The following is a 230018-nucleotide window of genomic DNA, read 5'->3' on the forward strand; positions in this document are numbered from 1 at the left end:
CGGCCGGTGCCGTTGACGATCGAGAGCACCCCGGCCGACGACGCCGCGACGAACGCCCCGAACCCGCTCTCCTTGGCGAACGGCACCTGGAAGTTGATGCCGAACAGGGAAACCCCGCCGATGATCACCAGGCACACCCACATCAGCGGGAGCATGCCGGTCCGGATCGCCTCCATCGGGGAGAACTGCTTGACCGCGGGCGGGTTCTTGGCCAGGCCGCCGCTCTTGGTCCGCCGGTTCGCGGCCCAGTTCTTCGGGTCGACCTCCCGGGGCCACCAGCTCTTCGGCGGGTCCTTGAACAGGAACCCGCAGACCCCGACGACGAGCAGCATGTAGACGCCGATGACGTCGAGGATCACCGTGTAGTTCGTCGGGGTGAGGAACGCGGCGAACACGTAGATGAACGGGACGGCGCCGTAAGCGAACCCGCCGTTGACGAAGCCCGTCCTCGCACCCCGTTTCTCGGGGTACCACTTGCCGACCATGTTGATGCAGGTCGCGTACACCAGCCCGGCCCCGGTCCCGCCGAGCATGGAATACCCGATGAAGGCCACGGCCAGGTTGCCGCTGTGGGAGATGGTGAAGTAGCCGATGCCACTGCACACCGCGCCGGCCAGCATGGCCGTCTTCGCCGAGACGATGTTCTTCTCGCGCAGCCGGCCCGCCGGGAACGCGACCCCGGCCTGGAACACGGCCCAGATGCTGGCCAGCCAGAACGCGTCGCTGAGCGACCAGCCGTACTTCTCTTCCAACGTGCCTTCGACGGCGCCCCAGCCGTATTCGAAGACACTGACCGCCATCATGGCGATCCAGGGCAGCCACACCATCCAGCTTCGCGAACGCCCCATGATGTCCTGCGGCGTCTCGCCTACTCGGTAGACCCGTCCGTTCTCGTCAACGATCTCCTGGTACGTCGCTGCGGTCATAAGAGTTCTCTTTCGTCACCGTTGACTCATGTCCCTCTGCGTGCCGTCGTGCGGTGGATCTTCGTCCCTTCTCAGTCGGTCGACCAGCCCCTGTGGAGTTGTTCAAAGCAGTCCCGCGGCCCGCGCCCAGCGGTACTTCGCGCCGAGCACCGCGACCGGCTTCTCGGTCGTGTACGGGTAGGCCACGACCCCGTGCTGGTAGAGGTAGTCGCTGGCTTCCTCGACTTCGACGTCACCCGAGAGCGACGCGACGACGGGCTTGTGGATGCCCTTCGCGCGGTACTCGGCGACGACCTCGGAAACCAGCTCGGCGAACACCATGGGCGGGGTGACGATGGTGTGCCAGTAGCCCAGGATCAGAGCGTGGATGCGGTCGTCCTCGAGGCCCAGCGCGATCGTGTTGCGGTAGGTCGAGGGCGGCTCGCCGCCGGTGATGTCCACCGGGTTGCCCGCCGCGCCGAACGGCGGGATGAACTTCCGGAACGCCGTGTCGAGGTCCGGCGGGATCTCCATCAAGCTCAGGCCGTTGTCGACGCAGGCGTCCGAGAGCAGCACGCCGGAGCCGCCCGCGCCGGTGATGATGACGACGTTCTCGCCCTTCGGCGTCGGCAGCAGCGGGATGCCCCGGGCGTACTCGAGCATGTCGTTCAGCCCAGGCGCCCGGATGACGCCGCTCTGGCGCAGGATGTCGTCGTACACCTTGTCGTTTCCCGCCAGTGCGCCGGTGTGGGAGCTCGCCGCCTTCGCGCCCTGCGACGTCCGGCCCGCCTTGAGCACCACGACCGGCTTGCGCCGCGACACCCGCTTCGCCGTCTCCGCGAACGAGCGGCCGTCCTTGAGGTCCTCGAGGTGCATGGCGATGAGCTCGGTGTGCTCGTCCTGCTCGAAGAACGTGAGCAGGTCGTCCTCGTCGATGTCGGCCTTGTTGCCTACGCCGACGATCGAGGACACGCCCATCTTCGCCGAGCGGCTGAACCCGAGGATCGCCATCCCGATGCCGCCGCTCTGCGACGAGAGCGCCACGCCTCCTTTGACGTCGTACGGCGTGCAGAACGTCGCCGACAGGTTCTCCGGCGTGTAGTAGTAGCCGTAGATGTTCGGCCCGAGCACGCGCACGCCGTGCTTGCGCGCGATCGCCACGACCTCGTCCTGCAGCGCAATGTTGCCGGTCTCGCCGAAGCCGGACGGGATGAGGATGGCGCCGGCGACGCCCTTCGCCCCCGCCTCCTCCAGCGCGGCCGCGACGAACTTCGCCGGGATGGTGAAGATCGCGACGTCGACGTCGCCGGGGACGTCGGTGATGCTCGCGTAGGCCTTGCGGTCGAGGATCTCGGTGGCCTTGGGGTTGATCGGGTGGATCTCCCCCGCGTAGCCGCCGTTGACCAAGTTCTTCATCACCGAGTTGCCGATCTTCCCGGCCTCGGCGGACGCGCCGATCACCGCGATCGACGCCGGTTTCATGATCCGCGTCATCGACGCGAGGATCTCCTCCTGGGTGAACCGCACCGGCTCCTTCGCCGCGTCCGGGTCGATCAGGATCCGGACGTCGACGGCGGTGGCGCCCGACGGCGTGGCCAGCACCGGGTTCAGGTCCACTTCGGACAGCTGCGGGAAGTCGGTGACCAGCTGCCCGAGGGTGTGGATCACCCCCGACAGCGCGTCCCGGTCGACCGGTTCGGCACCGCGGACCCCGCGCAGGATCTCCGCGGCCTGGATGCCGTCGAGCATCGAAAGCGCTTCCTCGGTGCTGGTCGGCGCCAGCCGGAACGTGACGTCCTTGAGCACTTCGACGAGCACGCCGCCGAGGCCGAAGGCGACGATCTTGCCGAACGTCGGGTCGGTCACCGAGCCGATGATCACCTCCTGCCCCTCGGTGAGCATCCGCTGCACCTGGACGCCGAGGATCTCCGCGTCGGCGTTGTACGCCTTGGCGTTCTCGACGACCTTCGCGAATCCGGCCGACACCGCCTCCGGATCTTTCAGGCCGACGAGGACACCGCCGGCCTCGGTCTTGTGCAGGATGTCCGGTGAGACGATCTTGAGCACCACCGGCAGCCCGATCTCCAGGGCTTGCGTCACGGCTTCCTCGGCCGTGGCCGCCAGCCGCTCGGCCGGCGTCGGGATGCCGTACGCCTCGCACACCGCACGCCCCTCGGGCGCGGTCAGCGAAGACCGTCCTTCGGCCGCCGCCTGTTCGAGGATCATCTCGACCGCCGCGCGATCCGCCACTCAGATCACCCCGGCCGAACGGAGCTTGTCCAGCTCGGCTTCGCCGTAACCGAGTTCGCCGAGCACTTCGTCGGTGTGCTCGCTCAGCAGCGGCGAGCGTTCGATCTCGACGGGCGAGTCGGACAGCTTGAGCGGGCAGCCGACGGTCTTGAAGCTGCCCCGCTCCGGGTGTGCGACCTCGACGACGGAGCCGAGCGCGGCGAGGGTCTCGTCCTCGATCAGCTCCTGCGTCGACAGGATGGGGCCGCACGGGATGCTGTGGGCGTTGAGCGCCTCCATCACCTCCCACTTGGTGTGCGTCTCGGTCCACTCCTCGACCAGCGCGAACACCTTGTCCAGTTTGGACAGCCGGACCTCCGGGGTGGACCAGGCCGGGTCCTCGGCCAGCTCGGCTTTGCCCAGCAGCCGGGTGAGCGGGGCCCAGCCGACCGGCTGGATGATGACGTAGATGTAGTCGTTCGGGCCGCCCGGCGCGCACTTCACCGCCCAGCCCGGCTGACCGCCACCGGACGCGTTGCCCGAGCGCGGGACCTCGTCGCCGAAGTGGTCGTTCGGGTACTCCCCGAGCGGCCCGTGCGCCAGCCGCTGCTGGTCGCGCAGCTTCACCCGGCAAAGGTTGAGCACGGCGTCCTGCATGGCGACCTGGACGCGCTGGCCGCGGCCGGTGGACGTCCGCTGGTACAGCGCGGCGAGGATGGCGGCCACCAGGTGGATGCCGGTGCCGGAGTCGCCGATCTGCGCGCCGGTCGCGGTCGGCGGGCCGTCCTCGAAGCCGGTGGTGCTCATCGCGCCGCCCATCGCCTGCGCGATCACCTCGTAGGCCTTGAAGTCGGCGTAGCGGCCGGGACCGAAGCCCTTGATGGAGGCGTAGATCAGCCGCGGGTTGAGCGCGGCCAGTTTCTCCCACGGGTAGCCGAACCGGTCGACGACACCGGGGCCGAAGTTCTCGACCAGGACGTCCACGCCGGAGACGAGCTTTTCGAAGACTTCCTTGCCTTCGTCGCTCTTCATGTTGAGGGTGATGCTGCGCTTGTTGGCGTTCAGCATCGTGAAGTAGAGGCTGTCCACCCCAGGCAGGTCGCGCAGCTGGCCGCGTGTGATGTCGCCTCGGCCGGGGGTTTCCAGCTTGATCACGTCGGCGCCGAGCCAGGCGAGCAGCTGCGTGGACGACGGACCGGACTGCACGTGCGTCATGTCGAGGACACGGACGCCCTCCAGTGCCTTACCCATCTTGTCTCCGCTCACTTGTACATGGTCTGGTTCATGGTTCCGGGGGCGTACACGTCCGGGTCGACCCAGACGTTGATCAGCGACGGCACGCCCGACTCGCGGGCCCGCTGCAGCGCCGGCGCGATGTCGGCCGGGTCGCGGACCTCCTCGCCGTACCCGCCGAGCATCCGGGCGAACTCGTCGTACCGGACGTCGCCGAGGGTGTTGCCGACGCGCTCACGCGGGAGGCCGTACTTCGCGGCCTGGCCGTAGCGGATCTGGTTCATCGACGAGTTGTTGCCGACGATCCCGACGAACGGCAGGTCGAACCGCACGAGCGTCTCGAAGTCCCAGCCGGTGAGGCTGAAGGCGCCGTCGCCGAACAGGGCGACGACCTCCTTGTCGGGCCGGGCGTGCTTGGCGGCCAGCACGAACGGGATGCCGACGCCGAGTGTCCCGAGTGGACCGGGGTCCATCCAGTGACCGGGCGACTTGGGCTGGACGACCTGGCCGGAGAACGTGACGATGTCGCCGCCGTCGCCGATGTAGATCGAGTCCTCGGTGAGGAACTCGTTGATCTCGTGGACGAGGCGGTACGGGTGGATCGGCGTCGCGTCGGAGTGCTGCAGCGGCAACCGCTTCTGCTTCGCCTTCTCCTCCACGGCCTGCAGCTCCTCGAGCCAGACCTTGCGCCCGACCGAGCCGTTGTCGGAGCGGCCGGACGCGGCCTCGGCGACGGCGGCCAGCACTTGGCCGGCGTCGCCGACGATGCCGAGGTCGATGTCCCGGTTCTTGCCGACGGTCCGGTAGTCGAGGTCGATCTGGACGACGGTGGCGTCCGGGGACAGCCGCTTGCCGTAGCCCATCCGGAAGTCGAACGGGGTGCCGACGATGACGATGACGTCGGCGTTGTCGAAGGCGTACCGGCGTGAGAGCTGGAAGTGGTGCGGGTCGCCCGGCGGCAGCGTGCCGCGGCCGGCGCCGTTCATGTACGCCGGGATGTTCAGCGTGCGCACCAGGTCCACGGCGGGTTCGGTGGCGCGGGTCGTCCAGACCTGGCTGCCGAGCAGGATCGCCGGTTTCCTGGCGTGCACCAGCAGGTCGGCCAGCTTCTCGATGTCGGCGGGATCACCGGCGTTGCGGGTGGACGCCCGGTAGCGGCCCGACTCGGGGATGCGCGCCTGGGACAGCGGGACCCGCGCGTCGAGGACGTCGCGCGGGATCTCCAGGAACGACGGCCCGGGCGCGCCGGCGTAGGCCTCGCGGAACGCCATCGACACCAGGTCGGCGACGCGGGCGGTGTGCGGCACGGTGGCGGCGAACTTGGTGATCGGCGTCATCATGTCCACGTGCGGGAGGTCCTGCAGGGACCCCATCTTGTGCTGGGTGAGCGCGCCCTGGCCGCCGATCAGCAGCATCGGGCTCTCCGCGCGCAGGGCGTTGGCGACGCCGGTGACCGCGTCGGTCGTGCCGGGCCCGGCGGTGACCACCGCGCAGCCCGGCTTGCCGGTGATCCGCGCGTAACCGTCGGCCGCGTGCGCGGCGACCTGCTCGTGCCGGACGTCGATGACCTTGATGCCCTCGTCGACGCAGCCGTCGTAGATGTCGATGATGTGGCCGCCGCAGAGCGTGAAGATGGTGTCGACGCCTTCGGCCTTGAGGGCCTTGGCCACCAGGTGGCCGCCCGAGATCTCCGCCGGCGCGGGTTCCGCGCCGTTCGTCGACCGGGCGCTCTCCCCCGCGGTGGTGCCTGTGGTTGTCATTCGCTCGACTCCTCTGGTCCACGCCGGGTCTCTCTGGCCCGGCGTTCGCTCGTCGCCGCTCCCCTGTCCGGTCCTTCGGGGGTTCCGGGTGGCGGAGCCCCCGGCCCGGGCCGAAGGTCCGGTTGTTACAGCCGAGGTCAGCGGCCTCTTCGCGGCAGACTGTAGATTGCATACCGTATGGGGTAGGCATATAGTCACCCTTCTAGCAGCCCGTGTCCAGGCCCATCCGCAGGGTTTTTCCCAGCCCCGCGGGGTGCGATCGCCTGCCCCGGACACGGCGGACCTCCTTGCCCTGCAGCACCGCGGAAGGACGCCCCGCATGGACCTCTTCGAACACGAAGCCCGAGATCTCTTCGAGAAACACGGCGTGCCCGTCCCCCGCGGCCGCGTCGCCGCCGATCCCGCCGCCGCCCGCGACGCCGCCGTGTCCCTCGGCGGGCCGGTGGTGGTCAAGGCCCAGGTGAAGACCGGCGGCCGCGGCAAGGCGGGCGGCGTCCGCGTCGTGCGCACGGCCGACGACGCCGAGCAGGCCGCCGACGACATCCTCGGCATGGACATCAAGGGGCACACCGTGCACCGGGTGCTCGTCACCGAGGCGAGCGAGATCGCCGAGGAGTACTACGTCTCGTTCCTGCTCGACCGCGCCGGCCGCACGTTCCTGGCCATGGCGTCGACCGAGGGCGGCATGGAGATCGAGGAGGTCGCCGCGACGAAACCCGAAGCACTGCTGCGGGTTCCGGTGAACGCCGTGCACGGAGTGGACGCTTCGGCGGTGGCCGAAGCCTTCCCGGCCGACGTCCGCGAGGAGGCCGCGGAGGTCGTCCAGAAGCTGTGGGACGTCTTCGTCGCCGAGGACGCGACGCTCGTCGAGGTGAATCCCTTGGCGAAGACCGCCACCGGGATCGTCGCCCTGGACGGCAAGATCACCCTCGACGACAACGCGGACTTCCGCCGCTCGGCGGCGTTCGACGACCCGCACGACGGCGACCCGCTGGAACGGGCCGCGCGGGAGAAGGGCCTCAACTACGTCAAGCTGGACGGCGACGTCGGCGTGATCGGCAACGGCGCCGGGCTCGTCATGTCCACATTGGACGTCGTCGCGGCGGCCGCCGCCGCGGTCGGCGCGCGCGGACCGGCGAACTTCCTCGACATCGGCGGTGGCGCCTCGGCCGAGGTGATGGTCGCCGGGCTGAGCGTCATCCTCGGCGATCCGCAGGTCCGGAGCGTGTTCGTCAACGTCTTCGGCGGCATCACCGCCTGCGACGCCGTCGCGACCGGGATCGTGCGCTCGCTGGAGGTCCTCGGCGAGCGGGCCACGAAACCGCTCGTCGTGCGGCTCGACGGCAACAACGTGGCCGAGGGCAGGCGAATCCTCGAACAAGCCGCGCACCCGCTGGTCACCGTGGTGGCCACCATGGACGACGCCGCGCGCGAAGCGGCGAAGCTCGCGATCGCGGAGGTCTGACCCGTGGCCATCTTCCTGGACGAGAACAGCCGGATCGTCGTCTCGGGCATCACCGGCACCGAGGGCGCGAAGCACACCGCGCGGATGCTGGCCGCCGGCACGAACGTCGTCGGCGGGGTGAACCCGCGCAAAGCCGGGCAGCACGTCGAGATCGCCTCGGCGACGCTGCCGGTCTTCGGCAGTGTCGCCGACGCGATGGCCGGGACCGGCGCCGACGTCTGCGTGCTCTTCGTGCCGCCGCCGTTCGTCGAGGACGCCGTCGTCGAAGCCGTCGACGCCGGGATCGGTCTCGCGGTGGTGATCACCGAAGGCGTCCCGGTGCACGACACCGCGCGGCTGTGGGCGCACGCCGTCGCCGCGGGCGGGCGGACCCGGATCATCGGGCCGAACTGCCCCGGCGTCATCTCCCCCGGCAAGTCCAACGCCGGGATCATCCCCGCCGACATCACCGGACCGGGGCGGATCGGGCTCGTCTCGAAGTCCGGCACGCTGACCTACCAGCTCATGCACGAACTGCGCGACATCGGGTTCTCGACGTGCGTCGGGATCGGCGGCGACCCGATCATCGGGACGACGCACATCGACGCCGTCGAGGCGTTCGAGAAGGACCCGGACACCGACCTGATCGTGCTGATCGGCGAGATCGGCGGCGACGCCGAAGAGCGGGCCGCGGAGTACGTGCGCGCCCACGTGTCCAAGCCGGTCGTGGGTTACGTCGCGGGCTTCACCGCGCCCGAAGGCAAGACCATGGGCCACGCGGGCGCGATCGTGTCCGGCTCGTCCGGTACCGCGGAGGCGAAGAAGACGGCGCTGGAGGCGGCCGGGATCCGCGTCGGCCGGACGCCGAGCGAGACCGCGGCCCTCGCCCGCGAAATCCTCGGCTGATGTCGGCGAGGCCGCGGCTCGGCCTGGCGGTGCTCGCGTGCATGGACGCGAGGATGAACGTCTACCGCCTGCTCGGGCTCCAGGAAGGCGACGCGCACGTCATCCGCAACGCCGGCGGCGCCGTCACCGACGACGCGATCCGGTCGCTGACCGTCAGCCAGCACCTGCTCGGCACCCGCGAGATCGTGCTGCTGCACCACCACGACTGCGGGATGCGGACCTTCACCGACACGGAGTTCGCGCGGCGGCTGGAGGAACGCACCGGGATCCGGCCGGGCTGGGCCGCGGAGTCGTTCACCGACCCGGCCCAGGACGTCCGGCAGTGCATCGCGCGGCTGCGGGCCAGCCCGTTCCTGCCGCACACCGGCGCGGTGCGCGGGTTCGTCCTCGACGAGCGGACCGGCGTGCTGGACGAGGTGACGTGATGGACCTGCGCCAGCTCGCGGTCGTGGTGGCGGTCGCCGAGGAAGGCGGCTTCACCGCGGCCGCGCTGCGCCTGCACACCGTGCAGTCGACGGTGTCCACCGTCGTGCGGGCGCTGGAACGCGACCTCGGCACGCCGCTGTTCCACCGCACCACGCACCGTGTGGCGCTGACGCCCGCCGGCGAGGCCTTCGTGCCCGCCGCGCGGGCGGCCCTCGAAGCGGTGGAACGCGCCCGCGCGGCGATCTCCCCCGTCCACGGCCGGGTCCGGCTGGGCCTGGCCCCCGGGTTGCTGCTCGACCTGCACCGGGTCCTCGCGGCGTTGCGGCAGGCGCACCCGGGCCTGGTCGTCGAGGTCCGCCAGCTGCCGGCGGACCGGCTGGGGTGCGCGCTCGCCGAGTCCACAGTGGACATCACGCTAGCGGTGTTCACCGAGCTCGGGTTCGCGGATCCTCGGGACACGGCCGGCGCCAGGCCGGGATCCCGTGGCGCTCCCAACCCGGCCGAGGACGCCCCGGATCCCCGCACCGGGACCGGCTCGGGCGGGCCCGGGTTCGCGTCGCCGCCGGATTCCGGGGGCCTGGTCACCACTCCCCTGGCGTGTGAAGAACTCGTCCTCGCCACCGCCCCCGGCGGCTCCCGCTCCGCGCCCGGCGACCTCTCCGGGCTCTCGCTCGTCGACTTCCCTGCGGGGTGGGCGATCCGGGAGGTCGTCGACCGCGCGTTCGCCGACCGCCGCGTCAGCCTGGAGGCCGACGACCTCACCGCCGCCGCTTCGCTGGTGCGGGCCGGGCTGGCCGCCTGCGTCCTGCCGGCGTCGGCCGCGGCGCGGTTTCCCGAGGTCACCGCGCGGCGGTTCGCCGCTCCCCCGCTCTGGCAGCTCGCCGCGAGCCACCGCGAAGAGCCGCCGGCGCCCGTCGCCGCCGTGCTCGCTCACCTAGGCTGAACCCATGCTGCTGCGCCAGCTCGAATACCTCGTCGCGCTGGCCCGTGAGGGACACTTCGCCCGGGCCGCCGAGGCGTGCCACGTGTCCCAGCCGTCGCTCTCGGCCGGGATCCGGAAGCTCGAACGCGAGCTCGGCACCCAGGTCGTCCAGCGCGGCGCGCGGTATGCCGGGTTGACGCCCGAAGGCGAGCGCGTCCTGGTGTGGGCGCAGCGGATCCTGGCCGAGCGCGACGCGCTCAACGAAGACCTCTCGACGATGCGCGACAGTCTCTCGGGGGTGCTGCGCGTCGGCGCCATCCCCACCGCGCTCACCGCTATGTCGATGCTCACCGCGCCCTTCTGCGAGCGGCACCCGCACGCCCGGGTGACGCTGGAGTCGTTGTCCTCCGACGAGATCGCCCGCCGGCTGACCGCGTTCGAGCTCGACGCCGGACTGACCTATGTGGACGACGAACCACCGCACGGACTGCGCTGCGTCCCGCTCTACGAGGAGCGGTACCTGCTGCTGACGCCGTCCGACGGCGAGCTGGCCGGACGCCGGCTGGTGCGCTGGGCCGAGGTCGCCACGCTGCCGCTGTGCCTGCTCATGCCGCACATGCGCAACCGCCGCGTGCTCGACGCGCTGTTCGCCGAGGCCGGCGCCACCGTCGTGCCGGCGATCGAGACGGACACCGTCTCCGCGCTCTACTCGCACGTCGCCACCCACCACTGGTCGAGCGTCATCTCCCACGCCTGGCTGCACCTGTTCGGCGTGCCGCCGGGCATGCGCGTGGTGCCGCTCGAAACACCGTCGCGATCGCACCGGATCGGTCTGGTGGTGACGGCGGGTTCGCCCGAGCCGATCCTCGCCCGCGCGCTGCTGGAGGTCGTCCGCGGCGTCGACGTCCGCGGCACCCTCGACGCGCTGCTGCACCGGCACCTCGCCGAACAGGCCCGATAGCCGGCGCCTATCCCGGGATAGAAACCTTCACGTTGACCCGCTCGCGCGCGCGGAGGACGGTGAAAGTACTTGTCCCGCAACAAAAAACCTGGAGTGTGACGCCGTGGCAAAGGTGCTGTGCGTGCTCTACGACGACCCGGTGGACGGCTACCCGAAGACCTACCCGCGTGACGACCTGCCGCACCTGGACGGCTACCCCGGCGGCCAGACCCTGCCCACCCCGCAGGGTGTGGACTTCACGCCCGGGCAGCTGCTCGGCAGCGTCTCCGGTGAGCTCGGGCTGCGGAAGTTCCTGGAGTCGCAGGGACACACGCTCGTCGTCACCTCGGACAAGGACGGCGACGGCTCGGAGTTCGACCGCGAGCTCGCCGACGCCGAGATCGTGATCTCCCAGCCGTTCTGGCCCGCCTACCTCACCCCCGAGCGGATCGCCCGGGCACCGAAGCTGAAGCTGGCCGTCACGGCCGGGATCGGCTCGGACCACGTCGACCTCGACGCGGCCATCGCCCACGGCGTCACGGTCGCCGAAGTCACCTACTGCAACAGCATCAGCGTCGCCGAGCACGTCGTGATGATGATCCTCTCGCAGGTGCGCAACTACCTGCCGTCGCACCAGGTCGTGCTGGACGGCGGCTGGAACATCGCCGACTGCGTCGCGCGCTCCTACGACGTCGAGGGCATGCACATCGGCACGGTCGCGGCCGGGCGGATCGGCACCGCCGTGCTGCGGCGGCTGGCCCCGTTCGACGTCCACCTGCACTACACCGACCGGCACCGGCTGCCGGCCGAGGTGGAGCGGGAACTGAACCTGACCTTCCACCCAAGTGCCGCGGAGATGGTGCCGCACTGCGACGTCGTGACGATCAACGCGCCGCTGCACCCGGAGACCGAAGGCCTGTTCGGCGACGAGCTGATCGCGTCGATGAAGCGCGGCGCGTACCTGATCAACACGGCGCGGGCGAAGATCGCCGACCGCGACGCCGTGGTCCGCGCACTGGAGAGCGGGCAGCTGGCCGGGTACGCGGGCGACGTCTGGTACCCGCAGCCGGCGCCGGCCGACCACCCGTGGCGGACGATGCCGTACCAGGGCATGACCCCGCACATCTCCGGGTCGTCGCTCTCGGCGCAGGCGCGCTACGCGGCGGGGACGCGCGAGATCCTGGAGGACTACTTCGGGGGGTCGCCGATCCGCGACGAGTACCTGATCGTCGACGGCGGCAAGCTCGCCGGCACCGGCGCGCACTCCTACTCGACGCGCTGAGCCCGCGTCCGGTGGGCGGGGAGGTCCCCGCCCACCGGGCCTACGCCGCGGGCAGCAGGGACTTCGGCCGGCCGGGCTGGGTGAGACGGCCGGTGAGCAGCGCCCCGGCGAGGCTCAGCACCCCGGCGACGGCGAACGCGCCCAGCAGGCCGACCGCGGCGAGCCCGACCCCGACGACGGCGCCGACGGCCTTGGCGCTGTACAGGATCCCGAAGTTCTGCAGGGCCGACTCCTCACCGAAGTACTCGCGCACCAGGCCGACCAGCAGCGTGTAGCAGCAGCCGTTGCCGAGCCCGGCCAGCGTGACACCGAGCAGCAGGCCGACGGCGTGGCGGTGCTCGCCCGAGTAGTAGAGGACGAACTGAGCGATTCCGCCGGCGAGCAGGGCGAGGCGCAGGATCCGGCGACGACCGAGCCGGTCGGCCAGCCGTCCGATGAGGAGCCGGCCCGACCCGGTGGCCGCGGCGAGCAGGGCCAGCGCGGCGGCGGCGAGACCGGGTCCACTGCGCTCGGCGACGAACGTCGCCAGGTACGCGAGGTCGAACAACAGCACGGCGGCGGCGAGCACGACGACGAGGTACAGCGCGAGGGTGGTGCCGCAGCGGAACAGCTCGGCGGGCCGGTAGTGCCGGATCGCCGGGTGCCGGTTGTGCGTCCTGTCCAGGGCCCACGCGCGCGGTTCCGGCGTCGCGGGCCACCAGTGCCGCGGCGGGTAACGCAGCAGGGCGCCGCACCCGGCGATGACGACGAGCACCACGGCGGCGGTCGCGTCGAGCAGCACCGGGCGGACGTCCGGCAGCAGGGCGGCCAGCACGACGAACGGCACGCTCCCCCACGCGAAGGCACCGCTGACGACACCCGCGCTCGGGCCGGAACGGTCCGGGAACCAGGCCAGCACCGCGCCGACGCAGGTGGCGTAGACGAGGCCGGTGCCGAGGCCGCCGAGCACGGAGTAGCCGAGGAACACGGTGAGCAGGCTGCCCGCGCGCCCGAGCGTGACCAGCCCGGCGGCGCACAGGACCGCGCCGAGCGTCATCGCGGCGGGCGCGGGCAGCGTGCCGCGTTCGCGCAGCCACGCGGCGGGGAACGCGATCCCGGCCTGGCAGACGGCCCACAGCGCGAAGGTGAGGACGATCGCGCCGAACGTCCAGCCGTGCGCCCGGCTCAGCTCGGGCACGATCGCGCCGAAGCCGTACTGCTGCACCCCGGCGGCGAGCATCCCCGCCGCGGCGAGCCAGGTGATCCGGCCGCGCGGCCGGCCGAGCAGCTCGAGGTCGGTCTCCCCGACCCGGTACCGCCGTCCGTAGACGTCCCGGAGCTCGCGGACTTGGGACATCACGACCACCACCCGTTTCGACTGCCGATTGTATGCAGTATGGAGTAGTCAGAGTGTGCGCCCTAGGTGGCGGCGATGTCCACCCACCGGACCCGTTCGGCGGTCCGTGCTGCGAATTTCGTGAGCCGGACGCGCCGCGAGCACGGGTTTCGGTGCGGTGCGGGGATTCCGGGGTGGCCCGCGCCGGGCGCCGGGCGGAAAGGCGGCCCGGTGGCCATCGAGGGAGGAGGCGGCCACCGGGCCGGTGCTCCGGCGCGGTACCGGCCGCGTAGGAGCACTGACAGTCTGGCCAGCGGAGACCCCCTCCGACAAGCCTTTGGGCACCTGGGAAGTGCCGGTTTTCCAGCCGATCATCGCAGGCCGGACCGCCAGGGGGTCCGATGTGGTCACGCCGAGGAAGCAGCAGACTTCAGTCCGACACGACGGCCGGAGCGGGGCGTCGCGAGGGGCGTGGGTCGGGAGCGGGTTTGACGACGGCCGCATCGGCCTGCAGCGGCGACTCGGTCGGCGAGGCACCCAACCTGCCGACCGGACACCATCGCGCCGGACTCTCGGCCTGCCGCAGCAACTCAATCGGCGGAGCACTCAGCCCGGCGATCGGGCCCCCATGGCGCCGGACTCCTCGCCCTACAACGGCAACTCGATCGACGGCACGCCCAACCTGCCAGCCGGGCACCCTCGCGCCGGACTCTTCTCAACCTGTAGCGGCAACTCGATCGGGACCGCTCAGCTTGCCGACCCGGGCACCATCGCCCCAGACTGTCCTCGGCCTACAGCGGGAACTCGATCGGCGGAACGGCTCCGCCTGCCCACCGGACACCATCGCCATGACCTCAAGCCGCGCCGCGGTCGTGCCGGCGCGTGCCGCAACAGCCCTGCGGAAGCGGCGATCGCCTCCTCAAAACGTGGCGGCGCGCCGGACTCTTCTCGGCCGACCGGCTTGCGCGCCGGACCGAGTGACTTGCCCGCCGCTCAACTCAATCACCCAGTGGGATGAGACAAGCAGTTCGCCGGGTGCCTACCGGGATCCGCGCTGTGGGCAGCGCTTCTCCAGGCTGGCACCCGGCGTCCGGAACTTCCTCGGCGCGACCGCGCTTCGGGTGGCCGGCGCCCCCAGGCGCCGGACCCGTTGCACAGCACGGGATCCGCGTCAGGCCTTCTTGCGGGTTGCGCGCTTGCGGGCCGGCTTGGCTTCCGCTGGTTCGGCCGCCGCGGCCTGGTGTTCCTCGAAACCGGCGATGATCTCGCTGGAGAGGCGGCCGCGCTCGGCTACCTCGTAGCCGTTGTCCTGCGCCCACTCCCGGATCTGCCGGTTGCGCTCGCGGTCGGTGCCCGAGCCCGACGCGCCCGTCAGCGACTGGCCCGTCGCGAGGCGGACCTTGCGGCCGCCGATGCGCCGTGCGGCGCCGACGTAGCGGGCGAGCTCGTCCCGCAGTGCCGAAGCGTTCTCCTCGGAGAGGTCGATCTCGAAGCTCACCCCGTCGAGAGCGAAGGGGACGGTCTGGTTCGCCTCGCTCCCGTCGAGGTCGTCCACCATCTCGACGTGCACCCGTTGCGCCATGGTTCGTCGTTCCTCATCTTCTCCAGAACACGGTCGGACAGACCCTAACCTGTCGAATCCCGTCAAGCACGCGGGGCGTCCACAATGGCCGCTCGGGCGCCGGGGCCGCCCGCGTACAGACGTGATCGCAACCTAGTCGAAATGGGCGTGATCTTGTAGACTTTTTGTTTTCGTGATATGCTCGAAATCAAATCGGTACCGTTGCGGCATGACTTCGCCCGATTCCCCCGGCAATGCGCCCGGCGTCAGCCGCACGGCGTTCACGGCGGCCGCCGCACGGGCCGCACATTTGCTCGTCGACGCCGCGCCGCCCCTCTTCTCGGACCCGCTCGCCGCGCCGCTGCTCGGCGCCCGCGCGGAGGAACTGCTGGCGTATCACCGGCTCCACGGTACCCATCCGGTCCTCGCCGGCGCGCGAGCCGAGGCCGTCTGCCGCAGCCGGTTCACCGAAGAGCGTCTTCTGCGCGCCAATTCCGGTATATACCAGTATGTGATTCTCGGCGCCGGACTCGATTCGTTCGCTTATCGGACACCGCCCGGCCGGTTCCGCGTGTTCGAGGTCGACCGGGCCGCGACCCAAGCGGCCAAACGCGCACTCCTGGAAGCCGCGGGGATCACCGAGCCGCCGTCGGTGACCTTCGTCGCGGTCGACTTCGAAACCGAGACGCTCGCCGACCGGCTCGTCCAGAGTGGACTCGACTCGCGCCGTCCCGTGTTCGTCAGCTGGCTCGGCGTCACCATGTACCTGACCAGGGCGGCGATCCTGACGACCTTGACCGAGCTCGGCGGCCTCGCCCCCGGGTCGGAAATCGTGGCCGACCACCTGCTCCCCGCGGAACTGCGCGACGCGGCCGGAAACGGTTACGCCGAAGCCGTCGCGCCGATGGCCGCAGCAGAAGGTGAGCCCTGGCGGACGTTCCTCTCCCCCGCCGCCATGGCGGATCTCCTGCGCGGCACCGGTTTCGAAGTGATCGAACAGACCGGTCAGCGCGGCAGCGTGGGCGCGGATGAGTGGAATCGCGACGACGCGCTGAAGCCGAGCCGGCTTTCCCACCTGACCCACGCGCGCATTCCCGCACCACCCCGGGAAAGCTGAACACTTTCCCGACGCACCGTCGCGCTTCTCTGTCAATCGGGCAGCAGCGGCATCTCCGGCTCGGCCGGACGGCCCAGCAGAACCGCGCGGGTGACGGCCGCTTTCCCGAACCGGTCCCGCACCGAGTCCACGGCCGTGTCGAGCTGGGTGGCCCGCTGGCGTTCGAACGGGAGGGCCAGCTGGACGTGGTCGTCACCGGTCAGGTTGGACAGGGACGCGCCGAGCAGCGTGATCCCGCGGTCGGCGATCAGCGGCAGCGCGGCCTCCAGGAGCTCGCGCGCCGCGGCGAGCAGCCGGCCGGTGCCCTCGGTCGGCTCGGTCAGCGTGCACGAGCGCGTCGCGCGGGTGAAGTCGGCGAAGCGCAGGCGGATCGTCACCGTGCGGCAGATGCGGTGGGCGGCGCGCAGCCGCCGGGCGATGCGGTCGATCAGGGCCACGAGGACGACGTCGAGTTCGGCGGGGGTCCGCCGGCCGCGCCCGAGGGCCCGCTGGGCGCCGATCGACCGGCGCCGCACGCCGGTCTCGACCACGCGCGGGTCGCGGTTGTGCGCCAGTGCGTGCAGGTGCCGCCCGGCGCCGCGGCCCAGCAGGCCGGCGAGGTCCACCGGCTCAGACGCGGCCAGCTGGCCCACCGTGGTGATCCCGCACGCGCGCAGCTTCTCCTCGGTCACCTTCCCGACGCCCCACAGCGCCCCGACCGGCAGCGGGTGCAGGAACGCCAGCTCCGCGTCGTGCGGCACGACGAGCAGGCCGTCCGGCTTCGCCACCCGGCTGGCGACCTTGGCGAGGAACTTCGTCCGCGCGACGCCGACGGTGATCGGCAGCCCGGCCCGCTCGGCGACCGCCTGCCGCAGCCGTTCGGCGACCGCGCTCGGCCGTCCGGCGATCTTGGCCAATCCACCGACGTCGAGGAAGGCTTCGTCGATGGAAATGCCCTCCACCAGCGGGGTGGTGTCCCGGAAGACCTCGAACACCGCCTTGCTCGCGGCCGAGTAGGCCGACATCCGCGGCGGCACGACGACGGCGTGCGGGCACAGCCGCCGGGCCTGCGCGCCGCCCATCGCGGTGCGCACGCCGTAGGCCTTGGCCTCGTAACTCGCGGCCAGCACCACCCCGCCGCCGACGATGATCGGCCGGCCCTTCAGCCCCGGGTCGTCGCGCTGCTCGACCGACGCGTAGAAGGAGTCGAGGTCGGCGTGGAGGATGGGGCCCTCGGCGGTCATAGAACATATGTTCGCATACCCGCGCGCCGAATTCCGCTCGTCCGTCCGCCGTCACCGTCGCGCCGCTGGGCGAAACTGAGCGTTTTCCCGGTAGTCCCCGTGCGTGACCGCGCCCACACTCGAAGACATCGACTTACCGGAACTTGGGAGCGACATGACCGAGAAGTGCCGCTGCGGCGACCACCACGCGTGGGCCGGGCCGAACCCGCAGGACAGGCCGGCCGCCCCGCGCCAGCCGCTGCTGGCCACGACGCTGGCCCGCGAGGACCGGGTGGAGGACACCGGCGGGCTCGACCCGACCGACCGGGTCACCTGCCGGACGCACCGCCGCTGGCTGCACGAGTGCGTCTCGTCCCCGGTGCACGCCAACTCCGCGATCGGCTACCGCTGGTGCCGCCGGTGCGACCACCAGGCCCTGGTCGCGGTGGACGAGCTCACCGGCGAGGTCGCCATCCGCTGCGGGCTCTGCGGCCGCAGCCCGCGCAGCCGCGCGAACGACGAGCTGGTCGCACTGTGCCGCCGCAGCCTGGCCCTGTCCCGCGCGAGCCGGTTCCCGGAAAGCGCCGCCGCCTGAGCGGGTTCCGTTCCGAGGGACCCCGCTGGTCCGCGCGCCTGTGCTGCCGCGGGCGGCGGTCCGACCGGGTGCACTGCCATGATGCGAAGGTGCCCCGACCCGGAACCACCGCGCTGGTGATCCTGCTGCCCGCCGCCGAGCCCGTGCTCGCCGCGGCCCGGCGCACCGCCCCCGAGCTGGTCCGCCCCGGCCTGCCCGCGCACGTGACGGCGCTGTACCCGTTCCTCTCCGCGTCCGAGGTGACCGACGAGGTCCTCGACGCCGTGCGCGCGCTGGCCGCCGCCGCCGCGCCGGTCGGCGTCCCGCTCACCGAACTGGTCACCGCGCCGGGTTTCTCGGCGATCCCCGTGCCCGCGTTGCAGGCGATCGCGGACGCGGTCTGCGCGCGCTGGCCGGACGTCCCGCCCTACGGCGGCCGGTTCGGCGCGACGCCCGACGCCCACCTGACCGTCGCGATGGGCGGGACCGACGCCGACCTCGAGCGGGTCGCGGCCGAGGTCCGGCCGCTGCTCCCGCTGGCCGCCCGCGCGGAGGCCCTGCACCTGGTCGCCCTCGACGACGAGGGCTGGGAAACCCGCCTCACCGCGCCGTTCGGCGCGTGACTCACCCGGTGGTGCCGCTCCGGTAGGCCTGCGCGATCGCCCGCAGCCGCGCGACGTCCGCGGCGAACGGTTCCGCACCGGCGACCGGCGGCGCGGTCTCCCCCGGCTCGTCCGGCAGGTCGCGCACCAGCCGCGCGGCCGCCGGCGCCGCCAGCTCCGGCGTCACCCCGGCGAGGATCAGGCCGTCGTTGGTCTCGCTCATCGCCGTCAGCAGCCGTTCGCGGCGCGACGGGCCGCCCGGGTCGATGCGGACGATCTCCGGGAACCGGCGGGTGAGGTGCTCACGCAGCGGCCGCAGCACACGCAGGGTCCGCGCGTCGCGGCGGCCGGCCGCCAGCCCCGGGATCGACGGGATCGTCAGCCCCAGCACGATCAGCAGCACCGACACGGCCGGGAAGCCGACGTCGAGCGCGCACGGCAGCGTCGAGAACGGCCCGGCGCACAACGCCTTGGCCGGGTGGTCGGCCTGCAGCGCCTTGATCGTCGCGACGACCTTCCCGCCGAGGTAGGCGACGGCGAACGCGGACGCCAGCAGCAGCAAGGCGAGCCCGGCGCGCAACGCGCCGCCGCTCGCCCGGATCGTCACCGCCGACACGATCCCGATGTCGAGCACCGCGAACCCGAGGTAGACGGTGTAGGCGAAGACGTACACGACGAGCGTCGGGTGGGTCCGGTACAGCTCGTCGAACAACCCGAGGCCGCGTGGCAGGTCCGGCGTGCTGAAGAACATCACCACCAGCAGGGTCAACGCCGTGGCCAGTGCGACGAGCCGGGTGCGCCGGCCGCGGTCGCGGGTGCCGCTGATCTCCGCGACGGTCAGCCCGATCCCGTAGGCCGCGACCATGGTCGCGAGGTTCGAGAGCAGCCGGCCGAGGCTCGGGTACAGCTCGCTCTCCAGGACCTGCGCACGATTGGAGAGGAAGCAGAACGCCGCGCCGAGCGCGATGAGCGAAACGGCGAGCCCCGCACCGGCGCCGGTCCGTCGCGCCCGCACGGCGCGCCAGATCCCGACGGCCAGCGCGAAGAGCCCGACCCCGAGGAACAGAATGTCGATCACGGGACCGGACTATCCCAGCAGCGCCGCCAGCCGCCTCGCCTGGTCCGCCGCACGGCCGGACGCACCGGGCTGGACGGCGAGCGGTTCGCTCGTCGCCGCGCTCATCAGCAGCACGGCGATCAGTTCGGCCTCGTACTCGTCGCGGCCGCTCGTCACGCGCGTGAGCAGGTGCGACAGCGCGCGCGGCGCCAGATCGGGGGCGAGCTCGGCGGCTTCGGACTCCGACATCAGGCAGCTGCCGGTGTGCGCGCACAGCATGTGGGCGAGCTCGTGGGCGATGATGTGGTCCTGGTGCAGCGCCGACGTGTGCTCGGTGTAGGCGATCAGGTCGTAGGCCGGGCGGGCCTGCCAGGCGCCGGACGGCTGGCCGGGCCGGTACTCGACCGGCACGAGGTCGATTTCGCGGCCGCGCCACGCCTCCAGGCCGTCGACCCAGCGGTTCATCGACCACGGCCGCGGCAGCGGGACGGCCGTGAGCACCGCCAGCACCCGGGCGCGGGCCCCGGCTCGCAGCTTCGTCAGGCCGTGCGCGTCGATGGGCCCTCCCCGCTGAGCGGGCGCCAGCCGGGTGCACCGGGGCGCGATCACGGACGACGTCATCGTAGCCGACCGTTCACCGCACGCACGTCACTCCGGCTTCCGGCGCCGGCCCTCGCGGCGGCGGGTCTCGTCGTAGCTGCCGAGCTGGTCCATCAGGGCGGTCACGGTCTCGCGGTCGCGCGGCGAGAGCTGCATCGCCCGCTGCGCCATCTTCCGGGCCTCGCCGTCACGCCAGGCCACGACGTCCTCGACCTGCTTGTCGACCTCGCCGGCCACCTCGTCGTCGAAGAAGTAGGTCACCGGCACGCCGAAGAACTGGGCCAGCGCCTGGATGTGGGAGCGCTTGGGGTCCTTGCGCGCGCCAACGGCGAGCTGCTGCACGTGGGTCGCCGACATCGTGACGCCGGTCTGCTCCGCGACGCCGTGCGCGATCTCCCGGTAGGAGTAGGGCTTGCGGTCCGGCGGGTGCACGGTCGCGATCAAGTGCGCCAGCCGTTCGGCGAAACTGCGCTCCTCGCTCACCGCACACCACCCTCAACCGTGAAACGTGACAACAGCCAGCCTAGCTGTCCCGAAAACTTGACACAGCATGTACCGGAAAGACTACGATACCGACGGTAGGTGTTTCGGAAACGGAACACCAGCCCGGGCCGGCTCGGCGGCCGCGAGGTGACTCACGTGGCCGCTGGGGGTGGCCACGCGCCGAACCCGCGGCCCCGCGCCGGCCCTCTTCCGTTCAGTGCGCGCCCGCCGGCTTCGTGAGGTCGTCGCGCAGCCGTGGCAGTTCGACGACTTCGCGGTCGAAGTCTGCGGCGGGGCGGAGCGCGACGATCAGGCCGCCCAGCGCGGGACGGCGGCACGATAGGGGTCACGGTGTCCGCCGTGGCGGACCATGCAGTGTGGCGCGGCAAAGTGCCGCCGTCCCCACGGATCCGACGGCAGTGGCCCCTCCCGGCACGGGAGGGGCCACCACTAGCTGTCGTCAGCTCCGGTAGACGCCGAACTCGTACACCGAATACCCGTACGCCGTCCCGCGCTGGGTGGCGTTCACCCGCACGTACCGGGCGGTGGCCGAGACCGCGAGGTCGTCGGCGCCGCCGTCACCGGTCGTGGTGCCGTAGACCGAGCGCCAGTTCGTCCCGTCGTCGCTGACCTGGATCTCGTACGCCTTGCCGAACGCCGACTCCCAGACCAGCTGGACGTGGTTGAACGCCTGCCGGCTGCCCAGGTCGACCTGCAGCCACTGCGGGTCGGCCCACGCGCTCGCCCAGCGCGTCGCCTGGTTGCCGTCGGTCGCGGCCTGCGGCGGGTAGGGCGCGCCGGGACCGTCGGCCTGGTAGGTCGACGCCGTGGTCGCCGCGCCGCGGGCCAGGTTGGTACCCGGCACCGATGGTGCGACCACGCGCAGCGAGCGCGTCTCGATGCCGACGTTGCCGTGCCCGTCGCGGGCGTAGAGGTAGATCTTCCAGACGCCGAGGTCCTGCGGCGCGGTGACGGTGAACGTGCCGTTGCCGGTGAACTGCGCCGGGATCAGGCCGGCCGCGTTGTTGATGTACTTGCTGTTGTAGCCCATGGTGTAGGTGATCGGGTCACCGTCCGGATCGGACACGTTCGCCGTCACGGTGAAGGTGCCGCCGGCCGGGACGTCGGTGGTGCGGCTCAGGTTCATCGACGAGATCACCGGGGGCGTGTTGCCGCCGGTCTGTCCACTGTAGATCTTGCGGACGGCGTACCAGGACAGCCGCTTCTCGTTGCCCGTGGTGATGTTGAACCAGACGCCGCCGAAGTCGCCTTCGCTGCCGTAGTGGAACAACGTCGCGCCGAGCGCCACGCCCGGGTGGGCCAGCACGCAGTTCCAGGCGTTCGTGTAGCCGTCGCGCTTCTGCTGGTCGGTGGGCTCGGTCGGGACGCCGTTGACGTCGTTCGGGACCTCCCACTCGCCGGCCGGGCCGGTCTCGGTGATGATGTAGGGCTTCGTGTAACCGCCGTTGATCCAGTCCTGCTTGACCTGGCAGACCTGCGCATACGAGTTCACGGAGTACAGGTCGAGGTTCGGCGTGTAGGCCTTGTAGTACGGCCACGCGCCGGTCCAGGCGTCGGTCGAGGTGACGGGGTGGTTGGCGTCGATCGCGTGGATCGCCTGCGCGGCCTGGTCGACGAACCGGGCGTAGGCGATGCGGTTCTGCTCCAGCAGCGTGCCGGAGTAGCAGTTCTGCATGCCGAGGATCGACTCGTTCCCGACGTTCCACATGAGCACGCCGGCGTTGCCCTTGTAGGCGTTGACCCACTTCTGGATCTCGCCGAGCATCGTGTTCTTGTAGGTCGTGTCGGTGGTGTAGTCGACGCAGCCGCCGCTGCCCGGCCCGCCGCCGGGCTGCAGCCAGAAGCCGGCGACGACCTTGATCCCGTTGGCCGCGGCGGCGTCCAGCAGTGGCTGGCTGCTGCCGTCGGTGCCCCAGGTGCGGACGGTGTTGACGCCGATCGAGTGCAGCTCCGGCATCCGCGACGCGGCTTCGCTGACCGGCGGGCCCCAGGTGAGGCCCTTGACCGTCCACGGCTGGCCGTCGACGCTCAGCTGCCAGTTGCCCTGGCTGCCGGTCACCTTGGTGACGCCGGGGCCGCCCGGCGTCGTCGTGCCCGGGGTGCCGCTGACCTGGAACTCCCAGAGCGAGTAGCCGTAGCCGCCGACCCGGTGGGTGCCGTAGAAGCGCACGTACCGGCCGTGGCCGCTGACGGCGAGGTTCTGCACGCCACCGGTCGCCGTCGTCGTGCTGTAGATCGAGGTCCACGACGACGCGTTGTCGGACACCTGGATCTCGTACGCCGTCGCGTAGGCGGATTCCCAGTTCAGGGTCACCTGGCTGATGTCGGCGGCGGCGCCGAGGTCGACCTGCAGCCATTGCGGGTCGCTCCAGGCGCTGGCCCAGCGGGTGCCCGCGTTGCCGTCGACCGCGGCGGACGCCGGCGTCGACGCGCCTTCGCTGCTGGAGGCGGTCACGGGTCTGCCTTGGGATAACAACGTCGCGGCGTGTGCCGGGGTCGGGCCGGCTAGCAGGCCCAGCACCAGCAGGACCACGAGTGCCGGGACGGCACGAAGGGGCAACGGTCGGTCCACGATGACTCCCGCGCGAAAAAGGGGACGGAGGTTGGAGAGCGCTCTCCGGCACGGCCGATCGTTCGTCACGGCGGCCCGCGTTGTCAAGCTTCCCGTCTGGAAACGGACAATGCCCGTCCGCGCCGGGATGCGGGTACTCCTTGACAGGGTGGCAGCACGGTGCGCATGCTCTTGGAGAGCGCTCTCCCATTCCTCAGGCACCCTCACCGTGGAGGACCCTTGGCATCGAAAGCCGCGCTCCTCGCCTGCACCGCCGCCACCGTGCTGGCAGGCGCCTTCCTGACCGCGGCGACGTCGTCGCCGGCCGGAGCCGACAACCTGGTGACGCACCACGAGTTCCAGGTCAACTGCTCCCCCAGCCACCACCAGCCGGACGACCCGATCGTTTTCCCCGGGCTGCCCGGCGCGTCGCACGACCACACGTTCATCGGCAACAAGACCACCAACGCGGCCACGACGACCCAGTCGCTGCAGGCCGCGGGCGTGGGCAACACGACCTGCCTGGCGCCCGACGACCTGTCGGCGTACTGGTTCCCGACGGTCTACAACGGCAACCAGGTGATCCTGCCGAACTTCGCGCAGGTCGTGTACTACAAGTCCGGCATCCTCGACTACACCAAGGTCGTGCCGTTCCCGCCCGGCCTGCGTTACGTCGCCGGGACGGTCACGGCGACGCAGGACCAGTTCCAGAACGCGCCCGGCGCGATCGAGGGCTGGGAGTGCGGGGACAGCTTCCACAACTGGGACATCCCGGTGCAGTGCACGCCGGGCAGCCAGCTGAACATCCGGTACCAGGCCCCGAGCTGCTGGGACGGCGTCCACCTGGACTCCGCCGATCACAAGAGCCACATGGCCTACCCGGACAAGACGACGCTGACGTGCCCGGCCGACCACCCGGTCGCGGTGCCGATGCTGGAGTTCAAGATCGCGTTCCCGGTCAGCGGTGACATGTCCGGCGTCCACCTGGCCAGCGGGCGCGGGTATTCGTGGCACTACGACTTCTTCAACGCGTGGGACCCGCCCACCCTCGCCGCGCTGGTCACGCACTGCATCAACGGCGGGCTCCAGTGCGACCCGCGCGGGTTCGACCTCTACAAACCGGACCGCGGCACCGTCCTCGGTCCGAACTACCGGCTGCCCGGCCGGCCGTGAGGCGGCGGACGCCGGTGGTCGCGGCGGTGGTGGTGGCGATGTCCATGGGCGGGTGTGCCACCACCGCCGTGCCGGCGGCCCCGGCGCCGCCGCCCGGCCCCGGGGCGGGTTCCGGCTCCGGGGCGTTCAACCCGACCGACATCGCGTGGTTGCAGCTGACCGTGCCGATGACGGAGAACGCCGTCACCGCGGCCCACCTGGCGGCGGACCACGCGGCGAGCACCGCCGTGCGGTCCGCCGCCTCGGCGCTCGAGCCGGCCCAGGACGGGTTCCTGACCCGCCTGCGGGCGGCTCGTGACCGGGCGGGGTTGCCGGCCGGAAACGTCCACAGTGGACACCAGATGCCGGGGATGATCACCGAAGCCGACCTGGTCGCGCTCCGGACCAGCCACGGTGGCGACTTCGACCAGCGGCTCGTCGCGTTGCTGCGGGCGCACTCGAAGCAGATCGTGGTGCTGGCGAAGGGCGAACAGACCGCGGGCGCCGACCCGGCGACCCAGGCGCTGGCCCGGGACCTCGCCACCGCCGCGACGCGCGAAGCGGAGGTCCTGGACCGGACGAGCTGACCGGAGACCGCCGCCCGGCCCCACTGCCGGGCCCCGGCCGGCCACGGGAGCGGCTCGGCCGGGAGCGCGGACTCCGGTGCAGGTACTCGGCGACGAGTGACGGCAACCCGTCACTCGTCGCCGAGTTGCCGTCGTGCCAAGGTCCCCCACCGCCCGACCCGCGTACCCGGAGGGTCGACTCGCGTACCTGGAGGGTCGGCTCACGTACCCAGGGAGTCGGCTAGCGTGCCTGGAGGGTCGGTTCGCGTGCTTGGAGGGTCGACTCGCGTGTCTGAGGAGTCGACACGTGTGATTGGAAGGACGACACGGCAAGGCGAACTCGGGCAGCGTGTCGTCCGGCGGAGTTCGCGAGCCGACCGTCTGGGTACGTGGGCCGACTGGCTGGGTACGTGGGCCGGCGGGTCAGGCGGAGTCTCGGACCACCAGTTCCGGGTCGAAGATCACCGATTCTGCGCGCAGCGTGGGGTTCGCCATGCGGTCCAGGACCATCCGCGCCATCGCCGCGCCCATGGCCTCGACCGGCTGGCGGATCGTCGTGAGGCGGGGGCGGCAGCTCAGCGCGACGCGGCTGTCGTCGAAACCGATCACCGCGATGTCGTCCGGGACCCGGCGCCCGGCGTCGGAAAGCACCGACAGCGCGCCGTAGGCCATCAGATCATTGGCGACGAACACGCCGTCCAGGTCCGGCTCGGCCGCCAGCAGCCGCTCCATCGCGAGCTCGCCGCCGTGCTGGGTGAAGTCGCCCTCGGCGACGGCCACGTACGCGTGGCCGTGGCGGGCCATCGCGTCGCGGAAGCCCGCCAGCCGGTCGTGGCCCGCCGGGGTGCCGCCCGGGCCGGCGATCGTCGCGACCCGCCGGCAGCCGCGGGCGACGAGCCGGTCCGCCGCGATCCGGGCGCCGTCCTGGTGGGCGACGTCGACGTAGCAGACCGGTGCCGGGCGGGCGGGCCGCGCGAACAGCGCCGTCGGGACGCCCGCCTCGGTCAGCATCAGCGGCAACGGGTCCCGGTCGGGGGCCAGCGAGATCAGCAGCACCCCGCTGACCTGCTCCTGCCGCAGCTTCGCCACGAGCGACGCGCGTTCGTCCTCGCTGTCGACGAGCATCAGCAGCGGGTGCCGGCCGTGCGGGCGCAGGTGCGCGACGACGCCCTCGACCACCCGGCCGAAGAACGGGTCGCCGAACACGCCGCCGGTGAACGCCTCGGCGTCGACGTGCCGCTCGGGTTCGGACACCACCAGCGCGATCCCGCCGGTGTGCCGCGTGACCAGCGACCGCGCGGCCCGGTTCGGCACGTAGCCGGTGTCGGCGATGGCGCGTTCGACGGTTTCGCGCAGCTTCGGGTCGACGTTGCGCACGCTGTTCACCACCCGCGACACCGTGGCGCGCGAGACGCCGGCGACCCGCGCGACGTCTTCGAGGGTCGGTGGCGCCGGAGGCGGATGCGTCGTCACCCGTTCTTTGTAGCACCTGTGAGAGCGCTCTCCCAGTCCTGGGCCGACAACACGATGACAAATGTCATGAGCGCCCGGTGCGGGACGGCACTGCCCGCCGGGAGCCCGCGCGACGAGCATTTCCGGGGCAAGCAACTCCGTTCCGCACTCCCCGGGGAGAACACCGTGACCGTCCAGACCACCGCGCCGGCCTTCCGCCGCGTGCTCGCCCTCATCGGCACCTACCTCGGCGTCAGCGTCCTGACGCTCGGCGCGATCGTCCTGCTCCGCGACCACCCCTCGATGGTGACCGACGCCGTCTGGGTGCGCGCCACGATCGTCGTCGCCAGCGCGCTCCTGACGCTCTCCTTCGCCCGCCGGGCGGCACGCGGGTCGAAGAAGGCGTTCCTGCGGCTGCGGATCGTCTCGGGCGTGATGCTGGTGGCGATCGCCGTCATCGTCGCGCTGCCGGGCGCGTTCCCGGTGTGGCTGCGGCTCGAGCAGGCGGTCTGCGGGCTGCTGCTGCTCGGCGTCGCCGTGCTGGTGAACGGCCGCGAGCTGCGGTCGCGGTTCGCGGCCCGCTGAGGCCGGGCGCGGTAGCGTGCCGCTGATGAACGACTCGACGGCGCCCGCCGACGCGCAGCGGTGGGTGCACGGCTGGCGGCGGCTGGTCCTCGACGCGGGCCTGCTCGCCTTCCCGATCGTCACGGTGCCGGCGGTGCTGGAGCACTCGAGCGGCGCCGCCGCGGTGGCCGGCTGCGTGATCGTGGCCGCCTTCGCCGTCGCCTACGTCGTCGGCGCCGTCGCCGCCGCCCGCCGCACCTGGCGGCGGTACTGGGTGTCCCTCGGCGTCTGCACGGTGCTCTTCGCCGCGGCGCTCCCCTTCGCCCACGGGGAGGCCTTCTTCCTCGCCGCGGTCGTCGTTTCGCTGGTCGCGCCGCGCATCGGCCGCTACGCCCCGGCGCTGGGTGCCGTCGTCGCGCTGGCCGCCGTCCTGGTCCCGTGGGCCGTGCCGTCGTGGCGGGCCGAACCGGGCTGGCCGCAGGCGATCGCCCTGTTCTTCACCGTGCTCGTGGTCTACGCCTTCGCCGAAGCCATCCACGCCAACATCGCCCTCGTCGAGGCCCGCGCCGAGGTCGCGCGGCTGGCGTCGGAGGCCGAGCGCACCCGGATCGCCCGCGACCTGCACGACCTGCTCGGCCACTCGCTGACCGCGATCACCGTCAAGAGCACGCTGGCCCGGCGGCTGCTCGAGACCGAGACCGCGCGGGCCGGCGAGGAGATGGCCGCCGTCGAGACGCTCGCCCGCCAGGCGCTGACCGACGTCCGGGCCGCCGTGTCGGGCTACCGGGACGTCACCCTCGCCGGGGAGCTGGCCCGCGGCCGCGAACTGCTGCGCGCGTGCGGGGTCACCGCCGACCTGCCCACCGCCGTCGACGTCGTCGGCCCGGACCACCAGGAGCTGTTCGGCTGGGTCGTGCGCGAAGGGCTCACCAACGTGGCCCGCCACGCCCGCGCGACCCGCTGCGCTGTCACGCTTTCCGCGTCCTCGGTCGAGGTGCTCGACGACGGCGTCGGCGGCGCGACCACCGAAGGCAGCGGGCTCGCGGGGCTCCGCGAACGGGTCGCGGACGCGGGCGGGCGCGTCGAAGCCGGGCCGGCAAGCCCCCGGGGCTGGCGGCTGGCCGTGTCCCTGACCCCGGTGGAGGTGCCGTGACCATCCGGCTGTTGCTGGCCGACGACCAGGAGATGGTCCGCCAAGCTCTCGGCACCCTCCTGGACCTGGAGGACGACTTCGAGGTCGTCGCGTCCGTCGGGCGGGGCGACGAGATCGTCGCGGCCGCACGGGAGCACCGGCCCGACGTCGCGCTGCTCGACATCGAGATGCCGGGCCTCGACGGGCTGGCCGCCGCGGCCGTGCTGGCCGCGCAGGTGCCGGACTGCCGCGTCGTCATGCTCACGACGTTCGGCCGCGCCGGCTACCTGCGCCGCGCGATGGAGGCCGGGGCGGTCGGGTTCGTCGTCAAGGACGCGCCGGCCGACGCCCTCGCCGACGCGATCCGCCGGGTCGTGAAGGGCGAGCGCGTGGTCGACCCGGCGCTCGCGGTGGCGACGCTCGCCGCGGGCGAATCCCCGCTGACGGCACGCGAACGCGACGTCCTCATCACCGCGCGGACCGGCGCGACCGTCGCCGAGATCGCGTCCCGGCTGTACCTGTCCGAAGGCACCGTGCGGAACTACGTCTCCGCGGCGATCACCAAGACCGGCGGGCGCAACCGCGTCGACGCCGTCCGGATCGCCGACGACCGCGGCTGGCTCTGATTGGCCCGGTCCGCTGACGTGGAATTGGATCTTCTGCCGGGCCGGTCGCCGGGCTTAGCGTGCGGGGCGTGACCGAAGTGAAGACCGTCGACCTGTGGTTCGACCCCGTGTGCCCGTGGGCCTGGATCGGCTCGCGGTGGCTCCTCGAAGTGGAACAGGTGCGCGACGTCCGGACGCGGTTCCACGTGTTCAGCCTGGCCGTGCACAACGAAGGCCGCGAAGTGGACGCCTGGTACCGGGAGTGGCTCGACGAGCGCTGGGGCCCGGCCCGCGTCGCGCTGGCCGCCGAGCGGGCGCACGGCAACGACGTCCTGCGCGGCTTCTACACCGCGTTCGGCACCCGCGTGCACCGTGACAAGGCGCCGGTCGACCGGGCCACGCTCGAAGCCGCCCTCGCCGAGGCGGGACTGCCCGCCGCTCTCGCGGACGCGGCCGACAGCAAGGAGTTCGACGCGGATCTGCTGAAGAGCAACCGCGCGGCGCTCGACCCGATCGGCGAGGACCTCGGCGTCCCGGCCCTCCACCTGCCCGGAGACGACGGCGCGGTGAACGCGTTCTTCGGCCCGGTCGTCAGCCCGGTCCCCCGCGGCGAGGCGGCCGGACGGCTGTGGGACGGCGTCGTGCTCGTGACCGGCACGGCGGGCTTCTTCGAGCTGAAGCGCGGCCGCGGCCGGCCGGTCACGAGCTGAGCGTCAGGCGTTCTCGTCGAACGGGATACCGCCCGGCTTGGCCTTGCCGAGGTTTCCGTTGAACTGGCCGTCCTTGATGCCGAAGGTGGCGCTGCCGAAGTCGGCGGCGACGAGCTTGTCGCGGAGCCCGGCCGGGTAGCCGTCCCAGCCGACCAGGGTCGGGTACTGCCAGACGCCCTTGTGGTTCTCCGGCGGGTCGTCGTTGCCGTTGGCCGAGCGGAAGCAGTGCGTCGAGCCGCCGTCCTTGTGGTAGACGACCTTCGCGTGCGTACCCTCGAACAGCAAACTCGCGCGGTCGTGCACCGCGAAACCGCCGTGCTGCGACGTCGCGACGTACTCGACCTGGTTGTCCTTGACCCACACGACGATGTGTTCCCAGTCGTTGCGGTGCCCGGCGCTGCCGGGGCCGAGCGAGGCCTGGTCCTTCTCGAAGTAGAGCGTGTACATCACCGCGCACCAGCCGTTGTTGCACTTCTGGCGCGAGTAGGAGTTGGTGTTGTCGAGGTCCCAGGAGTCGCGGCAGTGGCCGTTGGTGTCGCCGCCGAGGGACAGGCCGGGCGCGATCGTCCCGTCCGGGCCGATCGCCGGGGTCGGGTAACAGCCGTCCTTGTCGTAGTCGAAGGCCGGCTGGAAGGTCTTCTCGAAGTCGCTCGCGCTGGCGGGCAGGGCGCCGGGCGGGTCGGCGAACGCCGTCGCCGGGAAGGCCACGGCGAGGCCCAGCGCGGCGGCGGCCACAGCGGCCAGGGTGCGGGATCGGTGCGCCATTACGTACTCCCTCGGTCGCGGTCGGCACTGTTCCGACGTCAGCGTCACCAGGTCACCCGGGGTCCGCAACGGTACTCGCGGGGAGTATGCCCGCCGAGGACCGTCGCAAGGGGACGAACGCGCACTCCTGCCCCGTCCACCGGCACGCCAGACCCACGGTCGTGAGTGGTAATGAGGGTTAGAACCCTCATTACCACTCACGACCCTCAGCCGAGCCGGGACTCTGCGGCGGCCCAGTCGGCGCGGCCGGAGGGTTCGTAGCGCTTCAGGGTCTGGGTTTCGCGGACCAGGGCGCGCATCGACGGCAGGTCCGGGAGGTCCTCGCCCAGGGCTCGGGCCTGGACCAGGACGTTGCCCAGCGCGGCCGCTTCGACTGGGCCGGCCAGGACCGGGACGCCGCACGCGTCCGCCGTCAGCTGGCACAGGAGTTCGTTGCGGGCTCCCCCGCCGACGATGTGGACGACGTCGAACGAGCGGCCGGAGATCGCCGCGGCTGCTCGGAGCGTGCGGCGGTGGGCCAGGGCCAGACTGTCCACAATGCACCGGACGACCTCGGCCGGTCGCGACGGCGGGCGCTGGCCGGTGGCGCGGCAGGCCGCCGTGATGCGGGCGGGCATGTCGCCCGGCGGCAGGAACGCGGGCGCGTCGATGTCCACGACCGCCGCGAGGGCCGGGGCTGAGGCGGCCGCCGCCAGCAGGTCCGGGAGGTCCGTGCGGGACCACGTCCGCAGGGTCTCCGACAGGACCCACAGGCCCATCACGTTGCGCAGGAACCGGATCGTGCCGTCGACGCCGCCTTCGTTGGTGAAGTTCGCGGCCAGGGCCGCGTCGCCCAGCTCCGGTTCGGGCAGCTCCAGCCCGGCGAGCGACCAGGTGCCGCAGGAGATGTACGCGAAATTGCTCCCGGGTGACGCCGGGACCGCGACGACGGCCGACGCCGTGTCGTGCGAGCCGACCGCGATCACCGGCACGCCGGACAGCTCCCGCGCCGGGCCCACCACCGTGCCGGGGTCGCGCAGCGGTGGCAGCAGCCGCGGCGGGATGCCCACGCGCGAAGCCAGCGAAAACGCCCAGGTCCGCGCGCGGACGTCGTAGAGCTGAGTGGTCGACGCGTTGGTGCGCTCGGCGCCGATCTCGCCGGTCAGCCAGTAGTTCAGCAGGTCCGGGATCAGCAGCATGGTGTGGGCCGCGGTCAGCCGGTCCTGCTCGGACACCAGCTGGTACAGCGTGTTGAACGGCAGCTGCTGCAGCCCGGTGACGTCGTACAGCTCACGGGCGGAGATCGACGCGGCCACCTTCTCGGGCACGCCGTCGGTGCGGGAGTCGCGGTGGTGCACGGGGTTGCCGAGCAACGCGCCGGAGGCGTCGAGGAGCCCGTAGTCGACGGCCCAGGAGTCGATGCCGATGCCGTCCACCGCGCCGGCGTCGCGGATCCCGGCGAGGGTCTCCCGGTACAGGCCCAGGACGTCCCAATAGAGCAACGGCCCCGCCTGGACGCCGCCGTTGGGGAACCGCCGGACCTCCTCCAGGCTCAGGCGGCCCGGTCCCGCGGTCCCGGCCATCACGCGCCCGCTGGACGCGCCTAGGTCGACGGCCGCGACCCGCGTCACGCCCGCACCACGGTCAGCTCCAGCCCGAGCAGGTCCGCCACCGCCGTCAGCTCGGCGACGCGGTGGCCGGTGCCCAAGGCCCAGTGGTGCGCGATGCCGCTGGCCGACCACGCGTCGGTCCACTCCCCCGGGTCGCACCCGAAGTCGACGCGGGACGTCGTGTTGCCGATTCGCAGCAGCGGCCCGGGCACGACCGTGCCTTCGGACGCGACGAGCGAGAACGTGCCGTCGAGCGCCTGCGCCAGCCCGCACAGCGTCACCGGCCCCTGCTTGACGTCGAACTCGACCGAGACGCCCCAGCCGCGCTTGCCGTGGTAGACGCCGAGGCCGCGCAGCAGCGGCTTGCGGGCGCTGATGCCGAGGTGCGCCGGGCCGTCGTGGCCCATCTCGACCACGTTGTCGCGGAAGTTCAGCGCCTGCAGCTCGGTGAACGAGCCGCCCGCGCCGAGCCGGTCCATCAGCAGCATGGCCAGGGACGTCCGCAGCTCGTACTCGCCGACGGCGGGGATGCCGCGGGCGGTGAGCAGTGACGCGCCGAGGATGAACCCGGCGCCGACGCGCTCGTGGGTCTCGCCGTCGAGGCCGCGATGGTAGTACGCGAGGGAGTCGAGGGAGAAGTCCTCGACGAGCCGGTCCAAAGCAACAGAAACGCGAGCGCCCCAGGCGAAGTCTTCGTCCACAACGGACTCGTCCACTGTGAACACATCGCACGCCAGGGCGACGCGGTCGGCCGTCTCGCTTTCGGTCACCTTCTCGACGCGCACGCGCAGATCGTCGATCTCCAGGATCTCGACGTGCCCGCCGAGCTGGGCGGACACCAGCGTCGGATCGGTCGAAACGTCCATCATGCCCGGGTAGAGGTGCCCGAGCAGGCCGTGGCGGCCGTTGCGGAACGCCGCGCGCACACCCGCCGCCTTGATCCAGCGCTCGATCCGCGTCCAGGCGCGCGTGTCTTCCAGGTACCCGGACACCGAACGGAACTCGACGCCGAGCCGGCGGAACGTGTTGGCCATCTCCGGCAGCGGGCAGGCGCCGCAATAGGCCAGCCACGCGCCGGTGTCGAAGGACTCGTGGTCCATCGCCTCGGTGGGCTGCAGGTTCAGCAGCAGCACCGGCGCGCCGGACCGCTGGGCGACCGGCGCCAGCATGCTGGAGGTCAGGTACGTCGTGAGGAAGCCGATGATCAGGTCGCAGCCGGCGACCCGCAGCTCCTCCGCGGCGGCCGCGCCCTCCTGGGCGTCCGACACGAACCCGACGTCGACGACCTCGCAGTCCATTCCGGACAGTCGCTCGGCCACCCGCCGGGCGGACGCCTGCAGCTGCGGCAGCAGCTTCGGGAACTGCGGCCAGTACGCGCCGAGCCCGCCCGCGACGAGCCCGACGCGGGTCTTGCGCGGCGTGATGCGGTCGAGGGTCATCGCTCTCCTTCAGCCGGGATCAACGCAGGAACGCCGCGGCCACCCCGGCGTCCACCGGCACGTGCAGGCCGGTGGTGTGGGTCAGGTCGCCGCCGGTGAGGGCGAACACCGCCGCCGCGACGTGCTCGGGCAGCACCTCGCGCTTGAGGATGGTGCGCTGGGCGTAGAACTCGCCGAGCTTCGCCTCCTCGACGCCGTACACCGCGGCGCGTTGCGCGCCCCAGCCGCCGGCGAAGATGCCGGAGCCCTGGACGACGCCGTCCGGGTTGACGCCGTTGACGCGGATGCCGTACGCGCCGAGCTCGGCGGCCAGGAGCCGGACCTGGTGGGCCTGGTCGGCCTTGGCCGCACCGTAGGCGACGTTGTTGGGGCCCGCGAACACGGCGTTCTTGGACGAGATGTAGACGATGTCGCCGCCGTTGTCCTGGTCGATCATGGCCTTCGCCGCGGCGCGCGCGACGAGGAACGAGCCCTTGGCCATGACGTCGTGCTGCAGGTCCCAGTCGCGTTCGGTGGTCTCCAGCAGCGGCTTCGAAATGGACAGCCCGGCGTTGTTGACGACCAAGTCGATCCCACCGAAAGCCAGTACGGTCGCGTCCACAGCCGCCTGCACGGCGTCGGCGTCGGTGACGTCCGCGGTGACCGCGAGGCCGCCGATCTCCGAAGCCACCTCTTCGGCCGCCGAGGTGTTCAGGTCGGCGATCGTGACGCACGCGCCCTCGGCGGCGAGCCGCAGCGCGATGGCCTTGCCGATTCCCGAGCCGGCGCCGGTCACCAGGGCGATCCGCCCGGCGAGGGGCTTGGCCTTCGGCATCCGCTGCAGCTTGGCCTCTTCGAGGGCCCAGTACTCGATGCGGAACTTCTCGCTCTCGGCGATCGGGGCGTACGTCGAGACGGACTCCGCGCCACGCATGACGTTGATCGCGTTGACGTAGAATTCGCCCGCCACCCGGGCGGTCTGCTTGTCCTTGCCGAAGGAGAACATCCCGACGCCCGGGACGAGCACGATCGCCGGGTCGGCGCCGCGCATCGCGGGCGAGTCCGGGGTCGCGTGCCGCTCGTAGTAGGCGCGATATTCGTCGCGGTACTCGGCGTGCAGTTCCTTCAGCCGCGCGACGACGTCCTCCAGCGACGCGGTCGCCGGGAGATCCACCACCAGGGGCCGGACCTTGGTGCGCAGGAAGTGGTCCGGGCAGGACGTGCCGAGCGCGGCCAGCGGCGCGAGCTTCTCGCGGGCCAGGAATTCGAGGACGGCGTCGCTGTCGGTGTAGTGCCCGACGACGCGCTGGTCGGTCGAGGCGAGCCCGCGAACCACCGGCGCGAGTGCGGCCGCGCGTGCACGCCGCTCAACCGACGGCAGGGCCTCGAAGCCGGGGACGACGGGGCCGAACGGCTCGGCGGAACCCCGTGCGGCCAGGAACTCCTCGGCCGTGCGGATGATGTCCAGGGAGTTGCGCTCGCACTCTTCCGAGGTCGCGCCCCAGGCGGTGATGCCGTGGCCGCCGAGGATGACGCCGATCGCCTGCGGGTTGGCCGCCTTGACGGCCGCGATGTCCAGCCCGAGCTGGAAGCCGGGACGCCGCCAGTCGACCCACGCGACGCGGTCGCCGAAGCACTCCTTGGTCAGCGCGGCGCCGTCGGCCGCGGTGGCTAGCGCGATGCCGGAGTCCGGGTGCAGGTGGTCGACGTGCGGGGCCTCGACGAGCCCGTGCATCGCGGTGTCGATCGAGGGGGCCGCGCCGCCGCGGCCGTGCAGGCAGTAGTCGAACGCGGCGACCATCTCGTCTTCGCGCTCGACGCCCGGGTAGACGTCGACCAGTGCGCGCAGCCGGTCCAGCCGCAGGACCGCGAGCCCGGACTCCTTGAGCGTCCCGAGGTCGCCGCCGGAGCCCTTGACCCACAGCACCTCGGTCGGCGCGCCGGTGACCGGGTCGGTGAGGTCGCCCTTGGCGGAGGTGTTGCCGCCGGCGTAGTTGGTGTTCCGCGGGTCGGCGCCGAGCGCGTTGCTGCGCGCTACCAGGTCCTCCGGCACGGTCATGCTCATGCTCCCCATCCGGCCTGCGTGCCGCCGGCGCGCTCGGCCACGATCTTGTCCTGGTACCCGCTGCGGTGGTAGGCCGCGACCGGGTCGGGGTCGAGCCCGTCTTCTTCGCGGATTTCGGCCAGCAGCGGCCGGACGTCGGTGTTGTAGGCGTCCATCAGGACGGCGTTGGCTTCGAGGACGTTGCCGGCCTGCTGGGCGGCGCGCAGGTCATCGCGGTCGACGAGCAGGGCCTTGGCCGTCGCCTCCTGGACGTTGAGCACCGAGCGGATGATCGCCGGGATCTTGGCCTCGATGTTGTGGCACTGGTCGAGCATGAACGCGATGCCGTAGGCCGGGTCGAGGGCGTCGCCGCGGACGATCTCGTACATGATCCGGAACAGCTGGAACGGGTCCGCCGCGCCGGCCATCAGGTCGTCGTCGGCGTAGAAGCGGGAGTTGAAGTCGAACGCGCCGAGCTTCCCGGCGCGCAGCAGGAACGCCACGATGAACTCGATGTTCGTGCCGGGCGCGTGGTGGCCGGTGTCGATGCAGACCGTGGCCTTCTCGCCCAGTTCCATGCAGTGCGCGTACGACGTGCCCCAGTCGGGGACGTCGGTGGCGTAGAAGGCGGGCTCGAACAGCTTGTACTCCAGCAGGATCCGCTGGTCGTCCCCGAGCCGGTCGTACGTCTCCTTCAGGGCCGCGGCGAGGCGGTCCTGGCGGTCGCGGATGTCGTCCTGGCCCGGGTAGTTGATGCCGTCGGAGAACCACAGCTTCAGGTCGCGGGAGCCGGTGGCGTCCATGATGGAGATCGCCTCGAGCAGGTGGTCGGTCGCCTTGCGGCGGATGCCGGCCTCGGGGTTGGTCACCGAGCCGAGCTTGTAGTCCTCGTCCTGGAAGACGTTGGTGTTGATGGCGCCGATCTCGACACCGAGGTCGCGCGCGTACGCGGTGAGGGCGCCGTAGTCGTCGACGCGGTCCCACGGGATGTGCAGCGCCACGCTCGGCGCGATGCCGGTGAACCGGTGCACGGTCGCGGCGTCGGCGATCTTCTCTTCGGCCGTGCGCGGGACGCCGGGCTGCGGGAACACCTTGAAGCGGGTGCCCGAGTTGGCGTACGCCCACGACGGCGTCTCGATGCGCTGCGCCCGCAGGGCCTGTTTCACGGCCGTCATGTCGCGCAAGACGATCACTGTCCTTCCCGGACGGAGGGGGTTTCGAGGTGGAAGACCTCGTGCAGCAGCCGGAACCCCTCGTCGGGTGGGCCGCCGTCGAGGCCGGTGAAGAACTCCGCCATCGCCGCCTGCCAGCGGGTGTTGACCTCGGTGCGGGCCATCGCGGCCTGCGCGGCGGCGAGGTCGTCGGCTTCGACGTAGCCGATGAGCAGGCCGTCCTCGCGCAGGAAGAGCGAGTAGTTGCGCCAGCCCGTGTCGTGCAGGGCCTGGCGCATCTCCGGCCACACCGCGCGGTGCCGTTCGGCGTACTCGGCCGCGCGGTCCGGCTTCACCTGCAGGCAGAAGCAGTAACGGGGCATCTTCCATAGTCCTTTGTGGACCCGCGGCCGGACCGGGGCGGCGATCCGGTCCGGCCGCGGGAGCTGATCAGAAGTTGAACTTGTCGATGTTGTTCGCGTCGAAGGTCGTCGGCGGGCCGAGGACGATCTCACCGCTCGCGCCGATGGTGTACTCACCGAGCTTGCCGGCCTTGAACTTCTCGCCTTCCTTGCCGCTGATCTGGCCCGAGGACAGCGCGACGCCGGCGTACGCGGCGAGGTAGCCGATGTCGGCCGGGTTCCACAGCGCGAACTGCTTCACGGTGCCGTCCTTGACGAACGCGCGCATCTGGTTCGGCGTGCCCAGCCCGGTCACCGCGACCTTGCCCTTGTAGCTCGACGAGCTGACGTAGCGCGCGGCGGCCGCGATGCCCACGGTGGTCGGCGAGACGATCACCTTGAGGTTCGGGAACGACTGCAGCAGGCCCTGGGCCTCCTGGAACGACTTCTGGTCGTCGTCGTTGCCGTAGGCGATCTTGTCCAGCTTCAGGCCCGCGTAGTCCGGCTTGGCGAGCTCCTTCTTGAGGACCTCGATCCAGGCGTTCTGGTTGGTGGCGTTCGGCGTCGCGGACAGGACCGCGATCTCGCCGGAGCCGCCGGAGAGGTCCTTGGCCTGCTTGGCCAGCGCCTCGCCGATGCCCTGGGTGGTGGCCTGGTTGATGAAGACGTCGCGGCAGTCCTTGGCGGCGTCGGAGTCGAAGGCGACGACCTTGATGCCCGCGGTGCGGGCTTGATTCAGCGACGGGCAGACCGCGTTCGGGTCGTTCGCGGCGATGCCGATCACGTTCTGCTGCTGCTGGATCAGCGTGTTGATGTAGCTGACCTGCGACGACGCGCTCGCGTCGTTCGGGCCGACCAGCTTGTACTCGCCCTTCAGCTCGTCGAGCGCGGTCTTGCCGCCGCTGACCTCGATGTCGCTGTAGGGGTTGTTGAGCTGCTTGGGGAGGAACGCCATCTTGACGCCCTCCTTGGCCGCGGCGTTCGGGTTCGCCGCCGCCGTGGACTGCTGGGCACCGGCATCGGTGCTGTCGTTCTTCGTCGTGCCGCTGCAGGCGGCCAGGACGAGCACCAGCCCGGCCGACACTGCGCCGGTGATGAACCGTCGGGACATCTTCGTCACCTTTCTGGGGATACCGCGCCGGTAGCTGTGGCCCGGTTCCGCCGCCGGAGCGCCGTTCGGGCCGAGGACACGATGTTGGGGAGCAGGACCGACACGATCAGGAGCACGCCGGTCACGATGTTGAGCGCCTCGTTCGAGACGTCCTGCAGGCGCAGGGCGTTCTGCAGGGAGGCCAGCAGCACCACGCCGGCGAGCACGCCGGGCAGGGTGCCCTTGCCGCCGAAGATGGACACGCCGCCCAGCAGGACCGCGGCCACGACGGCGAGTTCGAGGCCGAAGCCGTTGTCCGCGCGGGCGCTGGAGTAGCGCAGCGTCCACAGCACCCCGGCGACCCCGGCCACCGCGCCGCTCACGACGTAGAGCCAGAACTTCAGCCGTCCGGTGCGGATGCCGGCGAACCGCGCGGCCTGCTCACCGGCGCCGGCCGCGAAGACGCTGCGGCCGACCGGCGTCGCGTGCAGCACGAGGCCGAACAGCGCCGCCACCACGATCAGCGGGATCAGGACGTTCGGGATCGGGCCGTCGCCGATGGTCCCGGTGACCCAGCTCGTGTAGTCGCGCGGGAAGTCGGCGACCGCGCCGTCGCCGAGGACGACGAAGGCCAGGCCGCGGTACAGCGCGAGCGTGCCGATCGTGACGGCGAGGGCGGGCAGTTTCAGGACGGTGACGAAGAAGCCGTTCACCGCGCCGAGGATCGCGCCGAGCACGATGCACAGCGGGATGATCATCTCGATCGAGAGGCCCGCGTCCCACAGCGAGCCCATCACCGCGGACGTCAGCCCGAGCGTGCTCGCCACCGAGAGGTCGATCTCGCCGGTGACGATGATGAACGTCATCGGCAGGGCGATCAGCGCGATCGGCAGCAGGTCGAGCAGCAGGAAGGTGAAGTTGCGGCTGGTGCCGAAGTTCTCGACGGCGCCGGAGGCCACCAGCACCACGACGACCGTCACGAGCACGACCGCGGCGTCCCAGCTGAGCAGCCTGCCGAACCGGTTCCCGGTGTCAGACATGGGAATCCCTCTTCTTCAGTGCTTTGGTGACCCGGACGGCGACCAGCCGGTCGGCCCCGATCGCGAGCAGGATCAGCGCGCCGACGATCGCCTGCTGCCAGAACTGGTTGATGTCGAGCACGGCCAGGGCGCTGCCGATGACCGTGAGCAGCAGCGCGCCGAGGCCGGCGCCCCAGACCGAGCCGCTGCCGCCGAACACCGCGACCCCGCCGACGACGGCCGCGGCGACGACGTTCAGCTCGTAGCCGGTGCCGGCCGCCGCGTCGACGGTGCCGAACCGCGCGGCGAACAGCACCCCGGCCAGGCCGGCGAGCGCGCCGCTGACCAGGAACGCGGCGCTGGTGTTGCGGCCGACCTTGATGCCGGCCAGCTTCGCGGCCTGCGGGCTGGAGCCCATGGCGTAGAGCTCGCGGCCGGCGCGGTAGCTGCGCAGCACGATCCCGGCGAGCACCAGCACGACCACCGCGATCAGCACCAGCCACGGGATCCCGAGGATCGACGCCGTGCCGAAGTCCAGGAAGGACTGCGGCAGCTTGTCGGCGTTGATCTGCTGGCCGCCGGCCCAGAAGAAGCTGACCCCGCGGAAGGCGTAGAGCGTGCCGAGGGTGACGACCAGCGCCGGCACCTGGCCGAACCGGACGAGCACGCCGTTGAGCAGGCCGCAGACCGCGCCGACGACGATCCCGGCGAGCACCGCGACGAGCACCGGCAGGCCGGGGTTGTCGCGCATCAGCGAGCCGACGGCGAACGCCGACAGGCCGAGCACGGACCCGACCGACAGGTCGATGTTGCGGGTGATGATCACGACCGCCTGCCCGACGGCCAGCACCGCGAGGATCGCCGTGCCGAGCAGGATGTCGCGGATGCTCTGCCCGGACAGGAACCGGGAGTTCTGCGTCGCGGTGAACACGACCAGCACGATCAGGGCCAGCACGATCCCGGACTCGCGGGCCTTGAAGACGTTCGTGGTCCACGACTGCCGGTCCCCGGTCACCGGTCCGCGGGGCGGTGCGGCCACCTTGGTCGCGTTCACGCGGCGGCCCCCTGTCCCATCGCGGCGAACATGACCGAGTCTTCGGTGGCCTCGGCGCGCGGGAGCTCGGCGACGATCCGCCCCTCCCGCATCACCAGCACGCGGTCGGCCATGCCCAGCACCTCCGGCAGTTCGGACGACACCATGACGACGGCGACGCCTTCGGCCGCGAGCGACGACATCAGCCGGTGCACCTCGGCCTTCGTGCCGACGTCGATGCCGCGGGTCGGTTCGTCCACGATCAGCACCTTCGGCGCCATCGCGAGCCACTTGGCCAGCACGACCTTCTGCTGGTTGCCGCCGGACAGCGTGCCGACGGGGTCGCCGAGGCGGCGGTACTTGGTGCGCAGCCGCTCGGTCCAGTGCCGCGCCTCCTGCCGTTCGGTCCCGCCGCCGAGGAACCCGAAGTTCGCGAGCGCGCCGGAGCGCGGCAGCGTCACGTTGCGCTCGATCGAGAGGTCCATGATCAGGCCCTGCTGCCGCCGGTCCTCGGGGACCAGCGCCATCCCGGCGTTCATCGCCGCGCGCGACGAGTGCGCCTTGAGCTTCTTCCCGTTGACGCGCACGACTCCGGCGTCGCGTTCGTCCACCCCGAACACGGCCTGGACGACCTCGGAGCGGCCGGACCCGACGAGCCCGGCGAACGCGACGATCTCGCCCGCGCGCACGGAGAAGGAGATGTCGCGGAAGACGCCTTCCCGGGCCAGGCCTTCGACTTCGAGGACCACGGCGCCGGGTTCGACGTCCTGCTTGGGGAAGAGCGCGTCCAGATCGCGCCCGACCATGCGGTGCACCATCTCGTCGACCGTGACGTCGGCGACCAGGTCGGTGGAGACGTGCTTGCCGTCGCGCATGATCGTGACGCGCTGGCAGAGCTCGGTGATCTCCTCGAAGCGGTGGGAGATGAACATGATCGCCGCACCCTCCTCGCGCAGCGTCCGCGCGACCGTGAACAGCCGTTCGACCTCGACGCGGCTCAGCGCGGCGGTCGGCTCGTCCATGATCAGCACGCGGGCGTCCGCGCTGAGCGCCTTGGCGATCTCGACGATCTGCTGGTCGGCGATCGACAGCCCGCGGGCCGGGCGGGCCGGGTCGATCCGGACGCCGAGCCGCGTGAACAGCCGGTCGGCTTCGGCGCGGATCGCGGCCCGGTCGATGCGGCCGAAGCTCTTGCGCGGGTGGCGGCCCATGACGATGTTCTCCGCGACCGAAAGATCGGGGAACAGCGTGGGTTCCTGGTAGATCACCGCGATGCCGGCGGCCTTGGCGTCGGCCGGGGAGCCGAACGTGACCGGTTCGCCGTCGAGCAGCAGCGTGCCGTCGTCGGGCTTGTGCACGCCGGCCAGCATCTTGACGATCGTCGACTTGCCGGCGCCGTTCTCCCCGACCAGCGCGTGGGCCTCTCCGGCGTGCAGGGGGAACGACACTCCGGCGACCGCCGCGACGGCGCCGAACGACTTGCTCACGCCGCGCACCTCCAGCAGAGGGGCTCGGCCCGGGTCCTGCCGCGTCATCGCGACCTCCGGTTCGAAGGGCTATTGAAAGGTTTCACAAACCTGGCGCGGTGACGCTACTATGCAGCCGAAGAACAAGTCAATGCATCCACCGAACCGTGGCCAAACGTCGTCGGGACCACGCAGTTGGTGGCGATGTTACGTTTCAACGGTGCGTGCTCAGGAGGGGGTCAGATGACGGTCCAGGAGTCCGGCGCCGAGCCGAGAGCGGCGGGCATGAAGGACGTCGCCGCGGCCGCGGGCGTCTCCCTCGGCACGGTGTCCAACGTGCTGAACCGGCCCGGCCGCGTCAGCCCCGCCACGCGCGCGAAGGTGGAGGCCGCGATGGCCGAACTCCGCTTCGTGCGCAACGAATCCGCGCGGCAGCTCCGGGCGGGCCGCAGCCGTGTGCTGGCCTACGTGATGCTCGACGGCAGCAACCCGTTCTTCACCGACGTCGCGGCCGGCATGGAAGACGCCGCCGACGAGAGCGACCTGTCCCTGTTCCTCTGCAACAGCGCCCACCAGCCGTCCCGGGAAGAGGCCTACCTCGGCCGCCTCGAACAGCAGCGCGTGCAAGGCATCCTCATCACGCCGGTCGACCCGGACGCGCCGCTGCTGCACGAGATCGCCCGCCGCGGCACGCCGGTCGTTGTCGTCGACCGCACCCCGGACGGCACCGCGCACTGCTCGGTCGCGGTCGACGACGTCTACGGCGGCGAGATCGCCGTCCGGCACCTGATCGAGCAGGGCCACGAGCGGATCGCGTTCATCGGCAACCACACGACGGTCGGCCAGGTGCGCGACCGGCGTCAGGGCGCGCTGCGCGCACTGGCCGCGGCCGGCCTGGCCCCGGACCACCTGGTCGACCTCACGACGACGGCGCTGACGGTCGCCGACGGCCGCGGCGCCGGCGAGCGCCTGGCGGGCCTGCCGTCGGCGATCCGCCCGACCGCCGCGTTCTGCGCCAACGACCTGGTCGCCCTCGGCCTGCTGCAGACGTGCGCCACCCTGCGCATGCGCGTCCCGGAGGACCTGGCGATAGTGGGCTACGACGACATCGAGTTCGCCGCGGCGGCCGCCGTCCCGCTCACCTCGGTCCGCCAGCCCCGCCACCGCCTCGGCCGCACCGCGGCGGAGCTGCTACTGGCCGAAACCACCGAAACCGCCCACGAGCACCGGCAGGTCGTCTTCACCCCGGAACTGGTGGTACGCACCTCGACCCTGCGCTGACGGGTCAGCGCCCCAGATAGCCGAACGCCGCCCAGGCGTGCGGGCGGGACAGCTCGTCGGAGGCGGCCCGTCGTGCCAGTCCGTCAGGCAGCCCCGGCGGCGCCTGCCGGTCCGGGTCCAGGGCCCACAGCTGGGCGGCCCGCAAAGCCTCCGCGGGAGCCCGGCCGAATTCGACGAGCTCACGGTGCAGCACGCACATCATCAAGCTGGAGTGGACGTCGTCCACCGACCACCGCGATCCGACGACACCCGTGGCTCCGGCCGAGATGAACGACGCCCCCAACGTCAGCACCTCGTCGTGGGCCGCCGAAGTCAGATCGCTCTGGCAGGCAGCCAGGACCACCAGCCCACCCGGCAGGGTCCGGCGCCCGCCGGGCCGCAGAATCCGCTCCACGGTCAAGGTCCCGCCCGCCAGCAGCAGCGCCGACTCGGACGGAACCGCGCCGCTCCTCGCGTGGCAGGAAAGGTGGAGCATCGACGCGGACCGGGACGCGAGGTGTACCTCCTCCGGCGTTCCCGCTCCGACCACCGCGGCGTCGCCAGCGGCCCGGCCGTAGAACCGGCCGCCCGGGTAGATCCCGCGCAGGTAGGCGGCTTCCTCCTGCGACCCGACCAGGCTTCCCTCGGGGTCCGTCACGACGACCGGCCGCTCCCCCAGCGGTGACGTGGCCCGTCCGGCGACCTCGCACAGCTGCCGCGCGGTGGAGGCGTAGGACACCGTCATCTCGTGGACGAGCGGCCTGCCGGCCGGACCGGCCGCGTGCCACGGGACGGCACCCAGGCCACCGCACGCGATGACCACCAGCCGCGGGGTGCCGGCGATCAGGCGGCGCACCCGGGCGGCGACGGGCCGCATCGCGACTTCCCAAGCCCACTCGACGATCGCGTCGACTTCACCGGCCCAGCGGCGCGCGGCCGGTGAACCCCGCTCGGCGGAATCAGCACGTCCACGCACGTCGAGGTAGTTCAGGTACGCGCCGTCGTCGTCGCGCAGCAACGGCAGGACGACCTCGTCGAGCGCTCCGTCGGCGAAGACCAGCAGCGCCCGGCCGTACGCCTCACCCTGGCAGGGAATCAGGTAGCACAGCACGTCGGCGCCGATCTCCCGCAGCGCGGCCGTGATCTCCGCGGCCCCGGGCGGCCGCGACGGCGAGCTCCCGGCCGGCTCGGTGGACAGTGCCTCGAGAACGCGGTGCCGCAGGTCGCTCACCGCCGCGGGCGCCGTCAGGGCCTGCGCCAGGGTCAGCAGACTCGATTCCTCGTCGTCGAACCGATCCGCGTCGGTCGCGGCGAGTTCCCACTCGTCGGCGAGTCCCTGGTGGCCGGCGCGGCGCAGTTCGGCCCCGAGGTTCGCCGCCGTCGAGACCGCGCCGAGCACCATCCCGCGTCCCGCTTCAATCGCTTCCACCGCTCGGTGCCGGTCGCCCAGTGCCAGACACCGCAAGGTCAGCAGCAGGGACTGCTCCGCCGCCTTCTGCGCCCGGGCCAGCCCGTGGTCGCCCCCGCTCTGGAGCAGCACTTCCCGAGCCTGCTGGCCGAGGAGGGAGAAGCTGATCTCGACGGCGCGCTCGGCGTGCATCGTGGTCCCGTGGTCCCAGTAGGCCGACGCCGCCAAGCCCCCCAACATCGGCAGACCGCGGTTGGTGGTGCCGGCCGGACCGCTGGTGGCGGCTTCGAAGGCGCGAAGCGCGTTCTCCCGCGCCTCCGTACTGTTCGTCGCTGTGTGCCAGATGAGCCATGACGCGGCCAAGAGCCACGGCAAGAACGCCGTGACCTGAGGGTCCGGTGAAGCGCCGAGCACCTCCAGCCGCGCCAGGGCGCCGTCGAAACGAGCCCGGTCCGCGGTGATCAACGCGGTCAGCACCGTCAGCAGGACGCCCTTGATCTCGAACGACGCGTAGAGGGCGTTGCCGGGTGGGGTCAGTTCCAGCACACGCGCCATGACCGAGTCCGCGGACACCACGTCGGCCAGGTCACCGGCGTGCATCGCTCGCATCGCCAGGAGATCGGCGAGCTGGTTGCCCTCGACCAGCACGTGCGCGTGGGTCATCGCCGTCCCGGTGATCGCCGCGCTGTCGCGCTCGAACCGTACGACGAGTTCGGCGATGTGCTCGTCGAGATCGACCGCGAGACCCTGCGCTCCGGCGGCCGCTCGGACGGCACGCAGGTGCGCGGCCGTCCTGGCGAGCTCGGCCTCGTCCAGCGTGCACGGTCCCGCCTGCAGCTGCTCGACGTACCGCATGGCCAGGTCGATGTCGCGGAGGTCGCCGAGCTCACCGAAACGGTCGACGTGGGCCAGCGCCAGGGTGTGGAGCGCGTCCTCGCCCCGAGGATCGCCTCGCGGGAGGATTTCGGCTATCCGGCGGAAGCAGGCCATTCCCGCGGCCATGCGTTCGGGGCGACGCTCCTTGGCGAAGCGGAGCATGTCGACATGACCGATCGAAGCCAAGCAGTGCGCTCGGTAGTCACGTGAATTTCCCGGGTCCTCGGCGGCCTCGCGAAGAAGCTTCTCCCCGGTATCGTGATCGATCACCGTAGCGCGGTACATGGCCGCGATCGTGATCACGGCTCCGTACCGGTACAGGGTGTCCCGACAGAGCGGGTGGTCGGGTTCGAGGCGGACGAGCAGGTCGTCGAAGATCGCGGCGGCGCGCCGGATGTCCGCTTCCCCATCGGACACGTGCCGGGCGAGGTCGGCGTGGTGGATGCCGAGCCGCTGCTGGACGACCAGCCGGACGGGATCGTCCGAGGCCAGCGCCGCGTCGGCGTCCGACAGGCACTCGATCGCGGCGAGCACCGCCTTGTGCCGTGAAGCACCCGGCTCGGACTCGTCGACCAGGTAGGACCGGAGCAGCGCGACGGCCGTCAGCTCGTCCGCCCCGCCGGGCGGGGAGTCCGCCTGGTCGAACCAATGGAGCCAGACCACCATGTCGTCCGCGTCGAAAGCGGCGAGCCGCGCGAAGAACCCGGTGAAGGGTGGCTCACGGCCGGGCTGGTCTCGTAGCCGGCGGATCACCGCCGCCACGCTCAGGACCAGTGTCAGATCGCTGTCCAGGGAACTCCGGTGCCGCGCTTGCACCGACAGGAACTCGGCTTCGGCGGCCGCCGAAGCCAGGTCGCCCGCCAGCACTGCGGTCTCGGCGAGAGCGATCGAGCGCACGGTGCGGAGCCATTCCCGGCTCAGCCCGGTTCCCGATTCGCCGGCGATCGTTTCGTCGAGGAGCGCGATCACGGGCTCGAGCGTGCCCGGCGCGAGGCCGGAGCGGAGTGCGTACGCCTGGAGCAGCGTCAGGCCCATCGGCGTGCCGGACCCGCTCCCTTTCCGGGCTTCTTCGAGGTATTCGATCACGGCTTCGACGTTTTCAAGGGTCGGCACGCGCTTCGCCCGCTCGAGGAGGAAGTCGCCGAAGATCTCCCGCTGCTGTTCCTCCAGCGCGTCCTTGCCGTCCCGTGCGACGCGGGTGAGCACCCGGATGCCCATTTCGGCATCCATCGGGTCGGCCGCCTCACCGAGCCGCATGTACAGGGCCGACGCCAGCCGCTCGACCACCATCGGGTGATCCTTCTCCCGTACGCCCTGCAGGTACTCGACTGCTTGGTCGAGCTCGGCCAGGTCCGCGCCGGTGCGTTCGAACTCCGGGCTGACGTAGCGCAGGGTGTGGAGTTCGGCGAGGTTGTAGAGCACTTCGTCCCGGGAGATGTAGCCCTGCCCCAGCGCACCGAGACTTCCGGTGAGCAGTTCGATCGGCCGGGTGAGCCTTTCGACCGCACCCGGTTCGGCCCGCAGGCGCTCCCAGCGGGTCAAGGCGAACCCGAGCGTCACGGTGACCGCGGTCCCGAGGTCGCCGTCCGGCCCGTCGGCCCGGGCCGCCTCGAGCAGGGTCACGGCCTCGGCCAGGTCGCCCTCGCCCTCGCGGTCGGTGCCCTCCCGCTCGAGGAGCATTTCACCCTGCGTCAGCCGGTTCAGAGCCGTGGGATCGAACTCCGTGACACACCGGCCCGCTTCGATCGCCACGTCGAGCAACTCGGGATCCGCGTCGTCGCCGGCCAGCCCCAAGAGCCCTTGACATGCGTCGCGCAGCACCATCTGGGCCATCATCCACTCGAGCTCACCCGGCGGGACGACGGCGAGGATCCACTCGGCGTGGTACCGGGCTTCCGCCAGGTCTTCCGGGTCTTCGGCCACCTCACCGCTGTCGTACTGCTCGACCAACGCCGCGCACAAGTCGGCTCGCACCTTCGCCTCCCGGTCGTAACCGGCGGACGCCAGATCGCCTCTGAGCTGCTCGATCCCCGCCGCCACCGGCTCCGGCACGGTCACGGGCGGCCCAGCCGGCGGACGGTTCGGTAGCACAGCCCGATCACCGGCAGGTACACCAGGAGCGCGGCCCAGAACGCGCCGCTCCCCCAGAAAGCGCCGAGCCGCACCAGCGGCCCGGTCAGCACGGGATACCGGATCGCTTCCAGCGGCGGGATTTCGGTACCCCAGACACCGATCACGACCACTCCGGCGAAGCAAGCCAGCAACAGCCGGTGCGTCCTCGGCCACCCCATCGCGACGATCGCCGCGGCCACGAGCACCGGCAGGACGAAGCTGCTCTGGACGACGGCGAAGTACGGACCGCCGTCACCGATCGAGAAGCGCCCACGGCCGGTCACCGCCGAGGCGAGCGCTCCGGCCGCCCACAACCCGGCCAGCAAGGCCACGACGACCAGCCCGTACACCGCCGCCCTGCGCGGCGGGGAAACCGCGCGGGTGCTCGGATAACCGTCCGTCCACCCGGCCGGACCCGCCGACAACCGCTGCACGACGAGCAGGAACACGCCCGCGACGAGCAGGCTCACGAGCACTCCCGGCCAGGGTTTGCCCGTCCAGAGACCGGCCACTTCGGTGAGGAGGTCATCGACCGGACCCGGGACCTCGACGATCGTGAACGGGGGCAAGGTGTCGCCGAAGAAACCGCACAACACGGCCAGCCCCCACCCGCAAAGCGTCCAGAAACGCCGAGGGCGTCCCAGAAGGACCGTCAAGGACGCGAGCACCAGTACGGCCGGAGCCAGACCGAGCTGGACGGCGGTCGCCCCGTTCATCGCCGCCGCGGCGAGCGCGGGGTTGTCACCGAAGGCCTGTTCCGCGTGCGCCAGCATGGCCGCCACCCACAGGGCCGGGAGCATCCCGAAGAACGAGAGCAACGCGATACCGAGTGACCGGCCCGACCGGCTCAGGCGCCTCCGCACCGCGTCGCGCTGTTCCCCGATCGCCCCCGAGGTGTCCTCGTGCGCCCGCCGTTCCAGGACGCCTGCCGCGGTGACGAGTGCGCGACCGGCCGGCGTCGACGGATCAGCCCTCGCCACGCGCAGCGCGAACGACCGCCACCACCGGGGTCCGAAGAGGACGGTAGCGGCGCCGGCCCGCACCTGTCTGGCGGCGAGCGATGGCTCCAGGAGGACCAGCAGCGCAAGGTCGTGCAGACGAGCGCGCTCGGGATCACCGAGGGAAATCGGCGCGTCCGGCGCACGGGTTTCGCGGATGACGGCTTCGGCCGCGGCGACCGTGCGCGGCAGCTCGACGGCCACCTCGTCGAGCACCGCGCACCGGCCGGCGCAGCTGTCGTGCCCGCACCGGTACTCAGCGGCCGTCCCGAACGCGCGGGAGTCGGCCAGTTCCCTGGCGATCGCCGCTCCGTCGCCGTCGCCGAGAAGCTGCAGCAGACCACCGGCATCCACCGGATGCCCACGCCACCGAGGCACAGCCGACGGTGCGAAGGAGGCGCCGAACGCGAGCACCGCTCGGTGCACGCCGGGCAACCCCTTGCTCAGCCCGCGCAGCAGGGTGATGTCGAACCGGCTCGTGAGCTTCTCGCGCCCCAGCCAGTCGAGGAGCGCCTGCCGGCCTTCCCCGCACAGCCACTCTTCCGCCAGGTCCGGTGCGTCGAGCAGCTGGACGGCCAGCTCCGCCGGATCACGAAACGTACGCCCGTGGGCGAAGGTGATCGGGCCGTGCTTCGGTTCCGTGGCACCGGGAGCGGCTTCCGGGCCGATCACCGCGGGGCTTCCCCCGGCCAGCCACTCGGTGATCTCCCCGTGGGTCCAGCGATCGGCCGGATCCCTCGTGAGCAGGCCGCGCAGCAGGAGCTGCCAGCGCGGCTCCGCGATCCCGCCGAGTTCGAGCACTCCGACGTGCCGGATGCGCAGGACGACCTCGTCCGGGTACCGGGTGCCGTCCGGCGACTGGAACCGCGTGTGCCCGGTCCGGATCAGGTAGGCGATCTCGCCGAGCGACCACCACGGCCACGGTGATCGCTTCTCCTGCCAGACCCCTTCGGGCGGGGTGTAGGCGAGCGCCGCCATGAAGGTGCCACCCACTTGCTGGCTGGCGGTGAACGCGGCGACACCGCCGAAGTCGGCCAGCACTACGCGCGGCGGGGACTCCGCACGGACCATCAGGTTGTCCGGCTTGAAGTCCAGCGGGTTCCGCTCGATCTCGCCCTGCCAGAAAGCCAGGCAGCGGGCGACCTCGGCCAGGACCTCCTGTCCCCGAGCCGCGTCGAGGCCGGCCCCGACGACGTCTTCGAGCGTCCGGTCCAGGTACTCCATCGCGGCCCAGAACACTTCGCCGTGCGGGGTCATGAGCCTGCCGTGGTCGTGGATCTCGGGTACGTGACGGCGGAACGCGGGTCGCGACAGGTGATCCAGCAGCTCGGCGTCCATCGGCCGCCCGGCGAAGTTGACCTTCACCGCGACCCGCTGCCCCGCGCCGGTCGTACAACGCCAGACGGCACCTTCCGTGCCGTACCCCCGCAGCTCTTCGGGGGTGTAGCGGTCGCGCAGGGCGTCCGGGAAGACCGGGTCCCCCGTGTTCGCACTGGATTCGCCGGGCTCCTGACGTCTGGTCGCGTCCGGCCGCCCCTGCCGGCGGGTCCGCCCGGCCGCCCCCGGCCCGCCGGGCGCCTCGTCAGAGCCGCCCTGCTGGACGGTGGGCGTCGACCGGCGGCCCTGCTGCCGGGTCCGGTCGGCGGCGGGACGAGGTGCGTCGGCCGGTTCAGCCATGGTTCTCCTCGGCTGGTCGGGATGCGGTGACTTCCAGGAAGCAGATCGAGACGTTGTCCGGCGCGCCCGCCTCGGCCGCCGCCAATGCCAGGCCGGCGACCGCGTCCTCGAGCCTCGGCGCCGCGGCCCGGTCGCGCAGGACCTCTGCCGAGACAACCCCGTGCAAGCCGTCGGTGCACAGGAGCAGCCGGAGACCCGGCGTGACCGGGATCCGGCTGATCCGCGGTGACACGGGGCGGTCGGGCAGTCCCCCGAGCACCTGCGTCAGGGCACCGGATCCGAGCGGGTCGACGTCGTCGGCCGTCAACTGTTCGACGAGTCCGGGCTCGACGTAGTAGACGCGGCTGTCCCCGACGTTGCAGACCAGGACGTCCTCCCCGCGCAGCACCACCGCGGACAAGGTGGTGCCCATCCCGTTCCGGTCCGGACGTGCCGCGGCGGCTTCGAGCAGGTCCGCATGGATCTCCAGGCAGCGGTCCCGCACCGCGGTCTCGTCGGTCAGCCCGGCGGGGTCGGCCATGAAGCCGGAGACGGCCGCGAGGCTGGCGACCTCGCCCGCGAGATGCCCGCCCAGCCCGTCGGCCACCACGGCCACCAGCGCTGCGTCGAGACCGGCGGCCAGCACGACCGGACCGGGTGTTTCGAGCGGGCCCAGCCAGCCGAACACGCCCAGGCGGTCCTCGTTCGCCGCCCGCACCAACCCCGGTCCCGTCGTCACGGCGACCTTCACCACGGCGCTCACCGCGGCAGCCCGAACTCGTCGAGCTCCTGCGCGGCCACGGTCACCGGCACGTCCAGGCCGAGCCGCAGACTCTGGCCGGGGACCAGTCGCCGCGGGGTGTCGACGCGCTCGCCGTCGACGTAGGTCCCGTTGGTCGAACCGCAGTCCCGGATGTACAGCACGTCTCCGAGCCAGTAGATCTTCGCGTGCTCACGCGAGATCTGGGTGTGGCGGTCCATGTCGGGGACATCGGCGAACGGCCCTGCCTCCCGCCCGAGACACAGACCGTCGCCGGCCACCGTGACCGTGCGGCCGAGCAGCGTCACCGACACGTCGGGCCGGGCAGCCGGTCCGGGTTCCGGCCCGGTTTCCCGCGGGGTCGGGTGGTCGGGTGGTACGACCGTCCGGATCGCCCGCAACGGCCGCAGCGGATGACGGGTACAGAATCCCGGCGCGGCGTAGTCCCCGCAGCCGGCCGGATCGATCGCGCACTCGTACTTCAGCGTCGCCACGCCACCTCCCGGAATGCGATGCCTTGGTCCCGCAGCGCGCGTTCGAGCCGCGGCAGCGCGCCGGGCGGCGGCACGCCGATGACGAACAGCCGCTCGTCGTCGACCGCGATCTGGATCGGGGGGTGGTCCACGACGAAGTCGGTGTACGCCGCGTAGCGGTCTCGGCCCAGGTCGGTCAACGGGATGAGCTGCTGGTTCGCCGAACCCCGCCACAGCAGACCGGTCGGCAGTGCGACCTGGTACCGGCCGGTGACGACGGCGTCGGCTCGCGCGAGCACGGCTCTCCGGGTCACGTCGAGCTCGTCGAGCTCGAAGCCGGTGTAGAGCAGGAAGTCCGGTTCCTGATCACCGCCGACCGCCCTGGCCTCGTCGAGGAACCGCGCCAGCGGTTCGGCCTGCTCGAGCGGTTCGCCACCGCTGACGGTCAGGCCGTCCGCACCGGCGGCCACCGCGCGCCGCCACAGCGCCACCAGTTCCGCGATCGGCACATCGGTGCCGCCGTTCGGATCCCAGGTGTCGCGCGACATGCAGCCCGGGCACGCGAGGGGGCAGCCCTGCAGCCAGATACCCAGCCGGGTCCCCGGGCCCAGCGCCGTGACGGGGTGGTGGACCCGGTTCACGCGGAGCATCGGCTCACCTCGATCGCCGTCTCGTCACCGGTGGCCTTGATCGCCGTCACCGTCCACGTGGCGCCGGGCTCCGGCGGATCGACGAGCAGCTCCCGGGACAACGGGTTGATCAGCAGTGTCTCGACCACGGTGTTCACCCCGCGGCCGCCGGAGTCGAGCGCGTCCACCGCGCGGTCGTGCAACGCCTGCCGTGCCTCGGGCGCGAGCACGAGGTCGATCCGGTGCACGGCGTCCACCCGCGAGCGCACCGACTTCAGGGCCTTGTCCAGCAGCGCCGGGACGACTTCGGGCTGGATGAAGTCCATCGCGATGAACGAGTCGCCGATCCGGTTGCGCAGCTCGGGCCGGCCGAGCTTGGTGTCGAAGAAGTCGACGAAGGCCTGTTCCAGGACCCGCCGCACGTCGTCCGGATCGCTGCGGTGGGTCAGCCGGGTCAGCGTCCGGCCGCCGGTCGCCGACGACGTCATGCCGAGGTTGGAGGTGAAGATCAGCACGCACTCCGTGAAGTGCACAGTGGATCCCCGGCCGTCGGTCAGCCGGCCGTCCTCCAGGATCTGGAGGAAGATGTCGAACAGCCGCGGGTGTGCCTTTTCGATCTCGTCGAACAGCAGCACGCACATCGGGGTCGCCCGGACCGCGTTGGTCAGCTCCCCGCCCGCGTCGAAGCCGACGAACCCCGGTGGAGCGCCGATCAGCCGTTCCCGCGCGTGTTCCTGGCCGAATTCGCTCATGTCGAACCGGATCGGCTCGGCGTCGCGGCCGAAGATCATCCGCGCGATCCCCTTGGCCAGCTCGGTCTTGCCGACTCCGGTCGGCCCGGCGAGGAACAGCACCCCGCGCGGCCGGTTCGGCGAACTCGAGGACTGGGCGCCGGTGAGCCCGGCCGCGGACCGCATGAAGATGTCGACCGCCTTGCGCACCGCGCGGTCCTGACCGAGGACGCCGATCGAGTCCACGGTGCCGTCGGCACCCTCCCCCGTGAGGCGGCGCTCGCCGTCGACGATCTTCTTCCGGATCTCCGCGGCGGCCCACGGGTTGTCGGTCACACCGATCCGGTAGAGCCGTGCGGCCTCGTCCAGCCGCTCGACCGGGATCCGCTGGTCCAAGGCGACCTTCGCGATCGCGAGCACCTCCGAGTTCGACATGCCGTGTGTGACACCGACGAGGTTCTCCACTGCCGCCGCGACCCACGAACCGGCGGAATCGCCTCCGCCGGTGGAGGCCAGGACACTGCGGACGGCCAGCTCGGCCGCGGCCTGCCGCTGGTCGATCGGAGCCGGCGGGATCGTCACCACCCGTACCGTTCGCGAGGAGAGCGCGAAGTCGATGGGCATCTGGTCCTGCCGTTCGGCCACCCAGAACACGGTGTTGAAGACCATCGCGCCGTCGGCGCCCGCGACCTCGGTCGCCTCGTGGGCCAGCGCCTCCGCGCTCGCCATCAGGAGCTTCCCCTCGCCCGACAACTCGGAACGCGGTGATCCGAGCCGCTGGGCATACGGGAACATGACGGCGACCGGGGTGCCACGGGTCTCGACGATGTCGCGCAGGACGCGCCGGATCCGCCGCAGCATCCGGACGTCGGGCTCCTCGTCCCCGGACGCGCCCGCGGTCGCACCGGTCATCGCGTCGGCGACGGCCATCTCCCGCAGTGAGTCCGGGACCTCCAGGCCTTGCTCGCGCAGGTTCTGCAGGCTCATCCGGTCGTGCACCACGTCGAACGTGGCGAGCGCGCCGAACCCTCGCCGCCGGCAGACCCGCTCGACGACGTCCCACAGCCCGAGTGGCAGAAGGCCGCCGCTCCCGTCCTCGGCGGGCAGCAGGTACTGGTCCCTCACGTTGCCCACGAGCAGGATCTGCGGGTGCGTGGTGAGGGACATGTCCAATTCCCGCACCCACGGTGGGAGCTCAGCCATCCCGGCGCTCCCGCTGCCGCTGCTCGGTTCCGGCCTGATACGCGGCTCTGGTCTTCTTCACCTTCCGCGTCCGGGGCAGGCGATCCGCATCGACTGCCGGCACCGCGCGGCGGCCGGGTTCCAGCCGCAGGAACGGGGTTTCGCCGAGCTTCACGCCGCCTGCGTCCAGCGAACCGACCAGCTTGGGCAGCGTGACGTCACAAAACCCGCGCTGGGCCGCGACATCGCGGTCCGCGTCGGCCTCGACCGTTTCGGATCGGACGACGGCCGCCATGATCCGGGCGCCGTCGTCCGGCAACCGGACGAGCACGCCGTAACCCTTCGGATCGCCGTCCAGGCGCGCCACCGCTTCCCGCCGGTCCGCGAGCAAGGTGGCGAAGTCGTCCCCGACCGTGCATCCGGCGGCGGTCAGCGCCTCGGCGGCGGCCACGGCGACCGTCGACCGGCACCGCGCGACATCGGCGCGTTCCACGGCCTGGTGCACGGCGTTCCGCATCGTCTCCGGATCCACCGCGGCGCGCACCGCCTCGGCCAGCTGGTCGCGTTCCGCCTCCGGGGCTTCGGGAACCAGGGTGAGCAGGGCTGCCCGAACCTCCTCCGCCACGTCGGCCGTCTTGCGGCGGACGACCGATTCCTTGACCTCGAGAGCGAACCCGAGTGCCCCGGCCCGGACGTCGGCCACTTTCTCCAATCGCGCGAGCTTTCCGAGCTCCTCGGTGAGCCGCTCGAGATCCGCCGGGTCACATCGCGGCCCATCCTGTTCCACGAGCCGCCGGGCGTCGTTCATCGCCGACTCCCGAGCCCGCGCGGCGCGCTGTTCCGCCTCACCCGTCGTCCGCGCCCGGTCGGCCGCGAGTTCGTCCGCGGCGCTGAGCCCGGCCGCCGACGGCGTCCTGGCGGACGCGCTTTCCCTGATGCGCTCGCGCCACCGCTGCGACCAGGCGGTGTCGAGACGGCCCTCGACAGCTTCGACCGCGGCGCGCAGCCCGCCGATCGTCGCGGTCAACTCCGCGCTGGTTTCACCGGCGCGGATCCTCACCTTCGGTACGCCGACCGACAGCGCGGTCGCTTGGTGACGCGCTCGATCGAACCGCACCCGCAGGGCGGCCAGATCAGCCCGCAGTGCGCGAACCCGCTCGGCCTCGACCTCAGCCGCCGAGTAGTAGTAGCCGACCGACGAACTCATCCCCACCTCGTTCCCTCTCCCGACCAGCCCAGCACAGCGCGGCCACCGAATGGGCCCGATGACGGCAACCTGCCAGTGACCGGAACCAGTCATCGCGGCCCGAGACCGCCCTCGGCGAAAGAGAATCGAGTGACCGAGGGGAGAAGACATGGCGATCCCGGCGATGATCGTGGCGCTGGCCGAGCAGTGGGAGAGGGTCAACGCCGCACTCCGGCCGGCCGCGCGGGAGCAGTTGCGGGACCTGGTGCTGAGCCTCGCCGACACCGTCGACGGCGAACAGCGTGTGGACCTGCGCTCCGCGATCGCCCGAGTCCTGTTCGCCGGGCTGCCCGACGAAGATCCGGTCGTCAAGATCGGCAACCGCTTCGCCGGACCCTCGAGCGAGGCGGAACCGGCACTCGCCGACGCCACGACCTCGATCCGTCTCCGCCTCGCCGACCGGGCGCCTTGGTCGGCCTACCACCGGATCCTCACAACCGCGTGCGAGGACATCAGCTCACTGCGGCAACGAGGGATCGACCCCGACGTCCCCCACCTGATCCGGCTGGACCGCGACGACGGAAGAGTCGCCGTCCCGTCGTTCCAGCTCGACGACGACGGAAATCCCACCGAGTTCGTCCTGCGCGTGAACCGTCTTCTCGGTGCCCAGGACGACCCTTGGGGCGCTGCCGACTGGTGGCTCAGCACGAACAGCTGGCTGCACGAACCCCCTGTCCGCTTGCTCCCCCGGCCTGGTCGCGAATCGGTCGTGGCGGCGGCCGTCGCGGCGATGGAGGGCTGAACGTTGCCGTTGCTGCCACCTCCCGAGCGTCTCGACCGCGAACCCGCCCGGCACGTCCTGCCGGCAGGCACCCGGTTGTGGCGCACCCATCCGGTCGCACACCCCGCCGTAGCCTTCGAGTCTCCCCAGGACCGCGTCTTCGGTGGCCGCCGATTCGACGGCACCACCACGAACGGGTACTGCGTCCTCTACGCGTCGCCGGGGCAGGTCACCGCTGTAGCCGAACGGGTGCTGCCGGAGTTCGACCTCAACCCCGCCGTGCCCCGGATGCTGCACCACGCACGTCTGGACGGTGAAGTCCTGTCCGCGCTGGAGACCACCGCGGACCTGCCGCTGCTGCGGCTGCTGAGCAGCGCGGACCTCGCCGGGATCCACGCCGACATCGCGCTGCTCGTCGAGCGGGACGGGTTGTACCCGGTGATCCGCGAGTGGGGTGCCTGGCTGCGCCGGGAGGTGCCGTGGGCGGCGGGCATCATCTGGCAGTCCATGGTGGACATTCCGAACCCGACCTTGGTGCTGTTCGCCGAGCGGTGCTCCGGTCTCGTGCGCGAACTCCCCGAGCTGCGGCAGGACCTCGGCGGACCGGAGCCCGCCGGGTGGCTGGTCGACGCGATGACCGGGCTGGGGGTGGAGACCCGGACACCGCCACGGGCGAAACCCCTCGCCTTCCTCAACTACCGGACCGGCGACGGCGACGGCACCGTGCTGCTCCTCCACGACGAACTCTCCCGTCGGTTCGGGGAACGCCGTGTCTTCCGCGATACGAACTCCATCCAGCCCGGCTCCGACTACCGGCCCGCCCTCATGGACGGTGTCCGCACGAGCGGCGTGGTACTGGCCGTCATCGGGCGCAATTGGGAACGGGCTACCGGTCGCGACGGCAACCGGTTGCTCGACGACCCGGAAGACTGGGTGCGCAAGGAGATTCTCCTGGCTTGGGAGAACGGTGTGGACGTCATCCCCGTCCTGGTGGGGACCCGGCAGCGGCTGCAGCTCGACGATCTGCCGGAGGCACTCGCAGAACTGGCCTTCACCCAGTACCTCCACCTGCCCCACGGCGCGGGCGAGAGTGAGGTCCGGGCCCTGATCGACCGCCTGCTCCGGCTTCGCCCGGATCTCACATGAGAGCAGGCTCAGATCCAGCCGCGTCGGGCCGCCGCCACCCCCGCGGCGAACCGGTTGTCGACCTGCAGCGCGCCGTACACCTGCCGTACCTTGCGGCGGACGGTGCTGACGCTCACCCCCGTCTTGCGGGCGATGGTCTCGTCGTCGTCGAACGGCATCATCGCGAGAACCCGCGCCACGTCGGCCGGCAGTTCCGAAGTGGCGGCGGTCCGAGCGGGTTCCGCCGCGATGGCGCGGCTTGCCCAGACGAGGTCGAACCAGTCGCCCAGCACCGCGAGCAGGGCCGGGTCGCGGACCAGGGACGCGGACCCACCGGCGCGGTCCGCCGAAACCAGTGCGACGGCGTCGTCGACGTGCACCATCCGGATGGTCAACCGCGCGCACGAGCGGACTTCGGCTCCCGGCCGGTCCGGCACGGGAGGGGTGTCCCCTTCGTGGATCAGCCTCCGGAACGCTCCGGCTCGGCCGACGCGGACGAGCTTTCGCGACCACCAGCTCGCCGGGTCGCCGATCTCCACCGCCCGCAGGAGCCGGCGTGGCGAGGCGTGCAGCACCGCCGCCCGATCGGCGATTTCGTGCGGGTCGTCGAGGACCCGCACCCCGGCGGCCGGCCCGGCCGGAACAGTCTCGGCGGCGAGCGATATCAACCGGTCCCACCCGGAAACCATCCGCTCGTGTCCTTCGACCAGACGAGCCTGCTGGTCCTCGAGCAGCACACGCAGGGCGAGGGTCGTGCCGACCGGGGCGACCCGATCGGCGCCGGGCTGCCGGAACACGAGGCCCCGCTCCAGCAGCTCCGCGGCCGCTTCGCCATTCGCCTGGAAGATCGCGCTCGGCATGGACCTCGCCAGCCGCAGGCGGTTGTAGAGGTGTTCGGCCTCGTGGCTCACCATTCCCGCCAGAACCGAGACCGATTGCCGGGGACTCGCCATACCGCTCCTTTGTCCGATCCGCCGTGAACGGCCGCGAAATGCTTTTCGATCGAGGACACCGCCGGCAACCGGCAGCGCGAACGACGCTGGAGGAGTCGATGGCGGACAACGGCCTGTTACGGGCGCGTGGTCACCGTTACCCGAGCGGATCGATCTCCGGCGTTGTTCGTTTCCCGAGGCGGCTTCGCACCGAACCGGTCCTGTCCGGTAACAGACGGACGGTCAGGGGTTCAGGGACTCGCCGACGCCACGCAGCACCTGCTCGGCCCGGGCCAGTTCGCTCTCTCCGTCGCGCAGCGCGTTCAGCACCGCTGCGTTGTCCTGGTCCAGCGCCGCGAGAACCTCGCGTTCGAACCGCTCGGAGTGGGGGTCGCGCCAGGTCGCCATCAGCGAGCGGGTCGCGGCCCGGAAGGTGGTGTGATCGCGGATCAGGGCGGTGGTCAACGCCGCCAGCGCGGTCACGGTACGTCCAGAACGTCGGCGGGCAAGCTGTCGATGCCTGCTTGCCTGGCCAGCCAGATGCGGTGGTAACCGTTGCGCACGGTGTACCGACCGTCCCGCCCCCGGCTCAATTTGACCGATGTGTCACCGAAAAAGGACTCGTAGACCGTCACGTGGGAAGCAGGCGAACCAGTGAGGCCGGATCTGGTGTCGAGCTCACGCATATCCTCCAATCGAGCACCGGCCCGCACAGCCGGCAGAACCTCCGTTTCGAGCCGCATCAGACCAGCACGCATGACGCGCATCTCCACCTTGAGGAAGTCCGCCGCGCCGAACACCGGTGAGTCGGAGTCGTCGATCAGATCGAGGAGGACGAGCGCCTGCGGGCCGGGTCCGATCGGCTGCGGCAACGGCGAGCGGGCGGCGGGACTCGCGCTCGTGCCGACGTTCATCGCAGAACCCGAGACGTAGCTCGGCGCGGCGAGGCCGGTCATCGGGGCGGTCGAACGACCCAAGCAGCGTGAGACGGCGGTCTCGAACGCGCTGACCGCGCGCTCGACGAGCCGCCAGAGCGCCAGCACCCGCACCCGGCCCTGCTCGGTGGTCCGGATCGCGCTCAGCAACCGGGGTCCGGTGCTCGACCGCAGGTCGGCGACGGTCCGCTCGATCCGGCGCTTCTGCTCCCGGCCGGCGTCCCGGTTCGCCGTCGCGATCTCGACTTCACGGATTGCCGCGGCCACAGCCGCAGCGTCCTCCGGGTCGACGGCTTCGAGTTTGGCGCGTGCCGTCCGCAGCCTGCCTTCGAGCCGGCTCACCGCCGCCTCGGCCGCGCGGGAGACCTCCGCGCACGCCAGCTCGACGGCGGTCCGGTGCTGGGCCAGTTGGCCGCCGTAGCGCAGCAGCGCGGCGCCGACGGGAGGCAGCTGGTCGGGATCTCCGGCGAAGCGCACGGCTCACCGGTTCAGCAGGCGGGCCTGGGCCGCCAGCGTCTTCAGGGCCTGGATCACCTCGTCGAGGTCGCGGGCGTCCTGGTCCAGTCGTTTCGCCACCTGGTCGACGTAGGCCCGCGCCTTGTCCGCCGCGCTGCCCTGGAAGCGGCTGATGCCGTGAATCGACGCCCGGACGCGCTTGGCGTGTTGCTGGACCTGCTCTCTCGACTGGCCGAGCACGTGCGCGGCACGATCGACCTCGTCCGGGTCGAACCCCTGGTAGCTCATCGATTCGCCTTCTTCCGGGTAGCCGCGTCGGCGGCCGCCGAGCGCCAGGCGTCGCCCGGTCGCGGAAACAGCCGCAAGGTCTCGGTCCGATCGTCGTCCGGTTCGTGCAGCACCACGTAGTGCTCTCCGAGCTTCCCGGCGGCCCCGCTGCCCAGGAGCCGTTGAGACGCGTCGACTGAACACTGCCCGACGACCCGGGCGCCGAACTGGCTCAGGCCACCGTGACCGAGGCGCCGGTCGACCGCGTCGACCGAGTCCGTCAGCACCACTGTGTGCACGCCGTAGTCCGGTCCCTCGCTGAGCACCTTCAGCAGGTTCTCCCGCGGAGAACCCTCTTCGCCGTAGCTGTTCTCATCGCCGAGGACGCGGGCGCGCTGGAGGGCGTTGAGCACAAGGATGGTGCGCTCGCCGCCGCGTTCCTCCTCCAGCCGGCGCCGTACGTCGTCCGCGAGCTCCGCGAGTGACGCGGCGATCTTCGCGTGACCCACGCACGTGGCGTTGTCGCCGATCTCAAGGACGTGCCGCAGCTTTTCGTCCTCCTCGTCATCTTGTCCCAGGCAGTCCAGCCCGACGACCCGCAACGGGTCACCCGTCGACAACCGCGCCGTCGCGAGCGCCACGGCCAGCGCGCCCACCGCGTGTGCCGGCTCCCGGTGCACGATCAGAAGGTTCGACCCGCCCGCGCGCCGCAGCCCGATCCCGCCGGATCCCTTGATCGCCACCGGCAGGCCGAGGTGCAGCCACAAACGTTTCCCGTCGACCCGCGCGGTGCCGTCGACCAGTCCCTGGACCTGGTCGTCTTGCGTGACGTCGACCGGCTTGGTGCCGTCGAACACGCGGGGACCCCGGGTGAAGCCCGCCCGGTCGGCGGATGCCCGGGCTTCGGCGACGGCGGCGTCACGCGCCGCGTCCTCGGTGTGTGCGACCTGGAACTCGACGTTGCCCTCCGGCCGGCCACCGTCGCCGTTGAAGACGGCTTGGCCGGGACGGGTCAGGCGCGCGCCCGCCGGGTTCTCGTCGCTGAGGAACAGACGTGAGTCGGTTTCGCTGGTCTTGAGCACGATCCGCACGGCGACCTGGTCGAGCGTGCCGCGCAACAGGCCCATCGCACCGTGCCCGCGCAAGGTCTGCGTACCCAGCACCGTGTGCACGCCGAACGCGCGGCCCTGCCGCACCACGTGGTCGAGGAGCTGGGCGCACTCGTGGGCGATCCGGTCGTCCTCCGCGAAGAGCACCTGGAATTCGTCGACCACCACGACGATCCGAGGCAGCTTCTCGAGGGTGCGCTCGCGGTATTCGGTGAGCCCGTCGGCGCCCGCGCCCTGGGGACCGCGGAGCAGCTCGGCCCGCCGGTCGATCTCGGCCCGCAGATCGCGCAGCACCGACAGGCCGAAGTCCCGTTCGCTCTGCACCGCGACCACGCGAGCGTGGGGCAACGCTCCGTCCGCGTAGGGTTGGAATTCGACGCCCTGCTTGAAGTCCAGCAGGTACAGCTCGAGCTCCTCCGGGTCGTACCGGCGGATCGCGTTGACGATGAGCGTGTGGAAGAGCGTCGACTTGCCGGAGCCCGGAAGACCGCCGACCAGCACGTTCTGCGACAGCTTGTGTCCCAGCCGCAGGCTCAGGATCTCCCGGCGGCCCTGCAGGCCGAGCGGGATGTCCACGCTATTCGTCGTCACCGCGCCCGTGCCCGGTTCGACCAGGCTGCTGGCGTCGATCTTCACCTCGGCGGCGGACTCGGTGGCGCTCGCGTATCCGGCCACGATCGCGTTGGCGGCCTCGGCCGTGAACACGAGCGGATCGCACGGAACCCAGCGCGGGTACTCCCCGAACTGCAGCGGGGCGTGCATACGACCCTTCGCACCCAGCACATACGCGTACGGCTGGAGCAGCTGCGCGTTCCACCAAGGCGCCGTGGCCGGAGCCGTGCCGCCGACCCGGCCGACCGGGTAGTGCCCGCCCGTGTCGTCCATGCGGTAGGCGTGCGAAAGTGACTGGTCCACGACCACGAGCACAGCGATACCGAGGCGGGCGCCACTCTCCATGATCTGGCGCAGCCGCTGGGCGGAGTCCTCCGAGAACCCCTGCGGATAACCGGTCACGACGACGACGTGGTTCGGTTCGGCCAGCTGCCCCGCCGTCTCGTTGTAGGCGTCGAGGTCGGGATAGGTGTCCTTGAGCGCGCGCTGTTCCAGCTGCGCCATCCGGTCGCTCACCCGCCGGAGGGCAGCGGCGATGTCGTCCGGTTCGGACCAGACGGCGTCGCCGATCAGCTGTTTGCCGAGCTCGAGCAGTGACAGGAGCGGGCCCGCACTCTGCCCGCGCCCCCGCGGGTCGATCCAGGTCAACGTCAGCCGGCCGGGGCGGGCCCGGGACATCTGGTCGAGCACGATCCCCGTCACAGCCCGGCAGGCCTGCTCGTACGGCAGGTTCTGGTGGTCGGAGACGAAGACGATGCTCTGGTACCGGTAGTCCAGGTACGGCATCCGGGACCACCGCTCACCCGGCAGCGGGTCGAACGTCCACAGGTGGTGCGGAGCCCGCCGCTCCCCCAGTTCCGCCGCCACCTCGGGCTCCGTACGCCGATAGTGATCGAACTGCCGGGAAGACTCCGGCCAGAGCTTGTTGTACCGGGAGACGGGCTCGGTGAACGGACGGGCGAGCGGCCGCAGTCCGCCGACGCCCTCGGTGCGAGCGGTCTCCGCTCGCTGGGCGGCGTTCCGCGCCGCGACCGTCAGCTGCTCCCAGCGCGCCAGCAGCTCCCTGGCCTCGTCCTCGATCATCGCGGCCGGGTTGCCGAGCATGATCTTCTTGAACAGACCGCTGCGCGAGTACTCGTGACGTGCAGCGATGAGCGCCCGCATCCCGTCCACGTCGATACCCCGCGAGGTCAGCAGGCCTTGGCTCGCGCCGAGTTCTCCCTGCGGCAGTTCGTCGCGCAGGGTCACCGCGCCGCTTCGCAGTTCGGCGTAGGTCTCGGCGGCCTGGATCGCGTTCGTGGCCAGTTCTTCCTCCGCTTGGGCGATCGCGGTGACGACGGAGTTGGGATCCGTACCGTCCACCGCGCGAACGGCCCGGTCCCTCGTGCCCGACCGGGCCTCGACCGACGGCCACAGCGGCTCGGGGGCGTTGAAGGCCACGGCCGCCATCACCACAGCCGGGAGATCGTCGGCGTAGGCGCCGGGGATCAACCCGGAGTTCAGGTCGTGCCGGATCGCGCTGACGAAGGCGCCGAGCCGGTCGGTCGCCGACAGCACCGCCGGCGTGACATCGTGGACGCCGCTTTCGGCCAGGATCCGCCGGAGCGCGTCGGCGTGGTCCGGCACCGGTTCGGGTCGCACCCCGAGACTCAATTGGATCAAGGCGCACTGGGCGATGACGAGAAAAGAAAAAGGATCTTCGAGCAGCACGGTCTCCTGCTGCGCGAAACCGAGCCGGAAACGGCTCGCCAGCTGTTCCTCGTCATGATCCGCGCGCGCCGATCGCACCCGGCACACTCCGCCCGCCAGTTCGTCGAGCAGCATCTCGACGACGGGATCCGGCAGTTCCACGGGAAATGGCAAGGGCCCAGCGGGGTTTCCGGTACGGGCGATCGTGCTGAGTTCCACGGGCAGGACCCCTCGATCTTCGACGGCGAATCACTCTGCCCCCAGGGTTCGCGCAATTCCCGACCCGTGTTACGGATTCCGTACGGATACTTATTTTCCACTCTTACAAGCACTCGGAAACGGAATTTCTCCGACCTTTCTGCAACATTTCCCGCGGCCGGTTCGATAGTCCACCGCGCGACCGGGAGCCGGTCGTGACGATGCGAGGTGTGCGATGCAGTTCTGTTCCCGTTGTCACCGCCGGATGTCCGGTACGGCACCGTGCTCCTGCGCGGCCACGGCCGAGACCGTCGTCGCGCGGATCCCGCCACGGAGCTCCGACGCCACAGCGATGCTGGCCGCTCGCCGGACCAACCGGACGATCGCTCTGGTGGTCACCGCCGTGGTGGCGGTGGTGGGCCTCGTGATAACGGTGTCGGTCCAGGGCCAAGGCAGGAGTTCGAACGCGAGCTCGTCTTCGGGCTACAGCGCGGCGGACGTGGGCGGCCTCGGTGCCGGTTCGGGCGGTTACCAGCCGAGCTACCCGACCGCCTCCGACTCCCCGACAACGACGTCCTCGGCGCTGCCGACCTCGTCGGCCGATGCCGTGGATCAGCTCAGGCAGTACGCCGACGCCGACCTGCCCGCCGTCCGCTCCGCACTGGAAGACCATTGGGTCGCCCAGCTGAGTTCGAAGAAGGTCGGGATGGAGGCGGACGGGATCGTCTACGACGCTCCTGCGATCCTTCAGGACCACTTGCGTCTCCGGACCAGTTTCGCTTCGGTTCGCCTGATCTGGACAGGTGACTGGAGCAGCTTCAAGTATCCGGACTTCTGGGTCACCGTGCAGGACCAGTCGTTCGGCACGGCCGACGACGCGAACGCCTGGTGTGACGGCCAAGGCCTGCCGAAGGACGACTGCTACGCGAAGCGGCTGCGATCCAGCGGTGGCTACGAAGGGAACACGAAAGTCCGATGACCCGGACCAGGACCGTGCTCGCAGCAGTCGTCGTGGGCGGGTTTCTCGCGGCCGCGGTCTCGCACAACTCGGGGGAAACCCCGTCCTCCGGCACCGCCTCGCCGGCGGCCGCGGAAGGTGCTCGTCGCGGACCGGTCGCGCCGTGCGGAGCAGTCGTGAGCGGGCTTCCGCTGCGACGGCAACTCGCTCAGCTGACCGTCGTCGGCGTGGACGCGAGCGATGTCACCGCGGTCGTCGGGCTCGTGCGGAGCGAGCAGGTCGGTGGCATCTTCCTCGGTGGCAACGCGACCCCGTTGCTCCGCGACGGCGCCTTGTCCCGCGTGCAGGCGGTGACCGATTTGCCTGTCTCGGTCGCCGTCGACGACGAGGGCGGCCGCGTGCAGCGGATCGACGCCTTGGACGGCGAACTTCCGAGCGCCCGTAACGCCGCCGCGACGATGACCCCGCTTCAGGTGCATGACCTCGGCCTGCAGCGGGCCCAGGCGCTGCGGGCGCGAGGCGTCACAGTCGACTACGCACCGGTTCTCGACGTCAGCGATCAACCGGCTCAGGCGGTCATCGGCGACCGGTCCTACGGCCCGGACCCGGAGTCCGTCACGGCCTACGCCTACGCGTTCGCTTCAGGCCTCCGCGAGGGCGGCGTGATGCCTGTGTTCAAGCATTTCCCGGGGCACGGCCACGCACGCGGCGATTCGCACCGGGTACTCCCGCAGACCCCGCCGCTGGGTCGCCTGAGCACGTCCGACCTCCTCCCCTACGAGCGGCTGGCGGGCTTTGGTGCCGCGGGAGTCATGGTCGGGCATCTCGCCGTACCCGGGTTGACAGCCGGCGAGCCCGCGTCACTCAGTCCGGCGGCGTACCGCCTGCTGCGGGACACGTACCGCTTCGACGGCCCCGCCGTCACCGACGACCTCGGGGCCATGCGGGCGATCACCGCGGCCCACCCGTTGCCCGAAGCCGCCCTCCTGGCCTTGCGGGCCGGCGCCGACCAGGTGCTGTGGTCTTCCGGCGGGCACGTGACCGAGGTGCTGGACCGGCTGGTCGCCGCCGTGACATCGGGCAGGCTCGGCGCGGAGCGGGTCCGGGAGGCGGTGCACCGGGTACTGGTCGCGAAAGGCGCGTGCCGGAACTGACCTGGCCCCCGTAATGGCGTGTTGATCAGGTGCGATGCCACAGTGGGTCCGTTGGGGACACACTGGAGCCGATGGGCGCGGTGCTCGCCCGGGCACGGAGGTCGGCATGGCGGACGGACGGCGGCTCTCGCGGCGCGGGTTCCTCGCCGCGGGCGGGGCCGCGCTCGGGGCCGCCGTCGTGGGGACCACCGTTGCCGGGTCCGCCGGGATGGGGGAACCGGATCCGGATGCGGTGCGGCTGGGCGATTTCTGGCTTTTCGGGCGGTACGAGGACGGCTGCGCCGACGCCGACTTCGACGAAGAAGACCTTTCGCCCGTGCAGCTCCCCCACTGCGTGACACCGTTGTCGTGGACCGGCTGGGACCCGGCGTCGTGGCAGGACCGGTGGATCTACCGCAAGCACTTCACGGTGTCCCCGGCGATGGTCGCCGAACGCGTCCGGGCCCGGTTCGACGGCGTCATGACCAACGCGGCCGTCTACCTCAACGGCACGCTCGTCACCTCCCACAACGGCGGCTACCTGCCCTTCGAGGTGGAACTTCCGCAGGTCACGGCGGGCGACAACATCCTCGCCGTGGTGGTCGACGGGCGGTGGCAGCTCGACGTCCCGCCCAACCTGCCGCGGATGGCCGGCCCGTCGGTGATCGACTTCTACCAGCCGGCCGGGATCTACCGCCCGGCCACGATCGGCACGGTGCCGCGCACCCGCCTCACCGACGTCTTCGCCTGCCCCACTGACGTCCTCACCCCGGCCCGGTCGCTGCGTCTGACCTGCGAACTGGACACGACGGCCGTGATCGCCGAACCGCTGCAGCTCACGGCGTCGGTGAGCCAGGCCGGGCGCGAGCTGGCCCAGGCCGCCACGACCGTCGGGCCGATGCCGGTCGGCACGAAGACCGTCACGTTCGAGGTGAGCGGGCTCGGCGCGGTCCGGCTGTGGGACGTCGAAGACCCCGCGCTGTGCGACGTCACGGTGAGCGTGCGCTCCGGACCGCGGCGGCTCGACCAGCGCGTGGTGCGCGTCGGGTTCCGCGAAGCCAGGTTCACCCCGGACGGCTTCTTCCTCAACGGCAGCCGGCTCAAGCTGTTCGGCCTCAACCGCCACCAGTGGTACCCGTTCGCCGGCGGCGCGATGCCCGACCGCGTCCAACGGCGCGACGCCGAGATCCTGCGCCGCGAGCTGAACTGCACGATGGTCCGCTGCTCGCACTACCCGCAGTCGAGCGCGTTCCTCGACGCCTGCGACGAGCTGGGCCTGCTGGTGTGGGAGGAGATCCCGGGCTGGGGCCGGGTCGGCGACGCCGCCTGGCAGCAGCAGAACCTGCGTGACGTCTCCGCGATGGTGATCCGGGACCGCAACCACCCGAGCGTCGTCGTCTGGGGCACCCGCGTCAACGAGGCCGCCGGGACGACCGAGATGTACCTGAAGACCGGCAAGCTGGCGAAGCAGCTGGACCCGTCGCGCCCGACCAGCGGGGCGCTGGCCAGCACCACCGGCGCGCGGCTGGCGCTGCCGCCGGGCACCGACGAGCAGGTGCTCGCCTACAACGACTACACCGCGCACCGCGGCGCGCCGTTCCAGCTCAAGGCGCCGCGCCCCGGGGTGCCGTACCTGGTGACGGAGTCGATCGGCACGCTCGCCGGCGTCCGCGCGTACCGCCGGACCGACCCGAACGCGACCCAGCAGCTGCAGGCCGAACTGCACGCGAAGGCCCACGACCTGGCCGCGGCGGACGACCACTACAGCGGGCTGCTCGCCTGGTGCGCGTTCGACTACCCGTCGGGCTGGCAGCGCTCGCTGGGCGGCTCGAAGTTCGCCGGCGTGTCCGACATCTTCCGGATCCCGAAGCCGGCCGCGGCGTTCTACGCCTCGCAGGGCGACCCGCGGGTGCGCGCGGTCGTCGAGGCCGGGTTCGCGTGGGACGACGGGGTGCCGCTGCCAGGGCCGGGCGCGACGGTCTGGTCGAACTGCGACCGCCTGGAGCTGTTCCTCGGCGGCCGGCACGCGGGCCCGGCCCGCAGCCGCCGCGCGGACTTCCCGCACCTGGCGCACCCGCCGTTCGCGGTGGACTTCCCGCTGACCCGGGCCGAGCTGCGCATCGACGGCTACCTGGGTGACCGCCTGGTCGCGACCCGGCGCTACAGCGGCGACCGGAGCCGGGACGCGCTGAGCTGCGTCCCGGACGACACGGACCTGCGGGCCGACGGCGCCGACGCGACCCGCGTCGTCGTGGCGGTGACGGACCGCTACGGCACCCTGCGCGCGTCGGCGGGCGGCAAGGTGACGCTGGCGCTGACGGGCCCGGCCGAGCTGGTCGGCGACACCACGCTGGACCTCGCCGCGACCGGCGGCGCGGCGGCGGTGTGGCTGCGCCCGTTCGCGGGACCGGCGGGGACGCTCACGCTGACGGCCCGCCACGACACGCTGGGCACCACGACGGCCACGGTGACGACCCGCGCCCCGGGCACGGCCCCCACCGCCGCCACCCGGCCGTGACGGCCCGCGGGTCAGGCGTCGCCGGTGAGCACGGCGGCGAGGACGGCCACCTGGCTCAGCGGCAACGTCGGGCTCGCCGTCAGCAGGGTCAGGGGGCCGCCCGCCGCGAGGTCCACCAGCCTGGCCAGGGCCGCCAGCTGGTCCGGCTCGCGCAGTTCCGCGCGGTAGCGCTGCGCGAACTCGGGGAAGCGGTCCGGGTCGTGGCCGTACCAGGTGCGCAGCTCGTCCGAAGGCGCGAGCTGGCGGTACCAGCCGTCCAGCTCGACCGCCCGGGACGCGCCGCGCGGCCAGAGCCGTTCCACGAGCACACGGGTACCGTCGGCGGGCCCGGCCGGGTCGGTCAGGCGCGCCACGCGGACCGGCGTGGGGTGCATGCGCGCATTCTGCGTCGCGCCCGCCTGCTCCGCCACTCCGGACGCCACCACCCGAGACCTGGGAGAACGCCGTGCGCAACCGCGTGACGCCGACCGGCGGGATCGTCGACGTCCCCCTGCGCGGCGCGTGGACCGGCAACCGCGGGGTGCTGCACGAGGGTCACGACATCGTCCGCTTCCACGCCGGCGACCTGTGGATCACCTGCGTGCTCGAGTTCCGCGGCCGCTGGCGCGAGCAGTGGCTGCCGGGCCGCTACACCCACCTGTACTTCCACGACGAGGCCGTCTCGTTCGCCGCCGGGCACCGGCCGTGCGGCGAGTGCCGCCGCAGCGACTACACCGCCTACCGCGACGCCTGGGGCGGCGAGCCGTCCGCGACGGCGATGAACCGGCAGCTGCACCGCGAACGCCTCCACCGCGGCACCCACCGCCGCCGCCTCCACGAGCTGCCCTGGACCGGCCTCCCGGACGGCGCCTTCGTCCGCCGCGGCGACCACCCGGAACTTGTCCTCGGCGATCACCTCACGGAGTGGACGACCACGGGCTACGGCACCCGGCGGCCGCGTCCCACCACCGGCACCGTCCCGGTCCTCACTCCCCCGGCGACGACCGCCGTGCTGCGTGCCGGTTACCCCGTGCAGATCGACGACACCGCGCGCTGAACCGAGGCTTGCGGGCCGGACCGTCCCGACCGAGACTGCCGGGATGGATCAGGTCACCGCCGCCCTCGTCGACCGCGCCCGGCAGCACGCGCTGGGCGATCTCCTCCGCCGCACCGCGCTGCGGCTGCCGGACAAGCTCGCCGTCGTCTCCGGGGACACCCGGATCACCTTCGCCGAGTTCGAAGCCGCCGCCAACCGCTGCGCCCACGCCCTCGCCGCGCGCGGCCTGCGCAAGGGCGACCGGCTCGCGCTGCTGAGCCACAACTGCTGGCAGTACGGCGTGCTGGCCTTCGCCACCGCGAAACTCGGCGTGCTCCTGGTCCCGGTCAACTTCATGCTCGGCGCCGACGAGGTCGCCTACATCCTCCGCCACGCCGAAGCCGCCGCCTTCGTCACCGAGGACGCCCTCGAAGCGACCGCCGCCGAGGCCCTCGAACTGTCGGAGTTGAAAGACGTCGTCCGCGGCCGGATCGGCTCCGGCGGCAGCTGGGAGGACATCGGCACCTGGCTGTCCGAAGGAGACGATCAGGCCCCGGACGTCGTCGTCGCCGACGACGACCCACTGCGGCTGATGTACACCTCCGGCACCGAGTCGCGGCCGAAGGGCGTGCTGCTCTCGAGCCGGTCCCTGATCGCGCAGTACGTCTCGTGCGTGATCGACGGCGGGATGAGCGCCGACGACGTCGAGGTGCACTCGCTCCCGCTCTACCACTGCGCGCAGCTGGACTGCTTCTTCTCCGTCGACGTCTACCTCGGCGCCACCAGCGTCATCCTGCCCGGCCCGGACCCCGCGGCGCTGCTCGCGGCCGTCGAACGGGAGCGGGCGACGAAGCTGTTCGCCCCGCCGACCGTGTGGATCTCCTTGCTGCGTCACGAAAACTTCGACCGCACCGACCTGTCGAGCCTGCGAAAAGGGTACTACGGCGCGTCGGCGATGCCGGTCGAGGTCCTGCGCGAGCTGCGACGACGGCTGCCGGACGTCGCGTTCTGGAACTTCTACGGCCAGACGGAAATGGCGCCGCTGGCCACGATCCTGCGCCCGGACGAGCAGCTCCCCCACGCCGGCTCGGCCGGGCGGGCGTCGCTCAACGTCGAGACGCGCATCGTCGACGACGAGGACGTCCCGGTGGCGCCGGGCGTCGTCGGCGAGATCGTGCACCGCAGCCCGCACGCCACCCTCGGCTACTACCGGGACGAGGAGAAGACGGCGGAGGCGTTCCGCGCGGGCTGGTTCCACTCCGGCGACCTGGGCGTGATCGACGAGGACGGTTACCTGTCCGTCGTGGACCGCAAGAAGGACATGATCAAGACCGGCGGCGAGAACGTCGCGAGCCGCGAGGTCGAAGAAGCCCTGTACCTGCTGGACGGCGTCGCCGAGGTCGCGGTGTTCGGGATCGGCCATCCACACTGGATCGAAGCCGTCACCGCGGTGGTCGTGCCACGCGAAAACGTCGAACTGACGGCGGCGCAGGTGATCGACCACGCCCGTACGCGGCTGGCCGGTTACAAATGTCCCAAGTACGTCGTGTTCGCGGACCGGCTTCCCAAGAACCCCAGCGGAAAGATCGTGAAGCGCGAACTGCGGGAGCGACACGCCGGACTGGCCAAGCAGGACTGAACGACCGAATTCCTCTTGAGTGGCAAGGAAAGCCACGGTTAACGCTGTACAAGAACGCGTCGGCGCCCGGGAACACCAGCCCGACCGTCCACCAGGGCCGACCGGCCCGGGACCGGGATGTCCAAAAGCCGTGGCGCGGCCCGTCCGTCGGGTCTAGTAATGAGGCCGTCGTCGTTTCCGGCGGCGGAACCCGAGGGGAAGAGGTACAGATCGTGTCCGTTTTCATCGCCGTCCTGCTCGCGCTGGGCGCCGGGCTGCTCGTCGGCGGCCGGGTCCACCACGCCAGGGAGGCCCGCTCCAACTACTCCGCCTACCGCGCCCGGACGGCCAAGGGCTTCGGGGAGATGATCCGCAGCGTCGTCGCCGCCGGCATCGCGGTGATCGGCGCCGTCGCGCTGCTCGTCATCCTGCTCAACGTGCTCCAGCAGGCGTAACCGCACGAACCCGACTCATGGCGGGTTGTTGCCACCGGACCCGCAGAGGACGCTTTCCAAGGCTCCGAGGTGCGGGGCCGCGAAAGGACGACCTCATGAGATCGAGGGTGCTTTCCGCTGCGCTCGGTGTGGCCGCAGGCCTGCTGGGCACAGTCGCCGTCGCCGCGCCGGCGCAAGCCGCCGCCGCGGTCTGCGGCGACCAGCTCGTCGGCAACGGCGGGTTCGAGAGCGGCACCACGCCGTGGACCCAGACCAGTGGTGTCATCTCCGCGGCGACCACCGCGGAACCGGCCCACGGCGGGACGATGGACGCCTGGCTGGACGGCTACGGCACCACCCACACCGACACCCTGTCCCAGGCCCTGACGCTCCCGGCCGGCTGCGCGACGGCCAGCCTGACCTGGTGGTCGCACGTCGACACCAAGGAGACGTCGACGACGACCGCCTACGACAAGCTCGTGGTGCAGGCCGGGACCGACACCCTCGCGAGCTACTCGAACCTCGACAAGAACACCGGCTACGTCCAGCGCACCGTGGACGTCTCGCGCTACCTCGGGCAGACCGTGACGCTGAAGGTCACCGGCACCGAGGACTCGAGCCTGGCCACCAACTTCCTGCTCGACGACTTCGCCCTGACCACGACCGGGACGTCGAACCCGCAGTCCCCGGTCGTCACCTCGCCCGGCAGCCAGACCACCGCCGCCGGCCAGGCGGTGTCGCTGCAGGTCCAGGCCACCGACCCGCAGAACGACGCGCTGACCTGGACCGCGACCGGCCTGCCCGCCGGGCTGGCCATCGGCGCGAGCACCGGGAAGATCACCGGCACGCCGACCACCGCCGGCACGTCGTCGGTCACCGTCACGGCCAAGGACCCGGGCGGCAACAGCGGCAGCGCCACGTTCTCGTGGACGATCGGCTCGGCCCCCGCCGACTCGACGCGCACGCCGATCAACCCGGCCTACACCGTGAACCTGACGTCGAACACCGCCGGCGACACCTGGAACGGGCACCAGTCCGTCAGCTTCACCAACGGCTCGCCGACCGCGCTGCCCGAGGTCTACCTGCGGCTCTGGGACAACTACCACGGCACCTGCCCGACGACGCCGATCACGGTCACGAACGTCACCGGCGGCACGGCGTCGGCGCTGAGCGTGAACTGCACCGCGCTGAAGATCACGCTGCCCTCGCCGCTGGCGCAGGGGCAGTCGGCGTCGATCGGGTTCGACCTGAAGATCGTCGTGCCCAGCGGCGCCGACCGGTTCGGCCACGACGGCGCCTTCAACATGATCGGCAACGCCCTGCCGATCCTGGCGGTCCGCGACGGCGCGGGCTGGCACCTCGACCCGTACACCAACAACGGCGAGGCGTTCTACAGCCTGATCAGCGACTTCGACGTCACCCTCGTGCACCCGAGCACGGTGCTGACCCCGGCCACCGGCACGTCGACCGAGACGACCAGCGGCAGCACGACGACCACCCACGCCGTCGCGAACAAGGTGCGTGACTTCGCCTGGGGCGCCGGGCCGTTCGCGAAGATCAGCACGACGTCCGGCAAGGGCGTGCGGGTCAACGTCTACTCGGTCAGCGGGATCTCCACGAGCAGCGCGAACCAGATGCTGAGCCTGGCCGCCGACTCCATCGACGTCCACTCGGGCCGCTTCGGCGACTACCCGTACGGCGAGGTGGACGTGGTGCTGGACAACAACTTCTGGTTCGGCGGCATGGAGTACCCGGGCTTCGTGATGGACCTCGTGTCGACCACGGCGCTCCCGCACGAGCTGGCCCACCAGTGGTTCTACGGGATCGTCGGCGACGACGAGTACAACTCGCCGTGGCTCGACGAGAGCTTCACCGACTACGCGACCGACCTCTACCGCGGCATCACCGGCAGCGGCTGCGGCATCACGTGGCAGTCGAGCGCGGAGAAGCTGACCAACTCGATGGCGTACTGGGACGCGCATTCGTCGCGGTACTCCACCGTCGTCTACAACTACGGCAAGTGCACCCTGCACGACCTGCGGCGGCTCATCGGCGACACGCCGATGGCGAACCTGCTGAAGTCGTACGCGCAGTCGCACTGGTACGGGGTGTCGACGACGGCCGAGTTCAAGGCCGCGGCGCAGGCGGCGGCCGGGTCGACCGACCTGACGTCGTTCTGGGCGTCGCATCGGGTGGAAGGCTAAATCGGTTGGTTCCCCGCCCGTGCGTCCGGCACGCTGGGCGCATGGGCGGGGACCGGCTTTTCTGTGACGTCGCGCTGGCGGCGCGGATCGAACGCGCCGAGGCGCGGCTGATCGAGGCGTGCAACGAGGCCGGACGCGCACGGCGCGGCACCGGGTTCGCGCGCCCGCTCGCCGGCGGGGTCGCGAGCCTCGCCGAAGCGGACTCGCCGTTCACCAAGATCGCCGCACTCGGTTTCGACGGCCTGCCTGACACCGCCGAGCTGGCCGAGGTCGAGCAGGCCTTCGCGGAGCTGGGCGCGCCGGTCCAGGTCGAGCTGTGCCAGCTGGCCGATTCCGCGGTCGGCGTGTTCCTCACCGAGCGCGGCTACCGGCTGGAGTCGTTCGAGAACGTCCTCGGGCGGCGGCTCGGCGACACGGACGTCCCCGAGGACGTCCGGCTGTGCCGCGACGACGAGCTGGAGCGGTGGCTGGCCGTGGTCGCCGAGGCCAGCGCCGTCGCCGACACCGAGGGGCTGCCCTCGCACGAGGACTTCCCGCGGGAGACGCTGGTCCGCGCGTTGCGGGACATGGCCGGGGTCCGGCGGTACGTCGCGGTGCGCGACGGCGAGTTCGCGGGCGGCGCCAGTTTCCGCGTCACGGACGGGATCGCGCAGTTCACCGGCGCGGCCACGCTGCCCGCGCACCGCCGGCGTGGCGTCCAGACGGCGTTGCTGCGGGCCCGGCTCGCCGCGGCCACCGAAGCCGGGTGCGACGTCGCCGTCGTCACCACGCAGCCGGGGTCGAAGTCGCACCAGAACGCGCAGCGGCAGGGGTTCGACCTGCTCTACACCCGGGCGATCCTGGTGAAGGGCACCTCGGCGACCAGCTCTTCGGGCGCCGACAGCCGCCAGGCCTCGTAGATCAGCTCGGCCAGCTCGTCGGCCTCGATGCCGTCCAGGTGGACGACGACCCAGCCGAAGCCGCCCATGGTGAACTGGACCTCGAAGACGTCCGGGCGCTCGGCGACGAGGGCGAGCTGCTCGGAGATCGTCTGCTTGAGGCCGACGGTCCGCGTCCGCGGCCAGTAGTACCCGAACCGCTTCCCGCGCACGCTGAACGACGAATAGTCGCGCGCCTCGGAGCGTTCCACGTCCGCCAGCGCGCCGAGCACCCGTTCGAAGTCCTGCACCGGCCCACCGTAGCGCGCCGGTACCGTGCGGGTCATGAGCGACCTGACCGAGGCCGTACTCGACGACGGCCGCGCCGTCGTGGTCAAACGCGGCGCCGGGCCGCGCGCGACGGCGGCCGAGGTGGCGGGCCTGCGCTGGCTGGCCGCGGCGGGCGCGGTCCCGGTGCCGGAAGTGCACAGCCACGACGACGACCAGCTCGTCATCGACCGCGTCCCCGCCGGACGTCCGGACGCGGGAGCCGCCGAGCGGTTCGGCCGCGGGCTGGCCCGCCTGCACGCGGCCGGCGCGCCCGCGTTCGGCGCCGCTCCCCCGGGTGGGCCCGTCGACGCCTGGATCGGCCTGGCGCCGATGGCGAACGTCCCGGGTGAGGACTGGCCGTCGTGGTACGCGGCGCACCGCGTCCTGCCCTACGTCCGGCAGGCCGTGGACGCCGGTCTGCTCGAAGCCGCGCCCTTCGAGCGCGCGTGCTCCCGGTTCGCCGCGCCCGACGAGCCACCGGCGCGGCTGCACGGCGACCTCTGGAACGGCAACGTCCTGTGGGACGGCCGCGACGCGTGGCTGATCGACCCGGCCGCGCACGGCGGCCACCGCGAGACGGATCTGGCGATGCTGCACCTGTTCGGCTGCCCGCACCTGGACCGGATCGTCGCCGCGTACGACGAGACCGCGCCACTGGCCAGTGGCTGGCACGACCGGATCGGCATGCACCAGCTGTTCCCGCTGCTGGTGCACACCATCCTGTTCGGACAGTCCTACGCCGCGCAGGCCCTCGCCGCGGCCCGGTCACTCGGTTAACACTTGGCGAGCATGGTCTCCAGGGCGGTCTTCTCCGGCACGGTGATCGTGAGGCCGTAGTTGCGCTTCACGACGATCCAGTCGGTGGCGTAGGTGCACCAGTACGACACGAGCGGCGGCTTCCAGGCGTCCGGCGCCTTGTCGCTCTTCTGCTCGTTGAGGTTGTCGGTCACCGCGTGCAGCTGCGGCCGGACCAGGTCGTTCGCGAACTGCTCGCGGCGTTCCTTCGTCCACTTCTTGGCGCCGCTGACCCAGGCCTGCCCGAGCGGCACCATGTGGTCGATGTCCACATCGGACGCCTTCGTCCAGGTCTGGCCGTCGTAGGCGCTGACCCAGGTGCCGGACTTGGCGGCGCACTGGGCGTCCACCGACACGTTCTTGCCGTCCCGCTTGAGGACCTGTTCGCGGGTGTCGCAGGCGCCGTCGACCTTGTCCCAGTGCGGGAACTCGTCGCGGGAGTAGCCGTCCATGGTGCCGCGGACGGCGACCTGCAGCGCGTTCAGCTCGGTGCGGGCCTCGGCGGGCGCGACCGGCGCCGCGGCGGCCGTCCCGCCGGGTTGGCTGCCCTGGCCCCCGGCGGCCAGGTCTTCCGGCTTGCACCCGGTCAGCGCGCTGCCCGCCACGGCGGCCAGCAGGACCAAGGAGAGCGCTTTGGTGCGCGACATCGTGAGCCCCTTTCACGTCTACCGGGTGATGCCCAGGAGACGCGCCGGGGAAACGGTGCAATCGGCCTAGTTGGCGCGAACCGAGCGCGTCAGCCGCCGTGGAAGACCTGCGCGACGAACACCGCGGCGACGAGACCGATCGTCACGAGCAGGCTCAGCACCACGACGAGCCCCCACGGCACCTGCCGGATCGGCCGCTGCCGGGGGAACACGGCGGAGACCGGGCCTCGTGGCCGGAGCGGCGCGGGCTCTTCGACCGTCGGCTCGGGCGGTTCCACCACCTCGGCGGCCACCTCCCGCAGCTCCGGGACCGGCTGCAGGACCCGGGCCGCGGTGGGCAGCCGCAGCGGGAACCGTTCGGCCAGCAGCGCGGCCCGCGGCGGCGCGAGGTGGGCGAGGGACAGGGCGTAGCAGGCTTCGAGGACGTCGTCGGCGGTCCAGACGGTCCGCCACCGGTTGTGCTGCGCGATGATCCGCCGCAGCCCGCGCGGATCGGCGAGCACGGTGGCGACGCCCGCTTCGGGTTCGTGCATCGGCAGCAACGGCCACGCGTGCCGGATCCCCGGGAGGCCCGCCGGTGGTGGCGGGGCGGGCAGCGTCCGCTCACCGGGGAACGCGCCGTGGCCGGGTGCCACCAGCTCGGGCCGCCGCGGTTCGACGTCGGCGGCGGCTTCGGTTGCGGCCCAGGGGGAATCCAGCTGCCGCGCCGGCGGCACCACCACGACGAGCCCGGTCACGTACTCGCCCCCGCCGAGCGCGCCCAGCGCACCTTTCACCGCCGCCACCGCCACGCCCACCTGCGGCCCCGGCTCGGCGCCCGTCACCAGGCCCGGCTCGTGCGCCGCGAGCACCACCACGCCGCTGCGCGTGAACACCAGCGCGTCGATGAACCGGGGTCCGGCGCGGCTCGGCACGCTGATCCCCGCCAACGCCAGGCCCCGCAGCTGGTCCGGGCCCCAAGACCGCAGCAACCCCACGAGATGCTCCGCGGCGACGGGCAGGCCCTGGTCGCCGGTGCGCTGCTGCGCGACGAGCACGCCGGTCACACCTCCATGACGAGAACGGCGAACGGTCCCTCGACGGTAGGAGGCGGACCGCTTTCCTCCCAGGCGCCGAACGAGTGGTCGATTGCGACGAACCGGGCACCGTCCGTAGCGGGGCATGCTGGACGGGCACCCCGAAGCCGACCAGGGAGATCGCCGATGGGCTCACCGCCACCCGCCTACCGGGCCACCGCCGGCGGCGCGCTCGACATCGACCGGCCGTTCTACCAGCGGCTCGCCGTCGAAACCGGCCGCGAGCTGGTCGCCAGCCTCGAGGTCCCGATCCGTTCGGGACGCGCGTGGCGGGTACCGCGCGGGCACCTGTGCCGGCTGCGGACCATCGACGGCCCCCAGGTCGGCGACCTCAACCTGTGGAACGCCGACGACCCGCGCGAGCGCTTCTGGGCCGCGCGCACCCGGCAGCTGCAACGCGCGCACGTCAGCACGTTCGACCGGCTGTGGTCGACGCTGCCGTTCCTGCGCCCGCTGGCCACCATCACGTCCGACACGCTGGCGGGCTACGGCGTCGACGGTGAGGGCGGCCGGGTGCACGACCTGCTCGGCACCCGCTGCGACCCGTACGTCAACCGGATGCTCACCGGCGAGGACTTCGACTTCCACTGCCACTCGAACCTGGTCCGGGCGGTGGCGCCGTTCGGGCTCACCGAGTTCGACGTGCACGACGTGCTGAACGTCTTCCAGTGCACCGGCCTCACCGAGGACGACCGGTACTTCATGAAGGCCTGCCCGGCCCGCCCGGGCGACCACTTCGAGTTCTTCGCCGAAGTCGACCTGCTGTGCGCACTCTCGACGTGCCCGGGCGGCGACCTGTCGATCCCGCTGTGGGGCCCGGACGCCCGCGACCCGCTGGAGGTCTGCCGCCCGATCGGCGTCGAGGTCTTCGCACCACCGCCGCACCTGCTCGAGGGCTGGTCGTCCCCGCCGCGAGCGGCTTATCGCGGCCTGCACGGCGTCCGGCAACCGGAATGGGGTGAACCGGGCTCGACCTAGACCGGGGGGCGACGGGGCCGGGTTACGTTGCCCGGGTGGAACTACTGCCCTTCGACGAGTACGTCCGCTCCCTCGACCGCAAGCGGACGGCGGCCGGGGTGCTTCTGCGCGACACGGCGGATCATGTGCTGTTCGTCCGGCCGTCGTACCAGCCGTTCTGGGAAATCCCGGGCGGCGCCGGCGAGGCGGGTGAGGCCCCGTGGCACACGGCTGTGCGTGAACTGCGCGAAGAACTCGGGCTCGACCGGCCGGCGGGACGCCTCCTGGTGCTCGACCACCAGCCGGCGGGCCGGCTGCCCGAGGGCCTCAACTTCGTCTTCGACGGCGGCCTGGTGACCGAGGACGACGTCACCCGCCTGACGTTCACCGACGCCGAGATCGTCTCGGCCCACCTGCTCTCGCTCGCCGACGCGACACCCGGACTCCAGCCGGTCCTCGCCCGTCGGGTCGCCGCCGCGCTGGCCGCCGTCCGATCGGGCGAGCTGCTCCTGTGTGAAGACGGCCACCCGGTCCGATGATCACCGAACCCTTGGGTGGGAACGGTTTGAGCGGTTCACCCCGCGCGCGGTCCGTGTGATGATGGGCGGCGGGTACCCGATCGGCTCGACGAGGAGTGCGAAGGTGGACCTGCGGACCGAGATCGCGCAGTCGTGGCGGCGGGCCGAGCTGTCCGGGCTCTCCCCCGGGGCGGCCGTCGACCGGCTGGACGTCACCGACGTCGACAGCCGCAGCCGGCTGCTGCGTGCCGCGTCGCCGGTGCTCGACGAGCTGGCCCGGCAGCTGGCCGGCACCCGGTTCTGCGTCGTGCTGGCCGACCACGAGTGCCGGATCGTCGCGCGGCGGTTCACCGAGCGGTCCGTGGAGCTGGCCCTGGAGGACATCAGCGCGGTGCCCGGCTGCCAGTTCCTGGAGGAGCGGACCGGGACGAACGCCCTCGCGACGCCGTTCGAGACCCGCCGCGGCGTCGCGGTCGACGGCGGTGAGCACTTCCTCGAGGCGATGAAGCAGTTCACCTGCTACGGCCACCCGGTGACGCACCCGGCGACCCGGCGCCTGGCCGGCGTCCTCGACATCACCGGTCCGGCGGGCGACGCGAACCCGCTGCTCGGGCCGTTCCTGCGGCGCGCGGTGTCCGACATCGAACGGCGGCTGCTCGACGGCGCGAAGCTCGCCGAGCAGCAGCTGCTGGCGGCGTTCCAGTCGGTGCAGCACCGGGCGGGCGCGGTGCTGGCCCTCGGCCAGAACGTCGTGCTGGCCAACACCGCGGCGACCGAGCTGGTCGACACCGCCGACCACCGGCTGCTGCAGGAGCTCGGCCGCACCCGGCGCGGGGTCCGGCGGATCCGGCTGACCTCGGGCACGCCGGTCGAGGTCCGGGTCGAGGCGGTGTCGGCGAACGCCGGGCTGCTGTTCGAGCTGGCCCCGGTCCGCCCGGCGAGCCCGGTGGTGTCCCGCCCGCGCGGCACGCGCGAGCTGTTCCCGACGGCGGTGGAGGACCGCCTCCGCAACGCCGGCCGCGCCCGCCGCCGGGTCCTGATCTGCGGCGAGCCGGGCGCCGGCCGCAGCACGGCGGCGCGGGTCGTCGCCGGCGACGCACCGGTGGTCGAGTTCGACGCCTCGGACGTCGTCTCCGGAGCGGCGTCGTGGTGCGCCGGCGTGGAGGCCGCGGCCGGTACGCCCGGCCTGCTGGTGATCGACGGCATCCAGCTGCTCCCGCCCTTGGCCGCGGTGCGCCTGTCCCGGCTCCTGGACACGACCACGGCGTGGTTCGCCCTGGTCAGCGGCCCGGCGTCGGAACTGCACGGCGAGCAGGCGACCCTCGCGGCGCGCGTGCACCGGCGCATCGAGCTGCCGCCGCTGCGGGAGCGCCGCGACGAGATCCCGTCGATCGCCCGCGCGTTGCTGCGCGACTCCGGCGCGTCGCTGCGGCTGACGCCGGGCGCGCTGGAGCTGCTGGGCTCACAGCAGTGGCCGGGCAACCTCCGCGAGCTGGCCGGAGTCCTCTCGGCGGCCGCCGACCGCCGCTCGGCGGGCGACCTGACCGCGGAGGACGTCGCCCCGGGCTGCGCGTCGACCGCCCCGGGCGCGGCCCTGAGCGGCTGGGAACAGGCGGAGTACGACGTCATCGTCCGGACGCTGAGGGCGTGCGGCGGCAACAAGGTGCACGCGGCCAAGCAGCTGGGCATCAGCCGCTCCACGCTCTACAACCGGATGCGCGCGCTGCGGGTCCGCTGAACTGGCACTGTCCGGGAATCGGACACTTCGCGGCCCTTCCCGCTGCACACAATCGGCTGCGTAGGGGTGCACCGCCGCACGTTGAGGAGATGGCCGTGAAGACCAAGGCAGCCGTATTGTTCGATGCCGGGAAGCCGTTCGAGCTGATGGAGCTCGACCTCGACGGGCCCGGGCCGGGCGAGGTGCTGATCAAGTACACCGCCGCCGGGTTGTGCCACTCGGATCTGCACCTGATCGACAACGACCTCGTGCCGCGGTTCCCGATCATCGGCGGGCACGAGGGCGCCGGGATCATCGAGGACGTCGGCCCCGGCGTCACGAAAGTGCAGCCCGGCGACCACGTCGTGTGCAGCTTCATCCCGAACTGCGGCACCTGCCGCTACTGCTCCACCGGCCGCCAGAACCTGTGCGACATGGGCGCCACCATCCTCGACGGCCACATGCCGGACGGCACCTTCCGCTTCCACGCCGGCGGCCAGGACTTCGGCGCGATGTGCATGCTCGGCACGTTCTCCGAGCGCGCCACCATCTCGCAGCACTCGGTCGTCAAGGTCGACGACTGGCTGCCGCTGGAGACCGCCGTGCTCGTCGGCTGCGGGGTGCCCACCGGGTGGGCCACGGCCAACTACGCCGGCGGCGTCCGGGCCGGCGACACGACCGTCGTCTACGGCATCGGCGGCATCGGCATCAACGCCGTGCAGGGCGCCGCGCACGCCGGCGCGAAGTACGTCGTCGCCGTGGACCCGGTGGAGTTCAAGCGGGAGGCCGCGCTCAAGTTCGGCGCCACCCACGCCTTCGCCACCGCCGCCGAAGCCGCGGAGAAGGTCAACGAGCTCACCTGGGGCCAGCTGGCCGACCAGGCGCTGATCACCGTCGGCACCGTCGAGGAGGACGTCGTCAGCCAGGCCTTCGACGTCGTCGGCAAGGGCGGCACCGTCGTCATCACCGGGCTCGCCAACCCCGAGAAGCTCACCGTGCACGTCTCCGGCGGCGTGATGACGCTGTTCGAGAAGACGATCAAGGGCACGCTCTTCGGCTCGGCGAACCCGCAGTACGACATCGTGCGCCTGCTGCGGCTCTACGACGCCGGGAAGCTCAAGCTCGACGAGCTGGTGACCCGCAAGTACACCCTCGACCAGGTCAACGAGGGCTACCAGGACCTGCGCGACGGCAAGAACATCCGCGGCGTCATCGTCCACGCCCAGTGACCACCCGACCGGAGGAGGACAGCATGGCCGAGGAAACCCCGGACATCCAGGAGCCGATCGAGGAGCCTGTCGAAGAGCTGCTCGTCGAAGAAGTCTCGATCGACGGTATGTGCGGTGTCTACTAAAACGTCCACAGAGGACACTCAGGTGAACCTCGACGCCGCGTACCGGCTCAACCCGCAGGTGGCGCTGCGCCCCGAACCGTTCGGGGCGCTCGCCTACCACTTCGGGAACCGCAAGCTGTCGTTCCTCAAGTCCCCGGACCTCGTCGCGTTCGTCCGCGAGCTGGCGACCCACGCCAGCCTGCGCGACGCGCTCGACGCGGCCGAGCTCGGGGAAGCCCGCCGGGCGAGCTTTCTCACCGCCCTCGAATCCCTCGTCGCCACCGACATGATCGTGGAGGACCCGTGAGCGTCCCGGCCCTGGTCGACCAGTTCAAGTACGGCCTCACCGCACCGATCTGCCTGACCTGGGAATGGACCTACGCCTGCAACCTGGCGTGCGAGCACTGCCTCTCGTCCTCGGGCCGGCGCGACCCGCGCGAGCTGTCGACCGCCGAGATCAAGGCGGTGATCGACGAGCTGGAGCGGATGCAGGTCTTCTACGTCAACGTCGGCGGCGGCGAACCGACCGTCCGGAGCGACTTCTGGGAGCTGCTGGACTACGCGATCGCCCACCACGTCGGGATCAAGTTCTCCACCAACGGCGTCAAGATCACCCCGGCGCGGGCGGAACAGCTCGCGAGCACGGACTACGTCGACGTCCAGATCTCGCTCGACGGCGCCACCCGCGAGGTCAACGACGCCGTGCGCGGCCCGGGCTCCTACGACATGGCGATGCGGGCGCTGCGCAACCTGGCCGACGCCGGGATGAAGGACTTCAAGATCTCCGTCGTCATGACCCGGCACAACGTCTCGCAGCTCGACGAGTTCAAGCGCATCGCGGACGACTTCGGCGCGCAGCTGCGGATCACCCGGCTGCGCCCGTCCGGGCGCGGCGCCGACGTCTGGGACGACCTGCACCCGGCCGCCGAGCAGCAGCTCGAGCTGTACGACTGGCTGGTGGCCCACGGCGAGGGTGTGCTGACCGGCGACTCGTTCTTCCACCTCAACGCGCTCGGCTCCACGCCCCTGCCCGGGCTGAACCTGTGCGGCGCGGGCCGGGTCGTCTGCTTGATCGACCCCATCGGCGACGTCTACGCCTGCCCGTTCGCCATCCACGACGCGTTCAAGGCCGGCAACGTCCGCGGCGCCGGGTTCGGCCCGGTGTGGCGGGACTCGGCGCTGTTCGCCGACCTGCGCCGGCCGCAGACGGGCGGCGCGTGCTCCTCGTGCGTGGCCTACGACAGCTGCCAGGGCGGCTGCATGGCGGCGAAGTTCTTCACCGGCCTGCCCCTGGACGGCCCGGACCCCGAGTGCGTCAAGGGCCACGGCGAACACGCACTGTCCACACGCGACACTGCCGGGCTGCCGAAGGCGGGCCAGGACCACTCCCGCACCGGGAAGCGCACGAGCGTCCTGCTCGGCCTGCCGGCGGTGCGGATCCCGGACCGGGCGTGCGACACCAGCCCGCTGGCCGGCCGCCGCTGACCGTCCACACTGGACAGCTGCCGGAAATGTGAGAATGGCCTTACGACCACGCAAAGTGACCGGTGGTGTGACAGGGTGGAGGGCATGGCCGCCCTGAGATCCTTCCTGACGTCCTGGACCTCCGTCACCCCGGTGCTGGGGGTGCTCGTGCTGGTCGTGGCCTGGGGTCGCGACCTCGGGCCGGTCTTCGTGGCCGTCGTCGCGATCGCGCTCGGCGCTACCGTGCTCTCGGCGGTGCACCACGCGGAGGTCGTCGCCCACCGGGTGGGTGAACCGTTCGGGTCGCTGGTGCTGGCGGTCGCGGTGACCGTCATCGAGGTCGCGCTGATCGTCACGATGATGGTCTCCGGCGGCCCGGACGCGACGTCGCTGGCGCGCGACACCGTGTTCGCCGCGGTGATGATCACGACCAACGGCATCGTCGGCATCTCGCTGCTCGTCGGCGCGCGCCGCTACGGCTCGACGCTGTTCAACCCCGAAGGCAGCGGCGCGGCGATGGCCACGGTCGCGACGCTGGCCACGCTGAGCCTGGTGCTGCCGTCGTTCACCTCGAGCACACCCGGCCCGGCGTTCTCGAGCGCCCAGCTGACCTTCGCCGCGCTCGCGTCGCTGGTGCTCTACGGGATGTTCGTGCTGACCCAGACCGTCCGGCACCGCGACTTCTTCCTCCCGGTGGCCGCCGACGGCGAGGTCAAGGAGGACGACCACGCCGACCCGCCGACGAGCAAGGCCGCGCTCGGCAGTCTCGCGTTGCTGCTGGTGGCGCTGGTCGCGGTGGTCGGCCTGGCCAAGGTGGAGTCCCCGGCGATCGAGGCGGGCGTGCGCGCGGCCGGGTTCCCGCAGTCGTTCGTCGGCGTCGTGATCGCGTTGCTGGTGCTGCTCCCGGAGACCCTCGCCGCGACCCGCGCGGCCCAGCGCGACCGGATGCAGATCAGCCTCAACCTGGCCTACGGCTCGGCCATCGCGAGCATCGGCCTGACGATCCCGGCGATCGCCCTGGCGTCGATCTGGCTGCCGGGTGAGCTGCTGCTCGGCCTCGGCTCGACGCAGATCGTGCTGCTGGCCCTGACCGTGGTGGTCAGCGTCCTGACGGTCGTCCCCGGCCGCGCGACCCGCCTGCAGGGCGGCGTCCACCTGGTCCTGCTGGCCGGCTTCCTGGTGCTGGCCGTGAACCCCTGATGCGGATCGTCTCGTTGCTGCCCGCCGCGACCGACATCGTCGCGACGCTCGGTCTGCTGCCCGACCTCGTCGGCCGCACCCACGAGTGCGACTGGCCGCCGGGCGAGGTCGAGCACATCCCGGTCGTGACGCGGGCGGAGTTCGATCCGGACGCGCTGTCCAGCCGCGAGATCTCCGAGGCCGTCGGCGGCGCGCGGCACAGCGGCTCGGCGCTCTACACCCTCGACGGCGACACGCTGGCCGCGGCGAACCCCGACGTCATCCTCACCCAGGATCTCTGCGGCGTCTGCGCGGTCTCCTACGAGCGGGTGTCCGAAGCGGTGCGGACCCTCGACACCGGGCCGCTCGTCGTCAGCCTCGAACCGGCGACGATCGACGGTGTCCTCGACTGCCTCCGCCGCGTCGGGGACGTCCTCGGCGTCCCGGACCGGACCGAAGCCGAGGTCGCCGGGCTGCGGAACCGCCTCGACGCCGTCCGGAAGGCCCCCGGAACGCCCCGCGTGGCCGCCTTGGAGTGGCTCGACCCGATCTGGCCGGCCGGGCACTGGGTGCCGGAGCAGATCGCCCTCGCCGGCGGCGAGCCGCTGCTGGGGAAGGCCGGGGAGCACACGCGGCCGATCGCGTGGGACGCCGTCGTCGACGCCCAGCCTGACGTGCTGCTCCTGCTCCCCTGCGGCTTCACCCCGGAGCGCACCCGCGCGGAACTCCCCCAGCTGGCGAAGCGGCCGGGCTGGGCGGAGCTGCCCGCCGTGCGGCACGGCCGGGTCCACGTCCTCGACGGGCCCGCGTACTTCAACCGTCCCGGGCCGCGGGTCGTCGACGGGGCCGAGATCCTCGCGGACGTCTTCAGCCGGTGACCTCGATGCCGACCACGCAGGTGTCGTCGTCGGTGTCGGCTGTGCTGTAGGTGAGCAGCGTGTCGAGCTGGTGTTCCAGCCCGCCTTCGTGGCCTTCGACCAGCGTGACCAGCCGCGCCACAGACTCCTGCACGGGCGCGTCGCGGCGTTCGATCAGGCCGTCGGTGTAGATCAGCAGGATGTCGCCGTCGGCCAGCTGGACGGTTTCCTCCTGGTAGACGACGTCCCGGAGCGCGCCGAGCAGTGAGCCGCGGATCAGCGGCAACGTCGTCGCCGTGCCGTCGCGGTGCCGCACGATCGGCGGCAGGTGCCCGGCCCGCGCCCAGCGCAGCTTCCGGGTCGCCGGGTCGAACACGGCGGCGACCGCGGTCGCCGTGACGTGGTCGGTGAGGTGGTAGGCCACCAGGTTGAGCCAGGTCAGCAGCTGCGCCGGCCCGGCGCCGGTGGCCGCGAGGCCGCGCAGGGCGTTGCGCAGGCTGACCATGCCGGTGGCGGCGTCGATGCCGTGCCCGGCGACGTCGCCCACGCACAGCAGGATCTCCCCGGTCGGCAGCGCGACGGCGTCGTACCAGTCGCCGCCGACCAGGTGTTCCTTCTCCGCCGGGCGGTAGCGGACGGCGGCGCGCAGGCCCAGCATGTCGAGCGGCCCCTTCGCGGGCGGCATGATCGCGTGCTGCAGCTGCAGCGTGAGCCGGTTGCGCTCGATCGCCTCCTGCTCGGTCTCGGCCAGCCTGTCGCGGGTCGCGGCCAGCGCGACCTCGGTCCAGTGCTGCGACGAGACGTCCTGGTAGGCCCCGCGCACCGCGACCAGCTCGCCGCGGCCGTCGACGACCGGCTCGGCGACCACCCGGATGTGCCGGGCGACGCCGTCGGAGCGTTGCAGCCGGAACGCCGTGGACCCCGGGCGCTTGTGGTGCAGGACCGTGCGCAGGAACCGGCCGATCGCCTGGGCGTCGTCGGGGTGCGCGTACCCGGTCAGCTGGTGCAGCGACAGCGGCGAGGCGGTGGGCGGCAGGCCGTAGAGCGCGAACAGCTCGGTGTTCCAGGTGATCGCCCCGGTGACGACGTTCTCCTCGAAACCGCCGATGCGCCCGAGGCGCTGGGCGTGCTGCAGCAGCACCGCGAGCTTCGCGGCGTCGTCCTGGATGCGCAGGATGAGCAGCACGTTGCCGGCGAAGCGGGTGATGCTGACGTCGGTCAGCACGGTCAGCGGCACCTGGTCGACCAGCGTCGTGACGGCCATGTTGTCGGCGCGGAACGGCTCGCCGGTGGCGTAGACGCGCCGGATCTTGTCCAGCAGCCCGCTTTCCTCGGCCGCGAGCGGGTACGCCTCCAGCAGCCTCGACCCGACGAGCAGGCTGCGCGGCCGGCCGCCCGGGTCGGCGAACCGGACGTTCGCGTGGTGGATGCGGAAGTCGCTGAGCCGGTCGCCGCCGTCGAGGCACGGCGAGAGCAGCACGGCCGGGTCGTGCAGGCCGTCGACGAAGTCCACCAGCTCGCCCAGGAGGTCACCGGCGCCGCCGGTGGCCGGCGGCGCGACGACGCCGTCCCAGGTGTCGAGGGTGTGCGCGCACAGCTCGGCTAGGGCCTCCAGCTGACGGCGTTCGCGCCCGGGCTCGGCGGGCAGCGGTTCCGGCCAGCACATCTCGACGACGCCGATGATCCGGCCGCCGGTGCCGGTGGGCACCGCGACCCGGCCGCCGCCGGCGAGGGTGTGCTGCCCGATCGACGGCAGCCCGGACGACGCGAGCGTGGTGAACCATTCCGTGTCACGCTCGATCAGCGCGCTGCGCGCCGGCGTCGCGACGCCGGGCGGGACGTAGCGCCAGCGCGCGGCTTCCTCGGCCGAGAACCCGGCCGAGCCGGCCAGCGTCAGCGAGCCGTCGGGCCCGGCGAGCCAGACCGCGACGGCGGTCGCACCGAGCGGCCGCAGCGCGTGCTCCAGGATCGACTCCGCGACACGCTGGGTGTCCCCCGCCGCCAGTGCGCCGCTTTCCGCCGTGCGCAAGCGAACCGCGACGGAGTCCGCTTCCGTGCGGGCGAGGAAGTCCTGCGCCACGTCGGTGATGCGGTCCTCGGCGGCCTCGCCGACGACGTCCGCCGCGAACTCCAGCGGCGTCAGCCCGGACCGCTGCGCGAGCGACTCCAGCTGCTTCGCGGCGTCGGCGGGCGAGCAGTGCAGGCGTTCCATCAGGACGCCCTTGGCCAGCTCGATCAGCGCGCGGCCGTCGGCGACGGCGTGCGCGTGGTCGACCTCGGCCCGCAGGCGGGCGACGGTGTCGGCGAGCCGGGCGAGGTTCGCCGACACCTCGGCGGGCGGCGCCAGCACGGGCACGCCCGGTTCTTCGGAAGGCAAGCGGGCTCCCCGATCAGGCCGTCAGGTGCCGTTTGATGCGGGCGACCAGGTCGTCCGCGTCGACGGGCTTGGTCACGTAGTCGGTGGCGCCCGACGCGAGGCTCTTCTCGCGGTCTCCCGGCATCGCCTTCGCCGTCACCGCCACGATCGGGATCGTGGCGTGCTCCGGCATCGCGCGGATCTTCGCGGTCGCGGTGTAGCCGTCCATCTCCGGCATCATCACGTCCATCAGGATCAGGTCGATCCCGGGGTGCGCCGCGACCGTCTCGACGCCCTTGCGGCCGTCTTCGGCGTGCAGCACCTGCATCCCGTGCAGCTCCAGGATCCCGGTGAGCGCGTAGACGTTGCGCGGGTCGTCGTCGACGATCAGCACCGTGCGCCCGGCCAGCGTGGTGTCCACCTCGCGCGCCGTCACCGGCGCGGCCGGCTCGTCCGCGCGGACCAGCGGCAGCACCGCGCCGGGCTTCTCCGCCGACAGGTGCAGCGCGATCCGCTCCCGCAGCTCGTCGAGGCCGGAGAGGACCTCCAGGGCGTGGACGTCCGACCGGGACTGCAGCAGCTGCTCCAGCTCGGTGTCGAGGCGGCGGCTGTTGTGCGCCAGCACCGGGACGAGCCGCAGCGCGGCGTCGCCCTGCATCGCGTCGAGGAAGCCGAACGCGGCCCGCTCGGGCAGGTCCAGGTCCAGCACCACGCAGTGGTAGGCGTCGGTGGCCAGCGCGGCCGCGGCCTCCTGGGTGCCGACCGCGGTGACGACCTCGACCTCGGCGGGCGAGATGCCGATGTCGCGGCTGTCGGCCAGGTCCGCGGCGGCGCTCTCGGCCACGAGCGTCAGCAGGCCGTGCTGGCGCTCCTCGACCACCAGCAGCCGGCGGTGGGTGCGGGCCGCCGGCACCACGAGCCCGGCGCCGGTGTCCCCGGCCGTCACCGCGGCCCGGGTCTCCTCGCCCGGCGGGCGCGTCTCGAAGTCCGGCCGCGCGACCGGCAGCGAGAAGGTGAACGTGCTGCCCTCGCCGGGGGTGCTCTCCGCGGTGATGAACCCGCCGAGCAGCTGGGCGATCTCGCGGCTGATCGACAGGCCGAGCCCGGTGCCGCCGTACTTGCGGCTGGTGGTGCCGTCGGCCTGCTGGAACGCGCCGAAGATCGACTCCAGCTGGTGCTCGGCGATGCCGATGCCGGAGTCGGCGACGCGGAAGGCGACCGCGGGCCCGTGCGCGCGCAGCGGCCGCGGCAGCCGGTCGGGCTCCACCCGCTCGATGTGCAGCTCGATCACGCCGACCTCGGTGAACTTGACGGCGTTGGACAGCAGGTTGCGCAGGACCTGCCGCAGCCGCGAGTCGTCGGTGAGCAGCTCGGTGGGCGACCCGGGCGCGACGGTGATCCGGAAGTCCAGGTTGCGCTGCGACGTCATCGGCCGGAACGTCGCCTCGACGTAGTCCAGCAGCCCACGCAGTGACACTTGTTCCGGGCTGACGTCCATCTTCCCGGCCTCGACCTTGGACAGGTCGAGGATGTCGTTGATCAGCTGCAGCAGGTCCGACCCGGCGGAGTGGATGATGCCGGCGTACTCGACCTGCTTCGCGGTGAGGTTGCGGGTCGGGTTCTGCGCGAGCAGCTGGGCGAGGATGAGCAGGCTGTTGAGCGGGGTCCGCAGCTCGTGGCTCATGTTGGCCAGGAACTCCGACTTGTACTTCGACGCCAGCGTCAGCTGCTGGGCGCGCGCTTCCAGCTCCTGGCGGGCCTGCTCGATCTCCAGGTTCTTCGTCTCGATGTCGCGGTTCTGCGTGACCAGCAGCGCGGCCTTCTCCTCCAGCTCGGCGTTGGACGACTGGAGTTCTTCCTGGCGCGCCTGCAGCTCCTCGGACCGGGCCTGCAGCTCCGCGGTCAGCCGCTGCGACTCGCCGAGCAGCTCGTCGGTGCGGGCGTTGGCGACGATGCTGTTGACGTTGACGCCGATCTGCTCCATGAGCAGCTCGAGGAACGCCCGGTGCACCGCGGTGAAGCCGTGCATCGAGGCCAGCTCCAGCACGCCGAGCACCTGGTCCTCGACCACGATCGGCAGCACGATCAGGCTGGCCGGCGCGGTCCGGCCGAGACCCGACGAGATGGTGGCGTAACCGGGCGGGACGTCGTCGACCGCGATCGGGCGGCGGCTGCGCGCGGCCTGCCCGACCAGCGACTGGCCGACCCGGAACCGCACCACCGGGCCCGCGTTGTCGTCCGGGTGGCCGTACGCGCCGACCAGCCGCAGCTCCGGGATCTCGGCCGTGTCGTCGGCCAGGTAGAACGCGCCGTACTGGGCGTTGACCAGCGGGACGAGCTCGTCCATCACCGCGGCCGCGACGACGGCGAGGTCACGGCGGCCCTGCATCAGCCCGGTGATCGTGGCCAGGTTGGACTTGAGCCAGTCCTGCTCCTGGTTCGCCCGCGTGGTCTCGCGCAGCGACTCGACCATCGAGTTGATGTTGTCCTTCAGCTCGGCGACCTCGCCGGAGGCGTCGACGGTGATCGAGCGGGTCAGGTCGCCCTCGGCGACGGCGCTGGTCACCTCGGCGATCGCGCGGACCTGGCGGGTGAGGTTCCCGGCCAGCTCGTTGACGTTCTCGGTCAGCCGCTTCCAGGTACCGGACACGCCTTCGACCTCGGCCTGCCCGCCGAGCCGGCCTTCGCTGCCGACCTCGCGCGCGACGCGGGTGACCTCCGCGGCGAACGCGGAGAGCTGGTCGACCATCGTGTTGATCGTGGTCTTGAGCTCCAGGATCTCGCCGCGGGCGTCGACGTCGATCTTGCGGGTCAGGTCGCCCTGCGCGACGGCGGTGGTCACCTGGGCGATGTTGCGGACCTGCCCGGTGAGGTTGTTCGCCATCGAGTTGACGTTGTCGGTGAGGTCCTTCCAGGTGCCCGCGACGTTCGGCACACGCGCCTGCCCGCCGAGCATCCCCTCGGTGCCGACCTCGCGGGCGACGCGGGTGACCTCGTCGGCGAACGCGGACAGCGTGTCGACCATCGTGTTGATGACGTCGGCGAGCGCCGCGACCTCGCCCTTGGCCTCGACGGTGATCTTGCGGGACAGGTCGCCGCGGGCGACCGCCGTCGCGACCTGGGCGATCGAGCGGACCTGACCGGTCAGGTTGGACGCCATCACGTTGACGTTGTCGGTGAGGTTCTTCCAGGTCCCCGAGACGCCGCGGACCGTGGCCTGGCCGCCGAGGTTGCCCTCGGTGCCGACCTCGCGCGCGACGCGCGTGACCTCGTCGGCGAACGCGGAGAGCTGGTCCACCATCGTGTTGATGGTGTCCTTCAGCTCGAGGATCTCGCCGCGGGCGTCGACCCGGATCTTCTGGGACAGGTCGCCGCGGGCGACGGCGGTGGTGACCTGGGCGATCGAGCGGACCTGCGCGGTCAGGTTGTCGCCCATGACGTTGACCGACTCGGTCAGGTCCTTCCAGGTGCCGGAGACGCCCTTGACGTCCGCCTGCCCGCCCAGCCGGCCCTCGGTGCCCACCTCGCGGGCCACTCTCGTGACCTCGTCCGCGAACGCGGACAGCTGATCCACCATCGTGTTGATGGTGTCCTTCAGCTCCAGGACCTCGCCGCGGGCGTCGACCCGGATCTTCTGCGACAGGTCGCCCTTGGCCACGGCCGTCGCGACCTGGGCGATGTTGCGGACCTGGTCGGTGAGGTTGCCGGCCATGAAGTTGACCGAGTCGGTGAGGTCGCGCCAGGTGCCGGAGACGCCCTTGACGTCCGCCTGGCCGCCGAGGCGGCCTTCCGTGCCGACCTCGCGCGCGACGCGGGTGACCTCGTCCGCGAACGACGACAGCTGGTCGACCATCGTGTTGATCGTGCTCTTGAGCTCGAGGATCTCGCCCCGGGCGTCGACCGTGATCTTCTGCGAGAGGTCGCCCTTGGCCACCGCCGTCGTCACCTGGGCGACGTTGCGGACCTGGTCGGTCAGGTTCCCGGCCATGAAGTTCACCGAGTCGGTGAGGTCGCGCCAGACGCCGCCGACGCCGGGGACCTGCGCCTGCCCGCCGAGCCGGCCTTCGCTGCCGACCTCGCGGGCCACGCGGGTGACCTCGTCCGCGAACGACGACAGCTGGTCCACCATCGTGTTGACGGTGTCCTTCAGCTCCAGGATCTCGCCGCGGGCGTCGACGTCGATCTTCTGCGACAGGTCGCCCTTCGCGACGGCGGTCGCCACCTGGGCGATGTCGCGGACCTGGGTGGTGAGGTTGCCGGCCATGGCGTTGACCGAGTCGGTGAGGTCCTTCCAGGTGCCGGACACGCCGGGGACCTTCGCCTGCCCGCCGAGCTGGCCCTCGCTGCCGACCTCACGCGCGACGCGGGTGACCTCGGAGGTGAACAGGGACAGCTGGTCGGCCATGCCGTTGAAGACGGTGGCGATCTCGCCGAGCAGGCCGTCGGTCTCGCCCGGCAGCCGGATGCCGAAGTCGCCGTCGCGCACCGCGGTCAGGCCGGCCAGCAGCCGGCGCAGCTCCTGCTCGCCCGCCTCGCCCACGCCCGAAGCGTCCGCCCCCGCACCCGGGCGCACGCCTTCGACCATTGCCCCACCCATCCGCCACCCGTTTCTCCGGTTGCCGGCGCCCCGTGCGCCGGGCCCGGCGCACGCCGGATGGTCCAGCATAGTGCAGGGGCACTAAGCTGAGCGGCAACGGTTGAGCAACCAGCCGCGCCCGGACCCGGATGCGCAGTCGAGGCGGTGCTCGCGAGCCTTTCCCTTCCCCCGCAGGCCTTCCGGCCCGGTTGACCCGTTCGGCTGAACGCCGCGGCGACGTCCCCTCGGACGCGTCGCGGGCTTCGTCGCGCGCGAGCACAAGAGTCTATTGTGGACACTTTGCACGTCCACTGTGGAGGGTCGACGGCGCCGCCCGGCCGGCCGCGGGTGCTCGGGGGCGAATCAGAGTTGTAGAGGTGCTTTGTAGAGGTTGTCGCTGTCGCGTCCGGCGGCCCGCCGCGAAGATCGGCGTGCCGTGAAAGTCCCGGACGAGGAAGGCATCGGTGACGACCTCCTGGAGGCTCCTTTCGGCCGCACTGCTCGCGGCCGGCTCGCTCGCCGGCGTGCCCGGAACCGCGGCGGCCGCCGCGCCGCCGCAGACGCGGCTGCTCTACGTGCAGCGCGTCCGCGACACGATCCTGCTGACCTGCGCCACCGGGAAAGCGGACGTCGTCGCCTGCCACGCCGTGCACCGGCCGCGGCCGTTCCTGACCGCCGGGCTCGTCGCCGGGGCCGGCGCTACAGCCGTTCCAGGTCCGCTCGGACCGCTGCGACGCGCTCCTCGCCCCCGTACTCCCGCATCATCGCCAGCGCCTCCGTGAGCACGTCCCGCGCCTGCTCGCGGTCCCCCGCCTCCAGGTGCGCGCGGCCCAGCTCGGCGAGCGCCATCGCCTCGTACAGCCGGACACCCGCGACGCGCCAGAGCCCGGCGCTGCGGCGGAGTTCCCCGAGGGCTTCGGCGGGCCGGCCCGCCTCGCGGTGCACGATGCCGGCCCGCATGCAGCCGTAGGCCATGCCCCGCACGTCACCGGTGTCGCCGGCGACGGCCACCGCGTCGGTCGCGTAGACCAGCTCGCGCTCCCGGTCACCCCGGCGCCCGTACAGGATGCCGAGGTTGACCAGGTTCAGCGTCTCGACGTGCCGCAGGCCCAGCGACCGGTTGAGCTTCAGGCCGCGCTCCCCGAACTCGATGGCCGAGTCCAGGTCGTCGCCGAGGCCGAACACGAAGCAGAGGTTGTTGAGGCTGCTCGCGAGCTGGCGCGGGTCCCCGATCGCCTCCCAGTCCGCGAGGCTGCGGCGCATGTGCGCGTGGGCCCGCCGGAAGTCCGGCGCCTCACCGCCGTGGACCAGCTCGGCCTCGGCGACGCCGAGGTCGTTGCGCAGCGTCGCGGCGGCCACCCGGTCGACGCCGTCGACCAGCTCCAGGGCCAGCTCGTCGACGTGGACGGCGTCGCGCCACCGCGCCCGCGCCCGGTGGTACTCGAACAGGCCGAGCCCGATCGCGGCGATCGACTCCGCGGGCACCCCCGGCGTCGCGGCGGCCTGCCGCACGACGGTGACCAGGTGCGGCTGGTGGGCGTCGAGCCAGCCGAACACCTCCTCCGTGGACGCCGGCGCCGGCTCGACCGACCAGCGGCCCGCGGCCCAGTCGTGTCGCTGCGAGGCCGCCGCGACCAGCGCCATGCTCCGCCAGGCCATCGCCGCGCACAGCTCGACGACCCGGGTGATCGCGCCGGCCCGCTCGGCCGTGGTCAGCCGCTCGGCGTGTTCGCGGGCGTAGAGCCGGAGCAGGTCGTGCAGCCGGTACCAGCCGGGCGCGGGCGTGGTCAGCAGGTGCTCGTCGGTGAGCCGTTCCAGCAGCTCCTCGGTCTCTCGTTCGGGCGCGTCGAGCAGCCGGCTCGCGACGGCCACCGACAGCTCCGGGACGTCGAGCAGCGACAGCAGCGGGTACGCGCGGGCGGCGGCCGGGTCACCGGCCTCCAGCCGGCCGAACGCGAGCTCGAAGCTCGTCCGGACGCCGGTTTCGTCGAGGCGGCGGCGCTCGTCGTCGAGCCGGTGCGCGAGGTGGGCGACGGGCCAGTTCGGCCGGGTCGCGAGCCGGGCCCCGGCGAGGTGCAGGGCCAGCGGCAGGTACCCGCACAGCCGGGCGACCGCGCGCGCCGCGGCGGGTTCGGCCGCGACCCGCCCGGCGCCGATCTCCGCGGCCAGCAGCCGCAGCGCGTCCGTCTCGGGCAGCACGTCGAGCAGAACCTGGTGCGCCTGCGGCAGGTCGGTCAGCGCGGCACGGCTGGTGACGATCGCCCCCGAGCCGCCGCCCCCGGGCAGCAGCGGCGCGACGTGCGCGGCGTCCCGGGCGTTGTCGAGCAGGAGCAGCACGCGTTTCGCGGCGAGCAGCGACCGCAGCCGCGCCGTCGCGGTGTCGAGCGCGAGCGGCGTCGGCGATTCGCCGCCGAGCTCCCGGATCACGCGGTCGACCAGGTCGAGCGGGTCCGGCGGGTCGGCCGCGTGCCCGCGCAGGTCCAGGTGCAGGGAGCCGTCGGGGAAGCGCCGCGCGAGCCGGTGCCCGGCGTGCAGGGCCAGCGCCGTCTTCCCGATCCCGGCCATCCCGGCGACGGCGACCACGACCCCCGGCCGGTCCTCGCCGAAGCAGGCCAGGACGCGCTCGATCTCGGCTTCCCGCCCGGTGAACGCGGCGATCTCGCCCGGCAGCTCGCGCGGGACGACGCCCGGTTCCGGCTTGGGCGTGCCGGGCCGGGCGGCGGCCGCGACGAAGGCGTCCCGCTCGTCGCCGTCGAGGTCGAGGGCGTCGGCGAGCCGGTCGAGGGTGGCGCGGTGCGGGAACCGCCGGTCCCCGCGCTCGAGCGCGCCGACGGCCTGCCCGCTGAGGCCCGACTTCTCGGCCAGCGCCTCCTGGGTCAGCCCGAGGGCGCGCCGAAGACGGCGCAACCGCGCCCCGAACGAGTCCATCTCCCCTCCCCCTCCACTACCGAGCATCACACGTGGGCTCCGTGCCGCGCTACCCGTCGAATTCGTCGGTGCCGCCCGCTACGGTCGCCGCGAACCGACTTCGAGGGGGGATCGATGACCGCGCTGCAGGACGCCGCCGAACGCGGCACGCCGGAGCAGGTGGCGGAGCTGGCGCGCCAGGCCGCCGACGTCGACGCCGAAACCGAGGGCCACACCGCGCTGTGGTGGGCGGTGCACGCCCGCCGGCCGGAGAACGCCCGCGTGCTGGCCGGCGCGGGCGCGGATCCGTGGCGGCCGGACCCGGCCGGCTGGCCGCCAGGGCGGCTCGCGCTGGCCGGGCCCACCCCGGACCTGTTCGGCGCCGCACCCGCCGGGGTCGTGCTCAGCGACGCCGAGGCCGTGATCGTGGCGGCGGCGGCCGGTCTCGGCGCCGCGCTGCACGGCTGCCTGCTCGAAGGCACCGGCCTCGCGTGTGTCGCGGGTGTCGACGCGGCGGAAGCGGCGCGGCGGCTCGACGCCGTCCCCGCCGATCCCGCGGTCGGCCGGGCGCTGTCCGCGGATCCGTGGGCGCCCGAGGGCACCGACCAGATCGTGGGGGTCACCGACGTGCCCGGCGGCTGCGTCGTCACCCAGCCGTGGGGTTACCTGCCGCAGACCCCGGTCGTCACCGGGCTCCTGTCTGCGGGCACGGTCTGTTACGGCGTGTACTCGAACCCGAAGAGCGGCAACCAGGGGTGCATCGTCCGCGACGGCGTCACCGAAGGGTCGGACCTGCACCCCGGCGGCGCGCCGTACGTCGACTCCTCGGCCTTGGAGGTGCTGCTTTCCTACCTGTACCCGGGAAACGCCGCGGCCTACGCCTGTGCGTACGCCGGGCTGCGGCCGGTCGACGCGCGGGCGATCACCGGGCCGCCCGACACCTGGCTCGTGCTGCCCGAGCGGGACTACTGGCACCACTCAGCGTAACCGGAATGGTACCGCAGGAGCATTGCCGGGCAAGATCGTATCGCTTATCGTATACGACACTCCCGATGCTGCGAGGTGACCCGTGCCCGCCCCCACGACCCTGATCGCCCGGGACTTCACCGAGTTCCGCGCCGCCGTCACGCAGTCCTTCGTGCCGCTGCACGTCACCGCCGGCGCCGGGGAGGCCTTCCGCGGCCGGATCCGCTCGTCGACGGCCGACGAGGTGCAGGTCTCGGAGATCTCGGCGTCGCCGCACGTCGTCCGGCGCACGCCGGAGCTGATCGCGCGCGGCGAACGCCGGTACTACAAGCTGAGCCTGATCCTGGCCGGCACCGGGCTGCTGGTGCAGGACGACCGGCAGGCCGTCCTGCGGCCCGGCGACGTCGCGCTCTACGACACGCACCGGCCGTACTCGCTGGAGTTCGCCGAGGACTTCCGCACCCTGGTGGTGATGTTCCCGCAGCGGCTCATCGACCTGCCCGCCGAGCTCGTCGGGCGGCTGACGGCGGTGCGGATGTCCGGCAAGGAGGGCGTCGGCAACGTCGTGGTGCCGTTCCTCGCCCAGCTCGGCAGCAACCTCGAGCAGCTGGCCGGCCCGGCGGGCGCGCGGCTGGCGCACAGCGCCGTCGACCTGCTGAGCACGATGGTCGCCACCGAGCTCGACCTCGCGCACGCGGGCGCCGACCCGCACCACGAGCTGATGCGCCGGATCCGCGCGCACATCGACGCCAACCTGCACTCCCCCGAGCTGAACCCGGCGCGGATCGCCGCCGAGCACTTCATCTCGACGCGGCACCTGCACGGGCTGTTCCAGGAGCAGGGCACCACGGTCGCCGGCTGGATCCGCACCCGGCGCCTCGAGCACTGCCGCCGTGACCTGCTCGACCCGGTGCACGCCGGCCGCCCGGTCGCGGCCATCGCGTCGCGCTGGGGGTTCGTCGACGCCGCGCACTTCAGCCGGGTGTTCAAGACGGCGTTCGGGCGCGCGCCGAGCGAGCTGCGCCGCGAGTTGACCGTCAGCGACCGGTAGTTGCCCCCCAGCGCGTGACCGCTCGCTCGCCGCCGGGCGCCGCTCGACGATGAGCCCATGCCCGAAGCCCCCACCGACGGCTGGCGCACCTACGACGAGTTCGCCGCCGGGATCGCCACCTACCGCCTGCCGAACGCCGACCTCACCGGCCACTCGGTCACGATCACCCTCGACGACGGCGCCTCGCTCGCGCTGAGTTTTCCCGACGCGGACCACGTCATCTGCAACGGCGTCGAAGATCCCTACGACGCGGTGGCCGTCCGCGACGACGTGTACTTCGTCAACATCCCGCTGACCAGCGTCGAAGGCGAAGCCCTGACGGTCGTCTATTCGACGTCGACCCACCGCGCGCTCGCCGTCCGGTCGGTGATCGGCGCGGAGGACGTCGACGGCGTTCCCCGGGTGTCCCAGAGCTTCCGGGCCGGGACGACCGGCGGCGGCGAGCCGTCCGGTGCCGTGCCCGGGCCGTCGCGGGACCTGATCGGCAAGCGCAACCTCTACCGCTACAGCCCCGATCACCTCTACGAGCACGTCTACGTCTCGTCGGAGCGTTACGCCTGGCAGTGCCTGGAAGGCGTGCAGCGCGGCCACGGCGACATGGACCTGTCGACCGTGTGGAAGTTCCAGGACGGCCTCTACCTGTTCTGCTTCCGCGAGTTCCGGATCGCCGTGGCGAGCGTGTGGCTGCACGACCTCGGTTACGCGCTGCGCACCACCGGTGTGTTCCTCGGCCTCACCGGCGAGGGCCGGTCCGAGCACTCCCGCGCCGGCGGGCACGTCTACCCGCTCGGCTCGGTCGCCTACCCCGACGCCCAGCCCGTCTGAAGGAGCTTCCCGTGTCCCCTGTGGACGTCATCCGCGCGCACTACGACGCCAGCGACCGCGGCGACCTGCCCGGCATGCTGGCCCCGCTCGGCCCCGGCACGACGTGGACGGAGGCCGCCGGTTTCCCTTATGCCGGAAACTACACCGGCCCTGACGAAGTCCGGCAGCACGTCTTCGAGGCCATCGGCCGGGACTGGGACGGCTACCGCTTCACCCTCGCCGACCTCCTCGACGCGGGCGACACCGTCGTCGGCGTCGGCACCTACACCGGGACCCACCGCGGCACCGGGAAGTCCTTCACCGCCCGCGTCGCCCACGTGTGGCGGTTCGCCGCGGGTGCCGTCGCGAGTTTCGAGCAGATCGTCGACTCCGCGCCCGTCGTGGCCGCAACCCGGGAGCACTCATGAGAAAGACCCTGCCCGCCCTGGCGATCGCCGTGGTGCTGGCCACCGCCGGGTGCGCCGGCGCCGGGTCCGGTACGAACGGGCCGATCGTCGTCGGCTCGGTCAACGCGCTGAGCGGCGCGGCCACCTTCCCGGAGGCCTCCCAGGCCGCGAAGGCCGTGTTCGACGCGGCCAACGCGGCCGGCGGCGTCAACGGGCGGCAGATCGAGTACAAGGCGATCGACGACAAGGGTGACCCGTCGGCCGCCGCGGCCGCCGCCCGCGAGGTGGTCGGCGGCGACGAGGCCGTCGCGCTCGTCGGGTCGTCGAGCCTCATCGAGTGCGAGATCAACGCGAAGTACTACGAGCAGCAGAAGATCCTTTCGGTGCAGGGCATCGGCGTCGACCCGGCGTGCTTCTCGAGCCCCAACATCGCGCCGGTCAACGTCGGGCCGTTCCACGACATGACGCTCACCCTGCTCTACGGCTCGGAAGTGCTGAAGCTGAACGACATCTGCGCACTGCTGGAGATCGCGGGCAACACGCTCCCGGCGTACCAGGCCGCGATCGACGAGTGGACGAAGATCACCGGCAAGAAGCTGAAGTACCTCGACGCGACCGTGCCCTACGGCGGCTCGGACTACACCTCCTACGTCGTCAAGACGCGGGCGGCGGGCTGCAAGGCCATCACGGTCAACCCGGTGGAGCCCGACTCGATCGGCCAGCTCAAGGCCGCGCAGGCGCAGGGCTGGAACGACGTCACGTGGCTGCTGCTGACCAGCGTGTACAGCGAGAACTACGCCAAGGCGATCTCGGACGCCGGCGCCGGGGTCTACGTGCCCGCCGAGTTCTACCCCTTCACCGACGCCGGCAGCCCGCAGACCAAGGACTGGCGCGACCTGATGACGAAGAACAAGATCCCGCTGACGTCGTTCAGCCAGGGCGGTTACCTGGCGGCGAAGTACTTCCTCGACGTCGTCCGCGGGATCCAGGGGGACGTCACCCGCGAGTCGGTGACGAAGGCGCTGCGCGGGATGAAGCCGGTCACCGACCCGATGGTCGGCACGCCGTACGTCTTCGGCCCGGCCGCGACGCACCACGACAACACCGCCGGCTGGCCGATCAAGCTCGCCACCGGCACGAACAAGTGGGAGCTGGCCGGGCAGGACTGGCTACGGATCCCTCGCTCGTAGGAGGATGTCGATGCTGCAAGGTGCGCTGGCCGGGCTGGCCGCGGGCGGGCTCTACGCGGTGCTCGCGGTCTGCCTGACGTTGATGTCCCGGCTGGTGCGGGTGGTCAACTTCGCGCAGTCCGCCACCGGGATGTTCGGCTGTTACGTCGCCGTCTTCCTCTCGGTCCACTTAGGACTCCCGGAGTGGGCGGCGACGCTCGCCGGGATCGTCCTGGGTGGCGCGCTGAGCGCGGTGCTCGGCTGGATCGTGTCCACCTGGCTCGCCGAAGCCGACACCGGGACGCGCTCGGCGGTCACGGTCGCGGTGCTCCTGCTGCTGATCTCGCTGGCGTTCATCCTGTTCGGGAACAAGCCGCAGCCGTTCCACCCGCTGCTGGCCGGCCCGGCGTTCACCGTCGGCGGGGTGGTGATCAGCCAGGTCACCGTGGTGACGGTCGCGCTGGCGATCGTGGTGGCGCTCGCCTGCCGCGCGGTCCTGGCCCGCACCACGCTGGGCGTCCGGCTGCGGGCGTTGTCCGAGCGTCCGACGACGGCGGAGCTGCTGGGCATCCCGGCCCGCCCGCTGGCGGTCGGCGTCTGGACGGCGACCGGGGTGATCGCGACGCTCGCGGTGTCGATCGTCGCGCCGTCGCAGTCGAACGACCCGACGTCGCTGGCGATGCTGGTGGTCCCGGCGGCCGCGGCGGCGTTGCTCGGCGGCTTCCGGCGGCTCGACCTGGCCGTGGCGGGCGGCCTGGTACTGGGCATGGCCCAGGGCGCGGTCGCCCAGTCCGACCGGCTGTCGGTGCTGCGGTACTTCCTCCCGTTCCTGGTCATCGTCGCGCTGCTGCTGTGGACGCAGCGCAAGGAGGTGTGGGATGCGGCTCGCTGAACGACTCCTGCCGGTCCTCGTCGCGACCGCCGCCGTCGGCGTCGGGTACGCGTTGAGCGTCGGGCTCGCCGGGTACTTCGTCTACCTCGGCGTCAGCGCCGTCGTCGCGGCGATCGCGCTGCTCGGCCTCGGCGTGGTGACCGGCACCGCCGGGATGATCTCCCTGTGCCAGCTGACCTTCGGCGCGGTCGGGGCGTTCGTCGTGTCGGCGTGCAACGTCGCCGGGGTGCCCGGCGGGTTCGTCGTCTGGCTGGTCCTCGGCGGGCTGGCCGCGGCGGTGGCCGGGGTGCTCGTCGGGCTGCCCGCGCTGCGGCTGCGCGGCATCACGCTCGCCGTCGTCACCCTCGGGCTGGCCGCGGCCGCCGACCTGACGCTGGTGCAGATCCAGTTCCCCGGCGCCACCGAAGGCACGGCGGTCGAGCGGCCCGACGCGTTCGCCGACGACCGGTCGTACTTCCTGTTCGCGGTGCTGGTGCTCGTCGCCTGCGGGCTGGTCGTGCACTTCCTGCGCCGCGGGCGCTGGGGCAGCAGCTGGCACCTGGTCGCCTTCTCCGAGCGCGGCACGGCGGCGGTCGGCGCCGGGGTGCGGACGTCGAAGCTGACGGCGTTCGCGGTCAGCGCCGCCCTCGGCGGGATCAGCGGCGGCCTGCTCACCGGGCAGGTCGGGCTGGCCTTCCCGGCCAGTTTCACCGCGATCCAGTCGCTCGCGCTCTACGTGCTGGCCATCATGTCCGGCGCGCACCTGATCGACATGGCGGTGTTCGGCGCGCTGCTCTGGGTGGCCGTGCCGGAGCTGCTGAAACGCTGGGGCGTGCCGCAGGACTGGGGCTTCGTCATCTTCGGCGTGCTCGGCGTCCAGGCCCTGGCCGGGCGCGGCAACCTCGGCACGGCCTGGCGCAACCTCTGGTACCGCCGCCGGTCCCGCACCACGGCCGGGGTCGGCCTCACCGACGTCGCCGACGTCGAAGCGCTGCCACCCGGGGACCCGGTGCTGGAGGTGCGCGGGCTGAGTGTCTCCTTCGGACACGTACGCGCACTGTCCGATGTGGACATCTCGGTGCCGGAACACGGCGTGCTGGGCGTGATCGGGCCGAATGGCGCCGGGAAGTCGACGCTCGTGGACGTCATCAGCGGGTTCCTGCCACGGGCGACCGGGACCGTGACGCTCGACGGCCGTCCACTGGCCGGCTCCCCCACGCGCCGGGCCCGCGCCGGGCTGCGGCGGACGTTCCAGCAGGACCGCGTCCCGCCCGGGCTGACGGTCGGCGCGTACGTGCGGTTCGTCGCCCGGCGGCGGATCACGGCCGCCGAGGTCGCCGACGCGCTGGAGTTCTTCGGCTGCCCGCCCGCGCGGACGCCGTTGTCGCGGGTGGACGCCGGCGCGCGGCGGCTCGTCGAGGTCGCGGGGCACCTGCTGGCGCGGCCGCGGGTGCTGCTGCTCGACGAGCCGGCGGCCGGCCTGCCGCACGAAGAGCACGTCGCGTTCGGGCGGCGGCTGCGTCAGGTGCCCGCGCGGTTCGGGGTGTCGGTGCTGCTCATCGAGCACGACCTGGACCTCGTGCGGTCGGTGTGCGACAGCCTGACGGTGCTCGACTTCGGGCAGGTCCTGGCGAGCGGGCCGCAGGCGGACGTGCTGGCCGACCCGGCCGTGCTGAAGGCGTACATGGGCGAAACGGAGCTGCTGTGAACGCGTTGCGGGTGCACGGCCTGACGGTCCGGCGCGGGGCGGGCCCGGTGATCCGGGACGTCGACCTCGTCCTCGAGCCGGGCCGGATCACGGCGCTGGTCGGGCCGAACGGCGCCGGGAAGACCAGCCTCCTCGAAGCCGTCTCGGGCGTGGTCGCGCCGGCCGCGGGGAGCGTCCACCTCGGCGGGGTGAACGTCACGCGGCACTCGCGGGTCGCGCGAGCACGGCTCGGGCTGGCGCACATCGAGCAGGGCCGCGCGGTGTTCCCGGGCCTGACGGTGCTGGAGAACCTCCGCCTGACCGCCCGCACCGCGGCCCGCGTCGACGAGGTCCTGGAGCTGTTCCCGGAGCTGGACAAGCGCCGCGACTCCCCCGCGGCGCTGCTGTCCGGCGGCGAGCAGCAGATGGTGGTCCTGGCCCGCGCGTTCGCGGCACGCCCGGCGTTCCTGCTCATCGACGAGATGTCCCTGGGCCTGGCACCGGTGGTCTTCACCCGCCTGCTGCCGGTGGTGACGCGCTTCGCGGCCGAGGGCGCGGCGATCCTGCTGGTGGAGCAGTTCACCCACCTGGCACTAGGCGTCGCCCAAGAGGCCCTGGTCGTCTCCTCAGGCCGGGTGACGTACTCAGGCGACGCCCAGCCCCTGCTGGACTCCCCCACCACCCTGCACGCCGCCTACCTCGGGTCGTGAGTGCGTAACAGTGTTCTAACACTGTTACGCACTCACGACCGGGGGTGTCACATGCCGGCGCGTTCGAAGGCCAGCGTGGGGAGGTCGACGCAGTGGGCGCCGCCGTCGGCGACCAGGACCGCGCCCGTGATGTACGACGACTCCGGCGAGCCCAGGAACCGGATGATCGACGCGATCTCCGCCGGCTCGGCCGGGCGGCGCAGCGGGACGTCGGCCGTCACGCGGCGGTAGCCCTCGTCGTGGCCGCCCGCGAAGCCGGCCGCCGCGGCGAACTGGTCCATCTCGCCGTCGGCCATCGGGGTGCGGACCCAGCCCGGGCAGACGGCGTTCGCGCGGACGCCGCGGGGGCCGAAGTCGCGGGCGATCGAGCGGGTCAGGCCGATCAGCGCGTGCTTGGCGACGGTGTAGCCGGCGACGTTCGGCCCGGCGAACAGCCCGGCCAGCGACGACACGACGACGACCTGGCCGCCCGTCTCGACCAGCGACGGCAGCGCGGCCCGGCAGAACACGAACGCGCTCGACAGGTTCGACCGCAGCGCGAGTTCCCACTCCTCGTCGCCGGTGTCGGTGACCGACGACAGGCCGTGCCCGCCGGCGTTGGCGACGACGACGTCCAGCCGGCCGAACCGCTCGACGATCTCGGCGACGGCGTTCTCGGCGTCCGCGCGCACACTCGCGTCGCAGGTGATGACGTGCGCACCGATCTCGACGGCGATCTCGTCCAGGGGTTCGCGACGCCGGCCCAGCACGACGACCCGGGCGCCGTCGCTCGCGTAGCGGCGGGCGGCCGCGGCGCCGATGCCGGTGCCTCCGCCGGTGATGGCGACAACTGAGTCCGAAGAGTCCACTGTGGATCCTTTCCTAGGCGGGGAACGCCGAACGGGCCGACAGGCCGAAGTCGGCGAGCAGGGCCTGGCCGTTGACCGGCCGCGAGGCCGGGGACGCGAGGAACAGCACCTGGCGGGCGACGTCGTCGGCGGCCTGCACCGGGAACGCCGGGTCGTCGAGCACGTCGCCGAGGTCCGCGCGCGCCATCGGCGTGTCCACGACCGACGGGCACACGCAGTTGACCCGGATCCCCGGCAGCTCGACCGCCAGGGCCCGGGTCAGCGCCACGACCGCGCCCTTGGACGCGCAGTAGGGCACCATGCCCGGCGCGGCCGTGAAGGCGGAGTCGCTGCCGAGCAGCACCACGGCACCGCCCTCGGCCAGCCACGGCCGCGCGTGCTTGACCAGCAGGAACTGCCCGGTGACGTTGACGGCGAGCACCGCGGCGATGTCGGCGGCGGTGATGGCGGCCAGTGGGGTGCCGACCGGGCCGGAGATCCCGGCGCAGCCGACGACGACGTCGAGACCGCCGAACCCGCGGGCGACCGTCTCCACCGCCGCGGCCAGGGCCGCTTCGTCGGTGACGTCGGCCCGGACGTCGGCGCCGGGCGCCCGGTCGATGACCGCCACCCGGGCGCCTTCGGCGCGGAACGCCCGCACGCAGGCCAGCCCGATGCCGGACGCCCCGCCGGTCACCACGACCGCCTTGCCGGCGAGATCGGTTCGCATGCGCCCATCCTCAACGCGGGCGCCCGCCGGGCGGTTGGCCGAGAGCGCAGTTCTGTTGTCCGCGCCCGCACGCGCGGTCGCGGACGACGCCGCGCGGGCCGAGACTGACCGGGGTGAGCACCCCGCACCCCCTCGACCCGCTGACCGCCGCCGAACTGTCCGCCGGCCGCGCGATCCTCGCCGGCGCCGGACTCACCGGGGAGACGATCCGCTTCCCGCAGGTGCTGCCGGTCGAACCCGCCAAGGCGGACGTCCGCGCCGGCACCGGCGACCGGCGCATCCGCTACACGCTGCTCGACACCGCCACCGGCCGGGCCGGGGAGGCCGTCGTCTCGGTGACCGCGCACGAACTCGTCTCCTGGGACGACTGGGCCGAAGCCGACGGGCAGCCGTCGTACCTGTTCGAGGAGTACGCCCTCGCCGAGCAGTTGACGAAGGCGTCCGACGGCTGGCGGGCCGCGATGGCCCGGCGCGGCCTCGCCGACCACGTCGAGCACGCCTTCTGCGCACCGCTCGCGCCCGGCCACTTCGGCCGCGCCGACGAGACGGGGCGCGTGATCCGCTCGCTGACCTTCCTCCGCGACGACGACGGCGACAGCCCGTGGGCGCGGCCCGTCGAGGGGCTGGTCGTGCACCTCGACCTCACGAGGCGGCAGGTGCTGCGCGTCGAGGACGAAGGTGACGTCCCCGTCCCACCCGAGCACGGCCGCTACGGCGACGTCCCGGCGCGGACGTCGCTGAAGCCGATCGAGATCACCCAGCCCGAGGGGCCGAGCTTCACGGTCGACGGGACCGAGGTGGTCTGGGAGGGCTGGCGGCTGCGCGTCGGCTTCAACACCCGCGAAGGCCTGACGCTGCACCAGGTGGGCTTCCAGGACCGGCCGGTCCTGTACCGGGCCTCGGTCCCCGAGATGGTGGTGCCCTACGGCGACGTCGCGCCCGGCCGGTTCTGGATCAGCTACTTCGACGCCGGTGAATACCAGTTCGGCAAGAACGGCAACGACCTGCGGCTCGGCTGCGACTGCCTGGGCGTCATCCACTACTTCCCGGCCTGGGTCGCCGACGACCACGGCGAGCCGGTCGAGATCCCGCGGGCGATCTGCCTGCACGAAGAGGACGACGGGATCCTCTGGAAGCACACCGATCTCGGCGGGCACCCGGAGGTGCGCCGCTCGCGGCGGCTGGTCGTCTCGTCGATCTCGACGATCGGCAACTACGACTACGGCCACTACTGGTACCTCTACCTCGACGGCACCATCGAGTTCGAGGCGAAGGCCACCGGCGTCGTCTTCTGCGGCGCCGGCACCCCGGGGCGGGAGCAGCCGCACGCGACCGAGATCGCGCCCGGCCTCTTCGCGCCGGTGCACCAGCACCTGTTCTGCGCCCGGCTGGACGTCGAGGTCGACGGCGAGCGCAACAACCTCCACGAAGTCGACGTCGTGGGGGTGCCGACCGGCCCCGAAAACCCGTACGGCAACGCGTTCACCTGGCGCAGCACGCCGCTGCGCACCGAACACGACGCGATGCGCCTGGCCGATCCGGCGCGCGCCCGGGTCTGGGAGATCCGCAGCGCCGACCGCGTCAACCGGCTCGGCAAGCCGACGGCCTACCAGCTCGTGCCGCGGCCGGCGGCCACGCTGCTGGCGCAGCCCGAGGCATCCGTGCACGCCCGGGCGACCTTCGCGACGAAGCACCTGTGGGCGACGCCGTACCGCGACGACGAGCGGTTCCCGGCGGGCGAGCGGCCCAACGCCCACCCCGGCGGCGCGGGCCTGCCCGCCTGGACCACCGCGAACCGCGACCTGACCGACACCGATCTCGTGCTGTGGCACGTGTTCGGCCCGACCCACGTGCCGCGCCCCGAGGACTGGCCGGTGATGCCGGTCGACAAATCCGGGTTCCTGGTGCGGCCCTACGGCTTCTGCGACCGCAACCCGGCCCTCGACCTGCCCGCCGGCGCCCACCACTGCGAACCCTAAGGACGTCATGACGCTCTCCGACACCTCGACCTGGCTGCCGCTCGACGGCCTCGCGCCGGGTTTCGACGCGAACAAGGCCCCGCTCACCGGCGACCTCCACGGCCGCGCGTTCGTGCTGCGCGACGACGCCGGCGGCCCGGGCTTCACCTGGGACGGCACCGAAGCCGAGACGTTCCTCGTCGACGACGGCCTGTACTACGTCCAGCCCCACCCCGGCGCCGCGCGCGAGGCCGTGTCCCTGATCCTCGACGTCCGCGACGGCCGCGCCCTGGTCGTCACCACCCGGATCGGCGACGCCGGCACCCCGCGCGTCACCCAGGAGTTCCGGCCCGCCACGATCGACGGCGCCGAGGTGCGCGGCAAGGCGATGGCGCCGAGCACCGCGCTGATCGGGCGCCGCGTGGTGTGGGTGTACAGCGAAGACCACGCCTACGAGCACGTCTACCTCAGCCCGCACTGGTACACCTGGCAGTGCCTGGCCGGGCCCGAGCGCGGGCTGGCCGACACCGACGAGAACTCCGTGTACCAGGTCCGGCCCGGGATCCACGTGTTCGCCTGGCGCGAGAAGGTGATCTCGTGCGCGTCGGTGACGATCGCCGACCACCGCAACGCCCGCGCGCTGCGCTCCCACGGTGTCCTCTTCGGACTAGACCACACCGGTGAGGACACGACGTGCTTCACGTTCGGCGCGCACGGGCGGCTGCTGAGCACCACCGTCCACCCCGCGGGCCTCGACCCGGCGGAGCACTGAGCCGTGGCCGCCGACCTGATCCTCACCAACGCCGTCGTGTACACCCTGGACCGGGTACGGCCGTGGGCGTCCTCGCTGGCCGTCACCGACGGGAAGGTCCTGGCTCTCGAAGACGTCGAGCGCGGGCCGAAGACCGAGGTGCTCGACCTCGGCGGCGCGTTCGTCCTGCCCGGGCTGGTGGACGTGCACAACCACCACGCGATGGCCGGCCGCGCCGAGCTGTTCGAGCTCACCTTCGGCGCGGACGCGGGGTTCGCGGACATCCTCGACGCCGTCCGCGCGCGAGCGCGTGACCTCGGCCCGGACGACTGGCTGATCGGCGGCGCCTGGGCGTCGACGCTGGTCGAGACGCTTTCGCACGCCTCGGCGCGGCGCGCGCTCGACGACGCCGCGGGCGGCCGGCCGGTCGCGCTGGCCGACGACAGCCGCCACAACCGCTTCGTGAGCACCCGGGCTCTGGAGCTGGCCGGGATCACCGCGGCGACGCCGGACCCGCCGGGCGGGGTGATCCACCGGGACGGCGGCGAGCCGAGCGGCCTGCTGCTGGAAGCCGCGGGGGTGCTCGTCGAGTACGTCGCCGGCGGCCTGACGCCGCAGCAGCACCGCCGGGCGTCCCAGCGGGCGATCGAGATCCTGCACGGCTTCGGCGTCACCGCGTTCCAGGACGCGGGCGTCTCGACCGACATCCTCGGCGCGCTGAAGTCCCTCGACGACGCGGACGAGCTGGACGCCTGGGTGGTGTCGTCGCTGCTGGTCAACGACCCGATCTTCGGGTTCGACCCGGTCGGCGCGCCGCTGCTGGAGGTCGCCGGGCGCTACCGGACCGAGCACCACCGGCCCGACTTCGTGAAGATCTTCCTCGACGGCGTCCCGCCGACCCGCACGGCCGCGTTCCTCGAGCCGTACCTGCCCGACGACGTCCACGGCGGCTGCTTCCACGGCGAGCCGACCATGTCCGCCGAGGAGCTGACGGGCTGGCTGCGCACGGCGGCGTCCGCGGGCCTGTCGGCCAAGGTGCACTGCACCGGCGACGCGTCGGTCCGGCTGCTGCTCGACGCCGTCTCGAAGCTGCGCGCCGAGGGGTTCACCGACGTGCGGTTCCAGGTGGCGCACGGCCAGTTCGTGCACCCCGACGACCTGCCGCGGTTCGCCGAACTGGGTGTCGCGGCGGACATCTCGCCGTTCCTCTGGGTGCCCGGCGTCATTCCGGAGGCCATCGCCGGGGTGCTGCCCGCGGCCCGCGCGGCCCGGATGCAGCCGAACCGCGCGCTGCTGGACAGCGGCGCGCTCGTGGCCGGCGGTTCGGACTGGCCGGTCAGCGCGTCGCCGAACGCGTGGGAGGGCATCGCGGGCCTGGTCACGCGCGAAGACCCGCACGGTCGCCGGCCGGGCGCGCTCTGGCCGGAGCAGGCGATCACCCTGGCCGAGGCGATCGAGGTGTTCACCCTCGGCGGGGCCCGCGCGTGCGGCCTCGACGACGTCGCCGGGGCGCTGACCCCGGGCCGCTCGGCCGACTTCGTGGTCCTCGACCGGGATCCGTTCCGGACCGCCGACGTGGCCGGCACGCAGGTCGTCGAGACCTGGTTCGCGGGACGGCGGGTGTTCCGGCGCTGACCCGATCCGGTGCTTCCGGGTAGTTTCTCCTACACTGGTAGAGAAAACCAGTGCGGAGGTGCCGGGTGCCCAAGATCATCGACCACGACCAGCGGCGCAGGGACATCGTCGACGTCACCTGGGACCTGATCGTGCGCGGCGGGATCGAAGCCGCCACGATGCGCGAGATCGCCGCGGCGGCCGGGTTCGCGAACGGCGCGCTCAAGCTGTACTTCGCCGGCAAGGAAGAGATCATCGCGGCGACCTACGAGCGGGCGCTGGACATGATGCGCGAGTACGTGGCCCTCGACGGCCTGCGCGGGCTGGCCGCGCTGCGCGAGCTCTGCGTGTCCTCGATGCCGATCGACGAAGCCCGCATCACGGCCGGGCGCGTGCTGCTGATCTTCTGGCAGATGTCCCTGTCGGACCAGGGGATGCACGACAAGTACCTCGAGCACGTCCGCGAGTGGCGCGGGCTCCTGCACCGCTTCCTGGCCGAAGGCCGCGAGGACGGCGACATCGTCACCGAGACGCCGGACGAGCAGCTGGTGGACGAGGTCATCCTGGTCAACGCGGGCGCGAACGTGATGAGCCTGGTCGCGGGCGAGTTCTCCACCGTGGCGCTGCAGCACCGCCACCTGGAGTCGTTCCTGGCCCGGCTCACCAAGCCGTGAGGGGCACCTTCAGGGCGTTAAAAGCCATGAAGGTGCCCCTCATGCGCTACGCGGTGAAGATCCCGCGCAGGTAGGCCGCCACCTCCGCGTGGGACTTCGGGGACGAGGGCAGGTCCGTGTACAGGCCGTAGAAGCCGTGGATCTGGCCCGCGTAGCGGGTGAGGTCGACGGCCACGCCCGCGTCGGTCAGCTGCCGGGCGAACGCCTCGCCCTCGTCGCGCAGGACGTCGTACTCCGCTGTCAGGATCAAGGCCGGGGGCAGGCTCTTCAGGTCCTTCGAGCGTGACGGCAGCAGGTACGGGTCGGTCAGGCGAGCCGGGTCCGGGGCGTACTGGGCGAAGAAGAACCGCATCGCGTCGGCCGTCATGCCGTAGCCCGTCGCGAAGTCCGCGTAGGACGCGAAGCCGTCGTCGGGGTGGGCGAACACCGGGCAGATCAGCACCTGCGCGGAAATCGAAGGCCCGCCCCGATCCCGGGCCATCAGAGAGACCACAGTGGACAGATTGCCGCCGGCGCTCTCACCGCCGACGGCGATCCGCTCCGGCGAGACCGCCGGACCCGCGCCGCCCGCGGCCAGCCACTCCAGCACGGCGTAGCAGTCCTCGGGCGCGGCCGGGTAGGGGTCTTCCGGCGCCAGCCGGTACTCGACGGCGGCCACCGCGACCGACGCCCCGGCACACACCGCGTGTGAGGCGACCTCGTTCTCGTCGACCGAGCCGATCGTCCAGCCACCACCGTGGATCCACAGGAAGACCGGCACCGGGCCGGGCGCCTCCGGCAGGTACAGCCGGACCCGGAGGTCGCCCACCCGGCGTTCGGTCACCGCCGCGACCGGCGCCAGCGCACCCGGCGCCGGCCGGGACGCGGCGAACGCGGCCCTCAGCTCCACCGCCGTCGGCGGCCGTTCGGGCACCGGCGCGTCGGCGGCCAGGGCGAGCAGCTCCTGAACCGCGGGGTCGAGGGTCATGCGGACACCGCCTCGGGGGAAAGACCGGGCAGCTCGAGCGCTGCCGGATCGAGAGTCGCCGGGGAGCCGCTTCGACGACGAGGATCGGCGATGGCGAGGGCACCTCCTCGGCCACGAGACCCCGCGGGCCCGAAGGCCACGCAGACCTCGCCTCGACGAGCCCGCAGCGGAACGTCGGGTTCAAGAAGGCAACCCGCGCGGCCGAAGGCCATCCCGGCACCGCTTCGGCGGGAAGAACCCGCAGGATCGAAGGCCATCCTCACACCGCCTCGGCGACGAGGACGCGCGGCGATCCGGGCAGGGTCAGCCGGTCCACCGGCCGCCACCCCGCGTCCGCCAGCCAGCCCCGGACGTCGGCCTCGGGGTACACGACCGTGCCGTCGATGACCAGGTACTCCCCCGCGTGCAGCGCGTCGAGCGACCGCGGCACGGCGTCGTCGTCCAGGAAGAAGTCCAGCAGCAGGAGACGCGCACCCGGCGCCGCCGCGGCCCGCGCGTGCCGCAGGATCGCGCGGTTCTCCTCGACGCCGAACCGGTGCAGGACGTGGTTCACCATGACGAGGTCGTACTCGCCGTCGGGCTCGGCCTCCGGGGTCGGCGCGCCCACGACCCGCGTCCGGTCCGCGAACTCCGCCACCGCCTCGGTCACCGACGGCACCGACCGCGGGTCGTAGACGAACGTCGTGTGCAGGACGTCGTTGGCCCGCAGGGCTTCCAGGGCGAAGGCGGCCGACAGGCCGCCGAGGTCCAGCAACCGCTTGGCCGACCCGAAGTCGAACGCCTGCGCCAAAGCCCGAGCGTGTAGGGCGTTATACACCATGACCCCGCCGATGAAGGTGGTCCAGCGGTCGCCGGTGAGGTCGAGCTCGCCGGGTTCGCCGGTGTCGGCGGTGTGCGGGAACTGCTGCCAGTGGGGGTAGCTGATGGTTTCGAGGAAGGTGAGGAACGGCGCGAGGTCCGGCTCCTCCCCCGTGCCGCCGAGGTAGGCGGCGGTGTCCGGCGTCAGCGCGTACCGGCCGTCCACTCGCGACAGCAGGCCCAGTGACGACAGCGCGTCACCGAGGATGCGCGTGATGTTCTCCGGCCGGCCGGTGCGTTCCGCGAGTTCCGCCGCGTCGAGCGGCCCGGGCGCGAGTGCGCGGAACAGGCCGATGCGGTTGGCGGCGAACAACTGCCCGGCGGCCATGTAGCCCACGGCGACGTCCACGATGCGCTGGGGCGTGGCTGGTGTTTCCGTCCCGGTCACGGTGACCCTCCTTCTGTTCGACTGGGACACTCTACATCCGTAGATAAAAGAGTCCAGCGCCGATTTTCCACGCGCAGCAAGGGAAATCCGTCGTGTTTCAACTTCCTACGTTCGTAGAATAAAACCATTGACAGCGCATGACGGGAGTGTCAACATGCGTAGAACTACCCCTGCCGGTACCGGCAGTCCGGCCCGCCCGTCGCGGCGGGCGCGAGGAAGGGGAACCCATGACGCTGCTCGAAATCCGGGACCTCACCGTCGGCGTCGTCACCGAAGACGCCGAAAACGCCGATCGCGAACTCGTGCGGGAGCTGTCCTTCGATCTCGATCAGGGACGGACACTGTGCGTGGTCGGCGAGAGCGGCAGCGGCAAGACGGTCACCGCGCTGTCGATCATCCGCCTGCTCGAGTTCGTCGCCCCGGTCCGCACGCGCGGCGAGATCGCGATCGACGGCGTGGACGTGACGAAGCTGCCGGCCGACGCCATGCGTGCCTACCGCGGCCCGCGGATCGGCATGATCTTCCAGGAAGCCCTGGACTCGCTGAACCCGGGCCGCCGGGTGGGCGGGCAGCTGGTCGAGGCCTACCGCGAGCCCGGTTCCCTGCCGGGCCAGGCGGCCCGGCGCGGCAGCCCGCTGCACCGCAAGGCCGAGGCCAAGGCCCGGCAGCTGCTCACCGAGGTGGGCCTCGGCGACACCGACCGGATCCTGCGGCTCTACCCGCACCAGATGTCCGGCGGCATGCAGCAGCGGGTGATGATCGCGCTGGCCCTGATGGCCGATCCGGACCTGCTCATCGCCGACGAGCCGACCACCGCGCTCGACGTCACCACGCAGGCGGAGATCCTGACGTTGTTCGACCGGGTCCGCCGCGACCACGGGACGGCGTGCGTGTTCATCACCCACGACATGGGCGTCGCGGCTCAGGTGGCCGACCGGATCGCGGTGATGTACCGCGGCCGCCTGGTCGAAACGGGCTCGCGCGACGACGTCCTGACACGCCCGCGGCACCCCTACACCCGGGCCCTGCTGAGCTGCGTGCCGCAGCTGGGCGTCAGCCGGCGCGACGGCTTCCCGACCATCTCCGCCACCCGGCTCGCCGCCGCCATGGCGGGCGAAGCGACCGAAGCCGTCGAAACCCGGACGCTGAAGCCGCCACCGCGGAAGGACCACGAAGGCGCCACGCTCAGCATCGCCGGAGTGTCCAAAGTGTACGGCCGAAAAGGACGGTTCGGCCGCGCGGGCAGCGAGGTGCACGCGGTCCGGGACGTCTCCCTCGACATCCCGCCGGGCGAGTTCTTCGGGCTGGTCGGCGAGTCCGGCTCCGGCAAGACCACCCTCGGCCGCTTGGTGACGGCCTTGGAGCCGCCGGAGTCGGGCACGATCACCTTCGGCCCGCACACCGTCACCGCGTCCGGGCTCGACGGCGGTGAGCGCGCATTCCGCCGCCGCGTCCAGCTGATCTTCCAGGACCCGCAGAGCTCCCTCGACCCGCGCCACACCGCCGCGCGGATCATCGCCGAGCCGCTCAAGGAGCTGACCGGGCTGCGGGGCGCCGAGCTGGACCGCCGCGTCGCCGACCTGATCGACGAGGTCGGCCTCCCCCGCGACACCGCGGGCAAGCTCCCGTCGCAGCTGTCCGGCGGGCAGCGGCAGCGGGTGTCGATCGCCCGCGCGATCGCCGCCGAACCGGAGCTGATCGTCGCCGACGAGCCGACGTCGGCCCTCGACGTCTCGGTGCAGGGCCAGGTGCTGAACCTGCTGCTCGACCTGCGCCGCACCCGCACGCTCAGCCTGCTGTTCATCACCCACAACCTCAGCCTCGTGCTGTCGGTCGCCGACCGCGTCGGCGTGATGTACCGGGGCGAGCTCATCGAGGTCGGCGACCCCGACGCCGTCCGCCTCACCCCGCGCCACGACTACACGCGGCGGCTCCTCGCCGCGAACCCCGACCTGCCCGCCCTCCCCCACACAGGATCGACGCGCCCATGAAACGAACTCCTTTGCTCGCCGCCCTCGCCGCCGCGGGCGCGCTCCTCGCCGGCTGCATGGGCGCCACCGCCACCGGTGGTGCCGCGGCGGACGGCCCACCGGTCCGCGGCGGCAACCTGACCGTCGCCGTCCCGACCGACCCGCAGTCCCTGGACATGGTGGCCAACCCCGGCCAGGTGACCGCCCAGATCGGCAACATGATGTACGAGAAGCTCTTCGAGGTCGACCAGGGCTTCGTCGCGCGGCCGATGCTGGTCGACACGTTCACGACCAGCCCGGACCGGCTCACCTACACGTTCAAGCTGCGCCAGGGCGTCACCTTCCAGGACGGCAACCCGCTCACGGGCAACGACGTCGTCGTGAGCCTGCAGCGCTGGCAGAAGAGCCACCGGACCGGCCAGCTCGTCACCCCGGACATCGACACGATCACCGCGCCGGACGCGGCGACCGTGAGCATCCACCTCAAGCGGCCGCGCTACCCGCTCGTCGACGAGCTGGCCGGCGCGGGCACCGAGATCTACGAGGCGAAGAACCTCACCGGGCTGCCCGCGACCGGGTTCGAGCAGGACAAGGCGATCGGCACCGGGCCGTACAAGCTGAAGAGCTGGGACATCGGCCAGCAGCTGGTCCTGGAACGCTACGACGGCTACAAGTCGCGCACCGAGGAGAACTGGGGCGGCCAGGCCGGTGCGAAGCACGCCTACCTCGACACGATCACCTACAAGATCGTCGGCGACCAGGACGCGCTGATCAGCGGCCTGCAGACCGGCCAGTGGGACCACGCGATGCCGGCCAACGACCAGTACGAGACGCTCAAGGCCAACCCGAACCTCGTCGTGCACAACCTGCCGGGCGGCAACGAGAACGTCATCATCCCCAACTTCAACCCGGGTTCGAAGTTCGCCGACCCGCGAGCGCGCCAGGCGCTGAACCTGCTGCTCGACAAGCCCGCGATCAACGCGGCGACCGGCGGCAGCAAGGACCTGACGATCGAGACCGGCGCGTTCGCCTCGCCGGACAACAAGGCGTCCTACTCGGCCGCCGGCGACGACGTCTACCGGCAGCACGACCCGGAGAAGGCGCGGCAACTGCTCGCCGAAGCCGGCGTCCCCGCCGGGTCGACCGTCCACATCGTCACCACGAACTCCTACCCCGAGTTCGGCAAGTGGGCCGTGCTCATCCAGGACGAGCTGTCGAAGATCGGGCTCACCGCCAAGATCGACACCTACGACTTCGCCACCATGCTCGGCACGCTGACCAAGGACCCGGGCGGCTGGGACATCACGACGTTGTTCTTCGACTCGTCGCTGTCCTCGCCCGCGCAGATGCCGGCGCTCACCCTGGGCACGCTCAACGGGTCGTCGTCGCCGGAGATGGACGGGTTGCTGGCCGAGTTCAACGCGGCCACGACGCCGGAGCAGGCCAAGGCCGTGATCGACAAGCTGCAGGCGTACACGTGGAAGCAGCTGTCGGTGATCACGCTGAGCCAGTCCAAGCTGTACGCGGCCTACACGCCGCGGCTGAAGGGCTACGGCGACTTCTACCGGATCTTCTGGAACTCCTGGCTGGCGGCGGCATGACCGGAGTCCTGCTGCGCCGGCTGCGCGACCTGGCGATCATCCTGGTCATCGTCGGCACGATGATGTTCTTCGTCATCCGGCTCATCCCCGGCGACCCGGCCCAGGCCATCCTGGGCCCGACCGCGCGGCCGGCCGACGTCGCCGCCCTGCGCGCGAGCATGGGCCTCGACGGCTCGCTCTGGCAGCAGTACCTGACCTGGGCCGGGCACGTGCTGCGCGGCGACTTCGGGACGTCGATCACCTACCACCAGCCGGTGCTGGGCGTGGTCGCCGGCCACATCGTGCCGACGCTGACGCTCGCCGTGCTGTCGACGATCATCAGCTTCGTCCTGTCCGTGGCGATCACGGCGTGGCAGGCGGTGTCGCCGCGCAACCCGGTGGCCCGCGCGCTCGACCGGCTCTCGTCGCTCGGCATGGCGCTGCCGGACTTCTGGATCTCGCTGGTCCTGGTGCTGGTGTTCTCGGTGACGCTGCGCTGGTTCCCCTCCAGCGGCTACCACGACCTGCTGACCGACCCGGCCGGCGCGGTGCCGGCGCTCGTGCTGCCGCTGGCGGTGCTCGTCATCGGCCAGACGGCGTTGTTCGTGCTCACCCTGCGCGAGAGCGTCCTGGGTGAGCTGCCGCTGGCCTACCTGCGCACGGCGCGCGTCAAGGGCCTGCCCGAACGCCGGGTGCTGCTGAAGCACGTGCTGCCGAACGCGCTGATGCCGCTGATCACCCAGCTGGGCAGCAACTTCGCCATGCTGGTCGGCGGGATCGTGATCATCGAGTCGATCTTCGTCGTGCCCGGGCTCGGCCACCTGCTCATGGGCGCGGTGTCCACCCGCGACTTCCCGCTGATCCAGGGCGTGACGTTGTTCGTCGCGGTGCTGTTCGTCGTGGTCAACCTGCTGGTGGACCTGTCGTACGCGCTGCTCGACCCGAAGGTGCGTGTCGCATGAGCCTCGCCCTCGCCGACCAGGCGCCCGCGGTGGCCGCTCCCCCGCCGCGGCGCGCGGCCCGGGTGTTCCGCCGCAACCGGACGCTGGTCGTCTGCTCGGCGCTGCTCGGGCTCATCGTCCTCGCGGTGGTGGTGCTGCCGGTCTTCCTGCCGAGCGTCAGCGCCACCGACCCGGTGCACCGGCTGCTGCCGCCGTCGCCGGGGCATCTGCTCGGCACGGACTCCTACGGCCGCGACGTCCTCGCGCGGCTGGTGTCCGGCGGGCGGGCGTCACTCGGGCTGTCGGCGCTGATCACGCTGTGCGCGGCGTTCTCCGGCATGGTCATCGGCCTGGTCAGCGGCTTCTACCGGACCGCGGGCGCGGTGCTGATGCGGCTGATGGACGCGTGGATGTCCTTCCCGGCGATCATCCTCGCCATGGCGCTGGCCATCGCGCTCGGCGCCAGCATCTGGACCGAGCTGATCGCGCTGACGGTGATCTTCACGCCGTTCACCGCCCGGGTCATCCGCAGCCGCGTGCTCGGCGTCGCCGGGCGCCAGTACATCGGCGCCGCGCGGGTGTCCGGGATGAGCCGCGGCAAGATCCTGCTGGTGCACGTGTTCCCCAACGTGCTGCCGCTCGCGCTCGTCCAGGTCGTCATCCTGGCCGCGGCCGCGATGCTGGTCGACGGCGCGCTGAGCTTCCTCGGCCTCGGCATCGCCCCGCCCACGCCGACCTGGGGGAACATGATCGCCGAAGGCCGCTCGTACCTGGTCGTCGCGCCGTGGCTGATGCTCGTGCCGGGCGTGACGATCGTGCTCTGCGTGCTCCTGCTCAACCTGATCGGCTCCGCGCTGCGGATCGCCGTCGACCCCCGCGCCCGCACCCTCGGCGAGCTGCAGCGCCTGCGCGTCCGCCGTCCCGCCCGTTCGTGAGAGAGGATCTCCTTGACCGTCCCGACTTCCCTGGCCGTGCGCCGGTTCGCCCCCGACGGCGCGCCCGCCGGCCCGCCGGTGCTGCTCCTGCACGGGTTCGCCTCCGACGGCCCGACCGACTGGATCGGCACCGGCTGGCCCGCGGCCCTCACAGCCGCGGGCCGCCCGGTCCTCGTGCCGGACCTGCCGGGTCACGGCTCGAGTCCGGCGCTCGCCGACGCCACCCCGAAGGCCGTCACCGAGGAGCTCGTCCTCGCGGTCGGCGACGTGTCCGAAGTGGACGTCGTCGGCTACTCGCTGGGGGCGCGGCTGGCCTGGGAGCTGCCCGCGCTGCTGCCCGTCCGGCGGCTGGTGCTGGCCGGGATCAGCCCGCACGAGCCGTTCGGCTCGGTCGACGTCGAGGCCGCGCGAGCCTTCGCCGACGGCGGGCGGCTGCCGGCCGACCCGCTGACCGCGGCGATCGCCCGGATGATCACCGCGCCGGGCCGCGACCCCGCGGCCCTGCTCCGGTGCGTCGAGGGCCTGCGCCGGGAGCCGTTCGCGCCCCAGGTGGGCACGATCGGCGTGCCGACGCGGTTCGTCGCGGGCCGGGACGACCCGATCAGCCAGGGCATCGAGACCCTGGTCCCCCTGGTGCCGGGCAGCGACCTGCTCCTGGTGCCCGGCGACCACGGCGGCGCCCTGCGCGGCGCCGCCTTCAAGACCGCGGTGCTCACCTTCCTCGACACGCCCTGACCCGGTCGTGAGTGGTAATGCGGGTTAGAACCCTCATTACCACTCACGACGGGCCTCACCAGGATCCGTCGGGGCTCACTCCTCGGTCGGCTTGGAGGTGGCTGACCGCCGCGCGGATCTCGGTGCCGTGGGTGCGGGCCAGGTCGAGCGCGCCCAGGTTGTCCGTCAGCTGCTCCGCGCGGCTCGCGCCGAACAGGACGTTCGCCACCGGCTCGTACGCGAGGCAGAACGCGAGGGCCAGCTGCGCCCGGGTCGCGCCGAACTCCGCGGCGATCGTGGCCAGCTCGGCGGACGCGTCCACAATGGACGCCCGGATGCCGCCGACGTCCGCGCCGATCTTCCGGGTGGGCGCGTGGTTGCCCAGCAGGACGCCGCCTTCGAAGACGTCCGACGCCTGCAGCGCGAGCCGGCCCCAGTGCTTGCCGTAGTGCGGGCCTTCGGCCATGGACCGGCGGGCGATCGAGTACTTCAGCTGGGCGAATTCCGGCGCCGGCAGGCCTTCGCGGTCCGCGAAGGCCAGGGCCGCGTCGAGGTCGTCGGCCCACCAGTTGTTGACGCCCCAGCCGCCGATCCGCCCGGCCCGCACCTGCTCGGCGACCTCGGTGACGAGCCGCGGGACGTCCGGGCGGTCGAGGTAGTCGCCCACGACGACCAGGTCCGCGTGGTCCGTGCCGATCCGGCCGAGCGACGTCTCCAGCTGCCGCGCGAACCCCGTCCGCGGGTGGTCCCACAGCCAGAGCTTCCCGCACAGCACGTAGTCCTCGCGGGCGATCCCCGCTTCCCGCACGGCTTTCCCGAAGATCACGTCGGTGTCCGAACCCTCGGCGTGCGGGCCCATGTCGTAGTGCGCGACGTCGAACAACGTCACGCCGGCGTCGACGGCCGTCCGCAGCAGCGCGACGGCGTCGCCGAAGTCCATCCGGTCCCAGGTGTTCCACGAGCCGAGCCCGAAGGCCGATCTGCCGAGCATGCTGTTTCCCTTCTCCGGCAACCTATCTTTAGTCTACGATTGTAGAATGAAACAGCGAATCGTGGTGGTGACCGGCGGCGCGAGCGGGATCGGCCGGGGCGTCACCGAAGGTTTCCTCGCCGCGGGCGACCGCGTGATCGTCGCCGACGTCGACGCCCGCGCGGCCCACGACACCGGCCGGGACCACGTCGAGCTCGACATCTCCGACCCGACGTCCGTCGACGCGGCGGTTTCGCTGGTGACGCGGCAGTTCGGGCCGATCGACGTGCTGGTCAACAACGCCGGGCTGGCGGGTGGCGGCGGCCCGCTGACCGCGCTCGACGTCGAGGTGTTCGACCGTTGCGTGCGCGTCAACTTCCGCGGCACGTTCCTGATGACACGTGCGGTCGGCGCGCACATGACCGAAGCGGGCACGCGGGGCGCGATCGTGAACGTCTCGTCGATCGGCGCCCGCCAGCCGACCCCCGGGCTGGGTCACTACGAGGCCACCAAGGCGGCCGTCGACGCGCTGACCCGGTCCGCGGCCCTCGAACTGGCACCGCACGGGATCCGGGTCAACGCCGTCGCGCCCGGCCCGGTGCTCACGCCGATGACCGCCGGGTTCGCCGCCGACACCGCGGCCCGCGCGGCCTGGGAGTCGCGGATCCCGTTGGGCCGCATCGCCTCCGTCGAGGACGTCGTGCCGGCGGTGGTGTTCCTGGCCTCGCCCGCCGCCGGGCACATCACCGGCGTGAGCCTGGCGGTCGACGGCGGCCAGCTGCTCACCTGACTATCCCTTGTGGACGATCCGGCCGTCGGTCACGGTCAGCTCGACCGCGACCGACGGCAGGTCGGCCAGGGCGACGCCATGGGGGTCCGCCGCCAGGACGCAGAAGTCCGCGGCCATCCCGGGCGCAAGGGTCCCCTTCCAGCTCGCGGACCCGTCCTGCACCGCGGCTTCGGTGGTGTAACAGCGCAGCAACCGTGCCGTCAGGTCCGGCGTCACCCCACGTGCCCCCAGCAGCTCGCCGGCCGCGGCGAGGTGCACCCGCCAGTCCGGGGTGACGACCGGCGCGTCGCTGCTCAAGGTCAGCGGGACGCCGGACGCCAGGATCTCCCGCAGTGGCCACGCGTTCGCGGCGACGTCGACCCCCAGCGCGGCCGCGACCATCGGGCGCATGGCCGTCGCGATGGCGGGCTGGGTGGTCAGGCCGACACCGCGGGCCGCCATCCGGCGCAGCTGCGCCGGCGTGACGAGGTCGCCGTGCACGAGGTGGTCACCGCGGCGCAGGTGCGCGAGCGCGGCCTCGATGCTGCGCTCCCCCGTCGCGTGGACGCCGACGACCAGGCCGGCATCGTGCGCCGCACTGATCATCGCGCCCAGGTTGCCCGCGCGGGCGTCGTCGTCCGGGCCGTCGACGAGCAGGGCGCCGTGACCGCCGTCGGCGTAGCAGTGGTGTGTCCAGGCCGTGCCCATCGGCGGGATGCCGTCGGCGAAGATCTTGACGCCGGTGACGGCCAGCCACTCCGGATCCGCTTGCGGCACGGGCGTTTCGAGACCGCGCTTGAAGTCCGGCAGCGAACTGGCGCCGTCCAGGAGCCCGAACAGACGCAGGACGGTGACCCGCGCCCGCAGCAGCCCTTCCCGGTGCAGAGTGGCGTATTCGTCGAGGACCGCCGCCGAGAAGCAGCCGGTTTCGCCGGGGCCGAGACCGGGTTCGGTGTAGCTGGTGATGCCCAGCGACGCGCAGAGGTCGCCCGCGCGCAGGATCGCCGCTCGCCGCTCCGCCGAGGTCGTCACCGGCGCCTCGTCGTGCGGCGGGCCGAGCAGCGGGTGCGGCCAGCGGGCGCCCAGCCAGGTCGCGTGCAGGTGGGCGTCGTTGATCCCGGGCAGCACCGTGCGCCCGGCGAGGTCGACGACCTCGGTGTCCGGTCCGATGCAGGCGGTCAGGTCGGCACCGGCCGCGACGATCCGGCCGCCGTGGACAGCGAGGCCGTCCGCCACCGTGCCCAGCCGGTCGAAGGTGTGGACGGTCCCCCCGCGCACGATCAGGTCGGCCGGGTGGATCCGTTGGCTCGTCATGGTTTCCTCCCGGATCTGGACTTTTTCTTCCACGACTGTAGACTAAAAAGATGGCACTGCCCACCCGCACCGAGGCCGCGGTCCTCACCGGCCACCACGCGCCCCTCGAACTGCGCGAACTCCCCCTGCCGGAACCGGAACCCGGCGCCGCGCTGGTCCGGCTCACCTGCACCACGTTGTGCGGCACCGACGTCCACCTGTGGGCCGGGCAGATGAGCTTCCCCGGCATTCTCCCGATGGTGCTCGGGCACGAGATGGTCGGCGAGGTCGTCGCCGCCGGAGCCGGCACCACCGACACTCTCGGCCGGGAGATCAAGCCGGGCGACCGGATCGGCTGGTCGGAGTCGGTCTGCGGGAAGTGCTTCGGCTGCACGATCCTGCGCGAGCCCGTCGCCTGCGAGTCGCGTGGTTACGGTTTCCTCCAGCGGTCCGACCGGTTCCCCTACGCGACCGGCGGGCTCGCGCGGCACTGTTACGTCACGCCCGGCGCGGCGAAACTCCTGCTGCCCGACGACGTCGCGGACACCTGGGCGTCGATGTCGGGCTGCGCGGGCAAGACCGTGCTGCGGGCCGTCGCCCGCTCCGGCGGGATCCGTCCGAACGCGACAGTCGTCGTCCAGGGCGCCGGCGCGCTCGGCGTGTTCGCCACGGCGGTCGCGCGGCTCTGCGGCGCGGGTACGGTGCTCACCGTCGGCGGCCCGGCGAGCCGCCTGGAGACGGCGGTGCGCTTCGGCGCCACGGCGACGATCCCCGTCGACACCTCGGCCGAAGAACGCATCGAGCGGGTCAAGGAACTGACCGGTGGCCGCGGCGCGGACCACGTTTTCGACTTCGCCGGCGGCCCGACGATCGGCGAGGAGGCGGTCGCCTTCGCCGCGCAACGCGGCACGGTCGCGATCGTCGGGTCGACCGGTCCGGCGCCCGCCCCCGTGCCGCTGGGCACGGTGATGGGCAAGGAACTGACCATCGTGGGCTCGCTCAACGGCGACATCGCCGACTACCACCGCTCGGTCGGGTTCTTCCGCGCCTTCGCCGGGCGGATGCCGTGGGACGAGCTGTTCAGCCCGCCCGTCGGGCTGTCCGGCGCGTCCGACGCCGTCGAGTCGATGTCCCGGCTCGGCGAGCTCAAAGCCGTCATCGACCCCCGACTGCCCTAGGAGGGTTTTCGTGAGCATTCCCCAGCGCCGCATCGGCCGCGACGGCCCGCACACCGGCGTCCTGTCGCTCGGCTCGTGGCACACCTACGACCGGATGGACTTCCGCGAGGCGGTGACGCTGCTGCGCACCGCCGTCGACGCCGGGATCACCCTGTTCGACGTCGGCGTCTACGGCTTTCCCGGCAGCGACCCGGTGTTCACCGACGTGCTGTTCTCCGCGATGGTCCGCGCCGCGGGCCTGCGCCGCGACGACTACCTGCTGTCCTCGAAACTGTGGCTCGAGGGTTATCCCGGGCACAGCCTGCGGGAGCAGCTGGAGAACGCGTTCTTCCGCGCCGGCGTCGAGCACGCCGATCTCGTGATCCTCGGGGACCTGCGCCGCGACGACACCGACCTGCACGCGCTCGTCCGCGATCTGGCCGAGCTGCACGAGGCCGGGCTGATCCGGCAGTGGGGCGTGAACAACTGGTCGGCCTCGACGATCCGCGCGGTGCACGACTTCGCGCTCGCCGACGGCGTGCCCGGGCCGGCCATCGCCCAGCTGAAGTACAGCGTCGCGCGACGGTCCATTCCGGACGGTGCGCCGTTCGCCGCGGTGTTCGACGACCTCGGCGTCACGCTCCAGGCGTCGGACGTCTTCGAGGGTGGCGTGCTGCTCGGCAAGGGCGGCCGCCAGGTCGGCCGCGACCCGGGTGACGTCCGGCAGCGCATCGCCGACTCCGCCGAGGGGATCCGGAAGGTCGCCGGGAGCCTCGGTGCGACGGCCGCCCAGCTGTGCCTCGCCTTCACCCTCACCCACCCGGCCACCACGACGACGTTGTTCGGCGCCACCAGCGTCCGGCAGCTGGAGGACAACCTGGCCGCGGTCGGCCTCCTGGAGCGGGTGGGTGCCACCGAGCTGCGGGCGCTCGTGGAGCCGTTCTGGGCCGACCGCGACGCCGTCGACCCGGAGGGGCCGTGACCGGCCCGCAGCTGCCGCTGTCCGCGTCGACGCTGCCCGCGATCCGGGAGGCGATGCGCAACCCGACCTGCGCGGAGGCGGTCGGCGACCGGGACATCACCTGGTCGGACCACGTCGTGCCCGGCACCGGCGTCGTCGTCACCGTGCTGCGGCCGCGCGAACCGACGGCCGCGCTGTTCAGCATCCACGGCGGTGGCATGGTCATGGACGACCGGTTCGCCGACCTGCCCCGGCTGGTCGCGCTGATCGAGGAGTTCGGGTTCGTGGCCGCGACCGTCGAGTACCGGCTGGCGCCGGAACACCCGCACCCCGCGCCCCTCGAAGACTGCTACGCGGGCCTCGTGTGGTTCGCCGCGGAGGTGGGCCTCGACCGCCTGGTCGTGGCAGGTGGCAGCGCGGGCGGCGGGCTCGCCGCCGGGTGCGCGTTGCTGGCCCGCGACCGCGGCGGCCCGGCACTGGCGGGCCAGCTACTGCTGTGCCCGATGCTCGACGACCGCACGGCGGTGGACGTCCCGGACGCGGTGTGGACCCGCGAGGCCAACGACTTCGGCTGGCGAAGCCTGCTGGCCGGGCAGACGTCGCCCTACGCGGCGCCGGCCCGGATGACGGACCTGGGCGGCCTGCCCCCGGCGTTCGTCGAGGTGGGCGGGGCGGAGATCTTCCGCGACGAGGACGTCGCGTACGCCCAGCGGCTGGCCCGGGCCGGGGTCCCGACGGAACTGCACGTCTGGGCGGGCGCCCACCACGGCTTCGACCGCTTCGCCCCGGACGCGGAGGTGACCCGCGCGGCCCTCGCGGCCCGGTCGTCGTGGCTGCGGCGCCTGCTGGGCGCTACAGGCCGAGGATGAACCGCGCCGCCTGCTCCCCCACCAGCACCGCGGGCGCGTTGGTGTTGCCCGTCGGCACCCGGGGCAGCACCGACGCGTCCGCGACCCGCAGCCCCTCCAGCCCGTGCACCTTGAGGTCCGGGCTCACCACGGTCCCCAGTCCGCACGTGCCGACCTGGTGGTGGTAGGTGATCGCCGTGCGGCGGACGTATTCGCGCACGTCGTCGTCCGGTGCCGGGTACAGCTGCCGCGCGCCCCACCCGGCGGCCAGGGCCGGGGCTCGGCCGACCGCGAGACACTGCTCCACCGACGCCACCAGGCTCTCGAAGTCCGCCGGCGCGGACAGCACGCCCAGGTCGATCAGCAACCCGCCGTCCGGTGACAGCCGGACGCTGCCGCGGCTCTCCGGCGTCACCATGCCCGCCATCAGCGAGAACCCGGTCGGCGGCCCGGTCATCCACGGCTCGTACATCGGCACGCTGAAGCAGATCGGCTGCGTGTCGGGCACCGCGAGCCCCGGACGGCTGCGCCAGAACCAGTGGACCTGCGTGACTGACCGGCCCGCCACTGGCGGCTCGACAGGACGATCCGTCGCGAAGATCACCGGTGCGAGCAGGTGATCGTGCAGGTTGCGCCCGACGGGCAGATCGGCGACGACGTCAACGTTCAGTTCGTCCGCCGGGCCGACGCCGCTGCGCAGCAGGATGGCCGGCGACGCCAGCGCGCCCGCCGCCAGCACGACCAGATCGGCGGACAGCTCCCGCACCGCACCACCGATCGAGGCCACCACTCCGGTGGCACGCGAGCCCTTGAACACGACCCGGTGGACCAGCGCTCCCGTGTGGACAGTCATCCGGGAAGCCACCGGCGAAGCGTAGGCGCGCCACGTGGTGACACGGCGGCCTTCGCGAGCCGTGATCCGCTCGACCGAGACGCCGTCCTGCGTGGCACCGTTGTAGTCCGGGTTGAACGGCAAGCCGATCGAGACGGCGGCGTCCACAATGGACTGCTGGATCGGGTGCAGCGGCTCGTTCGGCACGATCGTGAGGAGGTCCTTCTCGACGCGCTCGAACACCGGGCGGACGTCGTCCCAGGTCCAGCCCGGCACACCCCAGCCGTCGTAGTCGGCGGGCGCGCCGCGGACCCAGATCATCGCGTTGAGCGCGTGCGAACCGCCGAGCACCTTGCCCCGCGGCAGGTGCAGCCGCCGGTTCGCCGCGTGCGGCTGCGGAACCGTGTGGTGGTCCCAGTCCTCCGGGCCGTGCCACAGCTCCCCGGCCCGCGCCGGGTCGTGGACGGCGGGGTTGACGTCCGGACCGCCCGCCTCCAGCAGCGTCACCGCCGCACCCGCGTCGACCAGCCGCCGGGCCACCACGCACCCGGCCGAACCCGCGCCCACCACGATCACGTCCATGGGCCCAGCCTGACGCGCGTCCCGGCCGCCGGGGCGGATCCCTTCGCCGTCAGTCAACCGGCATGCGTGAGCGGACAAGACCCGCGGCCGCCTCGCGCCCGATACTCGGTCCACCCCACGAAGGAGGAACCCGGGATGGCGACACGCCTGTGCATCGACGGCCAGTGGACCGAGGCCGGCGGCGGTGCCCTTCCCACGCTCGACCCGGCCACCGGCCGCGTGCTCGAGGAGGTCGGCACCGCGTCGCGGGCCGACGTCGACGCCGCCGTCGCGGCCGCCCGGCGCGCGCTGACCGCGCCGGCGTGGGCCGGGCTGCTCCCGGTGCAGCGAGCCGCGCTGCTGTTCCGGCTCGCCGACCTGATCGACGCGCACCACGAGGAGCTGGCCCAGCTGGAGACCCGCGACCAGGGTCAGCCGATCGGGGTGTCCCGGCAGGTGAGCGCCACCGGCGCGGCCGAGCACTTCCGGTACTTCGCGGGCTGGGTGACGAAGCTGCAGGGCACCACGAACCCGGTGTCGTTCCCGGACACGCTGCACTACACCCGCCGTGAGCCGGTCGGGGTGAACGCGCTGATCACGCCGTGGAACTTCCCGCTGATGATCCTCGCCTGGAAGCTCGCGCCGGCGCTCGCCACCGGCAACACCGTGGTGATCAAGCCGAGCGAGGTCACGCCCCTGACCAGCATCCGCCTGGTCGAACTGGCCCACGAAGCCGGGATCCCGCCGGGCGTCGTCAACCTCGTCACCGGGGACGGCGCGGTCGGCGCGATGCTCAGCGAGCACCACGGCGTCGACCACCTCTCCTACACCGGCTCGACGGCCGTCGGGAAGCTGATCACCGCGGCGAGTGCGGCGTCCAACCTCAAACGGCTCACGCTCGAACTCGGTGGCAAAGCCCCGAGCATCATCGCGGCCGACGCCGACATCGACGCCGCCGTCGCGGGCAACCTCGCCGGGGCGACGCTCAACACCGGCCAGGTCTGCGCGGCCTACACGCGCTTCTACGTCGACCGCAAGCGCGAGCAGGAGTTCGTCGGCAAGCTCGCCCGCGGCCTCGAAGGCCTGCGGCTCGGCCCCGGCGCCGAGGAAAGCACCCAGCTCGGGCCGCTGGTGTCGGACAAGCACCGCGAGCACGTCGACTTCCTCGTCACCACCGGCCGCGAACAGGGCGCCGACCTGGTGACCGGCGGCGGCCCGGTCGACGGCGACGGCTACTTCTACCGGCCGACGCTGTTCGCCGGCGTCACCGACGGGATGGCGGTCATGCGCGAGGAGATCTTCGGACCGGTCCTGGCCGTCACCGCCTACGACGACGGCGACGACGTGCTCGGCCGCGCCAACGACACCGAGTACGGCCTGGCCGCGACCATCTGGACCCGCGACATCCGCACCGCCCAGCGCTACGCCGACGGGATCCGGGCCGGCGCGGTGTTCGTCAACATGCCCCCGGTCCCGGACATGGCCGCGCCGTGGGGCGGCTACAAGGCGTCCGGCTGGGGCCGCGAGATGGGCCCGTGGGCCCTCGACGTCTACACCGAGACCAAGTCGGTCTGGCTGCACTACGGCTACTGAAAAGCGGGCTGCCGAACGGGGGTTTCCCCGGACGTCAGATCGTATATTATTTGGGATATCTTCGCCCGAACCGGCAGGCAGGAACCACGGATGACCAGCATCGCGCGGCCCGGCAAGATCATCGCGCTGCACCTGAACTACCGCTCCCGCGCCGCGCAACGCGGCCGGGTCCCCGAGCAGCCGTCGTACTTCCTCAAGCCGCCTACGTCGGTCGCGGCGAGCGGAGACGTCCTCGAGCGCCCGGCCGGCACCGAGCTGCTCGGCTTCGAGGGCGAGATCGCACTGGTCATCGGCCGGCTCGCCCGCCGCGTCTCCCCCGACGACGGCTGGGCGTACGTCGGCGGCGTCACCGCGGCCAACGACTTCGGCGTCTACGACCTGCGCTACGCCGACAAGGGCAGCAACCTGCGCTCGAAGGGCGGTGACGGCTTCACCCCGCTCGGCCCGGCCCTCCTGACCGCCGCGGACGTCGACCCGGCCGCGCTGCGGCTGCGGACCTGGCTCAACGGCGACCTCGTCCAGGACGACACCACCGCCGATCTGCTGTTCGGCTTCGGCCGGCTGGTCGCCGACCTCTCGCAGCTCATCACCCTCGAACCCGGCGACGTCGTGCTCACCGGCACCCCGGCGGGCGCCTCGGTGGCCGGCCCGGGTGACGTCGTCGAGGTCGAGGTCAGCGCCGGAGGGCACACCACCGGCCGTCTGGTCACGCCGATCGCGGCCGGCACCGTCCCGTTCGGACCGTTCGGCGCGCTCCCCCGCGTCGACGAGCAGCAGCGCGCGGACGCCCACGGGACGGCCGAGCCGGAGTTCACCTTGACGCCGGAACTGCGGGCGCGGATCGAATCCGTCGGCACCGCAACACTTTCCGTCCAGCTCCGCAAGCGCGGGTACCACGACGTCTTCATCGAGGGCCTCACCTCGACCCGGCCCGGCGCCCGGCTGACCGGCCGCGCGCGGACCCTGCGTTACCTGCCCTACCGCGAGGACCTGTTCCGCGCGCACGGCGGCGGCTACAACGCGCAGAAACGCGCGATCGACGCCCTCGGCCCCGGTGACGTCCTGGTCATGGAGGCCCGCGGCGAACGCGGCACCGGGACCGTCGGCGACATCCTGGCGCTGCGCGCGCAGGTCACCGGCGCGGCCGGGATCGTCACCGACGGCGGCGTCCGCGACCTGGCCGCGGTGTCCGCTTTGGACATTCCGACCTACCACGCCGGGCCGCACCCGGCGGTGCTCGGGCGGCGGCACGTGCCGTGGGACGTCGACGTCGCGATCGCCTGCGGTGGCGCGGCCGTCTGCCCCGGCGACGTCATCGCCGGTGACGGCGACGGCGTGCTCGTCATCCCGCCGCACCTGGTCGAGGAGGTCGTCGACGCGGCGATCGAGCAGGAGCGGCAGGAGACGTTCATCGCCGAGCAGGTCGCCGCGGGCGAGCGCGTCGAAGGCCTCTACCCGCTGGACGAGCACTGGCGCGGAAGGTACGCCGCATGGCTCGCGCAACGGTGACCGGCGCCGCGCTGAGCAAGTCGCGCATCGCCTACGAATGGATCAAGGCCCGCATCGGCGACGGCACCTTCTCCCCCGGCTACCGCCTCGTCCTCGGCCAGCTCGCGCAGGAGCTCGGCGTCAGCGTGGTGCCCGTCCGCGAAGCGATCCGGCTGCTGGAAGCCGAAGGACTCGTCACGTTCGAACGGAACGTCGGCGCGCAGGTCGCGATGGTCGACGAGCGCGAGTACCAGCACACGATGCAGACCCTCGCGCTGGTGGAGGGCTACGCGGCCGCCCTGGCCGCGCCCCTGCTGCCGGCGGGCGCGCTCGACGAGGCCCGCGAGCTGAACGCCCAGCTCGCGGACTGCCTCGGGCACTTCGAGCCCGCGCGGTTCACGGCGCTCAACCGGGACTTCCACGCGGTGCTGTTCGGCGCCTGTCCCAACCCGCAGGTGCTCGACCTGGTCGAGCGCGGCTGGAACCGGCTCAGCGGCCTGCGGACCTCGACGTTCAGCTTCGTACCCGGCCGCGCCCACGAGTCGGTGGCCGAGCACGAAGCCATCCTCGGCCTGCTCGACGACGGCGCCCCCGCGGCCGACGTCGAGCGGGCCGTGCGTGACCACCGGCTGGCCACCCTGAACACCTTCCTGGCCCACCGCCACCCCTGACGCAGAAGGGAAACCCATGCGATTCCGCTCCGACCCCCAGGCGATCCGCGGGTCGATCGCGCCGCTGATGACACCGTTCACCGCCGACGGCGCGGTGGACCACGACGGCCTCACCAACCTCGTGCGCTGGCAGCTCGCGTCCGGCACCCACGGCATCTCGATCGGCGGCTCCACCGGCGAGCCCGGGTCCCAGACGGTCGCCGAACGCGCCGAGGCGATCCGCACGGTCGCCGCGGCCGTCGGCGACCGCGTCCCGATCGCCGCGGGCACCGGCTCCGCGAAGCTGGACGAGACCCTGGAGCTGACGGCCGCCGGGCGCGACGCCGGGATCGACGCGGCGCTCGTCATCACGCCGTACTACGCGCGCCCGACCCAGGACGCCCTGTTCGTCTGGTACCGCACGGTCGCCGACGAGTTCCCCGACCTGCCGATCGTCGCCTACAACGTGCCCAGCCGCACCGCCGTGGACCTCGCGCCGGAGACCGTCGCGCGGCTGTTCCGCTCGTGCGACAACTTCGTCGGCATCAAGGAGACGACCAAGGACTTCGAGCACTTCTCGCGCGTGCTGCACCTGTGCGGGCGGGAGCTGATCGTGTGGTCCGGGATCGAGCTGCTCTGCCTGCCCCTGCTGGCCCTCGGCGGCGCCGGGTTCGTCAGCGCGACGGCGAACATCGCCCCCGCCGCCTGCGCCGAGATGTACGAGGCCTGGCAGGCCGGCGACCTCGAACGCGCACGGGAGATCCACTACGGCCTGCACCCGCTGGTCGACCTGCTGTTCGTCGAGACCAACCCGGCGCCCGGCAAGTGGGTCCTCGAACACCGCGGGCTGATCGGGTCCGGCCACGTCCGGCCGCCGCTGCTCCCGCCGTCCGAAGCCGGCGTCGCCCGGATCAAGGACTTCCTGGCCGAAGGCGCGAAGTACCTCTCGCCGGCCGAAGGCTTCACCGTGGAAGGAAAGTCATGAGTCACCACGTCCCGGAAGGACTGCCGGGCGAGCTGAAGCACTACATCGGCGGGCAGCTCGTCGACAGCGTCTCGGGCAAGACCTTCGACGTGCTCGACCCGGTGTCGAACACCCCGTACGTCACCGCCGCCGCGGGCCAGACCGAGGACGTCGACCGGGCCGTCGCCGCGGCACGCACGGCGTTCGTCGAGGGCCCTTGGCCACGGCTGGCGCCGCGCGCGCGGGCCCGGGTGCTGAACAAGATCGCCGACGCCGTCGAGGCCCAGGACGCCCGGCTGGCCGAGCTGGAGACGTTCGACACCGGCCTGCCGATCACCCAGGCCCTGGGCCAGGCGCAGCGCGCGGCCGAGAACTTCCGGTTCTTCGCCGACCTCGTCGTCGCCCAGGCCGACGACACCTACCAGGTGCCCGGACGGCAGGTGAACTACGTGCACCGCAAGCCGGTCGGCGTCGCCGGGCTGATCACGCCGTGGAACACGCCGTTCATGCTGGAGAGCTGGAAGCTCGCGCCCGCGCTGGCGTCCGGCTGCACGGTGGTGCTGAAGCCGGCCGAGTTCACGCCGCTGTCGGCGAGCCTCTGGGCGGCGATCTTCGCCGGCGCGGGCCTGCCCGACGGCGTGTTCAACCTGGTCAACGGCTTCGGCGAGGAAGCGGGCGACGCGCTCGTCAAGCACCCCGACGTCCCGCTGATCTCGTTCACCGGCGAGTCCACGACGGGTCAGACGATCTTCCGCAACTGCGCGACCGGGCTCAAGGGCATGTCGATGGAGCTGGGCGGCAAGTCCCCGGCGATCGTCTTCGCCGACGCCGATCTCGACGCCGCGCTCGACTCGACGTTGTTCGGCGTGTTCTCGCTCAACGGCGAACGCTGCACCGCGGGCAGCCGGATCCTGATCGAGCGCCCGATCTACGACGAGTTCTGCGAACGCTACGCCGAGCGGGCGCGCAACATCGTCGTCGGCGACCCGCACGACCCGGCCACCGAGGTCGGCGCGCTGGTGCACCCCGAGCACTACGACAAGGTGATGCGGTACGTCGAGCTGGGCAAGTCCGAGGGGCGCCTGCTCGCCGGCGGCGGCCGTCCGTCCGGTGTGGACACTGGCAACTACGTCGCGCCGACGGTGTTCGCCGACGTCGCGCCGGACGCCCGGATCTTCCAGGAGGAGATCTTCGGCCCGGTCGTCGCGCTGACGCCGTTCGACACCGAAGCCGAAGCCTTGGCGCTGGCCAACGACGTCAAGTACGGGCTGGCCGCCTACCTCTGGACGTCGAACCTGGAGCGGGCGCACACCTTCGCGCAGTCGGTCGAGGCCGGGATGGTCTGGCTGAACTCGCACAACGTCCGCGACCTGCGCACGCCGTTCGGCGGGGTCAAGGCGTCCGGCCTCGGCCAGGAGGGCGGCTACCGCTCCCTCGACTTCTACACCCACCAGCAGGCGATCCACGTCTCGCTCGGGCCGGTGCACACGGCCCGCTTCGGCAGCGTCCGGAAAGGACAGTCATGACCGCCACCCCGCCGGACGTCCTGCGCTGCGCGTACGCCGAACTCGTCGTCACGGACTTGGCCGCGTCCCGCGACTTCTACGTCGGCGTGCTCGGGCTCGTCGTGACGCACGAGGACGACGAAGCGCTGTATCTGCGGGCGTTCGAGGAGTACCTGCACCATTCGCTGGTGCTGAGGAAGGGCGCGACGCCCGCGCTGGCCGTGCTCGGCTACCGCGTCCGGAGCGCGGCCGACCTCGACCTCGCCGAGGCGTACTACCGCGCCCTCGGCTGCCGGGTCGAGCGCCGCGCGGCGGGCGCGACCCGTGGCATCGGCGAGGCCGTCCGCGTCGAAGACCCGCTCGGGTTCCCGGTGGAGTTCTTCTGCGAGGCCGAGCACGTCGAGCGGTTCACCCAGCGCTACGACGTCCACGGCGCCGGCGCGCTGGCGCGGCTGGACCACTTCAACCTCGACACCCCGGACGTCCCGGCGGCCCGGAAGTACTACGAGGGCCTGGGTTTCCGCGTCTCGGAGGACATCCAGGACGACGCGGGCACGGTGTACGCGGCCTGGATGTTCCGCAAGCCGACGGTGCACGACGTCGCCCTCACCGGCGGCGACGGGCCGCGGCTGCACCACATCGCGTTCGCGAGCCACGAGCGGACGCAGATCCTGCACCTCTGCGACCACCTCGGCGCGCTGCGCCAGTCCGGCATGATCGAACGCGGGCCGGGCCGCCACGGCGTGTCGAACGCGTTCTACCTCTACGTCCGCGACCCGGACGGGCACCGGATCGAGATCTACACGCACGACTACTACACCGGCGACCCGGACAACCCGGTGATCACCTGGGACGTGCACGACAACCAGCGCCGCGACTGGTGGGGCAACCCGGTGGTGCCGAGCTGGTACGCCGACGCGTCGACCGTCCTGGACCTGGACGGCAAGCCGCAGCCGCTGGTCGCCCGGGCCGAGGCGCGCGAAGCCGACGTCACCATCGGCGCCGACGGCTTCTCGTACACGTCGAAGGACGCCGAATTCAAGCTGGGCGAACAGGTTTGAGCCACCGGGTGAACCACTCGCGGGTGCGGTGCAGGAAATCGAGCTGGTGCTCGCGGCCGCGCAGCGAGTGGTTCTCCCCCGGGTAGACGGCGAACTCGTGCTCGACGCCGAAGTGGCGCAGCGCGCGGTGGAGGAACTCGGCCTGCGAGAGCGGGACGTTCGTGTCGTCCGCGCCGTGCAGCAGCAGGATCGGCGTCCGGATGTCGGCGGCGTAGGAGATCGGGCTGTTCCGGTCGTGCCGGTGCGGGCCCGGGCCCTCCCAGCCGATGCTGCCGCCCAGCGCCCCCTCGAAGGGGGCGCCCTGCTCGCCGGTGGCGGCCATCATGCCCCAGTCGCTGATGCCCGCGTTGACGTACGCCGCCGCGAAGCGGTCGCTGCGCGCGGCCGCCCAGGCGGCGAGGAACCCGCCGTGGCTGCCGCCGCCGATGCCGAGCCGGTCCGGATCGGCGACACCGGCGTCGATCAGCAGGTCGATGCCGGTGAGGATGTCCGTCCACTCCGCGCCGCCGACCTCACCGGCGACGGAAACGGCGAACGCGTGGCCGTGGCCCTGGCTGCCGCGCGGGTTGGGCAGGAAGGCGGCGAACCCGTCGTCGGCCAGCCACCGCGCCTGCCGGAACCAGCCGACCATGAAGCGGTCGGCGTAGCGGTCGTACGGACCGCCGTGCGCCAGCGTGACCAGCGGGAACGGGCCGTCCTGGCGGGTGGTGCCGGGTGGGAGGACGAGCAGGCCGTCCAGCTCCAGGCCGTCGTCGGCGCGGTAGGCCAGGCGCTCCTGCGGGCCCCAGGTCCTGGCGCGCAGCTCCGGGCTGCTGTCGGTGAGCCGGGTCAGCGGGCCCGCCGGGGGGCCGACGTGGACGTCGTCGGGCTCGGTCGCGGTGCTCGCGACCACGGCGACGACACCGCCGCCGTGGCTCAGGAAGTCGAGGGAGCCCGGCGCGTGGGTGATCCCGGTGAACCTGCGTGTGGCCGGGTCGAGCCGCCGGATCGTGGTGTCGAAGCCTTCGGCGAACAGGGCGAGCGGCGGGCCGTCGTCGACCTGGACGAGTTCCACCGGGCAGACGTCCATCCCCTCGGTGAGGTCGGTGCCGTCCTCGGCGTCGAAGATCGCGTAACCGCCGACGAGCCCGGGCCGGGTCACGCCGCGGTAGAGGAGGCGGTCGTCCCACCAGGTGAGCGCGGACGCCTCGACGGCCGGGGCGGGCAGGTCGCGGCCGCCGACTACGTGGAGCCGCGGTTCGAGCATGCCGGGATCGGGGTCGGCGACCGGCCAGGTCAGCACGGCGAGCGGGCCGCCGCCCGGATGGGCCGCGACCTCAACGACGTGCCGGTCACCGAGGTCGCCGTGCGGCCGGACGTCGCCGGTGGTCAGGTCGAGCAGCCACAGCCGGTCGGGCGGGCTCGGCACGCGCAGGTACGGGTCTTTCGCGGGCTCATCGCCGGGCCCGACGAGGGCCACGAGATCGCCGGGCAGCGGGACGCAGGCGGTGACGGCCCGGTCCGTGAGGCGTTCGGCGTTCCCGCTGAGCGGGACCCGGTGGAGCCGCTCGGCGGCCAGGTAGAACACCGAGCCGGAGTCCGGGGCCCACCGGGGTGCCTCGGCCGTGCCGGCCAGCCGGCGCGGTGGCGCACCGCCGCCGGCGGGGACGAGCCACAGGTCACCGGCCTTCCGGCCCCCGGTCGTCGTCAGGTACACGACCCAGCGGCCGTCGGGGGAAACCCGCGGCTCCCTCGGGACGATCCGGTCGACGACGGCTTCGGCGCTCAAGTTCCCCATGAACGCAGTCTGGCAGCCATCCGCGCGACCGGTGGCGCCGAACTCCTGGTGGGCGTGTCCGGGTGCGAGGGAGCGATGGATGGACGGCGAAGCACTGCCCCCGGGCTGGGACCTGGTCGTGGAGCGGCTCAGCCTGCGGGTCGCCACGGCCGCGGAGCTGACCGTCGACCTCACGACGCGGCCGGCGCTGCGCCGGATCCGCTCGACCGTCGCCGGCTGCCTCGGCTTCGGGCGGACGAAGGACGAGCCGCTCGGCGCGCTGCTGCTCGTGGTCGACGAGCTGGTCGGCAACGCCTACGACCACACCCCGCGCCCGTCCTGGCTGCGGGTGACGCGCGAACTGCGCGGCCTGCTGGTCGAGGTCGTCGACGAAGACCCGTCGGTCGAGCGCGTCGCGGCCGGCGGCGGCCACGGCCTGCAGCTGGTCGAACAGCTGTCGCTGGGGTGGGGCGTGCGCGCGACCGAACCGGGCAAGACGGTGTGGGCGCTCGTCCCGGCCCAGCTGTTCCGCGAACACTGACCGCTCACGGCCCGTTCCCCGGCGTGAGATCGCGGACGGCCTGGAACCCCGGCCGCGGTCATTCCGCCGGGAGCGCGCCGAGCAGCTCCTCGTGGTGGCCCGCCGCCCGCAGGACCGGCGCGTCGAGCAGCCCCGCGGCGGGGTCGCCGGCGCGCACGGCGGCGAGGAACCGCACGACGGCGCGGGGTTCGGGCAGCACTTCGCCGCCGAGGTAGGCCAGCACGACGGCGTCGCCGCCGGAGTCCTCCAGCGCCACGGCCCAGCCGTGCACCTCGTCCCAGACGAGGGCGAGATCGTGCCCGGGGAAGCGGCGCAGCCGCCAGTCCAGGGCGACGTAGGCCGACACCGGGGTGTCGAGGTCGATGGTGCCGGACTCCGGCCCGACCCCCACGGCCCGGGCGACCGCCCCCAGGTAACCGCGCAACCGCCGCTCGAACGAGAACTCCGTGTCGCGCCCGAAATCGATGGAAATGCTCAACGCCGCCTCGCTTTCCCCGTCGGCGCGGGATCTTCCGCGCCCTCGTTCGGGACCCGATCGCGGATACCCCACGCCCCCGTGGATCAACCACGGGATCGGGGCCGGTTCCGGCCAACGGGACAACGAGCGGACAGGCACGGTGCGCTGACTTCCCCCGTGAGGCAGGATCGGGGTGTGACGATCGATCAGGCCGGTGCGCCCCAGGCCCGCCCGGGCCCGGCCTTCCCCGAACACGAATCCCGCGTCGACGACCTCAGGCGGCAGCTGGCGGCGGTCGCCGGCGAAGCCACGGTCCGGCTGGCGAAGCGGACGTCGAACCTCTTCCGCTCCCGCACCTCGGCCGGGCACCCCGGCCTGGACGTCTCCGGGTTCACCCACGTGCTGCGCGTCGACCCGGAGACGCTGACCGCCGACGTCGAAGGCATGGTCACCTACGAGCAACTGGTCGACGCCACGCTGCCGCACGGGCTGATGCCCCTGGTGGTGCCACAGCTCAAGACGATCACCCTCGGCGGCGCGGTCACCGGCCTCGGCATCGAGTCGAGCTCGTTCCGCAGCGGCATGCCGCACGAGTCGGTGCTGGAGCTGGAGATCATGACCGGCGACGGCGGCATCGTCGTCGCCACGCCGGACAACGAGCACCGCGACCTGTTCCACGGCTTCCCGAACTCCTACGGCACGCTCGGGTACGCGCTGCGCCTGCGGATCCGGCTGGAACCGGTGAAGCCGTTCGTGAAGGTGCGCCACGTCCGCCACCACGACCGCGAGGCGCTGTTCGCGGCCCTCGGTGAGGTCTGTACCACTCGGACGTACGAGGGCGAGGCGGTCGACTTCGTCGACGGCACCGTGTTCGGCCCGGACGAGCTGTACCTCACGCTGGGCACGTTCACCGACACCGCGCCGGCGACGAGCGACTACACCTGGCTCGACATCTACTACCGCTCGATCCAGCGCCGCGAGACCGACCACCTCACCGTCCGTGACTACCTGTGGCGCTGGGACACCGACTGGTTCTGGTGCTCGCGCGCCTTCGGCGTCCAGTCCCGGCTGCCCCGGCTGCTGATGGGCCGCCGCTTCCTGCGCTCCTCGGTCTACTGGAAGCTCGTCGCGCTCGACCGCCGCTTCGGGATCGCCGCCAAGCTCCTCAAGCTCCGGCGGATGCCGCCCGAGGAGACGATCGTGCAGGACATCGAGGTGCCGCTGAGCCGGGCCGCGGACTTCCTCGAGTTCTTCGAGCGGGAGATCCCGATCAGCCCGGTGTGGATCTGCCCGCTGCGCCAGCGCCCCGGCGGGGTGCGCTGGCCGCTCTACGAACTGGACCCCGAAGAGCTCTACGTCAACTTCGGGTTCTGGTCTTCGGTACCCCTGGACCCGGGCGAACGCGACGGCGTCCACAATCGGCTGATCGAAGCCGAGGTCACCCGCCTCGGCGGCCACAAGTCGCTCTACTCGGACAGCTTCTACTCCGAGGAAGAGTTCTGGCGCCTCTACAACGGGGACGCCTACCGGGAGCTCAAACGGGCCTACGACCCGGACGGCCGGTTGCTCGGCCTCTACGAGAAGTGCGTCCGGCGCCGGTGAACGCCCTGAAAGGAACGAACGTGACCAAGGCAACCATCCCGGTCGGCGAAGTCTTCGCACGCCTGCTCGGCCCCAGCTCCACGGTGTCCATCACCGCCTACGACGGCACCGGCACCGGTCCGGCCGACGCGCCGGTGGCCATCGAGGTCCGCTCGCCGCTCGCGCTGGACTACCTGATCTCCTCCCCCGGTGACCTCGGCCTGGCCCGCGCGTACGTCGCCGGCGCCATCGACGTCAAGGGCGACCTCTACACGGCGCTGCACGCGCTGGCGGCCCAGGTCGACCAGCTGACCCCAGCCGACCGCGTCTGGCTGCTGCGCAAGCTCGGGCCCGCCCACCTGCGCCGCGTCGAGCCGCCCGCCGAGGAGCTGCCCGGCCGGTTCCGGCGGAGCCTGTCCGGCCTGCGGCACTCGAAGGAGCGCGACAGCAGCGCGATCTCGAACCACTACGACGTCTCCAACCGGTTCTACGAGCTGGTCCTCGGGCCGTCCATGGCCTACACCTGCGCCGTGTTCCCCGAGGACGGCGCCACGCTGGAGCAGGCCCAAGAGCACAAGTTCGACCTGGTCTGCCGCAAGCTCGGCCTCAAGCCCGGCATGAAGCTGCTCGACGTCGGCTGCGGCTGGGGCGGCATGGTCGCGCACGCCGTCCGCCACTACGGCGTCGAGGCGCTCGGGGTCACACTTTCGCGTGAACAAGCGCAGTGGGCGCAGAAGAACATCGTCGCCCTCGGCCTGGCCGACCGCGCCGAGATCCGGCACCTCGACTACCGGGACGTCACCGAAACCGGGTTCGACGCGATCTCGTCGATCGGCCTGACCGAGCACATCGGCGCCCGCAACGTGCCCGGCTACTTCCGCTTCCTGGCCGCCAAGCTCAAGCCGCACGGGCGGCTGCTCAACCACTGCATCACCAACCCGGACTCGAGCGTCGCGCACCGCTCCCGGGGCTTCATCGACCGCTACGTCTTCCCGGACGGCGAGCTGGAGGCCCCCGGCGAGCTGATGACGGCCATGCACGACAGCGGCCTGGAGGTGCGGCACTCGGAGAACCTCCGCGAGCACTACGCGACCACCCTGGCCGGCTGGTGCGCCAACCTCGACGAGCACTGGGACGAGGCCGTCGCCGAGGCCGGGGCGGGCCGGAGCCGGGTGTGGGCGCTCTACCTCGCGGCCTGCCGGTTGGCGTTCGAACGGCGGGAAATCGAGCTCCACCAGATCCTCGGCGTACGCACCGACAACCAGGGCGGAATGGGGATGCCGCTGCGTCCCGACTGGGGCGTTTGAGACCGGGCGTGCCTCTCGCGCGCACTTCTGCGAGGATAGTCACGAGACCGGGCGTCCGAACGGGGCGGCCAGGCTCACTGATGAGAAGTAGGTATGGGTATGGCTCAGGGCAGTGTCAAGTGGTTCAACGGTGAAAAGGGCTTCGGCTTCATCGCTCAGGATGGCGGGGGTCCGGACGTGTTCGTCCACTACTCCGAGATCCAGGGCACCGGCTTCAAGTCGCTCGACGAGGGCCAGCGTGTGGAGTTCGAAATCGGCCAGGGCCAGAAGGGCCCCCAGGCCCAGCGGGTCAGCGTCATCTGAACCACGCGACATTGGAATGCCCTCGCCCCCTCGGGGCGGGGGCATTCCCCTTTTCCGGGGCTCTCCGACGCCCCGTCAGCGGTTGGACGTCGGGAACCGGCGGCCGGGGGTGCCGAGGGCGACGAGCTCGGTGTACTGGGCCTGCCAGGACTGCTCGGTGGCCAGCAGGTCGGCCAGGCGCTGGGTCCAGCCGGCGTCGACGGTGGCCTCGGCGGTGCCGAGGTGCCGGTGGGTCTCGTCGCGGGCCTTGAGCCATTCGGAGAGGGTCGGGTCCAGCGCGGGTCCACCTGCTCGTTCTGCCATCCGCCCACCGTACTGCGCCGGTGCGCGCCCCAGGTCCGCTCGTTCGCCACACTGCGGGCTCACACGCGGCTCAGGTAGCCTCGGAAACACGGGAGCACCTCGTAGGCCGGCGCAGTGCCGGGCGCACTCCCGTCCTCGGCCCTTGACGGCCGGGCGCCGGCAGGAGCGGCGACCGTGCGGCGGGCCGCGCGTACACAGCTGATCGAGCCGGGTGTCCCGCGTCCCCGGCCTCCCGCGCAGGACCCCCTCCGCGCGTGGCGAAGACCTCGAAACGAGTGGTGCATGACCTCACCCACCCCGGTGAAACCCCGACCTGCCCCGAAGCCGGTCCTCTCCGGCAAGCAGACCATCCCCGAGCTGCTCACCATCCGCGCTTTCCTCCTCATCCCGTTCCTCGCGCTCGCCGCGGCGGTCCCGGTGTTCTGGGGCTGGGGCGTCAGCTGGCTGGACCTGGCGATCGGCGGCGGCTTCTTCGTCGTCTCGACGCTCGGGATCACCATCGGCTACCACCGCTACTTCACGCACGGCGCGTTCCGGGCGAAGCGGGCGCTGCGCATCGCGCTCGCCGTCGCCGGCGGCCTCGCCGCCCAGGGCCCCGTGATCACCTGGGTGGCCGACCACCGCCGCCACCACGCGTTCTCCGACCGCGAGGGCGACCCGCACTCCCCGTGGCTGTTCGGCACGTCCCCGATCGCGCTGGCCCGCGGCTTCTGGCACGCGCACATGGGCTGGCTCTTCGGCCGCGACAAGACCAACATCGAGCGGTTCGCCCCCGACCTGGCCGCCGACCGCGACATCCGCGTCGTCGACCGCCTGTTCCCCGTGTGGGTGGTGACGAGCCTGCTGCTCCCGGCACTGCTCGGCGGCCTGATCACGCTGTCGTGGTGGGGCGCGCTGACCGCGTTCCTGTGGGCCGGGCTGGCCCGGATCTCCTTCCAGCACCACGTGACGTGGTCGGTGAACTCGATCTGCCACATGATCGGCGAACGGCCGTTCGCGAGCCGGGACCGCTCGGCGAACTTCTGGCCGCTGGCGATCCTGTCGATGGGCGAGTCCTGGCACAACTCCCACCACGCGGACCCGACGTCGGCCCGCCACGGCGTGCAGCGCGGCCAGATCGACATCTCCGCCCGGGTGATCTGGGCGTTCGAGAAGCTCGGCTGGGCCTGGCAGGTCCGCTGGCCGACGGCCAAGCGCCTCGCCGCCATGGCGCGCTGAAAGCCCGCCGAAACTCCTTGCCGGTCGTCGCGGGCGGGGTGGACCGTGGACGGATGGACACGGTCGCCCTGACCTTCGACGACGGCCCCCACCCGGAGACGACGCCGGCGCTGCTCGCCGCACTGGGCGACGCGCCGGCGACGTTCTTCCTCCAGGGCTCCTGCGCGGCTGATCACCCGGACCTGGTCCGCGCTATCGCCGCGGCCGGGCACACCATCGGCAACCACAGCTGGACGCACCCGCGGCTGCCGTCGCTCTCCCCCGCGGCCCGGGAGCTGGAGGTGGCGCGCACGCAGGACCTGCTCGCCGGGATCACCGGCACCCGGCCCGCGCTGTTCCGGCCGCCGTACGGCGACACGGACGCTTCGGTGGCGGCCACGATCGCCGGGCACGGGCTCACCGAGGTCCTGTGGACGGTCGACACCCGCGACTGGGCCGGGGTTTCGACCGGCGATATCGTCGACGCCGCAGCCGCGGTCGAGCCGGGCGGGATCATCCTGATGCACGACGTCGGCTACGCGTCGACGGTCGCCGCAGTCCCCCGCATCCTGGCCGCGCTCGCTTCCCGGCGCCTGCGCCCGGGCGCGATCACGGGTTGATGCGCGCGTAGTCCGTCTTCGGCTTTCGGCCCGCCCGCGCACCGCCTGGACCGTGCCCCATTTTCCTCTCGTTCTCCGGCGTCACGTTGTCGAATTCCCGGGTGAGGACAGCGCGAGCGCCACCACCGCGACCAGGGCGCGTTCGACCGGAATTGCGTGCACCATGTCGTGACTCCTCGGGGAATAGGGCGATTTCCGACGATAGAAGCCGCCGTCGGCGGTGGTCAAGGTACCTTTCGGAGCAATGCTCGAAAGTTTCGAGCGTGTCCATTCCGCGCCTGATGACCTAGAATCCCCTTCATGCCAGTGAAATCCGACGATCTCGAACCCGCAGCGTCGCGGGTCACCATCGCCCGGATCGCCGCCGAGACCGGCGTTTCCGTGCCGACCGTTTCGAAGGTGCTGAACGGGCGTCCGGACGTCGCCGAAAGCACGCGCGCCCGCGTCGAAGCCGTCATCGGGAAATACGGTTACCGGCGGCGCGCCGACGAGCGTTCCCGCCGTTCCCGGCTGCTGGAACTGATGTTCCACGAACTCGAAAGCACGTGGGCGCTCGAAATCATCCGCGGGGTCGAGTACGTCGCCCGCGAAAACGGAATGGCGGTCGTGCTGGCGGAATCGTCGGGGCGGCACACGCCGGGGCAGAGCTGGCTGGAAAGCGTGCTCGCCCGGCGGCCGGTCGGCATCGTTTCGGTGTGTTCCGACTTCACGAGCGGGCAGCTGGCGAAACTGCGCGCGCGGGACATCCCGCTGGTGATCGTCGACCCCGCCGGCGCGCCCGGCCCGGAGACGCCCTCGATCGGGGCCACGAACTGGCAGGGCGGGCTGACGGCCACCCGGCACCTGGTGGAGCTGGGCCACCGCCGGATCGCGATGATCGGCGGCCCGGACGGCGTGCTGTGCAGCCGCGCCCGGATCGACGGCTACCGCACGGCGCTGGAGACGGCCGGGCTGGCGTTCGACCCGGCGCTGGTCCGCAAGGGCGACTTCCACGTCCGGTCGGGCTACCGCGAGCTGGCATCACTGCTCACCCTCCCCGACCGCCCGACGGCGGTCTTCGCCGGCAGCGACCTGCAGGCCCTGGGCGTGTACGAGGCAGCCCGCGACGCGGGTTTGAAGATCCCCACCGACCTGAGCGTGGTCGGCTTCGACGACCTCCCGGTGGCCAGGTGGCTGACCCCGGAGCTGACGACGATCCGCCAACCCCTGCAGGAAATGGCGGCGGCGGGTGCGCGGCTGGCGATCGCACTGGCCCGCGGCATGGCCCCGGAGGCGCGACGGCTGGAGCTGGCGACGAGCCTGGTGGTCCGCCACAGCACCGCGGCCCCGGCGGAGCACGTGATCCCCGCACCGCGGTGACCGGGCTGGAGCCGCCCGGCAGAGCGGTCGGTCACGGCGGACGCTCTCCGGACCGCGACCAGGCGACCAGGCGCAGCGGCTGGTCACCTTCCCAGCCTCGTGCTCTCCGGTGGTCCGAGGTAGCTCGGCCGCAGGCCGCCCGTGTCGACCACCAGTTTCTGCACCACCACCGCCGGGTCGATCATCCAGAGCTTCAGCACGTGCGGGCCCGGCGCGGCGACCACGTGCCGCGTCGAGGTCAGGTTGACGTTGTCCGATGTCGTCCGTTCCCACTGGCGGTTCATGGTCGTGTCGTCCGCGCCGGACACCTTCGTGATGTTGACGACCTGCGGGGCCGCGTCGTCCAGTGAGACCGCGTAGCGCAGCCCGTCGCCCTGCAGCACGTTGTTGCGCGGCGAAAGGTACGCCCAGACCGTCACCGGGCCGGTCGTGAACAGCGTCATCCGGTACTCCAGCCGCGGGCCCGCGCCCGCCGCGTGGCTCGGCGCCGTCACCGGGAACGGGGTCATCCCGGCGCCCGTGCGGCCGAGGTCCGGGATCCGCCGCCACGACACGCCCGCCGCGGGCACGGCGTCGCCGTGGTCGGCCTCCATCGAGACGTGCCCGCCGGCCTCGACGAACCCGTGCCGCCACGTCACCGGGAGCGAGCGGTTGACGACCATCGCGTCCACGACGACCGTGCGTCCCGCGCCCGACACCGCGATCGGCACCGTCGTGGTGCCCTTCGGCGCGCGGGCCCAGTCGATCCGCACCGTCATCCGCAGCTCCTCGTCCACCCGGCCGCCGCGCGGCTCGACGCGTACCCACGGCGCCCCGGCCGTGACGGTGCAGCGGAACGGCGTCCGCCCCCGGTTGAACACGTCGACGTACTGCGCCGGCGTGCTCTGGAACGGGCTGAACTCCGGCAGCACCGGACGTCCCGGCGCCGCGGGCCACCACTGCTCGGACCCGTCGACGGCGACCCCCATCTCGGCGGCAGCGGGAACAGAAGCCCGTTGTACCGCCGGGAAGATGACGTCCGGCAGCGCGACGTTGTCCTTCTCCGGCTGCTGCCACGGCGCGTTCGGGCCGTAGCGCGCGACGTCGCCGTAGTCGATGTGCGGCTGGGTCTGGAACCCGTTCCACTTCCCGCCCGCGATGCCGGTGTTGTACTTCGCCGCCAGCGCGAGGTCGTCGGCGAACCGGGCCTCGGTCAACGCGGCCAAGCCGTTCGCCGAAGCACGACCCTGCGCCGCGTACAGCAGGTTCGTGAACTCGGCGCGCCGCAACGCGTACAGGTTCGCCGTCGCCTCGACCTCGTACAGCACCAGCTCGTAGTAGGCGTCGCGATAAACCGCGGGCAGTCGCGAAGAGATCTTCGACGCACGCGCGGCCAGCGCCTGCCACTCGTCGGTGACCGTGTCCAGCTCGCGGTAGTTGACCAGGCTGAACGGCGTCGCCTGGTCGTCGTACACGATCGTGCCGTCGGCCTGCAGCGTGATCTTCCGGTTCAGCAGCTCCGGCTTCCGGCGCGACTGCAGCCGCCCGTAGTCGTGCAGCACCGACGCGATGTCCGACGCCGGCGCGGCACCGAAGTTCGTCGCCGCGAAGTCCCGCTCCCAGGTGGACAGTCGCGACGCGGGCAGCGCCGACGGATTCCAGGCGTAGTCGAGGAAGAACTGCAGCGGCAGCTCGTTGCCCTTCAGGTCGCCGACGTTGACGACCCACAGCCGGTCGTTGCCGTAGGAGACGGCCTGGTTCAGCTGCTCCCACGTGTTCGCGATCAGGGCGGTGTCGACCCACTTGTAGTTGCGACCGCCGCCGACGTAGTCGAAGTGGTAGTACAGCCCGTACCCGCCCGGATGCGGCGGCAACGAGAGATCCGGGTGCTTGCGGATGTTGCCCCAGTTGTCGTCGGTGAACACCACGATGACGTCGTCGGCCGGCCGCAGGCCCTGCGCCCAGTACCGCTGGACTTCCTTGTAGAGCGTCCACACCTGCGGGACGTCCGTGGTCAGCTCCCGCGCGAGGATTTCCCGTTCGGTGGCCAGGATCTCGCGCATCAGCTCGATGCCGTCGCCGTCGGGCAGGCTGACGTCGCCGTTGCCGCGCATGCCGAGCGTGACGACGCCTTCGAAGTCCTCGCGGGCCATCCGGCGGATCCCGTCGGCCCAGTAGGCCTTGATCGCCTCGCCGTTGCGGCGGAAGCTCCACTCCCCCGTGCCGCCGTACGGGTCGTGGCCGGGCGTGACGATGGTGCCCGCCGCGTCGCGGACCGCGGCGACCGCGTGCCGGTTCCACTCCTCGATCCCGCGCATCATCGGCGCCTCGTGCGAAGTGCCCATGACGACGCCGTACTCCTTGGCCGTCGCGTGGTTGAGCGGGTCGTCCTCGGCGAACGCGCGGCCCCACACCGCCGGCCACAGGTAGTTGGCCCGCAGCCGCAGCATGGTCTCGAAGACCTTCGCGAAGAACTCGTGGGTGAAGCCGCCCGGGTAGCCCGGCGCCTTGCCCGGCCCGAAGTACGCCGGTGCCCAGGTGCCGAGCGCCGGGTTCTCGTCGTTGATGAAGAACCCGCGGTACTTGACGCGGGGCGTGCCCAGGCTGAACCGCTCCCCCGGCAGGTGCAGCTCCGCGCTGCGCCGCGGCGGGACGTCGGCCCACCAGTACCACGGCGAGACGCCGATGCGCCGCGAGATCTCGTAGACGCCGTAGATCACGCCGCGCTGGTCGCTGCCGGTGAGCACCAGCGTCCCGTCGACGACCTGGCTCAGCGACGTCTCCCACTTACCGGCGACGCCGGTGACGTCGAGTCGGCCCGCGCGGACCAGGTCGTCGACCAGCGGGCTGTGGCCGAGGGTGCCGATCAGCACCACCGGCCCGTGCGCGGGGACGACGTCGATCGAGACGGCGGGCCGCACGCCCGTGACGCGCTCGACGTCGGTCGCGAGGTCGCCGGCGACCCGGCGCACCCCCGGCCGGTCCCCGGAACCCACCACGATGGTCGCGGCTTTCCCGCGCTCCACCAGGGGAAAGCCCGTGCCTGCTTCGGCGGTTCCCGGCAGCACGGCGGTTCCGGCGCCGGCCACGGCCAGCAGCTGGAGGAAGGCACGGCGGTGTACCTCGGACGTCACGGGAGACCTCCTGAGTCAGCCCTTCACGGATCCGGTGAGCCCGCCGACGATGCGTCGTTCGGCGAGCACGAAGAACGCGAGCGCGGGGATCATCGACAACGCGGTGAACGCGAGCACCCGGGCGGTGTCCTGGGAGTACTGGGACTGGAACGTGGCGACGCCGAGCGGGAGCGTGAAGTGCGCGGAGTCGTTGAACACGAGCAGGGGCAGCAGGTAGGCGTTCCAGCTGGTGACGAAGGCGAGCACGCCGACCGTCGTCAGCGCGGGCGCCGACAGCGGCAGCAGGATCCGCCAGAAGAACCCGAGCCGGCTCGCGCCGTCGAGCACCGCGGCGTCCTCCAGCTCGCCGGGGATGGCGTGCATGAACGGACGGAGGATCACGATCGTCACGGGCAGCGAGAACGCCGCCTCGGGGATCGCGACGCCCCAGAAGCTCTCCAGCATGCCGAGCTGGCGCAGCCACAGGTACAGCGGCAGCGTCGCCACGGTGAGCGGGAACAGCAGGCCGAGCGTGAACAGCGTGTACAGCGCTTCACGGCCCTTGAAGTGGTACCGCGACAGCGCGAACCCGGCCATCGAGCCCAGGCCGACGGCCACGGCGGTCGCGATCACCGCGATCAGCGCGCTGTTGCCGAGGAACGTCCAGAACGCGCTCGAGCCGAGGACCGAGGCGTAGTTCTCGGTGATCCACGGCCCGGGCAGCCCCGCCGGGTCGGAGTTGATCTGCGCGTTGCTGCGAAACCCGCCGAGCACCACGAACAGAAGCGGCACGAGAGTCACACCGACCACGACGATCGCCGCGAGATACCCCATCGACAAGCCGAACCGGCGCGAGCGCATCAGCCCACCATCCTGGTCAGGGCGCCCTGGGTGTCCCGGCGGAGCGCGAACCGCTGGTACAGCAGCGCGAACACGAAGCAGATGACGAAGAGGATCACCGCGACGGCGGAGCCGAACCCGAACTCGTAGCGCTTGAAGCCGTGGTCGACCAGGTAGGTCGCCATCGTCGTCGACGCGTTCGCGGGCCCGCCGAGCGTCATGATCCACACGATGTCGAACAGCTGCAGAGAGCCGATCACCGACAGGAAGATCCAGATCCGGATGGTCGGCCCGAGCAGCGGCAGCACGACGTGGCGGGTGGTCTGCCACGCCGACGCGCCATCGAGCGCGGCGGCCTCGCGCAACTCGGCCGGCACCCCCTGCAGCCCGGCCAGCAGCAGGATGATGCCGAAGCCGATGAACTTCCAGGTGATCACCGCGAACAGCGTGTAGAGCACGATGCCCGGGTCGGCCAGCCACTGCCGGACCAGGCCGCCGAGCCCGGCGCCTTCGAGCACCTGGTCGGCGAACCCGCTCGGCTGCAGCATGAGCACCCAGATCACCGCGGTGATCGCCTCGGACAGGACGTACGGCGCGAACACCAGGGACCGCAGCACCGCCCGGCCGCGCAGCTTCCGGTTGAGCAGCAGCGCCAGACCGATCGACAGCGGCAGCTGCACCACGATCGACAGCCCGGCGATGATCAGGTTGTGCACGATCGCGCTCTGGAACACGTCGCCGCCGAAGGCGTCGACGTAGTTGTCGAAGCCCACGAAGTCGTCGAGCGCGCCGAACCCGTTCCAGTTGAACAGGCTGTAGAACGCGGCGATCCCGATCGGCACCAGGACGAACCCGGCGAACAGCAGCAGCGCCGGGCCGAGCAGCAGCGCCAGCTCGAGCCGCTTGCGCAGGCTCGACCGCCGCTTCCGGACCGGCACCGCCGGTGCGGGCGGTCGCGCCGCCCGCACCGGGCTGGTGGTCGTGGTCACTTGTTGCCCGCCGCGGCCTGGTTGACGGCCGCCACGATGCCTTCGGGGGTGCCCTGGCCGGCGAACATGTTGGCCACCGCGTCGTTCAGCGCGGCGCCGACCGCCGTCGGGAACGCCCGGTCGAAGTACATCTGCAGGTAAGGCGACTTCGTGCCGTAGTCGTAGACGGCCTTCAGGGTGTCGGTCTTCAGCGCCTTGGCGGCAACGGTGTTGACGGGCAAGCCGGCGCCCTGCGCGGCGAGCTGCGTCTGCACCGGCTCGCTACCCAGGTACTGCAGGAAGTCCGCGCACGCCTTCGACGCGCGGGTGGTGCAGGCGAAACCGTCACCGCCGCCGAGCACGGCCGCGGGGTCGCCCGCGCCGCCGGGCACGGACGGGAACGGGAACCAGCCGACCTTGGAATCCAGCTGCTTGTCCTCGGTCAGCGCCGACATCGTGCCGGGCTCCCAGTCGCCCTGCAGCTCCATCGCCGCCTTGCCGTTGGCGACCAGGCCGGCCGAGCTGCCCGCGCCCTGCTGGGCGGCGGTGCCGGCGAACCCGGTCTGGAACGGCTGCGTGGCCAGGAAGTTCTTCAGGTCCTGCCCCGCCTTCGTCCAGCACGGGTCCTCGAGCTTGATCGCCTTCACCGACTGCTTGAGCACGTCGACCGAGCATTCGCGGACGGCGAAGTAGTTGAAGTAGAAGGCATCCGGCCAGCGGTCCTTGCCACCCACCGAAATCGGCGCGACGCCCTTGGCCTTGAGCTTGGTGACGGCGGTGTTCAGGTCGTCGATGGTCTTCGGCGGCTCGGTGATCCCGGCGTCGGAGAACAGGTCCTTGCGGTACCAGAAGCCGACGAAGTGCTGCTCGAACGGCACGCCGTACTGCTTGCCGTCGACCTGCCAGTTTTCGCCGAACTTGCCGGTGGTCGCGGAGATCCACGACTTCGTGGCGTCGGTGATGTCGGCGACCTTGCCCGAAGTGATCTGCGAAGCCAGGTCGCCGGCGCCCCAGGACTGGTAGACGTCCGGTGGCTCGGCCCCCTGCAGGGCGAGGGGCACCTTGGTGGGGAAGTCCTCGTTCTGCAGCGGCTGGGCCTTGATGGTGACGTCCGGGTGCGCTTGGTGGTAGTCGGTGACCACCTTCTCCCAGATCGACTTGATCGGGTCGGTGGTGCCGTTGTGCCACCAGGTGAGGGTGACCGGGCCGCTCGGCTGCGCGGGCGCGTCACTCCCCCCACCGCTGCACGCCGCGAGGGCGAGCGGTACGACCGCCGCGAGCGCGGCGACTACGGGGATTCGGCGTTTCACAAACATCTTGGGTCCACTCCTGACGACTTCGGCCGAGTTGGACGGGGCGTGACAACGCCCGGGTTGGCGAAGAGTCTGCGCCAGCGAAAAACGGATGTCAATCGTTGTCGATAACGTTTTACATGGCTAGTCTGAGCCGATGCAGCCCAGTTCCAGGGTGACCATCCGTGACGTCGCGGCCCGCGCCGGCGTCTCGGTGGCCACGGTCTCCAAAGTGATCAACGACCGCTACGGCGTCTCCGCCGCGACGCTCGCGAAGGTCCGGGCGGTGATCGAAGAACTCGGCTACGAAGCGAGCCTCGTCGCGCAGAGCCTGCGCAACCACCGGACCAACGTGATCGGCATCCTGGTCGCCGACCTGGAACCGTTCTCGACCGAGCTGCTCAAGGGGGCCGCGGACGCGATCCGCGGCAGTGGCTTCGAGCTCGTCGTCTACTCCGCGGGCGGGCGCACCGGCGACCCGAAGGGCTGGGAGAAGCGCTACCTCTCCCGGCTGAGCGGCACCCTCGTCGACGGCGCCGTGCTGGTCACGCCGGCCGTCTCGCTGGAGGCCGTGCCCGGCACGCCGGTGGTCGCGGTCGACCCGCACACCGGGCCGTCGCACCTGCCCACCATCGACTCGGACAACCTGCGCGGCGCGCAGCTGGCCACCGAGCACCTCCTCGAGCTGGGCCACCGCCGGATCGGCTTCCTCGCCGGCCGGCCCGACCTGCAGTCCGCCGAGCTGCGCAAGACCGGCTACCTGCGCGCCCTGACGGCGGCGGGCGTCGCGGTGGACGAGGCCCTGATCCGGGACGGCGCGTACGACCCGGAGATCTCCGCGGCCTCGGCGCACGAGCTGCTCACCGGGCCCGACCGGCCGACCGCGGTGTTCGCCGCGAACGACATCTCGGCCATCGCGACCGTCGGCGCCGCCCGCGAGCTGGGTCTCTCGGTGCCCGAAGACCTTTCCGTGGTGGGCTTCGACAACGTGCCCGAGTCGGCGCTCTGCAGCCCGCCACTGACCACAGTGGACCAGCCGATCCGCGAGATGGGCCACCGCGCGATCAGCATGCTCATCGCGCTGATCAACGGCGACGCCGTCGAGCGCACCCACCTCACCCTGGACACCGGCCTGGTGGTGCGGCGCTCGACCCGCGCCCTCCCCTGATCTTCTCCCCTACGAAGGGCGGACAGCCTTGACCACGCAGCCCACCGAGGCCCCCAAATCAGCGGAGCCCTGGCGTGACCCCACCGCCGACCCGGCCGAGCGCGTCCGCGCGCTGATGGGGCGGATGACCCCGCGCGAAAAGCTCGGCCAGCTCTACGGCGTCTGGGTCGGCATCGACGCCGGCGGCGAGATGGCCCCGCACCAGCACGAGTTCGTCGACGCCGTGATCGACCTCGACGACCTGGCCCGGCACGGGATCGGCCAGCTGACCCGGGTGTTCGGCACCCGCCCGGTCGACCCGGTGATCGGCGCCCGCAGCCTGGCGCGCACCCAGCGGCAGATCATCACGAGCAGCCGGTTCGGGATTCCCGCCATGGTGCACGAGGAGTGCCTCACCGGGCTCGCCGCGTGGCAGGCCACCATCTTCCCCGCGCCGCTGTCGTGGGGCGCGAGCTTCGACCCGGACCTGGTGCGCCGCATGGCCGAACGGATCGGCCGGACCATGGTGGGCCTCGGCGTGCACCAGGGCCTCGCGCCGGTCCTGGACGTAGCCCGCGACCTGCGCTGGGGCCGCGTCGAAGAGACCATCGGCGAGGACCCGTACCTGGTCGGTACGATCGGCAGCGCCTACGTCGCGGGCCTCGAGTCGGCTGGCGTCGTCGCCACGCTGAAGCACTTCGTCGGGTACTCCGCCTCCCGCGCGGGCCGCAACCTCGCGCCGGTTTCCGTGGGCCCGCGCGAAATCGCGGACGTCCTGCTCCCGCCGTTCGAGCTGGCCCTGCGCGCGGGCGCCCGCTCGGTGATGAACTCCTACACCGACGTCGACGGCGTCCCGGCCGTCGCCGACCAGGCGCTGCTGACGGATCTGCTGCGCGACACCTACGGGTTCACGGGCACGCTCGTCGCCGACTACTTCTCGGTGGCGTTCCTGCATCGGCTGCACGGCGTCGCCGCCGACCGCGGCGACGCCGCCGGCCAGGCCCTGACCGCGGGCGTCGACGTGGAACTGCCCACCATGGACTGCTACGGCGAGCCGCTGCTCGCCGCGGTGGAAGAGGGCTCGGTCGATGCCGCCGTCGTCGACCGGGCCCTCGAACGCGTGCTGCGCCAGAAGTGCGAGCTGGGCCTGCTCGACGCGGACTGGGCGCCCGAGGTGCCGGAGGAGATCGACCTCGACGACGCGGAGTCCCGGGACCTGGCCCGTGAGGTGGCCGAACGCTCGATCGTGCTGCTGCGCAACGACGGCACGCTCCCGCTGGCCCCCGGCCGCCGGGTCGCCGTCGTCGGCCCGCGCGCGGACGCGGCCGGCGCGATGATGGGCTGCTACTCGTTCCCGCTGCACGTCGGCGTCCACCACCCCGACGTCCCGTTCGGCGTCGAGGTGCCCACGGTCGTCGAGGCCTTGCGGGCCGACCACGACGTCACCTACGCGCTGGGCTGCCCGGTGGTCGGCGGGGACGACGACGGGATCGCCGAGGCCGTCTCGGCCGTGGCGGCCGCGGACGTCTGCGTCGCCGTGCTGGGCGACCGGGCCGGGTTGTTCGGCGGCGGAACGTCCGGTGAGGGCTGCGACGCGCCCGACCTGCGACTGCCCGGCCGGCAGGAGGAACTCCTCGAAGCCCTGCTCGCGACGGGCAAGCCGGTGATCCTCATCCTGCTGTCCGGGCGGCCGTACGAGCTGTCGCGGCAGGCGGACCGGCTGGCCGCGATCGTCTGCGGTTTCTACCCCGGCGAAGAGGGCGCGCCCGCGCTCGCGAGTGTCCTCAGTGGACGGATCAACCCCTCGGGCCGGCTGCCGGTCGGTTTCCCCGCGGCCGGCGCGAGCCAGCCGTCGACGTACCTGGCGGCGCCGCTCGGCCGGCGCAGCGAGGTCAGCACGGTCGACCCGACACCGCTGTACCCCTTCGGGCATGGCCTTTCCTACGCACCGGCGACCTGGCAGGACGTCAGCGCGACGGGATCGCTGTGGCCGACCGACGGCACCTGTCAGGTCCGGGTGACGCTGCGCAACGACCACGACCGGCCGACGTCCGAAGTCGTCCAGGTGTACCTGCACGACCCGGTCGCCGAGGTGGCCCGCCCGGAGCGTCAGCTGATCGCCGCGCGGCGGGTCGACCTCCAGCCCGGTGAGGCGAAGGTCCTGGACGTCGGCCTGCACGCGGACCTGACGTCCTACACCGGCCGCGCGGGTCACCGCCTGGTCGAGCCCGGCGACGTCGAACTGCGCGTCGGCACGTCGAGCGAGCAGATCGTCGCGACGTTGCACTGCACGCTGTCCGGACCGCGCCGGGAGGTCGGGTTCGATCGCGTACTGGCGCCGGAGTTCTCGGTGTGAAGCGCCCCGTCAACGCTTCGCTGCGCCAGACCGCCCACCTCTCCGCGGGCGGCCCCGGATCTGCCTGCGGCTGAGCACACCCCGGAAGTCCGTGAATGCCACATCGAGGGACATGGTGTCCCTCGATGTGGCATTCACGGACTTCGGCGGGCCCTGACGATTCTCCCGAACGCCTTCCACGGAAAGCCGTCGACGACGGTCACCTCCCACCCGGGCTCGCGCACGACGTCGTACCTGGTGCCGGTGATCAGGTGACCGCCGTGGACCTGCCGGGCGCGACCCCGGCCGACCACTGGTACTTCCTGAGCGGCGTCGAGGTGCTGTCCCCCGCGTCGGCGGTGGCGGTGATCGGCGACGGCCGGGCTCGACGACGAACGGCAACGACCGCCGGCCCGACGTCCTCGCCTCGCGCGTGCCGGCCGCCGTGGTCAACCCGGCGGCGGGCGGCAACCGCGTGCTGCAGGACACTTCGACGCGGTGCTCGACTTCGACCGCGTGGCCCGCGATCCGGCCGCGCCCGGGCAGCTGCGGCCCGCCTACGACGCCGGCGACCACCTGCACCTCAACCTGGCCGGGTACCGGGAACTCCGGTCGAGTGTCCCTTTTGGACTGTTCGCCACCGCTGACGCTCCCCCGCGGGGGTGAAGACGCGCTTGTGAAGCCGACCACAATCCTCTGTGGAGCGTGGTCTGCTTGATCTTCTCTCCGTCGCCCTGCGAGAGACACCGCCACTCCATCGGGTGGCGGTGTCGCTCGATCTTCATCATTCGTGGTCGCAAAGCGTGACGCACCGTCAATTCTCTTGCGAGTAAAGGATTTCCCGGCTGGGCCGAGCGGGAAGATCGCCGCGGCGCACCGCCGGGCCGGGCCGTCCGCCCGCTGCTAGTGTCCCGCCTGCCCTGGTCCGGACCACGCTCGCCGCGGCCGGACAGGTCCCCCGGAACTCCTTGAGAAAAGACGGAACTTGACCGACCTGAACCACCCCGGCCCCCGCGAATCGTGGTCCCCGCAGCCCGGCTCGCCGGACTGGCACGTCACCGCGTTCCTCGGGCCGCAGCCGGGCGCCGGCGACCACACCCTGATCGACGCGGTCCGCGAGCTGCGCGCCCGGATCCTGTTCGACCACGGCCGCCGCCCCGCGTTCCTCCGCTCGGACGGCTCCCACGCCGACGACCAGGACCTCGACTTCGGCGCGTGGCACTTCATCGCCCGCCGCAGTCCCGGCGGTGAGCCGCTGGGCTACATCCGGCTGTCTGCACCGGACTCCGGCGAACGCTTCCAGTCCCGGGCCTACCTCGGCGACGCGAGCTACGAGGAACTCCTAGCGGCCGAAGGCATTCCGGTGTCCGAGGTGTTCGAGCACAGCCGGCTCGTCGTCGAGCACCGGGCCCGCAAGCTCGGGCTCGGGCAGTACCTCAACGCGCTGGCGATCGGCGCGGCCCACCACCTGGGCGCGCGGGCGATGATCGGCACGTCCGGCACGAAGGACGGCCAAGACCGGTTCCACGAACGGTTCGGCTTCCGGCCGGTGCCCGGTACCCGCCGCTACGTCCCGCGCTACACCGAGGACGTCGTGATCATGTTCCACCGCGTGCTCGACGGCGCGGGCCGGCAGCACGACCTCGTGACGCGGCTGCGGGACGAGTTCCCGCTCATCGCGGCGAGCGGCCCGTCGCCGCTGCTCCCCGCACCGCGGGCGCCCCGCGCGGCGCCGCTCACGCTGACCGAAGCCGCCGCGCCCGACCGCGACGTCTGGCGGCCGGTGCTGTTCACCGCAGCCGACCACGACGCGCTCACCCGGCTGCTGACCTCCGGCGAGGTCCGCGAAGTCCACGACACCCTCGACGAGCAGCTCACCGAACTGGTCCGCAGCCGCGAACCGGCGTGCCGGGACGACGCCGAGATCGACCGCAAGAAGCGCGAGCAGCTGACCGGCGTCGCGGCGTGGGAGTACGGCACCTGGGTGTGGTACCCGTGGTCGGGACGGCTGGTGCACGTGCTGCCGCGCGAGGAGTTCCGGCTCGTCCGCACCGACCGCAACCGCGGCCGGATCGAGCGCCCGGAACAGCGCGACCTGTTCGGCAAGCGGATCGGGATCATCGGCCTGTCGGTCGGCAACAGCGCGGCGCTGACGTTCGCGCTGGAGGGCATCGGCGGCGCGTACCGGCTGGCCGACTTCGACGACTTCGGGCTGTCCAACCTGAACCGGTTGCGCGCGGGCGTGCACCACCTCGGCGTCAACAAGGCGGTGCTGTCCGCGCGGCAGATGTTCGAGATCGACCCGTACCTCGACATCGAGATCGAGCGCGACGGGCTGACCGCGGACACCATCGAGGACTTCTTCGCCGGCGGGATCGACCTGCTCGTCGAGGAGTGCGACACGCCGTGGGTGAAGATCGCGGCCCGCGAGTACGCGCGTGACCTCGGCATCCCGGTGGTGATGGACTGCAACGACCGCGGCATGCTCGACGTCGAGCGGTTCGACCGGGAGCCCGACCGGGCGCTGCTGCACGGCTTGCTCGGCGACGTGAAGTCCGTGGACCTGGCCGACCTCGGCTACCAGGAGAAGGTCGACCTCATCCTGGCGATGGTGGACGCCGACCGGATCAGCCCCGAGCTGGCCGCGTCGTTCAACGAGCTCGGGCGCACGCTGAGCAGCTGGCCGCAGCTGGCGTCCGGCGTCGCGCTCGGTGGCGCGCTGTGCGCCGAGGCGGCCCGCCGCATCCTGCTCGGCCGCCCGTGCGAGTCGGGCCGGTTCTACACCGACCTCTCCCAGCAGCTCAGCCCGGCGCGCAGCGTCTTCGCGGGCGGTGCGGTGTGAGCGCGCTGGCCGTCCCGGTCACGATCACCGGCACCGGCGTCCACCTGCCGCCGGACGCCGTCACGAACGCGGAGCTGGCCGCGACGCTCGACACGTCGGACGAGTGGATCATCAGCCGCACGGGCATCCGCGTCCGCCGCCGGCTCGCGCCGGACCGCGCGACGTCGGACATGTGCGTGGCGGCGGCCCACTCCGCGCTGGCCGCGGCGGGCATCACCGCCCGCGACGTCGACGCGATCATCGTCGGGACCTACACCTACGACCAGCCGCTCCCCTCGACGGCGCTGATCGTGAAGGAGCTGCTGGGCGCGGACCGCGCGCTGACGCTGGACATCACGCAGGCGGCGTGTGCGAACGGCGTCCAAGCGTTGTTCCTCGCGGCACACCTACTGCAGACGTCGGCGGCGTCGACGGTGCTGGTCATCGCGGCGGACTGCGCGTCTCGCGTCACCGACCCGGCCGACCGCACGACGCGCGTGTTCTTCGGAGACGCGGCGGGCGCGGCCGTCCTGACCCACGCGTCGTCGTCCGGCGGACTGCTGGGCTGGGACTTCGGCACGGAGCTGTCGTACGACGTCGAGATCCCGGCGGGCGGTTCGCGCCTCCCGCCGGCCGCCGCGTCGGCGTCGGACCACTACCTGAAGATGGACGGCCGCGCGGTCTGGAACACCGCGACCCGCTGCCTGCCGGACAGCATCCTGCGGGCGGTCGACGAGGCCGGGCTGTCGGTGGAGGAGATCACGCACTTCTTCCTGCACCAGGCGAACTTGAACATCATCACGGCGGCGCTGGACAAGCTGGGCGTGGCACGCTCGCGGGCGCCGATCACGGTGGACCGCCTGGGCAACACCGGTTCGGCCGGCGTGTTCACGGCGCTGCACGCGGCGTTCGGCCAGGGCGCGGTCCGCCGGGGCGACACGTACGTGGTCTCGTCCATCGGCGCGGGCTTCCAGTGGGGGACGCTGTGCTTCCGCCACGGGTGAGCTGAGCGGGCGCGGCCCCGGCTCCCGAGCCGGGGCCGCGTCACCGCCCGACCACCGCGAGTGACGTCGCGCGGATTGTGGACATCTTTGGGACACAAGGGAAAACCCGACGGCAGGGTACGTGATCGGGGTCACGGTCATGCCCTATAGTGGCGCCGTCTTGTTCGTCCCCACCCGAAGTCGTCGCTCCCGAAAAGGGGAACCCATGTCCGACGTCATCAACAGCATCTTCGGCCGCCCCAACTCCGGCACCCCCGCCACCGGCGGGTACCCCCCGGCCGAATCCACACCCGAAGTCGTTGCCACCGAAGAGATCGAGGCCGACGCGGCCGAGACCACCGAGCCCGCCGAGGACACCGAGGACGTCGCGACCGAGGACGCTTCGGTCTCCGCCTCCGAAGACGCCGAGGTCGCCGAAGTCTCCGGCGTCGAGGCCGAAGCCGTCGACACCGAAACCGACGAGGCCGCGGACGACGTCGAAGACGAGGCCGTCACCGAGGACTCCGACGAGGCGGCCGCGGACTCTGTCGTCGAGGTGCCCGAAGAGGAAACCGACCGGGTCGCGACGCCGGTCGAGACCGAGGCCGTGGTGGTCGAACCCGTAGCGGCGGTCGAGGTCGTCGACGAGGCGGAGCGAGTCGTCGCGGCCGCCGCCCGCCCCGCCGCCGGCACCCGCGGCGCCACCACCATCGGCGACGACGTCGTGGTGAAGATCGTGTACCGGGTGGCCCGCAAGGCCGAAGGCGTCCACGAACTCACCAGCGACGACGTCGAGGTAGCGGTAGACGGCGACGTCGCCACGATCACCATCTCCGTGGTGATCGACTTCGGCCACGCCGTCAAGGCCCTGGCCGAGAAGATCCGCACCGACGTGATCGACGCGGTGGAAAAGTTCCTCGGCCTCGACGTCGAGGGCGTCGACGTCCACATCGCCGACATCCACTTCCCCGACGCCGACTGACATCGACCGGTTCGGTCCCGGGGGCGTGCCCCGGGACCGGGCTAGCGGGCCACCCGGTAACGGAGGTGGGTCACGCCGTTCCCGTCGAGCCGCCGGACGACGTCCAGCTCGACCCGCTCCGACTCCGCGAACAACCGCCGGCCGCCGCCGAGCAGGACCGGGACCAGGTGGATCTCCAGCTCGTCGAGCAAACCCGCGCGCAGCAACGATTGCGCCGCCCCCGCGCCGTGCACCATGACCGGCCGGCCGCCGGCCGCCTGCACCGCTTCGGTCACACACGCGACGACGTCCGTGTAGAACCGCGCACTTCCCGGCGGCTCGTCCCCGGGGTCCACGTGGTGCGTCAGGACGTGGATCGGGACGCCGTCGTGGTGGTCGCCTTGCCACCGACCGGCCAGCTCGAACGTCCGGCGGCCGGAGATCACCGCACCGGTGGCCAAAGCCTCGCGGTACACCTGGCCGTTCACCCCCTCCCCCAGCCGCTCGTCCAGCCAGTCGAACAACCGCCCGCCACCACGGCCGAGCTCCTGGCCGGCCCGATCGTCCGGGCCGGCGATGAAGCCGTCGAGGGACATCGACATGTACAAGATCACCTGGGACACGGGAGAACCTCCTTCACCAAGGCGTCGAACGAGCGACGCCCGGATCGACAGGTTCAGGCCTCCCGGGCCCGGCTGATCACCTGACAGGTTCTGGACATTTTCTGGCCACAAAGCGGAAGGGAATCACCGACCGGTCCTTCGGGAGGGCTGCCCGTGGTCCCGTCCCGGCGTGGGTGGCTCGCCCTTCGGCGGTGCCGCCGTGTCGGTGCGGCCCCGCGCGGGGCGGCCGGCGGAGCTGGCCTGGGGCGACCCGACGATGACCTGACGCCGAGCCGCCCTCCGCACGTCAGGGCGTGATGACCACCTTCAGCGCCGAGTTGGCGGCCGCGTTGGCGAAGACTTCATACGCCTCGTCCATCTCCGCGAAGGTGAACGTGTGGGTGCCCATCTTCTCCGCCGGGATGCGGCCCGAGGACACCATCTTCAGCAGGGTCGGGATCGAGACCGTGTCCACCAGGCCCATCGTCAGCGTGACGTTCTGGATCCACATCTCCTGCATCGGCAGCTCCACCGGGACGCCGTGGACGCCGATGTTCGCGATGCGGCCGCCCGGGCGGACCAGGGACGCCGCCGTCTGCAGGGTCTGGGGGTAGCCGACCGCCTCGATCGAGACGTCTACCCCCAGGCCGTCCGTCATGGCCAGGACGTCGGCCTTCGTGTCCGGGCCGGCTTCGATCGCGTCCGTCGCGCCGAAGTCCAGGGCCTTCTCGAGGCGGAACTTGTTGGAGTCCACCGCGATCACCTTCGACGCGCCCCACAGGCCCGTCGTCAGGATCGCCGACAGGCCGACCGCGCCCGCGCCGACCACCGCCACCGTGTCGCCCGGGCGGACGCGGCCGGCCAGGACGCCGACCTCGTAGCCCGTCGGCAGCGAGTCGGCCAGGAAGATCGCCTGCTCGTTCGTGACGTCGTCCGGGACCGCGTACAACGACGTGTCCGCGAACGGGACGCGCACCAGCTCGGCCTGGGTGCCGTCGATGAGGTGACCGAAGATCCAGCCGATCCCGCCGACCGTCTGGCAGTGCGACGGCATCCCGCGGCCGCAGTACTCGCAGCGGCCGCACTGGGTGATCGCCGGGACGAGCACCCGGTCGCCGACGGCGAACGCCCGGACCGCGTCGCCGGCCGCCGTCACCGTGCCGACCGCTTCGTGGCCGAGGATCCGGCCGTCGGTCACCGCGGCGACGTCGCCCTGCAGGATGTGCAGGTCGGTGCCGCAGATCGTCGTCGTGTCGACGCGCACGACCACGTCGGTGGGCTCCTGGACGGCGGCGTCCGGGACGTCTTCCCAGGCCTTCGCGCCCGGACCGTGGTAGACCAGCGCCTTCATCGTCGCCTCCGGCGACCGCCCGGCACCCGCGTCCGGGCACGGCCGCCCACCGAACCTAGGACGGTCGCGGCCGCCCGGCTGTCGCAATTAGAGACAGTGGCTCAGCTGGACGTCCGGACATCGCGAGCTGGGAACCGTCAGTCGTCCTCGGCGTTGCGGGCCATGAAGCTCTTCGCGTCACCCGCGGCCGGGTCGACGAAGACGATGTCGTCCGGGCGGCGGCGGGGGACGTCGATCGCCAGGACCACCAACGGCTCCGCGGTGATGGTCGGGAAGCCGTGGACCTTGCGCCGCTCGAAGGCCAGGAACATGCCCGGCCTCGCTTCGAACTCCTCGCCGTCCAGGTGGAACGTGCCGCCGCCGCTGAGCAGGTAGAGGTGCTCGTCGCAGTCGTCGTGGTAGTGCAGCGGGACTTCGCGGTAGATCCGGAAGATCCGCGCGCTGGCCGAAGCCTTGTCGACGAAGTACTTGTCCACCAGCATGGTTTCGGCGGTCCCGGGCAGCGCCGCGGCTTCCGCGAGGACGTCGAACACGCTCTGGGTGTTGTCGCTCTCCATGACCCTCGAACCTAGCCGACCAGCGGCAGGAGCACCTCGTCGACGATCGCGGCGACTTCGGCCTCGGAGACCGGCCCGGCCTCGATGTGCGCGACCAGGACCAGCCGCGGCCCGACGGCGGCGAGCCGCGCGGTGCCGGTCTCCCCCAGCAGCTCCAGGATCAGCTCCTGCCGCGGCCGGAACACGAGGTCGCGGACCCGCTCGAACAGCGCCGGGTGCCGCCGGCGCTGCGTGATCAGCTGGACCAGCGCCCGCCCGTGCGGCTCGTCGAGCACGCGGGCGAAACCGCCGAGGAGCACCAGCAGGTCCGTACGCAGGTCGCCGGTGCCGGGCGGCGGGGTCTCGCCGAAGCCGGCGACCGGGTCGGTCAGGGCGGCCAGCACCAGCTCCGCGGGTGTCGACCAGCGCCGGTAGAGCGCCGCTTTGCCGGTGTGGGCGCGAAGAGCGATCTTCTCGAAGCTCAGCTCCGCGAAGCCGGCCTCCGCCAGCTCGGCCAGCGTCGACGCGTAGATCGCCCGCACCAGGTCGTCGCCCCGTCGCCGCGTGTCCGGCATCGCCCGCCCTTCCCGTGTACCGTGCTTAGTGAACAGTACCGTTCCTTATCGGGGAGTGTCGCATGAGCAGGACCGCCGTCACGAACGTCCGGGTCTTCGACGGCGCCGGGCTCACCGAGCCGCGCACGGTCGTGATCGACGGCGGCACGATCGGCACAGACCCCGCCGGGGCCGATACCGTCGACGGCGGTGGCGGCGTCCTGCTGCCCGGGCTCATCGACACCCACATCCACCTGCACGGCCCCGAGAACCTCGAGCAGCTGGCGCGCCACGGCGTCACGACGGCCCTCGACATGGCGACGTTCTCGGCCGAACTGCTCGCGTCACTGCGCGACCGGCCGGGGCTGACCGACATCCGCAGCGCCGGGATCCCGGCCATCGGGCCGAGCGGGATGCACGCCCGGATCCCCGGCATGCCCGCCGAAGCCGTCATCACCGATCCCGGGCAGGCCAAGGACTTCGTCGCCGCCCGGGTCGCGGCGGGGTCCGACTACCTGAAGATCGTCCTGGAGGCGCCCGGTGGCGGCGGCCCGGAGCTGCCCGCCGCCCGGGCGCTCACCGAAGCCGCGCACGAGGCCGGGCTGCTGGTCGTCGCGCACGCCACTTCGGCCGGGGCCTACACGATGGGCCTCGACGCCGGGGTCGACGTCCTCACGCACGCACCGCTGGGCGCCCCGATCACGACGGACGACGTGGCCCGCGCCCGGATCGTCGCGCCGACGCTGACCATGATGAAAGGCGTGTCCGCGATGGTCGGGCGGCCGCAGCTCTACGAAGGCGCGAAGGCGTCGGTGACCGCGTTGTACCGCGCGGGCGTGCCCATCCTCGCCGGGACGGACGCCAACACCGAGCCGGGCGTGCCGGCCACCGTCGAGCACGGCGTGAGCCTGCACGACGAACTCGAGCTGCTCGTCGACGCCGGCTTGTCCACTGTGGACGCTCTCCGTGCGGCGACGGCGTTGCCCGCCAAGCACTTCGGCCTCGACGACCGCGGTGCCATCCGCCCCGGCCTGCGTGCCGACCTGGTCCTGGTCGACGGCGACCCGATCACGGACATCCGGGCCACCCGCGCGATCACCCGGGTCTGGTGCGCCGGTACCGCAGTCACGGCCCCAGCAGGGCGATAGACGCGCGGACTGCGACCTCGGTGACGTCGCCGGCGCGGCCGCCGTCCTCGACGGTCGTCGCGATCAGCTCGCGCAACCCGCCCAGCAGCATGATCGCCAGCTGCCGGGACAGCGGCCGGATCCCCGCCGCCCGCATCTCGGCCGTGTCGGTCAGCCGCAGCGTCATCGCGATGAAGCCCTCCATCGCCTCGCGCTGCAGATCGCGGGTCGAGGCGCCGAGCGCGGGGACGTCGCGGATCCAGCTCAGGGTGATCTCCGGCTGCGACTCCGCGGCGGCGATCCACGCCTCGATCGCCTGGCGCACCTGATCGGCCCACGGCGCGCGCGGGTCGACGGCTTCGGTGATCTGCCGGATCATCTGGCGGTTCGCTTCGGCCAGCAGCGCGACGAAGCACGCTTCCTTGCTGGAGAAGTGTTCGTAGAACGTGCGACGCGAGGTCCGGGCCCGGCGGACGATGCCGGCGACCGTCGTGTCGCGGAAGCCGTCCTCGGTGATCGAGGCGGCCAAGCCGTCGAGCAGCCGCTGCCGGAACCGGTGGGTCTCGACCGTGGTCACCGTCGTCACGCTATACCCCTTCCGCGGCCGGAGCCCCTTGAAACCGGATGGTACCCCGGCGTACCGTACCGACGGTACGTTCGCGTACCACCGAGCGGGGAGATGTCGATGACGACCGTGACACGCCCAGGGCCCGTGACGCTGCCGCCGGGGCCGGCCGCGCCCCGCGCCGTCCAGGGCGCCTACGCGCTGACCAGCCCGCTGCGCGGCATGCGCCGGCTGCGGGAGAAGTACGGGGACGCCTTCACGGTGAACGTGCCGATCTTCGGCCACGCCGTCGTGATCAGCGGCGCGGCCGAGATCAAGCAGCTGTTCATGTCCGGGCCGGACCTGGTCGACAACCAAGAGGTGAACCTCGGGCGCGTGCTCGGCCCGCGGTCGCTGTTCGCCCTCTCGGGCGAGGAACACCGCCGGCAGCGCAAGCTCCTGGTGCCGCCGTTCCACGGCCGCCGGCTCGCTGCCTACGAGAAGATCGTCGAGGAAGAGACCGTCCGCGAACTGGCGAGCTGGCCGGAGGGCCGCGCGTTCGCGACGCTGCCGTCGATGATGCGGATCACCCTCAACGCCATCCTGCGCGCGGTGTTCGGCGCGGAAGGAGCCGAATTCGCCGAGCTGCGGGCGCTTCTCCCGCCGTTCGTGACGCTCGGTTCACGGCTGGCCGTACTGCCGATCTCCAAGAAGGGCCGCCTGAACCCGTGGCGCCGCTTCGAACGGCTGCGCCGCGAGTACGACGCGATCGTCGACCGGCTGATCGCCAAGGCCCGCGCCGACGAGCGTCTCGACGAGCGTGACGACGTCCTCGCGCTGATGCTGCAGAGCCGCTACGACGACGGTGCCGAGCTGAGCCGCGAAGAGATCGCCGACCAGCTGCTGGCCCTGCTCACCGCCGGGCACGAAACCACCGCGACCACGCTGGCCTGGGCGGTCGAACGGCTCCGGCGCCACCCCGGCGTGCTGCGGGAGCTCGCCGAAGCGACCGACAGCAAGCTGCTCGACGCGACGATCCTCGAGGTCCAGCGCACCCGCCCGGTCATCGATCTCACGGCCCGGCAGGTCAAGCAGGACGGCTTCCGGCTCGGCCCGTGGACGCTGCCGAAGGGGTACGTGGTGCTCGTCAGCATCGCCCTGATCCACGACGACGACACGCTCTTCCCGCACGCCGCGACGTTCGACCCGCACCGCTTCTCCGGCGCACGACCGGACCTCTACCAGTGGATCCCGTTCGGCGGCGGCACCCGCCGCTGCATCGGCGCCGCGTTCGCGACGATGGAGATGACCGTCGTCCTGCGCACCCTGCTGCGCGACTTCACGCTCGAGCTGACCACCGAGGCGGACGAGCGCTGGCACTCCCGGGGCGTCGCCTACGCCCCGGCCAAGGGCGGGCGCGCGGTCGTGCGCCGCCGGGAAGGAATCGCGTGAACGAACAGATCGCCGACGCCGGCCGGGGGATTTCCCTGGCGTACGAACGGATCGGGGACGACGGCGCCGAGCCGCTGGTGCTCGTCGCCGGGCTGGGCCAGCAGCTGCACAGCTGGCCGGACGCCTTCTGCGCCGAGCTGGCCGGGCGCGGGTTCCAGGTCGTCCGCTTCGACAACCGCGACGCCGGGCGCTCGACGCACCCGCGGTTCCGGCCGGCGAAGCTGCCCGCGATGGTCGCCGGCCGCTTCCCGCCGGAGCAGTACGACCTGAGGGACATGGCCGCCGACACCGTGGGCCTGCTCGACGCGCTGGGCCTGGACCGCGTGCACCTCGCGGGCGTGTCGATGGGCGGCATGATCTCCCAGTCGGTGGCGGCGCTGCACCCGGCGCGGGTCCGGACCCTGACGTCGATCATGTCGACGACCGGGTCCCGCCTGATCGGCCGCCCGGCGTTCTCGACGTTGCGGCTGATGGGCGCGAAGCCGCCGAAGTCGCGCGAAGAGGCTGTCGAAAGCGCCGTGAAGATGTTCCGGCACATCAGCTCGCACGGCTTCCCCTTCGACGAGGCCTGGGTGCGCGAAACGGCCGGGACGGGCTGGGACCGCGACCCGACGGCGGGCGGTGTGGGCCGTCAGCTCGGCGCGATCCTCAAGTCCGGCAACCGGACGGCGTGGCTGAAGAAGATCACCGCGCCCACGCTGGTGGTGCACGGCGACCGCGACCGGATGGTGCACCCGACCGGCGGCGCCGCCACGGCGCGGGCGATTCCCGGGGCCCGCCTCGAAACCGTCCGCGGCTTGGGGCACAACCTGCCCGAAGGCGCGTGGCCCGCCCTGCTCGACCTGATCGCCGGCCACGCGAGGAGCAGCGATGTCCCGACCACCTAGCCTCACCGGCCGCCCGGTGGTCATCACCGGTGCGGCGTCCGGCATCGGCCGTGCCCTCGCGACGCGGCTGTCCAAGCTCGGCTCCCCCGTCGCCATCGCCGACGTCGACGAAGCCGGGCTCAAGGCGACCACGGCCGGCCTGCGCGGACACGTGCTGACCCGGGTTCTCGACGTCCGTGACGCCGCCGACCAGCTCCGCTTCGCCGATGAGGTGCGCGAGTGGCTCCCGGCGCCGCTGGCCGCCGTGTTCAACAACGCCGGCGTCGCGGTGACGTCGACCGTGCTCGACGCGGTGCCCGAGGACGACGACTGGCTGCACGACATCAACTTCCGCGGGGTCGTGCACGGGACGCGGGCGTTCCTGCCGATCCTCGCCGAGCAGGATTCGGGTGCCGTGGTGAACACCTCCAGCGTGTTCGGCCTGGCCGGGATGCCGCACCAGAGCGCCTACTGCGCGGCGAAGTTCGCCGTCCGCGGCTTCACCGAGTCGCTGCGCCACGAGCTGCGCGGCACCGGCGTCCGCGCGATCACCGTGCACCCGGGCGGGATCACCACGAACATCGCGCGCAACGCCCGGGTGCGGCGTGACCCCGAAGGCCGCGGCCGCACGAAGGACGAGATGGCCGCGCAGTTCGAGGCGATGACGATGACGTCGCCCGAACGGGCCGCGGAGATCATCCACACGGGCGTCGACCGCGGGAAGGCCCGTATCCTGGTCGGGCCCGACGCCCACCTGTTCGACGCGCTCACCCGCGTCACCCCGACCCACTACTACGCCGTGCTCTCCCGCCTGCAGAACCGCATGCGTGCCCGGCAGACGGAGGCCGTGAAATGACCGAGCACGTCGACGTGCTGATCGTCGGGGCCGGGCTGTCCGGTGTCGGTGCCGCCCACCACCTGCGGGAGGCGTTCCCGCGCAAGACGTACACGATCCTGGAGGCGCGCGACGCCATCGGCGGCACGTGGGACCTGTTCCGCTACCCCGGCGTGCGGTCCGACTCGGACATGCAGACGCTCGGGTACCGGTTCCGGCCGTGGACCAGCGAGAAGGCCATCGCCGACGGGCCGTCGATCCTGCAGTACGTCCGCGACACCGCGACCGAGGCGGGCATCGACCGGCACATCCGGTTCGGGCACAAGGTGATCCGCGCGGAATGGTCCACAGAGGACGCGTTGTGGACGGTCGAGGCGACGCACGATGGCGAGCCCGTGCGCTTCACGGCGAAGTTCCTGTACCTGTGCAGCGGTTATTACGACTACGAAGGCGGCCACACGCCGCAGTTCCCCGGCGTCGAGGAGTTCGGCGGCACCGTGGTGCACCCGCAGCACTGGCCCGAGGACCTCGACTACGCGGGCAAGAAGGTCGTCGTGATCGGCAGCGGCGCGACGGCCGTGACGCTCGTCCCGGCGATGACCGACCGCGCCGAGCACGTCACCATGCTGCAGCGCTCCCCCACCTACATCCTGTCGCTGCCGTCGGAGGACGCGCTGGCCAACCGGCTGCGCGGCCTGCTCGGTCCGAAGCTGGCCTACCCCATCGCGCGCTGGAAGAACGTCGCCGTGAGCACGCTGATCTACCAGCTCAGCCGGCGTCGTCCGGGCGTGGTGAAGGCGATGATCCGCAAGGCCGCGATGAAGCAGCTGCCGGCCGGGTACGCCGTCGACACGCACTTCAAGCCGAAGTACCAGCCCTGGGACCAGCGGCTCTGCCTGGTGCCGGACGGCGACCTGTTCCGCTCGATCAAGCACGGCGACGCCTCGATCGTCACCGACCGGATCGCGTCGTTCACGAAGACCGGGATCCGGCTGGAGTCCGGCGACGAGCTCGAAGCGGACGTCGTCGTGTCGGCCACCGGGCTGCGGCTGCTGGCCTTCGGCGGCATCGAGCTGGCCGTCGACGGGCACGTCGTCAAGCTGCCGGAAACCATGGCGTACAAGGGGATGATGCTCAGCGGCGTGCCGAACTTCGCGTTCACCATCGGCTACACGAACGCGTCGTGGACGCTCAAGGCCGACCTCGTCGGCGAGTACGTCGTGCGGCTGCTGCGTCACCTCGACCGGACCGGGCAGGACCAGGCCGTCCCGGTGAACGACGACCCGGCGGTCACCGAGCGGCCGCTGCTGGACTTCGACGCCGGGTACGTGCTGCGGGCGATCGACGCGTTCCCGAAGGCCGGGTCGCGGGCGCCGTGGACGCTCGGCATGAGCTACGCGCACGACGTCGTCAAGCTGCGGCACGGCCGGATCGACGACGGCGCGCTGCGGTTCTCGCGGCGGCCCGCCTGAGCGTGCAGACTGGGCGCATGACGCCTTCGCCCCGCCGGGCCCGCTGATGCACAGCGCGGGCCTGGTCCTGCACCCCCGCCGCGACTCCGCGGCCGCCGTCGAGGCGGTGCTCGGCTGGGCCGGGAACCGCGGCATCGAGATCCTCGGCATCGCCGACGAGATCGTCCGGCTGAAGTGCGCCGCCGTCGGCGTGACGTCGGAGGAGCTGGGCCGCCGCTCGGACCTGCTGGTCAGCCTGGGTGGCGACGGCACGATGCTGCGCGCCATGCGGCTGGCCGACGGGCAGCGCGCGCCGGTGCTCGGGGTGAACCTGGGCAAGCTCGGGTTCCTCGCCGAGGTCGACGTGCCGGACCTGCCGGACGCGCTGTCGGCCATCGACGGCAACGAGTTCACGGTGGAGCCGCGCCTCGCCGTCGACGCCGTGTTCGACGGCCAGCGGATCACGGCGTTCAACGACATCGCGGTGGTCCGCGTCCCCGGCGACGGCAGCGCGGTCGTCGCGGTGCGCGTCAACGGCCAGCCGTTCGTGAGCTACTCGGCGGACGCGGTGATCGTCGCGACCCCGACCGGCTCGACGGCGTACAGCTTCTCCGCGGGCGGCCCGATCACGAGCCCGTCGGTGGAGGCCCTGCTGGTGACGCCGGCGGCACCGCACTCGGCGTACAGCCGGGGCGTGGTGCTCTCGGTGCACGACACGGTGGCGCTGGAGGTCCTGCCGACGAGCGGCCGCCTCGCGGTGGAGGTGGACGGCCAGGTAGCGGGCTACGTCAACCCGGGCGACCGCTTGGACCTGCGAGGCCGCCCGAGCGCGGCCCGGGTGGTCCGCCTCGGCATGACGACGTTCTACCAGCGGGCGCGCCGCAAGCTGCGCCTCACGGACTCGGCAGAAATCCCCCAGGACGGCGACCACTGACGCATCTTTCCTGGGGAAAGTGCGAGTTTGCGGAACAAAGCGGCACTTTCACGTGAAAGCGCCGCCTTGGGTCGGGCCGAGGCGCCGGAGCGTGGGGTGCGTCACAGCGCAGGTGTGTCTGCGATGGTCACGGAATGGTCACGGGTAGCGTCGCCGACTTCGCCTGAACCCGTTGAGCGTCCCCGGAGTGAACCTAGGCATGCTGGCCCCCGCACCGACCCACCCTTTCCCTTCGCGCCCGGCTGCTCGTGCCCGGTGCGCAAGCCGCGTTCGCCGCGGCCGTCGTCCTGCTCGCTGTGCTGCACCTCGATCGGCGGCTCGCGCCGCTCGATCCCGTCACCGCGATGCTCAGTGACTACGCCCTGGTCCCCGGCCGCTGGATGTGGGACGGCGCGTTGATCCTCACCAGCACCGGCTCGGCGTTGCTGCTCGTCGCGCTCTACCGCCGCGGGCTGCTGGCCAACCCGGCGCTCGTCGCGGCGAAAGCCCTCTGGTGCGTCAGCCTGCTCACCGTCGCGATCTTCGCGAAGGATCCGCAAGGCGGGGCCATCACGACCACCGGCAAGATCCACCTCTACGCCTCCGCCGTGACGTGCCTGAGCCTGCCCGTCGTCGGCTGGGCGCTGGGCCGGCGGCACCGCGACGACCCGCGCTGGCGCCGCTTCGCCACTTGGTCGCGCCGGCTGGCGCTGGCCGCGATCCCGTTCTACCTGCCGTTCATCGTCCCGTTCGCGGTGAACGTCGTGCTCGGCGGCCACCTGCCGACCGTGGCGACCGGCCTGGTCGAACGCCTGATGATGCTCCTGGAGATCGCCCTGCTCGCCGTCCTCGGCGTCTGGGCGCACCGCGCGGCGACTGCGCCCACAATGCGTAAGTCACTTTCGTTATCGCCTGTGCCACACTAGATCTTCTCGCAAAGAGTGAGCGAATCGCCGAGCCGTTCCTCGGCGGCCTGTTCTCCGACGCGCTGTCGTGGCGGTGGATCTTCTACGTCAAGGTCCCGGTCGGCGTCGTCGCGATCGTCGCCATCGCCGCGCGGTTGCACCTGCCGAAGCCGGTCGGCCGCGGCCGGGTCGACGTCCTCGGCGGGGTCCTCGTCACCGTGGCGACCACGGCCGTGCTGCTGGTGGCCACGCTCGGGCCGGACCGGGGCTGGACGACCACGCCGGTGCTCGCGCTGATCGCCGTCGCCGTCGTGTCGCTCGTGGGCTACGTCCTCACCGAGCGCCGGGCGGCGGAGCCGATCACGCCGCTGCCGATGTTCCGCAACGGCGTCTTCGTGATCTCCGCCGTCCAGTTCTTCCTCTCGACGCTGGTGCTGTTCGTCGCGATGCTCTACGTCCCGCTGTTCCTGCAGACCGTGCGGCACGCGTCGGCGTTCACCGCGGGGCTGTACGTGATCCCGCTCCTGGTCGGCCTGGTCGCGGCGACAGCGGTGGCCGAGCCGCTGATCGCGAAGACCGGGCACTACAAGCGCTACCCCGTCATCGGTGCCCTGCTGGCCGGCCCGTCGATGGCGTGCGCACGGCTTCTCGGTCGTCTTCCTCGGCACCGTCCCGATCGCGGCCGTGATGCTGGTGCTCGCGCTGGTCGTGCGGGAGAAGCCGCTGGCGGAACAGATGCGCGAAATCGCCGACGGCACGGCCGAAGCGCCCGCGTACTGATCGTTTCCGGTCGCCTGTGAAAGGGTGAGGGCATGACCGAGGAGCCGCGCGAAGGACTGCGGGAGCGCAAGAAGCGCCTGACCCGCGAGACGCTGGCCGCCAACGCCGAGCGGATGTTCCGGGAGCGCGGCTTCGACCAGGTGACCGTCGCCGAGGTCGCCGGGGCGTCCGACGTGTCGGTGAAGACGTTGTTCGTCTACTTCGACAGCAAGGAGGACCTCGTCTTCGCCGACGAATTCTCCCTGCTCGACCGGATCGAGCAGCGGCTGGCCGGCCGCCCGGCGGGCACCTCGCCCGCCGAGGCGGTCCGCCGCCTGGCCCACGAGCTCATCGACGGGACGCTGCCCGGCGACGGCTCCGAGGGCATCGTCGCGTTCGCGCGGCTGATCGGCGAGAACCCGGCGCTGCACAGCCGGCTGCAGCTGATGTGGGAACGCTACGAGCAGCGCCTCGCGACCACGCTCGCGGCCGAGGCGGGCGGCTCCCCGTTCGACCCGGCGACGCGCGCGGCGGCGGCGTTGCTGATCACCCCGTTCCGGGTGCTGACCAGCTCCGACGTCCGCGGCCGCATCCCCGACGACGGCGCCGCGACCTGGATCGACGCCTGCTTCACGCTCATCGAGAAGGGGCTGCCGGGCTAGGTGCGCTGCGAAGCCACCGTCCGCATCGCCTGCGTCGACGAGTAGCCATGACCAGCCGATACTCCCGGCGATCCGAGAGCCCGCACCACCAAAGCTCGGTACGGGCGCGAGTGACGGAAACTCCCGGTATCCGGCACCCGATCGCCCGTCTTTGCAGCACCGGGATTGCCGCCGCCGGCAAGATTACCCCTCAGCCGAAGCCGCTGAGAACCCACTTCTGAAGCGAGCCTAGCTCCGCGCGGGCTGTTCCTTGGTCCGGTGCAGCAGCCAGTCGCGGCCCGTGTCGATCAACGCGTAACGGACGTCACCTTCCCGGCCGTGCAACGTGAACAGCATTCGCTTGGGCGTGCGGTCGTGCTCCTCCCACCAGCCGGTGTCGGCGACCTTCTTGTGCTCGTCCTCGTAGCCGAGGTGGTCGAGCGCGTGGTCGGGGACGGCGATCGCGAGGCGGTTGCCGCCCGCGGTGGCGGGCAGGCCGCGCGGGACGGCCCACGACCGCAGCACGCCGTTCTCCTCCAAGCGCAGGTCGAAGTGGTGCCGGGGCCGCCAGTGCTCGTGCAGCACGAACGCCGGGCGCGGGTCTTCCATCCCGCTCACGATGCCAGAAGTTCCTGGCGTGTACCCGGTTTCACCCCTTCGAAACCGTCCTTCCGTGGACTTGACCCAGTCCAGAAACAGGCGCACGGTGGGGAGTCATGAGCGATGCGGCCGGCATGTTACGAGCGGCGGGTCTGCGGGTAACCGCGCCCCGGCGGGCGGTGCTGACCTGGCTGGCGCAGCACCCTCATTCCACTGTGGACGCCATCGGCACCGGCGTCCGCGCCATGCTGGACTCCGTGTCCACCCAGGCGATCTACGACGTCCTGGGCGCGTGCACGGAAGCCGGCCTGATCCGGCGGATCGAGCTGCCGGGGCACCCCGCCCGGTTCGAGCGGCGAGCCGGGGACAACCACCACCACGTCGTGTGCCGCGGGTGCGGGCGGACCGAGGACGTCGACTGCGCGGTCGGCGCCACACCCTGCCTCACCCCCGGCGCCGGGCACGGCTTCACCATCGACGAGGCGGAAGTGGTGTTCTGGGGCTTCTGCCCCGGGTGCACCGCGAACCACCACGCAGAAAGAGGACCGCAGTGACGCAGATCCATCCCGAACCGACCACCACCGACGCCGGCATCCCCGTCGAAAGCGACGAACACTCGCTCACCGTCGGGGCGGACGGCCCGATCCTGCTGCACGACAACTACCTCATCGAGCAGATGGCGCAGTTCAACCGCGAGCGCGTCCCCGAGCGGCAGCCGCACGCCAAGGGCAGTGGCGCCTTCGGGCGGTTCGAGGTGACCGGCGACGTCAGCGCGTACACGAAGGCCGCGGTGTTCCAGCCGGGGACGAAGACCGACCTGCTGATCCGGTTCTCCACCGTCGCCGGCGAGCGGGGCAGCCCCGACACCTGGCGCGACCCGCGCGGCTTCGCGGTCAAGTTCTACACCAGCGAAGGCAACTACGACATGGTCGGGAACAACACCCCGGTGTTCTTCCTGCGCGACCCGTTGAAGTTCCAGCACTTCATCCGCTCGCAGAAGCGCCGCGCCGACAACAACCTGCGCGACCACGACATGCAGTGGGACTTCTGGACACTGTCGCCGGAGTCGGCGCACCAGGTGACGTGGCTGATGGGCGACCGCGGCATCCCGCGGACCTGGCGCCACATGAACGGCTACAGCTCGCACACCTACATGTGGGTCAACGCCGGTGGTGAACGCTTCTGGGTGAAGTACCACTTCAAGACCGACCAGGGCGTCGAGACCTTCACCCAGGACGAGGCCGACCAGATGGCCGCCGCCGACACCGACTACCACACGCGCGACCTGTACGAGACGATCGAGGCCGGCGACCATCCCAGCTGGACGCTCAAGGTCCAGGTCATGCCGTTCGAGGACGCCAAGACCTACCGGTTCAACCCGTTCGACCTCACGAAGGTGTGGCCGCACGCCGACTACCCGCTCATCGACGTCGGCCGGATGACGCTCGACCGGAACCCGACCGACCACCACACCGAGATCGAGCAGGCCGCGTTCGAGCCGAGCAACCTGGTGCCGGGGATCGGCGCGAGCCCGGACAAGATGCTGCTGGGCCGGCTGTTCTCCTACCCGGACGCGCACCGCTACCGGATCGGCGCGAACTACAAGCAGCTGCCGGTCAACGCGCCCGTGTCGCCGGTGCACAGCTACAGCAAGGACGGCGCGATGCGCTACACCAAGGTCGCCGACCCGGTGTACGCGCCGAACTCCAAGGGCGGCCCGCACGCCGACGTCGCGAAGTACGGCCAGCCGGCGGGCTGGCACACCGACGGCGACATGGTCCGCACCGCGTACACGCTGCGCGAAGAGGACGACGACTGGGGCCAGGCCGGCACGATGATCCGTGAGGTCTTCGACGACGCCGGCCGCGAGCGGTTCGTCGACAACGTCGTGGGTCACCTGCTCAACGGCGTCACCGAGCCGGTGCTGCAGCGCGCCTTCGACTACTGGCGCAACGTCGACAAGGACATCGGCGACCGGATCGAGTCGGGCGTCCGCGCCAAGGCCGACGAGAAGGACCCGAAGGCGGCCAAGCAGGCGAACCCCGCCCGGTCGAGCATGCAGAAGAAGGCCTGACGAACGGGGCGAGTCACTCTCCCGGGTGACTCGCCCCGGTTCGCGGCCCCGAAGTCCCTCGGCTACGTTGACTTCCTCGTGGGGGAACAGTCAGGGGAGGCCGGGTGAACTTCGCCGGAGCCGCGCTGCCCTTGGCCGCCGGGGTCGCGCTGCTCGTCTTCCTGATCCGGCTCGCGCGCGAACCGCGCCGGCTCGGGAACGCCGTCTGGCTCGGGGTCGCGTTGCTGCTGACCGGCGCCTGGCTGCTGCGCGAGGCCCTGCACCTCGAGTGGCTGACCCCGGTGGTGGCCGTGCTGCTGGCGGCGATCGCGGTGATCGTCGCGCTGGTGCTGCCCGCCGCGCTGATCTTCAACGGCGCGCAGATGTGGCGGAAGGAAGGCCGCAGCAAGGGGAACCTGCTGTCGCTGGCCCTCGGCGCCGGGCTGATCACGCTCGAAGTGCTCTTCTTCGTCCCGCTCGGCCGCTGGGGCACGGCGCTCGTGGCGATCGCCATCGTGCTCACGAGCTACTTCGGGTTCCTGCTCGCGTCACTGCTGGTCTACTCCGTGCTCTACAGCCGGGTCGGGCGCCACCGGGACGTCGAGGCGATCATCGTCCTCGGCTGCGGGCTCGCCGGCGACCGCGTCCCGCCGCTGCTCGCCGGCCGCCTCGACCGCGCGATCCGGCTCTACGAACGGGAACCCGCGCACCCGCCGCTGCTGGTCGTCTCCGGCGGGAAGGGCCCGGGCGAGAGCGTCACGGAGGCCGTGGCGATGCACGGCTACCTGCGCGAGCGCGGCGTCCCGGAGGACCGGATCCGCCGCGAGGACCAGGCGACGACGACCGAGGAGAACCTGCGTTTCTCGGCCGCCCTGCTCCCCCAGTCCGGCCGGGCGGGTCGCGTCCTGGCGGTGACGAGCAACTACCACGTCTTCCGCACGGCGGTGGAGTGCCGCCGCCTCGGGCTGCCGATCCACGCGACCGGCTCCCCCACCGCGAGCTATTTCCTGCCGAGCGCCCTGCTGCGTGAGTTCGCGGCGCTGATCCTGCACTACCGCCGCACGACGATCGCGGCGTGCGTCCTGATCACCGGGGCGGGCGTCGCACTCGCCGTCGTCTAGGCGGTGTCCTGCAAGTCAAGCTCGCGGTCTTCGCGCCCAGGTGGTTCCTGACGGCACGGGCGGGATCACCCGAGTACGGCCCCGTACGAGGGTGACCCGCCCGTGCCGTCAGGAACCACCTGGATCACGAAGCCCATCGAGCAGACTTGCAGGACACCGCCTAGTCCCCCGCCGGGACGGCCGCGACCGCTTCCACCTCCGCCGTGTAGTCCGGCCCCGCCAAGGCGGCCACCACGGCCAGCGACTGGGCCGGGAAGTCGCCGTCCGGGAACCACTTCGCGAACGCCTCCACCTGCGCGGCCCGGTAGCCGGGCAGGTGTTCCGTGCCGGACACCAGGGTCAGCAGTTTCACCAGGTGCTCGGGCCCGGCACCCTGCGCGGCCAGCAGGGTCCCGAGGTTGACGAAGATCTGCCGCGCCTGCGTCTCGGCGTCCGGTCCGGCGAGGGAGCCGTCCGGGAGGACACCGAGCTGACCCGAGACGAACACCAGCCGGTGCCCCGGCGGCACCTCGGCCAGGTGGCTGTAGCGGCCCAGCGGCGGCGCGACGGTCTCCGGATTCCAGCGGCGTGGCTTCATCCGGCCATGATCGCATGGTAGGTTCACCGCCGGATCTGGTTTGCCAAATAAACTAGTTACGAAGTGGGGACGCATGACCGACCTGCCGCCGGCCGTCCTGCTCGACGAGCTGGCCCGCCTCAAGACGCGGACCCGGGCGGACCGGCACGCGTACGTGCCGCCAGTGCTGCTGTTCGGCGTGCTCGTGCTGCTCGCCCCGCTGTGGCCGGCCGGCGGACCGGCGCTCTTCGGCGTCGCCGGCGCCTGGTTCGGCACACCCCGCGACCTGTACTGGCTGGTCGCGGCGACCGGCGGGTTCCTCGCCACGGCGTGCTGGTACCTCCACCGCGGCCGGCGCCGCGGGGTGCGGACGCCCATCGGCGCCCACCTCGCCGTCGGCTTCACCGGGGTCGTCGCGATCTGTCTCGGCATGCCGGTGGTGGCGTCCTTCGCCTACCGGGTCGCGCGGTCGCCGTACGCGCAGGGGCCCGTCCTCGGGCCCGTCATGATCGTCGCCACCGTGGTACTGGGTGGCCTGCTGTGGCTGCGGTCCGCCCTCACGGGCCGCACCGCCCGGGGCGTCGTCACGGCCGCCGCCGTGCTGGCCGGCCTCGTCGCGCTGGGTGCGCTCGACCTCCGGTTCGCGCCCTACCGGCCCTACGCGTCGCTCGTCACCATCGGGCTCGGCCTGATCGGGCTGGCGTGGCTGGAGCGGAGCAGACTGCTGGGCGTGATCACCGGTCTCTTCGCCGCCTCGGCCCTGCTGGCGAACCTCGGCGTTTTCGCGCACTACGAAACGGCGCACGCGTTCAAGAGCTCGCTGCTGCCGGGCCTCATCCTGGTCGCGGGCGGCGTCGTGGCGTGGTTCCACGAGCGAGGGGCACGCGCGTGAGCGACCACCCCGCCGCGGGCCTCGACGAGACCGTGCACCAGCGCCACCGGCTCGGCATCCTGACCATCGCCGCCGAGGCGGGCCAGGTCGACTTCGGTTACCTGCGCCGGACCCTGGACATGACGGCCGGGAACCTGTCCCGGCACGTCACGATCCTCGACGAGGCCGGCCTGATCGACGTCGAGAAGGGCTACGAGGGCAAGCGCCCGCGGACGTGGATCTCGATCAGCCCGGCCGGTCGCAAGGCCCTGGCCGCGGAGCTGGCCGCGCTGCGGGCCCTGGTGGCGGCGGCCGAAGGGGCCGTCCCGGCGATCCGGCCGCGGACCACCTAGACCTGGGTGCCGCGGCGCCCGCCGGCGGCGATTCCTGCGCATGCGTATTCCTTCTCCGGTCGATCGATCGAATTCGAAAAGTGACGTCGATCACCCGGAAAACGTCCGGGACATGCACACAAGCCAGAGGAACCCGGCCAGGGTCCGCAATTGTCTTGCCCGCCACCCGGCTGGACAATATGAAGGGGAGAGAACAGAAAGCGAACACTCCCCCACGCGGGTGGACCCGCGATCACCCACTGTGATCACTGTCGTCGTACCCACGGGTAACCCCTGCGCTTCACCAGCCGAATTACGGCGATTTCGCAGGTCACCCCCAGTAGATAAAGAGCTTTTACGTTTTCTTGACACCCTTCCGGTAACCGATTACTTGTCGTAGCGTTCGCCCTGTTCCGCCGGGCCGACGGCCACCGCACACGCCGTTCCACCGCGGGACCGCGAACCCTCGAATCCACCGGAAAGGGCGTGTCCATGACTGCCCGAATTCGTCGCCCGTCCCGTTTTCCGCCGGCGCGCGTCGCGGCCCTGCTGATCGTCGCCGCCGCGGCCGGGACCATTTCCGGCTCGGCGGGGAAACCGGAAACAATGCCTCCGGTTTCGCTTCCGCCCACTGTTCCCGTGTCCGTTCCGCTGCCACCCGGCGTGGTTCCGCTCGCGCCACGCGGCACCTTCGACGTCGCCAGCGCGAAAACCCTGTCCTATCAACAGGTTCTGCCGCGGCTGCGCACCGTCGCCGGAGCCACCGACCTCGACACCCCGGCCGTCACCGCGTGGCAGCACGCGGCGGCGCGGCTGGGCCGATAGACCGGAGGAGAACCCATGAACCTGGCCCCGGAAAGCCCGGCGGGTGACACCCTGATCGCGTGCCTGCGGCACTGGGCGACGGTCAAGGCCGACGACCCTGCGCTGACCTTCGCCGGCTTCAGCGGCGACCGCGGCGGGCGGCGGACCCTCACCTGGCGGGAGCTGGCCCGGCGCGTCGACGCCGCGGCGGGCGCGCTGCCGGTCCGGCCCGGCGACCGGGTGGCCGTGCTCTGCCCGCAGGGCATCGACTACGTCGTCGGGTTCCTCGCCGCGATCGCCGCGGGCGCGATCGCCGTGCCGCTGTTCGCCCCCGGCCTGCCCGGGCGCGCCGGGCGGCTCACCGCAGTGCTCACCGACTGCGCGCCCGCGGCCGTCGTCACGACGTCCGCCGCGCGGGCCGCCGTCGAGGAACTGCTCGGAGCCGGCTTGGAGGTCGTGGCCGTCGACCGCGTCGACGCGGTCCGGACCCGGCCCGCCCCGGAAGCGAAGGCAAGCGACGTCGCGTACCTGCAGTACACGTGCGGCTCCACCCGCTCTCCCGCCGGCGTGGTGCTGACCCACGCGAACGTGCTCGCCAACGTGCGGCAGGCCACCCGCGGGCTCGGCCTCGACCCCCAGGAGGCCACGACGGTCTCGTGGCTGCCGCTGTTCCACGAAATGGGCCTGGTCCTCGGCCTGATCACGCCGCTGGTGCTGGGCCTGCGCTCGGTGCTGATGGACCCGCTGGCCTTCATCGAACGCCCGATCCGCTGGCTGGAACTGCTCGGTGACCGGCCCGGCGCGTGGACCGCCGCGCCGAACTTCGCCTTCCGCTACTGCGCGAGCCGCGTGCGGGAAACCGACCGCGCCCGGCTGCGCCTCGGCGGCGTCGCCGGGATCATCAACGGGGCCGAGCCGATCAACCCGGACTTCCTCGACCGCTTCCACACGGCCTTCGCCGTCGCCGGCTACCGGCCGCGGCAGACGCGCCCGTCCTACGGCCTGGCCGAGGCGACCGTCTTCGTGACCACCGCCGACGCCGCTCCGCGCGTCACGACGTTCGATCGCGACGCGCTCGGCGAAGGCGTCGCGGTCGAGGCGGGTGACGGCGTCCGGCTGGTCGCCTGCGGTGCGCCGGCGGGGCAGCACGTGGCGCTCGTCGACCCGGACACCGCCGTCGCGCTCCCGGACGGGGCGGTCGGCGAGATCTGGGTCCACGGCCCCAACGTCGGCGACGGGTACTGGCAGCAGCCGATCGACAGCACGGAAACCTTCGGCGCCCGGCTCACCGGCGACCACCCCGGGCTGCCGGCCGGACCGTGGCTGCGCACCGGCGACCTCGGCGTCCGGCACGACGGCGCGCTCTACATCGCCGGCCGGCTCAAGGATCTCGTCATCGTCGACGGCCGCAACCACTACCCGCAGGACGTCGAGGCGACCGTCGCCGGCGCGAACCAGGCGATCCGCCCGGGCAGCGTGGCCGCGTTCGCCGTCGCGGCGGCCGACACCGAGGGCGCGGTCGTCGTCGCGGAGCACCGCGGCCACGCCGAGCTGTCCGAGCAGTCCGAACGGGACCTGACCGCGACGGTCCGGCGGCTCGTGACCGCCGCGCACGGGCTGGCGCTGCGCGACGTCATCCTCGTGCCGCCGGGCCAGGTCCCGCGGACGTCCAGCGGCAAGATCGCCCGCAGCGCCTGCCGCGACCGCTACCTCGCCCACGCGTACGGAAAGGCCTTGGTGCGATGAGAAACCTCTCGCCTGACGCGCTGCTGCGGGACAGCCCGGCCATCGACCACCTCGCCCGCAGCCGCACCGGCGAGCCCGACGTCGCCCCGGCCACGTGCGCGGGGCCGCGCGACGGGGCCCGGCTGGTGGACGTCCCGCCGATGCGGTGGCGCCACGAGCGGCACTGGTTCACCTCGACGGCCGGGGGGCCTGCCGAGCTGAACCACGGTTCCGGATCGGGGTCCGGAACCGTGCCCGCCGTGGCGCCACCCGGCCCGCTCGGGCCGGCGCCACGCACGGAGCCCGGCCTCGGCGCCGCCGTCCTGCGGGCCGTCACCCTCGCCGACCTCAACCGCGATCTCGCGCTCCGGCAAGGCGAGTCCCCGCGACCGGCGCGCGGGCGGGCCTGGGACGCCGCCGACCGGCTGGTCCTGCGGCTGTGGGCGGCGCACACCGGGTCCGAGCCGAGCGGCACGCACGTCCTGCTGTCCGGCACCGACCGGCCCGCACGCCTCGCCCGGCTGCTCGCCGATGGGCTCACGGCCGAGCTGGACACCCCGGTCGACGCCGCCGACCTCCTGCGGCACGACTCCCTGGCCGCCGTCGCCGACGTCGCGCGGGCCGTCCTCGACACCCGGGAGGAACGCGGGCCCGTCCACGTCCTCGCGCCCGGGACCGCCGGCGTCGCGCCGTTGCTGCTGTTCCACCCCGGCGGGAGCACGTGCACGGTCTACCGGCCGCTGCTGGAGCGGCTGCCTGAAGCGCTGCCGTGCGTCGGCTTCGAACGCGTCCCCGGTGCCAGCGTCGAGGAGCGCGTCGACCGGCTGCTGCCGCTGGTCCGCGAGGCCCAGCGGGACGGGCCCTACCGGCTGGCCGGCTGGTCGTTCGGCGGGGCGCTGGCCTACGGCCTCGCCGCGAGGCTCGCCGGCGAGGGCGCGGACGTCGACCTCGTCGCGCTCATCGACACCACGCTGCCGCTGCCGGAACCGGGCCTCGACCCGCGGGCGTCGTCGGCGCGGCGGTTCCTGCGGTTCACCGGGTACGTCGAAGGCACCTACGGCCGGGCCGTCCACCTCGGTCACGACGAGCTCGCGCCGCTGCCCGAGGAGGAGCAGATCGAACTGACCGTGCGGCGGGTCGCCGAGGCCGGGCTGCTCGGCCCCGGCGTGCTGCGGCGCCAGCGTCAGTCCTTTTTGGACACTCTCGCCGCCGAACGCGCGGTGCCGCCGCCCTACGACGGCCGGGTCGTGCTCTACCGGGCGACCGAGCCGTACGCCGCCGGGCTGGCCATGGAACCGCGGTACTCCCGCACCGACGCCGCGGCGGGCTGGGCGGACCTGTGCCCGCGCCTGGAGATTGTGCCGGTGGCAGCGCACCACCTGTCGGTCGTGGATCCGCCGCACGTCGACGTCATCGCGCGGCACCTGGCGGGCCTGCTGCGGCAGCGCGGTTGACGGCGCGCGCGAGTGCGATCCCGGCGACGATGGCGGCCACGACGACCCACGACGCCACGTTGAGCTGCGCCACGCCCGAGAGCCCGTGACCCAGGTTGCAGCCACCGGCGACCCAGCCACCCGCACCGAGCAGGAAACCGCCGGCGACCAGCCGGACGTAGCGGACAGGACGTTCCCCACGGACGTGGAACTCCCCGCTGACCCGCGCGGCGACCGCGGCGCCCACGACGATGCCCAGCAGGAACGCCGTCAGCCACCAGTTCGGCTCACCGGCGGCAAAACCGGCCACCGCACCGACCGTGCTGGGACCGAAACCCGCGCCACCGACACCGGCCAGCACCCAGCCCGCGATCGTCACCGCGCCGAGTGCGACGCCGGTGACCGGCCAGTCCCACTGCCCCGGCCGCGGGCGCTCCGCGGCGCGCCACCGCCACAGGACCACGCCCACGACGGCCAGGAACACGACCGCGAACGCCAGGCGAGGGACGCCGAGCAAGGCGGGGAAGGTGGCTCCGGCTCCCACCGGCAGGACGGTCGGCCCGGGAAGTACCACCTGCCGGGCGGCGAGTTCACCGGCCGCCCAGCCGCCGAGCCCGGCGAGGCAGCCGAGCATGCCCGACCCGAGCTTGAAGAACAGCCCCGAGACGCACGTCGCGGCGACGGTCATCCCGACGCCGATCACCACACCGCCCACCACATCGGCGACCGGCGCGAACGGGAGGCCCCGGTTCAAGCCGTCGCCGAGCGGGGTCAGGAACAGCACCGACAGGCCCACGGAGCTGATCGCCACACCCAGGAGCCAGCCGCGGGCCAGCAGGAAGCGTCTCGCGAGCGCTCCGGAGAACGTGGCGTGGAAGCACAGCTGGGCGCGTTGCAGCACGTAGCCCATCCCGACGCCGGCGACCCCGCCGGTGAGCAGGGCGATCGTGGTCACCGGCAGTCGCCTCCTCCGTCGTGCTCAGGGTGTCCGCTGGTGGTTCGGGGCTCGGCCGGTCCCGGCTCGGTCGTCATCCGGGTGATCGCGCCGTCCCCTCCGCGTGAGCCGCGTCAGGAACCGGACAGCGGCTGGTTGAACCGGATGCTGTTGCCGAACGGGTCACGGAGGCCGCAGTCGATCCCGTACGGGCGTTCGGTCGGTTCGTCGGTGAACTCCACGCCCTTGGCCAGCAGCGTTTCGTACGTTTTGCGGCAGTCGTCGCTGCTGAAGTACAGCGACCCACCCATCGCCCCCTTGGTCAGCAGGTCCCGGACCTGCTCGGCCGTCGCCTCGTCCAGCCTCGGCGATCCGGGCTTCTCCAGGAGGATCTCCCGGTCGGGCTGACCGGGTACGTGGATCGTCAACCACCGCATGAAGCCGAGGTCGGCGTCGGTGCCGACCTCCATGCCGAGCTTGCCGACGTAGAAGTCGAGCGCCTCGTCCTGGTCGAGTACGAAGATCTGGGAAATCGTGATCGCGTTGAGCATGCCGGCGACGGTAGTTCAGATGCGCGCCGGGACGCTTATCCGAAATGATCGTCCCGGTCAGCCCCGCGGCCGCATCCAGGCCATGGCGAAGCAGGTCGGCACGTCCGCCACCGGTCCACGCCGCCGGTACGCCGTCGGCGACTCGCCGACGATGTCGCGGAACGTCCTGCTGAAGGTCCCGAGGCTGGTGAAGCCGACCTCCAGGCAGATGTCGGTGACGGTCCGATCACTCGAGCGCAGCAGGAACATGGCCCGCTCCACGCGCCGGCGTTGCAGGTACCGATGCGGGGTTTCCCCGAAGGTCGCGCGGAAGGTCCGGATGAAGTGCACCGGCGAGACGTGCGCGACCCCGGCCAAGGCGGCCACGTCCAGCGGCTTCGCGTAATCCCGGTCCATGGTGTCGCGTGCGCGCAGCAGGCGACGGTTGCGCTCTTCCCCGGCCCGGCTCACGGAGCACACCCTATGCCGGACACACCGACCCCGATGCGGCCCGTGCGCCGCCTCTCACTCGGCCGGTTGCTTCTCGCTCAGCAGCGCCTTCACCCATGCGTTGATCCGGTGCTGCGCCGGGAGCCCGGTCGGTGGGGTCATTCCGACGAAACCGTGTGGGGACTCCGGCCACACCGCCAGTTCGCTTGGCCCGCCCGCGGCGCCCCAGCGTGCGGCCATGAACAGCGAGTCGTCCAGCAGGGGGTCCCGTTCTCCCACGGTGAACAGGGCCGGCGGCATCCCGTGCAGGTCGGCGTAGAGCGGGGAGACAGCGCTGTCGCGCAGCTTCTCCTTGTCCAGCCCGGGGAACGCCAGCCCGACGAACTGGTCCAGCCAGCGCGGCGGTAGTACCGGGGTGTCCGGCGTGGCCGAGCGTGAACTCGGCGTGCGCGACAGGTCGTAGACGCCGAACACCAGGCTCGCTCCCACGACTCGGCCGAACAGCTCGGGGAAGCCGTCTCGCAGGCGCAGCAACGTGTGCGCCGCCAGGTTGCCGCCCGCCGAGTACCCGGACACCACGATCCGGTCGGTGCCGAACTCCTCCTCCACCGCGCCGGCCAGCCACACCGCCGCCGCGAGGCAGTCCTCGATCGGAGCGGGGAACGTGTGCTCCGGCGCGAGCCGGTAGCGGGTGGACACCACGGCGACGCCGGCCGTGCGCGCCAGCAGGTCGTTGATCGCGTCGTCGTCCGTGGGCGCGCCGAGCACGAAACCGCCGCCGTGCACGTGGAACACGACGCCCGTCACCGGGCCGGCCGGCCGGATGATCCGCACGGTCGCCTCGCCCGCGGGACCGGAGACCGTGCGGTCGACCGGAACCAGCTCGGTCGCCGCCGGCACCTGGAACGTCGTTCCGCGCATCACCGCCAGCCCTTCGGCGGTGGTGGGGTCCGGGAGGTCGGCGGCGGCGAGCTGTGCGTTGATCCCCCGCATCTGGTCCAAAGTGGACTCGGGCACGGATTCGAACTGGAAGGTCATGACGGAAAGCCCTTTCACTGGAAGGAGTAGGTGACGTGCGTCAGCTGTTCGGACAGTTCCCACAACCGGCGTCCGACGGCGGGATCGGTGGCGGCCGGAGGCATCTCGGCGACGTGCGGGGCCCCGCGTAGCTCGGCGCGCCCCTGCGGCACGACGAAGTCGCCCGCCTTGACGCCGGAGTTCGTCGCGGCGTACAGGGACGGCCGGGCCGCGTCAGCCGGGCTCTGGCCCACGAATCGCTCGAGCACCACCGACGCCATGACCTGCATGTACTTCGGCAGGTGCTGCTGGAGCCCCGTGTTGCTCGTGCCCGGGTGCACGGCGACGGCGGTGATCCCGGTTCCGGCCGCCCGTCGCGCCAGTTCCACCGTGAAGACCACGTTCGCCAGCTTCGACTTCGTGTACGAGGCCATCCCCGAGCCGTAGGACTGCGCGCTCAGCGGATCCTCGAGCGTTGCGCCCTTGTTCCGCGCCACCTTCGCGCTCACCGTCACCACCCGGGCCGCGGGCGCGGTCAGCAGGGCCGGCAGCAGGCGCCCGGTCAGCGCGAAGTGCCCGAGGTGGTTGGTCCCGAAGGTCAGCTCGAACCCGTCGGCGGTCTCCCGCCGCTCGGGCACGGCCATGACGCCCGCATTGTTGATCAGCAGGTCCAGCGGCCGCCCGCCGGCGAGAACGGCGGAGGCGGCCCCGTCGATCGAGGCCAGCGAGGCCAGGTCGAGCACCAGCCCCTCGACCTTGGCGGTGCCGACGGCCTCGCGCACCGCGGCGACCGCCTGGTCGACCTTGGCCCTCCCCCGTCCGGCGACGACCACCTCGGCACCGGCCCCGGCCAGCGCCACCGCCGTCTCGAACCCGATCCCGCCGGTGGCCCCGGTGACCAGCGCACGCTTGCCGACCTGCGAAGGGATGTCCATCCCAACTCCTAAGTGAACGTTCATTCAATTCGACCCGTTCAGGTAAGCACGGTCCGTCCCGCCTTGTCAAATGAACGTTCACTCAATAGGTTGGGACGCATGGCACCCCGAGATCCCGAGGCGAAGCGCCGCGCGCTGCTGGAGGCCGCGCTGGCCGAGTTCGCCGAACACGGCATCGCCGGCGCGCGGATCGACCGGCTCGCCGGCCGGGCCCGGTGCAGCGTGGGCCTCGTCTACACCTACTTCGGCGGCAAGGAGGAACTCTTCCACGCCGTGTTCGACCAAGTCGTCGTGCGGACGACGGAGCAGGCCCCGCTCTCCCCCGACGACCTGCCGGAGTACGCGGGCGCCCTCTTCGACGGGCAGACCGCCCACCCGGAGGTGATGCGCCTCGCCGCGTGGCACCGGCTGGAGCAGCCGGGTCGCCGGCCGGCGATCGAAGCCATCACCAAGGCGAACCGGGCGAAGATCGACGCGATCCGGCAGGCCCAGGAGGAAGGCAGGCTGTCCACGCGCTTCTCCGCCCCGGAATTGCTGATGCTCACCATCAACACGGCCTCGATGTGGGCCCACCAAAACCAGGAGATCAGCGACCTGGGCCCCCACGAGCACGCGGCCAGACGGGCCACGATCGTCGAAGCCGTACGCAGGCTGGTCGAGCCGTAGCCGTTGGAGGACCGCCACTTCTTCGAAAAAGCTTTATGTGGACGGCGGGTCCGAGATTGTCGGCCGAACCGTTTGCGGCAGCGCGCGGAGCGGTACACCGTCAGTCAGGACGCGGTGGCGAGTTCGGCGATCCCCGGAGCGGGCGAGTGCGTGAACTCGAGCTGATGGAGCACGGAAGGGCGAACACATGATTCCCGAGCTGAACGCGGAACGCTGCCGGCTGGCACTCGAGGACCACGTGCTGCGGCTGGCGAAATCCGCTGTCACGGCCGGTGCCAGGACTTCGGTGCCGACCTGCCCGGACTGGACGGTGAAAGACCTGGTCCAGCACGTCGGCCAGACGCTGCACTGGGTGTCCGAGCTCGTCGAGCGCCGGGTCAGCGACCCGACCGAGCTGCCCGGCGCCGAGAAGCCCAAGGCACCCAAGGTCGCGGAGTGGCAGGACTGGCTGTCCGACGCCGCCGCCCGCGCCGTCGCGGCCTGCTCCGACGAAGCGCTGGCGGACTCGGTGTTCAACGCCGCCGACGACAAGCGGACCGGCGCGGAGTTCTGGCTGCACAGCCTGCTCAACGAGGCCGTCATCCACGGTTACGACGCGGCCGCGGCCGCGGGCGACGACTACGACCTCGACTACGACCTCGACGCCGCCACCGCCGCGGATCTCATCACCAACCACCTGGCCATGCTCACCTCGCCGACGTGGGAGCAGCAGAGCCCGGTCTCGGCGAAGGCGATCCGCGGTGGCGGCGAGGTCCTGCACTGGCACGCCACCGACGAACCCGGCCTCGGCAACTCCGGCGAGTGGTACGTCGAGCGCTACGCCGAAGGCACGCGCTGGGACCGCAACGGCACGGCCGACGTGACCGTCAGCGGTCAGGCGAAGTCGCTGCTGTTCGTCATGACACGCCGGATTCCCCTGACGGGCAAGAAGGCCGGCTACGTCATCACCGAGGGCAAGGTCGCACTCGCCGAGCACTGGCTGAAGCACAGCGCCCACGTGTCGGAATAGCCGCACGGTGCGGCGGACGTGCTGCCAGAAACGCCGGCAAATGCCTGAGCAACATCTACGCGAAGCTGGGTGTGGCCTCCCGCAAGGGTTTCAAGCGTCTCCTCGACGGCCTGTGATCGACCCTCGTCCCGCCGGCCTGTCCCCCGTGGACCGATGGGATGAAGACGTGTGTTTGACCGCGGAGATCCCTGGGCACTCCCGGCCCGGGCGAAAGGCCACCACTTCCGGTGCCCGGCCCTCCGTGAGCAGAAGGAGCTTCCCGACCGTGATCATCCTCGGCGTCATCCTGATCGTCCTCGGCTTTCTCATCGGCATTCCCGTGCTGTACACGATCGGCATCGTGCTGGCCGTCGCCGGTGTCATCCTCGCCGTCCTGGGTGGGACCGGACGCAAGGTCGGCGGCCGCGGGCACTGGTACTGAGCGGATCCTCCGGTGAGGACCGGCGGTCCGCGTCCGGCACGCACTGACGCGGGGCCGGGAGCTGCTGCTCCCGGCCCCGAACGCCGAAGCGGACCGCGTCACGCCCTCGGATCCGGTACCGGTGGCCCCACCGCGGTGCCCTGGAACCGCGTCAGGCGCAGGCTGTTCGACACGACCAGGCAGCTCGACGCGGCCATCGCCGCACCCGCGATCATCGGGTTCAGCAGGCCCGCCGCCGCCAGCGGCAGCGCCGCCACGTTGTAGGCCAGGGCCCAGAACAAGTTCGCCTTGATCGTCGCCAGCGTGCGGCGGGACAGCCGGATCGCGTCGACCGCGGCCATCAGGTCGCCGCGGACCAACGTCAGGTCCGCGGCCTCGATCGCCGCGTCCGTGCCGGTGCCGATCGCCAGCCCGAGATCCGCCGTCGCGAGCGCGGCGGCGTCGTTGACGCCGTCGCCGATCATCGCGACGACCCGGCCTTGTGCCTTCAGGTCCGCGATCACCTCGACCTTCTGCTCCGGCGACACCCCGGCGATCACCTCGGTGATCCCGGCCTCCTGGCCGATCGCCTGCGCGACGGCCTCGTTGTCGCCGGTCAGCAGCACCGGCGTGAGGCCGAGGCGGCGCAGCTGGAAGACGGCTGGGGCCGACGTCGGCTTGACCGTGTCGGCCACCACCAGCACCGCGTGCGCGAAACCGTCCCAGGCCAGCAGGACCGCGGTGTTCCCGGCCCGCTCGGCCCGCTGCTTCACCTTGAACAGCGCCGACGGCACCCGCACCGACATCTTCTGCAGCAGCTCGGGCCGGCCGACGACGACGCGGTGGCCGTCCACCCGGCCGAGCACGCCATACCCCGCGACGGCCCGGAACTCCCGCACCTGGCCGACGTCGCCGAAGCGACGGCGGGCCGCTTCGGTGACCGCGACCGCGATCGGGTGCTCCGACGCGCTTTCCAGCGCGCCGGCCAGCTGCAGCGCCAGATCCTGCGGCACGCCGTCGACGGTCTTCACGGCGGCCAGGGTCATCTTGCCGGTGGTCACCGTGCCGGTCTTGTCGAGCACGACGGTGTCGACCCGCCGCGTCGACTCCAGCATCTCCGGGCCCTTGACCAGCACCCCGAGCTGGGCGCCGCGGCCGGTGCCCACCAGCAGCGCCGTCGGCGTCGCCAGCCCCAGCGCGCACGGGCAGGCGATGATCAGCACGGCGACCGCGGCGGTGAACGCGATCCCGGTCCCGGCGCCGGACACGAGCCAGAATCCCAGCGTGGCCACGGAAAGACCCATCACGATCGGCACGAACACCGCGGACACGCGGTCGGCGAGCCGCTGCACGTCGGCTTTGCCGCTCTGCGCGCGTTCCACCATCGCGGCGATGCGCGCGAGCCGCGTCTCGGTGCCGACGCGGGTGGCCCGCACGACGAGCCGCCCGCTCATGCTGACCGTCGCACCGACCACGTCGGCACCGACGCCGACCTCGACCGGGACGGCTTCCCCGGTGACCAGGCTGAGATCGACCGCGGACGCGCCGTCGACGACCACGCCGTCGGTGGCGATCTTCTCCCCCGGCCGGACCACGAAGTGGTCGCCGACGCGCAGCCGGTCAACCGGGACGCGCTCCTCGCGCCCGTCGCGCAGCACGGAGACGGACTTGGCGCCGAGGTCGAGCAGCGCCCGCAGCGCCGCCCCGGCCCGCCGTCGTGACCGCGACTCGAAGTAGCGGCCCGCCAGGATGAACAGCGTGACGCCGGTGGCGACCTCGAAGTAGATGCCGTCGACGTCGTGGTCGGTGTAGAGGGTGAGTGCGAACTCGTGGCGCATGCCGATGACCCCGGCGCCGCCGAAGAACAACGCGTAGAGCGACCAGAGGTACGCCGCGGCGACACCCATCGACACCAGCGTGTCCATGGTCGCGGTGGCGTGGCGCAGGTTCGTCCAGGCCGCGCGGTGCAACGGCCACGCGCCCCAGAGCACCACCGGGGACGCCAGGACGAGGGAAACCCATTGCCAGGCCGGGAACTGCAGCACGGGCACCATCGCCAGCAGGATCACCGGCCCCGCCAGCGACGCCGACAGCTGCAGCCGGCGGCGCAACGCATCGGCCGGCAACGGCTCGGCGTCTTCCGCGGCTATCGGCGGTGCGGGCGGCGCGGCGGTGTAACCGGCCGCTTCGACCGCCTGGATCACGTCGTCGACCGTCATCGACGGTGGCACCCGCACGAGCGCCTTCTCCGTCGCGTAGTTGACGCTCGCCTCGACGCCGTCGAGCCGGTTGAGCTTCCGCTCGATCCGCGCGGCGCACGACCCGCAGGTCATGCCGCCGACCACCAGCTCGAACTCCGCACCGGCCGGCGCGGGCGGGGCCACCGCGGCGCGGACGTCGACGCGGCCGAGGGCCCGGATCGGGGCGGTGACAGGGTCGGCGGGACGGCCTCCGGCGGTCATCGGACGAGCTGGTAGCCCGCGACCCGGACCGCCTGCTCGACCTGCCCGAGCTCGAGGGCCGTCTCGCTGGTGACCAGGACGTTGCCGGTGCCGAGGTCGACGTCGACCTCGCGGACGCCGGACAGCTCGCCGAGCTCCTCGCGGACCGAACTGGCGCAGTGCCCGCAGGTCATCCCGGTCACCGCGTACGTCGTCTGGGTCATCGTCGTCCACCTTCCCGGCCCACGGCCGTGTCGTGGCGGGAAGGTCGGGTGCGGGAAGCGTTTGGTTCCCGCCGGTTTTCTTCAAGATCGTTTTCAACCGGATCGGCGTGGGCGACGTAGTAGCGGGTGTGAGGCCAGAACGCGCGAACGACGCCGACATCACGCGGTGGGCCCTGCTCGCCGGCCGCGGCGACGGCCCGGCTCTCGAGCAGTTCCTCCGCGCCACCCAGCCCTTCGTCTGGCGGTTCGTCGCCGGGCTCTGCGACGCGCAGTCGGCGGACGACCTGAGCCAGGAGACCTACCTGCGGGCGCTGGGCAGCCTGCACCGGTTCAAGGGCGACTCCTCGGCCCGGACCTGGCTGCTGTCCATCGCGCGGCGGACGGTCGCCGACCACATCCGCGCGCTGCAGGCCCGGCCGCGCCGGTCGTCGGTGACCGACTGGGAGGCCGCGGCGGAGCGCGCCGAGCCGTCCCGCGCGGCGCGGTTCGACGAGCAGGTCGTGCTCGACCAGCTGGTCCAGGCCCTCGACGTCGACCGGCGCGACGCGTTCGTGCTGACGCAGACGCTGGGACTGTCCTATGCGGACGCCGCGGAAGTCTGCGGGTGTCCGGTGGGCACGATCCGCTCGCGGGTCGCCCGGGCGAGGGAAGACCTGCTGGCGGCGATGGCCGGAGTCCGGCCGGGTTATCCGGCGGTCAGCTGATCGAGTCCACTGTGGACTCTCAAATGACGTTGCCGCGCTCGTCGCGGGCGGTCAGCAGGTCCTCGCGGGCCCGGGCTACGCGGGAGCGCACGGTGCCGATCGGGCAGCCGCAGATCTCGGCGGCCTCGGCGTAGGTGTAGCCGAGCAGCTGGGTCAGCACGAGCGCCTCGCGCCGCTCGCCGTCCAGGTCCCGCAGCAGCAGCCCGACCTCGACGACCTCTTCGAACCCGGCGGAGTCCGCCCGGCTGCGGGCGGACTGCTCTTCGGCCGCCGCCGTCCAGTCCTGACCGGACAGCCGCGGTCGCGCCGAGCGCGCCCGGAAGTGGTCGACCACGGCCCGGCGGGCGATCGACAGCAACCAGGTGCGTGACGACGACCGCCCGGCGAACCGGGTGAGCGAGGTCACCGCGCGGGCGTACGTTTCCTGCGTCAGGTCGTCGGCGATCACCGAGTCGGTCAGGTGGGCCACGAACCGCCAGACGTCGGCCTGGGTCGAGCGCACCCAGTCCGCGTAGGCGCGCTGGTCACCGCGCGCCGCGGCGAGGGCGAGCGCGGTGATCCGTTCGTCGTCACGATCCCGGCTGGAGTTCACGGAACGACACCGTAACCCACACCCCCGGGAACTCCGACGGGTCTCCGCGCGACTATGTGGAGGTGAACTGCTCCGACTTCCGCGAAGCGCTCTCGGCCCGGATCGACGGTGAAGCGGGTTCGCTGCCGGACGCGGTGGTGGACCGCCACCTCGCGGGCTGCCCGCACTGCCGGGCGTGGCACGACGACGCCGTGCGGCTGCGGCGGCTGCTGCTGGTCCGCGAAGCACCGCAGGTGCCCGACCTGACCGAGCGCATCCTCACCGAGGTCCCGGCGCCCTCGGCCCAGCGCTGGGGCCTGCGGATCGCGCTGGCCCTCGTCGCGCTGGTCCAGAGCGGCCTCGGGTTCGCCGAGCTCCTCGGCGCGGACGTCGGCCACGCCGGACACGGCGGGATGATGGCGATGGCGGTGCACCTCGGCAACGAGAGCGCGGCCTGGAACCTGGCGATGGGCTTCGGCCTGCTCTGGGCGGCACTGCGCCCGGCGACGGCGTCGGGGCTGCTGCCCGCGCTGGCCGGGTTCGTGGCCGTCCTCGGTCTCGTGTCGGGCATCGACCTCTTCGACGGCGACGTGACCGTGTCCCGGGTGCTGTCCCACGGCCTGCTCGTGGCCGGGGTCGGGCTCCTCTACGGCGTCCGCCGCCAGCACCGCCGCACGTCGACGCCGGGCACGGGCACCCGCGTCGAGCCCGCGGCGCACGACGACGTCACGCTCGGCTGGGAACCCCGCGCCGAGGACGGCGGCCCGGCCCGGCGCCGCCGGTTCCCGCACCTGCCGGCCAGCCGTCGCCGCGCGGCTTGACGTGGCCGAGGGCGCTCCGCCGGAGCGCGCGATCGTCATCACCGACGACTTCGGCCAGCGGATCGAGATGAGCCTCGAGCAGCTCGAGGTACTCGTCGCCGACGTCAAGGCGGGCGTGCTGGACAAGGTCCTCACCCCGTCGGCCGGCTGAACGACCGCAGCCGCAGGCTGTTGCACACCACCAGGACCGACGACAGCGACATCGCGGCGCCGGCGATCAACGGGTTGAGCAGGCCGAGCGCGGCCAGCGGGAGCGCGGCCACGTTGTAGCCGAAGGCCCACACGAGATTGCCGCGGATCGTCCGCAGCGTGTGGTCGGCGAGCCGGATGGCGTCCGGGACGACCCGCAGGTCCTCCCGCACGAGGACCACGTCGGCCGAACGGAGCGCGATGTCGCTGCCGTGGGCCATGGCCATGCCGAGGTCGGCGGTCGCGAGCGCCGGGCCGTCGTTGACGCCGTCGCCGACCACGGCGACCCGGGCGCCTGCGGCGCGCAGCTCCTCGACCGCCCGGGCCTTGCCGGCCGGCAGCACGCCCGCGCGGACCTCGTCGACGCCGATCTCGGCGCCGACGGCCCGCGCCGGGATCTCGTGGTCGCCGGTGAGCAGCACGGTCCGCAGGCCCAGCTCACGCAGCGCGGTCACGGCCGCCGCGGCCGAGGGCTTCACGACGTCGCGGACCACGAGCAGCCCGGCGACCTCGCCGTCGACGGCGACGAGCACCGGCACCGCGCCGTCCCGGTGTGCAGCGTCTACGAGCGCCTCGAACTCGGCGTCGAGGACGACGGCGCGTTCGGCGAACAGCTTCGGGCTGCCGGCCAGGACCACACGACCGTCCACTGTGCCCTGGGCGCCCAGCCCGGGCAGCGCCGTGAACCCGGTGACGTCGGGAAGGTCGGCGAGTTCCGTGCGCGCCGCCGTCACGACGGCCGCGGCGATGGCGTGCTCGGAGCCGGCTTCGGTCGCGCCGGCGAACCACAGCAGGTCGCCGCGGCTGCGGCCGGGCGCCGGGTGGACGCCGGTGACGGTCATCCGGCCGGTGGTCACGGTGCCGGTCTTGTCGAGCACGACGGTGTCGATCCGCCGGCTGGCCTCCAGCGCGTCCGGGCCTTTGATGAGGATGCCCAGCTGAACACCGCGGCCGACCCCGGCCATCAGCGCGGTCGGCGTCGCCAGGCCCAGCGCGCACGGACAGGCGATGATCAGCACCGACACGGCCGCGGTGAACGCGTCGCGCACCGGGTGCCCGGTGAGCAGCCACCCGCCGAGGGTGAGCAGCGACAGCACGAGCACGACCGGCACGAACACCGCGCAGATCCGGTCCACCAGCCGTTGCACCGACGCCTTGCGCGCCTGGGCCCGCTCGGCGAGCGCGGTCATCTGCGCGAGCTGGGTGTGGGCGCCGACGGCCGTGGCGCGCACGACCAGGCGGCCGTCCCGGTTCACCGACGCGCCGATCACCCGGTCACCCGGCCCGGCCTCCGCGGGCACCGGCTCCCCGGTCACCGCGCTGAAGTCCACAGTGGACCGTCCACTGTCGACCACGCCGTCGGCGGCGAGCGCCTCCCCCGGCTTCACCACGAACAGGTCGCCGGCGGCCAGCTCCCCCACCGGCACCATCCGCTCGACGCCGTCGCGCAGCACCCGGACGTCTTTCGCGGCGAGCGCGTCGAGAGCGGCCAGCAGCCCTGCGGCGCCGCGGCGTGACCGGCTCTCGAAGTAACGGCCGGCCAGCAGGAAGGTCGTCACGCCGGCGGCGACGTCGAGGTAGATCGCGTCCGCGCCGGCCGCGGTCGGCCCGAACCCCACCCAGTAGCCGGGGTCGTGGCCGCCGAACAAGGTCGCCCACGCCGACCACGTGAAGGAAGCCAGGACGCCGAGCGACACCAGCGTGTCCATACTGGACGATCGGTGCCGCAGGTTGCGCAGGGCCGCCCGGTGGAACGGCAGTGCCGCCCAGAACACCACGGGCACCGCGAGGCCGAGGCAGAGCAGCTGCCAGCCGGGGAACCGCAGGGACGGGACCAGGGCCAGGGTGATGGAGAGATTGCCCAGCGGCACGGCCAGCACCGCCGCGACGACCAGCCGGCGCAGCAGGTCGCGGACCCGCCGCAGCGTGAGGTCCTCGTCGTCCTCACCCCGGACGTGGGCTCCGTAGCCCGCCTTGCGGATCCGCTCGATCAGCACGCCGTCGTCGAACTCGGCGGGCACCTGCACGGTGGCCCACTCGGTGGCGTAGTTGACCGAGGCGCGGACGCCGTCGAGCTTGTTCAGGGTGCGTTCGACCCGCGCCGAGCAGGCCGCGCACGTCATGCCCGACACGGCCAGATCGACGGTGCGGACCGCCCCGGTGACCGGGGTTGCGGTGGTCATGCGTTCTCCTCAGTTCCGTCGTCCCGCGAGCTGGGCGAGCATCGCGTTGTAGGCGTCGAAGTCCCCGTCGCCGCTGCGGTCGGCCCGCCGGGCGCGGCGGTCGTCGTCGCGCGACCACTGCACCAGCAGCGCGACCACCATGACGACCATCGGGATTTCCCCGCTGGCCCAGGCGATGCCGCCGCCGAGGCGCTGATCGGCGAGCAGGTCACCGGCCCACGGCAGCGCGAGGTAGTGGTAGAAGGTGGACGCGATCACGGTCTGCTTGCTCATCAGGATCACGCCGAAGAAAGCGTGGAACGGCATGACGGCGAACAACATCCCCAGCCGCGCGAGGTGCGGCAGCTGCCGGGGCGTCCGGTCCGCGCCGACCGCGACCCACGCGAACAGGTAGCCCGACGCCAGGAAGTGGGCCTTCATCAGCTGGTGCGCCCAGTGGTAGAGCATCGCCTGACCGAACAGGTCCGAGAAGTAGAGCACGTAGAACGACCCGGCGAACAGGATCGCGGCCACCGCGGGGTGCGCGAAGAACCGGGTCACCGGCGCGTGCAGCAGCGACGTCACCCACTCCCGCGCGCCGGGGACGTCGCCGTGGGCGCCCGCGGGGAGCGCCCGCAGCGCGAGGGTGACCGGGCCGCCGAACACGAGCAGGACGGGCGCGAACATGTTCAGTGCCATGTGCGTGACCATGTGCAGGCTGAACGTCCCGGGCGCGTAGACGCCGAGTCCCGAGGACGTCACGATCAGGACGATCGCCCAGCCGGCGAGCCAGGCGACCATCCGTCCCGGCGGCCAGTGGTCGCCACGCCGTCGCAGCCGCCGCACGCCGAGCAGATAGGCCGTCACCGCGATCAGCGCGACGGGCGCGAACAGCAGGTCCGGCCGCCACTCCCCGACCAGCCGGGCGAACGTCTGCGGTACGTCGAGCCCGTACCCGAGCACCGTTTCCTGCACGGTCGCCGGGTGGTTCGGGAAAGCCGGTGGCACGAGCACGGTCAGCGCGGCCGAGCCGCCGGTTCCCAGCGCCAGCAGGACCAGCTCCGCTACGACCAGCCGGACGCCGCGCTGCCGCCGTCGCCACGCGGCCAGCAGCAGCCCAGCGCCGATGAGCAAGGCGGTCTCGACGGCGAGGACGAGACCGTAGCGGCTGAGCAAGCCGTCCGGCCGGGCCAGGACGAGGCCGGAGACCGCCCCGGACGCCGCGACCACGGCGAAGCACGTCACCGACAGCCGGTGGTAGCGGCGCAGCACCAAATCCGGCACCGCGGTCGCCCGGCGCAGCCGGGTCAGCAACGCCACCAGCGCGCCGAGCCAGGCACTCGCCGCCGGGACGTGCCAGAACATCGCGTTGGTCGCCACGTCGTGCCCCGCGCCGACCGACACGTGCCCGACGGCGACCAGCGGGAGCAGCCCGACGGCGGCGACCACGGCGGCCGTGACGACGGTGCGCCAGGCCATCGCGGGCCACGCCAGCGCGGTCGCCACCGCCGCCGCGACCGCGACGCAGAGCCAGGCCTTCGGTTCCTCGGTGGCGCTGAGCGTCGGCAGGAACACCTCGGGCCGCAGCACGCGCGCGACCGGCAGCCCCGCCGCGACCGCCGCCGAGAACGGCACGGCCACCACGGCCGCCGCCAGCCAGCACGCGGCACAGCCGGCGGCGAACCGGGAGGCCGCGAAGGCGTCGGCCGACAAGGCCCCGCCCCGTCGCCCGGGCGCGACGAACGCGGCGAACACCAAGCCACCGAAGGCTCCCGCGGCCGCGGCGTCGGCCACGAACCGAACGACCGCGAAACCGTAGGTCGTCAGCGGTCCCGGGTCGGCGTTGCCCAGCGGGCCGTACACGTTGCCCGCGGTGGCGACCACGAACAGCAGCAGCGCCAGCCCGGCCACCACCGCCGTCACGACCACGGCGCGGAACCCGGACGTCTTCACTCCTCAGACGTCGGCTGGTGACCACCCGGGGTTCCGCTCTGTGATCCAGCCCACTTCGGACGTCCACTTCGGACGGTCGCGTCAGGCCATGGTCAGCAGCATCAGGCCCATGCCGAGCGCCATCGCGCCGTCGGCGCCGCGACCCAGGAACCGCAGGGGCGGCCCCGACGCGCGCGCGTCGTCGAAGGCGCGGGACAGGAAGACCAGGCCCGCCACCACGAACGCGGCCAGCAGCACGAGCGCGACGACCCGCACGTCGACCGGAGTGCCGCCGCCGGAGCCGGCGACGGGCATCGACATCCCGGGATGCCCCGGCATGTCCATCATCCCGCCGCCGGACATGCCGCTCATCGCCCGCGGCATCACGAACACCATCCACGCCATGGCCGCCATCATCACCACGTGGTAGCCCGCCGCCCGGCGACCGCCGTGGTCGGCGTGCGAGGCACCGGTCACCGCCACCCCGGCGAACCACACCGCCGCGAGTCCGAACAGGACGGTCTGCGGCAGCCGCGCGAAGCCCATGCCCGCCGGCCACGCCATCACCACCATCGCCACGCACATCACGACGTGCAGGACGTCGCCCACCCGCTCCGCCGCGGTCCCCTGCCGCGCGCACCGGTAGGCGCAGAACGCCCCCGTGAGCACGAACAACACCGTCAGGATCCAGCGCAGGCCTTCCGCCGTGATCATGCGTCCACCTTCCGCCGCCGCAGCTCCAGGAGGCCGTCCACGACGACGAAACCCAGCAGTGACAACCCGAACAACGGCAGGTAGTAGCCGACGACGGCGACCACGACCACCGCCGGAGCCAGCACCCGTCCCGGGATCCGCCGCCACGCTCCGCGCGCCGGCGGCCGGCCGAACCGGGCGTCGCCACGCGTCGGCCGCCGGAGCCACCACATCCGGTAGCCCCAGACGATCACGGCGACCAGCGCGACCGCCAGCAGCGTCAAGGCGATCTGGTTCCAGATCCCAAAGAGGAAGCCCATGTGGGCGTCGATCCCCCACGTGCTCAGCTTCGCCGCGAGGTTGTAGTCCGCGAACCGCAGGGTGTCGGTGACGGTCCCGGTCGCCGGGTCGACGGCCATCGAATCGGCCCGCACCGGCCAGCTCCGGCCGACCTGCGCCACGACGTAGGCCTCGCCGGGCCCGGCCGGCGGCCGGACCTCGACCGGGTCGGCCAGCCCGGCCCGCAGCGTGGCCTCGCGGGCGCCGTCGAAGCCGATGTCACGCCCGCTCGACGCGGGGACCGCGGCCGACACCGAAGGTGAGGTCCAGTCCAGTTGCGAGCGCAGTTCGCTGATGCTGTCGCCGGCGTACTGCGACCACGTCAGGCCGGTGGCGGACAGGAACAGCAGCCCGATCGCGAGAACCAGGCCGGTGCGGCCGTGCCAGGTCAGCAGCTTGACCCGGGGGCTCGGCGCCGACGCGCGCTTGCGGCGACGCCGGCCGAGCCAGAGCGCCAGCCCGGCCAGCGCGACGACCCACAGCCAGCTGGCGGCCAGTTCGCTGTACAGGCGGCCGAAGTCGCCGAGATGCAGGCTGCGGTGCAGGACGTCGATCCAGCTCCGCAACGGCATCGCCTGCCCCGAGCCGTAGGTCTCCAGCTGGCCGCGGACGTCGCCGGTGTGCGGGTCGACGAACACCGTCCAGTGGTAGCTGGCTTCCAGGCCGGGCCGGTCGAAGATCACCTGGGTCGTGTCGGTCGGCGTCATCCCGGGCCGCACCCCGGTCAGGGTGCCGTCCGGCATGAGGGCCCGCGCCGCCGCGGCCTGCTGGTCCAGCGGGACGGTGCCCGGCGCCGCGGGCACGTGCAGTTCCCGGTCGTAGACGGCCTGTTCCGCCTGCGGCGCCCAGACGTACGCCAGCCCGGTGATCGCGGCCACGAGCAGGAACGGGCTGATGAAGACGCCCGCGTAGAAGTGCAGGCGCAGCACCAGCGGCCGGATCGACGCCCAGCCGGCCCGCGGCTCGGCAACCGGCTCCGGTACGAGCTTTTCGCGCTCTTCGATGGACATCGGGCTCCCTTCAGCCGCCACGTCAACAGTCGGGTCCCGAGCGGCCGGGGTTCCCGGCCACACTGTGACGCGCCTCACTGCGCCGAATCTTCGACCGTCCACTGTGGACTGTCGCGGCGGCTCATGCCCGCACCGAACCGACCCGTCACCTCGTCGCAGTCGTCCTCGTGGAGTAGTCGGCTGCCGGGCCGGGATGGTTCCCGCCGACTCGCGCTGGATCGGCGGGCCACGCCGGTGCCGGAACAGACGTTCCGAAGGGTCGGGTTCGAGCCGGACCAGCGTTCGGCTACCGACACCGCCGGCCCGCGTCACGCAGGCCCGGCACCAAGCCACCGCAGGCCAGCCCCGCCGCACCAGAAGTCACACGCGCCACACCGGTACCGGTCGTGAGTGTTTAGGAGGGTTAGAACCCTCCTAAACACTCACGACCCCCAGCCGCAGCGCCCCGCAAGTCCCGGCAGCCACGCAAGCCTCGGCGGTTCCCGTGGGCGGCCGAAGCCGACCGGAGTGGCCGACACGGTGACCGGGGTGGCCGGGTTGGTGGTCAGGCGGCGAGGGCCGTGGCGAGGCCGGGCTTTCCGGCCAGCCGGCCGATCCGAGCCGACACGGCGACCAGGGTTGCCGGGATGTGTGGTCAGGCGGCGGAGCCGTGGCAAGGCCGAGCTTTCCGGCCAGCCAGCCGATCCGAGCCGACGCGGCGACCGGGGTTGCCGGGATGTGTGGTCAAGCGGCGGAGCCATGGCGAGGCCGAGCTTTCCGGCCAGCCGGCCGATCCGAGCCGACGTGGTGACCAGGGTTGCCGGGATGTGTGGTCAGGCGGCGGAGCCATGGCGAGGCCGAGTCTCCCGGCCAGTCGGCCGATCCGGCCGACACTGACGTGACTGCCGTACGGCGTCGGCGTTACCGCGTCGCGGCGGCCAGCGCCGCGCGGATGGCGTTCTCGCCGGCCGGCGACCCTTTCTCGTTCGAGAACGGCCCGTACGGGGTTCCCCACACCGGCGTGCCCGTCGCTTGTCGCCAGCCGTCTGGCAGCGATCCCGTGTCCACCACGCCGTACCCGATGGACTCGACGAACTCGGTCACCGCCGCCTTCGCCTTCGCGGAGTCCCCGGCGATCGGCAGGTACGAACGGTCGGCCGCCCCCACCGGCCGGGCGAGTGCCCGCAGGTGCTTGTGGAAGATGTTGTTGAACGCCTTCACGAGCAGGGCGTCCGGGAGGTACCGCAGCAACAGTTCGCTCGAGGTCAGCGATCCGCTGTCAAGCTCGGGAATGTGCCCGTCACGCTCGGGGCCGTAGTTGCACGTGTCGATGACCGTCTTCCCGGCCAGTGCCGCGGCGGGCAGGTCGGGGAAGGCCGTGACCGGCACCGTGACCACCACGATGTCGCCGGCCGCCGCGGCCTCCCCGCTCGTCGCCGCGGACGCCCGCGGCCCCAGCTCCGCGACCGCGTCCGCGAGCGTTCCGGGACCGCGTGAGTTGCTGAGCACGACCTGGTGCCCGGCGTCGACCGCGAGCCGCGCGACGGCGCTGCCGATGTTGCCACTTCCGATGAATCCCACCGTCGTCATATCAGCGCCTTCCGTCAGCCGGCCGGGAAGTAGTGGCCGTTGTCCAGATCGGTGAGCAGGTCGGGCTGACCGGGCTCCCAGCCGAGGGTCCGGCGGGTGATGCGGCTGGACACCGGAAGGTCCAACGTGACCACGGCCGCGAGGAACCCGAAGTATCCCGGCAGCATCAGCTCGTCCAGCGGAATGCTCACGGCGGGCACACCCAGACGGCTGCCGATGGCCTCCGCGATCGCGCGGAACGGGATGCCCTCGCTCTCGACGGCGTGCCAGTACCGGCCGGCCACGCCCTTTTCCAGCGCCAGGCGCAACACGGACGCGGCGTCGCGGACGTGCACCGCGTTCCACCGGTTCGCGCCGTCTCCGGGGTAGCCGGCGAAGCCTTTCTCCTTCGCGACGGCGATCAGTGCGGTGAGGAAGCCCGCGTCGGTGGTGCTGTGCATGATGGTGGGAAGCCGCACGACCGAAGACCGCACTCCCCGCTCGGCGAGGCCGGTCACGGCGGTTTCCACGACGTTGCGAGCCCGCAGGGTGCCCCTGTGCTCGTCGCCGGCCGGCAGGGCCGGGTCGTCCTCGGTGGCCGGCCGGTCCAGGGTCCGTCCGTTCCCGGGCGAGCCGATGCTCCCGGCCGTGACCAGCGGCTTTCCGGTTCCCGCGAGCGCCTCGCCGTACGCGAGCACGATCGGCAGCTCCGCGGCGGCCACGGCGTCCATCCCGCCGGCCGGCAGCAGGTCCTGCCGGTGCGCGACGTGGATGACGCCGTCGGCGCCGGCGGCCGCCTCCTTGAGCCCGTCGAGGTCCTCGAGGCTGCCACGACGCACCTTCGCGCCGAGTGCGGACAACGTCGCCGCGGCGGCGTCCGATCGGGCCAGGCCGGTGACCTCGTGCCCGGCGGCGATGAGGTCCGGGACGAGGTACGAGCCGGCGTGGCCGGTCCCACCGGTGACGAAAACGCGCATGTTCTTGGTGCTCCTTAAAGGGATTGTGCTCCGCTTAGTCGAGGATCGTGACGCCGAGCGCGACGTCGAACCCCGCGCCGCTGCGGGCCAGGCCCATCAGCAGCAGGCCGGCGCCCTCCAGCCAGTGCGCCATCGCCAGGCCACCGGCGTCCAGCGGGCGCAGCCCGAGGCTCTCGACGAACGCCGACACGCTCGCCTTGGCCCCCGCGTCGTCGCCGGCGACGAGCACGTCCAGCGGGCCGCCCTTGGCCAGGACGTGCCCGAAGACGGTGTTGAACGCCTTGACCACGTGCGCGCTCGCCGGGGCGGCCTCGGCGATTTCCTGCGCGCCGGAACTGCCCTCGGGGGTGACCAGCACGGTGTCGTCGGGGCCGGCGAACGTGTTGGAGATGTCGACGATGACCTTGCCGGCCAGCGCGTCCCCGTACTGGGTGACCACGGGCACGCCGCCGGCGTGCGGCACGGCGAGGATGACGAGGTCGCCGGCCGGGGTGGCGCCGAAGGTCCCGGCCGTGGCGCCGAGGGCCGCGGCCACCTCCTTGGCCTTGACGGCGTCGCGGCCGATGACCTCGACGGTGTGGCCGCTCTCGACCGCGCGGGCACCGATCGCGCGGGTCATGCCGCCAAGGCCGATGATGCTGATGTTGCTCATGATGTGCTGCTTCCCGGAGCCGGACAGGACGCGCAGTCCCGTCGTCGTCCACTGTCGAGCCGTCGACGCCGCCGGATGACGTGCCCGAACGGCGTCCTGTTCCCGAGGCTGCCAGCGGCCCGAGTGCGTGTCCAAGACCTCTTTCAGCTGCTGCGATACCCTGGAGGCATCGCTGGACCGGGAGGCTCCATGGATCTGGACCTGCGCAAGCTGCGCTACTTCGTCGCCGTCGCCGACAAGCTGCACTTCGGCCGCGCCGCCGATGAGCTGCACATCGCCCAGCCGGTGCTCAGCCGGCAGATCCGCGCGCTGGAGAAGGATCTCGGCGCCGCGCTGCTGACGAGGGACAGCCACGGCGTCACGCTGACCGACGCCGGCCGGCAGCTGCTGGCCGACGCCGGCCCGCTGCTCGCCTCCGCGCAGGCGGCGCGCCACCGGGTGACCGTGGCCGCACGGGGCAGCCGGCGGCTGATGGTCGGCTTCCGGGCCGGTGTGGCGACGGCCCCCGCGGTGAACCTGTTCGCCGCCCGCCATCCGGACGTCCCCGTTGACGTGCAACGGATCGAGAGCGACGACCAGGCCCCGATGCTGCTGGACGGCCGCATCGACATCGCCTACGTACGGCTGCCCATCGACGAGGCAGGCTTGCGCGTCGCCCCGCTCTACACCGAACCCCGGGTAGCGGTCCTTCCCGCCGGCCATCGGTTGGCGGGCAAGGAAGAAGTCACCGAAGCCGACCTGGCCGGCGAGCCGCTGATCTGGCCCGCCGACACCAGCACGCAGCCGACCGGACGCCCCCACCCCAACGCCGGCTACGTGGTGCGCGGAGTGGACGAAACCCTCGAGCACGTAGCGGCCGGCCGGGGCATCTCGTTCCTGGCCCGCTCGGCGACGGTGTTCTACTCCCACCCGGACATCAGCTACGTGCCCATCCCGGATTTGGTGCCCGAACAGGTGTGTCTCGCGGTGGCGGCATCCCGCACCTCACCAGTGGTCGACGACTTCTTCGCCGCAGCCCAGGAGGCAGCCGACATCACGGCGGAGTGCGGCATTTACGACATGTGGCAACGTGGTGGCGCTGCCGCGGCAAAGCACGATTGAGCAGTCCGGCCGATAACAGCCATTGCGGCGCACAACGGCTGGTGCTGACCACGTTCGACGTGATGAGGCCGGATCGCTGCCGGTTGGGGGGCAGCCTCAAGCGCCGTACCACGAAGCCAAAGCCGCATCAGTCCTCTGTGGACGCTTCACCCTTCCTCGCGGCCCGCTGCCCCCGATGCGCGGCCATCCGGATCGGGGAGTTCGCCGCGCCGTCGCCCGCGTAGCCGCCGATTCGTTGCACCACCTCGAAGAAGACCCGGCCACCGAGCACCAGCGTGAAGAAGTGCAGCAGCTCTCCACGCTCGTCGCGGTCGTAGAGCACCGACTGCCGCCTCAGGGCCGTGAGCAGCTCGGGGTCCGGGGCCAAGCGGGCGTCGAGGTCGTCGTAGTAGTTGCCCGGGATGTCGAGCAGCGGCGCGCCGAGTTCTCGCATCCGGCGGGCGCTCGCTAGCGCGTCGTCGCTGGTCAGGGCGATTCGCTGGGGCTCCCGTACGCTCGGTGCCCACTCCCCTCGCCGCAGCAGCGCCGACTCCAGGGCGATGCGGACGCGGCCCGAGGCGTCCGTCACCGTGCGGCTGCGCACGAGACCGAACGGCGCCGCGAACTCCGTCACCGGCTCCGGCTCGAGGCCGAGCACCGCGCGGTAGAACAGCGTCGCCTCGTCGAAGTGGTCGAACGGCTGGGTGAGGCCCAGGTAGCCGATCCCGGTCACCCCGGCACCCTCGCCGAGAGCGTCGGACAGCGTGAAGTCGCCGAGCCAGCTGTCGCCGGTTTCCGCGCCGGTGCGGCAGAAGAAGACCGACGTCCCGTCCGGTGCGGCGATCGCCGAGAGGTCCGCCTCGTCCGCGCGGTGGTCGCGCGGCAGGATCGGCGCCCGCAGCCGCTGGGCGCGCCGGGCCGAGGCGACCGGGTCCGCGCTCTCGACGGCGACCGCGCCGACCGACGCGCTCCCGGTGGGGCCCGAACCGTCGGTGTTGAGCAGGATCCGCGCATCGCCCTGCTGCCACAACCGGACGGGCTTGGACCGGTGCCGGCCCGTCTCGGCGAAACCCAGTCCGCGCAACGCGTCCGCCACCCGCGGCGCCGACACGTCGTCGACGGCCAGCTCGACGAACGTGTGCCCGGCCAGCGCCGGGGCGGGCGGCAGGTCCGCGACCCCGAGGTTCTCCTGCAGGGCCAGCAGCGACCGCATCGCGTCGACGGCGGCCGGTGCCGGGTCGGCCTGGCGGAAGACGTCGTTGAACACCTCCAGCGACAGCGGCCCGCGGTACCCGGCCGCGAGCACGTGCCCGGTGAAGGCGGTCAGGTCGAACGAGCCCTGGCCGGGGAAGAGCCGGTGGTGGCGGCTCCACTGCAGCACGTCCATCTGCAGCCGCGGCGCGTCGGCCAGCTGCAGGAAGAACAGCTTGTCGCCGGGGATCGTGCGGATCGCGGCCGGGTCGCTGCCGCGCGAGAGGATGTGGAAGCTGTCGAGGCACAACCCCAGGGCGGGGTGGGCGGCCCGGCGCACGATCCGCCAGGAGTGCTCGTAGGTGTTGACGAACCGGCCCCAGGCCAGCGCTTCGTAGGCGATCCGCAGGCCCCGCGCGGCGGCGTGCTCGGCCAGCAGGTGCAGCTGCTCGGCGGCGAGATCGTCGTCGTCGACCGCGTCCGGCGACACCGTCGAGCAGACCAGCATGGTGCCGGTGCCCAGCTGCTCCATGACGTCGAACTTCAGCTCCGCGCGCCGGAGGTTCCGCGCGAGCACGGCCGGCGGCACCGCCTCGAAGTCCCGGAACGGCTGGTACAGGTCGATCGACAGGCCCAGCTCGGCGCAGTGCTCGCCGATCTCCTTCGCCGACCACGGCGACGCGACGAGGTCGTTCTCGAAGATCTCGACGCCGTCGAACCCGGCCCTGGCGGCCGCGGTGAGCTTGTCTTCGAGCGTCCCGGAGAGGCAGACGGTGGCGATCGAACGGCGGGAGTCAGTCGAGGACATCGGCGGGCTGCCTTTCACGTGGGGTGTCTCCGGTCAGCACGCCGAGGTGACGCAGCATCCGCCCGGCGTCGGGCTCGGCGCCGGTGAACAGGGTGAACGCCTCCGCCGCCTGGAACACGGCCATCCGGCCGCCCTCGAGCACCGGCGCGCCGAGGGCGCGGGCGGTGCGGACCAGCTCCGTTTCGAGCGGCCGGTAGACCACCTCCGCGACCCACAGGCCGGGACGCAGCAGGCCGGCGGGAAGGGGCAGGCCGGGGTGGGCGGCCATCCCGGTCGGGGTGGCGTGCACGAGGCCGTCCGCGGCGGCGACGTCCGGCGCGAGGTCCGTGCCCGCCGACGCGCGGTCGGCCCCGAAGCGGCCGGCGAGGGCGGCGGCGAGCGCTTCGGCGCGGCCGGCGTCGACGTCGAAGACCCGGACGCGCTCCGCCCCGGCGGTGAGCAGGCCGTGGGTCACCGCGGCACCGGCGCCGCCCGCGCCGAGCACCACGACGGTGCCGAGGTTCGCGTCCGGCAGCCCGGTCCGCAGCGCGCGGGCGAAGCCGGACCAGTCGGTGTTGTGCCCGATCGCCCGGCCGTCCCGGAAGACGACGGTGTTGACCGCCGCCAGGGCCGCGGCGTCGGCGGACAGCTCGTCCAGGTGCTCGAGCACCAGCTGCTTGCACGGGTGGGTGATGTTGAGCCCGCGGTAGCCGGCGTCGCGGGCCGCGGCCAGCAGCGGACCGACGGCGGTGGCCGGCACCGCGTGGTCGTCCAGGTCGAACCGCGCGTAGACCAGCTCCAGCCCGAGCCGGCGGGCCTCGGTCTCGTGCAGCGGCGGGCTCAGCGACGGCCCGATGCCCGCGCCGATCAGCCCCGTCAGCACCGTGCCCGGCCTCGCCCGCGACGCGGTGGCGCGGATGGCCTCGACAGCCGAAGACAACGACACGACCACTCCCGTAATGTACGAACTAGTACGTTATTTGTACCTCATGGCACCGGTGCCGTGAAGGGGCTTCGATCCCCCACGACGTCCTAGAGTGGGCACACCAGCCGAAGCGAGGAAGGACGTCCGTGGCCGCACCAGCACAGGACGAGGTGGCGAAAGGCGGGCCCGAACGCATCCGCGACGCGGACCGGACCCGCGCCGAGATCCTCGACACGGCCGCCCGCGAGTTCGCCGAAAAGGGCTTCGACGGCGCGCGGGTGGACGAGATCGCCGCGAAGACCCGTACCACCAAGCGGATGATCTACTACTACTTCACCAACAAGGACCAGCTGTTCGTCGAGGTCCTCGAACGGGCCTACACCGTCATCCGCTCCCTCGAGCGGAACCTCGACGTCGACCACCTCGACCCCGCTGAGGCCATCCGCCAGCTCGCGGGGCTCACCTTCGACCACCACGAGTCCCACCCCGACTTCGTGCGGCTGGTCAGCATCGAGAACATCCACCGCGCCGAGCACATCGCCCGCTCGAGCGCGCTGTCCAACCTGGCCAACCCGGCCCTCGACGTGCTCACCCGCATCCTCGCTCGCGGCCGCGAAGCCGGGCAGTTCCGTGACGACGTCGACGCGCTCGACGTGCACATGACGATCAGCGCGTTCTGCGTGTTCCGCACCGCGAACCGCTACACGTTCAACGCCATCTTCGACCGCGACATGCTGGACCCCGCGCGCCGCGAGCACCACCGGCGCATGCTCGCCGACATGCTCGTCAGCTACCTGACGACACGCTGAGCCCGCACGCGATCCGACCGGCGGGCACTCCTCCCCCAAAGTTTCTCCCCGGCGCGTGTCGAGAACGGACGGTCGGCTCCGACCAGTGGGCACCGGCGGCCGAAACAGGGCCGCCACCACGGCAGGAGCACGAACGATGACCAAGGTGACCGCCCAGATGTCGATATCCCTCGACGGCTTCTACACCGGACCACGTGACACGCAGAACCCCCTGGACATGAGCGGCTGGATGCGGGGCCCCGAAGCGCCCGGGTTCTTCCGGGTCACCCGCTGGGTCGTCGACGCCGCGGCCTGGCGCGAACGCCAGGGCTTCGACGGCGGTGAGCGGTCGATCGACTCGGAGATCATCGAGGAGACGTTCGCCGCGGCCGGGGCCTACGTCATGGGCCGGCGCATGTTCGACGCCGGCGAGTTCCCCTGGGGGGACGAGCCGCCGTTCCACGCGCCGGTGTTCGTCGTCACCCACCGTCCCCGGGAGGTGCTCGAACGCGAGGGCGGCACCTCCTTCACGTTTGTCACCGACGGGCTCGAGCGGGCCGTCGAGCTGGCCCGCGCCGCCGCCGGCGACAAGGACGTCGCGGTGGCCGGCGGCGGGGAGCTCCTGCAGCAAGTGCTGCGCGCCGGGCTGCTCGACCAGCTCGAGCTGCACATCGCCCCGGTCCTGCTCGGCGACGGCCAGCACTTGCTCGGCGCCGGTCTCGGTCTCGGCGCGGACGACGGCATCGAGCTGGTCCCGACCCGGGTTGCCGCGACGCCGGGGGTCACCCATATTCGCTATACCGTCACCGGGCGGTCGAAGCTGGTGCTGGACGATCGCGGGGCCAGCGGCGAGCTGGTCGGACCGGGCCGGCCGGAGCAGAGGAGCGCGCTGTGAAGTACATGCTGCTGATCTACGGCAACGAGGAAGCCTTCACCTCGATCGGCGCGGAGGCCCTCGCCGAGCTCATCCGCGAGACGGACGCGCTGAACCAGGAGCTGTTCGAGTCCGGTGAGCTGGTCGGCGCCTACGGGATGGCCGACCAGATGAACTCCAAGATGGTCCGGGTCAGCGGCGGGACGCCGGTGGTGACCGACGGTCCCTTCGCCGAGGCCAAGGAGTACCTGGGCAGCTTCACGATCCTCGACTGCGACAGCCTGGACCGGGCCCTGGAGATCGCGGCCCGCAACCCGTCGGCGCGCCACTGGGGTGTCGAGGTCCGGCCGCTCATGCACGAGGCCGACGTCGAGCCGTGACCGGCTGGCAGGCCGTCCGGCGGCTGGTCCCGGAGGTGCTCGGTGCGCTGGTGCGCCGCTACGGCCTGTTCGACGCCTGCGAGGACGCCGTCCAGGAGGCCCTGGTGGCGGCGACGACCCAGTGGCCGGTCGAGGGGTGGCCGGAGAGTCCCCGGGCGTGGCTGACGACGGTGGCGACGCGGCGCCTCGCCGACCAGGTGCGCAGCGACGTCGCCCGGCGCCGGCGGGAGGAGGCGGACGCGATCCGCACGCCGCCTCCGCCCACCGGCGGCGAGGTGCGCGCCGGCGACGACACCCTCACGCTGCTGTTCCTGTGCTGCCACCCGGTGCTGACCGCCCCGTCGCAGATCGCGCTGACCCTGCGGGCCGTCGGCGGTCTGTCGACCGCCGAGATCGCCCGGGCCTTCCTCGTGCCCGAGGCGACCATGGGGCAGCGCATCAGCCGGGCGAAGCAACGCATCAAAGCGGCCGGCGCCGGCTTCGCCCTGCCGCCGCCGGCCGAGCAGGCGCAGCGGCTCGGCGTCGTGCTCCACGTGGTCTACCTCGTCTTCAACGAGGGCTACACGGCCACGTCGGGGGCGCGGCTGGTGCGGTCCGAGCTGACGGCCGAGGCCATCCGGCTGGCCCGCGAGCTGCACCGGCTGGTCCCCGGCGACGGCGAAGTGGCCGGTCTCCTGGGCCTGCTGCTGCTGACCGACGCCCGGCGCCGGGCCCGCACGGCCCCGGACGGGTCGCTGGTGCCGCTGAGCGAGCAGGACCGGACGCTCTGGAACGCCGAGGCCATCGCCGAGGGCGTGGCGCTGGTGACAGGCGCCCTGTCGCGGGGCCCGATCGGGCCGTACCAGCTGCAGGCCGCCATCGCCGCCGTCCACGACGAGGCACCCACCGCCGAGGCCACCGACTGGCCGCAGATCCTGGCCCTCTACACGGTTCTCGAGCGCGTGGCCCCCAACCCGACGGTGACCCTCAACCGGGCGGTGGCGGTCGCCGAGGTGCACGGACCCGCGGCCGGGCTGGCCCTGCTCGACGCCGTCTCGGCCGACGAGCGCATCTCCGCGTCCCACCACCTCGTGTCCGTGCGGGCCCACCTGCTGGAGCTGGCCGGCGACCACGACGCGGCCCGCGCCGGCTACCACGAGGCGGCCCGGCGCACCACCAGCGAACCCGAGCGGCGGCACCTCCTGACCCGCGCCGCACGGCTGGGATGACTTCGCGCCGCCGTCGTGAGCGTGCCCCGAAGACCGGGACATTTCTCCAAAATATTGGTAAAACTTTCACGAGATCGAGGTCACAGGTGGTTTCCTCTGTTAGGTAACTTTCCTAACTAACCATGGAGGGTCCCCGCTCATGTCATCCCGCAAGCGCTTCGCTGTGGTAGCCGCCGCGGCTCTGACGCTCATCGCGCCGCCGCTCGGCGTCAAGGTCGCCGAGGCGGCCACCGCTTCCCCTGCCTCAGTAGACAAGACGTACACGGCCGCCGAAGTACTGGCCGGCGTCCAGAAGAACAGCACGACCGCGAACAAGGTCAACTCCAAGCCCCACATCAACACCATGACGCGGTCGCAGAACGTGAACGTGTTCCAGGTGTCGTCGGGCGTCTACGCCTACAGCTCGTCCCTGGCCGTCGACGACGACGGCAGCGACCCCGATTCCGACCCGGACCACCAGGACGAGACGACGTTCCAGGACAGCAACGGCGACCAGCTGGCCGCGCACCACGTGCCGTTCTACGTGCTGGGTGACGACTGCTACGACCGCAAGAGCCCGTGCCCGCACTTCTTCTACAAGGAGCACGGCATCAAGGGGCGCCAGTTCGCGCTGATGTTCTACAAGAGCAAGGTGATCGGCGCGATCTTCGGCGACACGCAGACGGGCAACGACCAGACCACATCGGACAACGACTCCCGCGAACTGGGCGAGGCGTCGGTGAAAGCGGCCTCATCGCTCGGCATCCCCAGCAGCGGCACCACGGGCGGCGTCGACAACGGCGTGACCGTGGTGATCTTCTCCGGCTCGTCCTGGGTCGTCAACGGCGCGAACTCCAGCCTGAACGCCAACGCCCAAGCCTTGGTCCAGAAGGCCCTGGACAGCCTCGGCACCAGCATGGGCATCTGAAGTCCTTGCGAGGAAACAAAGTCGACCGCGACCACCGCCAGGAAGACGAACATGGCGGTGGTCGCGGTTTTCGTAGCGGTCCGCGTGTTCAGCGCGTAGGCCGGGACGGCGAAGGGCGGCTCACGCCAACGTCCGTGCGGGACGAGGTCCACCGGTGCCGTCGCGGTACACGACGTCGATATCCGGCAGGACGTATCCGGGCGCGGTCAGCCGGCGTTCCCGGTCGCGGCCGTATCCGGTCATGCACCCGTCCGATCGGTTCGCCCCGCCCGCCACGGGGAGAATACGTGTGCGGTGGTGCCGCCTCAGGACAGTTTTGCTTCGGGGGCGAAGGCGGGCAGCTTCTCGAGACTGCTGCGCACGGCCTCGGCGCCGTACTCGAACATCTGGCGCTCGTAGTCGTCGACCGCGTCGAGCAGGTTCTGACGGCCTTCGGCCGCCTCGATCAGGTTGCGGCGTAGCAGGTCGGCGTCGCGTAGGGCGGTGTTCGCTCCGTTGCCGCCCGTTGGGGAGGTGGCGTGGATCGCGTCGCCCAGCAGGGTGACCGGGCCGGGGGCCCAGCGTGCACCCGGCTTGACCACCCGGATGGACAGCAGCGTGCTGTTGTCCGGGTCGGCCTGCTCGATCAGCGCTCGCAGCTGCGGGTGCCAACCGTCCATTCTGGACAGCACGGCGTCCTGCGGGGTCAGGTCCGCCGTCGAGCTGTTCGGCGGCAGGATCATGGCCCAGCGCACGTAGTCGCCGATGTCGGGCAGCGTGACTTCGGGGGCCAGGCGCTCGGCGGCCTGCTTCGGCGGGGTGCGGAACCGCATCGCGCCGAGCAGGAGGCTGACGCCGTCGCCCGCGATCTTCGAGCCGTACGCCCTGGACAGGCCGGCGAACTCGTCGGTCAGCGGGGTGCGGCCGATGACGAACCGGACGCCGGTGTCGGTCGGGGTGGTCTGCGGCGACAGCACCCCGCGGACCGCGGAGGTGACGCCGTCCGCGCCGACGAGCAGGTCGGCGGTGGCCGGGTCGCGGCGGGCGAACCGGGCGCGGACCTGGCCGCCGGGCAGCACGTCGTAGCCGGTCAGCGCGGCGTCGGCGTGCACGGTGAGGCCGGTCAGCAACAGGTGCCGCAGCACCTGCCGGTCGACCACGATGCCGGTCCGGCCCGCGCCGAGCCTGCCGATCTCGTTGAGCCGCGGGTCCAGGACCAGCTGCTCGGCCGAGGCGTCCATGACGATCTCGTCGAGCAGCGGGTGCCAGCGCGCCGGCAGGCAGTCGCGCACCGCCTGGAACCCGATCGGGTTCAGCACGAGCCGGTAGCCCTGGAACCGGGCGACGATGCCCGGGTCGCGCTCGAACACCTCGGCCTCGATCCCGGCACCACGCAGACCCTGCGCGAGAGCCAGCCCTCCCAGACCGGCTCCGACCACGGAAACTCGCACCACACACCTCCGGAACTCAGGGACGAACTTAGTTCGTCGACCCCTCAAGTAGTACCTAGCGAACTTAGTTCGTGTCAAGTTATAGTGACCGACATGCCCGCCGATCCCTGCCCGCGAAGCGCCCAGCCAACGGCGAAGGCACCGCGCAAGAAGCCGATCACCGTCGACCGGATCACCGACGCCGCCCTTGAGGTCGTCGCCACCGAGGGGTACGACGCGCTGACCATCCGCCGGGTCGCCGCCGTGCTCGGCACCGGCCCGTCGTCGCTGTACGCCCACATCGCCACCAAGGACGACATCGACGACCTGCTGATCGGCCGGCTCTACGCCGCGGTGGTGCTCCCCGAGCCGGACCCGGCGGCCTGGCGCGCGCAGCTGCTCGGGGTGTACTCGCAGATCCGCGACCTCTACCTGGACTACCCCGGCGTCTCGCGCGCCGCGCTGGCCACGGTGCCGACCAACCGGGAAACGCTGCGCGTGGGCGAAGGGATCCTGGCGATCCTGCTCGCGGACGGCGTCGCACCGAGGCCGGCAGGCTGGGCCCGCGACGCGATGTCCCTCTACGTCAGCGCCTACGCGCTGGAGCAGTCACTGGTCCGGCAACGACGCCGGCACCAGGACCAGGAATGGGTGCTCAGCCACGAGGAGCTGCTGGACCGCTTCAGCGCATTGCCCGCCGAGGAATTCCCGCAGACCCGACGGCACGCCGCCGAGCTGATCTCCGGTACCGGACACGATCGCTTCGAGTTCACCCTCGGCCTGCTCATGGACAACCTGCGGCCCGAATCCGGGTGAATTCCCCGGACAGGACAGGAATTGTCACCAGTTCCAGGGTCGCGCCGTAAGGGAGCCGACGTGAGCAGGCCACCTGGTGTTCGTGTCGGCTCAAGCAGGCGGGAATAGCGTCCGGGGCGCTGAAGGATTCTCCCTGGAATACCGAATGAGGCAGATCATGCGCGAAAACCCGGCGGGCCCGAACCGGCGGTCCTTCCTGCGGAACGCGGGGCTGGCCGGCGTCGGCGCGACGGCGCTGGGCGCGCTCGGCGCCGCACCGGCCGAAGCCGACACCGCGGACAGTGCCGACAAAAGCAGGTGGAATCCGGACGGCGAGAGCCGCCAGTTCACCGTCGCGGTGATGCCGGACACCCAGTACCTCTACTGGGGCAGCCAGAACAGCATCAACCCGGAGCCGCAGGAAGCGTCGCTGCGGTACGTGATCGCCAACAGCGGCACACCGGACCGCAACATCGTCTTCCTGGCCCACCTCGGCGACCTGACGCAGGACGCCGACGTCACGTCGTTCCAGGCCGTGGACAAGACGTTCAGGCCGGCCGACTCGGCCGGACTCGCCTACAGCGTCCTCGCCGGCAACCACGACGTGTCCGGTGACGACACCCGCGGCACCACGCCGTACCTGCAGACGATGGGCCCGCAGCGGTTCCGCCGGCAGAAGTCGTTCCTCGGTGCCGACGCGAGCGGCTACAACACCGCGCACGTCTTCCGCGCCGCCGGGCGCGAGTGGCTGCTGCTGGCCATGGACTGGCGCACCTCGGCCGCCGGCTTCGCGTGGGCCAACGACGTCATCAAGAAGCACCCGAAGCTGCCGGTGATCCTGACCTGCCACGAGATCGTCGCGCCTACCTACGGCGACGAGGTCTACCCGTACGAGTCGGGCGACGCCGAGAACAACGCCGAGATCACCGGCTACGGGCAGACCGTGTGGGACTCGCTGATCAAGGACAACGACCAGATCTTCCTCACGCTCAACGGCCACTACTGGCCCTCGGGCCGCACGACGAAGAAGAACGCCGCCGGTAACGACGTGCACCTGCACATCACGAACTACCAGAACCGGTACATGAGCGGCGGCGGCATGCTGCGCCTGTACCACTTCGACCTCGAACGCGACACGATCGACGTCGAGACGGTCTCGCCGTGGATCCTCGAGAAGGACCCCGCGAAGCGCAACCGCATGGAGGTGCTGGAGTCGCAGCTCACCACGGCCGTCGACCGCTTCTCGATGCCGTTCGACTTCGAGCGGCGCTTCGCCGGCTTCATCCCCGTGCCGGTCCGCCCGGCGCGGCCGGCCGGCAAGGTGCTCGTGCCGGGCACGCTCGCGTACTGGCGCTTCGACGGCGTCGGCGCGAACGGCAGCGCCGTCACGGCCGGCCAGCAGGTGCGCGACCTGTCGGGTCACGGCAACGACCTCACGCTGCAGTCCGTCGCCGGCACCGCCCCCGACGCCCTGACCTGGACCGACGACCACCACCCAGACCAGCCGGGCCACGCCAGCCTCCGGTTCGCCGGCGGCCGGAGCCCGCTGCACGGCGCGTACCTGACCACGGGCCCGGGCGCGCCGCTGAACACCGAGACGTTCAAGCGCGGCTACACCATCGAGACGTTCGTGAAGATCCCGCGCGACTGGGACGGCGGCACCAACGGCAACATGCCCGTCCTGGTCCGCCGCGGTGCGTCGGGCGACGCGGGCAAGCACGGGAAGAACACCGACCCGAAGGAGCCGGTGGCCCAGCTCATGACCACGAACAACGGTCGTGAGGTGCAGTTCAACTGCTACCCGCTCAGCCAGACCTACCCGACCACCAACTGGAGCCACGGCCTGGCCGAAGACCAGTGGTGGCACCTCGCGGTCGTCAACGACGGGCACCGCACCAAGGTCTACGTCGAAAGCTCCCCCGTGGCCGACAACCCCTTCACCGACTCGGTCGGCATCGCCTCGCTCGGCCTCGCGTGGCTCCTCGGCGGCCACGAATACGGCGGCGCGCTCGACAACGTGTTCCACGGCTGGATCGGCGACGTCCGGATCGTCGGCCGGGCACTGCGGCCGGACGAGTTCCTGACCAAGTGATCCGCCGGAAGCCGCGGTCGAAACCGGAGGATGCCGGTGGGCCCGGTCACCGCGATCGCGGATGCAGCGCTGTCCATGCGCCCCCTTCCGTCGGCGTGGCCGGAGCGGCCACGACACGAGGAGGATGCGGGCAGCGGGATTCACGCCGGTTTCACCGCGGTTTCAGCAGCAGTGCTCGCCGCGCCACGCCTCGCGACCTTCCCGCAGCGCGACGGCGGCGATCACCAACGCCACGACCGGATCGGCCCACGACCAGCCGAACAACGCGTTCACCAGCAGCCCGAGCAGCAGGACGCCGGAGAGGTAGGTGCACAGCAGCGTCTGCTTCGAGTCGGCGACCGCGCTCGCCGAACCCAGCTCCCGCCCGGCCCGCCGTTGCGCGTGCGACAGGAACGGCATCACCAGCAACGACACCGCCGCCAGCACGATCCCGACGGTGGAATGCCCGGCCGGCTCCGCGCCGAACAGGGCGCGCACCGACTCGACCGTGACGTACGCGGCGAGCGCGAAGAACGACGCCGCGATCACCTTCAACGCCGTCCGTTCGCGCGCCTGCGGATCCGCGCCGGAGAACTGCCAGGCGACGGCCGAGGCGGAGGCGACCTCGATGACCGAATCGAGCCCGAACCCGATCAGCGCCGTCGACGAGGCCACCGACCCGGCCGAGATCGCGATGACCGCCTCGGCCACGTTGTAGCCGATCGTGGCGGCCACCAGCAGCCGCACCCGGCGTGACAGCACCGCCCGGCGGTCGGCGTCTGTCACTTTGACAGCGCAACATCCGTCGGCGCAGCCGCCTTGCGCGATCGGTAGCAGCTCGACGCGCGGTTCGGCGTCGCCGCTCATGCCTTCACCGGCTCGTGGTCGTCCACGCAGGGCTGCTCGGGATCGACCGCGAGCACCAGCTGGACCAGCTCGCGGAGCGCGCGGGCCAGGTGCTCGTCCGCCAGTCCGTAGTGGACCTGACGCCCCTGGTAGGTCGCGACGACCAGGCCGCACCCGCGCAAGCAGGCCAGGTGGTTCGAGACGTTGGAGCGGCTCAGGCCCAGTTCCTTGGCGAGCTGACCGGGGTAGTTCGCCCCGTCCAGCAGGGACACGAGGATCTTGCACCGCGTCGGATCGGCCAGTGCGCGCCCCAGCCGGGCCAGCGCCGCTCCCCGCGTCTCACACGTCAGCATGCATCGGACAGTACAGCCACGGCTGACACGACAGCAAGGACGATGATTCCACGCCTCGCCGGCGCACGGGCTCGCCGATCGTCTTCAGCCATGGATCAGCTCCGTCGAGACGTCCCACAGGCGCTTCGCGGCGGCGGGATCGAGCGCCCATTGCTTCACGCCGTGCGGGTGGTCGGCGAGGGTGGCGTCGTCCGGCACGGTGTACGCCTCCTGGGCGTCGTCGAGGTAGTGGCCGCCCGTGCGGGCGAACTGCGGCGCGACGGCGGCGACGACGGTGGTCGCGGCGCCCTGCTCGACAGTCTTGTAGGTGAAGGTGCCCGCAGCCTCGGCCGCGTCGAGGGACGCCTTCTGCGCCGGGGTGAAGTTCCGCTGCAGCCCGGTCGCGATCCCGCCGGGGTTGACGGCGTTCGCAAAGATGCCGTCGGCGGCCCAGCGGCGGGTCGCTTCGACGGCGAACAGGGAGTTCGCGGTCTTCGACCGGGCGTACGCGAGCTGCGGGTCGTAGGCCTGGCGCGCGAAGTGCGGGTCGTCGAAATCGACGTTCGCGCGCATGTGCGCGGTCGAGCTGAGCGAGACGACGCGCGCTTCGCCGCGGTCGGCGGCGCCGCGGGCGGGCGCGTCGTGCAGGCCGGTGGCCAGCGCGAAGTGGCCGAGGTGGTTCGTCGCGAACTGCAGCTCCCACCCTTCCGGCGTCCGCTCCAGGCCGCCGGTGACAACACCGGCGTTGGCGACGAGCAGGTGCACCGGCCCGTCCCAGCCGCCGGCGAAACGCCGGACCGCCGCCTGATCGGCGAGATCGAGCGCCGCGACGCGCGTCGTGCCGGTGATGGCATCGGCGACGGCGTGGCCGGCGGCCGGGTTCCGGACGGCGAGGGTCACCTCGGCACCGGCGGCCGCGAGCGCGCGGGCCGTTTCGGCGCCGATGCCCGAGGACGCCCCGGTCACGATCGCGCGGATCCCGGTGAGGTCGACGCCCGCCAGCACCTCGTCCGCGGTGGTGGCGGCGGAGAACGGGGTGGTGATGAGTTCACGTGTGGTCATGGCGGCCACTATACGTACTAGTCGGTTCTTGTATAGTGAGTCTACGAGCCGTAGGATCGGCGCATGGTCGCCCCCGAGACGTCGAACGTCGGCACCGCGGCTCGTCGTGACGCGGTGCTCGAGTCGGTGCTGCTCACCTTCGCCCGCCACGGCTACCGCAAGACGTCCATGGAGGAACTGGCGCGGACGGCCCGGATCTCGCGGCCGGGCCTGTACTTCTTGTTCGAGTCGAAGGAAACGCTGTTCCGGGCCGCGTTCACCCGGGCACTGGAACAGGACCTCGCCGCAGCGCAGGCACTCCTCGCCGCCACAGACCGGCCGTTGCGCGAGCGGCTGGCCAGCGCGTTCGACCGCTGGGCCGGCCGCTACGTCGGGCCGCTGGGCCGGGACGTCACGAGTGTCATCGAGCAGAACCCGGACCTGCTCGGCGAGATCGTCGAGACCGCCCCGGTCCGCTTCGCGGAACTCGTCACCGACGCGATCGCCGAGACGTCGGGGCGGGCGTCCGCGGTCCCGGTCGCGCAGACGCTGATCAGCGTGTCGATCGGGTTGAAGCACCAGGTCGAGACGCGGGAGGCGTACCTCGCACGCTTGACCACCGCGGTCGGCCTGCTCGTCGGATGACGACCCGGCTCACGCCCGGGCGCCGGGCGACAGGTCCGCGGCCGTGGCGGTCACCGCCGCCACGATCCGCGCCAGGCCGTCCTCGGTGAGCCGGAAGGTGGGCACCGACACGTTCACCGCCGCCAGCGGGGTGCCGCGGAAGTCGAGCACGGGGGCGGCGACCGCGGTGAGGCCGATCTCGTACTCCTCCGCGGCGACGACGTGGCCCGCCACCCGCTCCTCGCGCAGCCGCTTCAGCACCGCGGCGACGGTCCGCGGGGCCCGGCGGGTGCCGGGCAGCGCGCCCGGCCGGGTCGCGAGCAGGGTGACGATCTCGGCGTCGGCCAGGCCGAACAGCAGCGCCCGCCCACTGGACGTGCAACTCAGCGGCGTACCGCGGCCGATCCACTCGCGCGCCTGGACGCTGCGTCCCGCCTGCTCGCTCAGCACGGTCAGGGCCGCGTCACCCTCCCGGACGGTCAGGTACGCCGCCTCCCCCAGCTCCTGGACCAGCGTGCGCAGCGCCCGGGGCGCGTCCTGCCGGAGCCGGCCGTCCCCGGCCGCGCCGGCGAGCGCGTAGAGCTGCCAGCCGAGGCGGTACTCCAGGGTCTTCGGGTCTCGCTCGGCGAAACCCTCCTCGAGCAGCACCTTCAGCGTCCGCGAGATCTGGGTCTTCTCGGCCGCCAAGGCTTCGGCGACCGCCTGGACCCCGAGCGGGCCCGCACCGAGCGTCCGCAGCACGTCGAGCGCCCGGTGCACGCTGGTCAGACTGTCGTTCGCCATCGGCCCAGTGTCCGACGGCCGTGCGCGGAGCGCAACTACGGTTGTCACCGACGCACGGGCCGACCTAGCGTGACCTGCATGTGCGGAATAGTCGCGTGGTACGCCCCCTCGTCCGAAGCGATCACCTCCGACGTCGTGGCCACCGGCCGGGCCATGCTCACCCGGCTGGCCCACCGCGGCCCCGACGACACCGGCCAGGCCCGCGTCGGCGAGCACGTCTGGCTCGGCCACAACCGGCTGTCGATCGTGGGGCCCGCCAACGGACGGCAGCCGCTCGGCGAAGCCGGGCCGTGGTCGCTGGTCTGCAACGGGGAGATCTACAACGACGCCGAACTGCGCGAAAGCCTGCCCGGCCACCACTTCACCACCGCCTCGGACAGCGAGTCGGCGCTCGCGTTGCTGACCGCCGAAGGGCCGCGCGCGCTCGACCGGCTGGAGGGGATGTGGGCGCTCTGCGCGGCGACCCCGGACGGACGGTTCGTCGCGGCCCGCGACCGCCTCGGCATCAAGCCCCTGTACTGGGCGCGGACCGGCGGCCGGTACTACTTCGCGTCCGAGATGCGCGCCTTCCCGGTCACCGTCCAGCACGCGGTGGAGATGTTCCCGCCCGGCTGCTGGTGGACGCCGGAAGACGGCCTGGTCCGGTTCGCCACGGCCGTCACCTTCGCCCCCGTCCAGGACGGCCTCACGGCGGTGGAGCTGGAGAGCCGGACGCGCGCCGTGCTCGTCGACTCGGTCCGCCGGCACCTGATGGCCGACGTCGAGGTCGGCGTCTTCCTCTCCGGCGGGCTCGATTCCAGCATCGTCGCCGCCGTCGCCGCGGCCGAGTACGCCCGCGAAGGGCGGCGGCTGAAGACCTTCGCCGTCGGCGTCGAGGGATCCTCCGACCTGCTCGCGGCCCGGGAAGTCGCGGAATTCCTCGGTACGGAGCACCGCGAAACGGTCTTCGACGCCGCGCAGGCCGTGGCGGCCCTCGACGACGTCGTCGCGTCCGTCGAGTCGTTCGACGCCGGCCTCATCCGCAGCGCGGTGCCGAACTGGTTCCTCGCCGAGCTGGCCGCACAGCACGTCAAGGCGGTGCTGACCGGCGAAGGCGCGGACGAGCTCTTCGCCGGCTACAGCTACTACCACGAACGTCACCGCGACCCGGCGGCGCTGCACCGCGAGCTGCGGCGCACCATCGAGCAGCTGCACGGGCTCAACCTCCAGCGCTGCGACCGCGTCACGATGGCGCACGGGCTGGAAGCGCGGGTGCCCTTCCTCGACACCCGCGTGGTCGACCACGCGATGTCCTTGCCGGACAACGTGAAATCACTCGAAGCCGACGGCCTCGAGAAGGGCCACCTGCGCCGCGCGTTCACCGGCTGGCTCCCCGAGCGGCTGCTCTGGCGGCCCAAGCTGGAGTTCGGCACCGGCAGCGGCGCCGCGGACCTGCTGACCCCGTACTGGAACCGGCACATCGGCGACGCCGAACTGACCGAGCGGCGCGACCCGGCCACCTCGTTGCGGTCCAAAGAGGAACTCGCCTACTACCGCGCGTTCCGCCGGGCCCTGCCCGAGGTCCGGCCGGCCGCGGTGCTGACCCGCTTCGCCGTCGCCTGATCCGGCTTCCCCGACGAGCGCCGCACGGGGGACCTGGCAGAGCTACCCGGCTCCGGTGATCCCCGGCTAGCGTCGGTGAGGTCGAAGATCCGCGACGGACAGGAGGTGGTGACCGTGGCGCACGCGGCACCCCGGCTGGGCGAGTTCCTCCGGGCCCGGCGCGCCCTGACCCGGCCGGACCGGCACGGCATCCCGGACGGCGACCGGCGCACGCCCGGGCTGCGCCGGGAAGAGGTCGCCATGCTGGCCGGCGTCAGCACGGACTACTACACCCGGCTGGAACAGGGCCGCGACACCCACCCCTCGCCGCAGGTGGTGACGGCCCTCGCCGACGCCCTGCTGCTGGACGACGAGGCCGCCGCCTACCTCCGCGGCCTCGCCGCACCGGCGAAACCACGCAAAGCCCGGCCCGAGCACCCGGCACCGGGACTCGTGGCCCTGCTCGACGCCTGGCCCCACACCCCGGCCCTGGTCTACGGCCGGTACTTCGACCTCCTGGCCGTCAACCCGCTCGGCGAAGCGCTGTTCTCCTGGCTGCGCGGCGAACGGAACCTGCTGCGCGGCATCTTCCTCGAGCCCGGCGCCCGCGTCTTCTACCGCGACTGGGCGAAGATCGCCGAAGGCTGCGTCGCCGCCCTCCGCGCGGCCAACCCGGACCCCGACGACGCCCGCCTCACCGAACTGGTGGGCACGCTGTCGGTCGGCAGCCCCGACTTCGCCCGCCTGTGGGGCAAGCACGAGGTCCGGGCCAAGACCGCGACGGTCAAGCACTTCCACCACGAACTCGCCGGGGACCTGACCCTGCGGTTCGAGAACCTGGCCGTCACCAGCGCGCCGGGGCAGCACCTCGTCGTCTACCACGCTGAGCCGGGCAGCCCGGCCGCCCACGCGCTAGCCCTGCTGGCCGGCTACGCCCTCTCCCCCGCGGACGACCCGTCCGGCCGATAACCGGCCTGCCGTCGCACGATCACGGAGCACACTCATGTCTGTCTGGTTCATCACCGGCGCGTCCCGCGGCTTCGGCCGGGCGCTCACCGACGCCGCCCTCGTCGCGGGCGACCAGGTCGTCGCGGCCGCGCGGAACCCACCGCCCGGCGACCCGGCCGGGCCGCGGCTCGACGTCCGCCTCGACGTCACCGATCCGGCCCAGGCCGAGGCCGCCGTCGCCGCGGCCGTCGAACGGTTCGGCCGCATCGACGTGCTCGTCAACAACGCCGGCTACGGGCTCTTCGGCGCCGTCGAGGAGGTGCCGGACGCCGATGTGCGCGCGCTGTTCGACACCAACGTCTTCGGCCTGCTGAACGTCACCCGCGCCGCGCTGCCGGTGTTGCGGGCCCAGGGCGCGGGCCACGTCGTGAACATCAGCTCCAGCGCGGGGTTCGCCTCCGGCGCGGGCCGCGGCCTCTACAGCGCGGCCAAGTTCGCCGTCGAAGGCCTCAGCGAGGCGCTGCGCGCGGAGGTCGGGCCGCTCGGGATCGACGTCACCGTCGTCGAGCCCGGCTCGTTCCGCACGGACTTCCTCGCCCCCGCCAGCCGTCGCCAGGTCGCGGTCACCGTGCCCGCCTACGCCGGCAGCGTCGGCGCCGTGACGTCGGCGATCGAGAAGAACGACGGCCACCAGCCCGGCGACCCGGCCCGCGCGGTCACCGCCATCCGCCGCCTGGTCACGGCCGCGGAGCCGCCGCTGCGGCTGCAGCTGGGCAGCGACTGCGTCCGGCTCGTGGAGGACAAGCTGGCCACGGTCGCCGGCGAACTCGACCAGTGGCGCGAACTGGCCACCTCCACCGACTACCGGTGAGCCGAGCGGCGTTCCACCGGGTGGACTAAACCGGATCACCCCGGCGCGCGTGCACCGGTCGTCAGCACGACCGGACCCGGAGGCACGACCATCAGCAGTGATTTCCACGCCGACCCCGAGGCGATCAAGAAGCTCGGCGCGCTGGCCGGGCGGGCCGGCGCCGCGGCCGGGCTCTACCGGGCGGCCGCCACCGCCGGGCCGAACGAGTGGGGTGAGGGGCTGCTCGGCAAGCTCGCCGCGCCGCTCGACCGGTGGCAGGAGCTCGCCGTCGCCAACGGGGGCAAGGCCGAGTCCCTCGCGGACTCCTACGACACCACGCTCGTCGCCGTGGCGAAGCTGTACCGCGAGACCGACCACGAGGCCGCCGCGAAGGCCGACGCGGCCTACCCGGACTCGCTGTCCGAACGGGTCGCGCCCGACGACGTCGCCTCCCCCGAAACCGCGGCGTCCTTCACCGACTTCGACAACGCGTCCCGCAACCCGCGGCACCCCGAGCTCGAGTACACCGGCCCGGACAACCCGGGCGAGGACGCGTTCGGCGGCTGGAACATCGAGGTCCAGCGCATCGCCGACGACATCGCGGGCGGGGCGTCGATCTCCGGGGCGGCGCGGGGCCTGCTGACGAAGCTGGTCGGGATCGACCTGCTGACCGTCGTCGAGAAGCTGGTGGCCGGCGACTGGGACGCGCTGCTGCGGCAGGGCATGGTGTTCGAGGACACCGGGCTCGCGTTCGCCAAGATCAAGCAGAACGTCGACCGCGGGCGTTTCGGCATCCAGGAGCGCTGGACCGGGCACGCCGGCGAGGCCGCGCGCGCCTGGCTGACCGACTACTCCCACGCCTGCGCGGAACACGCCAGGTTCTGCACGGAGGCCGGCCAGAAGATCAAGAACTTCGCCCGCGCGGCCTACGACGCCATGCAGGCGCTCGACATCGCGCTCGAAGGGCTGCTCGACGCGTTGCTCGGCAAGGTCTTCAAGCTCGGCAAGGCCCTGGAGATGTTCCTGCTGGGCATCGCCGGCCTGGGCGACGGCGAATCCGTGCGCCAGGCGATCGCCGGGATCATGACCGAGGTGACCCCGCTGCGCACCGCCATCGACGCGCTGAACACGCTGGCGCACACGATCGCGTCGATCTCCGAACTGGTAGCGGGCAACGGCGAAATCGCCGCGAAGGCCTGGCCCGGCGAACCGTACAAGCACCCGGGGACGTGACGTGGAGATCTCACCGTGGCGAACGCAACGGGGCCGGCTCGCGAGGCACAACCAGCTGGTGCTGCTGGCCCGCGGCGAGGGCGACCTGGCCGACTTCGCCCGCGACGTCCTGGCGGGCCACGCGAAGCCGGAAGACCTGCTGTACCGCTCGTACCTGTCCGAGGAAACGCTGGAGGCGGCCCACGCGGGCATCGACGAGTGGCACGCGCTGCCCGAGGCCGAGAAGCAAGCGGCCCTCGACGGGGCGGAAGCCGGAGTCCGGGAGGAGATCGCGGCGTTGGCGGCGCTCGATCTTGCGGAGCCGGAGGTCGCCCCGGAGGACGACGACTATGACGGCGGGTTCCGGAGATCCACCTGGTGAGCGGGCCTACCCCAGCCGACCGATGTCTGCTCGGTCGATCGAGCGCAGGGCATCGGCGGGCGTACGGTCCGTCGCTTCGGCGAGGGCCGTGACCGCAGCTGCCGCCAGCGCGGTCAGGTTCAACGCCGCTACCACCGCGTTCTCCCGGACGGCGGCGTCGATGATGTTGTGGACATCCGCGTCCTCGTCGGCGAGGTAGGCCGCTACGCCTTCGACCGCGGCGCGGCGCATGGCTTCCCGGTTCCTTCGTTCGCTGCTCGGCACTCCGCCAGTTTCCTCCTCGGCGCCTTCACCGGCCGCTGACCGGTCGTCCGGCGTGCTCACCGGTCGGCGGACCAGTCGCCCAGGGCGGCGATGGCGGCGTCGATGAGGGTGACGTCGGGCGGGGCGTGCTCGATGGTGCTGCGGTAGTACAGCGGGCCGATCGTCAGGGCTGCGGCGTTGCGGCTCGCCAGTGCCAGGGTGAGCTCGCCGCGCGTCTGGGCGTCGTCCAGGGCGGTTGCCAGGCGGTCGGTGAGGATGGCCGCGAACTGTGCGCGGCGGGCGTCCATGTTCTCGTCCCACAGGGCCGTGTTGGCCAAGGTCGTGGACACGGCGCGGACGTCGTCCAGCTCGAGCTGGCGGGCGATCGCGGTCAGCTCCCGGCGCAGCCACTCCCGGGTGGGCGTGGTGGGCTGGTCGAGGAACGGCATCGGGACGGTGGCCATGGCCTCGAGGAGCAGCGGTTCGGCCTGCGGCCAGTGGCGGTAGACCGTGGCGCGGCCCACCCCCGCGCGGTCGGCGACCTGCACGTGCGTCACCGCGGTCGGGCCGCTCTCCAGCAGCAGCTCGCGGGCGGCGTTCAAGATCGCTTCCCGGCTTCGCACGGATCGGGGGTCTGTCTCACTGGTCACGAGCCGATCCTATGAGACAACTTGACTCGAAGCACGGCGAGTGTGCATGATGGCGGTATGAGACATCCTGTATCACAGATGACCGTGACGGTACTCGGAGCGACCGGGGCCACCGGACGCCACGTGGTGTCCACGGCACTCCGGCGCGGGCACCACGTGGTCGCGCCGGTCCGCCGGGCGGGGACGTTCGCGCCGCACGAAAGGCTTGACGAAGTGAGCTGGCCCGAGGTCACCGACGTCCCGGTCCTCACCCGCGCCCTGCCGGGCACGAGCGTGGTGATCAGCGCGCTGGGCGGCGCCGGCACCGGGCCGACGACGGTGTGCACCGACGGCGTCCGCTCCGCGGTCACCGCGATGAAGGCGGCGGGGGTGGACCGCCTGATCGCCCTCAGCGCGCACGGCGTGCTCGAGACGCACGACAAGTCGCTGTACTCCTTGGCCGTGTGGGCGAACGTCGCCGAACGCATGCGCGACAAGGAAACGATGGAGCCGCTCATCACCGCCTCCGGCCTGGACTGGACGATCGTGCGGCCGCCGAAGCTGGCCGACCACGACGAGATCGGGAAGTACCGGGCCGGCACCGACCTGCGGATCCGGTTGTGGAGCTCCATCGGCCGCGCCGATCTCGCCGCGTTCCTGCTCGACGAGGCCGAAACCCCGCGGTACGCCCACGCCTACCCGCGGATCAGCCGGTGACCGCCGCCGTCCCCGACCTGACCGGGAAGGTCGCCGTCGTCACCGGCGCGACCGGTGGCATGGGCCAGGTCATCGCCGCCGGCCTCGTCCGCGCGGGTGCGCACGTGCTCACCGTCGCCCGCGATCCCGCTCGTGCCCACGCTTTGCGCGCACTCCTCGGCGCCCAGGCGAACCGGCTCGACGTCATCCCCGGCGACCTGTCCCGGCGCGCCGACGTCGTCACCGCGGCGAAGTCCATCCTGGACCGGCACGACCGGATCCACGTCCTCGTCAACAACGCCGGCGCGCACTTCTCCGAACACCGCATCTCGGCCGACGGCGTCGAGATGCACATCGCCCTCGACTACCTCGCCGCCTTCGGCCTCACCACCCTGCTGGACGCGGCGCTGCGCCGCGGCGGGGCCCGCGTGGTGAACGTCGCCAGCGACACCCTCAACGACACCCGGCAGATCAAGCTCGCCGGCAAGCCGCGGCCGGCGACCCTCGACCTGACCGGCGTCGACGACCTCGCGGAACTCAACCCCGCGGCCGGTTTCGCGCCCTTCGAGGCCTACGCACGCGCCAAGCTGATGACCGTCACCGCCGGCTACGCCCTCGCCCGCGACCTCGCCGCCGACGGGGTGACGGTCAACGCCCTGCACCCGGGCATCGTCGCCACCGACATCATCGACGACCTCGTGCCCCCGTTGCTACGCCCCATGCGCACCCTGATCCGCCGCAGCCTGCTCACCCCCGCCGAAGGAGCGCAAAGCGCCACACGCATCGCGACCGACCCCGCCATGGCCGATGTCACCGGCCGCTACTTCAACCGTGACAAGGAAGCGAGCACTCCCCCGGTGTCCCACGACCCCGCGACCCAGCGGAAACTCCTTGCGCTGAGCCAGAACCACTTCGCCGGCTGAGGACCGGCGACGCGCTCAGATCACCGTGGTGCCGCCGTCGACGACCAGCTCCATGCCGTTGACGTAGCTCGAGTCGTCCGAGGCGAGGAACAACGCGACCGACGCGATCTCCTCGGGGCGGCCCATCTCCCGCCGCGGGATCACGGACTCGAACTGCGCCTTCGTCTCCTCGTCCATCACCTCCGCCAGGATCGGCGTGGCGACCTGGCCGGGGGTCAGCACGTTCACCCGGATCTTCCGGTCCCGCAGCTCGGCCACCCACACCCGGGCGTAGGCGGGCAGCACGGCCTTGCTCGCCGCGTACACACTCCACTCGGGATAGCCCCGCAGCGACGCGTTCGACCCGGTCATGACGATCGAGCCGCCGTCGTTGAGCAGCGGAAGCGCTTTCTGGATCGTGAACAGCGTGCCGCGCGCGTTCAGCGAGAAGGCGGCGTCGAACTGCTCCGGGGTGATCTCGCCGAGCTTGCCCTGCTCGCCCGTCCCGGCGCTCGCCCACACCACGTCGACCGAACCCTTCTCCCGCTTGACCGTCTCGAACAACCGGTCCAGGTCGTCGAGGTCGGCCGAATCACCCTGGACGCCGGTGACGTTCCGGCCGATCAGCTTGACGGCGTCGTCCAGCGCGTCCTTCCGCCGGCCCGAAATGAAGACGTGCGCCCCTTCGTCGACGAACAGCTTCGCACCGGCCAGCGCCATCCCGCTCGTCCCGCCGGTGATCACCGCGACCTTGCCATCGAGCTTTCCCACGACTGCTCCATCCACTCGCTGTGCCGATGTTATGTACACCGATCTGAGTACCTAACGTAGCGAGCAGGCGGGCCGGACGCAAGCTATGCACACCGAGCGGTACCCAAGTGCGCTAAGCTGGGGATGTGACAGAGGTGGAGAAGGGACCGCGAGGCCTGCGGCGCGGCCGGGGCGCCCGCGAGCGCATCCTCAGCGCGTCACAGCAGCTGTTCCGTGACCAAGGCATCAACGGCACCGGCATGGACCAGCTCTGCGCGGTGGCCGAGGTGTCCAAACGCACGCTGTACCAGCACTTCGCCGGCAAGGACGAGCTGATCGCCGAAGGCCTGCGCCGATTCGACCCCGAGATCCTGCCCGAAGTGTTCGACCGCACCGACCTCACACCTCGCGAACGGCTCCTCGCCGTGTTCGACGTGCACTCGCCCCTGTGCCCCTTCATCGCGGCGGCCGTCGAAATCCCCGACCCGGGCCACCCGGCACGCGTGCACGCCCGTGACTACAAACTCGGCTTCGCCGCCCGGCTCACCGAGGCCGCCCGCGAGGCCGGCGCCCCCGACCCGGAACAGCTCGGCGAGCAGCTGGCGCTGCTCCTGGACGGCGCCTCGGCCCGCAGCCGGGTCCTCGACGCCGAAGCGTTCACCACCGCCGCCGCCGCCGCGGCCGTCCTCGTCGACAACGCCATCCCCGCGGCAGCGGCCGAGTAGCACGGCCAACGCCGCTCGCCAAAAGCGTGTAGATCCGGGCCGTTGTCCCCCGGGAGAGCTACTCGGGCTGCCCACTCCGGGGTGACGTTCGCGCGGTCCCGCCCTCGCTACCTTCAGCGCCGTCAAAACCATTGAACGGCGGAGGGCGAGCACCATGAGGAAGACACGCGGGTCACGGTTCGCGGCGGCTTTGGCGGTGACCACGCTGACCGTTCTCGGCGTGGCGGCGTGCGACAGCGCGAACGACGAAGACAGCCCGGCCCAGCCCGCGGCGCTCGCGTGGGGACCGTGCCCGGCGGCGGCGCCGGGCACGACCCGGGATCCCCGGCTCACCTGCGCGAAGGTGAAGGTACCGCTGGACTACAGCCGGCCGGACCGCGCGTCGATCGAGGTCGTCATCTCCCGGCTGGGGGCCGCCGATCCCGCCAAGCGCCACGGCGTCCTGCTGCTGAACCCGGGTGGTCCGGCGCTGCCGGGGCTCGACACACCCGGCACGATGGCCCCGACGCTGCCGAAACCCGTCCTGGACGGCTACGACCTGATCGGCTTCGACCCGCGCGGAGTCGGGACCAGCACCCCGCAGAGCTGCGGCCTCGAGAACCCCAGCGTCGCCGCCCTCTTCCCGTACCCCGCCGCCGACGGCTCGATCGACGCGAACGTCCAGGCCGCCCGGGCCACGGCCGCCAAGTGCGCCGCCACGGCCGGGGAGAACCTGCGTTACTTCACCACCGCCAACACCGCCCGCGACCTCGACCGCGTCCGGGAAGCCTTGGGCGAAGCCAAGATCTCGTACTGGGGCCAGTCCTACGGCACCTACCTCGGCACCGTCTACAGTGCACTGTTCCCGGACCGCACCGACCGCGTGATCCTCGAAGGCAACGTCGATCCCGCCCACGTGTGGGCCGGCGAAGCGGCGAGCTGGAGCAAGGGCATGGCCGAGCGGTTCCCCGACGCGGCCGCCGTCGCCGCCGCGCAGAACGGCGCCCTCGGGCTCGGCGCCACCCCCGCCGAGGTCACCCGGACCTACCTCGCGCTCGCCGACCGGCTCGACCACCAGCCGGCGCCGGTCCCGGGCACGCCACAGTCGTTGAGCGGGGCGATGCTGCGCGGCGTCACCTACGCGCTGCTGATCCACAACAACACCCTGCCGGTGCTCGCCCAGGTCTGGAAGGCCGCCGGCGACCTGGCCGACGGGCGGGTCACCGACGCCGACGGCGCGGTGCTCAAGCAGGTGTTCGCCGACGGCCCGGCCGCCCCGGGTGTCCCCGCGGACAACCAGGCGACCATGTTCCTGGCCCTCACCTGCGGCGACGCCGAGTGGTCCCACGACGTCGGCGCCTACGCCCGGGCCACCGCCGCCGACCGCACGGCCTGGCCGCTGACCGCGGGCATGCCGGCGAACATCTGGCCGTGCGCGTTCTGGCCGCAACCGGTCGAGAAGCCGGTCACCGTGACCGGCCAGGGCCCGCGCAACACCCTGATCCTGCAGAACCGCCGTGACCACGCCACACCGTGGGACTCCGGCCTCGGGCTGCGCCACGCGCTGGGCAACCGCGCCGCCTTCGTCGGCGTCGGCAACGGCGGGCACTACGTCTACCACGAAGGCTCGGCCTGCGCGGACACCGCCACCACGGCCTTCCTGGACACCGGCCGGCTGCCGGAGAAGGACCTCGACTGCACCGACGTCACGACGCAGTGATCGCCCCGGCGCGGGCGGCCTGCCTCGACGGGGGCCGCCCGCGCCCTTGACTCTCAACCCGCTCGAGATCCCATAGCGACGGTATGAAAGAGCTTTACGCATCGGAGACGTCGCCGCCGCGCTCACCGAGGGCGGCTTCCGGCAGTACGACGTGCACGCCATCGCCCGGCTCGCACCCACCTGCGGCTGGTCGAGGACCAGCTGCGGCAGTTCTAGGCCCGCCGAGCCGTGCTGCGGACCGTCAGGCGGCAGCAGACCACGACGGAACAGGTCAGCCTGCTGCACAAGCTCGTGTCGATGTCCGAGTCGACCGGGCTGAAACTGCTGACCAGGTACCACTCCCTGGTGGCGACGATCAACGGCACGCCCCAGCCGGACCCGGACCCGGGCAAAGCGTCGGCGCTGCGCGAGTGGCCGGCCGCCGCTCTGCGGTGCTCAGCGGAATCCGGACCGAAGTGCCGTCGCCGCAGCTGATTCACGCGCTCGCGGGCGGCCGAGGTCCGGCGCGCCTCCACTTTCCCGGGCGCCGCAACGGGAACGGCCCGGTATCGCTAGGCTCCCGGCCATGCCGACACCGGACCGTCTCCGGAACCGCTGGGCGCGCGTGCCGCCGGAGATCCGGGACCGGGCGCTCGCCGCGAGCGTCACGGTCGCCGCGTTCGTCCCGGCACTGGCGATGCTCGGCGCCCAGTTCGGCGACCTGCCGCGGCACGACGGCGGTTTCGCGGCGGTCGTGCTGGTGCTCGGGCAGACGCTCCCGCTGGCCGGCCGCAGCCGGTGGCCCGCGGCGACTCTCGCGGTCATCGCGACGTCTTTCGCCGCGCACGAAGTGCTCGCCTACTCCCCCACGATCGCCAGTCTCGCGCTGTACTTCGCGCTCTACTCGGCGGGAGCGCGCGAAGAGCGGTTCCGCTGGGCCCTGCCCGCGGCGGTGACAGCGGGGTACGTCGTCTTCGCGCTCCTGGTCACCTGGCGCGGGTCCCCGTCGGGCGTGCTGATCTACCTCGTCTACTACGGGGTGCTGGCGCTGTTCTGGCTGCTGGGCACGGTGGTGCGGCAACGGCGGTGGCAGGAGGTGCAGCGGCGGCGGCTCACCGCCCGGGCCGCGGCGGCCGAGGAACGCGCGCGGCTCGCCCGCGAACTGCACGACGTCGTCACCCACCACGTGACGGCCATGGTTGTGCAGGCCGACGCCGCGCGGTACCTCCCGCCCGAGCGCTTTCCCGCGGTACTGGCCACCATCACCGGCTCGGGCCGCGACGCCCTCACCGAACTGCGGTTCCTGCTCGGGGTTCTCGAAGCGACCGGCGCGCGCACGCCGGGCCTGGACGCCTTGCGCGGCCTCGTCGAGCAGCCGGGGCGGGTGGTCGAGCTGGTGGAATCGGGCGAACGCCGGGTGTGGCCGGCGGACACCGAGCTGACGGCGTACCGGATCGTGCAGGAGGCGCTGACCAACGCGGCCAAGTACGCCGCCGGCCGGCCCGCCACCGTGCGCGTCGGTCACGGCGCCGACCACCTCGAGATCGAGGTGACCACCCGCGGCCCGGCGACCGACGCCGGCGTGCTCGGCTCCGGCGGCCGCGGGCTCGCCGGGCTGCGCGAGCGCGTCGACGCGCTCGGCGGCCGGTTCACCGCCGGACCGTCGGGCGACGGGTTCCGTGTCAGCGCCGCGTTCCCCACGGCCGAAGCGCTGCAACGACGGGGGAACGCGGACCCAGTGGACCGCGGGGTCGGTGTTTTGGTGGCACGGAGGACAAAACCGCACCCGGATGACGTCGCGGAAGCAGGTCCGCCGGACTAGGCTCGGATCCGGAGTCCCAGCGAAACTCTTCGACAGTCACGGTGAACGCGGACCCGAGGGAGCTATCTACGTGGTCGAGACGCACGACATCGCCCGCCCGCCCGCCGAGCTCAGCGCCGCCCTCGCGGCCATCGGCAGCGCGACGGCCAGCGGCGAGCTCAGCCGCATGGGCATCCGCAGCGCGTTCATCAGCGGCCCGGTCTCGGTGACCCCCGGCGTGCGCGTGGCCGGACCGGCGCTGACGCTGCAGTTCCTGCCGAAACGGGAAGACCTCTACCCCGTCGAAGAATACGAAGAACCGGAGAAGCAGCTGCACCGGCACGTCATGTACCACGCCCAGCCCGGCGACATGATCGTCGTCGACGCGCGCGGCGACATGAGCAGCGGTGTGTTCGGCGAGATGATGCTGACCTACTTCAAGGGCCGCGGCGGCGCCGGCGTCGTGGTCGACGGCTGTCTGCGCGACACCGGCGAGGCCAAGCAGCTCGGCCTCGGGCTGTGGATCCGGGGCGCCACACCGAACTTCCACACCCAGACCGGCATCGTCCCGGCCGCCGTCAACGTGCCGGTTGCGTGCGGCGGCACCCTCGTCGAGCCGGGCGACATCGTCGTCGCCGACGACGACGGGGCGGTCGTGGTGCCGGTCAAGCTCGCCCCCGCCCTGGTGGCCCACGCCCAGGAACACGCGGAATGGGAGGAGTTCTCCCGGATCCGGCTGGCCGAGGGCGGCGACATGCGGCTGTACTACCCGCTGTCGGACGAGGCCCGGCCCGAGTACGAGCGGTGGCGCGCCCGGCGGGGCCCGGCCTGACAGCGCTTTCAGCTCCACAGCCGGTCGTGGCTCGACTCCCCGTCCCAGTGCGTCGTCTCGGCGAAGAACACCGGATCACGGGGGTCGAGGTGGCGGCGCAGCAGCTCCTCGTCGACGTCGCCGAACCCCAGTCCCGGCGTGTCCGGCACCGTGATGTGGCCGTTCCGGATCAGCGGGCGGGGCAGGCCGGTGACGAGATCGCTCCAGAACCCCACCTCGGCCGCGTGGTGTTCGAGGGCGAGGAAGTTCTCGGTGGCGGCGGCCAGGTGCACGCACGCCATCGTCGCGATCGGCGACGCCGCCAGGTGCAGCGCCATCGCGATCCCGCGTTCCTGCGCGTGGTCGCCGATCCGCTTGGTCTCCGCGATGCCGCCCGCCGTCGCCGGGTCGGGGTGCGCGACGCGGATGGCGCCCGCGTCCAGCAGCGGCCGGAAGCCCTCGAGCAGGTAGATGTCCTCCCCCGTGCACGTCGGGACGTCGACGGCGGTGGTGAGCTGCCGCCACTGGTCGGTCAGCTGCCACGGGATCAGGTCCTCGATCCACGCCAGCGTGAACGGCTCCAGCGCGCGGGCGATCCGGATGGCGGAGTCGAGGGCGATGTGGCCGAAGTGGTCGGCGGCGAGCGCGATGTCGTAACCGACGACGGAGCGGACGATGTCCACATAGGACACCAGGTGGTCGACGCCCTTCGCGGTGACCTGGATGCCGGTGAACGGGTGCATCGTCGTGGCGTCCTCGCGGGCACCCGGCGGCGCGATCAGCGCGCCCGGCACGTCCCACAGCAGGTCGATGCCCACGTCCATCTTCAGCATCGTGAACCCGCGCTGCTTGCGGTCCAGCAGCCGGACGCCCATCGCGCGCGGGTCCGGCAGCGACGGCGTGTCCGCGTAGCAGCGGATCTCGTCCCGGAACCGGCCGCCGATCAGCGCGTACGCGGGTACGCCGTACGCCTTGCCCGCCAGGTCCATCACCGCCATCTCGACGCCGGAGACCCCGCCGCCTTGGCGGCCGTGGAACCCGAACTGCTTGATCTTGCGGAAGATCTTGTCGACGTCGCAGGGGTTCTCCCCGACGAGCCGGCTCTTGAGCATGAGCGCGTAGGTGGCGCTGGCCCCGTCACGCACCTCCCCGTAACCGGACAGGCCCTGGTTGGTGTCGATCCGGATGATCGACGAGCGGAACGGCACCCCGGCCACGTTGGCCACCCGCAGGTCGGTGATGCGCAGCTTGCTCGGCCGGGACGCCGTCGCGACGTGCTCCTCCGTGATCCCGCTCATCCCTTCACCGCTCCCGCGGTGAGCCCCTCGGTCAGGAACCGCTGCCCGAACCCGTACATGAGCACGACCGGGATGCTGACCAGCAGCGACGCGGCGGCCAGCTGCCCCTGCGGGACGACGTCGCCGAAGATCATCGACTGCATGCCGACCGGCAGCGTCTTGTAGTCGTCCTTGGTGATGAACACGAAGGCGAACAGGAACTCGTTCCACGCGTTGGTGAGCGTGAACAGCGCGACCGCGAGCAGGCCCGGTTTCGCCAGCGGCAGCACGATCCGGCGGAACGCCCCGAACCGCGTGCAGCCGTCGACCAGCGCGGCCTCCTCGAGCTCGGCCGGGATCGACTTGAAGTAGCCGACGAGCAGCCACGTCGCGAACGGCAGGGTGAACGTGGGGTAGGCGAGCACGAGCGACCACAGCGAGTCGTTGAGCCCGATCCCGCTCATCAGCTGGTAGAGCGGGATGAACAGCAGCGCGCCCGGCATCACGTAGGTGAGCAGGATCGTCACCGTGAAGCTCTCCGAACCCCGGAACTTCAGCCGGGCCAGCGCGTAGCCGGCCAGCGCGGCGCAGACCAGGGCGATCACGGTGGACGCCACCGACACCAGGATCGTGTTGAGGTACCAGGTGCCGAACGCCCGGCCCGAGAACAGGTTGGTGAACTGCTCGGTGCTCCACGGCGTCGGCCAGAGGTCGTCGCCGCGCGCGACGATCTGGTCGTCGGACTTGAAGGCCGTGACCGTCATCCAGTAGATCGGGGCGAGCACGAAACCCAGCAGGCCGGCGAGCGCGACCCCCGAGCCGCCGCCGGCGACCAGGCGGGCGGCCAGCCGGTTGCCGCGCGCGGCGAGCGTCGAGACGACCCGGCCGACGGCGGCCGCGAGCACCACGAACACGCCCAGCACGAGCGCGGCCTTCCAGACGATCTGCGGCGACGCCCAGACCAGTACGAGCACCGAGCCCGCGACGATCACCCACGGCAGCGCCCGGCGCTGGACGGTACTCAGCCGCCGGCGCCCCATATCCGCCGCGCCCGGCTGGTCGCTGCGGCGCATCATCCGCACGAGGATCACCACGAGGACGGCGATGATCGGCAGCATGACCAGCGTGACCGCGGCGCCCGCGCCCAGCTGCAGCTGCTGGATGGCCTTCGAGTAGGCCACCATCACGTACGGCGCGGTGGCGTCGCCCGGTCCACCCTGGGTCATCAGCCAGATCAGGTCGAAGTTGTTGAACGTCCAGATCGACGACAGCAGCACCGTCACGATCATGACCGGACGCAGCCCCGGCAGCGTGATGTGCACGAAGCGCTGCCACGACGAGGCGCCGTCCACCATCGCCGCCTCGTGCAGGCCGCTGTCGATGGCCTTGAGGCCGGCGAGGAACGTCACCGTGAAGAACGGGACGCCCTTCCAGACGTTGACCAGGATGACCGCCGGCAGCGCGAGCGCGGGATCGGACAGCCACTCCGCGGGCCACTTGTCGACGAGCCCGATCGCGGCGAGGGCGGGCCCGATCCCGGAGTCGGTGAGCAGGACGTTGACGCTGCCGAAGATCGGGTCGAGCAACGAGCGCCAGGTGAAGGCCGTGACGACCGTCGGGATCACCCACGGCAGCAGGATCACCCCGGCGATGATCGCCCGGCCGCGGCGCATGTGGTGCAGCATCAACGCCGCGATGAGGCCGAAGACCACCTTGAAGATCTCGGCGTAGGCGGTGAAGACGAACGAGTTGAGCACGCCCTTGTGGAACACGGAGTCGTCGATGAGGGCGGTGTAGTTGTCCAGCCCGACGAAGACCGTGTCCGCGCCGTGGCGCTCGGTGGCGCTGGTGACGACCGAGCTGATGATCGGGACCAGGATCAGGCCGGCGACCAGCACCAGCGTCGGCCCGATGAACACCGCCGCGAGGCGCCAGTCGCGCCCGAGCCGCCGCTGGGTCGGGGTGAGCGAGGACGACGCGCCCGGCGCCGGACGGGCCGGCGCCGGGGGTGTCCTCTTCGGACGCAGGACGGTCACTGCCGGTAGCCCTGTTGCTCGAA

At 72.0% G+C, this 230018-nt stretch carries 211 protein-coding genes (2 of these 211 running past the window's edge); 120 read left to right on the forward strand and 91 right to left on the reverse strand.

Translation table 11 applies throughout. From position 1 onward, the window contains the following. The 4 genes from OG570_RS36505 to OG570_RS36520 form a co-directional block, all read right to left on the reverse strand. Nucleotides 1–926, reverse strand: the 5' portion of a protein-coding gene (locus OG570_RS36505) for an OFA family MFS transporter (protein ID WP_326953416.1). The gene continues 454 nt to the left of window position 1, outside the view; the window shows 926 of its 1380 coding nt (coding positions 1–926); its start codon is at nucleotides 924–926; its stop codon lies off the left edge, out of view. 102 nt (nucleotides 927–1028) lie between these two features. After that, nucleotides 1029–3155 (reverse strand): acetate--CoA ligase family protein, encoded by a 2127-nt coding sequence (locus OG570_RS36510; RefSeq protein ID WP_326953417.1) that lies wholly within the window; start codon nucleotides 3153–3155, stop codon nucleotides 1029–1031. Next, a complete protein-coding gene (gene frc / locus OG570_RS36515) occupies nucleotides 3156–4385 on the reverse strand; it encodes a formyl-CoA transferase (protein WP_326953418.1) in 1230 nt (409 codons plus the stop codon). A gap of 11 nt (nucleotides 4386–4396) precedes the next feature. Then, nucleotides 4397–6127, reverse strand: a complete 1731-nt coding sequence (locus tag OG570_RS36520) for a thiamine pyrophosphate-binding protein (RefSeq protein WP_326953419.1) — start codon at nucleotides 6125–6127, stop codon at nucleotides 4397–4399. Between the two features lie 319 nt (nucleotides 6128–6446). On the opposite strand from OG570_RS36520, the gene sucC reads away from it, so the two are divergent. The 6 genes from sucC to OG570_RS36550 all read left to right on the forward strand — a co-directional run bounded on the left by sucC (nucleotide 6447) and on the right by OG570_RS36550 (nucleotide 12047). Next, nucleotides 6447–7592 (forward strand): ADP-forming succinate--CoA ligase subunit beta, encoded by a 1146-nt coding sequence (sucC, locus tag OG570_RS36525; protein ID WP_326953420.1) that lies wholly within the window; start codon nucleotides 6447–6449, stop codon nucleotides 7590–7592. Between the two features lie 3 nt (nucleotides 7593–7595). Continuing rightward, complete coding sequence (gene sucD, locus OG570_RS36530; RefSeq protein WP_326953421.1) at nucleotides 7596–8477, forward strand: succinate--CoA ligase subunit alpha; 882 nt, start codon at nucleotides 7596–7598, stop codon at nucleotides 8475–8477. Beyond that, entirely contained in the window at nucleotides 8477–8902 is a 426-nt protein-coding gene (locus OG570_RS36535) for a beta-class carbonic anhydrase (protein ID WP_305879324.1), read from the forward strand. Before sucD ends, OG570_RS36535 begins: the two co-directional genes overlap by 1 nt. Then, a complete protein-coding gene (locus tag OG570_RS36540) occupies nucleotides 8902–9846 on the forward strand; it encodes a LysR family transcriptional regulator (RefSeq protein ID WP_326953422.1) in 945 nt (314 codons plus the stop codon). Before OG570_RS36535 ends, OG570_RS36540 begins: the two co-directional genes overlap by 1 nt. 4 nt (nucleotides 9847–9850) lie before the next feature. Continuing rightward, nucleotides 9851–10786 (forward strand): LysR family transcriptional regulator, encoded by a 936-nt coding sequence (locus OG570_RS36545; RefSeq protein WP_326953423.1) that lies wholly within the window; start codon nucleotides 9851–9853, stop codon nucleotides 10784–10786. Nucleotides 10787–10889: 103 nt separating this feature from the next. Beyond that, nucleotides 10890–12047, forward strand: a complete 1158-nt coding sequence (locus tag OG570_RS36550) for an NAD-dependent formate dehydrogenase (RefSeq protein WP_326953424.1) — start codon at nucleotides 10890–10892, stop codon at nucleotides 12045–12047. Between the two features lie 40 nt (nucleotides 12048–12087). Here the strand turns inward: OG570_RS36550 and OG570_RS36555 are convergent, their stop codons facing one another. Both OG570_RS36555 and OG570_RS36560 read right to left on the reverse strand, forming a co-directional pair. After that, a complete protein-coding gene (locus OG570_RS36555; protein WP_326953425.1) occupies nucleotides 12088–13383 on the reverse strand; it encodes an OFA family MFS transporter in 1296 nt (431 codons plus the stop codon). Nucleotides 13384–14533: 1150 nt separating this feature from the next. After that, complete coding sequence (locus tag OG570_RS36560) at nucleotides 14534–14944, reverse strand: histone-like nucleoid-structuring protein Lsr2 (protein ID WP_247051604.1); 411 nt, start codon at nucleotides 14942–14944, stop codon at nucleotides 14534–14536. A gap of 208 nt (nucleotides 14945–15152) precedes the next feature. Here OG570_RS36560 and OG570_RS36565 point away from each other — a divergent pair, with 208 nt between their 5' ends. Continuing rightward, entirely contained in the window at nucleotides 15153–16040 is an 888-nt protein-coding gene (locus OG570_RS36565; protein ID WP_326953426.1) for a class I SAM-dependent methyltransferase, read from the forward strand. A 32-nt stretch (nucleotides 16041–16072) separates the two neighbouring features. Here OG570_RS36565 and dinB read toward each other — a convergent pair whose 3' ends face one another. Further along, nucleotides 16073–17263, reverse strand: a complete 1191-nt coding sequence (gene dinB, locus OG570_RS36570; protein ID WP_326953427.1) for a DNA polymerase IV — start codon at nucleotides 17261–17263, stop codon at nucleotides 16073–16075. A gap of 154 nt (nucleotides 17264–17417) precedes the next feature. On the opposite strand from dinB, the gene OG570_RS36575 reads away from it, so the two are divergent. Together OG570_RS36575 and OG570_RS36580 are read left to right on the forward strand one after the other, a co-directional pair. Continuing rightward, nucleotides 17418–17837, forward strand: coding sequence for a hypothetical protein (locus tag OG570_RS36575; RefSeq protein ID WP_326949447.1), 420 nt, complete (start codon nucleotides 17418–17420; stop codon nucleotides 17835–17837). A gap of 89 nt (nucleotides 17838–17926) precedes the next feature. Next, entirely contained in the window at nucleotides 17927–18439 is a 513-nt protein-coding gene (locus tag OG570_RS36580) for a 2'-5' RNA ligase family protein (protein ID WP_326953428.1), read from the forward strand. A 1-nt stretch (nucleotide 18440) separates the two neighbouring features. Here OG570_RS36580 and OG570_RS36585 read toward each other — a convergent pair whose 3' ends face one another. The 4 genes from OG570_RS36585 to OG570_RS36600 form a co-directional block, all read right to left on the reverse strand. Next, nucleotides 18441–19496, reverse strand: coding sequence for a hypothetical protein (locus OG570_RS36585; protein ID WP_326953429.1), 1056 nt, complete (start codon nucleotides 19494–19496; stop codon nucleotides 18441–18443). A gap of 9 nt (nucleotides 19497–19505) precedes the next feature. Beyond that, entirely contained in the window at nucleotides 19506–20096 is a 591-nt protein-coding gene (locus OG570_RS36590; protein WP_326949444.1) for a hypothetical protein, read from the reverse strand. Nucleotides 20097–20123: 27 nt separating this feature from the next. Continuing rightward, a complete protein-coding gene (locus OG570_RS36595; protein ID WP_326949443.1) occupies nucleotides 20124–20558 on the reverse strand; it encodes an XRE family transcriptional regulator in 435 nt (144 codons plus the stop codon). 460 nt (nucleotides 20559–21018) lie between these two features. After that, entirely contained in the window at nucleotides 21019–23151 is a 2133-nt protein-coding gene (locus OG570_RS36600; protein ID WP_326953430.1) for a discoidin domain-containing protein, read from the reverse strand. 219 nt (nucleotides 23152–23370) lie between these two features. Here OG570_RS36600 and OG570_RS36605 point away from each other — a divergent pair, with 219 nt between their 5' ends. Then, nucleotides 23371–24303: a DUF1996 domain-containing protein gene (locus OG570_RS36605; protein WP_326949441.1), complete on the forward strand. Its 933-nt coding sequence runs from the start codon at nucleotides 23371–23373 to the stop codon at nucleotides 24301–24303. Next, on the forward strand, nucleotides 24300–24869 hold the full coding sequence (locus tag OG570_RS36610; RefSeq protein WP_326953431.1) for a DUF305 domain-containing protein: 570 nt from the start codon (nucleotides 24300–24302) through the stop codon (nucleotides 24867–24869). Before OG570_RS36605 ends, OG570_RS36610 begins: the two co-directional genes overlap by 4 nt. Before the next feature lie 402 nt (nucleotides 24870–25271). On the opposite strand, the gene OG570_RS36615 is transcribed toward OG570_RS36610, so the two are convergent. Then, complete coding sequence (locus OG570_RS36615; RefSeq protein WP_326953432.1) at nucleotides 25272–26321, reverse strand: LacI family DNA-binding transcriptional regulator; 1050 nt, start codon at nucleotides 26319–26321, stop codon at nucleotides 25272–25274. A gap of 165 nt (nucleotides 26322–26486) precedes the next feature. Here OG570_RS36615 and OG570_RS36620 point away from each other — a divergent pair, with 165 nt between their 5' ends. From OG570_RS36620 to OG570_RS36635, 4 genes are all read left to right on the forward strand, one after another. Further along, entirely contained in the window at nucleotides 26487–26885 is a 399-nt protein-coding gene (locus OG570_RS36620; protein ID WP_326953433.1) for a hypothetical protein, read from the forward strand. Between the two features lie 25 nt (nucleotides 26886–26910). Then, nucleotides 26911–28017, forward strand: a complete 1107-nt coding sequence (locus tag OG570_RS36625; protein ID WP_326953434.1) for a sensor histidine kinase — start codon at nucleotides 26911–26913, stop codon at nucleotides 28015–28017. Further along, nucleotides 28014–28622 carry a response regulator transcription factor gene (locus OG570_RS36630; protein ID WP_326949436.1) on the forward strand — a complete coding sequence of 203 codons (609 nt, stop codon included), beginning with the start codon at nucleotides 28014–28016 and terminating at the stop codon, nucleotides 28620–28622. The genes OG570_RS36625 and OG570_RS36630 overlap by 4 nt, the downstream gene beginning before the upstream one ends. 68 nt (nucleotides 28623–28690) lie before the next feature. Continuing rightward, a complete protein-coding gene (locus tag OG570_RS36635; protein ID WP_326949435.1) occupies nucleotides 28691–29311 on the forward strand; it encodes a mycothiol-dependent nitroreductase Rv2466c family protein in 621 nt (206 codons plus the stop codon). Between the two features lie 3 nt (nucleotides 29312–29314). Here the strand turns inward: OG570_RS36635 and OG570_RS36640 are convergent, their stop codons facing one another. The 10 genes from OG570_RS36640 to OG570_RS36685 all read right to left on the reverse strand — a co-directional run bounded on the left by OG570_RS36640 (nucleotide 29315) and on the right by OG570_RS36685 (nucleotide 41356). Then, nucleotides 29315–30076 (reverse strand): NPP1 family protein, encoded by a 762-nt coding sequence (locus OG570_RS36640; protein WP_326953435.1) that lies wholly within the window; start codon nucleotides 30074–30076, stop codon nucleotides 29315–29317. 206 nt (nucleotides 30077–30282) lie between these two features. Next, nucleotides 30283–31638, reverse strand: a complete 1356-nt coding sequence (locus tag OG570_RS36645; protein WP_326960262.1) for a rhamnulokinase — start codon at nucleotides 31636–31638, stop codon at nucleotides 30283–30285. A gap of 44 nt (nucleotides 31639–31682) precedes the next feature. Further along, nucleotides 31683–33104 carry an L-fucose/L-arabinose isomerase family protein gene (locus OG570_RS36650; protein WP_326953436.1) on the reverse strand — a complete coding sequence of 474 codons (1422 nt, stop codon included), beginning with the start codon at nucleotides 33102–33104 and terminating at the stop codon, nucleotides 31683–31685. A 19-nt stretch (nucleotides 33105–33123) separates the two neighbouring features. Beyond that, nucleotides 33124–35142, reverse strand: coding sequence for a bifunctional aldolase/short-chain dehydrogenase (locus OG570_RS36655; RefSeq protein WP_326953437.1), 2019 nt, complete (start codon nucleotides 35140–35142; stop codon nucleotides 33124–33126). 2 nt (nucleotides 35143–35144) lie between these two features. Further along, complete coding sequence (rhaI, locus tag OG570_RS36660) at nucleotides 35145–36302, reverse strand: L-rhamnose isomerase (protein ID WP_247051587.1); 1158 nt, start codon at nucleotides 36300–36302, stop codon at nucleotides 35145–35147. Nucleotides 36303–36316: 14 nt separating this feature from the next. Beyond that, nucleotides 36317–36661 (reverse strand): L-rhamnose mutarotase, encoded by a 345-nt coding sequence (locus OG570_RS36665; protein WP_247051586.1) that lies wholly within the window; start codon nucleotides 36659–36661, stop codon nucleotides 36317–36319. Nucleotides 36662–36728: 67 nt separating this feature from the next. Further along, nucleotides 36729–37790 (reverse strand): rhamnose ABC transporter substrate-binding protein, encoded by a 1062-nt coding sequence (gene rhaS, locus OG570_RS36670; RefSeq protein ID WP_326949429.1) that lies wholly within the window; start codon nucleotides 37788–37790, stop codon nucleotides 36729–36731. A 5-nt stretch (nucleotides 37791–37795) separates the two neighbouring features. Continuing rightward, the gene (locus OG570_RS36675; protein ID WP_326953438.1) at nucleotides 37796–38809 is read right to left on the reverse strand and encodes an ABC transporter permease; all 1014 of its coding nucleotides are present in this window, start codon (nucleotides 38807–38809) and stop codon (nucleotides 37796–37798) included. Next, the gene (locus OG570_RS36680; RefSeq protein ID WP_326953439.1) at nucleotides 38802–39842 is read right to left on the reverse strand and encodes an ABC transporter permease; all 1041 of its coding nucleotides are present in this window, start codon (nucleotides 39840–39842) and stop codon (nucleotides 38802–38804) included. The genes OG570_RS36675 and OG570_RS36680 overlap by 8 nt, the downstream gene beginning before the upstream one ends. After that, nucleotides 39839–41356 (reverse strand): sugar ABC transporter ATP-binding protein, encoded by a 1518-nt coding sequence (locus OG570_RS36685; protein ID WP_326953440.1) that lies wholly within the window; start codon nucleotides 41354–41356, stop codon nucleotides 39839–39841. The genes OG570_RS36680 and OG570_RS36685 overlap by 4 nt, the downstream gene beginning before the upstream one ends. A gap of 174 nt (nucleotides 41357–41530) precedes the next feature. On the opposite strand from OG570_RS36685, the gene OG570_RS36690 reads away from it, so the two are divergent. After that, the gene (locus OG570_RS36690; protein ID WP_326949425.1) at nucleotides 41531–42568 is read left to right on the forward strand and encodes a LacI family DNA-binding transcriptional regulator; all 1038 of its coding nucleotides are present in this window, start codon (nucleotides 41531–41533) and stop codon (nucleotides 42566–42568) included. Between the two features lie 4 nt (nucleotides 42569–42572). On the opposite strand, the gene OG570_RS36695 is transcribed toward OG570_RS36690, so the two are convergent. From OG570_RS36695 to OG570_RS36725, 7 genes are read right to left on the reverse strand one after another with little or no spacing between them, the layout of a single operon-like run. Continuing rightward, nucleotides 42573–46889 carry a CHAT domain-containing protein gene (locus OG570_RS36695; RefSeq protein ID WP_326953441.1) on the reverse strand — a complete coding sequence of 1439 codons (4317 nt, stop codon included), beginning with the start codon at nucleotides 46887–46889 and terminating at the stop codon, nucleotides 42573–42575. Further along, the gene (locus tag OG570_RS36700) at nucleotides 46886–49618 is read right to left on the reverse strand and encodes a protein kinase domain-containing protein (RefSeq protein WP_326953442.1); all 2733 of its coding nucleotides are present in this window, start codon (nucleotides 49616–49618) and stop codon (nucleotides 46886–46888) included. Before OG570_RS36700 ends, OG570_RS36695 begins: the two co-directional genes overlap by 4 nt. After that, nucleotides 49611–50360 (reverse strand): PP2C family protein-serine/threonine phosphatase, encoded by a 750-nt coding sequence (locus tag OG570_RS36705; protein ID WP_326953443.1) that lies wholly within the window; start codon nucleotides 50358–50360, stop codon nucleotides 49611–49613. Before OG570_RS36705 ends, OG570_RS36700 begins: the two co-directional genes overlap by 8 nt. After that, on the reverse strand, nucleotides 50357–50851 hold the full coding sequence (locus tag OG570_RS36710) for an FHA domain-containing protein (RefSeq protein WP_326953444.1): 495 nt from the start codon (nucleotides 50849–50851) through the stop codon (nucleotides 50357–50359). Before OG570_RS36710 ends, OG570_RS36705 begins: the two co-directional genes overlap by 4 nt. Then, nucleotides 50839–51480 (reverse strand): 4Fe-4S single cluster domain-containing protein, encoded by a 642-nt coding sequence (locus OG570_RS36715; protein WP_326953447.1) that lies wholly within the window; start codon nucleotides 51478–51480, stop codon nucleotides 50839–50841. The genes OG570_RS36710 and OG570_RS36715 overlap by 13 nt, the downstream gene beginning before the upstream one ends. Beyond that, nucleotides 51468–53393, reverse strand: coding sequence for an AAA family ATPase (locus OG570_RS36720; protein ID WP_326953448.1), 1926 nt, complete (start codon nucleotides 53391–53393; stop codon nucleotides 51468–51470). Before OG570_RS36720 ends, OG570_RS36715 begins: the two co-directional genes overlap by 13 nt. Beyond that, on the reverse strand, nucleotides 53386–54729 hold the full coding sequence (locus OG570_RS36725; RefSeq protein WP_326953450.1) for a hypothetical protein: 1344 nt from the start codon (nucleotides 54727–54729) through the stop codon (nucleotides 53386–53388). Before OG570_RS36725 ends, OG570_RS36720 begins: the two co-directional genes overlap by 8 nt. Between OG570_RS36725 and OG570_RS36730 the strand changes: the two genes are divergently transcribed. Beyond that, nucleotides 54728–55360 carry a hypothetical protein gene (locus OG570_RS36730; protein WP_326953451.1) on the forward strand — a complete coding sequence of 211 codons (633 nt, stop codon included), beginning with the start codon at nucleotides 54728–54730 and terminating at the stop codon, nucleotides 55358–55360. The genes OG570_RS36725 and OG570_RS36730 overlap by 2 nt on opposite strands. A 3-nt stretch (nucleotides 55361–55363) precedes the next feature. Then, the gene (locus OG570_RS36735) at nucleotides 55364–56485 is read left to right on the forward strand and encodes an RES domain-containing protein (protein WP_326953452.1); all 1122 of its coding nucleotides are present in this window, start codon (nucleotides 55364–55366) and stop codon (nucleotides 56483–56485) included. An 8-nt stretch (nucleotides 56486–56493) separates the two neighbouring features. Here the strand turns inward: OG570_RS36735 and OG570_RS36740 are convergent, their stop codons facing one another. The 5 genes from OG570_RS36740 to OG570_RS36760 form a co-directional block, all read right to left on the reverse strand. Continuing rightward, complete coding sequence (locus OG570_RS36740; RefSeq protein WP_326953453.1) at nucleotides 56494–57417, reverse strand: hypothetical protein; 924 nt, start codon at nucleotides 57415–57417, stop codon at nucleotides 56494–56496. 222 nt (nucleotides 57418–57639) lie between these two features. Further along, nucleotides 57640–57879 (reverse strand): hypothetical protein, encoded by a 240-nt coding sequence (locus OG570_RS36745; RefSeq protein ID WP_326953454.1) that lies wholly within the window; start codon nucleotides 57877–57879, stop codon nucleotides 57640–57642. Further along, nucleotides 57876–58808 carry a hypothetical protein gene (locus OG570_RS36750; RefSeq protein WP_326953455.1) on the reverse strand — a complete coding sequence of 311 codons (933 nt, stop codon included), beginning with the start codon at nucleotides 58806–58808 and terminating at the stop codon, nucleotides 57876–57878. Before OG570_RS36750 ends, OG570_RS36745 begins: the two co-directional genes overlap by 4 nt. 3 nt (nucleotides 58809–58811) lie before the next feature. After that, a complete protein-coding gene (locus tag OG570_RS36755) occupies nucleotides 58812–59075 on the reverse strand; it encodes a WXG100 family type VII secretion target (protein ID WP_326953456.1) in 264 nt (87 codons plus the stop codon). Then, the gene (locus tag OG570_RS36760) at nucleotides 59072–62626 is read right to left on the reverse strand and encodes an FtsK/SpoIIIE domain-containing protein (RefSeq protein ID WP_326953457.1); all 3555 of its coding nucleotides are present in this window, start codon (nucleotides 62624–62626) and stop codon (nucleotides 59072–59074) included. The genes OG570_RS36755 and OG570_RS36760 overlap by 4 nt, the downstream gene beginning before the upstream one ends. A gap of 427 nt (nucleotides 62627–63053) precedes the next feature. Here OG570_RS36760 and OG570_RS36765 point away from each other — a divergent pair, with 427 nt between their 5' ends. The 3 genes from OG570_RS36765 to OG570_RS36775 all read left to right on the forward strand — a co-directional run bounded on the left by OG570_RS36765 (nucleotide 63054) and on the right by OG570_RS36775 (nucleotide 67271). After that, nucleotides 63054–63641, forward strand: a complete 588-nt coding sequence (locus OG570_RS36765) for a zinc ribbon domain-containing protein (RefSeq protein WP_326953458.1) — start codon at nucleotides 63054–63056, stop codon at nucleotides 63639–63641. Further along, complete coding sequence (locus OG570_RS36770) at nucleotides 63638–64774, forward strand: glycoside hydrolase family 3 N-terminal domain-containing protein (RefSeq protein WP_326953459.1); 1137 nt, start codon at nucleotides 63638–63640, stop codon at nucleotides 64772–64774. Before OG570_RS36765 ends, OG570_RS36770 begins: the two co-directional genes overlap by 4 nt. A 106-nt stretch (nucleotides 64775–64880) precedes the next feature. After that, a complete protein-coding gene (locus OG570_RS36775) occupies nucleotides 64881–67271 on the forward strand; it encodes a glycoside hydrolase family 2 protein (RefSeq protein ID WP_326953460.1) in 2391 nt (796 codons plus the stop codon). Between the two features lie 11 nt (nucleotides 67272–67282). Here OG570_RS36775 and OG570_RS36780 read toward each other — a convergent pair whose 3' ends face one another. Beyond that, entirely contained in the window at nucleotides 67283–67645 is a 363-nt protein-coding gene (locus tag OG570_RS36780) for a DUF488 domain-containing protein (RefSeq protein WP_326949423.1), read from the reverse strand. Nucleotides 67646–67716: 71 nt separating this feature from the next. Between OG570_RS36780 and OG570_RS36785 the strand changes: the two genes are divergently transcribed. The 5 genes from OG570_RS36785 (at nucleotide 67717) to OG570_RS36805 (ending at nucleotide 73441) form a co-directional block, all read left to right on the forward strand. Then, complete coding sequence (locus tag OG570_RS36785; RefSeq protein WP_326953461.1) at nucleotides 67717–68307, forward strand: hypothetical protein; 591 nt, start codon at nucleotides 67717–67719, stop codon at nucleotides 68305–68307. Between the two features lie 43 nt (nucleotides 68308–68350). Further along, entirely contained in the window at nucleotides 68351–69925 is a 1575-nt protein-coding gene (locus tag OG570_RS36790) for an acyl-CoA synthetase (protein WP_326953462.1), read from the forward strand. A 212-nt stretch (nucleotides 69926–70137) separates the two neighbouring features. After that, entirely contained in the window at nucleotides 70138–70359 is a 222-nt protein-coding gene (locus OG570_RS36795; RefSeq protein WP_247051576.1) for a hypothetical protein, read from the forward strand. Between the two features lie 107 nt (nucleotides 70360–70466). After that, nucleotides 70467–72542 (forward strand): putative Ig domain-containing protein, encoded by a 2076-nt coding sequence (locus tag OG570_RS36800; protein WP_326960264.1) that lies wholly within the window; start codon nucleotides 70467–70469, stop codon nucleotides 72540–72542. A gap of 41 nt (nucleotides 72543–72583) precedes the next feature. Then, a complete protein-coding gene (locus OG570_RS36805) occupies nucleotides 72584–73441 on the forward strand; it encodes a GNAT family N-acetyltransferase (RefSeq protein WP_326953463.1) in 858 nt (285 codons plus the stop codon). Here the strand turns inward: OG570_RS36805 and OG570_RS36810 are convergent. After that, entirely contained in the window at nucleotides 73366–73746 is a 381-nt protein-coding gene (locus OG570_RS36810; protein WP_326949419.1) for an MmcQ/YjbR family DNA-binding protein, read from the reverse strand. The genes OG570_RS36805 and OG570_RS36810 overlap by 76 nt on opposite strands. Between OG570_RS36810 and OG570_RS36815 the strand changes: the two genes are divergently transcribed. Continuing rightward, nucleotides 73745–74506, forward strand: coding sequence for a fructosamine kinase family protein (locus OG570_RS36815; RefSeq protein ID WP_326953464.1), 762 nt, complete (start codon nucleotides 73745–73747; stop codon nucleotides 74504–74506). The two genes, OG570_RS36810 and OG570_RS36815, sit on opposite strands and share 2 nt — an antisense overlap. On the opposite strand, the gene OG570_RS36820 is transcribed toward OG570_RS36815, so the two are convergent. Beyond that, nucleotides 74503–75171, reverse strand: a complete 669-nt coding sequence (locus OG570_RS36820) for an HNH endonuclease family protein (RefSeq protein WP_326953466.1) — start codon at nucleotides 75169–75171, stop codon at nucleotides 74503–74505. The two genes, OG570_RS36815 and OG570_RS36820, sit on opposite strands and share 4 nt — an antisense overlap. 89 nt (nucleotides 75172–75260) lie before the next feature. Then, the gene (locus tag OG570_RS36825) at nucleotides 75261–76217 is read right to left on the reverse strand and encodes a hypothetical protein (RefSeq protein ID WP_326953467.1); all 957 of its coding nucleotides are present in this window, start codon (nucleotides 76215–76217) and stop codon (nucleotides 75261–75263) included. Between the two features lie 156 nt (nucleotides 76218–76373). Here OG570_RS36825 and OG570_RS36830 point away from each other — a divergent pair, with 156 nt between their 5' ends. From OG570_RS36830 to OG570_RS36870, 9 genes are all read left to right on the forward strand, one after another. Then, entirely contained in the window at nucleotides 76374–77225 is an 852-nt protein-coding gene (locus OG570_RS36830) for an urea carboxylase-associated family protein (protein ID WP_326953468.1), read from the forward strand. A 35-nt stretch (nucleotides 77226–77260) separates the two neighbouring features. Beyond that, a complete protein-coding gene (locus OG570_RS36835) occupies nucleotides 77261–77743 on the forward strand; it encodes an NUDIX hydrolase (protein WP_326953469.1) in 483 nt (160 codons plus the stop codon). 103 nt (nucleotides 77744–77846) lie between these two features. After that, on the forward strand, nucleotides 77847–79460 hold the full coding sequence (locus OG570_RS36840) for a sigma-54-dependent Fis family transcriptional regulator (protein ID WP_326953470.1): 1614 nt from the start codon (nucleotides 77847–77849) through the stop codon (nucleotides 79458–79460). Between the two features lie 95 nt (nucleotides 79461–79555). Beyond that, a complete protein-coding gene (locus tag OG570_RS36845; RefSeq protein WP_247051566.1) occupies nucleotides 79556–80668 on the forward strand; it encodes an NDMA-dependent alcohol dehydrogenase in 1113 nt (370 codons plus the stop codon). A gap of 23 nt (nucleotides 80669–80691) precedes the next feature. After that, nucleotides 80692–80793 (forward strand): mycofactocin precursor MftA, encoded by a 102-nt coding sequence (gene mftA, locus OG570_RS36850; protein ID WP_326953471.1) that lies wholly within the window; start codon nucleotides 80692–80694, stop codon nucleotides 80791–80793. A gap of 22 nt (nucleotides 80794–80815) precedes the next feature. After that, nucleotides 80816–81079: a mycofactocin biosynthesis chaperone MftB gene (mftB, locus tag OG570_RS36855; protein WP_326949411.1), complete on the forward strand. Its 264-nt coding sequence runs from the start codon at nucleotides 80816–80818 to the stop codon at nucleotides 81077–81079. After that, nucleotides 81076–82257 (forward strand): mycofactocin radical SAM maturase, encoded by a 1182-nt coding sequence (gene mftC, locus OG570_RS36860; RefSeq protein ID WP_326953472.1) that lies wholly within the window; start codon nucleotides 81076–81078, stop codon nucleotides 82255–82257. The genes mftB and mftC overlap by 4 nt, the downstream gene beginning before the upstream one ends. A gap of 84 nt (nucleotides 82258–82341) precedes the next feature. Further along, nucleotides 82342–83436, forward strand: coding sequence for a calcium:proton antiporter (locus OG570_RS36865; RefSeq protein ID WP_326949409.1), 1095 nt, complete (start codon nucleotides 82342–82344; stop codon nucleotides 83434–83436). Then, nucleotides 83436–84293: a cobalamin-binding protein gene (locus tag OG570_RS36870; protein ID WP_326953473.1), complete on the forward strand. Its 858-nt coding sequence runs from the start codon at nucleotides 83436–83438 to the stop codon at nucleotides 84291–84293. The genes OG570_RS36865 and OG570_RS36870 overlap by 1 nt, the downstream gene beginning before the upstream one ends. On the opposite strand, the gene OG570_RS36875 is transcribed toward OG570_RS36870, so the two are convergent. The 3 genes from OG570_RS36875 to OG570_RS36885 all read right to left on the reverse strand — a co-directional run bounded on the left by OG570_RS36875 (nucleotide 84283) and on the right by OG570_RS36885 (nucleotide 94132). Further along, the gene (locus OG570_RS36875) at nucleotides 84283–86649 is read right to left on the reverse strand and encodes a SpoIIE family protein phosphatase (RefSeq protein WP_326953474.1); all 2367 of its coding nucleotides are present in this window, start codon (nucleotides 86647–86649) and stop codon (nucleotides 84283–84285) included. The genes OG570_RS36870 and OG570_RS36875 overlap by 11 nt on opposite strands. Before the next feature lie 13 nt (nucleotides 86650–86662). Next, on the reverse strand, nucleotides 86663–91213 hold the full coding sequence (locus tag OG570_RS36880) for a HAMP domain-containing protein (protein WP_326953475.1): 4551 nt from the start codon (nucleotides 91211–91213) through the stop codon (nucleotides 86663–86665). A 690-nt stretch (nucleotides 91214–91903) separates the two neighbouring features. Further along, a complete protein-coding gene (locus OG570_RS36885) occupies nucleotides 91904–94132 on the reverse strand; it encodes a helix-turn-helix domain-containing protein (RefSeq protein WP_326953476.1) in 2229 nt (742 codons plus the stop codon). A gap of 114 nt (nucleotides 94133–94246) precedes the next feature. Here OG570_RS36885 and OG570_RS36890 point away from each other — a divergent pair, with 114 nt between their 5' ends. From OG570_RS36890 to OG570_RS36925, 8 genes are all read left to right on the forward strand, one after another. Next, the gene (locus OG570_RS36890; protein WP_326953477.1) at nucleotides 94247–95098 is read left to right on the forward strand and encodes an ankyrin repeat domain-containing protein; all 852 of its coding nucleotides are present in this window, start codon (nucleotides 94247–94249) and stop codon (nucleotides 95096–95098) included. 82 nt (nucleotides 95099–95180) lie between these two features. Beyond that, complete coding sequence (locus OG570_RS36895) at nucleotides 95181–96128, forward strand: helix-turn-helix domain-containing protein (protein ID WP_326949403.1); 948 nt, start codon at nucleotides 95181–95183, stop codon at nucleotides 96126–96128. A gap of 57 nt (nucleotides 96129–96185) precedes the next feature. Continuing rightward, nucleotides 96186–96953, forward strand: a complete 768-nt coding sequence (locus tag OG570_RS36900) for a MoaF C-terminal domain-containing protein (protein ID WP_326953478.1) — start codon at nucleotides 96186–96188, stop codon at nucleotides 96951–96953. A gap of 11 nt (nucleotides 96954–96964) precedes the next feature. Further along, nucleotides 96965–97360, forward strand: coding sequence for a nuclear transport factor 2 family protein (locus OG570_RS36905; RefSeq protein WP_326953479.1), 396 nt, complete (start codon nucleotides 96965–96967; stop codon nucleotides 97358–97360). Beyond that, nucleotides 97357–98529 carry an ABC transporter substrate-binding protein gene (locus OG570_RS36910; RefSeq protein ID WP_326953480.1) on the forward strand — a complete coding sequence of 391 codons (1173 nt, stop codon included), beginning with the start codon at nucleotides 97357–97359 and terminating at the stop codon, nucleotides 98527–98529. Before OG570_RS36905 ends, OG570_RS36910 begins: the two co-directional genes overlap by 4 nt. A gap of 10 nt (nucleotides 98530–98539) precedes the next feature. Then, complete coding sequence (locus tag OG570_RS36915; protein WP_326953481.1) at nucleotides 98540–99400, forward strand: branched-chain amino acid ABC transporter permease; 861 nt, start codon at nucleotides 98540–98542, stop codon at nucleotides 99398–99400. After that, a complete protein-coding gene (locus tag OG570_RS36920; RefSeq protein WP_326953482.1) occupies nucleotides 99387–101087 on the forward strand; it encodes a branched-chain amino acid ABC transporter ATP-binding protein/permease in 1701 nt (566 codons plus the stop codon). Before OG570_RS36915 ends, OG570_RS36920 begins: the two co-directional genes overlap by 14 nt. After that, nucleotides 101084–101776, forward strand: a complete 693-nt coding sequence (locus tag OG570_RS36925) for an ABC transporter ATP-binding protein (RefSeq protein ID WP_326953483.1) — start codon at nucleotides 101084–101086, stop codon at nucleotides 101774–101776. Before OG570_RS36920 ends, OG570_RS36925 begins: the two co-directional genes overlap by 4 nt. 47 nt (nucleotides 101777–101823) lie before the next feature. Here the strand turns inward: OG570_RS36925 and OG570_RS36930 are convergent, their stop codons facing one another. Next, on the reverse strand, nucleotides 101824–102624 hold the full coding sequence (locus OG570_RS36930; protein WP_326953484.1) for an SDR family NAD(P)-dependent oxidoreductase: 801 nt from the start codon (nucleotides 102622–102624) through the stop codon (nucleotides 101824–101826). A gap of 13 nt (nucleotides 102625–102637) precedes the next feature. Then, nucleotides 102638–103333, reverse strand: coding sequence for an SDR family NAD(P)-dependent oxidoreductase (locus OG570_RS36935; protein WP_326953485.1), 696 nt, complete (start codon nucleotides 103331–103333; stop codon nucleotides 102638–102640). A gap of 113 nt (nucleotides 103334–103446) precedes the next feature. On the opposite strand from OG570_RS36935, the gene OG570_RS36940 reads away from it, so the two are divergent. The 4 genes from OG570_RS36940 (at nucleotide 103447) to OG570_RS36955 (ending at nucleotide 108330) form a co-directional block, all read left to right on the forward strand. Beyond that, a complete protein-coding gene (locus OG570_RS36940; RefSeq protein WP_326953486.1) occupies nucleotides 103447–105312 on the forward strand; it encodes a primary-amine oxidase in 1866 nt (621 codons plus the stop codon). Between the two features lie 7 nt (nucleotides 105313–105319). Next, complete coding sequence (locus tag OG570_RS36945) at nucleotides 105320–106063, forward strand: MoaF C-terminal domain-containing protein (RefSeq protein WP_326953487.1); 744 nt, start codon at nucleotides 105320–105322, stop codon at nucleotides 106061–106063. Nucleotides 106064–106066: 3 nt separating this feature from the next. Continuing rightward, nucleotides 106067–107677, forward strand: a complete 1611-nt coding sequence (locus tag OG570_RS36950; protein WP_326953488.1) for an amidohydrolase — start codon at nucleotides 106067–106069, stop codon at nucleotides 107675–107677. Between the two features lie 65 nt (nucleotides 107678–107742). Further along, nucleotides 107743–108330, forward strand: a complete 588-nt coding sequence (locus OG570_RS36955; protein WP_326949391.1) for a TetR/AcrR family transcriptional regulator — start codon at nucleotides 107743–107745, stop codon at nucleotides 108328–108330. 46 nt (nucleotides 108331–108376) lie between these two features. Here OG570_RS36955 and OG570_RS36960 read toward each other — a convergent pair whose 3' ends face one another. Beyond that, nucleotides 108377–109297, reverse strand: coding sequence for an alpha/beta hydrolase (locus OG570_RS36960; protein WP_326953489.1), 921 nt, complete (start codon nucleotides 109295–109297; stop codon nucleotides 108377–108379). 259 nt (nucleotides 109298–109556) lie between these two features. Further along, on the reverse strand, nucleotides 109557–110543 hold the full coding sequence (locus OG570_RS36965; RefSeq protein WP_326953490.1) for a methyltransferase domain-containing protein: 987 nt from the start codon (nucleotides 110541–110543) through the stop codon (nucleotides 109557–109559). Nucleotides 110544–110770: 227 nt separating this feature from the next. Here OG570_RS36965 and OG570_RS36970 point away from each other — a divergent pair, with 227 nt between their 5' ends. The 5 genes from OG570_RS36970 to OG570_RS36990 are packed head-to-tail and all read left to right on the forward strand — an operon-like array spanning nucleotide 110771 to nucleotide 116704. Beyond that, nucleotides 110771–112534 carry an ABC transporter ATP-binding protein gene (locus OG570_RS36970; RefSeq protein ID WP_326953491.1) on the forward strand — a complete coding sequence of 588 codons (1764 nt, stop codon included), beginning with the start codon at nucleotides 110771–110773 and terminating at the stop codon, nucleotides 112532–112534. After that, nucleotides 112531–114114: an ABC transporter substrate-binding protein gene (locus OG570_RS36975; protein WP_326953492.1), complete on the forward strand. Its 1584-nt coding sequence runs from the start codon at nucleotides 112531–112533 to the stop codon at nucleotides 114112–114114. Before OG570_RS36970 ends, OG570_RS36975 begins: the two co-directional genes overlap by 4 nt. Continuing rightward, entirely contained in the window at nucleotides 114111–115055 is a 945-nt protein-coding gene (locus tag OG570_RS36980) for an ABC transporter permease (RefSeq protein WP_326953493.1), read from the forward strand. The genes OG570_RS36975 and OG570_RS36980 overlap by 4 nt, the downstream gene beginning before the upstream one ends. Beyond that, entirely contained in the window at nucleotides 115052–115969 is a 918-nt protein-coding gene (locus tag OG570_RS36985; protein ID WP_326953494.1) for an ABC transporter permease, read from the forward strand. The genes OG570_RS36980 and OG570_RS36985 overlap by 4 nt, the downstream gene beginning before the upstream one ends. Before the next feature lie 12 nt (nucleotides 115970–115981). Then, on the forward strand, nucleotides 115982–116704 hold the full coding sequence (locus OG570_RS36990; RefSeq protein ID WP_442788215.1) for an alpha/beta fold hydrolase: 723 nt from the start codon (nucleotides 115982–115984) through the stop codon (nucleotides 116702–116704). 55 nt (nucleotides 116705–116759) lie between these two features. Here the strand turns inward: OG570_RS36990 and OG570_RS36995 are convergent, their stop codons facing one another. After that, the gene (locus OG570_RS36995; RefSeq protein WP_326953495.1) at nucleotides 116760–117674 is read right to left on the reverse strand and encodes an aldo/keto reductase; all 915 of its coding nucleotides are present in this window, start codon (nucleotides 117672–117674) and stop codon (nucleotides 116760–116762) included. A gap of 46 nt (nucleotides 117675–117720) precedes the next feature. Here OG570_RS36995 and OG570_RS37000 point away from each other — a divergent pair, with 46 nt between their 5' ends. Then, the gene (locus OG570_RS37000) at nucleotides 117721–118443 is read left to right on the forward strand and encodes an SDR family NAD(P)-dependent oxidoreductase (RefSeq protein WP_326953496.1); all 723 of its coding nucleotides are present in this window, start codon (nucleotides 117721–117723) and stop codon (nucleotides 118441–118443) included. Here OG570_RS37000 and OG570_RS37005 read toward each other — a convergent pair whose 3' ends face one another. Then, the gene (locus tag OG570_RS37005) at nucleotides 118444–119736 is read right to left on the reverse strand and encodes an amidohydrolase (protein ID WP_326953497.1); all 1293 of its coding nucleotides are present in this window, start codon (nucleotides 119734–119736) and stop codon (nucleotides 118444–118446) included. Between the two features lie 56 nt (nucleotides 119737–119792). Here OG570_RS37005 and OG570_RS37010 point away from each other — a divergent pair, with 56 nt between their 5' ends. The 3 genes from OG570_RS37010 to OG570_RS37020 are packed head-to-tail and all read left to right on the forward strand — an operon-like array spanning nucleotide 119793 to nucleotide 122702. Beyond that, nucleotides 119793–120893, forward strand: a complete 1101-nt coding sequence (locus tag OG570_RS37010; RefSeq protein ID WP_326960268.1) for a zinc-binding dehydrogenase — start codon at nucleotides 119793–119795, stop codon at nucleotides 120891–120893. Nucleotides 120894–120903: 10 nt separating this feature from the next. Then, entirely contained in the window at nucleotides 120904–121854 is a 951-nt protein-coding gene (locus OG570_RS37015; RefSeq protein WP_326953498.1) for an aldo/keto reductase, read from the forward strand. Then, on the forward strand, nucleotides 121851–122702 hold the full coding sequence (locus OG570_RS37020; protein ID WP_442788216.1) for an alpha/beta hydrolase: 852 nt from the start codon (nucleotides 121851–121853) through the stop codon (nucleotides 122700–122702). Before OG570_RS37015 ends, OG570_RS37020 begins: the two co-directional genes overlap by 4 nt. On the opposite strand, the gene OG570_RS37025 is transcribed toward OG570_RS37020, so the two are convergent. Then, the gene (locus tag OG570_RS37025) at nucleotides 122686–124095 is read right to left on the reverse strand and encodes a GMC family oxidoreductase (RefSeq protein ID WP_326953499.1); all 1410 of its coding nucleotides are present in this window, start codon (nucleotides 124093–124095) and stop codon (nucleotides 122686–122688) included. The two genes, OG570_RS37020 and OG570_RS37025, sit on opposite strands and share 17 nt — an antisense overlap. 135 nt (nucleotides 124096–124230) lie before the next feature. Here OG570_RS37025 and OG570_RS37030 point away from each other — a divergent pair, with 135 nt between their 5' ends. The 6 genes from OG570_RS37030 (at nucleotide 124231) to hpaD (ending at nucleotide 131335) form a co-directional block, all read left to right on the forward strand. Continuing rightward, on the forward strand, nucleotides 124231–125667 hold the full coding sequence (locus tag OG570_RS37030; RefSeq protein ID WP_326953500.1) for an aldehyde dehydrogenase family protein: 1437 nt from the start codon (nucleotides 124231–124233) through the stop codon (nucleotides 125665–125667). Nucleotides 125668–125757: 90 nt separating this feature from the next. Beyond that, the gene (locus OG570_RS37035) at nucleotides 125758–127176 is read left to right on the forward strand and encodes a fumarylacetoacetate hydrolase family protein (protein ID WP_326953501.1); all 1419 of its coding nucleotides are present in this window, start codon (nucleotides 125758–125760) and stop codon (nucleotides 127174–127176) included. Beyond that, on the forward strand, nucleotides 127158–127826 hold the full coding sequence (locus OG570_RS37040; RefSeq protein ID WP_326953502.1) for a GntR family transcriptional regulator: 669 nt from the start codon (nucleotides 127158–127160) through the stop codon (nucleotides 127824–127826). Before OG570_RS37035 ends, OG570_RS37040 begins: the two co-directional genes overlap by 19 nt. A gap of 16 nt (nucleotides 127827–127842) precedes the next feature. Continuing rightward, nucleotides 127843–128790 carry a 4-hydroxy-tetrahydrodipicolinate synthase gene (dapA, locus tag OG570_RS37045; RefSeq protein ID WP_326953503.1) on the forward strand — a complete coding sequence of 316 codons (948 nt, stop codon included), beginning with the start codon at nucleotides 127843–127845 and terminating at the stop codon, nucleotides 128788–128790. Next, entirely contained in the window at nucleotides 128787–130295 is a 1509-nt protein-coding gene (gene hpaE / locus OG570_RS37050) for a 5-carboxymethyl-2-hydroxymuconate semialdehyde dehydrogenase (RefSeq protein ID WP_326953504.1), read from the forward strand. The genes dapA and hpaE overlap by 4 nt, the downstream gene beginning before the upstream one ends. Continuing rightward, nucleotides 130292–131335: a 3,4-dihydroxyphenylacetate 2,3-dioxygenase gene (gene hpaD, locus OG570_RS37055; RefSeq protein ID WP_326953505.1), complete on the forward strand. Its 1044-nt coding sequence runs from the start codon at nucleotides 130292–130294 to the stop codon at nucleotides 131333–131335. The genes hpaE and hpaD overlap by 4 nt, the downstream gene beginning before the upstream one ends. Here the strand turns inward: hpaD and OG570_RS37060 are convergent. Further along, the gene (locus tag OG570_RS37060; RefSeq protein ID WP_326953506.1) at nucleotides 131313–133112 is read right to left on the reverse strand and encodes a S9 family peptidase; all 1800 of its coding nucleotides are present in this window, start codon (nucleotides 133110–133112) and stop codon (nucleotides 131313–131315) included. The genes hpaD and OG570_RS37060 overlap by 23 nt on opposite strands. A 79-nt stretch (nucleotides 133113–133191) precedes the next feature. Between OG570_RS37060 and OG570_RS37065 the strand changes: the two genes are divergently transcribed. Beyond that, entirely contained in the window at nucleotides 133192–133632 is a 441-nt protein-coding gene (locus OG570_RS37065) for an ATP-binding protein (RefSeq protein WP_326949371.1), read from the forward strand. A gap of 58 nt (nucleotides 133633–133690) precedes the next feature. Here the strand turns inward: OG570_RS37065 and OG570_RS37070 are convergent, their stop codons facing one another. Beyond that, entirely contained in the window at nucleotides 133691–134110 is a 420-nt protein-coding gene (locus OG570_RS37070; RefSeq protein ID WP_326949370.1) for a DUF6292 family protein, read from the reverse strand. Nucleotides 134111–134284: 174 nt separating this feature from the next. Between OG570_RS37070 and OG570_RS37075 the strand changes: the two genes are divergently transcribed. The 3 genes from OG570_RS37075 (at nucleotide 134285) to OG570_RS37085 (ending at nucleotide 137280) form a co-directional block, all read left to right on the forward strand. Then, nucleotides 134285–135691: an FAD-binding oxidoreductase gene (locus tag OG570_RS37075; protein WP_326953507.1), complete on the forward strand. Its 1407-nt coding sequence runs from the start codon at nucleotides 134285–134287 to the stop codon at nucleotides 135689–135691. A gap of 20 nt (nucleotides 135692–135711) precedes the next feature. Beyond that, nucleotides 135712–136977 (forward strand): cyclopropane-fatty-acyl-phospholipid synthase family protein, encoded by a 1266-nt coding sequence (locus OG570_RS37080; protein ID WP_326949368.1) that lies wholly within the window; start codon nucleotides 135712–135714, stop codon nucleotides 136975–136977. Between the two features lie 99 nt (nucleotides 136978–137076). Then, nucleotides 137077–137280, forward strand: a complete 204-nt coding sequence (locus OG570_RS37085; protein WP_086680104.1) for a cold-shock protein — start codon at nucleotides 137077–137079, stop codon at nucleotides 137278–137280. 75 nt (nucleotides 137281–137355) lie between these two features. Here the strand turns inward: OG570_RS37085 and OG570_RS37090 are convergent, their stop codons facing one another. After that, a complete protein-coding gene (locus OG570_RS37090) occupies nucleotides 137356–137583 on the reverse strand; it encodes a hypothetical protein (RefSeq protein WP_326949367.1) in 228 nt (75 codons plus the stop codon). A gap of 282 nt (nucleotides 137584–137865) precedes the next feature. Here OG570_RS37090 and OG570_RS37095 point away from each other — a divergent pair, with 282 nt between their 5' ends. Then, entirely contained in the window at nucleotides 137866–138801 is a 936-nt protein-coding gene (locus OG570_RS37095) for an acyl-CoA desaturase (RefSeq protein WP_326953508.1), read from the forward strand. Between the two features lie 53 nt (nucleotides 138802–138854). Further along, nucleotides 138855–139400, forward strand: coding sequence for a polysaccharide deacetylase family protein (locus OG570_RS37100; RefSeq protein WP_326953509.1), 546 nt, complete (start codon nucleotides 138855–138857; stop codon nucleotides 139398–139400). An 81-nt stretch (nucleotides 139401–139481) separates the two neighbouring features. Here the strand turns inward: OG570_RS37100 and OG570_RS37105 are convergent, their stop codons facing one another. Then, entirely contained in the window at nucleotides 139482–139628 is a 147-nt protein-coding gene (locus OG570_RS37105) for a hypothetical protein (RefSeq protein WP_326953511.1), read from the reverse strand. A gap of 72 nt (nucleotides 139629–139700) precedes the next feature. Between OG570_RS37105 and OG570_RS37110 the strand changes: the two genes are divergently transcribed. Further along, nucleotides 139701–140759, forward strand: coding sequence for a LacI family DNA-binding transcriptional regulator (locus OG570_RS37110; protein WP_326949364.1), 1059 nt, complete (start codon nucleotides 139701–139703; stop codon nucleotides 140757–140759). Nucleotides 140760–140842: 83 nt separating this feature from the next. Here the strand turns inward: OG570_RS37110 and OG570_RS37115 are convergent, their stop codons facing one another. The 4 genes from OG570_RS37115 to OG570_RS37130 are packed head-to-tail and all read right to left on the reverse strand — an operon-like array spanning nucleotide 140843 to nucleotide 146975. Continuing rightward, nucleotides 140843–143872 (reverse strand): glycosyl hydrolase 115 family protein, encoded by a 3030-nt coding sequence (locus OG570_RS37115; protein ID WP_326953512.1) that lies wholly within the window; start codon nucleotides 143870–143872, stop codon nucleotides 140843–140845. A 15-nt stretch (nucleotides 143873–143887) separates the two neighbouring features. Further along, nucleotides 143888–144712 carry a carbohydrate ABC transporter permease gene (locus OG570_RS37120; RefSeq protein ID WP_247051542.1) on the reverse strand — a complete coding sequence of 275 codons (825 nt, stop codon included), beginning with the start codon at nucleotides 144710–144712 and terminating at the stop codon, nucleotides 143888–143890. Next, nucleotides 144712–145680 (reverse strand): carbohydrate ABC transporter permease, encoded by a 969-nt coding sequence (locus tag OG570_RS37125; protein ID WP_247051541.1) that lies wholly within the window; start codon nucleotides 145678–145680, stop codon nucleotides 144712–144714. Before OG570_RS37125 ends, OG570_RS37120 begins: the two co-directional genes overlap by 1 nt. After that, nucleotides 145677–146975 (reverse strand): extracellular solute-binding protein, encoded by a 1299-nt coding sequence (locus OG570_RS37130; protein ID WP_326953513.1) that lies wholly within the window; start codon nucleotides 146973–146975, stop codon nucleotides 145677–145679. Before OG570_RS37130 ends, OG570_RS37125 begins: the two co-directional genes overlap by 4 nt. Nucleotides 146976–147108: 133 nt before the next feature. Here OG570_RS37130 and OG570_RS37135 point away from each other — a divergent pair, with 133 nt between their 5' ends. The 6 genes from OG570_RS37135 (at nucleotide 147109) to OG570_RS37160 (ending at nucleotide 155219) form a co-directional block, all read left to right on the forward strand. Next, a complete protein-coding gene (locus tag OG570_RS37135) occupies nucleotides 147109–148119 on the forward strand; it encodes a LacI family DNA-binding transcriptional regulator (protein WP_326949361.1) in 1011 nt (336 codons plus the stop codon). 28 nt (nucleotides 148120–148147) lie between these two features. After that, the gene (locus OG570_RS37140) at nucleotides 148148–150454 is read left to right on the forward strand and encodes a beta-glucosidase (RefSeq protein WP_326953514.1); all 2307 of its coding nucleotides are present in this window, start codon (nucleotides 148148–148150) and stop codon (nucleotides 150452–150454) included. Nucleotides 150455–150931: 477 nt separating this feature from the next. Then, nucleotides 150932–151099 (forward strand): hypothetical protein, encoded by a 168-nt coding sequence (locus tag OG570_RS37145; protein WP_326953515.1) that lies wholly within the window; start codon nucleotides 150932–150934, stop codon nucleotides 151097–151099. A gap of 319 nt (nucleotides 151100–151418) precedes the next feature. Beyond that, nucleotides 151419–153275: a ThiF family adenylyltransferase gene (locus tag OG570_RS37150; RefSeq protein ID WP_326953516.1), complete on the forward strand. Its 1857-nt coding sequence runs from the start codon at nucleotides 151419–151421 to the stop codon at nucleotides 153273–153275. Next, entirely contained in the window at nucleotides 153272–154258 is a 987-nt protein-coding gene (locus tag OG570_RS37155) for a 3-oxoacyl-ACP synthase III family protein (RefSeq protein ID WP_326953517.1), read from the forward strand. Before OG570_RS37150 ends, OG570_RS37155 begins: the two co-directional genes overlap by 4 nt. Before the next feature lie 205 nt (nucleotides 154259–154463). Continuing rightward, nucleotides 154464–155219, forward strand: coding sequence for an Asp23/Gls24 family envelope stress response protein (locus OG570_RS37160; RefSeq protein ID WP_326953518.1), 756 nt, complete (start codon nucleotides 154464–154466; stop codon nucleotides 155217–155219). A 41-nt stretch (nucleotides 155220–155260) separates the two neighbouring features. Here OG570_RS37160 and OG570_RS37165 read toward each other — a convergent pair whose 3' ends face one another. From OG570_RS37165 to OG570_RS37180, 4 genes are all read right to left on the reverse strand, one after another. Further along, a complete protein-coding gene (locus tag OG570_RS37165) occupies nucleotides 155261–155821 on the reverse strand; it encodes a dihydrofolate reductase family protein (protein ID WP_326953519.1) in 561 nt (186 codons plus the stop codon). A 286-nt stretch (nucleotides 155822–156107) separates the two neighbouring features. After that, nucleotides 156108–157151 carry an alcohol dehydrogenase catalytic domain-containing protein gene (locus OG570_RS37170; protein WP_326953520.1) on the reverse strand — a complete coding sequence of 348 codons (1044 nt, stop codon included), beginning with the start codon at nucleotides 157149–157151 and terminating at the stop codon, nucleotides 156108–156110. A 137-nt stretch (nucleotides 157152–157288) separates the two neighbouring features. After that, nucleotides 157289–157708, reverse strand: a complete 420-nt coding sequence (locus OG570_RS37175; RefSeq protein ID WP_326953522.1) for a cupin domain-containing protein — start codon at nucleotides 157706–157708, stop codon at nucleotides 157289–157291. 11 nt (nucleotides 157709–157719) lie between these two features. Beyond that, complete coding sequence (locus OG570_RS37180) at nucleotides 157720–158262, reverse strand: TetR-like C-terminal domain-containing protein (protein WP_326953523.1); 543 nt, start codon at nucleotides 158260–158262, stop codon at nucleotides 157720–157722. A gap of 62 nt (nucleotides 158263–158324) precedes the next feature. Between OG570_RS37180 and OG570_RS37185 the strand changes: the two genes are divergently transcribed. Then, nucleotides 158325–159389 (forward strand): amidohydrolase family protein, encoded by a 1065-nt coding sequence (locus OG570_RS37185; RefSeq protein WP_326953524.1) that lies wholly within the window; start codon nucleotides 158325–158327, stop codon nucleotides 159387–159389. On the opposite strand, the gene OG570_RS37190 is transcribed toward OG570_RS37185, so the two are convergent. Next, complete coding sequence (locus OG570_RS37190) at nucleotides 159367–159954, reverse strand: TetR/AcrR family transcriptional regulator (protein ID WP_442788217.1); 588 nt, start codon at nucleotides 159952–159954, stop codon at nucleotides 159367–159369. The two genes, OG570_RS37185 and OG570_RS37190, sit on opposite strands and share 23 nt — an antisense overlap. A 99-nt stretch (nucleotides 159955–160053) precedes the next feature. On the opposite strand from OG570_RS37190, the gene OG570_RS37195 reads away from it, so the two are divergent. The 8 genes from OG570_RS37195 (at nucleotide 160054) to OG570_RS37230 (ending at nucleotide 167755) form a co-directional block, all read left to right on the forward strand. Continuing rightward, nucleotides 160054–161364 (forward strand): cytochrome P450, encoded by a 1311-nt coding sequence (locus OG570_RS37195; RefSeq protein ID WP_326953526.1) that lies wholly within the window; start codon nucleotides 160054–160056, stop codon nucleotides 161362–161364. Further along, nucleotides 161361–162251 carry an alpha/beta fold hydrolase gene (locus OG570_RS37200; RefSeq protein WP_326953527.1) on the forward strand — a complete coding sequence of 297 codons (891 nt, stop codon included), beginning with the start codon at nucleotides 161361–161363 and terminating at the stop codon, nucleotides 162249–162251. The genes OG570_RS37195 and OG570_RS37200 overlap by 4 nt, the downstream gene beginning before the upstream one ends. After that, nucleotides 162235–163086 (forward strand): SDR family NAD(P)-dependent oxidoreductase, encoded by an 852-nt coding sequence (locus OG570_RS37205; RefSeq protein WP_326953528.1) that lies wholly within the window; start codon nucleotides 162235–162237, stop codon nucleotides 163084–163086. The genes OG570_RS37200 and OG570_RS37205 overlap by 17 nt, the downstream gene beginning before the upstream one ends. Continuing rightward, on the forward strand, nucleotides 163083–164537 hold the full coding sequence (locus tag OG570_RS37210) for a flavin-containing monooxygenase (RefSeq protein ID WP_326949337.1): 1455 nt from the start codon (nucleotides 163083–163085) through the stop codon (nucleotides 164535–164537). Before OG570_RS37205 ends, OG570_RS37210 begins: the two co-directional genes overlap by 4 nt. 46 nt (nucleotides 164538–164583) lie before the next feature. Then, the gene (locus OG570_RS37215; RefSeq protein ID WP_326949336.1) at nucleotides 164584–165450 is read left to right on the forward strand and encodes an NAD(+)/NADH kinase; all 867 of its coding nucleotides are present in this window, start codon (nucleotides 164584–164586) and stop codon (nucleotides 165448–165450) included. Nucleotides 165451–165698: 248 nt separating this feature from the next. Then, nucleotides 165699–166355 (forward strand): DUF998 domain-containing protein, encoded by a 657-nt coding sequence (locus OG570_RS37220; protein ID WP_326953529.1) that lies wholly within the window; start codon nucleotides 165699–165701, stop codon nucleotides 166353–166355. 23 nt (nucleotides 166356–166378) lie between these two features. Then, complete coding sequence (locus OG570_RS37225; RefSeq protein ID WP_326960271.1) at nucleotides 166379–167134, forward strand: MFS transporter; 756 nt, start codon at nucleotides 166379–166381, stop codon at nucleotides 167132–167134. Between the two features lie 12 nt (nucleotides 167135–167146). Beyond that, nucleotides 167147–167755, forward strand: coding sequence for a TetR/AcrR family transcriptional regulator (locus OG570_RS37230; RefSeq protein WP_326953530.1), 609 nt, complete (start codon nucleotides 167147–167149; stop codon nucleotides 167753–167755). Nucleotides 167756–167983: 228 nt separating this feature from the next. Here OG570_RS37230 and OG570_RS37235 read toward each other — a convergent pair whose 3' ends face one another. After that, nucleotides 167984–168343 (reverse strand): DNA polymerase ligase N-terminal domain-containing protein, encoded by a 360-nt coding sequence (locus tag OG570_RS37235; protein WP_326949332.1) that lies wholly within the window; start codon nucleotides 168341–168343, stop codon nucleotides 167984–167986. Between the two features lie 107 nt (nucleotides 168344–168450). Between OG570_RS37235 and OG570_RS37240 the strand changes: the two genes are divergently transcribed. The 3 genes from OG570_RS37240 to OG570_RS37250 all read left to right on the forward strand — a co-directional run bounded on the left by OG570_RS37240 (nucleotide 168451) and on the right by OG570_RS37250 (nucleotide 171508). Continuing rightward, nucleotides 168451–168888: a Fur family transcriptional regulator gene (locus OG570_RS37240; protein WP_326953531.1), complete on the forward strand. Its 438-nt coding sequence runs from the start codon at nucleotides 168451–168453 to the stop codon at nucleotides 168886–168888. Beyond that, nucleotides 168885–170408, forward strand: coding sequence for a catalase (locus OG570_RS37245; protein WP_326953532.1), 1524 nt, complete (start codon nucleotides 168885–168887; stop codon nucleotides 170406–170408). The genes OG570_RS37240 and OG570_RS37245 overlap by 4 nt, the downstream gene beginning before the upstream one ends. Before the next feature lie 104 nt (nucleotides 170409–170512). Then, nucleotides 170513–171508, forward strand: a complete 996-nt coding sequence (locus tag OG570_RS37250; protein WP_326953533.1) for a YdcF family protein — start codon at nucleotides 170513–170515, stop codon at nucleotides 171506–171508. 160 nt (nucleotides 171509–171668) lie between these two features. On the opposite strand, the gene OG570_RS37255 is transcribed toward OG570_RS37250, so the two are convergent. Next, nucleotides 171669–172085 carry a RidA family protein gene (locus tag OG570_RS37255; protein ID WP_326953534.1) on the reverse strand — a complete coding sequence of 139 codons (417 nt, stop codon included), beginning with the start codon at nucleotides 172083–172085 and terminating at the stop codon, nucleotides 171669–171671. Nucleotides 172086–172158: 73 nt separating this feature from the next. Here OG570_RS37255 and OG570_RS37260 point away from each other — a divergent pair, with 73 nt between their 5' ends. The 5 genes from OG570_RS37260 to OG570_RS37280 all read left to right on the forward strand — a co-directional run bounded on the left by OG570_RS37260 (nucleotide 172159) and on the right by OG570_RS37280 (nucleotide 177250). Then, nucleotides 172159–172956 (forward strand): hypothetical protein, encoded by a 798-nt coding sequence (locus OG570_RS37260; RefSeq protein WP_326953535.1) that lies wholly within the window; start codon nucleotides 172159–172161, stop codon nucleotides 172954–172956. Further along, nucleotides 172953–173288, forward strand: coding sequence for a transcriptional regulator (locus OG570_RS37265; protein WP_326953536.1), 336 nt, complete (start codon nucleotides 172953–172955; stop codon nucleotides 173286–173288). Before OG570_RS37260 ends, OG570_RS37265 begins: the two co-directional genes overlap by 4 nt. 471 nt (nucleotides 173289–173759) lie before the next feature. After that, on the forward strand, nucleotides 173760–174092 hold the full coding sequence (locus tag OG570_RS37270) for a hypothetical protein (protein ID WP_442788346.1): 333 nt from the start codon (nucleotides 173760–173762) through the stop codon (nucleotides 174090–174092). A 15-nt stretch (nucleotides 174093–174107) separates the two neighbouring features. Then, nucleotides 174108–175817: a fatty acyl-AMP ligase gene (locus OG570_RS37275; RefSeq protein ID WP_326953538.1), complete on the forward strand. Its 1710-nt coding sequence runs from the start codon at nucleotides 174108–174110 to the stop codon at nucleotides 175815–175817. Next, nucleotides 175814–177250, forward strand: coding sequence for a thioesterase domain-containing protein (locus OG570_RS37280; RefSeq protein ID WP_326953539.1), 1437 nt, complete (start codon nucleotides 175814–175816; stop codon nucleotides 177248–177250). Before OG570_RS37275 ends, OG570_RS37280 begins: the two co-directional genes overlap by 4 nt. On the opposite strand, the gene OG570_RS37285 is transcribed toward OG570_RS37280, so the two are convergent. From OG570_RS37285 to OG570_RS37305, 5 genes are all read right to left on the reverse strand, one after another. Beyond that, complete coding sequence (locus OG570_RS37285; protein ID WP_326953540.1) at nucleotides 177207–178184, reverse strand: YeeE/YedE thiosulfate transporter family protein; 978 nt, start codon at nucleotides 178182–178184, stop codon at nucleotides 177207–177209. The genes OG570_RS37280 and OG570_RS37285 overlap by 44 nt on opposite strands. 113 nt (nucleotides 178185–178297) lie before the next feature. Continuing rightward, nucleotides 178298–178714: a VOC family protein gene (locus tag OG570_RS37290; RefSeq protein ID WP_326949320.1), complete on the reverse strand. Its 417-nt coding sequence runs from the start codon at nucleotides 178712–178714 to the stop codon at nucleotides 178298–178300. 57 nt (nucleotides 178715–178771) lie between these two features. Beyond that, a complete protein-coding gene (locus OG570_RS37295) occupies nucleotides 178772–179164 on the reverse strand; it encodes an AraC family transcriptional regulator (protein ID WP_326953541.1) in 393 nt (130 codons plus the stop codon). Nucleotides 179165–179218: 54 nt separating this feature from the next. Next, complete coding sequence (locus OG570_RS37300) at nucleotides 179219–180181, reverse strand: alpha/beta hydrolase (RefSeq protein ID WP_326953542.1); 963 nt, start codon at nucleotides 180179–180181, stop codon at nucleotides 179219–179221. Nucleotides 180182–180195: 14 nt separating this feature from the next. Beyond that, complete coding sequence (locus OG570_RS37305; RefSeq protein WP_326953543.1) at nucleotides 180196–181095, reverse strand: oxidoreductase; 900 nt, start codon at nucleotides 181093–181095, stop codon at nucleotides 180196–180198. Nucleotides 181096–181194: 99 nt separating this feature from the next. Between OG570_RS37305 and OG570_RS37310 the strand changes: the two genes are divergently transcribed. The 3 genes from OG570_RS37310 (at nucleotide 181195) to OG570_RS37320 (ending at nucleotide 183191) form a co-directional block, all read left to right on the forward strand. Further along, nucleotides 181195–181761 (forward strand): TetR family transcriptional regulator, encoded by a 567-nt coding sequence (locus OG570_RS37310; RefSeq protein WP_326949316.1) that lies wholly within the window; start codon nucleotides 181195–181197, stop codon nucleotides 181759–181761. Between the two features lie 187 nt (nucleotides 181762–181948). Continuing rightward, nucleotides 181949–182770: a maleylpyruvate isomerase family mycothiol-dependent enzyme gene (locus OG570_RS37315; RefSeq protein WP_326953544.1), complete on the forward strand. Its 822-nt coding sequence runs from the start codon at nucleotides 181949–181951 to the stop codon at nucleotides 182768–182770. 265 nt (nucleotides 182771–183035) lie between these two features. Further along, nucleotides 183036–183191 (forward strand): DUF6131 family protein, encoded by a 156-nt coding sequence (locus OG570_RS37320; RefSeq protein WP_247051505.1) that lies wholly within the window; start codon nucleotides 183036–183038, stop codon nucleotides 183189–183191. 98 nt (nucleotides 183192–183289) lie between these two features. Here OG570_RS37320 and OG570_RS37325 read toward each other — a convergent pair whose 3' ends face one another. Then, nucleotides 183290–185503, reverse strand: a complete 2214-nt coding sequence (locus OG570_RS37325; protein WP_326960272.1) for a heavy metal translocating P-type ATPase — start codon at nucleotides 185501–185503, stop codon at nucleotides 183290–183292. A gap of 125 nt (nucleotides 185504–185628) precedes the next feature. Beyond that, on the reverse strand, nucleotides 185629–185835 hold the full coding sequence (locus OG570_RS37330) for a heavy-metal-associated domain-containing protein (protein ID WP_326949314.1): 207 nt from the start codon (nucleotides 185833–185835) through the stop codon (nucleotides 185629–185631). Between the two features lie 128 nt (nucleotides 185836–185963). Between OG570_RS37330 and OG570_RS37335 the strand changes: the two genes are divergently transcribed. After that, the gene (locus OG570_RS37335) at nucleotides 185964–186539 is read left to right on the forward strand and encodes a sigma-70 family RNA polymerase sigma factor (RefSeq protein WP_326953545.1); all 576 of its coding nucleotides are present in this window, start codon (nucleotides 185964–185966) and stop codon (nucleotides 186537–186539) included. A 19-nt stretch (nucleotides 186540–186558) separates the two neighbouring features. Here OG570_RS37335 and OG570_RS37340 read toward each other — a convergent pair whose 3' ends face one another. Then, nucleotides 186559–187131: a sigma-70 family RNA polymerase sigma factor gene (locus OG570_RS37340; protein ID WP_326949312.1), complete on the reverse strand. Its 573-nt coding sequence runs from the start codon at nucleotides 187129–187131 to the stop codon at nucleotides 186559–186561. A 62-nt stretch (nucleotides 187132–187193) separates the two neighbouring features. Here OG570_RS37340 and OG570_RS37345 point away from each other — a divergent pair, with 62 nt between their 5' ends. Both OG570_RS37345 and OG570_RS37350 read left to right on the forward strand, forming a co-directional pair. Continuing rightward, nucleotides 187194–187931, forward strand: a complete 738-nt coding sequence (locus OG570_RS37345) for a zf-HC2 domain-containing protein (RefSeq protein ID WP_326953546.1) — start codon at nucleotides 187194–187196, stop codon at nucleotides 187929–187931. 1 nt (nucleotide 187932) lies between these two features. Next, nucleotides 187933–188082, forward strand: coding sequence for a hypothetical protein (locus OG570_RS37350; RefSeq protein ID WP_326953547.1), 150 nt, complete (start codon nucleotides 187933–187935; stop codon nucleotides 188080–188082). Here OG570_RS37350 and OG570_RS37355 read toward each other — a convergent pair. The 7 genes from OG570_RS37355 to OG570_RS37385 all read right to left on the reverse strand — a co-directional run bounded on the left by OG570_RS37355 (nucleotide 188063) and on the right by OG570_RS37385 (nucleotide 197433). After that, complete coding sequence (locus tag OG570_RS37355) at nucleotides 188063–190303, reverse strand: heavy metal translocating P-type ATPase (protein WP_326953548.1); 2241 nt, start codon at nucleotides 190301–190303, stop codon at nucleotides 188063–188065. The genes OG570_RS37350 and OG570_RS37355 overlap by 20 nt on opposite strands. 9 nt (nucleotides 190304–190312) lie before the next feature. Further along, entirely contained in the window at nucleotides 190313–192235 is a 1923-nt protein-coding gene (locus tag OG570_RS37360; RefSeq protein ID WP_326953549.1) for a cytochrome c oxidase assembly protein, read from the reverse strand. 81 nt (nucleotides 192236–192316) lie between these two features. Beyond that, on the reverse strand, nucleotides 192317–192928 hold the full coding sequence (locus tag OG570_RS37365; RefSeq protein WP_326953550.1) for a DUF5134 domain-containing protein: 612 nt from the start codon (nucleotides 192926–192928) through the stop codon (nucleotides 192317–192319). Continuing rightward, nucleotides 192925–194256, reverse strand: coding sequence for a PepSY-associated TM helix domain-containing protein (locus OG570_RS37370; RefSeq protein ID WP_326953551.1), 1332 nt, complete (start codon nucleotides 194254–194256; stop codon nucleotides 192925–192927). The genes OG570_RS37365 and OG570_RS37370 overlap by 4 nt, the downstream gene beginning before the upstream one ends. A 900-nt stretch (nucleotides 194257–195156) precedes the next feature. After that, the gene (locus OG570_RS37375) at nucleotides 195157–195825 is read right to left on the reverse strand and encodes an NADPH-dependent F420 reductase (protein WP_326953552.1); all 669 of its coding nucleotides are present in this window, start codon (nucleotides 195823–195825) and stop codon (nucleotides 195157–195159) included. A 14-nt stretch (nucleotides 195826–195839) separates the two neighbouring features. Continuing rightward, nucleotides 195840–196781: an SDR family oxidoreductase gene (locus OG570_RS37380; protein WP_326953553.1), complete on the reverse strand. Its 942-nt coding sequence runs from the start codon at nucleotides 196779–196781 to the stop codon at nucleotides 195840–195842. A gap of 34 nt (nucleotides 196782–196815) precedes the next feature. Then, nucleotides 196816–197433 carry an NADPH-dependent F420 reductase gene (locus tag OG570_RS37385; protein ID WP_326953554.1) on the reverse strand — a complete coding sequence of 206 codons (618 nt, stop codon included), beginning with the start codon at nucleotides 197431–197433 and terminating at the stop codon, nucleotides 196816–196818. Between the two features lie 189 nt (nucleotides 197434–197622). Here OG570_RS37385 and OG570_RS37390 point away from each other — a divergent pair, with 189 nt between their 5' ends. Next, complete coding sequence (locus OG570_RS37390) at nucleotides 197623–198534, forward strand: LysR family transcriptional regulator (RefSeq protein ID WP_326953555.1); 912 nt, start codon at nucleotides 197623–197625, stop codon at nucleotides 198532–198534. Between the two features lie 127 nt (nucleotides 198535–198661). Here OG570_RS37390 and OG570_RS37395 read toward each other — a convergent pair whose 3' ends face one another. Together OG570_RS37395 and OG570_RS37400 are read right to left on the reverse strand one after the other, a co-directional pair. Beyond that, complete coding sequence (locus OG570_RS37395; RefSeq protein ID WP_326953556.1) at nucleotides 198662–200512, reverse strand: bifunctional sugar phosphate isomerase/epimerase/4-hydroxyphenylpyruvate dioxygenase family protein; 1851 nt, start codon at nucleotides 200510–200512, stop codon at nucleotides 198662–198664. Next, nucleotides 200499–201431 (reverse strand): shikimate dehydrogenase, encoded by a 933-nt coding sequence (locus OG570_RS37400; protein WP_326960274.1) that lies wholly within the window; start codon nucleotides 201429–201431, stop codon nucleotides 200499–200501. The genes OG570_RS37395 and OG570_RS37400 overlap by 14 nt, the downstream gene beginning before the upstream one ends. Nucleotides 201432–201562: 131 nt before the next feature. Here OG570_RS37400 and OG570_RS37405 point away from each other — a divergent pair, with 131 nt between their 5' ends. From OG570_RS37405 to OG570_RS37425, 5 genes are all read left to right on the forward strand, one after another. Next, a complete protein-coding gene (locus tag OG570_RS37405) occupies nucleotides 201563–202225 on the forward strand; it encodes a TetR/AcrR family transcriptional regulator (protein ID WP_326953557.1) in 663 nt (220 codons plus the stop codon). A 136-nt stretch (nucleotides 202226–202361) separates the two neighbouring features. Beyond that, nucleotides 202362–203099, forward strand: a complete 738-nt coding sequence (locus OG570_RS37410) for a dihydrofolate reductase family protein (RefSeq protein ID WP_326953558.1) — start codon at nucleotides 202362–202364, stop codon at nucleotides 203097–203099. A 5-nt stretch (nucleotides 203100–203104) separates the two neighbouring features. Beyond that, nucleotides 203105–203458 (forward strand): YciI family protein, encoded by a 354-nt coding sequence (locus OG570_RS37415; RefSeq protein WP_326951526.1) that lies wholly within the window; start codon nucleotides 203105–203107, stop codon nucleotides 203456–203458. After that, a complete protein-coding gene (locus OG570_RS37420) occupies nucleotides 203455–204666 on the forward strand; it encodes an RNA polymerase sigma factor (protein WP_326953559.1) in 1212 nt (403 codons plus the stop codon). Before OG570_RS37415 ends, OG570_RS37420 begins: the two co-directional genes overlap by 4 nt. Before the next feature lie 139 nt (nucleotides 204667–204805). After that, nucleotides 204806–205573: a glycoside hydrolase family 75 protein gene (locus tag OG570_RS37425; protein ID WP_326949298.1), complete on the forward strand. Its 768-nt coding sequence runs from the start codon at nucleotides 204806–204808 to the stop codon at nucleotides 205571–205573. A 305-nt stretch (nucleotides 205574–205878) separates the two neighbouring features. Here the strand turns inward: OG570_RS37425 and OG570_RS37430 are convergent, their stop codons facing one another. Further along, nucleotides 205879–207003: an FAD-dependent oxidoreductase gene (locus tag OG570_RS37430; protein WP_326953561.1), complete on the reverse strand. Its 1125-nt coding sequence runs from the start codon at nucleotides 207001–207003 to the stop codon at nucleotides 205879–205881. 93 nt (nucleotides 207004–207096) lie between these two features. On the opposite strand from OG570_RS37430, the gene OG570_RS37435 reads away from it, so the two are divergent. Continuing rightward, the gene (locus OG570_RS37435) at nucleotides 207097–207798 is read left to right on the forward strand and encodes a TetR/AcrR family transcriptional regulator (RefSeq protein ID WP_326953562.1); all 702 of its coding nucleotides are present in this window, start codon (nucleotides 207097–207099) and stop codon (nucleotides 207796–207798) included. 157 nt (nucleotides 207799–207955) lie between these two features. Beyond that, complete coding sequence (locus OG570_RS37440; protein ID WP_326953563.1) at nucleotides 207956–209869, forward strand: LamG-like jellyroll fold domain-containing protein; 1914 nt, start codon at nucleotides 207956–207958, stop codon at nucleotides 209867–209869. A gap of 162 nt (nucleotides 209870–210031) precedes the next feature. Here OG570_RS37440 and OG570_RS37445 read toward each other — a convergent pair whose 3' ends face one another. From OG570_RS37445 to OG570_RS37455, 3 genes are all read right to left on the reverse strand, one after another. Then, nucleotides 210032–210715, reverse strand: a complete 684-nt coding sequence (locus OG570_RS37445; protein ID WP_326953564.1) for a cation transporter — start codon at nucleotides 210713–210715, stop codon at nucleotides 210032–210034. Further along, a complete protein-coding gene (gene cmtR / locus OG570_RS37450; protein ID WP_326953565.1) occupies nucleotides 210712–211047 on the reverse strand; it encodes a Cd(II)/Pb(II)-sensing metalloregulatory transcriptional regulator CmtR in 336 nt (111 codons plus the stop codon). Before cmtR ends, OG570_RS37445 begins: the two co-directional genes overlap by 4 nt. A gap of 84 nt (nucleotides 211048–211131) precedes the next feature. Then, nucleotides 211132–212088, reverse strand: a complete 957-nt coding sequence (locus OG570_RS37455) for an SDR family NAD(P)-dependent oxidoreductase (RefSeq protein WP_326953566.1) — start codon at nucleotides 212086–212088, stop codon at nucleotides 211132–211134. 63 nt (nucleotides 212089–212151) lie between these two features. Here OG570_RS37455 and OG570_RS37460 point away from each other — a divergent pair, with 63 nt between their 5' ends. After that, nucleotides 212152–212712: a TetR/AcrR family transcriptional regulator gene (locus tag OG570_RS37460; RefSeq protein ID WP_326953567.1), complete on the forward strand. Its 561-nt coding sequence runs from the start codon at nucleotides 212152–212154 to the stop codon at nucleotides 212710–212712. Between the two features lie 9 nt (nucleotides 212713–212721). Here OG570_RS37460 and OG570_RS37465 read toward each other — a convergent pair whose 3' ends face one another. Next, entirely contained in the window at nucleotides 212722–213474 is a 753-nt protein-coding gene (locus OG570_RS37465) for an IclR family transcriptional regulator (protein WP_326953568.1), read from the reverse strand. Nucleotides 213475–213552: 78 nt separating this feature from the next. On the opposite strand from OG570_RS37465, the gene asnB reads away from it, so the two are divergent. The 5 genes from asnB (at nucleotide 213553) to OG570_RS37490 (ending at nucleotide 218447) form a co-directional block, all read left to right on the forward strand. Beyond that, entirely contained in the window at nucleotides 213553–215076 is a 1524-nt protein-coding gene (gene asnB / locus OG570_RS37470) for an asparagine synthase (glutamine-hydrolyzing) (protein ID WP_326949289.1), read from the forward strand. A gap of 75 nt (nucleotides 215077–215151) precedes the next feature. After that, the gene (locus OG570_RS37475) at nucleotides 215152–216024 is read left to right on the forward strand and encodes a helix-turn-helix transcriptional regulator (RefSeq protein WP_326949288.1); all 873 of its coding nucleotides are present in this window, start codon (nucleotides 215152–215154) and stop codon (nucleotides 216022–216024) included. A gap of 34 nt (nucleotides 216025–216058) precedes the next feature. Then, a complete protein-coding gene (locus OG570_RS37480) occupies nucleotides 216059–216874 on the forward strand; it encodes an oxidoreductase (RefSeq protein ID WP_326953569.1) in 816 nt (271 codons plus the stop codon). A gap of 327 nt (nucleotides 216875–217201) precedes the next feature. Next, complete coding sequence (locus OG570_RS37485; protein WP_326953570.1) at nucleotides 217202–218086, forward strand: hypothetical protein; 885 nt, start codon at nucleotides 217202–217204, stop codon at nucleotides 218084–218086. 1 nt (nucleotide 218087) lies between these two features. Beyond that, complete coding sequence (locus OG570_RS37490; protein ID WP_326953571.1) at nucleotides 218088–218447, forward strand: hypothetical protein; 360 nt, start codon at nucleotides 218088–218090, stop codon at nucleotides 218445–218447. 6 nt (nucleotides 218448–218453) lie between these two features. On the opposite strand, the gene OG570_RS37495 is transcribed toward OG570_RS37490, so the two are convergent. Both OG570_RS37495 and OG570_RS37500 read right to left on the reverse strand, forming a co-directional pair. Continuing rightward, nucleotides 218454–218771, reverse strand: coding sequence for a hypothetical protein (locus tag OG570_RS37495; RefSeq protein ID WP_326953572.1), 318 nt, complete (start codon nucleotides 218769–218771; stop codon nucleotides 218454–218456). Next, a complete protein-coding gene (locus tag OG570_RS37500; RefSeq protein ID WP_326953573.1) occupies nucleotides 218768–219340 on the reverse strand; it encodes a TetR/AcrR family transcriptional regulator in 573 nt (190 codons plus the stop codon). Before OG570_RS37500 ends, OG570_RS37495 begins: the two co-directional genes overlap by 4 nt. A 78-nt stretch (nucleotides 219341–219418) precedes the next feature. Between OG570_RS37500 and OG570_RS37505 the strand changes: the two genes are divergently transcribed. Continuing rightward, complete coding sequence (locus OG570_RS37505) at nucleotides 219419–220036, forward strand: NAD(P)-dependent oxidoreductase (RefSeq protein WP_326953574.1); 618 nt, start codon at nucleotides 219419–219421, stop codon at nucleotides 220034–220036. Then, nucleotides 220033–220938 carry an SDR family NAD(P)-dependent oxidoreductase gene (locus tag OG570_RS37510; RefSeq protein ID WP_326953575.1) on the forward strand — a complete coding sequence of 302 codons (906 nt, stop codon included), beginning with the start codon at nucleotides 220033–220035 and terminating at the stop codon, nucleotides 220936–220938. Before OG570_RS37505 ends, OG570_RS37510 begins: the two co-directional genes overlap by 4 nt. 15 nt (nucleotides 220939–220953) lie before the next feature. On the opposite strand, the gene OG570_RS37515 is transcribed toward OG570_RS37510, so the two are convergent. Next, nucleotides 220954–221688: an SDR family NAD(P)-dependent oxidoreductase gene (locus OG570_RS37515; protein ID WP_326953576.1), complete on the reverse strand. Its 735-nt coding sequence runs from the start codon at nucleotides 221686–221688 to the stop codon at nucleotides 220954–220956. Nucleotides 221689–221813: 125 nt separating this feature from the next. On the opposite strand from OG570_RS37515, the gene OG570_RS37520 reads away from it, so the two are divergent. From OG570_RS37520 to OG570_RS37540, 5 genes are all read left to right on the forward strand, one after another. Beyond that, nucleotides 221814–222392: a TetR/AcrR family transcriptional regulator gene (locus OG570_RS37520; RefSeq protein ID WP_326953577.1), complete on the forward strand. Its 579-nt coding sequence runs from the start codon at nucleotides 221814–221816 to the stop codon at nucleotides 222390–222392. 154 nt (nucleotides 222393–222546) lie between these two features. Continuing rightward, entirely contained in the window at nucleotides 222547–224091 is a 1545-nt protein-coding gene (locus OG570_RS37525; RefSeq protein WP_326953578.1) for an alpha/beta fold hydrolase, read from the forward strand. Between the two features lie 228 nt (nucleotides 224092–224319). Then, the gene (locus OG570_RS37530; protein WP_326953579.1) at nucleotides 224320–224565 is read left to right on the forward strand and encodes a hypothetical protein; all 246 of its coding nucleotides are present in this window, start codon (nucleotides 224320–224322) and stop codon (nucleotides 224563–224565) included. 91 nt (nucleotides 224566–224656) lie between these two features. After that, nucleotides 224657–225892, forward strand: a complete 1236-nt coding sequence (locus OG570_RS37535) for a sensor histidine kinase (RefSeq protein ID WP_326953580.1) — start codon at nucleotides 224657–224659, stop codon at nucleotides 225890–225892. 70 nt (nucleotides 225893–225962) lie between these two features. Beyond that, on the forward strand, nucleotides 225963–226703 hold the full coding sequence (locus OG570_RS37540; RefSeq protein ID WP_326953581.1) for a ribonuclease activity regulator RraA: 741 nt from the start codon (nucleotides 225963–225965) through the stop codon (nucleotides 226701–226703). An 8-nt stretch (nucleotides 226704–226711) separates the two neighbouring features. On the opposite strand, the gene OG570_RS37545 is transcribed toward OG570_RS37540, so the two are convergent. The 3 genes in view from OG570_RS37545 to OG570_RS37555 are tightly spaced (each overlapping or abutting the next) and all read right to left on the reverse strand, a layout consistent with a single transcriptional unit that may run on beyond the window. Then, complete coding sequence (locus OG570_RS37545) at nucleotides 226712–227980, reverse strand: mandelate racemase/muconate lactonizing enzyme family protein (protein WP_326953582.1); 1269 nt, start codon at nucleotides 227978–227980, stop codon at nucleotides 226712–226714. Next, a complete protein-coding gene (locus tag OG570_RS37550) occupies nucleotides 227977–229995 on the reverse strand; it encodes an ABC transporter permease (protein WP_326953583.1) in 2019 nt (672 codons plus the stop codon). Before OG570_RS37550 ends, OG570_RS37545 begins: the two co-directional genes overlap by 4 nt. After that, nucleotides 229992–230018, reverse strand: partial view of an extracellular solute-binding protein gene (locus OG570_RS37555; protein ID WP_326949273.1) — the 3' portion only. Its footprint extends 1410 nt past the window's final position; only the last 27 of its 1437 coding nucleotides appear in the window; its start codon lies beyond the right edge, outside the window; its stop codon occupies nucleotides 229992–229994. Before OG570_RS37555 ends, OG570_RS37550 begins: the two co-directional genes overlap by 4 nt.

Source organism: Amycolatopsis sp. NBC_01286 (genome assembly GCF_035982555.1).
GTDB lineage: Bacteria > Actinomycetota > Actinomycetes > Mycobacteriales > Pseudonocardiaceae > Amycolatopsis.

Bases quoted from the DNA above. Each gene is read 5' to 3' on its own strand.
- frc (WP_326953418.1), bottom strand. From the start codon at position 4,385: ATGGGTAAGGCACTGGAGGGCGTCCGTGTCCTCGACATGACGCACGTG.
- OG570_RS36520 (WP_326953419.1), bottom strand. From the start codon at position 6,127: ATGACAACCACAGGCACCACCGCGGGGGAGAGCGCCCGGTCGACGAAC.
- sucC (WP_326953420.1), top strand. From the start codon at position 6,447: ATGGACCTCTTCGAACACGAAGCCCGAGATCTCTTCGAGAAACACGGC.
- OG570_RS36535 (WP_305879324.1), top strand. From the start codon at position 8,477: ATGTCGGCGAGGCCGCGGCTCGGCCTGGCGGTGCTCGCGTGCATGGAC.
- OG570_RS36540 (WP_326953422.1), top strand. From the start codon at position 8,902: ATGGACCTGCGCCAGCTCGCGGTCGTGGTGGCGGTCGCCGAGGAAGGC.
- OG570_RS36545 (WP_326953423.1), top strand. From the start codon at position 9,851: ATGCTGCTGCGCCAGCTCGAATACCTCGTCGCGCTGGCCCGTGAGGGA.
- OG570_RS36555 (WP_326953425.1), bottom strand. From the start codon at position 13,383: ATGTCCCAAGTCCGCGAGCTCCGGGACGTCTACGGACGGCGGTACCGG.
- OG570_RS36560 (WP_247051604.1), bottom strand. From the start codon at position 14,944: ATGGCGCAACGGGTGCACGTCGAGATGGTGGACGACCTCGACGGGAGC.
- OG570_RS36565 (WP_326953426.1), top strand. From the start codon at position 15,153: ATGACTTCGCCCGATTCCCCCGGCAATGCGCCCGGCGTCAGCCGCACG.
- dinB (WP_326953427.1), bottom strand. From the start codon at position 17,263: ATGACCGCCGAGGGCCCCATCCTCCACGCCGACCTCGACTCCTTCTAC.
- OG570_RS36575 (WP_326949447.1), top strand. From the start codon at position 17,418: ATGACCGAGAAGTGCCGCTGCGGCGACCACCACGCGTGGGCCGGGCCG.
- OG570_RS36590 (WP_326949444.1), bottom strand. From the start codon at position 20,096: ATGACGTCGTCCGTGATCGCGCCCCGGTGCACCCGGCTGGCGCCCGCT.
- OG570_RS36625 (WP_326953434.1), top strand. From the start codon at position 26,911: ATGAACGACTCGACGGCGCCCGCCGACGCGCAGCGGTGGGTGCACGGC.
- OG570_RS36640 (WP_326953435.1), bottom strand. From the start codon at position 30,076: ATGGCGCACCGATCCCGCACCCTGGCCGCTGTGGCCGCCGCCGCGCTG.
- OG570_RS36645 (WP_326960262.1), bottom strand. From the start codon at position 31,638: ATGGCCGGGACCGCGGGACCGGGCCGCCTGAGCCTGGAGGAGGTCCGG.
- OG570_RS36650 (WP_326953436.1), bottom strand. From the start codon at position 33,104: ATGACCCTCGACCGCATCACGCCGCGCAAGACCCGCGTCGGGCTCGTC.
- OG570_RS36655 (WP_326953437.1), bottom strand. From the start codon at position 35,142: ATGACCGTGCCGGAGGACCTGGTAGCGCGCAGCAACGCGCTCGGCGCC.
- rhaI (WP_247051587.1), bottom strand. From the start codon at position 36,302: ATGACGGCCGTGAAACAGGCCCTGCGGGCGCAGCGCATCGAGACGCCG.
- OG570_RS36665 (WP_247051586.1), bottom strand. From the start codon at position 36,661: ATGCCCCGTTACTGCTTCTGCCTGCAGGTGAAGCCGGACCGCGCGGCC.
- rhaS (WP_326949429.1), bottom strand. From the start codon at position 37,790: ATGTCCCGACGGTTCATCACCGGCGCAGTGTCGGCCGGGCTGGTGCTC.
- OG570_RS36675 (WP_326953438.1), bottom strand. From the start codon at position 38,809: ATGTCTGACACCGGGAACCGGTTCGGCAGGCTGCTCAGCTGGGACGCC.
- OG570_RS36685 (WP_326953440.1), bottom strand. From the start codon at position 41,356: ATGACGCGGCAGGACCCGGGCCGAGCCCCTCTGCTGGAGGTGCGCGGC.
- OG570_RS36690 (WP_326949425.1), top strand. From the start codon at position 41,531: ATGACGGTCCAGGAGTCCGGCGCCGAGCCGAGAGCGGCGGGCATGAAG.
- OG570_RS36700 (WP_326953442.1), bottom strand. From the start codon at position 49,618: ATGGCTGAACCGGCCGACGCACCTCGTCCCGCCGCCGACCGGACCCGG.
- OG570_RS36715 (WP_326953447.1), bottom strand. From the start codon at position 51,480: ATGCTCCGCGTGAACCGGGTCCACCACCCCGTCACGGCGCTGGGCCCG.
- OG570_RS36720 (WP_326953448.1), bottom strand. From the start codon at position 53,393: ATGGCTGAGCTCCCACCGTGGGTGCGGGAATTGGACATGTCCCTCACC.
- OG570_RS36730 (WP_326953451.1), top strand. From the start codon at position 54,728: ATGGCGATCCCGGCGATGATCGTGGCGCTGGCCGAGCAGTGGGAGAGG.
- OG570_RS36725 (WP_326953450.1), bottom strand. From the start codon at position 54,729: ATGTCTTCTCCCCTCGGTCACTCGATTCTCTTTCGCCGAGGGCGGTCT.
- OG570_RS36740 (WP_326953453.1), bottom strand. From the start codon at position 57,417: ATGGCGAGTCCCCGGCAATCGGTCTCGGTTCTGGCGGGAATGGTGAGC.
- OG570_RS36755 (WP_326953456.1), bottom strand. From the start codon at position 59,075: ATGAGCTACCAGGGGTTCGACCCGGACGAGGTCGATCGTGCCGCGCAC.
- OG570_RS36770 (WP_326953459.1), top strand. From the start codon at position 63,638: ATGACCCGGACCAGGACCGTGCTCGCAGCAGTCGTCGTGGGCGGGTTT.
- OG570_RS36775 (WP_326953460.1), top strand. From the start codon at position 64,881: ATGGCGGACGGACGGCGGCTCTCGCGGCGCGGGTTCCTCGCCGCGGGC.
- OG570_RS36780 (WP_326949423.1), bottom strand. From the start codon at position 67,645: ATGCACCCCACGCCGGTCCGCGTGGCGCGCCTGACCGACCCGGCCGGG.
- OG570_RS36790 (WP_326953462.1), top strand. From the start codon at position 68,351: ATGGATCAGGTCACCGCCGCCCTCGTCGACCGCGCCCGGCAGCACGCG.
- OG570_RS36805 (WP_326953463.1), top strand. From the start codon at position 72,584: ATGGGCGGGGACCGGCTTTTCTGTGACGTCGCGCTGGCGGCGCGGATC.
- OG570_RS36815 (WP_326953464.1), top strand. From the start codon at position 73,745: ATGAGCGACCTGACCGAGGCCGTACTCGACGACGGCCGCGCCGTCGTG.
- OG570_RS36810 (WP_326949419.1), bottom strand. From the start codon at position 73,746: ATGACCCGCACGGTACCGGCGCGCTACGGTGGGCCGGTGCAGGACTTC.
- OG570_RS36820 (WP_326953466.1), bottom strand. From the start codon at position 75,171: ATGTCGCGCACCAAAGCGCTCTCCTTGGTCCTGCTGGCCGCCGTGGCG.
- OG570_RS36830 (WP_326953468.1), top strand. From the start codon at position 76,374: ATGGGCTCACCGCCACCCGCCTACCGGGCCACCGCCGGCGGCGCGCTC.
- mftA (WP_326953471.1), top strand. From the start codon at position 80,692: ATGGCCGAGGAAACCCCGGACATCCAGGAGCCGATCGAGGAGCCTGTC.
- OG570_RS36865 (WP_326949409.1), top strand. From the start codon at position 82,342: ATGGCCGCCCTGAGATCCTTCCTGACGTCCTGGACCTCCGTCACCCCG.
- OG570_RS36870 (WP_326953473.1), top strand. From the start codon at position 83,436: ATGCGGATCGTCTCGTTGCTGCCCGCCGCGACCGACATCGTCGCGACG.
- OG570_RS36880 (WP_326953475.1), bottom strand. From the start codon at position 91,213: ATGGTCGAAGGCGTGCGCCCGGGTGCGGGGGCGGACGCTTCGGGCGTG.
- OG570_RS36885 (WP_326953476.1), bottom strand. From the start codon at position 94,132: ATGGACTCGTTCGGGGCGCGGTTGCGCCGTCTTCGGCGCGCCCTCGGG.
- OG570_RS36890 (WP_326953477.1), top strand. From the start codon at position 94,247: ATGACCGCGCTGCAGGACGCCGCCGAACGCGGCACGCCGGAGCAGGTG.
- OG570_RS36900 (WP_326953478.1), top strand. From the start codon at position 96,186: ATGCCCGAAGCCCCCACCGACGGCTGGCGCACCTACGACGAGTTCGCC.
- OG570_RS36910 (WP_326953480.1), top strand. From the start codon at position 97,357: ATGAGAAAGACCCTGCCCGCCCTGGCGATCGCCGTGGTGCTGGCCACC.
- OG570_RS36915 (WP_326953481.1), top strand. From the start codon at position 98,540: ATGCTGCAAGGTGCGCTGGCCGGGCTGGCCGCGGGCGGGCTCTACGCG.
- OG570_RS36920 (WP_326953482.1), top strand. From the start codon at position 99,387: ATGCGGCTCGCTGAACGACTCCTGCCGGTCCTCGTCGCGACCGCCGCC.
- OG570_RS36935 (WP_326953485.1), bottom strand. From the start codon at position 103,333: ATGCGAACCGATCTCGCCGGCAAGGCGGTCGTGGTGACCGGCGGGGCG.
- OG570_RS36945 (WP_326953487.1), top strand. From the start codon at position 105,320: ATGACGCTCTCCGACACCTCGACCTGGCTGCCGCTCGACGGCCTCGCG.
- OG570_RS36960 (WP_326953489.1), bottom strand. From the start codon at position 109,297: ATGACCCTCGACCCCGCGGTTCAGGAGCTGCTCGCCCTGGCCGCCGAC.
- OG570_RS36970 (WP_326953491.1), top strand. From the start codon at position 110,771: ATGACGCTGCTCGAAATCCGGGACCTCACCGTCGGCGTCGTCACCGAA.
- OG570_RS36975 (WP_326953492.1), top strand. From the start codon at position 112,531: ATGAAACGAACTCCTTTGCTCGCCGCCCTCGCCGCCGCGGGCGCGCTC.
- OG570_RS36980 (WP_326953493.1), top strand. From the start codon at position 114,111: ATGACCGGAGTCCTGCTGCGCCGGCTGCGCGACCTGGCGATCATCCTG.
- OG570_RS36985 (WP_326953494.1), top strand. From the start codon at position 115,052: ATGAGCCTCGCCCTCGCCGACCAGGCGCCCGCGGTGGCCGCTCCCCCG.
- OG570_RS36995 (WP_326953495.1), bottom strand. From the start codon at position 117,674: ATGCTCGGCAGATCGGCCTTCGGGCTCGGCTCGTGGAACACCTGGGAC.
- OG570_RS37000 (WP_326953496.1), top strand. From the start codon at position 117,721: ATGAAACAGCGAATCGTGGTGGTGACCGGCGGCGCGAGCGGGATCGGC.
- OG570_RS37005 (WP_326953497.1), bottom strand. From the start codon at position 119,736: ATGACGAGCCAACGGATCCACCCGGCCGACCTGATCGTGCGCGGGGGG.
- OG570_RS37025 (WP_326953499.1), bottom strand. From the start codon at position 124,095: ATGGACGTGATCGTGGTGGGCGCGGGTTCGGCCGGGTGCGTGGTGGCC.
- OG570_RS37030 (WP_326953500.1), top strand. From the start codon at position 124,231: ATGGCGACACGCCTGTGCATCGACGGCCAGTGGACCGAGGCCGGCGGC.
- OG570_RS37035 (WP_326953501.1), top strand. From the start codon at position 125,758: ATGACCAGCATCGCGCGGCCCGGCAAGATCATCGCGCTGCACCTGAAC.
- OG570_RS37040 (WP_326953502.1), top strand. From the start codon at position 127,158: ATGGCTCGCGCAACGGTGACCGGCGCCGCGCTGAGCAAGTCGCGCATC.
- dapA (WP_326953503.1), top strand. From the start codon at position 127,843: ATGCGATTCCGCTCCGACCCCCAGGCGATCCGCGGGTCGATCGCGCCG.
- hpaE (WP_326953504.1), top strand. From the start codon at position 128,787: ATGAGTCACCACGTCCCGGAAGGACTGCCGGGCGAGCTGAAGCACTAC.
- hpaD (WP_326953505.1), top strand. From the start codon at position 130,292: ATGACCGCCACCCCGCCGGACGTCCTGCGCTGCGCGTACGCCGAACTC.
- OG570_RS37060 (WP_326953506.1), bottom strand. From the start codon at position 133,112: ATGGGGAACTTGAGCGCCGAAGCCGTCGTCGACCGGATCGTCCCGAGG.
- OG570_RS37065 (WP_326949371.1), top strand. From the start codon at position 133,192: ATGGACGGCGAAGCACTGCCCCCGGGCTGGGACCTGGTCGTGGAGCGG.
- OG570_RS37085 (WP_086680104.1), top strand. From the start codon at position 137,077: ATGGCTCAGGGCAGTGTCAAGTGGTTCAACGGTGAAAAGGGCTTCGGC.
- OG570_RS37090 (WP_326949367.1), bottom strand. From the start codon at position 137,583: ATGGCAGAACGAGCAGGTGGACCCGCGCTGGACCCGACCCTCTCCGAA.
- OG570_RS37095 (WP_326953508.1), top strand. From the start codon at position 137,866: ATGACCTCACCCACCCCGGTGAAACCCCGACCTGCCCCGAAGCCGGTC.
- OG570_RS37100 (WP_326953509.1), top strand. From the start codon at position 138,855: ATGGACACGGTCGCCCTGACCTTCGACGACGGCCCCCACCCGGAGACG.
- OG570_RS37110 (WP_326949364.1), top strand. From the start codon at position 139,701: ATGCCAGTGAAATCCGACGATCTCGAACCCGCAGCGTCGCGGGTCACC.
- OG570_RS37120 (WP_247051542.1), bottom strand. From the start codon at position 144,712: ATGCGCTCGCGCCGGTTCGGCTTGTCGATGGGGTATCTCGCGGCGATC.
- OG570_RS37130 (WP_326953513.1), bottom strand. From the start codon at position 146,975: ATGTTTGTGAAACGCCGAATCCCCGTAGTCGCCGCGCTCGCGGCGGTC.
- OG570_RS37135 (WP_326949361.1), top strand. From the start codon at position 147,109: ATGCAGCCCAGTTCCAGGGTGACCATCCGTGACGTCGCGGCCCGCGCC.
- OG570_RS37160 (WP_326953518.1), top strand. From the start codon at position 154,464: ATGTCCGACGTCATCAACAGCATCTTCGGCCGCCCCAACTCCGGCACC.
- OG570_RS37170 (WP_326953520.1), bottom strand. From the start codon at position 157,151: ATGAAGGCGCTGGTCTACCACGGTCCGGGCGCGAAGGCCTGGGAAGAC.
- OG570_RS37175 (WP_326953522.1), bottom strand. From the start codon at position 157,708: ATGGAGAGCGACAACACCCAGAGCGTGTTCGACGTCCTCGCGGAAGCC.
- OG570_RS37180 (WP_326953523.1), bottom strand. From the start codon at position 158,262: ATGCCGGACACGCGGCGACGGGGCGACGACCTGGTGCGGGCGATCTAC.
- OG570_RS37185 (WP_326953524.1), top strand. From the start codon at position 158,325: ATGAGCAGGACCGCCGTCACGAACGTCCGGGTCTTCGACGGCGCCGGG.
- OG570_RS37195 (WP_326953526.1), top strand. From the start codon at position 160,054: ATGACGACCGTGACACGCCCAGGGCCCGTGACGCTGCCGCCGGGGCCG.
- OG570_RS37205 (WP_326953528.1), top strand. From the start codon at position 162,235: ATGTCCCGACCACCTAGCCTCACCGGCCGCCCGGTGGTCATCACCGGT.
- OG570_RS37210 (WP_326949337.1), top strand. From the start codon at position 163,083: ATGACCGAGCACGTCGACGTGCTGATCGTCGGGGCCGGGCTGTCCGGT.
- OG570_RS37215 (WP_326949336.1), top strand. From the start codon at position 164,584: ATGCACAGCGCGGGCCTGGTCCTGCACCCCCGCCGCGACTCCGCGGCC.
- OG570_RS37230 (WP_326953530.1), top strand. From the start codon at position 167,147: ATGACCGAGGAGCCGCGCGAAGGACTGCGGGAGCGCAAGAAGCGCCTG.
- OG570_RS37235 (WP_326949332.1), bottom strand. From the start codon at position 168,343: ATGGAAGACCCGCGCCCGGCGTTCGTGCTGCACGAGCACTGGCGGCCC.
- OG570_RS37240 (WP_326953531.1), top strand. From the start codon at position 168,451: ATGAGCGATGCGGCCGGCATGTTACGAGCGGCGGGTCTGCGGGTAACC.
- OG570_RS37255 (WP_326953534.1), bottom strand. From the start codon at position 172,085: ATGAAGCCACGCCGCTGGAATCCGGAGACCGTCGCGCCGCCGCTGGGC.
- OG570_RS37260 (WP_326953535.1), top strand. From the start codon at position 172,159: ATGACCGACCTGCCGCCGGCCGTCCTGCTCGACGAGCTGGCCCGCCTC.
- OG570_RS37270 (WP_442788346.1), top strand. From the start codon at position 173,760: ATGACTGCCCGAATTCGTCGCCCGTCCCGTTTTCCGCCGGCGCGCGTC.
- OG570_RS37275 (WP_326953538.1), top strand. From the start codon at position 174,108: ATGAACCTGGCCCCGGAAAGCCCGGCGGGTGACACCCTGATCGCGTGC.
- OG570_RS37280 (WP_326953539.1), top strand. From the start codon at position 175,814: ATGAGAAACCTCTCGCCTGACGCGCTGCTGCGGGACAGCCCGGCCATC.
- OG570_RS37290 (WP_326949320.1), bottom strand. From the start codon at position 178,714: ATGCTCAACGCGATCACGATTTCCCAGATCTTCGTACTCGACCAGGAC.
- OG570_RS37300 (WP_326953542.1), bottom strand. From the start codon at position 180,181: ATGACCTTCCAGTTCGAATCCGTGCCCGAGTCCACTTTGGACCAGATG.
- OG570_RS37305 (WP_326953543.1), bottom strand. From the start codon at position 181,095: ATGGACATCCCTTCGCAGGTCGGCAAGCGTGCGCTGGTCACCGGGGCC.
- OG570_RS37310 (WP_326949316.1), top strand. From the start codon at position 181,195: ATGGCACCCCGAGATCCCGAGGCGAAGCGCCGCGCGCTGCTGGAGGCC.
- OG570_RS37315 (WP_326953544.1), top strand. From the start codon at position 181,949: ATGATTCCCGAGCTGAACGCGGAACGCTGCCGGCTGGCACTCGAGGAC.
- OG570_RS37325 (WP_326960272.1), bottom strand. From the start codon at position 185,503: ATGACCTGCGGGTCGTGCGCCGCGCGGATCGAGCGGAAGCTCAACCGG.
- OG570_RS37330 (WP_326949314.1), bottom strand. From the start codon at position 185,835: ATGACCCAGACGACGTACGCGGTGACCGGGATGACCTGCGGGCACTGC.
- OG570_RS37355 (WP_326953548.1), bottom strand. From the start codon at position 190,303: ATGACCACCGCAACCCCGGTCACCGGGGCGGTCCGCACCGTCGATCTG.
- OG570_RS37365 (WP_326953550.1), bottom strand. From the start codon at position 192,928: ATGATCACGGCGGAAGGCCTGCGCTGGATCCTGACGGTGTTGTTCGTG.
- OG570_RS37370 (WP_326953551.1), bottom strand. From the start codon at position 194,256: ATGTCCATCGAAGAGCGCGAAAAGCTCGTACCGGAGCCGGTTGCCGAG.
- OG570_RS37375 (WP_326953552.1), bottom strand. From the start codon at position 195,825: ATGACGACGGTGGGATTCATCGGAAGTGGCAACATCGGCAGCGCCGTC.
- OG570_RS37380 (WP_326953553.1), bottom strand. From the start codon at position 196,781: ATGCGCGTTTTCGTCACCGGTGGGACCGGCCACGCCGGCTCGTACCTC.
- OG570_RS37385 (WP_326953554.1), bottom strand. From the start codon at position 197,433: ATGAGCAACATCAGCATCATCGGCCTTGGCGGCATGACCCGCGCGATC.
- OG570_RS37390 (WP_326953555.1), top strand. From the start codon at position 197,623: ATGGATCTGGACCTGCGCAAGCTGCGCTACTTCGTCGCCGTCGCCGAC.
- OG570_RS37395 (WP_326953556.1), bottom strand. From the start codon at position 200,512: ATGTCCTCGACTGACTCCCGCCGTTCGATCGCCACCGTCTGCCTCTCC.
- OG570_RS37410 (WP_326953558.1), top strand. From the start codon at position 202,362: ATGACCAAGGTGACCGCCCAGATGTCGATATCCCTCGACGGCTTCTAC.
- OG570_RS37415 (WP_326951526.1), top strand. From the start codon at position 203,105: ATGCTGCTGATCTACGGCAACGAGGAAGCCTTCACCTCGATCGGCGCG.
- OG570_RS37425 (WP_326949298.1), top strand. From the start codon at position 204,806: ATGTCATCCCGCAAGCGCTTCGCTGTGGTAGCCGCCGCGGCTCTGACG.
- OG570_RS37435 (WP_326953562.1), top strand. From the start codon at position 207,097: ATGCCCGCCGATCCCTGCCCGCGAAGCGCCCAGCCAACGGCGAAGGCA.
- OG570_RS37440 (WP_326953563.1), top strand. From the start codon at position 207,956: ATGCGCGAAAACCCGGCGGGCCCGAACCGGCGGTCCTTCCTGCGGAAC.
- OG570_RS37445 (WP_326953564.1), bottom strand. From the start codon at position 210,715: ATGAGCGGCGACGCCGAACCGCGCGTCGAGCTGCTACCGATCGCGCAA.
- cmtR (WP_326953565.1), bottom strand. From the start codon at position 211,047: ATGCTGACGTGTGAGACGCGGGGAGCGGCGCTGGCCCGGCTGGGGCGC.
- OG570_RS37455 (WP_326953566.1), bottom strand. From the start codon at position 212,088: ATGACCACACGTGAACTCATCACCACCCCGTTCTCCGCCGCCACCACC.
- OG570_RS37460 (WP_326953567.1), top strand. From the start codon at position 212,152: ATGGTCGCCCCCGAGACGTCGAACGTCGGCACCGCGGCTCGTCGTGAC.
- OG570_RS37465 (WP_326953568.1), bottom strand. From the start codon at position 213,474: ATGGCGAACGACAGTCTGACCAGCGTGCACCGGGCGCTCGACGTGCTG.
- asnB (WP_326949289.1), top strand. From the start codon at position 213,553: ATGTGCGGAATAGTCGCGTGGTACGCCCCCTCGTCCGAAGCGATCACC.
- OG570_RS37480 (WP_326953569.1), top strand. From the start codon at position 216,059: ATGTCTGTCTGGTTCATCACCGGCGCGTCCCGCGGCTTCGGCCGGGCG.
- OG570_RS37505 (WP_326953574.1), top strand. From the start codon at position 219,419: ATGACCGTGACGGTACTCGGAGCGACCGGGGCCACCGGACGCCACGTG.
- OG570_RS37525 (WP_326953578.1), top strand. From the start codon at position 222,547: ATGAGGAAGACACGCGGGTCACGGTTCGCGGCGGCTTTGGCGGTGACC.
- OG570_RS37535 (WP_326953580.1), top strand. From the start codon at position 224,657: ATGCCGACACCGGACCGTCTCCGGAACCGCTGGGCGCGCGTGCCGCCG.
- OG570_RS37545 (WP_326953582.1), bottom strand. From the start codon at position 227,980: ATGAGCGGGATCACGGAGGAGCACGTCGCGACGGCGTCCCGGCCGAGC.